The 194,912-nt window shown below is 72.3% G+C and carries 165 protein-coding genes, 1 tRNA gene and 1 pseudogene (1 of these 167 only partly in view); 108 read left to right on the forward strand and 59 right to left on the reverse strand.

Features of this window, described 5'->3' with window-relative positions:
• The 3 genes from LHA35_RS00470 to LHA35_RS00480 form a co-directional block, all read right to left on the reverse strand.
• Positions 1-2,115, reverse strand: the 5' portion of a protein-coding gene (locus LHA35_RS00470) for a xanthine dehydrogenase family protein molybdopterin-binding subunit (RefSeq protein WP_226603095.1). Its footprint begins 240 nt before the window's first position; only the first 2,115 of its 2,355 coding nucleotides appear in the window; its start codon is at positions 2,113-2,115; its stop codon lies beyond the left edge, outside the window.
• A gap of 165 nt (positions 2,116-2,280) precedes the next feature.
• Complete coding sequence (locus tag LHA35_RS00475; protein ID WP_226603096.1) at positions 2,281-5,478, reverse strand: efflux RND transporter permease subunit; 3,198 nt, start codon at positions 5,476-5,478, stop codon at positions 2,281-2,283.
• 6 nt (positions 5,479-5,484) lie between these two features.
• Positions 5,485-6,687, reverse strand: a complete 1,203-nt coding sequence (locus LHA35_RS00480) for an efflux RND transporter periplasmic adaptor subunit (RefSeq protein WP_226603097.1) — start codon at positions 6,685-6,687, stop codon at positions 5,485-5,487.
• A gap of 162 nt (positions 6,688-6,849) precedes the next feature.
• Between LHA35_RS00480 and LHA35_RS00485 the strand changes: the two genes are divergently transcribed.
• On the forward strand, positions 6,850-7,755 hold the full coding sequence (locus LHA35_RS00485) for an SMP-30/gluconolactonase/LRE family protein (protein ID WP_226603098.1): 906 nt from the start codon (positions 6,850-6,852) through the stop codon (positions 7,753-7,755).
• A 322-nt stretch (positions 7,756-8,077) separates the two neighbouring features.
• On the opposite strand, the gene LHA35_RS00490 is transcribed toward LHA35_RS00485, so the two are convergent.
• Positions 8,078-9,085, reverse strand: coding sequence for a LacI family DNA-binding transcriptional regulator (locus LHA35_RS00490; RefSeq protein ID WP_226603099.1), 1,008 nt, complete (start codon positions 9,083-9,085; stop codon positions 8,078-8,080).
• A 167-nt stretch (positions 9,086-9,252) separates the two neighbouring features.
• Between LHA35_RS00490 and ptsP (LHA35_RS00495) the strand changes: the two genes are divergently transcribed.
• Genes ptsP (LHA35_RS00495) through LHA35_RS00505 form a run of 3 tightly spaced genes read left to right on the forward strand, consistent with a single transcriptional unit; the run spans position 9,253 to position 14,472 of the window.
• On the forward strand, positions 9,253-11,796 hold the full coding sequence (gene ptsP / locus LHA35_RS00495; RefSeq protein WP_226603100.1) for a phosphoenolpyruvate--protein phosphotransferase: 2,544 nt from the start codon (positions 9,253-9,255) through the stop codon (positions 11,794-11,796).
• Positions 11,796-12,743 (forward strand): 1-phosphofructokinase, encoded by a 948-nt coding sequence (gene pfkB / locus LHA35_RS00500; RefSeq protein ID WP_226603102.1) that lies wholly within the window; start codon positions 11,796-11,798, stop codon positions 12,741-12,743. The genes ptsP (LHA35_RS00495) and pfkB overlap by 1 nt, the downstream gene beginning before the upstream one ends.
• A gap of 28 nt (positions 12,744-12,771) precedes the next feature.
• Entirely contained in the window at positions 12,772-14,472 is a 1,701-nt protein-coding gene (locus LHA35_RS00505) for a PTS fructose transporter subunit IIC (protein WP_226603104.1), read from the forward strand.
• Between the two features lie 119 nt (positions 14,473-14,591).
• Here LHA35_RS00505 and LHA35_RS00510 read toward each other — a convergent pair whose 3' ends face one another.
• A complete protein-coding gene (locus tag LHA35_RS00510; RefSeq protein WP_226603108.1) occupies positions 14,592-15,296 on the reverse strand; it encodes a hypothetical protein in 705 nt (234 codons plus the stop codon).
• A 586-nt stretch (positions 15,297-15,882) separates the two neighbouring features.
• Here LHA35_RS00510 and LHA35_RS00515 point away from each other — a divergent pair.
• On the forward strand, positions 15,883-16,428 hold the full coding sequence (locus LHA35_RS00515) for a TRAP transporter small permease subunit (protein WP_226603110.1): 546 nt from the start codon (positions 15,883-15,885) through the stop codon (positions 16,426-16,428).
• A gap of 7 nt (positions 16,429-16,435) precedes the next feature.
• The gene (locus LHA35_RS00520) at positions 16,436-18,013 is read left to right on the forward strand and encodes a TRAP transporter large permease (RefSeq protein ID WP_226603112.1); all 1,578 of its coding nucleotides are present in this window, start codon (positions 16,436-16,438) and stop codon (positions 18,011-18,013) included.
• Positions 18,014-18,096: 83 nt separating this feature from the next.
• Here the strand turns inward: LHA35_RS00520 and LHA35_RS00525 are convergent, their stop codons facing one another.
• Complete coding sequence (locus tag LHA35_RS00525) at positions 18,097-19,206, reverse strand: TRAP transporter substrate-binding protein (RefSeq protein WP_226603114.1); 1,110 nt, start codon at positions 19,204-19,206, stop codon at positions 18,097-18,099.
• Positions 19,207-19,597: 391 nt separating this feature from the next.
• On the opposite strand from LHA35_RS00525, the gene LHA35_RS00530 reads away from it, so the two are divergent.
• The gene (locus tag LHA35_RS00530) at positions 19,598-21,016 is read left to right on the forward strand and encodes a mechanosensitive ion channel family protein (protein ID WP_226603115.1); all 1,419 of its coding nucleotides are present in this window, start codon (positions 19,598-19,600) and stop codon (positions 21,014-21,016) included.
• Between the two features lie 248 nt (positions 21,017-21,264).
• Here LHA35_RS00530 and gyrB read toward each other — a convergent pair whose 3' ends face one another.
• The 3 genes from gyrB to LHA35_RS00545 form a co-directional block, all read right to left on the reverse strand.
• On the reverse strand, positions 21,265-23,712 hold the full coding sequence (gyrB, locus tag LHA35_RS00535; RefSeq protein WP_226603117.1) for a DNA topoisomerase (ATP-hydrolyzing) subunit B: 2,448 nt from the start codon (positions 23,710-23,712) through the stop codon (positions 21,265-21,267).
• A 65-nt stretch (positions 23,713-23,777) separates the two neighbouring features.
• Positions 23,778-24,953 carry a DNA replication/repair protein RecF gene (gene recF, locus LHA35_RS00540; protein ID WP_226603120.1) on the reverse strand — a complete coding sequence of 392 codons (1,176 nt, stop codon included), beginning with the start codon at positions 24,951-24,953 and terminating at the stop codon, positions 23,778-23,780.
• 21 nt (positions 24,954-24,974) lie between these two features.
• Positions 24,975-25,301 (reverse strand): TIGR02300 family protein, encoded by a 327-nt coding sequence (locus LHA35_RS00545; RefSeq protein ID WP_226603121.1) that lies wholly within the window; start codon positions 25,299-25,301, stop codon positions 24,975-24,977.
• A gap of 170 nt (positions 25,302-25,471) precedes the next feature.
• On the opposite strand from LHA35_RS00545, the gene aroA reads away from it, so the two are divergent.
• The 3 genes from aroA (at position 25,472) to rpsA (ending at position 29,574) form a co-directional block, all read left to right on the forward strand.
• Complete coding sequence (gene aroA / locus LHA35_RS00550; protein ID WP_226603123.1) at positions 25,472-26,821, forward strand: 3-phosphoshikimate 1-carboxyvinyltransferase; 1,350 nt, start codon at positions 25,472-25,474, stop codon at positions 26,819-26,821.
• Positions 26,822-26,897: 76 nt separating this feature from the next.
• The gene (gene cmk, locus LHA35_RS00555; protein ID WP_226603506.1) at positions 26,898-27,536 is read left to right on the forward strand and encodes a (d)CMP kinase; all 639 of its coding nucleotides are present in this window, start codon (positions 26,898-26,900) and stop codon (positions 27,534-27,536) included.
• A gap of 319 nt (positions 27,537-27,855) precedes the next feature.
• Positions 27,856-29,574 (forward strand): 30S ribosomal protein S1, encoded by a 1,719-nt coding sequence (rpsA, locus tag LHA35_RS00560; RefSeq protein ID WP_226603126.1) that lies wholly within the window; start codon positions 27,856-27,858, stop codon positions 29,572-29,574.
• Between the two features lie 137 nt (positions 29,575-29,711).
• Here rpsA and LHA35_RS00565 read toward each other — a convergent pair whose 3' ends face one another.
• Positions 29,712-30,041, reverse strand: a complete 330-nt coding sequence (locus LHA35_RS00565) for a hypothetical protein (protein WP_226603128.1) — start codon at positions 30,039-30,041, stop codon at positions 29,712-29,714.
• A 217-nt stretch (positions 30,042-30,258) separates the two neighbouring features.
• Here LHA35_RS00565 and sppA point away from each other — a divergent pair, with 217 nt between their 5' ends.
• From sppA to LHA35_RS00595, 6 genes are all read left to right on the forward strand, one after another.
• Complete coding sequence (gene sppA / locus LHA35_RS00570) at positions 30,259-31,173, forward strand: signal peptide peptidase SppA (protein WP_226603129.1); 915 nt, start codon at positions 30,259-30,261, stop codon at positions 31,171-31,173.
• Between the two features lie 46 nt (positions 31,174-31,219).
• Entirely contained in the window at positions 31,220-31,546 is a 327-nt protein-coding gene (gene ihfB, locus LHA35_RS00575; protein WP_226603132.1) for an integration host factor subunit beta, read from the forward strand.
• A gap of 319 nt (positions 31,547-31,865) precedes the next feature.
• Positions 31,866-32,207 carry a LapA family protein gene (locus LHA35_RS00580; protein WP_226603134.1) on the forward strand — a complete coding sequence of 114 codons (342 nt, stop codon included), beginning with the start codon at positions 31,866-31,868 and terminating at the stop codon, positions 32,205-32,207.
• Between the two features lie 4 nt (positions 32,208-32,211).
• Positions 32,212-32,925, forward strand: coding sequence for an orotidine-5'-phosphate decarboxylase (pyrF, locus tag LHA35_RS00585; protein ID WP_226603137.1), 714 nt, complete (start codon positions 32,212-32,214; stop codon positions 32,923-32,925).
• Positions 32,922-33,575, forward strand: coding sequence for a phosphoribosylanthranilate isomerase (locus LHA35_RS00590; protein WP_226603140.1), 654 nt, complete (start codon positions 32,922-32,924; stop codon positions 33,573-33,575). Before pyrF ends, LHA35_RS00590 begins: the two co-directional genes overlap by 4 nt.
• Before the next feature lie 160 nt (positions 33,576-33,735).
• On the forward strand, positions 33,736-34,131 hold the full coding sequence (locus tag LHA35_RS00595) for a (R)-mandelonitrile lyase (protein ID WP_226603142.1): 396 nt from the start codon (positions 33,736-33,738) through the stop codon (positions 34,129-34,131).
• Positions 34,132-34,182: 51 nt separating this feature from the next.
• Here LHA35_RS00595 and ubiM read toward each other — a convergent pair whose 3' ends face one another.
• Positions 34,183-35,379, reverse strand: a complete 1,197-nt coding sequence (gene ubiM, locus LHA35_RS00600; protein WP_226603145.1) for a 5-demethoxyubiquinol-8 5-hydroxylase UbiM — start codon at positions 35,377-35,379, stop codon at positions 34,183-34,185.
• Positions 35,380-35,517: 138 nt separating this feature from the next.
• Between ubiM and trpB the strand changes: the two genes are divergently transcribed.
• From trpB to LHA35_RS00625, 5 genes are all read left to right on the forward strand, one after another.
• Entirely contained in the window at positions 35,518-36,759 is a 1,242-nt protein-coding gene (trpB, locus tag LHA35_RS00605) for a tryptophan synthase subunit beta (RefSeq protein ID WP_226603148.1), read from the forward strand.
• The gene (trpA, locus tag LHA35_RS00610) at positions 36,756-37,574 is read left to right on the forward strand and encodes a tryptophan synthase subunit alpha (protein WP_226603151.1); all 819 of its coding nucleotides are present in this window, start codon (positions 36,756-36,758) and stop codon (positions 37,572-37,574) included. Before trpB ends, trpA begins: the two co-directional genes overlap by 4 nt.
• Positions 37,575-37,658: 84 nt before the next feature.
• Complete coding sequence (gene accD / locus LHA35_RS00615; RefSeq protein ID WP_226603154.1) at positions 37,659-38,603, forward strand: acetyl-CoA carboxylase, carboxyltransferase subunit beta; 945 nt, start codon at positions 37,659-37,661, stop codon at positions 38,601-38,603.
• 149 nt (positions 38,604-38,752) lie between these two features.
• Entirely contained in the window at positions 38,753-40,060 is a 1,308-nt protein-coding gene (locus tag LHA35_RS00620; protein ID WP_226603157.1) for a bifunctional folylpolyglutamate synthase/dihydrofolate synthase, read from the forward strand.
• A 153-nt stretch (positions 40,061-40,213) separates the two neighbouring features.
• Positions 40,214-43,123, forward strand: coding sequence for an FG-GAP-like repeat-containing protein (locus tag LHA35_RS00625; protein WP_226603159.1), 2,910 nt, complete (start codon positions 40,214-40,216; stop codon positions 43,121-43,123).
• Between the two features lie 507 nt (positions 43,124-43,630).
• Here LHA35_RS00625 and LHA35_RS00630 read toward each other — a convergent pair.
• Complete coding sequence (locus tag LHA35_RS00630; protein ID WP_226603515.1) at positions 43,631-43,870, reverse strand: hypothetical protein; 240 nt, start codon at positions 43,868-43,870, stop codon at positions 43,631-43,633.
• A gap of 111 nt (positions 43,871-43,981) precedes the next feature.
• Positions 43,982-44,116, reverse strand: a pseudogene (locus tag LHA35_RS29050) (zinc-ribbon domain-containing protein); the annotation flags it as partial.
• Positions 44,117-44,164: 48 nt separating this feature from the next.
• Here LHA35_RS29050 and ftsE point away from each other — a divergent pair.
• The 4 genes from ftsE (at position 44,165) to LHA35_RS00655 (ending at position 47,219) form a co-directional block, all read left to right on the forward strand.
• On the forward strand, positions 44,165-44,827 hold the full coding sequence (ftsE, locus tag LHA35_RS00640; RefSeq protein ID WP_226603508.1) for a cell division ATP-binding protein FtsE: 663 nt from the start codon (positions 44,165-44,167) through the stop codon (positions 44,825-44,827).
• 129 nt (positions 44,828-44,956) lie between these two features.
• Complete coding sequence (locus LHA35_RS00645) at positions 44,957-45,820, forward strand: cell division protein FtsX (protein WP_226603162.1); 864 nt, start codon at positions 44,957-44,959, stop codon at positions 45,818-45,820.
• Entirely contained in the window at positions 45,817-46,461 is a 645-nt protein-coding gene (locus LHA35_RS00650; RefSeq protein ID WP_226603165.1) for a YdcF family protein, read from the forward strand. Before LHA35_RS00645 ends, LHA35_RS00650 begins: the two co-directional genes overlap by 4 nt.
• Positions 46,461-47,219 (forward strand): lysophospholipid acyltransferase family protein, encoded by a 759-nt coding sequence (locus LHA35_RS00655; RefSeq protein ID WP_226603168.1) that lies wholly within the window; start codon positions 46,461-46,463, stop codon positions 47,217-47,219. The genes LHA35_RS00650 and LHA35_RS00655 overlap by 1 nt, the downstream gene beginning before the upstream one ends.
• Positions 47,220-47,492: 273 nt before the next feature.
• Here LHA35_RS00655 and LHA35_RS00660 read toward each other — a convergent pair whose 3' ends face one another.
• Positions 47,493-48,074 carry a gamma-glutamylcyclotransferase gene (locus LHA35_RS00660; RefSeq protein WP_226603170.1) on the reverse strand — a complete coding sequence of 194 codons (582 nt, stop codon included), beginning with the start codon at positions 48,072-48,074 and terminating at the stop codon, positions 47,493-47,495.
• A 151-nt stretch (positions 48,075-48,225) separates the two neighbouring features.
• Between LHA35_RS00660 and LHA35_RS00665 the strand changes: the two genes are divergently transcribed.
• The gene (locus tag LHA35_RS00665) at positions 48,226-49,362 is read left to right on the forward strand and encodes a DUF2125 domain-containing protein (protein ID WP_226603173.1); all 1,137 of its coding nucleotides are present in this window, start codon (positions 48,226-48,228) and stop codon (positions 49,360-49,362) included.
• A 512-nt stretch (positions 49,363-49,874) separates the two neighbouring features.
• On the opposite strand, the gene LHA35_RS00670 is transcribed toward LHA35_RS00665, so the two are convergent.
• Entirely contained in the window at positions 49,875-50,063 is a 189-nt protein-coding gene (locus LHA35_RS00670) for a hypothetical protein (protein ID WP_226603174.1), read from the reverse strand.
• A gap of 381 nt (positions 50,064-50,444) precedes the next feature.
• Here LHA35_RS00670 and LHA35_RS00675 point away from each other — a divergent pair, with 381 nt between their 5' ends.
• The 4 genes from LHA35_RS00675 to LHA35_RS00690 all read left to right on the forward strand — a co-directional run bounded on the left by LHA35_RS00675 (position 50,445) and on the right by LHA35_RS00690 (position 53,292).
• Positions 50,445-50,831 carry a response regulator gene (locus LHA35_RS00675; protein ID WP_226603177.1) on the forward strand — a complete coding sequence of 129 codons (387 nt, stop codon included), beginning with the start codon at positions 50,445-50,447 and terminating at the stop codon, positions 50,829-50,831.
• 308 nt (positions 50,832-51,139) lie between these two features.
• Positions 51,140-51,502: a hypothetical protein gene (locus LHA35_RS00680; protein ID WP_226603180.1), complete on the forward strand. Its 363-nt coding sequence runs from the start codon at positions 51,140-51,142 to the stop codon at positions 51,500-51,502.
• A gap of 66 nt (positions 51,503-51,568) precedes the next feature.
• Positions 51,569-51,937, forward strand: a complete 369-nt coding sequence (locus tag LHA35_RS00685) for a response regulator (protein WP_338050832.1) — start codon at positions 51,569-51,571, stop codon at positions 51,935-51,937.
• A gap of 110 nt (positions 51,938-52,047) precedes the next feature.
• Positions 52,048-53,292, forward strand: coding sequence for a multidrug effflux MFS transporter (locus LHA35_RS00690; RefSeq protein ID WP_226603187.1), 1,245 nt, complete (start codon positions 52,048-52,050; stop codon positions 53,290-53,292).
• 156 nt (positions 53,293-53,448) lie between these two features.
• On the opposite strand, the gene LHA35_RS00695 is transcribed toward LHA35_RS00690, so the two are convergent.
• Genes LHA35_RS00695 through LHA35_RS00710 form a run of 4 tightly spaced genes read right to left on the reverse strand, consistent with a single transcriptional unit; the run spans position 53,449 to position 56,988 of the window.
• The gene (locus LHA35_RS00695) at positions 53,449-53,655 is read right to left on the reverse strand and encodes a hypothetical protein (protein ID WP_226603191.1); all 207 of its coding nucleotides are present in this window, start codon (positions 53,653-53,655) and stop codon (positions 53,449-53,451) included.
• Positions 53,656-53,667: 12 nt separating this feature from the next.
• Positions 53,668-54,417: an ABC transporter ATP-binding protein gene (locus LHA35_RS00700; protein WP_226603196.1), complete on the reverse strand. Its 750-nt coding sequence runs from the start codon at positions 54,415-54,417 to the stop codon at positions 53,668-53,670.
• The gene (locus LHA35_RS00705) at positions 54,410-55,639 is read right to left on the reverse strand and encodes an FtsX-like permease family protein (RefSeq protein ID WP_226603200.1); all 1,230 of its coding nucleotides are present in this window, start codon (positions 55,637-55,639) and stop codon (positions 54,410-54,412) included. Before LHA35_RS00705 ends, LHA35_RS00700 begins: the two co-directional genes overlap by 8 nt.
• On the reverse strand, positions 55,636-56,988 hold the full coding sequence (locus LHA35_RS00710) for an efflux RND transporter periplasmic adaptor subunit (RefSeq protein WP_226603206.1): 1,353 nt from the start codon (positions 56,986-56,988) through the stop codon (positions 55,636-55,638). Before LHA35_RS00710 ends, LHA35_RS00705 begins: the two co-directional genes overlap by 4 nt.
• Before the next feature lie 79 nt (positions 56,989-57,067).
• On the opposite strand from LHA35_RS00710, the gene LHA35_RS00715 reads away from it, so the two are divergent.
• From LHA35_RS00715 to LHA35_RS00730, 4 genes are all read left to right on the forward strand, one after another.
• Positions 57,068-57,256 (forward strand): hypothetical protein, encoded by a 189-nt coding sequence (locus LHA35_RS00715; RefSeq protein WP_226603208.1) that lies wholly within the window; start codon positions 57,068-57,070, stop codon positions 57,254-57,256.
• Positions 57,257-57,996: 740 nt separating this feature from the next.
• On the forward strand, positions 57,997-59,937 hold the full coding sequence (gene dnaK / locus LHA35_RS00720; RefSeq protein WP_226603211.1) for a molecular chaperone DnaK: 1,941 nt from the start codon (positions 57,997-57,999) through the stop codon (positions 59,935-59,937).
• Positions 59,938-60,251: 314 nt separating this feature from the next.
• Positions 60,252-61,406 carry a molecular chaperone DnaJ gene (dnaJ, locus tag LHA35_RS00725; protein ID WP_226603212.1) on the forward strand — a complete coding sequence of 385 codons (1,155 nt, stop codon included), beginning with the start codon at positions 60,252-60,254 and terminating at the stop codon, positions 61,404-61,406.
• 424 nt (positions 61,407-61,830) lie between these two features.
• Positions 61,831-62,250 carry a PRC-barrel domain-containing protein gene (locus tag LHA35_RS00730; protein ID WP_226603216.1) on the forward strand — a complete coding sequence of 140 codons (420 nt, stop codon included), beginning with the start codon at positions 61,831-61,833 and terminating at the stop codon, positions 62,248-62,250.
• 3 nt (positions 62,251-62,253) lie between these two features.
• On the opposite strand, the gene LHA35_RS00735 is transcribed toward LHA35_RS00730, so the two are convergent.
• Positions 62,254-62,826, reverse strand: a complete 573-nt coding sequence (locus LHA35_RS00735) for a flavodoxin family protein (RefSeq protein ID WP_226603218.1) — start codon at positions 62,824-62,826, stop codon at positions 62,254-62,256.
• A 230-nt stretch (positions 62,827-63,056) separates the two neighbouring features.
• On the opposite strand from LHA35_RS00735, the gene dapB reads away from it, so the two are divergent.
• The 3 genes from dapB to trmB all read left to right on the forward strand — a co-directional run bounded on the left by dapB (position 63,057) and on the right by trmB (position 66,017).
• Positions 63,057-63,833, forward strand: a complete 777-nt coding sequence (dapB, locus tag LHA35_RS00740; protein WP_226603222.1) for a 4-hydroxy-tetrahydrodipicolinate reductase — start codon at positions 63,057-63,059, stop codon at positions 63,831-63,833.
• 213 nt (positions 63,834-64,046) lie between these two features.
• Positions 64,047-65,237, forward strand: coding sequence for a methionine adenosyltransferase (metK, locus tag LHA35_RS00745; protein ID WP_226603226.1), 1,191 nt, complete (start codon positions 64,047-64,049; stop codon positions 65,235-65,237).
• 69 nt (positions 65,238-65,306) lie between these two features.
• Positions 65,307-66,017, forward strand: a complete 711-nt coding sequence (gene trmB, locus LHA35_RS00750) for a tRNA (guanine(46)-N(7))-methyltransferase TrmB (protein ID WP_226603228.1) — start codon at positions 65,307-65,309, stop codon at positions 66,015-66,017.
• A 206-nt stretch (positions 66,018-66,223) separates the two neighbouring features.
• Here the strand turns inward: trmB and LHA35_RS00755 are convergent, their stop codons facing one another.
• Positions 66,224-66,475 carry a hypothetical protein gene (locus LHA35_RS00755; protein ID WP_226603231.1) on the reverse strand — a complete coding sequence of 84 codons (252 nt, stop codon included), beginning with the start codon at positions 66,473-66,475 and terminating at the stop codon, positions 66,224-66,226.
• A 199-nt stretch (positions 66,476-66,674) separates the two neighbouring features.
• Here LHA35_RS00755 and rimP point away from each other — a divergent pair, with 199 nt between their 5' ends.
• From rimP to LHA35_RS00800, 9 genes are all read left to right on the forward strand, one after another.
• On the forward strand, positions 66,675-67,247 hold the full coding sequence (gene rimP, locus LHA35_RS00760) for a ribosome maturation factor RimP (protein ID WP_226603234.1): 573 nt from the start codon (positions 66,675-66,677) through the stop codon (positions 67,245-67,247).
• 14 nt (positions 67,248-67,261) lie between these two features.
• Entirely contained in the window at positions 67,262-68,818 is a 1,557-nt protein-coding gene (gene nusA / locus LHA35_RS00765; RefSeq protein WP_226603236.1) for a transcription termination factor NusA, read from the forward strand.
• Positions 68,819-68,975: 157 nt separating this feature from the next.
• On the forward strand, positions 68,976-69,602 hold the full coding sequence (locus tag LHA35_RS00770) for an RNA-binding protein (RefSeq protein WP_226603238.1): 627 nt from the start codon (positions 68,976-68,978) through the stop codon (positions 69,600-69,602).
• Between the two features lie 126 nt (positions 69,603-69,728).
• Positions 69,729-72,563: a translation initiation factor IF-2 gene (infB, locus tag LHA35_RS00775; protein ID WP_226603239.1), complete on the forward strand. Its 2,835-nt coding sequence runs from the start codon at positions 69,729-69,731 to the stop codon at positions 72,561-72,563.
• A gap of 125 nt (positions 72,564-72,688) precedes the next feature.
• Entirely contained in the window at positions 72,689-73,105 is a 417-nt protein-coding gene (rbfA, locus tag LHA35_RS00780) for a 30S ribosome-binding factor RbfA (protein WP_226603241.1), read from the forward strand.
• Between the two features lie 139 nt (positions 73,106-73,244).
• On the forward strand, positions 73,245-74,210 hold the full coding sequence (truB, locus tag LHA35_RS00785) for a tRNA pseudouridine(55) synthase TruB (protein ID WP_226603242.1): 966 nt from the start codon (positions 73,245-73,247) through the stop codon (positions 74,208-74,210).
• Between the two features lie 49 nt (positions 74,211-74,259).
• The gene (gene rpsO, locus LHA35_RS00790) at positions 74,260-74,532 is read left to right on the forward strand and encodes a 30S ribosomal protein S15 (protein WP_226603244.1); all 273 of its coding nucleotides are present in this window, start codon (positions 74,260-74,262) and stop codon (positions 74,530-74,532) included.
• Between the two features lie 606 nt (positions 74,533-75,138).
• Positions 75,139-77,370: a polyribonucleotide nucleotidyltransferase gene (gene pnp / locus LHA35_RS00795; RefSeq protein ID WP_226603246.1), complete on the forward strand. Its 2,232-nt coding sequence runs from the start codon at positions 75,139-75,141 to the stop codon at positions 77,368-77,370.
• Positions 77,371-77,454: 84 nt separating this feature from the next.
• On the forward strand, positions 77,455-78,855 hold the full coding sequence (locus LHA35_RS00800; protein ID WP_226603250.1) for an NAD(P)H-dependent flavin oxidoreductase: 1,401 nt from the start codon (positions 77,455-77,457) through the stop codon (positions 78,853-78,855).
• A gap of 82 nt (positions 78,856-78,937) precedes the next feature.
• Here LHA35_RS00800 and LHA35_RS00805 read toward each other — a convergent pair whose 3' ends face one another.
• Together LHA35_RS00805 and LHA35_RS00810 are read right to left on the reverse strand one after the other, a co-directional pair.
• Entirely contained in the window at positions 78,938-80,014 is a 1,077-nt protein-coding gene (locus LHA35_RS00805) for a phosphotransferase family protein (RefSeq protein ID WP_226603252.1), read from the reverse strand.
• 2 nt (positions 80,015-80,016) lie between these two features.
• Positions 80,017-81,255 (reverse strand): acyl-CoA dehydrogenase family protein, encoded by a 1,239-nt coding sequence (locus LHA35_RS00810; RefSeq protein WP_226603255.1) that lies wholly within the window; start codon positions 81,253-81,255, stop codon positions 80,017-80,019.
• Between the two features lie 201 nt (positions 81,256-81,456).
• Here LHA35_RS00810 and LHA35_RS00815 point away from each other — a divergent pair, with 201 nt between their 5' ends.
• Positions 81,457-82,368 carry an NADPH:quinone oxidoreductase family protein gene (locus LHA35_RS00815; protein ID WP_226603258.1) on the forward strand — a complete coding sequence of 304 codons (912 nt, stop codon included), beginning with the start codon at positions 81,457-81,459 and terminating at the stop codon, positions 82,366-82,368.
• 111 nt (positions 82,369-82,479) lie between these two features.
• Here LHA35_RS00815 and LHA35_RS00820 read toward each other — a convergent pair whose 3' ends face one another.
• The 5 genes from LHA35_RS00820 to LHA35_RS00840 all read right to left on the reverse strand — a co-directional run bounded on the left by LHA35_RS00820 (position 82,480) and on the right by LHA35_RS00840 (position 87,844).
• The gene (locus LHA35_RS00820; RefSeq protein WP_226603260.1) at positions 82,480-84,555 is read right to left on the reverse strand and encodes an acetate--CoA ligase family protein; all 2,076 of its coding nucleotides are present in this window, start codon (positions 84,553-84,555) and stop codon (positions 82,480-82,482) included.
• A 159-nt stretch (positions 84,556-84,714) separates the two neighbouring features.
• The gene (locus tag LHA35_RS00825; RefSeq protein WP_226603263.1) at positions 84,715-85,398 is read right to left on the reverse strand and encodes a phosphoribosyltransferase; all 684 of its coding nucleotides are present in this window, start codon (positions 85,396-85,398) and stop codon (positions 84,715-84,717) included.
• Positions 85,385-86,059: a dienelactone hydrolase family protein gene (locus tag LHA35_RS00830; RefSeq protein WP_226603268.1), complete on the reverse strand. Its 675-nt coding sequence runs from the start codon at positions 86,057-86,059 to the stop codon at positions 85,385-85,387. Before LHA35_RS00830 ends, LHA35_RS00825 begins: the two co-directional genes overlap by 14 nt.
• A 22-nt stretch (positions 86,060-86,081) precedes the next feature.
• Entirely contained in the window at positions 86,082-86,930 is an 849-nt protein-coding gene (locus LHA35_RS00835) for a universal stress protein (RefSeq protein ID WP_226603272.1), read from the reverse strand.
• A gap of 230 nt (positions 86,931-87,160) precedes the next feature.
• Complete coding sequence (locus tag LHA35_RS00840) at positions 87,161-87,844, reverse strand: Crp/Fnr family transcriptional regulator (RefSeq protein ID WP_226603275.1); 684 nt, start codon at positions 87,842-87,844, stop codon at positions 87,161-87,163.
• 218 nt (positions 87,845-88,062) lie between these two features.
• On the opposite strand from LHA35_RS00840, the gene LHA35_RS00845 reads away from it, so the two are divergent.
• The 12 genes from LHA35_RS00845 to LHA35_RS00900 are packed head-to-tail and all read left to right on the forward strand — an operon-like array spanning position 88,063 to position 102,509.
• Entirely contained in the window at positions 88,063-89,427 is a 1,365-nt protein-coding gene (locus LHA35_RS00845; protein ID WP_226603277.1) for an MFS transporter, read from the forward strand.
• Positions 89,428-89,452: 25 nt separating this feature from the next.
• Positions 89,453-90,820, forward strand: a complete 1,368-nt coding sequence (locus LHA35_RS00850) for an MFS transporter (protein WP_226603281.1) — start codon at positions 89,453-89,455, stop codon at positions 90,818-90,820.
• Positions 90,821-90,839: 19 nt separating this feature from the next.
• Positions 90,840-94,562, forward strand: coding sequence for a nitrate reductase subunit alpha (locus tag LHA35_RS00855; RefSeq protein ID WP_226603284.1), 3,723 nt, complete (start codon positions 90,840-90,842; stop codon positions 94,560-94,562).
• A 12-nt stretch (positions 94,563-94,574) separates the two neighbouring features.
• The gene (gene narH, locus LHA35_RS00860; RefSeq protein WP_226603285.1) at positions 94,575-96,197 is read left to right on the forward strand and encodes a nitrate reductase subunit beta; all 1,623 of its coding nucleotides are present in this window, start codon (positions 94,575-94,577) and stop codon (positions 96,195-96,197) included.
• A gap of 2 nt (positions 96,198-96,199) precedes the next feature.
• The gene (gene narJ / locus LHA35_RS00865; RefSeq protein WP_226603286.1) at positions 96,200-96,922 is read left to right on the forward strand and encodes a nitrate reductase molybdenum cofactor assembly chaperone; all 723 of its coding nucleotides are present in this window, start codon (positions 96,200-96,202) and stop codon (positions 96,920-96,922) included.
• Between the two features lie 6 nt (positions 96,923-96,928).
• Complete coding sequence (gene narI / locus LHA35_RS00870) at positions 96,929-97,639, forward strand: respiratory nitrate reductase subunit gamma (RefSeq protein WP_226603287.1); 711 nt, start codon at positions 96,929-96,931, stop codon at positions 97,637-97,639.
• On the forward strand, positions 97,636-98,388 hold the full coding sequence (locus LHA35_RS00875) for a peptidylprolyl isomerase (RefSeq protein ID WP_226603288.1): 753 nt from the start codon (positions 97,636-97,638) through the stop codon (positions 98,386-98,388). The genes narI and LHA35_RS00875 overlap by 4 nt, the downstream gene beginning before the upstream one ends.
• A gap of 2 nt (positions 98,389-98,390) precedes the next feature.
• Positions 98,391-98,900, forward strand: coding sequence for a hemerythrin domain-containing protein (locus LHA35_RS00880; protein ID WP_226603289.1), 510 nt, complete (start codon positions 98,391-98,393; stop codon positions 98,898-98,900).
• A gap of 13 nt (positions 98,901-98,913) precedes the next feature.
• Complete coding sequence (locus LHA35_RS00885; RefSeq protein ID WP_226603290.1) at positions 98,914-100,170, forward strand: molybdopterin molybdotransferase MoeA; 1,257 nt, start codon at positions 98,914-98,916, stop codon at positions 100,168-100,170.
• A gap of 34 nt (positions 100,171-100,204) precedes the next feature.
• Complete coding sequence (locus LHA35_RS00890; RefSeq protein ID WP_226603292.1) at positions 100,205-100,915, forward strand: carbonic anhydrase; 711 nt, start codon at positions 100,205-100,207, stop codon at positions 100,913-100,915.
• Positions 100,912-102,117: an NnrS family protein gene (locus LHA35_RS00895; RefSeq protein ID WP_226603294.1), complete on the forward strand. Its 1,206-nt coding sequence runs from the start codon at positions 100,912-100,914 to the stop codon at positions 102,115-102,117. The genes LHA35_RS00890 and LHA35_RS00895 overlap by 4 nt, the downstream gene beginning before the upstream one ends.
• 44 nt (positions 102,118-102,161) lie before the next feature.
• Entirely contained in the window at positions 102,162-102,509 is a 348-nt protein-coding gene (locus LHA35_RS00900) for a carboxymuconolactone decarboxylase family protein (protein ID WP_226603298.1), read from the forward strand.
• Between the two features lie 145 nt (positions 102,510-102,654).
• Here the strand turns inward: LHA35_RS00900 and ppsA are convergent, their stop codons facing one another.
• The 3 genes from ppsA to LHA35_RS00915 form a co-directional block, all read right to left on the reverse strand.
• The gene (gene ppsA, locus LHA35_RS00905) at positions 102,655-105,045 is read right to left on the reverse strand and encodes a phosphoenolpyruvate synthase (RefSeq protein ID WP_226603301.1); all 2,391 of its coding nucleotides are present in this window, start codon (positions 105,043-105,045) and stop codon (positions 102,655-102,657) included.
• A complete protein-coding gene (locus LHA35_RS00910; protein WP_226603305.1) occupies positions 105,042-106,118 on the reverse strand; it encodes an NAD(P)-dependent alcohol dehydrogenase in 1,077 nt (358 codons plus the stop codon). Before LHA35_RS00910 ends, ppsA begins: the two co-directional genes overlap by 4 nt.
• 572 nt (positions 106,119-106,690) lie before the next feature.
• The gene (locus LHA35_RS00915) at positions 106,691-107,254 is read right to left on the reverse strand and encodes a nucleotide exchange factor GrpE (RefSeq protein ID WP_226603310.1); all 564 of its coding nucleotides are present in this window, start codon (positions 107,252-107,254) and stop codon (positions 106,691-106,693) included.
• Between the two features lie 332 nt (positions 107,255-107,586).
• Here LHA35_RS00915 and LHA35_RS00920 point away from each other — a divergent pair, with 332 nt between their 5' ends.
• Positions 107,587-108,321: a calcium-binding protein gene (locus LHA35_RS00920; protein WP_226603311.1), complete on the forward strand. Its 735-nt coding sequence runs from the start codon at positions 107,587-107,589 to the stop codon at positions 108,319-108,321.
• Positions 108,322-108,721: 400 nt separating this feature from the next.
• On the opposite strand, the gene LHA35_RS00925 is transcribed toward LHA35_RS00920, so the two are convergent.
• Positions 108,722-109,306 (reverse strand): helix-turn-helix transcriptional regulator, encoded by a 585-nt coding sequence (locus LHA35_RS00925; RefSeq protein ID WP_226603315.1) that lies wholly within the window; start codon positions 109,304-109,306, stop codon positions 108,722-108,724.
• Positions 109,307-109,320: 14 nt separating this feature from the next.
• A complete protein-coding gene (locus LHA35_RS00930; protein ID WP_226603321.1) occupies positions 109,321-110,208 on the reverse strand; it encodes a S1C family serine protease in 888 nt (295 codons plus the stop codon).
• 123 nt (positions 110,209-110,331) lie between these two features.
• Between LHA35_RS00930 and LHA35_RS00935 the strand changes: the two genes are divergently transcribed.
• Entirely contained in the window at positions 110,332-110,643 is a 312-nt protein-coding gene (locus LHA35_RS00935) for a WYL domain-containing protein (RefSeq protein ID WP_226603326.1), read from the forward strand.
• Positions 110,644-110,962: 319 nt separating this feature from the next.
• On the opposite strand, the gene LHA35_RS00940 is transcribed toward LHA35_RS00935, so the two are convergent.
• On the reverse strand, positions 110,963-112,396 hold the full coding sequence (locus tag LHA35_RS00940) for an ATP-binding protein (protein WP_226603329.1): 1,434 nt from the start codon (positions 112,394-112,396) through the stop codon (positions 110,963-110,965).
• Positions 112,397-112,402: 6 nt separating this feature from the next.
• Positions 112,403-113,452 (reverse strand): penicillin-binding protein activator, encoded by a 1,050-nt coding sequence (locus LHA35_RS00945; protein WP_226603335.1) that lies wholly within the window; start codon positions 113,450-113,452, stop codon positions 112,403-112,405.
• Positions 113,453-113,568: 116 nt separating this feature from the next.
• On the opposite strand from LHA35_RS00945, the gene rsmI reads away from it, so the two are divergent.
• Entirely contained in the window at positions 113,569-114,474 is a 906-nt protein-coding gene (gene rsmI, locus LHA35_RS00950) for a 16S rRNA (cytidine(1402)-2'-O)-methyltransferase (RefSeq protein WP_226603341.1), read from the forward strand.
• Positions 114,471-114,821, forward strand: a complete 351-nt coding sequence (locus tag LHA35_RS00955; protein WP_226603344.1) for a hypothetical protein — start codon at positions 114,471-114,473, stop codon at positions 114,819-114,821. The genes rsmI and LHA35_RS00955 overlap by 4 nt, the downstream gene beginning before the upstream one ends.
• Positions 114,822-115,203: 382 nt before the next feature.
• On the opposite strand, the gene LHA35_RS00960 is transcribed toward LHA35_RS00955, so the two are convergent.
• Together LHA35_RS00960 and LHA35_RS00965 are read right to left on the reverse strand one after the other, a co-directional pair.
• Entirely contained in the window at positions 115,204-117,798 is a 2,595-nt protein-coding gene (locus LHA35_RS00960; RefSeq protein ID WP_226603345.1) for a PAS domain-containing protein, read from the reverse strand.
• 218 nt (positions 117,799-118,016) lie between these two features.
• Complete coding sequence (locus tag LHA35_RS00965; RefSeq protein WP_226603346.1) at positions 118,017-118,664, reverse strand: RecX family transcriptional regulator; 648 nt, start codon at positions 118,662-118,664, stop codon at positions 118,017-118,019.
• A gap of 213 nt (positions 118,665-118,877) precedes the next feature.
• Between LHA35_RS00965 and LHA35_RS00970 the strand changes: the two genes are divergently transcribed.
• Both LHA35_RS00970 and LHA35_RS00975 read left to right on the forward strand, forming a co-directional pair.
• Positions 118,878-119,333: a GlcG/HbpS family heme-binding protein gene (locus tag LHA35_RS00970; protein WP_226603348.1), complete on the forward strand. Its 456-nt coding sequence runs from the start codon at positions 118,878-118,880 to the stop codon at positions 119,331-119,333.
• A gap of 139 nt (positions 119,334-119,472) precedes the next feature.
• Positions 119,473-120,297, forward strand: a complete 825-nt coding sequence (locus tag LHA35_RS00975) for a PRC-barrel domain-containing protein (RefSeq protein WP_226603352.1) — start codon at positions 119,473-119,475, stop codon at positions 120,295-120,297.
• Positions 120,298-120,405: 108 nt separating this feature from the next.
• On the opposite strand, the gene LHA35_RS00980 is transcribed toward LHA35_RS00975, so the two are convergent.
• The gene (locus LHA35_RS00980; protein WP_226603356.1) at positions 120,406-120,960 is read right to left on the reverse strand and encodes a GNAT family N-acetyltransferase; all 555 of its coding nucleotides are present in this window, start codon (positions 120,958-120,960) and stop codon (positions 120,406-120,408) included.
• 145 nt (positions 120,961-121,105) lie between these two features.
• Here LHA35_RS00980 and LHA35_RS00985 point away from each other — a divergent pair, with 145 nt between their 5' ends.
• Positions 121,106-121,960: a LysR family transcriptional regulator gene (locus LHA35_RS00985; protein WP_226603358.1), complete on the forward strand. Its 855-nt coding sequence runs from the start codon at positions 121,106-121,108 to the stop codon at positions 121,958-121,960.
• A gap of 167 nt (positions 121,961-122,127) precedes the next feature.
• Here LHA35_RS00985 and LHA35_RS00990 read toward each other — a convergent pair whose 3' ends face one another.
• Positions 122,128-123,336, reverse strand: coding sequence for an MFS transporter (locus LHA35_RS00990; protein WP_226603360.1), 1,209 nt, complete (start codon positions 123,334-123,336; stop codon positions 122,128-122,130).
• 454 nt (positions 123,337-123,790) lie between these two features.
• On the opposite strand from LHA35_RS00990, the gene LHA35_RS00995 reads away from it, so the two are divergent.
• The 5 genes from LHA35_RS00995 (at position 123,791) to LHA35_RS01015 (ending at position 129,918) form a co-directional block, all read left to right on the forward strand.
• The gene (locus tag LHA35_RS00995) at positions 123,791-124,993 is read left to right on the forward strand and encodes an aspartate aminotransferase family protein (RefSeq protein WP_226603362.1); all 1,203 of its coding nucleotides are present in this window, start codon (positions 123,791-123,793) and stop codon (positions 124,991-124,993) included.
• 5 nt (positions 124,994-124,998) lie between these two features.
• Positions 124,999-125,949, forward strand: a complete 951-nt coding sequence (gene argF, locus LHA35_RS01000; protein WP_456316067.1) for an ornithine carbamoyltransferase — start codon at positions 124,999-125,001, stop codon at positions 125,947-125,949.
• A 377-nt stretch (positions 125,950-126,326) separates the two neighbouring features.
• A complete protein-coding gene (locus tag LHA35_RS01005; RefSeq protein ID WP_226603369.1) occupies positions 126,327-128,030 on the forward strand; it encodes a methyl-accepting chemotaxis protein in 1,704 nt (567 codons plus the stop codon).
• A 263-nt stretch (positions 128,031-128,293) separates the two neighbouring features.
• On the forward strand, positions 128,294-129,271 hold the full coding sequence (gene hslO / locus LHA35_RS01010) for an Hsp33 family molecular chaperone HslO (protein ID WP_226603375.1): 978 nt from the start codon (positions 128,294-128,296) through the stop codon (positions 129,269-129,271).
• A 44-nt stretch (positions 129,272-129,315) separates the two neighbouring features.
• A complete protein-coding gene (locus LHA35_RS01015; protein ID WP_226603384.1) occupies positions 129,316-129,918 on the forward strand; it encodes a hypothetical protein in 603 nt (200 codons plus the stop codon).
• A gap of 318 nt (positions 129,919-130,236) precedes the next feature.
• Here the strand turns inward: LHA35_RS01015 and LHA35_RS01020 are convergent, their stop codons facing one another.
• The gene (locus LHA35_RS01020; protein ID WP_226603388.1) at positions 130,237-130,803 is read right to left on the reverse strand and encodes a M10 family metallopeptidase C-terminal domain-containing protein; all 567 of its coding nucleotides are present in this window, start codon (positions 130,801-130,803) and stop codon (positions 130,237-130,239) included.
• A gap of 385 nt (positions 130,804-131,188) precedes the next feature.
• Here LHA35_RS01020 and LHA35_RS01025 point away from each other — a divergent pair, with 385 nt between their 5' ends.
• The 3 genes from LHA35_RS01025 to LHA35_RS01035 all read left to right on the forward strand — a co-directional run bounded on the left by LHA35_RS01025 (position 131,189) and on the right by LHA35_RS01035 (position 132,785).
• Positions 131,189-131,572, forward strand: coding sequence for a RidA family protein (locus tag LHA35_RS01025; protein ID WP_226603392.1), 384 nt, complete (start codon positions 131,189-131,191; stop codon positions 131,570-131,572).
• A gap of 236 nt (positions 131,573-131,808) precedes the next feature.
• The gene (locus LHA35_RS01030; protein ID WP_226603396.1) at positions 131,809-132,402 is read left to right on the forward strand and encodes a DUF6455 family protein; all 594 of its coding nucleotides are present in this window, start codon (positions 131,809-131,811) and stop codon (positions 132,400-132,402) included.
• Between the two features lie 122 nt (positions 132,403-132,524).
• Positions 132,525-132,785 (forward strand): hypothetical protein, encoded by a 261-nt coding sequence (locus LHA35_RS01035; RefSeq protein WP_226603399.1) that lies wholly within the window; start codon positions 132,525-132,527, stop codon positions 132,783-132,785.
• 255 nt (positions 132,786-133,040) lie between these two features.
• Here the strand turns inward: LHA35_RS01035 and folE are convergent, their stop codons facing one another.
• The 4 genes from folE to LHA35_RS01055 form a co-directional block, all read right to left on the reverse strand.
• Positions 133,041-133,682, reverse strand: coding sequence for a GTP cyclohydrolase I FolE (gene folE, locus LHA35_RS01040; RefSeq protein WP_226603402.1), 642 nt, complete (start codon positions 133,680-133,682; stop codon positions 133,041-133,043).
• Between the two features lie 161 nt (positions 133,683-133,843).
• Positions 133,844-135,061, reverse strand: coding sequence for a polyhydroxyalkanoate depolymerase (gene phaZ, locus LHA35_RS01045; protein ID WP_226603404.1), 1,218 nt, complete (start codon positions 135,059-135,061; stop codon positions 133,844-133,846).
• Between the two features lie 89 nt (positions 135,062-135,150).
• The gene (locus LHA35_RS01050; protein ID WP_226603406.1) at positions 135,151-136,230 is read right to left on the reverse strand and encodes a TRAP transporter substrate-binding protein; all 1,080 of its coding nucleotides are present in this window, start codon (positions 136,228-136,230) and stop codon (positions 135,151-135,153) included.
• A gap of 173 nt (positions 136,231-136,403) precedes the next feature.
• Positions 136,404-137,099: a DUF1275 family protein gene (locus LHA35_RS01055; protein ID WP_226603409.1), complete on the reverse strand. Its 696-nt coding sequence runs from the start codon at positions 137,097-137,099 to the stop codon at positions 136,404-136,406.
• Between the two features lie 30 nt (positions 137,100-137,129).
• Between LHA35_RS01055 and LHA35_RS01060 the strand changes: the two genes are divergently transcribed.
• Together LHA35_RS01060 and LHA35_RS01065 are read left to right on the forward strand one after the other, a co-directional pair.
• The gene (locus LHA35_RS01060; protein ID WP_226603411.1) at positions 137,130-138,221 is read left to right on the forward strand and encodes a TRAP transporter substrate-binding protein; all 1,092 of its coding nucleotides are present in this window, start codon (positions 137,130-137,132) and stop codon (positions 138,219-138,221) included.
• Positions 138,222-138,447: 226 nt separating this feature from the next.
• Positions 138,448-139,251 (forward strand): undecaprenyl-diphosphate phosphatase, encoded by an 804-nt coding sequence (locus LHA35_RS01065; protein WP_226603414.1) that lies wholly within the window; start codon positions 138,448-138,450, stop codon positions 139,249-139,251.
• A gap of 148 nt (positions 139,252-139,399) precedes the next feature.
• Here the strand turns inward: LHA35_RS01065 and LHA35_RS01070 are convergent, their stop codons facing one another.
• Positions 139,400-140,341 carry a threonine/serine dehydratase gene (locus LHA35_RS01070; protein WP_226603417.1) on the reverse strand — a complete coding sequence of 314 codons (942 nt, stop codon included), beginning with the start codon at positions 140,339-140,341 and terminating at the stop codon, positions 139,400-139,402.
• A gap of 93 nt (positions 140,342-140,434) precedes the next feature.
• Between LHA35_RS01070 and LHA35_RS01075 the strand changes: the two genes are divergently transcribed.
• The 5 genes from LHA35_RS01075 to ptsP (LHA35_RS01095) all read left to right on the forward strand — a co-directional run bounded on the left by LHA35_RS01075 (position 140,435) and on the right by ptsP (LHA35_RS01095) (position 144,596).
• Positions 140,435-140,893, forward strand: a complete 459-nt coding sequence (locus LHA35_RS01075) for an HPr kinase/phosphorylase (RefSeq protein WP_226603419.1) — start codon at positions 140,435-140,437, stop codon at positions 140,891-140,893.
• Positions 140,890-141,942: an RNase adapter RapZ gene (gene rapZ, locus LHA35_RS01080; protein WP_226603421.1), complete on the forward strand. Its 1,053-nt coding sequence runs from the start codon at positions 140,890-140,892 to the stop codon at positions 141,940-141,942. The genes LHA35_RS01075 and rapZ overlap by 4 nt, the downstream gene beginning before the upstream one ends.
• Positions 141,939-142,379 carry a PTS sugar transporter subunit IIA gene (locus LHA35_RS01085; protein ID WP_226603425.1) on the forward strand — a complete coding sequence of 147 codons (441 nt, stop codon included), beginning with the start codon at positions 141,939-141,941 and terminating at the stop codon, positions 142,377-142,379. Before rapZ ends, LHA35_RS01085 begins: the two co-directional genes overlap by 4 nt.
• A gap of 65 nt (positions 142,380-142,444) precedes the next feature.
• On the forward strand, positions 142,445-142,714 hold the full coding sequence (locus LHA35_RS01090) for an HPr family phosphocarrier protein (protein WP_226603510.1): 270 nt from the start codon (positions 142,445-142,447) through the stop codon (positions 142,712-142,714).
• Entirely contained in the window at positions 142,704-144,596 is a 1,893-nt protein-coding gene (gene ptsP, locus LHA35_RS01095) for a phosphoenolpyruvate--protein phosphotransferase (RefSeq protein ID WP_226603427.1), read from the forward strand. Before LHA35_RS01090 ends, ptsP (LHA35_RS01095) begins: the two co-directional genes overlap by 11 nt.
• A 7-nt stretch (positions 144,597-144,603) precedes the next feature.
• On the opposite strand, the gene LHA35_RS01100 is transcribed toward ptsP (LHA35_RS01095), so the two are convergent.
• From LHA35_RS01100 to LHA35_RS01110, 3 genes are all read right to left on the reverse strand, one after another.
• Positions 144,604-144,771, reverse strand: a complete 168-nt coding sequence (locus tag LHA35_RS01100; RefSeq protein WP_226603429.1) for a hypothetical protein — start codon at positions 144,769-144,771, stop codon at positions 144,604-144,606.
• 46 nt (positions 144,772-144,817) lie between these two features.
• Positions 144,818-146,563 (reverse strand): GMC family oxidoreductase, encoded by a 1,746-nt coding sequence (locus LHA35_RS28920; protein WP_226603431.1) that lies wholly within the window; start codon positions 146,561-146,563, stop codon positions 144,818-144,820.
• A 63-nt stretch (positions 146,564-146,626) separates the two neighbouring features.
• On the reverse strand, positions 146,627-147,961 hold the full coding sequence (locus LHA35_RS01110; RefSeq protein ID WP_226603434.1) for a hypothetical protein: 1,335 nt from the start codon (positions 147,959-147,961) through the stop codon (positions 146,627-146,629).
• Between the two features lie 144 nt (positions 147,962-148,105).
• Between LHA35_RS01110 and LHA35_RS01115 the strand changes: the two genes are divergently transcribed.
• The 8 genes from LHA35_RS01115 to LHA35_RS01150 all read left to right on the forward strand — a co-directional run bounded on the left by LHA35_RS01115 (position 148,106) and on the right by LHA35_RS01150 (position 157,897).
• On the forward strand, positions 148,106-149,953 hold the full coding sequence (locus LHA35_RS01115) for a transglycosylase domain-containing protein (RefSeq protein WP_226603437.1): 1,848 nt from the start codon (positions 148,106-148,108) through the stop codon (positions 149,951-149,953).
• Positions 149,954-150,050: 97 nt separating this feature from the next.
• Positions 150,051-150,677, forward strand: a complete 627-nt coding sequence (locus LHA35_RS01120) for a sensor histidine kinase (protein WP_226603439.1) — start codon at positions 150,051-150,053, stop codon at positions 150,675-150,677.
• A 263-nt stretch (positions 150,678-150,940) separates the two neighbouring features.
• Complete coding sequence (locus LHA35_RS01125) at positions 150,941-151,990, forward strand: amino acid ABC transporter substrate-binding protein (protein ID WP_226603441.1); 1,050 nt, start codon at positions 150,941-150,943, stop codon at positions 151,988-151,990.
• A gap of 77 nt (positions 151,991-152,067) precedes the next feature.
• Entirely contained in the window at positions 152,068-153,270 is a 1,203-nt protein-coding gene (locus LHA35_RS01130; protein ID WP_226603443.1) for an amino acid ABC transporter permease, read from the forward strand.
• Between the two features lie 3 nt (positions 153,271-153,273).
• Positions 153,274-154,407, forward strand: coding sequence for an amino acid ABC transporter permease (locus LHA35_RS01135; protein ID WP_226603446.1), 1,134 nt, complete (start codon positions 153,274-153,276; stop codon positions 154,405-154,407).
• A gap of 163 nt (positions 154,408-154,570) precedes the next feature.
• Positions 154,571-155,356 carry an amino acid ABC transporter ATP-binding protein gene (locus LHA35_RS01140; protein WP_226603447.1) on the forward strand — a complete coding sequence of 262 codons (786 nt, stop codon included), beginning with the start codon at positions 154,571-154,573 and terminating at the stop codon, positions 155,354-155,356.
• An 89-nt stretch (positions 155,357-155,445) separates the two neighbouring features.
• Positions 155,446-157,332: a potassium transporter Kup gene (locus tag LHA35_RS01145; RefSeq protein WP_226603448.1), complete on the forward strand. Its 1,887-nt coding sequence runs from the start codon at positions 155,446-155,448 to the stop codon at positions 157,330-157,332.
• A gap of 196 nt (positions 157,333-157,528) precedes the next feature.
• On the forward strand, positions 157,529-157,897 hold the full coding sequence (locus LHA35_RS01150; RefSeq protein ID WP_226603449.1) for a hypothetical protein: 369 nt from the start codon (positions 157,529-157,531) through the stop codon (positions 157,895-157,897).
• A gap of 269 nt (positions 157,898-158,166) precedes the next feature.
• Here the strand turns inward: LHA35_RS01150 and LHA35_RS01155 are convergent.
• A tRNA-Ala gene (locus tag LHA35_RS01155) sits at positions 158,167-158,242 on the reverse strand.
• A 124-nt stretch (positions 158,243-158,366) separates the two neighbouring features.
• Here LHA35_RS01155 and LHA35_RS01160 point away from each other — a divergent pair.
• From LHA35_RS01160 to LHA35_RS01175, 4 genes are all read left to right on the forward strand, one after another.
• Positions 158,367-159,098: a CoA transferase subunit A gene (locus LHA35_RS01160; RefSeq protein ID WP_226603450.1), complete on the forward strand. Its 732-nt coding sequence runs from the start codon at positions 158,367-158,369 to the stop codon at positions 159,096-159,098.
• A gap of 3 nt (positions 159,099-159,101) precedes the next feature.
• Positions 159,102-159,749 (forward strand): CoA transferase subunit B, encoded by a 648-nt coding sequence (locus tag LHA35_RS01165; RefSeq protein ID WP_226603451.1) that lies wholly within the window; start codon positions 159,102-159,104, stop codon positions 159,747-159,749.
• 603 nt (positions 159,750-160,352) lie between these two features.
• Positions 160,353-160,577 (forward strand): hypothetical protein, encoded by a 225-nt coding sequence (locus LHA35_RS01170; protein WP_226603452.1) that lies wholly within the window; start codon positions 160,353-160,355, stop codon positions 160,575-160,577.
• Positions 160,578-160,736: 159 nt separating this feature from the next.
• Positions 160,737-162,458: an AMP-binding protein gene (locus LHA35_RS01175; protein WP_226603453.1), complete on the forward strand. Its 1,722-nt coding sequence runs from the start codon at positions 160,737-160,739 to the stop codon at positions 162,456-162,458.
• A 21-nt stretch (positions 162,459-162,479) separates the two neighbouring features.
• Here LHA35_RS01175 and LHA35_RS01180 read toward each other — a convergent pair whose 3' ends face one another.
• Positions 162,480-162,893, reverse strand: a complete 414-nt coding sequence (locus LHA35_RS01180; protein WP_226603456.1) for a DUF4149 domain-containing protein — start codon at positions 162,891-162,893, stop codon at positions 162,480-162,482.
• Between the two features lie 76 nt (positions 162,894-162,969).
• Positions 162,970-164,373: an adenosylhomocysteinase gene (gene ahcY / locus LHA35_RS01185; protein ID WP_226603458.1), complete on the reverse strand. Its 1,404-nt coding sequence runs from the start codon at positions 164,371-164,373 to the stop codon at positions 162,970-162,972.
• Between the two features lie 215 nt (positions 164,374-164,588).
• Here ahcY and LHA35_RS01190 point away from each other — a divergent pair, with 215 nt between their 5' ends.
• From LHA35_RS01190 to LHA35_RS01240, 11 genes are all read left to right on the forward strand, one after another.
• Positions 164,589-165,800, forward strand: coding sequence for a PQQ-dependent sugar dehydrogenase (locus LHA35_RS01190; protein WP_226603460.1), 1,212 nt, complete (start codon positions 164,589-164,591; stop codon positions 165,798-165,800).
• A 2-nt stretch (positions 165,801-165,802) separates the two neighbouring features.
• Positions 165,803-166,399: a c-type cytochrome gene (locus LHA35_RS01195; RefSeq protein WP_226603462.1), complete on the forward strand. Its 597-nt coding sequence runs from the start codon at positions 165,803-165,805 to the stop codon at positions 166,397-166,399.
• Between the two features lie 63 nt (positions 166,400-166,462).
• Entirely contained in the window at positions 166,463-167,635 is a 1,173-nt protein-coding gene (gene zapE, locus LHA35_RS01200; RefSeq protein ID WP_226603466.1) for a cell division protein ZapE, read from the forward strand.
• A 59-nt stretch (positions 167,636-167,694) separates the two neighbouring features.
• Positions 167,695-168,174 carry a hypothetical protein gene (locus LHA35_RS01205; RefSeq protein WP_226603469.1) on the forward strand — a complete coding sequence of 160 codons (480 nt, stop codon included), beginning with the start codon at positions 167,695-167,697 and terminating at the stop codon, positions 168,172-168,174.
• A gap of 269 nt (positions 168,175-168,443) precedes the next feature.
• Positions 168,444-169,397: a malate dehydrogenase gene (gene mdh / locus LHA35_RS01210; RefSeq protein ID WP_226603471.1), complete on the forward strand. Its 954-nt coding sequence runs from the start codon at positions 168,444-168,446 to the stop codon at positions 169,395-169,397.
• A gap of 134 nt (positions 169,398-169,531) precedes the next feature.
• The gene (gene sucC / locus LHA35_RS01215) at positions 169,532-170,728 is read left to right on the forward strand and encodes an ADP-forming succinate--CoA ligase subunit beta (protein WP_226603473.1); all 1,197 of its coding nucleotides are present in this window, start codon (positions 169,532-169,534) and stop codon (positions 170,726-170,728) included.
• A 3-nt stretch (positions 170,729-170,731) separates the two neighbouring features.
• The gene (gene sucD / locus LHA35_RS01220; protein WP_226603475.1) at positions 170,732-171,616 is read left to right on the forward strand and encodes a succinate--CoA ligase subunit alpha; all 885 of its coding nucleotides are present in this window, start codon (positions 170,732-170,734) and stop codon (positions 171,614-171,616) included.
• A 262-nt stretch (positions 171,617-171,878) separates the two neighbouring features.
• Positions 171,879-174,752 (forward strand): 2-oxoglutarate dehydrogenase E1 component, encoded by a 2,874-nt coding sequence (locus LHA35_RS01225; RefSeq protein WP_226603477.1) that lies wholly within the window; start codon positions 171,879-171,881, stop codon positions 174,750-174,752.
• A gap of 82 nt (positions 174,753-174,834) precedes the next feature.
• Positions 174,835-176,073: a 2-oxoglutarate dehydrogenase complex dihydrolipoyllysine-residue succinyltransferase gene (gene odhB, locus LHA35_RS01230; protein ID WP_226603478.1), complete on the forward strand. Its 1,239-nt coding sequence runs from the start codon at positions 174,835-174,837 to the stop codon at positions 176,071-176,073.
• A gap of 162 nt (positions 176,074-176,235) precedes the next feature.
• A complete protein-coding gene (locus tag LHA35_RS01235; RefSeq protein ID WP_226603480.1) occupies positions 176,236-176,520 on the forward strand; it encodes a hypothetical protein in 285 nt (94 codons plus the stop codon).
• A 112-nt stretch (positions 176,521-176,632) separates the two neighbouring features.
• Positions 176,633-177,424: an SDR family NAD(P)-dependent oxidoreductase gene (locus tag LHA35_RS01240; protein ID WP_226603482.1), complete on the forward strand. Its 792-nt coding sequence runs from the start codon at positions 176,633-176,635 to the stop codon at positions 177,422-177,424.
• Between the two features lie 291 nt (positions 177,425-177,715).
• On the opposite strand, the gene LHA35_RS01245 is transcribed toward LHA35_RS01240, so the two are convergent.
• Positions 177,716-179,347 carry an alpha-amylase family glycosyl hydrolase gene (locus tag LHA35_RS01245; RefSeq protein ID WP_226603483.1) on the reverse strand — a complete coding sequence of 544 codons (1,632 nt, stop codon included), beginning with the start codon at positions 179,345-179,347 and terminating at the stop codon, positions 177,716-177,718.
• Positions 179,348-179,762: 415 nt separating this feature from the next.
• On the opposite strand from LHA35_RS01245, the gene LHA35_RS01250 reads away from it, so the two are divergent.
• Positions 179,763-182,396 (forward strand): putative Ig domain-containing protein, encoded by a 2,634-nt coding sequence (locus tag LHA35_RS01250; RefSeq protein WP_226603485.1) that lies wholly within the window; start codon positions 179,763-179,765, stop codon positions 182,394-182,396.
• A 180-nt stretch (positions 182,397-182,576) separates the two neighbouring features.
• On the opposite strand, the gene LHA35_RS01255 is transcribed toward LHA35_RS01250, so the two are convergent.
• From LHA35_RS01255 to LHA35_RS01265, 3 genes are read right to left on the reverse strand one after another with little or no spacing between them, the layout of a single operon-like run.
• On the reverse strand, positions 182,577-182,774 hold the full coding sequence (locus tag LHA35_RS01255; protein WP_226603487.1) for a heavy-metal-associated domain-containing protein: 198 nt from the start codon (positions 182,772-182,774) through the stop codon (positions 182,577-182,579).
• Positions 182,771-183,163 carry a Cu(I)-responsive transcriptional regulator gene (cueR, locus tag LHA35_RS01260; RefSeq protein WP_226603489.1) on the reverse strand — a complete coding sequence of 131 codons (393 nt, stop codon included), beginning with the start codon at positions 183,161-183,163 and terminating at the stop codon, positions 182,771-182,773. The genes LHA35_RS01255 and cueR overlap by 4 nt, the downstream gene beginning before the upstream one ends.
• 8 nt (positions 183,164-183,171) lie before the next feature.
• Positions 183,172-185,595: a heavy metal translocating P-type ATPase gene (locus LHA35_RS01265; protein ID WP_274707723.1), complete on the reverse strand. Its 2,424-nt coding sequence runs from the start codon at positions 185,593-185,595 to the stop codon at positions 183,172-183,174.
• An 86-nt stretch (positions 185,596-185,681) separates the two neighbouring features.
• Between LHA35_RS01265 and LHA35_RS01270 the strand changes: the two genes are divergently transcribed.
• The 3 genes from LHA35_RS01270 (at position 185,682) to LHA35_RS01280 (ending at position 188,756) form a co-directional block, all read left to right on the forward strand.
• Positions 185,682-186,443: a hypothetical protein gene (locus LHA35_RS01270; RefSeq protein ID WP_226603491.1), complete on the forward strand. Its 762-nt coding sequence runs from the start codon at positions 185,682-185,684 to the stop codon at positions 186,441-186,443.
• 38 nt (positions 186,444-186,481) lie between these two features.
• The gene (locus tag LHA35_RS01275; RefSeq protein WP_226603492.1) at positions 186,482-187,522 is read left to right on the forward strand and encodes a trypsin-like peptidase domain-containing protein; all 1,041 of its coding nucleotides are present in this window, start codon (positions 186,482-186,484) and stop codon (positions 187,520-187,522) included.
• 280 nt (positions 187,523-187,802) lie between these two features.
• Positions 187,803-188,756, forward strand: a complete 954-nt coding sequence (locus LHA35_RS01280; RefSeq protein WP_226603493.1) for a Bug family tripartite tricarboxylate transporter substrate binding protein — start codon at positions 187,803-187,805, stop codon at positions 188,754-188,756.
• A 314-nt stretch (positions 188,757-189,070) separates the two neighbouring features.
• On the opposite strand, the gene LHA35_RS01285 is transcribed toward LHA35_RS01280, so the two are convergent.
• From LHA35_RS01285 to LHA35_RS01300, 4 genes are all read right to left on the reverse strand, one after another.
• On the reverse strand, positions 189,071-190,453 hold the full coding sequence (locus LHA35_RS01285) for an MFS transporter (protein ID WP_338050833.1): 1,383 nt from the start codon (positions 190,451-190,453) through the stop codon (positions 189,071-189,073).
• 148 nt (positions 190,454-190,601) lie between these two features.
• Positions 190,602-191,273, reverse strand: a complete 672-nt coding sequence (locus LHA35_RS01290; RefSeq protein ID WP_226603497.1) for a response regulator transcription factor — start codon at positions 191,271-191,273, stop codon at positions 190,602-190,604.
• Positions 191,274-191,372: 99 nt separating this feature from the next.
• Complete coding sequence (locus LHA35_RS01295) at positions 191,373-193,505, reverse strand: ATP-binding protein (protein ID WP_226603499.1); 2,133 nt, start codon at positions 193,503-193,505, stop codon at positions 191,373-191,375.
• On the reverse strand, positions 193,502-194,746 hold the full coding sequence (locus LHA35_RS01300; protein ID WP_226603500.1) for a hybrid sensor histidine kinase/response regulator: 1,245 nt from the start codon (positions 194,744-194,746) through the stop codon (positions 193,502-193,504). Before LHA35_RS01300 ends, LHA35_RS01295 begins: the two co-directional genes overlap by 4 nt.
• Positions 194,747-194,912 lie beyond the last annotated feature (166 nt).

Consider the following 194,912-nt stretch of genomic DNA (forward strand, 5'->3'; position numbering starts at 1 on the left):
CATGAAGCTGGCCGAGAGGAGCTGGCCGCTCTCCGGGTCGTAGGCCGTGCGCTCATGCACCGCCTGGCCGATGCCCTGCGCCACGCCGCCATGCACCTGGCCGCGCACGATCAGCGGGTTGATGGCATGGCCCACATCGTCCACCACGATGTAGCGCGGCACGGTGATCAGGCCGGTATCGGGGTCGATCTCCACTTCCGCGACGTGGCAGCCATTGGGGAAGGTGTGGGACTTGATCTCCGCCACCTCGGCCGCGTCGAGCAGCGTCGCCGGCTCGCCCCGCGCCGCCCGTTCCTTCTGGATGCGGGCGAGGTCGAGGATGCCGACGCCGCGATCCGTGCCGACCACCGAGAATTTGCCACCCGCCCCGCCGCCGAAGCTGCCGGGGGTGAACTCGATATCGGCCACCGCCGCTTCCAGATGCTCGGAGGCCGCCTGCTTGCCCTTCTCGATCACCGTCGCGGTGGTCAGCAGGATCGCCTGCCCCTCGGAGTAGAGGCTGCGCGCGCCGCCGGTGCCGCCGCCGGTCGGGATCTCGTCCGAATCGCCCTGGACGATGCGGATCCGGTCGATCGGGATGCCGAGCTCGTTGGAGGTGAGCATGGCATAGGCGGTCTCGTGGCCCTGGCCGGTGCTCTGGGTGCCGACCAGCACTTCCGCGAAGCCGTCCGCGGTGAAGCGCACCTCGGCCCGCTCCGTCGGGCCGCCGCCGGTGGCTTCCAGGTAGTAGGCGAGGCCGATGCCGCGCTTCCTGCCCTTCGCTTCGGAGGCGGCGCGCCGCGCCGGGAAGCCGGCCCAGTCGGCCTTCTCGAGCGCCGCGTCCAGGACACGCGCGAACTCGCCGCTGTCGTAGCGCTGGCCGATCGCGGTGGTGTAGGGCATGGCGGAGGAGGGCACCATGTTGCGCTTGCGGATCTCGACCCGGTCGATGCCGAGCTCCCGCGCCGCGGCGTCGATCAGCCGCTCCACCACATAGTTGCTCTCGGGCCGGCCGGCGCCGCGATAGGCATCGACCGGCACGGTGTTGGTCAGCACGCCGATGACGCGGGCATGGATCGCCTGGAAGTTGTAGACGCTGGCCAGCACCTTGGTGCCCGCCATGGTCGGGATCATGGGCGCGAAGGTGTTCAGATAGGCGCCCATATTCGCGTAGTTGCGGGTGCGCAGCGCCAGGAACTTCCCGTCCTTGTCCAGCGCCAGCTCACCCAGCGTGATGTTGTCCCGGCCATGGGTGTCGGACTGGAAGGCCTCGGTCCGCTCGCTGGTCCACTTCACCGCCCGGCCAAGGCGGCGCGCCGCCATGCAGACCAGGGCGTATTCGGCATAGAGGTAGAGCTTCATGCCGAAGCCGCCGCCGACATCCGGCGTGACGACGCGGAACTTCTCGGGCGGCAGGTTGAAGACATTGCCGGCCAGCAGGTTCTTCACCAGCCAGGAGCCCTGGGTGCCGCAGGTGAGGGTGAATTTCTCCTGGGCGGGGTCGTATTCCCCGAGGGCGGCGCGGCCTTCCATGGAGGCGACGATGACGCGGTTGTTCACCACCGTCAGCCGCGTCACATGCGCGGCCTGCTGTACCAGCGCCTCGGCCTTGTCCTTGTCGCCGGTGTCCCAGTCGAAGGCGATGTTGTTGGCGATGCCGTCCCAGACCAGCGGCGCGCCCGGCTCATGCGCGGTCGCGAGGTCCGTGGCGGAGGGCAGCAGGTCGTAATCCACCATCACCGCCTCCGCGCCGTCGCGGGCGGCCTGCGGCGTCTCGGCCACCACGAAGGCGACGGGGTCGCCGACATAGCGGACGCGGTCCTCGGCCAGCGCCCCGCGCGGGGTCTCGGCGCGGTCGCTGCCGTCCGAGTTCTTGAGCGGGATGACGCAGGGGATCTCCCCCAGCCCCTCCTCCTTCCACTCCCTCGCCGTAATGACCGCGAGGACGCCGGGGACGGCAAGCGCGCCACTGGTGTCGATGGAGAGGATCCTCGCCGCGGCATGCGGGCTGCGCAGCACCACGCCATGGGCGGCATCCGAGCGGACGGCGATGTCGTCCGTATAGCGGCCGCCACCCTTCAGCAGGCGCGGATCCTCGATCCGGCGCAGCGGCTGGCTCAGCCCGAACTTGGCCATGGGGACCTCCCGTCTCTTCCGTTCGCCCCATCATCTGCGGAGGAAGGGGGGAACGGGAAGGGGGGAGTGAGGGGAAAAGGGACGTGGGGGCAGGCGGGGGTGGCCCCCCACCCTGCAGGGACGCACCGCGTCCGGCCGGGATGGGGGGATATTCGCGGCCGCCGGCTACTTCACCAGTTCCGACACCCGCTGGTCGGCCGCGGGCTTCGGCCCCTCGCCGGGCCCGATGCTCGGCGGCTCCACAGGCCGGACCCCGAACCAGGACTTCACCCGCTCCCGCAGGGTCTGGAAGACCACATAGAGCATCGGGATCAGGAAGATGCCGACCAGCGAGGCCGCCAGCATGCCGCCGAAGACCGGCGTGCCGACCGCGCGGCGGGAGAGCATGGCCGCGCCGGTTGCCGTCACCAGCGGCACCAGGCCGAGGATGAAGGCGATGGAGGTCATCATCACCGCGCGGAAGCGAAGGCGAGAGCCCTCGATCGCCGCTTCGCGGATGGAGGCGCCGCGCTCCCGCGCCTCCTTGGCGAATTCGATGATGAGGATGCCGTTCTTCGCGGCCAGCGCGATCAGCACGACGAGGCCGATCTGGGCATAGACGTCGAGGCTGAGGCCCGCGATCAGGATGGCGAGGAACGAGCCGAGGCCGCCCACCACCACCGAGAGCAGCACCGGCACCGGGATGGTCCAGCTCTCGTACAGCGCCACCAGGAAGAGATAGGCGAAGAGCACGGCGAGCGCGATCACGTAGATGGTCTGCCCGGCCGCCAGCTTTTCCTGATAGGCGGTGCCGGTCCATTCGAAGCTGTAGCCGGCCGGCAGCACCCGGGCGGAGAGTTCCTCCATCGCCAGCAGCGCATCGCCCGAGGAGACGCCCGGCCGCGGCGAGCCGCTGATCGAGACCGCGCGGACATTGTTGTAGCGGCTGATGGTCTGCGGCCCGACCACGATCCGCACATCCGCCAGCGCCCGCAGCGGCACCATCTCCCCGCGGCTGCTGCGGACGCGGATGCGCCAGATATCGGAGATGTCGTCGCGGTCCTGCGCCTCCGCCTGGATGTTCACCTGCCAGGTGCGGCCGAACAGGTTCAGGTCGTTGACGTAGAAGCCGCCCAGCGAGGCCTGCAGCGCCGAGAAGATGGAGCTGATGGGCACGCCGAGGGCCTGCGCCTTGTCCCGGTCCACATCCAGGTAGATGGAGGGGTTCGAGGCCGAGAAGGTGGAGAAGACCTGGGTCAGCCGCGGGTCCTGGTTGGCCGCGACCACCAGGCCCAGCATCGCGCTTCCCAGCTCCGCCGGGTCGCGCCCCTGCAGGTCCTGGAGCTGGTACTCGAAGCCGCCGCCGGTGCCGAGGCCGATGATGGGCGGCAGGTTGAAGGCGATGACATTGGCCGTGCGCACCGCGGCGCCCGCGCCGAAGACCCGGCCGATGGAGGCGAAGACCGAATCCTCGGCCTTGGTCCGGTCCTCGAAGGGCCTGAGCCGCGCCACCATGAAGGCGGAATTGGACTGCGCGCCCTGGTCGATGAGCGAGAAGCCGACGATGGAGAGGACATTCTCCACCGCGGGGATGTCCTTCAGGATGCCCTCCACCTGCTCCACCGCCGCGCGGGTGCGGGAGAGGGAGGCGGCCTGCGGCAGCTGGACCTGGACGAAGAAGGTGCCCTGGTCCTCCTGCGGCAGGAAGCCCTGCGGGGTCCTCGCGCCGATCGTCCAGATCGCGAAGGCGATGCCGGCGGTCGCGACCAGCGAGAGGACGGAGACCCGGACCAGCCGCCGCACCACCGCGGCATAGCCGTCCCGCGCCTTGTCGATGCCCCGCAGCACGTATTTGATGGGCCCGCGCCGCGGCCCGGTATGCCGCAGGAAGAGCACGCAGAGCGCCGGCGAGAGGGTGAGGGCGTTGATCGCCGAGATCACCATCGCCGCCGAGATGGTCACCGCGAACTGCCGGAACAGCACGCCCGAGAGGCCGGGGATGAAGGCGACCGGCACGAAGACCGAGAGCAGGACCAGGGTGATGGCGATGATCGGGGCGGTGATCTCCCGCATCGCCTGCTTCACGGCCTGGTTCGGCGTCCAGTCCGGGTGTTCCTCCATCACCCGCTCGACATTCTCCACCACCACGATGGCGTCATCGACCACGATGCCGATGGCGAGCACCATGCCGAGGAGGGAGATGGTGTTGGCGCTGTAGCCCATGGCCAGCAGCACCACGAAGGCGCCGATCAGGCTGACCGGCACGGCGACGGTGGGGATCAGCGTCGCGCGCAGCGAGCCGAGGAAGAGGTAGACGACGATGACGACGAGGATGAAGGCCTCGAGCAGCGTCTTGATCACCTCCTCGATCGTATCGACCACGAAGGTGGTGCTGTCATACAGCACCTGGGCCCGCATGCCCTCGGGGAAGCGGGTGCCCAGCTCGTCCAGTGTCCGCCGCATGGCGGCGGCGACCGTCACGGCATTGGCGCCGGGCGAGAGATAGACGCCCATGGTCACCGCCGGCTGGCCGTTGAGCCGGGAGACGGTGTCCTGGCTCTGCGCGCCGAGCTCGACCCGCGCCACGTCGCGGATGCGCAGCAGGGACCCGTCCGGATTGGCCCGGACGACGATGCTGCCGAATTGCTCCGGCGTCACCAGCCGCCCGAGCGTCTGGATGTTCATCTGGAATTGCTGGGTGTCCGGGATCGGCTGGGCGCCGATGCGCCCGACCGCGGCCTGAATGTTCTGGCTCTGGATCGCCGTCACCAGATCCTGCGGCGTCAGGTTCAGGCTGGTGAGACGGTCGATCTCGAACCAGACGCGCATGGAGTAGTTCTGCGCGCCGAACAGGTTCACCTGGCCGACGCCCGGCACCCGCGCCATGCGGTCGATCATGTTGATCGTCGCGTAGTTCGACAGGAAGAGCGGGTCGTGCTCGGCGGAGGTCGAGGTCAGCGCGATGAACTGCAGCACCGCCGAGGACTGCTTGCGGACGATGAGGCCGGCCCGCTGCACCTCCTGCGGCAATCGCGCCAGGTTGGCCTGGATACGGTTGTTGACGTTGACGGTGTTGATGTCCGGGTTCGAGCCGAGGGCGAAGCTGACCGAGAGCTGGTAGACGCCGTCATTGCCGCTGTTCGAGCGCATGTAGATCATGTTCTCGACGCCGTTGACGGCGCTTTCGACGATCTGCCCGACGGTCGCCTCCAGCACCGCGGCCGAGGCGCCCGGATAGGTGGCCTGCACCGAGACCTGCGGCGGCACGATGTCCGGGAACTGCGCGACCGGGATGCGCAGCAGGGCGAGGGCGCCAGCGAGGGTGGTGACGATCGCGATGACGATCGCCAGCCGCGGCCGGTCGACGAAGATGGCGGAGATCATGCCGCGTCAGCCCTGCCGGCCCGCCGGTGCGGGGCCGCCCGGCCCGCCGGCGGCGGGGGGACGGCTGCCGGGCGGCGGCGCGCCGACCGGGGCGGGGTTCACCTCCTGCCCCGGGCGCACCCGCTGCAGCCCCTCGGCGATCACCGTCTCGCCGCCCTGGAGGCCATTCTCGATCACCACCTGGTCGCGGAGGGTCTGGCCGAGGGCGACGGGGCGGCGCTGCGCCTTCTTCTCCCCGTCCACCACCAGCACGTAATTGCCGCCCTGGTCCTGCAGCACCGCGGCGCGCGGGATGACGATGGCCTGCACCGGCTCCGCGCCCTCCACGAAGACCGTCACGAACTGGCCGTCGATCAGCTCCCGGTCGCCGGCGCCGCCATTCTGCACGCCGTCCCGGCGGGGGTTCGGCATCAGGGCGCGGATCAGGATGCTGTCCGTGTTGCGATCGACCTGGGTGTCGATGAACTCGATCCGCCCGCGCTGCGGGTAGGTCCTGCCATCGGTGGTGCGGATGCGCACCACCACCGCGTTGACGCCGCCGCGCCCCTCGTAGCGGTTGCGCAGCTCGACCGCCGCGCGGGCGCTGACGGTGAAGACCACGCGCATCGGGTCCTGGCTGACGATGGTCGCCAGCGGCTCGGTCAGCGTTGGCGAGACGACATTGCCCGGCGTATAGGTCGCCCGGCCGATCTTGCCGTCGATCGGCGCGATGATGTCGGTGTAGCCCAGGTTGATCTCCGCCACCCGCACCTGGGCCTGGGCGGCCAGCACGCCGGCATTCGCCGTGCGCTCCTGCGCCTGGGCGTTGTCCAGCGCCACCCGCGTGCCGGCGCCGGTCTGCTGCAACTCCCGCGCACGGGCCAGGGAGACGCGGGCATTCTCCAGCGTCGCCTGGGCGGAGGCGACATTGGCGCGGGCCTGTTCCAGCGCCGCCTCGAAGGGCGGCCGCTCCAGCCGGAACAGCACGTCGCCCGCCTTCACCTCCTGCCCTTCCTGGAACAGGCGTTCCTGGAGGAAGCCGGTGACGCGGGCGCGGATCTCGACGCGGTTCACCGCCTCGATCCGGCCGGTGAACTCGGTGCTCTCGGTCACCGGCTTCCGCTCCGCCGTCATCACCCCGACCGCGGGCGGGCCCTGCGGGCCGAACTGCGCGAGCGCCGGCGCCTGCGCGAGCAGGAGAAGAAGCAGGACGAGGGGGATACGGCGCATGCGGGGGAAGTCCGGATCTGGGGGCAGGGGATACTGCACCAGCGAAGTACGCTTTGGCAGGTGGCCTTGTGGCGGGCTACCGCAAGGCAGGCATGACGGGATGACAAGTCCTCCATCCCTCCCTGGCTTGCCGGGGCGTGAGGCAGAATGCAGGCTGCGCGCATGTGGTTCGCCCCGCCCCGCGAGATTCCCGTCCGCCTCCATGCCAGCCTGCCGGCCGCGCATCGCCGGCCGCGCCGCACCGCCTGGTCGGACGCCAATCGCGGCGGCGCCGCGATCGACAGCTTCCTGGAGGGGCCCTGCTTCGACCAGGCGGGTCGCTTCTGGGTCACCGACATCCCGAATGGCCGGATCTTCCGTGTCGGCCCGCGGGACTGGGAGGTGGCGGCGGAGTACGGCGGCTGGCCGAACGGCATGGCGCCCGGCCCGGCCACCGGCGCGCATGCCGGCGCGCTGCTGGTCACGGATTACCGCCAGGGGCTGCTGCGCCTCGACCCCGCGACCGGCGCCCTGGCGCCGGTGCTGGAGACCGCGCTGTCGGAAGGCTTCAAGGGGCTGAACGACCTGGTGCTGGACATGTCGGGCGCGATCCTGATGACCGATCAGGGCCAGACCGGCCTGCAGGACCCGACAGGGCGCGTCTTCCGGCTCTGGCCGGATGGGCGGATCGACCGTCTCCTCTCGAATGGCCCGAGCCCGAACGGCATCGCGCTGAACCGCGCGGGGACGCATTGCTATGTCGCGATGACCCGAAGCTGCGAGGTCTGGCGCTTCGCCCTGCGGCCGGACGCCATGGTGGGAAAGGCGAACTGCTTCTTCCGCGTCCCGGCCGGCACCAGCGGGCCGGACGGCCTGGCGGTGGATGCCGCGGACCGGCTGTTCGTGGCCAATCCCGGTCATGGCCAGGTCTGGGGCGTCGATCCGCATGGGCAGCCGCTGTTCCGGCTGGACTGCACGGGGTTCGGCCGGATGCCGACCAACTGCTGCTTCGCGCCGGATGGCAGGACGCTACTGATCACCGAGAGCCAGTCGGGCCAGGTGCTGGCGGCGGAGATTCCGGCCGGCTGATATTTGGCTGGTGATGTCCCGGCCTGTGGCCTGCGGCCAGTGCCGCGAAGCCAGGGCCCGGAGGGACGCCGGCGCCTGAGGCATGACCGGCGTCAGCACGTCATGGGCCGAGCGCGGAGGGGGCCGGACGCGCTGCGCTGGACCCGATACCCGCCGCAGGAGGCTCCGCCGACCCGCAGGCGGCGGAGCACCGGAGCGGGTGCCGCGCCGCCAGCCTGCGCCAGGGTGGATTGCGTCCGGAACCGAAGGCCAGTCCGCCGCAGGTCGTTGATTGCAGGGTAGAGTCTCGCCCCCGGGCGTTCACGCCCCTCCGCGATCCGCCCTATCCCGGAACCGCCGCAGCCACCCGCCGCCGCGCCGTCGAGCCGCGCACCACGCAGCGCCCGCTGAGCATGACCTTGCGCACCGGCGCCTCGGGGGCGCGCAACCGGTCGAAGAGCAGGGTCATCGCCATGCGCCCGATCTCCCGCAGCGGCTGCTCGATCACCGTCAGGCCGGGCTCCACCAACTCCGTCCAGGATTCATTGTCGAAGCCGGCCAGCGCGAGATCGTCGGGGATGCGCCGCCCGGCGGCGCGCGCCGCCCGCAGCAGGCCCATCAGCAGCAGCGAGTTGCTGGCCAGCACCGCCTCGGGGGGCAGGGGCTCGGCCAGCAGGGCGGCCAGGGCGGTCTCGGCCGCCGCGACCTGCGGCAGGACGAAGCGCTCCCGCGCGGCGAGGCCGTGCCGGGCCATGGCGGCGCGGTAGCCCGCCGCGCGCTCGAGGCCGGTGCCGCTGGTCTGGCCGAACAGCCCGGCGATGCGGCGATAGCCCTGCCCGACCAGATGGTCCACCAGCGCCCCGCTCGCCGCCGCATTGTCCAGCAGCACGGAGTCGAAGCGCCCGGGCGGGCCGGCACGGTCGATCAGCACCACCGGCAGCCCCAGCGGCTGGCGCGCCAGCCGCTCGGCGGTGACGAGAGTCGGCGCCAGGATCAGCCCGGTCACCCGCTCCTCCTGCATCAGCCGCAGATAGATCGCCTCCCGCGCCGGATCCTCGTCCGTGTTGCAGAGGATGACGCGCAGCCCGGCCTGATAGGCGGCCTCCTCCACCGCCCGGCCGACGCCGGTGAAGAAAGGGTTGCCGATATCGGCGAGAATCAGGCCGATCGTGCCGCTCTCCTGGGAGCGCAGGCGGCGGGCGGCGAGGTTGGGGCGGTAGCCGGTGGCGCGGACCGCCTCCATCACCTGCGCCCGCAGCGCCTCGCTGATCGGGCCCTTGCCCAGGGCGCGGGAGACGGTCGCCGGGGAGACGCCGGCGGCCCGGGCGACATCCTTGATGCTGGCGGTCATGCGCTGGCGGTCACGCCGGTGGGATCGGTTTCACCATCATCGGCCCAGCCTGCCCCCGTATCGTCCAGGCTTCAACCAAATTGCCGCGGAGAAGCTTAGATTTTCTTTGACACGGCAACTGAGAACGTTTTCACTGCCCGGCAACAAGCGAGGCAGGAACGTCCCCGATGGCCCAGGCCCCTTCCCCCATGCCGATCGCCCGCGAGCTGGTGCGGCTCAATGCCCGCCCGGCGAGCAAGGCCGCGGCCATCGCGGAGGCCGGCCAGCTCCTCGCCGCCGCCGGCTGCACCGATCCCGCCTATGCCGCGAGCATGGCGCGGCGCGAGGAGGCGGCGAACACCTTCCTCGGCCATGGCGTCGCCATCCCGCACGGCATGGGCGAGGACAGGCACCTGGTCCGCCGCAACGGCCTCGCCATCCTGCAGGTGCGGGAGGGGATCGAGTGGAATCCCGGCCAGGTCGCGCATCTCATCGTCGGCATCGCCGCCAGGTCCGACGAGCACATCGCCATCCTCCGCCGCCTGACCCGCCTGCTGAACGATGAGGCGAGGCTGCGCGCCCTGTTCACCACGGATGATCCGGAGGCGATCATCGCCGCCCTCGGCGCGGAGCCGGCCGAGGCGGTGCCGGCCGCGCCCGCCACCGACCTGGCCGAGCGCTTCGACTGGGTGGTGGACTACCCCACCGGCCTGCATGCCCGCCCCGCCACCCGCTGGGTGGAGGCGGCGCGCGCCGCGGGCTGCCGCATCCAGGTCCGCCACGGCGACCAGGTGGCGGATGCGACCGCGCTGGTCGGGCTGCTGCAACTCGGATTGCGGGCCGGGGACCGGATCACCGTCTCGGCCGAGGGGCGCGACGCCGCCGCGGGCCTCGCCCGGCTGCGCGCCGCCATCACCGGCCTCAGCGCGCAGGAGAAGGCGGATGCGGCACTCGCCGCCCAGCGCGCCGCCGCCCCCGTCCGCGGCTGGGAGCCGGCCGGGCGCCTCGTCGCGCTGGCCGGGATCGGGGCCAGCCCCGGCCTCGCCATCGGCCGCGTGCATGTGCTCAGCAACGCCCAGGCCGCCATCCCGGATGCGCCGCTGCCCCTGGCCGAGGGGGGCGCCCGGCTGGAGGCGGCGATCCGCGCCACGCGGGCGCAGCTCAAGGCGCTGGAGGACGACACGGCCCGCCGCCTCGGCCCCGGCGAGGCCGCCATCTTCCGCGCCCATGCCGGGCTGCTGGACGACCCGGACCTGATCACCCTGACCTGCCAGCTCATGGTGGAAGGGCATGGCCTCGCCTGGTCCTGGCACCAGGCGGTGGAGCGGGTGGCGGGCGGGCTCGCCGCGCTGGGCAACCCGGTGCTGGCCGGCCGCGCCGCCGACCTGCGCGATGTCGGCCGCCGGGTGCTGGGGCAGATCGACCCCTCGCTGGTCGGCGGCTCGCTCGCCGAGCTGCCGGAGGGGCCGGTGATCCTGGTCGCCGAGGACCTCGCCCCCTCCGACACCGCCGGCCTCGATCCCGCGCGCGTGGTCGGGCTGGCGACCGCGGCGGGCGGCCCGACATCGCATACCGCCATCCTGGCCCGCACCCTCGGCCTGCCGGCGCTGGTCGCGGGTGGGGCGGGGCTGCTGGACCTCGCCCCGGGCACGGAAGCGGTGCTGGATGGCGCGGCCGGGCGGCTGCACCTCGACCCCGGGGAGGCCGACCTCGCCTCCGCCCGCGCCTTCCTCGCGGCGCAGCAGGAACAGCGGACGCGCGAGGCGGCGCTCCGGGCCGAGCCGGCGGTGACGCGCGACGGCCACCGCATCGAGGTCGCGGCCAATATCAACCTGCCGGATCAGGCCGCCTTCGCCCTCGCCCAGGGCGCCGAGGGGGTGGGGCTGATGCGCACGGAATTCCTCTTCCTCGAGCGCGGCGACACGCCGGGGGAGGAGGACCAGCTCGCCACCTACCGCGCGATGATCGGGGCGCTGGACGGCCGCCCGCTGATCGTCCGGGCGCTCGATATCGGCGGCGACAAGCAGGTGCCACATCTGCGGCTGCCGGTGGAGGCGAACCCCTTCCTCGGCGTCCGCGGCGCCCGGCTGCTGCTGCGCCGGCCGGACCTGATGGAGCCGCAGCTCCGCGCCCTCTATCGCGCCGCCGCCGCGGGCGGGGCGCTCTCCATCATGTTCCCCATGGTGACCTCGGTGCCGGAGGTGGTGGCGCTGCGGGCGGCCTGCGAGCGGATCCGCGCCGAGCTCGGCGCGCCCGAGGTGCCGATCGGCATCATGGTGGAGGTGCCGGCGGCGGCGGTGCAGGCGGATGCGCTGGCGCGCCATGTGGACTTCTTCTCGGTCGGCACCAACGACCTGACGCAATACGTGCTTGCCATCGACCGGCAGAACCCGGAGCTGGCGGCGGAGGCGGACAGCCTGCATCCCGCCGTGCTGCGGCTGATCGCGCAGACGGTGGAGGCGGCGACCCGCCACGGCCGCTGGGTCGGCGTCTGCGGCGGCTTGGCGGGCGAGCCCTTCGGCGCGGCGCTGCTCGCCGGCCTCGGCGTCGCGGAGCTCTCCATGACCCCGCGGGACATCCCGGCGGTGAAGGCGGCGCTGCGGGCGGCGACGCAGGCCGGGCTGCGCGACCTGGCCGCCCGCGCCATCGCCTGTGGCACGGCGGAGGAGGTGCGGGCGCTGGAAGCGGACCTCCTGGCGATGACGCGGCCCGCGCCGCAGGCGGCCGCCTGATGCCCGCGCCCTTCGTCACCCTCGCGCTGAACCCGGCGATCGACCAGACCATCGAGCTGGATGCGCTGGTGCCAGGCGCGGTGAACCTGGCGCGCGCCGCGGTGCGGCATGCCGCGGGCAAGGGGATCAATGTCGCGGCCTGCCTTGCCGACTGGGGCGTGCCGGTGACCGCGACGGGCCTGCTGGGCGAGGCGAATGACGCGCCCTTCCGCGCGCTCTTCGCCGCGCGCGGCATCACGGACTGCTGCGTCCGCATCCCCGGCGAGACGCGGACCAACATCAAGCTGCTGGACCGCGCGGCGGGCGCGACCACCGACATCAACCTGCCCGGCACCACGCCGGCGCCGGAGGCGCTGGACGAGGCGCTGGCTGCGCTGCATGCGGCGACCGGCCCGGGCACCATCGCCGTGCTCTCGGGCAGCCTGCCGCCGGGCCTGCCGGCGGAGACCTATGCCGAACTGGTCGCGCTGCTCGCCGAGCAGGGCGCGCGGGTGGTGGTGGATGCCAGCGCCGCGCCGCTCTCCGCCGTGCTGGGCGCGCCGGTGCTGCCGCATGCCGTGAAGCCGAACCGGCATGAGCTGGAGGGCTGGGCCGGCCATGCACTGCCCGACCGGGCGGCGCTGCTCGCCACCGCCCGGTCGCTGGCGGCACGCGGCATCGGCCTCGTCGTGGTCTCCATGGGGTCGGAGGGCGCGCTCTTCGTCATGGCGGGGCGTGCGGTGATGGTCCGCCCGCCCGCCCTTGCGGTGACCAGCAGCGTCGGCGCGGGCGATGCCATGGTGGCGGGGATCGCCGCCGGCCTGGCGGACGGGCTGCCGCTGGCGGCGCTGGCCCGCCGCGCCACCGCCTTTTCCGCCGCCAAGCTGCAGCGGACCGGCGCCGGGCTGCCCGGCCGCGCGGCGGTGGAGGCGATCGCCGCCGCCCTGCAGGCCGAAACCCTCGACTGAACGCCCAACCAGGAGCGGAGGAGCAGAGATGTCCGGAGTGATCGCCGTGGTCGAGGCGGGCGACAGCCCGGTCCGGGCCATGCTGGCGGCGGAGGCGCTGCGCCAGGCAGCCCGCCGCGATGGCCGGGACCTGGCGGTGGAGGTGCGGACGGAGCGCGGCGTGCTCTCGCCCCTGCCCGTCGCGCCGGATGCGGAGGCCCTGCTGCTGGTGGGCGAGGCGGCGCGGGCGCCGGAGGGGCTCGACCGGCTGGGGGCGGTGCGGGCGCGGATCGAGGAGGTGCTGGCCGATGCCGGCGGCGTGCTGGCGCGCGCCCGGCCGGGTGCCTCCGCCGCGCCCCCGCCGGCGCCGGCCGGCGGCAGGCGGATCGTCGCCATCACCTCCTGCCCCACCGGCATCGCCCATACCTTCATGGCGGCCGAGGGGCTGGAGCAGGCGGCGAAGGCGCTGGGACACGAGATCCGGGTGGAGACCCAGGGCTCGGTCGGCGCGCAGAACGCCCTGACGCCGGAGGAGATCGGCGCGGCGGACCTGGTGCTGATCGCCGCCGACACGCAGGTCGATCTCTCCCGCTTCGGCGGCAAGCCGGTCTTCCAGAGCGGCACCAAGCCGGCGATCAATGACGGCCGGGCGCTGGTGGCGCGCGCCCTGGCCGAGGCGAAGCCGCAGGGCGGGGCGCAGGCCCCCGCGGCGTCCACGCCCGGCAGGAAGCCGCTCACCGGCCCCTACAAGCACCTGATGACCGGCGTCTCCTTCATGCTGCCCTTCGTGGTCGCGGGCGGGCTGCTGGTGGCGCTCGCCTTCGCTTTCGGCGGCATCGAGGCATCCGAGCCGGCGAGCCGCGGCACGCTGGCGGGCGCGCTGTTCCAGACCGGCGCGCTCGCGGCGCTCGCGCTGATGGTGCCGGTGCTCGGCGGCTACATCGCTTATTCCATCGCCGACCGGCCGGGCATCGCGCCGGGCATGGTCGGCGGCATGCTTGCGGTGCAGCTCAATGCCGGCTTCCTCGGCGGCATCGTGGCGGGCTTCGTCGCCGGCTACTGCGTGGCCTGGCTGAACCGTGCGCTCCGCCTGCCGCGCACGCTGGAGGGCCTCAAGCCGGTGCTGGTCCTGCCCTTCCTCGGGGCGCTGATCACGGGGCTGGCGATGATCTACGTGGCGGGCGGCCCGGTCGCGGTGGCGCTTGCCAGCCTGACCGAGTTCCTGCGCGGCATGCAGGGCAGCGGCGCGATCGCGCTCGGCCTGATTATTGGCGCGATGATGGCCTTCGACATGGGCGGGCCGGTGAACAAGGCGGCCTATGCCTTCTCCACCGGGCTGATCGCCAGCCAGGTCTATGGCCCGATGGCTGCCGCCATGGTGGCCGGGATGACGCCGCCGCTCGGCCTGGCGCTGGCCGCCTTCCTGTTCCGCGACCGCTTCACCCTGGAGGAGCGCGAGGCGGCGCCGGCGGCGGGCGTGCTTGGCCTCGCCTTCATCTCCGAAGGGGCGATCCCCTTCGCCGCCAAGGACCCGCTGCGGGTGATCCCGGCGCTGGTGCTCGGCTCGGCGGTGGCGGGCGCCATCGCCATGATGGTGGGGGCGGAGCTGCGGGTGCCGCATGGCGGCGTCTTCGTGCTGCCGATCCCGAATGCGGTCACCCAGCTCGGCGGCTATGTGGTGGCGCTGCTGGCCGGGACGGTGGTGACGGCGATGGCGCTGCGCCTGCTGAAGCGGCCGGCGGTGGCCTGACGGGCGCAGCCTCAAGCAGCCCGAGGGGCGCTCTCACATCGGCCCTGCCGTGTGGGAGCGCCCCGCTCTTCCGATCATGCCGGCGAATATGGGCACCGGACCCGGATGGCCGCCCCCCTTCAGAACAGCGCCGCCTGGGGCCGTGATGCCGCCCCGCCCGGCTTCCGGCGCGGCAGGGGGGCGGGCGGCGGGGGGGAAGCGCCGGTTTCGCGCTTCGGTCCGGCATAGCCGTCATCGGCGATCAGGCGCAGCTGCTCGGCCGTGCCGGCCTGGGCCGCGGGCAGTTCGAGGGGCACCGGCCAGAAGCATTCGATCCGGTCCTCCCCCCGCAGCGCGAGGAAGACGACGCGGTCGACCCGGCCGCCCTCGCCGGTCTCGACCGCGAAGCGGAAGACGAGGCCATCCGCCGCCGTCTCGCCGAGGGCGAGGGAGAGCTGCTCGGCCTCGATCTCCTGCCGGCGCAGGGTGCGGTCGGTCGGCTCGTCGGCGGCGCCGCGGTAGAAGCGCACCGGCACGCCATGGCCGTTCGAGCCGATCACGAAGACGAAATGGGCGCTGTCGTCGAGTACTTCCAGCCAGGGATACTCGCCCGATGCCGCGGCCCGCATGAGGCGATGGCGGCCGAAGGCGAAGGCGCGGCAGCCGACCGACCAGGGATCATCGCCGAGCTCGTAGCTGGCCATGGCGAGCGCATCGCGGCGGGCATTGGCGAGCATCCGCGCGCAGATGCGCAGACGCTCCTCGGTCAGCGCCGGATGGATGTCCCAGGGCAGGCGCGACGGCGAGGACGAGGCGGAAGGCGGGGTCTCGGCGGCTGGCTCCATGACGGCAGCATATCATCCTTTGCGCCGTGTCAGCAGGCCGTTGCCGGTCCCGGCGGCGGGCAGGGCGGATCGGGAGAGAGCTGCGCCAGGTTGCCCCCGCCCCTGCTTGGCGCCCGATCCCGACGAAGGGCGTGGACCTTGGTGCCGGCGTCGCCGGGCCAGGCAACGCGACGGCACCGCACCGCCCGGGCCGGAGATCGGGACTTGCCCGGGACCCGACGAGAGTCGAAGGGCTGCTCTCCCATGAGGGGAGACAGCAGGCCGCTCTTCTCCCGCGCGCAGCCGGCCCTGTCGAGGCGTGCCGCATGGCTGCGCCTGAGGAGCGGCCGTCTCTTGCCCCAATCATCTCGGGCAAGGCTGCGTGGCCTGCGGTTGCCGCCAACGGCACGGGCGTGAGCCACACCGGCAGGACGGCGGGCCGCCCGGGCATGGCGGCAAGAGCTCGCACAATCACGCCTGCCGAAGACCTGCGCAGGTGGCAGATGCTTGTTGCGGGGATGGGCTTCGCATAGCCTTCCCGGAAAAAGGCCGGAGCGATTGCACCCCGCAGTCAGGCGATCGGCGAAGAATGAAGGGAGGCACGCCTGTGGATGCTCTCGTGCGTGCCATCAATGCGATCGACTGGATCAATCGCTCCGTGGGCAAGGTCGTCGCCTGGCTGACGCTGGCGACGGTCCTGATCTGCGGCACGGTCGTCCTGCTGCGGTATGCGGCCGGCCTGGGCTATGTCTGGATGCAGGAGCTCTATGTCTGGACCCACGCCATGACCTTCCTGCTGGCGGCGGGGTTCGCCTATCTGCTGAACGCCCATGTGCGGGTGGACATCTTCTATGCCCGCATGAGCCCCCGCGGAAAGGCCTGGGTCGACCTGTTCGGCGTGGTCTTCCTGCTGATGCCGTGGCTGGCGCTGCTCGGCTGGACCGCCTGGACCTATGTCTCCTACTCCTGGCAGACGAATGAGGTCTCGGTCCAGGGCGACGGCATGCCGGCGATGTACGTCCTCAAGGCGTCCATCCTCGGCTTCGTCCTGCTGCTGGGGCTGCAGGGCCTGGCCTGGATCGGCCGCTGCATCCTGGTGCTGAACGGGCGCGAGCCGCCGCCTTCCGAGACCCTGACCGGGCCGGTTGTCTGAGCGCGCGATGTCCTCCCTCCTCCTGGGCGAGATCCTCGCCATCGCCCTCTTCCTCGCCGGCACCTTCGGCGTCCTGCTCGGCTACCCCATCGCCTTCAGCCTGGCGGGCTTCTCGCTGATCTTCGCCGGCCTCGGCTGGGCGCTCGGCGTCTTCGACCCGATCATCCTGACCAGCCTGCCCTCGCGCTATTTCGGGCTGATGACCAATGAGGTGCTGGTGGCGGTGCCGCTGTTCATCTTCATGGGCGCCGTCCTCGAGCGCTCGAAGATCGCGGAGGCGCTGCTCGAGACCATGGGCCAGCTCTTCGGCACGATGCGCGGCGGCCTGGCGATCTCCGTCGTGATCGTGGGCGCGCTGCTGGCGGCCTCGACGGGCGTGGTCGGCGCGACCGTCGTGACCATGGGCCTGCTCAGCCTGCCCGCGATGATGCGCGCCGGCTACGACCCGAAGCTCGCCACCGGCGTGATCTGCGCCTCGGGGACGCTCGGCCAGATCATCCCGCCCTCGGTCATCCTGATCTTCATCGGCGACCTGCTGATGGGCGCCAACCAGCTCGCGGCGCAGCGGACGGGCAGGCCGGTCGATCCGGTCTCGGTCGGCGACCTCTTCGTCGGCGCCTTCCTGCCGGGCCTCGGCATCGTCGCGCTCTATATCCTCTACGTCATCGGGATGGCCGTGGTGCGGCCGGCGAGCTGCCCGGCGCTGCAGATGGACGAGGCGGAGCGGGCCTCGCTCGGGCGCCGCTTCCTGCGCGCCCTGGTGCCGCCCCTGCTGCTGATCGTGGCGGTGCTCGGCTCGATCCTGGTCGGGCTGGCGACGCCGACCGAGGCCGCCTCGATCGGCGCGATCGGCGCGGTGGTGCTGGCCGCCCTCAACCGCGCTCTCTCCTTCCGCATGATGCTCGGCGTCATGCGCAACACGGCGGTGATCAGCGCGCTCGTCTTCGGCATCGTGCTTGGCGTGTCGGTCTTCTCGCTGGTCTTCCGCGGCCTTGGCGGCGAGCATCTGGTCGAGCAGGCGCTGCTCGGCATGCCCGGCGGCACCATCGGCGCGGTGGTGGGCGTGATGCTGGTGATGTTCGTGCTGGGCTTCTTCATGGACACCATCGAGATCGTGCTGATCGTGGTGCCCATCACGGCGCCGGCCATCATCGCCATGGGAGTCGATCCGCTCTGGCTGGGCGTGATGATCGGCATCAACCTGCAGACGGCCTTCCTGACGCCGCCGGTCGGCTTCGCCCTGTTCTACATGCGCGCGGTGGCGCCGGCCTCGATCACCACCGGCGACATCTATCGCGGCATCATTCCCTTCGTCTGCCTGCAGGCGATCGCCCTCGCGGCCCTCTGGCTGGTGCCGCAGACCGCCACCTGGCTGCCGAAGGTCGTCTTCCCCGATGCCGTGCCCGCTGCCGCCGCGCCCGGCGGCGGCGGTTCGGTGCTCGACGACATCCTGCAGGCGCCGATGGGCGGTGGCACCCCCGCGCCCTCCGGCTCGCCGCTGGACCAGCTTCTCAGCCCACCGCCGCCCGGCGACCGCCAGCCGGAGGGCGATCCCGTCCTCGACCGGCTGCTGCGGGGCGGTTGATGCCGGCAGGCGGGCCGGCATGACGCGAAGGCGCCCGCCGGCGGTGCCGGCGGGCGCTTCACGCATTCGGCGCCGCGCGGGCGTCAGGCGGGACGGAAGCCCTGCAGGCGCGCGTTGAGGTATTCCTGCAGGCCGATCCGGCTCCACGCCATCTGCTCGCGCTGGAATTTGTAGTAGGAATCCAGCGTCTTCTTGGTCAGCGCATCGCCGCTGTCGCGCAGCTCCGTCAGCACCTCGGTCCAGGCGCGGCCATAGGCCTGGATGAACTCGTCGGGCAGCCTGCGGAGCTGCACATTGTGCTGCCGGATCAGGGTCTCGAGCGCGCCGGCATTGCTGGCATCGTTCTCGGCCGTGAGCTGGCAGTGCTCGTCGCCGCAGCCCCAGGCGAAGATCTGCTGGATGTCCTTGGGCAGGGCGTCCCACTTCGCCTTGTTGACAGTCATCTCGTTGATGACCGCGGGCTCGTGCATGCCCGGCCAGTAGTAGAAGCGCGTCACCTTGTAGAAGCCGGCCGCCAGGTCCTGCCAGGGGCCGACCCATTCGGTGGCGTCGATGGCGCCGGACTGCAGGGCGCCGAAGATCTCGCCCACGGGCAGGTTCACGATCGTCGCGCCCATCTTGCGCAGCGCGTCGCCGCCGAAGCCGGGGATGCGCATCTTCAGGCCGCGCACATCGGCCGCGGAGCGGATCTCCTTGTTGAACCAGCCGGCCATCTGCACGCTGGTCGAGCCGGCATGGAAGCCCTTGAGGCCGAACTGCGCATAGGTCTCGTCCCACAGCGCCTGCCCGCCGCCATAGCGCAGCCAGGCGACGGACTCGTAGTTGGTCATGCCGAAGGGCACGGTGGTGTAGACGCTGAGGATCTTGGCCTTGTTCTGCCAGTAGTAGGGCGTGGAGTGCATGCAATCGGCGGTGCCGCGCTGCACGGCGTCGAAGGCCTCGAAGGCGGGCACCAGCTCGCCGGCGGCGAAGACCCTGATCGTCAGGCGCCCGCCCGTTGCTTCGCCGATGGTCCTGGCGAAGCGTTCCGCCATGGTGCCGCCGCCGGGAAACATCTTCGGCCAGCTCGTCACCATGCGCCATTCGATCCGGCCCTGTGAAAGCGCCGGCGCCGCCAGGGTCGTCACCGCGGCCGCCGCGGCCACACCGCCGGCGGCCGTCCTGGCGAGGTTACGCCGTTGGAATTCGGTCATTGTCCTTGCTCCTCCCTGTTATGGTTTGTTGCCCGGCATGGGTTTTTCACGCAGCGGGTGAAGTGCGGGGGCGGATTATAAAAAGAACAACAAGTCAGGATGCCGCCGCGATCCGTATTACAAGGCTGAAACGCTATCGCGGCTCCTGTGCCGATTCAATTCGAACCTCCGCTTCGGCGGCCATCCCGGGTGCCTGGCATCGACAAGCCTTGGTCAGGAGCGCGGGCCGGACGGGCACGCTTCATCGGCCCCGGCGTCCCGCCCGCGGCTGGCCGCCCAGGGCTGCCGGGATAGTGCCCCGCACCAGCGCCTGTGAACCAGGCCGCGGGCAAAGCCACTTCCGCCCACGCCGCCCCGCGGGGCAGAAACACCGGACCGATCCGGAGCAGCGATGGTGTGGCGGCCCAACCTGAAGCCTCTGCTCGGCCCTGCCGGCCTGGTGCTGGCCTGCTTCCTGCTGGGCGCCGCGGTGCCGGCGCTCCTGCCCGGGCTCGGCCTGCCCCCCGACGGGATGGCGGCCGGGGCGCTGCGCGTGCTGGCGGGGATCGGCTTCTGGCTCGGCCTCGCCTGGGCCGGCGCGCGGTTCTTCGACCTGCTGCTGCTGCGCGCGGCACTGGCCACGCGGCGCGGCGTACCCTATCCGCGGCTGCTCTCGGACATGGTGCGCGCCGCGCTCTTCGCCGCCGCGGCGGCGGCGATCCTGATGCTGGTCTTCGGCCAACCCGCGATCGGCCTGCTGACCACCTCGGGCGTCGTCGTCGCCGTCATCGGCTTCGCGCTCCGCAACATCATCGGCGATGTCTTCTCCGGCATCGCGCTCGGGGTCGATGCGCCCTACCGCATCGGCGACTGGATCGAGACCGCCGAGGGCTGCGCCGGCCGCGTCATCGAGGTAAGCTGGCGCGCGACGCGGCTGGTGACGCGCGACGGCGTGACCCTGACCGTGCCGAACGGGCTGATCGCGGCGCATCGCCTGGCGAATTTCGGCGCCGAGGGGGGCTACCGCACCGGCCTGCGCCTGCCCCTCGACCCTGGCCTGCCGACCGAGCGCGCGAAGCGCATCCTGCTGGCCGCGGCGCTGGATGCGGAGCGGGAATTCCCCGGCCTTGCCCCGGACGTGCTGCTGCAGGAATTCGCGGATGGCGCCGCCATCTACCTGCTGCGCTTCCGCGTGCCGGATTACGGGCGGGAGGCGGCCTGCCGCGATGCCGTCGCCGCCGCCGCGCTGCGCGCCCTGCAGCATGCCGGCCTCGCCCCGGCCCGGCCGGCGCGCGCGCTGCAGCTTGAACGCGGCGCGGCGGCGCGCGCGGGCCGGGCGGCGCTGCTGCGGCGCATCGCGCTGTTTGCCGGCTTCCCGCCGGAGGAGCGGGCCGCGCTGGAGGCGCTGATGCAGGAGCGGCCGGTGCCGCGCGGCGCCACCATCGTCCACCAGGGCGAGGCCGGCGACAGCCTGTTCATCCTGGCGGAGGGCGCGCTGGAGGTCCGGGCGGTGCGGGATGGCGTGGAGACGCCGCCCGACCGCATCGTGCCGGGCGATGTCTTCGGCGAGATGTCGCTGCTCACCGGCCAGCGGCGCAGCGCGACGGTCTCCGCGACGACGGATGCGCTGGTCTATGAGATCCGGCGCGAGCATCTCGACCCGATCCTGCGGCGCCGGCCGGAACTGGCGGAGAGCCTGGCCGCGATCATGGCCAGCCGCCGCGCCCGTAATGCCCGCCCGGCCGAGACGCAGGCGGCGCCCGAGCCGGCCGAGGCGCCGGAGCGGGAGGACCTGCTGGGCCGGCTGCGGGCCTTCTTCCGGCTGGGCTGAGCCGGGCTGGACCGTGCCAGGCACCGGCCCGGCTCAGCCCAGCCACCTGATCGCCGCCGCGACCGTTCCCGGTGACTGTCTCACCCTCGGGCCGGCACGCCATCCCATGGCGTGGAGCCGCCACAGCCCGGTGCTCCGCCGCCGGTCCCTCCGGCCGCCCGCCATGGCGTAGTGTCTGCCGCGCAGCCGCCGCGCCAACCTGGCGCGCGATACGGGCCGGCAGAGGTCAGGAGGTCTGCCGGTCGTTATCAGACGTCCAGATTCGCCACCTTCAGCGCATTCTCGACGATGAACTCGCGGCGCGGATCCACGACGTCGCCCATCAGCGTGGAGAAGACATTCTCCGCATCCTCCGAATCGCCCAGCTTCACCTGCAGCTGCGTGCGCACCGCCGGATCGAGCGTGGTCTTCCAGAGCTGCTCCGGGTTCATCTCGCCCAGGCCCTTGAAGCGCTGGATGGTCAGGCCCTTGCGGCCCTGCGCCAGGATGCGCTCCAGCGCCATGGCCGGGCCCTGCACCGCGGTCTCGGGGCCATCCAGCGCGAGGCGGGCGCCCTCGCCGAAGTCGCGGGCGAGGACCTCGCGCCGCTCATCCAGCCAGCGTGCCTCGGCGCTGCGCAGCGCCACCGGCGTCAGCGCATGCCGCTCCATCACGCCGCGGACGGTGCGCCAGAGCTGCAGGCCGCCCTCGCCATGCGCCGCGTTCCAGTGCCGCTCGGAGGGCAGGGCGAGGGCGTTCAGCCGTGCGACCAGGGCCGCGGCGGCGCCGGTCGCCCGCTCGGCCTCCATGGTCAGCGCGCCGGCGACGGCCGCCTGCTCCACGATCTCGACCGGGACATGCGCGGCCAGGCGGCGGATGCGCGCCGTGACCTGCCGCAGCGTCTCGGCCTCGGCACGCAGCGCCTCCCCGGTCACCGCCCGGCCGTCGCCGAGCGTCAGCGTCGCGCCGGCGATCGCCTTCTCCAGCAGGTAGTCCTCGAGCGCCCGGTCGTCCTTCAGGTAGCGCTCGTCATTGCCGCGCTTGGCGCGGTAGAGCGGGGGCTGGGCGATGTAGAGGTGGCCGCGCGCGATCAGCTCCGGCATCTGCCGGAAGAAGAAGGTCAGCAGCAGCGTCCGGATATGGCTGCCGTCCACATCCGCGTCCGTCATGATGACGATGCGGTGGTAGCGCAGCTTGTTGGCGTCGAACCCGCCCTTGGCCGGGTCGCCCGGCCCGATGCCGGTGCCGAGCGCGGTGATCAGCGTGCCGATCTCGGCGCTGGACAGCATCTTGTCGACGCGCGCCCGCTCCACGTTCAGGATCTTGCCCTTGAGCGGCAGGATGGCCTGGAAGGCGCGGTTGCGGCCCTGCTTGGCGGACCCGCCTGCCGAGTCGCCCTCGACCAGGAAGAGCTCGCACTTGCTCGGGTCCTTCTCCTGGCAGTCGGCGAGCTTGCCGGGCAGGGTCGAGATGTCGAGCGCGTTCTTGCGCCCTACCCTCTCGCGCGCGAGCTGCGCCGCCTTCCGCGCCGCGGCGGCGAGCACCACCTGCTCCAGGACGTTCTTGGCTTCCTTCGGATGCGTCTCGAACCAGTGGGAGAGCGCGTCGGCGACCGCCATCTGCACCACCGGCTGGACTTCCGAGCTGACCAGCTTGTCCTTGGTCTGGGAGGAGAATTTCGGGTCCGGCACCTTGACGGAGAGCACGCAGGTCAGGCCCTCCCGCATGTCCTCGCCCGAGAGCTCGACCTTCTCCTTCTTCGCGAGATCCTCGGCATACTTCATCACCACGCGCGTCAGCGCCTGGCGGAAGCCGGCCTGGTGGGTGCCGCCGTCGCGCTGCGGGATGTTGTTGGTGAAGCACAGCGCCACCTCGCGCGGGCTGTTGTTCCACCACATCGCCAGCTCGACGCGGATGCCCTCCTGCTCCTTCGAGACGACCGAGATGGGCGGGCGGAAGATCGGCTCCTTGCCCTGGTCCAGCCACTCCACGAAGGCGGTGAGGCCGCCCTTGAACTGGAAGAAGATCTCCTGCGCCGGGACGTGGCGGTCGTCCTTCAGCGCGATGGCGAGGCCGGAATTGAGGAAGGCAAGCTCCCGCAGCCGCCGCTCCAGCACCGCGAAGTCGTACTCGACCTTGGTGAAGGTGCCGCTGGACGGCTTGAAGGTGACCTCGGTGCCGCCCCGTTCCTCGGAGGGGCCGACGACCTTCAGCGGCTGCACCGCCTCGCCATGCTCGAAGCGGATGAAGTGCTCCTGGCCGTTGCGCCAGATGCGCACCTGCATCCATTCGGACAGCGCGTTGACCACGGCGGCGCCGACGCCGTGCAGCCCGCCCGAGACCTTGTAGGAGTTCTGGTTGAACTTGCCGCCGGCATGGAGGCGGGTCAGCACGACCTCGGCCGCGCTGATGCCCTCCTCCTCATGGATGTCGACGGGGATCCCCCGGCCGTCGTCGCGCACGGTGACGGAGCCGTCGCCGTTCAGCGTGACCTCGACGCGCGTGGCATAGCCGGCCTGCGCCTCGTCCACGGCGTTATCGATGATCTCGAAGGCCATGTGGTGCAGGCCGGAGCCGTCATCGGTGTCGCCGATATACATGCCCGGGCGCTTCCGCACGGCTTCGAGGCCCCGGAGCACGGTGATGGATGCGCTGTTGTAATCGGCCCCGTTCTGGTCAGGCGGGGTGGATTCGGCGCGCGCGGCTGCGTCGCTCATGCCGGCGGCATACTCCTCAGGTCATCACGGCGGGAAACACGCCCCAATATAGGGATTCATGGAGCTTACGGCACGGGAAAATCTGCGTCCGGAACGAGTGCGCCGGGGGCAGCCCGGAGCGCCTCGGCAAGGCCGCGAAGGGGGGCGAAGACGCCGGGATCGGTCCCGGTCAGGAAGGCCTGGGCCGGCAGGGCGGCCAGCGCGGCGAAGAGCGCCTCCCGCCTCGGGGCATCCAGATGGGCCGCCACCTCGTCCAGCAGCAGGAGGGGGACGAAACCTCGCGCACTCGCGATCAAGGCGGCATGGGCCAGCACCACCGCGACCAGCAGCGCCTTCTGCTCGCCCGTGGAGCAGAGCGCGGCCGGGATGTCCTTCGGCGCATGGGTGAAGAGCAGGTCGGCCCGGTGCGGCCCGGTCAGGGTGGCCCCCGCCGCCGCATCCCGGCCGCGGCAGGCCGCCCAGTCGGCCCGCAGCCCATCCTCCACCGCCAGCGCCGGCGCGCTGTCCAGCGCGGCCGAAACCGGGCATTGCAGGTCCAGCCGCGCCGCCGGGAAGGCCCCGGTGACGCCGCCGGCCAGCGTCGCGTTGAGCCGCGCGGCCAGCCCGCGGCGGGCAGCGGCAACGGCCACGCCATGCCGGGCCATGGCATCCTCCAGCCCCGCCAGCCAGGCGGGGTCCACCCGCAGCCCCTCCCGCCGTTCCTGGGCGAGGAGCCGGTTCCGCTGCGCCATGGCGTTGTCATAGGCGGCCACTTCCCGGGCGTGGTGCGGCTCCAGCGCCCAGACCAGGCGGTCGAGGAAGCGGCGGCGGTCACCGGCACCGTCCTGGAACAGCCGGTCCATCTGCGGGGTCAGCCAGACGGCTGCCACCCGCTCCGCCAGCACGGCCTGGGAGCGCACCGGGACGCCGTCCAGCCGGAAGGTGCGGCGTTCCGGCGGGCCGCCATCCGGGGTGCCGGTGCCGATGTCGAACTCCCCGCCATGGGCGTCCCGGAACCGGCCCGCGGCGGCCCAGGGGAGGGGGGCACCCCCGGCCTGGCGGCCGAGCTCGGCCGTCTTCGCCCCGCGCAGCCCGCGGCCGGGGCCGAGCAGGCTGATCGCCTCCAGCAGGTTGGTCTTGCCCGCCCCGTTCGGGCCGGCAACCAGGACGATGCGGCTGCGGAAGGGGACGGTCAGCGCCGGCCAGCTGCGGAAATCCCGCAGCATCAGCCGGGTGAGGGCGAGCGCGGGGGCCGGCGCCATGGTCAGGCGCCGGCTCCGGCCTCAGCCTTCCTCGTCGCGGTCGGCCTCGACTTCCAGCTCGTCGCCGATCTGGTCCGCATCATCCTCGAGCTCCTCGGCGTCCTCGACCGCCTCGTCGCCCTCGACATCTTCCAGCTCCACATCGTCGGCATCCGCCTCCGGCGCGGCGGAGCGCTTCTTCAGCTTCTCGTCCACCGGCAGGGCGCCGGCGGCGCGGCGCAGGCGCGGCTGCTCGGCCGGCTGTTCGGTGCCGCATTTCGGGCAGATCGCAGGCGCCCGCATCAGGTCGTAAAATTTCGTGCTGCAGGCGACGCAGACGCGCTTGAGGCCCAGTTCGGGCTTGGCCATGGGGGTGAAGCCTCGCAGATTCGCTGACGCCCGCGCCCGGACCCGCTTGGGATCCCGGCGCGGGAACAGGGCGACCACCCCGCGCGCCCCCGGCGGCGCGGCGGCGCATGGGTGGCCAAAAAACGGTCTGGCCGATTGCCACGCGGCATCGCCCATGTCAAACGCGCCGCATGGCCCACCCCGCCGCCCTGCAACCGCTGCGTGCCGCGGCGCCCGCCCATGGGCTCTCCGGCCGCCATCCCGTCCCCGGCGACAAGTCGATCAGCCACCGCGCCCTGATGTTCGGCGCGCTGGCCGTCGGCACCACCGAGATCACCGGCCTGCTGGAGGGCGAGGACGTGCTCCGCACGGCCGGCGCGATGCGGGCGCTGGGGGCGGAGGTGGAGCATCTGGCCCCCGGATCCTGGCGCGTGGCAGGCCGCGGCGTGGGCGGGCTGGTGGAGCCGGCCGATGTGCTGGACATGGGCAATTCCGGCACCGCCGCCCGGCTGCTCTGCGGGCTGCTGGCGGGCCACCCGATCTTCGCGGTGATGACCGGCGACGCCTCCCTCCGGAAGCGGCCGATGAAGCGGGTGACGGAGCCGCTCTCGGCCACCGGTGCGTCCTTCTGGACGCGGGAGGGGGGGCGGCTGCCGCTCGCGGTCCGCGGCGCCACGGAGGCGCTGCCGCTCGACTACACCCTGCCGGTCGCCTCCGCCCAGGTGAAATCGGCCTGCCTGCTGGCCGGGCTCTGCGCCCGCGGGACCACACGGGTGATCGAGCCGGAGCGGACCCGCGACCATACCGAGAACATGCTGCGGCATTTCGGCGCGACGGTCCGGGTGGAGGACCTGACGCAGGGGAGGCTGATCGAGCTAGAAGGCCAGCCGGAGCTGACGGCGGCCCCCATTCTCGTGCCCGGCGACCCCTCCTCCGCCGCCTTCCTGCTGGTGGCGGCGCTGCTGGTCCCCGGCTCGCGCGTCACCGTGGAGAATGTGGGGCTCAACCCCCTCCGTACCGGCCTCTTCACGACCCTGCGCGAAATGGGCGCCCGGCTGGTTGTGGAGAATGCCCGCGTCGCGGGCGGCGAGCCGGTGGGCGACATCACCGCCGAATACGGCCCGCTCCACGCCGTGGAGGTGCCGCCCGGCCGCGCCCCCTCCATGATCGACGAATACCCGATCCTCGCCGTTGCCGCGGCGGCGGCAGAGGGCGAGACGCGGATGCGCGGCCTCGCGGAGCTGCGGGTGAAGGAGAGCGACCGGCTGGCCGCCACCGCCGCCCTGCTGGCGGCGAACGGCATCGCGGCGCGGATCGAGGGCGACGACCTGCTGGTGCAGGGCACCGGCGGCGCCATCCCGGGCGGCGGGACGGTGGCGACCCATATGGACCACCGCCTGGCGATGAGCGCGCTGGTCATGGGCCTCGCCGCGCGCTCCCCGGTTGCGGTGGACGATGCCGCCTTCATCGAGACCAGCTTCCCCGGCTTCTCCGCCCTGATGAACCGCGCCGCCGGCGGCGCGGCGATCGGCCCGGCATGAGCGGCATCGACCGGATCGCGGGCGGGGCCGGGCGCGCGAGCGGCCGGGGGCCCGCGTGATCCCGACCGACAGGCCCATGGTGATCGCGGTGGACGGCCCGGCCGCGGCGGGCAAGGGCACGCTGGCCCGCCGCCTCGCCGCCGCGCTGGGGCTGCCCTATCTCGATACCGGGCTGCTCTACCGCGCCACCGGGCGCCGCGTGCTGGATGCAGGCGCCGATCCGAGGGACCCGGAGGCGGCCGCGGCCGCGGCGCGCAACCTGACCCCGGCGGACCTGGCCCGCTCCGACCTGCGCGGGCCGGAGGCGGACATGGCCGCCAGCGCCGTCGCCGCCATTCCCGCGGTGCGGGCCGCCCTGCTGGACTGGCAGCGGGAATTCGGCCGCCGGCACGGCGCCGTGCTGGATGGCCGCGACATCGGCACGGTGGTCTTCCCCGAGGCCCCGGTGAAGCTCTTCGTCACGGCGAGCGCGGAGGAGCGCGCCCGCCGCCGCTTCCTGGAATTGCAGGGCCGCGGCACCGCCGCCGACCCGGCGCAGGTGCTGGCCGAACTGCAGGCGCGGGATGCGCAGGACCGCCAGCGCGCGGTCGCCCCGCTGGTCCCGGCCGCCGATGCCGCCGTTCTCGACACCACGGAGCTGGACGCGGAGGCCGCCTTCGCCGCCGCCATGGCGCTGCTCCGGGAACGACTGGGCGAACTTCCCGCAGCGCAATAACCCTTTGGGCGACGCCGCGTGATTCCCCTTGACGCCCATGGGCCAAAGGCTTAGCCAAGCTCGGCTGCGTGCCTGAGGGGGGCCGCGGCGTTCGTGTTCCGGGGGGCGGCATGCCGGCCTGCCCGTGGGACGGACCGGTAACGGGCGGGCCGATACGCCGCCTCTGCACAGGGTCGCCGGACGCCTTGGCCGCTCCCGCTGCGGGAGGGCAGGTGTCGGACCAAGTCGTGCCCGTCCTCCCAGGCATCGGCCCGGGACCGCGTCGGGGGCGCAGGGCGCTTGCCTGCTTTCCGCAGGCTTCCCAGGAACAGACCGCTACATGGCAACCGCCACCAGCCTCGCCCAGGATGCGGGGTCCGAGGACTTCGCCGCACTGCTCGATGCCACGCTCGGCGCCGATACCGGCTTCGCCGGCTCGGTCGTCTCCGGCCGCGTGATCCGCATCGATGACGACTACGCCGTCGTGGATGTGGGGCTGAAGAGCGAGGGGCGCGTGCCCCTCAAGGAATTCGCGCCGCAGGGCCAGAAGCCCGAGGTGAAGCCCGGCGACGTCGTCGAGCTCTTCGTCGAGCGCTACGAGGACCGGGACGGCTCCATCGTCCTGTCGCGCGAGAAGGCGCGGCGCGAGGAGGCCTGGACCAACCTCGAGAAGGCCTACCAGGCGCAGCAGCGCGTCAACGGCACCATCTTCGGCCGGGTGAAGGGTGGCTTCACCGTCGATCTCGGCGGCGCCGTGGCCTTCCTCCCCGGCTCCCAGGTCGATATCCGCCCCGTGCGCGATGTCGGCCCGCTGATGGGCAGCCCGCAGCCCTTCCAGATCCTCAAGATGGACCGCGCCCGCGGCAACATCGTGGTGTCGCGCCGCGCGGTGCTCGAGGAGACCCGGGCGGAGCAGCGCAGCGAGCTCATCCAGGGCCTGAAGGAGGGCATGGTCCTCGACGGCGTGGTCAAGAACATCACCGATTACGGTGCGTTCGTGGACCTCGGCGGCGTGGACGGCCTGCTGCACGTCACCGACATCGCCTGGCGCCGCATCAACCACCCGTCCGAGGCGCTGACCATCGGCCAGCCGGTGAAGGTGCAGGTCATCCGCTTCAACAGCGAGACCCAGCGCATCAGCCTCGGCATGAAGCAGCTGATGGCCGACCCGTGGGATGGCGTCGCCATCAAGTACCCGGTCAATGCCAAGTTCAGCGGCCGCGTCACCAACATCACCGACTACGGCGCCTTCGTGGAGCTGGAGCCGGGGGTCGAGGGCCTGGTCCATGTCTCCGAGATGAGCTGGACCAAGAAGAACGTCCATCCCGGCAAGATCGTCGCCACCTCGCAGGAGGTCGACGTGATGATCCTGGACGTGGACGAGCCGAAGCGCCGCATCTCGCTCGGCCTCAAGCAGGCCCAGGGCAACCCCTGGGAGTTGTTCCTCGAGGCCCATCCGCCGGGCTCCGAGGTCGAGGGCGAGATCCGCAACATCACCGAGTTCGGCCTCTTCATCGGCATCGGCCCGGATATCGACGGCATGGTCCACATGTCCGACATCTCCTGGGACGAGCCGGGCGAGCAGGCGATGACGCGCTACAACAAGGGCGACGTCGTCAAGGCGAAGGTGCTGGACGTCGATGTCGAGAAGGAGCGCATCTCGCTCGGCATCAAGCAGCTCCAGGCCGACCCGGCCGCCGAGGTGCTGGACAAGGTCCGCAAGGGCGACATCGTCACCTGCGTGGTCACCCAGGTGCAGGCCAACGGCATCGAGGTGAAGGTCGAGGACGTGCTGACCGGCTTCATCCGCCGGGCCGAGCTGGCGCGTGACCGCGGCGACCAGCGCCCCGACAAGTTCGCCGTCGGCGAGAAGGTCGATGCCAAGGTCGTGGCCGTGGACCGCGCCGCCCGCCGCCTCTCCCTGACCATCAAGGGCAAGGAGATCGAGGAGGAGCGCGAGGCGATGAAGGAGTATGGCTCGACCGACTCCGGCGCGTCGCTGGGCGACATCCTCGGCGCGGCGATCCGCCGCCGCCGCGAGATGGCCGGCGAGGAGTAGGATCCGGCCCTTCCGGGCCGGGCCATCGAAGGGGGGAGCGGGCCGCGAGGTCCGCTCCCTTTTTTCATGCCCGGAGCGTCGATCCGCGCCGAAGGCGAGACCGGCCGCCTGGGGTCGACGCGCCAGGGGCGATCGGCTCAGCGGGTCGGGGCGCCGATGCCCGGGGCGCGGGTGATGCCGCCGACACCCGGGCTGACCTCGACCGGCGCGCCGGCGCCCGTGCCGCCCGTGCCGCCTGTCGGGGCGCGCTGGATGCCGGCGGCGCCCGGGCTCACATCGGTCACGGTCGGGTTCTGCATGGCGCGGCTGCGGTCCTGCTGAATGTTTTGCAACTGCTGCTGGCGCAGCAGGGACTCGGCCGTGCCGGTCGGCTGTGTGGCGAGCGGGCCGGTCTGCCGCGACGGCTCGCAGGCCGCCAGGCCGAGCACGACGAGGGCAAGCCCCCCAAGCCTGCAGGTGGAATTCATCTCGCGCTGCTCCCTTCTGTTCCGCCGGAATCGGTCCCCCGGCATTCCGGAGATGCCGCGCGCAACGATTTGTGCCCTCCGCCCGGCGGTCTGGACGGGAGGCAGGGCCCGGAGGGCATCAGCCGTCCCCGGTGCCTCCGGCCGGCGTCGCGGACCGGCCAGGCCACTGGCGCGGGCGATTCCCAACCCCAACATCCGGTCCAACCCGGAGCATGGCATGGCCCTCGAAACCGACCTCCTCATCGACCGCCGGCGCCTCAAGCGCCGCCTCGCCCTCTGGCGCGCCTTCGCCGTGCTGCTGCTGCTCGCCGGCGCGCTGGCCTGGCTGGCGGATGGCGGGCTGCCGGACCGCCTCGGCCGCGGCCATGTCGTCCGCCTGCCGGTCGAGGGCTTCATCTCCGACGACCGGCGCCTGGCGGAGGCGATCGACAAGCTCGCGAAGCAGGATTCCGCCCGGGCGGTGATCGTCTCCATCGACAGCCCGGGCGGCAGCGTCGGCGGCGGGGAGATGCTGCACGATGCGCTGGTGAGGCTGCGGGAGAAGAAGCCGGTCGTCGCCGTCCTGCGCGGCACCGCGGCCTCGGCCGGCTACATGACGGCCATCGCGGCGGAGCGGGTCTTCGCGCGCGACTCGACCGTCACCGGCTCGATCGGCGTGCTGCTGCAGACGCCCGATGTCTCCGAACTGCTGGCGCGGCTCGGCCTGCGGGTGGAGACCATCCGCTCGGGCGCGCTGAAGGACCAGCCGAGCCCCTTCCACCCCCTCTCGCCCGAGGGAAGGGCGGAGCTGGAGCGGGTGATCCGCGACATGCACGACCAGTTCGTCGGCATGGTGGTCGCCGGCCGGCGGATGCCGGAGGAGCGGGTGCGGGCCTTGGCCGATGGCCGCGTCTTCACCGGCCGGCAGGCGCTGGCCGCCGGGCTGGTGGACGCGATCGGCGGCGAGCGGGAGGCGCGGGCCTGGCTGGCGGCCGAGAAGCAGGTGCCGGAGGACCTGCCGGTGCGTGACCTGGAACTGCGGGGCGCTGCCGAGCGGCTGATCGGCGCGGCCTGGAACGGGCTGGCGAAAACCCTTGTTTCAGAATGGCTTGGCGTTGACGGTTTCCGACTGCTCTGGCAGCCTTCGCGCTGAGCCCTGGCGAGCGCTTGGGTCTGGCCCCTCCCCGGGATTCGCGGTGATGACGAAAAGCGAGCTGATCGCCCAGCTGGCGGCGGAGAACCCCCATCTCCGCCAGCCCGATATCGAACTGATCGTGGCAACGATCTTCGATGAGATCACCGCCGCGCTGGCGCGCGGCGACCGGGTGGAGCTGCGCGGCTTCGGCGCCTTCTCGGCCAAGAAGCGGGAGGCCCGGACGGGCCGCAACCCGCGCACCGGCGCCGCGGTGCCGGTGGCCGGCAAGGCGGTGCCCTATTTCAAGCCGGGCAAGGAGCTGCGCGAGCGGGTGAATGGCGGCGAGCCGCAGCCGACGGGGCGGCCGGCGCGGGCGAAGGTGGAGGCCTGACGCAGACCGCCCCGGGCGTGAATGCCCAGGCGCATGCCCGGCGGCGTGCCTGTCCCGTCGCCGCAGGATGCGGTCCGGGGGCGGGCACGGGCTCCATCGGGCGGTCGCAGGCAGCCAAGCCACGCCGGCGAATCGATCCCCGCTCCGGGTTCCGGTCGAGCGACGGATCGATCCTCCCCTGACCCGTCCCGGGGAATTGGCGGCCCTGCCTCCGTGTTGACGGGGCTTTGGGGCGGCAGCGCCCTTCGCAGGCCATTTCCTTATGCGGCCCCCGGTTGTAGGCATGGCCGACCCGCCCCGTTCGACGGAAGGACCCCCGATGCGCTGGATCCTGCTTCTGCCGCTGCTCCTCCTGCTGGTGCTGTTCGGCCTGTCGAACAAGGAGGAGGTCTCGCTCCGCCTCTGGCCCTTCGACCTGGCCTGGGTCGCGCCGCTCTCGGTCGCGGTGCTGGTGATCGGCGCCGTCTGCTTCCTGCTGGGCGCTGCCATCACCTGGGCGGCCGGCCTGTCGGATCGCCGCCATGCCCGGCGGATGGAGGAGGCGGCGCGGGTGATGGAGGCGGAGCTGGCGGAGCATCGCGCCGCCGCGGCGAAGCGCGTCGGCCCCGTGCCGCCCCGGGCCGGGACCAATCTGGTGCCGATGCACCGCTCGGCGGCGTGACCGCATGCTGGCCCGCCCCACCACGCCCGCTGCCCGGCTGATCCCGGCGATCGACACCGGCGACCCCGCCCGGGCCAAGGTGCTGGCGACCGCGCTCGCGCCCCATTGCGGCGCGCTGAAGCTGGGGCTGGAACTGTTCATGGCGGACGGGCCGCATGCGGTGCGGGCCATGGCGGCGGTGGCGCCGGTCTTCCTCGACCTCAAGCTGCACGACATCCCGAACACGGTCGCGGGCGCCGTGCGTTCCCTGCTGCCGCTGAAGCCGGCCATGCTGACCCTGCACGGCGCGGGCGGCGGGGCGATGATCGGGGCGGCGCGGGAGGCGGCGGAGAAGGCCGGCGCGGCGCGGCCGGTGCTGCTGGCGGTCACGGTCCTGACCAGCATCGATGCCGCGGCGCTGGCCGCGACCGGCGTGGCCGGCGGGCCGGTGCAGCAGGTGCTGCGCCTCGCGCGCCTCGCGCTCGATGCCGGGGCGGATGGCCTGGTCTGCTCCCCGCAGGAGGTGGCGCGGATCCGCGATGCCTTCGGGGAGCGGCCGCTGCTGGTGGTGCCGGGCATCCGCCCGGCCGGCAGCGCGGCGGGCGACCAGGCACGGACGGCGACACCGGCCGAGGCCGTCGCGGCCGGGGCGGACTGGATCGTGGTGGGGCGCCCCGTCACTGGGGCCGCCGACCCGGCGGCGGCCGCGCAGGCCATCGCCGAGAGCCTACCGGCGTGACTCTCGTCAAGATCTGCGGGGTGAAGGATGCGGCGGGCTTCGATGCCGCCGTCGCGGCCGGGGCCGACCTCATCGGCTTCGTCTTCTACCCGCCCTCGCCGCGGGCGGTGACGGCGGCGGCGGCGGCGGAGCTTTCCGGCCGCGCGCCGAGGGGGGGAGAGGGCGGGCCGCTGCGGGTCGGGCTGTTCGTGGACCCCGAGGATGCGCTGCTGGAGGCGGTGCTGGCCGCCCTGCCGCTCGACCTCATCCAGCTCCATGGCGAGGAGAAGCCGGCCCGCGCCGCCGGGATCCGGGCCCGCTTCGGCATCCCGGTGATGAAGGCGCTGGGGATTGCGGAGCCGGCCGACCTGGGGCTGCTGGCGGAGTATGCCCCCGCCGTGGACCGCTTCCTGCTGGATGCCAAGCCGCCGCCGGGCGCCAGCCTGCCGGGCGGCAATGCCGCCGCCTTCGACTGGCGGCTGGTGGCGGGCCGGCCGATCCCGCGCCCCTGGCTCCTGGCCGGCGGGCTGACGCCCGACAATGTCGCCGAGGCGCTGCGCCACACCGGCGCGCCGGGGGTGGACGTGTCCTCCGGCGTCGAGAAGGCGCGGGGGGTGAAGGACCCGGCGCGGATCGCCGCCTTCGTCGCGGCGGCGCGCGGCGCGGGCTGAGGGCGGCACCCCGCTGCCGCGAGACGGGCGCGGTCGTCGCTCTCTCCTCCCATCCACGGCCCCGCGCGGGTCCGGGCCCCTGACCTTGGCTGCCGCGCCTCCCATCTGACCAACTGGCACCCCCGGCGGCCGGGGGCGCGGCCAGGGAAGGAGACAGGGCATGGAGATCAGGCGCGCGGGCTCCCAGCCCTCCGGCAAGGGGCCGGCGGAATGGTTCACCGGCACGGTCCGCATCGACCCGCTGTTCAGCCCACCCGGTCCTGCGCGGGTCGCCGGCGCCAGCGTCACCTTCGAGCCCGGCGCCCGCACGGCCTGGCACACGCATCCGCTCGGCCAGACCCTGCTGGTCACGAGCGGCTGCGGCTGGGTCCAGCGCGAGGGCGGTCCGGTCGAGGAGATCCGCCCGGGCGACGTGGTCTGGTTCGCGCCGGGCGAGAAGCACTGGCACGGGGCCGCGCCCGGCACCGCGATGACCCATATCGCCATCCAGGAAAGGCTCGACGGCAAGGCGGTGGACTGGATGGAGCCGGTGAGCGAGGCGCAGTACCGGGCGTGACCGGGCCCGGCACCGCGGCGGGCCGGGGGCCGTGGCCCCGCGCCCGCCGCGTCAGGCCCGCACCAGACCCCCGCCGCCCCGGTCCATCAGCTGGGCCGCGATCATGTCCCGCACCAGCGGCAGCCTTGCGCCCAGCCCCAGCACGGCCTCCCGCGCCAGCCGCGCCGGCAGCCGGTCATCCGTGAACAGCCCGACCACCGCATTCGTCGCCGTGTAGAGCGGCCAGGTGGCGCGGCGGTGCTTCGCCTCGTAGCGGGCCAGCACCCCGGGCGCGGCGATGTCGCCGCCCCGCGCCTGCGCCGCCCGGATCTCCGCGGCCAGGGTATTGGCGCCGCGCAGGCCGAGGTTGAAGCCATGCGCCGTGACCGGATGCATCCCCACCGCGGCATCGCCCATCAGGGCGAAGCGCTCCGCCACGAAGCGCGCGGCATAGGTGGCGACCAGCGGGTAGACATGCCGCGTGCCGGACGGCTGCATGGCGCCGAGGCGCCGGCCATAGCGGCGGGTGACCTCCGCGCCGAATTCCGCCTCCTCCAGCCGCATCAGCCGGGCGATCTCCCGCTCCGGCAGGGTCAGGACGGCGGAGGAGCAATGGCCGTTCAGCGGCAGCATGGCGATGGTCTGGCCCTGGCCGAACCATTCGGTCGCGACCTGCCGGTGCGGTGCCTGATGCACCATGCGGCAGACCAGCATGGCCTTGCCGAAATCCCGCATCGCCGCCGGGATGCCCATGCGCCGGCGCAGTTCCGAGAAGCGGGTATCGGCGGCCACGACCAGCCGCGCCGCCACCGACCCGCCGCCCGCGAGGCCGAGCCGCGCGCCCTCCGGGCCGGTCTCCACGGCGGTCACGGCCGTGCCGGCCATCAGCGTGATCCCGGGCCGGGGCATGGCGGCCTCGAACAGGGCGCGGCGGATCAGGTGGTTGGGCACCAGCCAGCCGAGTTGCGCCTCCCGCCGCCCCGCCGTGTCGAAGCGGAGCGCCTGGCGCGGCGCGGGGCCGTTCAGCACCACCGCCTCCCGCAGCGGCGCGACCTCCGCGGCGGGGATGCGGTCCCAGGCGCCGAGCCGCCGCAGCAGCGTGACGGAGAGATGGGTGAGGGCGATCTCCCGCCCGTCGAAGGCGGGTTCGGCGAGCGCCGCCTCGGGCTGGCGCTCCAGCAGGGCGATGCTCAGGCCGCTGCCGGCGAGGGACAGGGCGAAGCCGAGCCCGGCCGGTCCGGCGCCCACCACCACGACATCGAATTGCATGACCTCTGGCCTCTTCCCCCTGGGGTGCCGCCACCGGCGACTCCGTGCGGCGCCACGGAAAGGGGCCGCGCCGTGCCGCCTACCCGGCCCCGGCCCGGCGCGCTATGAGGACGCGCAAATCCGCGGGGAAATCAGGTCGTGAACAAGACGGTGCCGCTCAACTCCTTCCGCCAGGGGCCGGATGCGAGGGGACGCTTTGGCCAATTCGGCGGCCGTTTCGTGGCCGAGACGCTGATGCCGCTGATCCTGGAGGTTGAGAAGGCCTATGAGGCGGCGAAGCGCGACCCGCAATTCGACGCGGAATGGCGCCGGCTGCTGACCCATTATGTCGGCCGGCCCAGCCCGCTCTGGTACGCTGATCGGCTGACCGAGCACCTGCGCAAGGATGCGGCGCCGGGCAAGGGCGCCAAGGTCTATTTCAAGCGCGACGAGCTGAACCACACCGGGGCGCACAAGATCAATGCCGTGCTCGGCCAGATCCTGCTGGCCAAGCGCATGGGCAAGACCCGGATCATCGCCGAGACCGGCGCCGGCCAGCACGGCGTGGCGACGGCGACCGCCTGCGCGCTCTTCGACCTGCCCTGCACGGTCTTCATGGGCGCGACCGATGTCGAGCGGCAGCAGCCCAATGTCTTCCGGATGAAGCTGCTGGGCGCGCAGGTGATGCCCGTGACCTCCGGCGCCGCGACGCTGAAGGACGCGATGAACGAAGCCCTGCGCTACTGGGTGGCCAATGTCGAGGACACCTATTACTGCATCGGCACCGTCGCCGGCCCGCACCCCTACCCGGCCATGGTCCGCGACTTCCAGAGCGTGATCGGGACCGAGGCGCGCGCGCAGATGCAGGAGGCCGAGGGAAGGCTGCCGGATGCGCTGGTGGCGGCCATCGGCGGCGGGTCGAACGCCATGGGCCTGTTCTATCCCTTCCTCGACGACCCCGAGGTGCAGATGTTCGGCGTGGAGGCCGCCGGCCGCGGCCTGCATACCGAGGAACATGCGGCGAGCCTGGAGAAGGGCCGCCCCGGCGTGCTGCACGGCAACCGCATGTACCTGCTGCAGGACGCAGACGGCCAGGTGCAGGAGGCGCATTCGATCAGCGCCGGCCTCGACTACCCCGGCGTCGGGCCGGAGCATTCCTGGCTGCATGAGCTTGGCCGGGTGCAGTATGTCGGCGCGACGGATGACGAGGCGCTGGCCGCTTTCCAGCTCTGCTCGAAGCTCGAGGGCATCATCCCGGCGCTGGAGCCGGCGCATGCGCTGGCCTATGTCATCAGGCAGGCGCCGGCCATGGCGCGGGACCAGATCCTGCTGATGAATCTCTGCGGCCGCGGCGACAAGGACATCTTCACCGTGGCGCGCCATCTGGGAGTCGAGATGTGAGCCGGATTGCGCAACGCTTCGCCGATCTGAAGCGGGAAGGGCGCGGCGCGCTCGTCACCTATCTCCAGGCCTATGACCCGGATCCGGCGACGTCGCTGGCCCTGCTGCGCGGCCTGCCGGGGGCCGGCGCCGATGTCATCGAGGTCGGCGTGCCCTTCACCGACCCGATGGCCGATGGCCCCTCCATCCAGAAGGCGGCGATCCGGGCGCTGAAGGCCGGGGCGACGCTGTCCCGCGTGCTGGCCATGGTGCGCGACTTCCGCAAGGGGAACGACACCACCCCCATCGTGCTGATGGGCTACTACAACCCTATCCTCGCCTACGGCATCGAGCGCTTCTGCACCGATGCGTCCTGCTCCGGCGTCGATGGCCTGATCATCGTCGATGTCCCGCCGGAGGAGGCGGATGAGGTGGAGCCGCATGCCCGGGCGCAGGGTCTCGACCTGATCCGGCTGGTGGCGCCGACAACGGATGAGGCGCGGCTGCCGCGCGTGCTCGCCGCCACCTCGGGCTTCGTCTACTACGTCTCCATCGCCGGCATCACCGGCACCCGCAGCGCCAGCAGCGCCAGCCTGGAAGCGGCGGTCCCCCGCATCCGCCGGCACACCGACCTGCCGGTCTGCATCGGCTTCGGCATCCGCACGCCGCAGCAGGCCGCCGAGGCGGCGCGGCTGGCCGATGGCGCGGTGGTCGGGACGGCGCTGGTGGACACGCTGGCCGCCAGCCTGGACGAGGACGGCCAGGCGCGGCCGGAGACGGTGCGGCAGGTGCTGGACCAGGTGCGCGGGCTGGCGGAGGCGATCCGGGCGGGCTGAGGCGGCGCGGGCCCGGTCGCGGACGGAACCCTTGCGCCCCGGGCCCCGCCGCGACTACTCCCCCGCCGTTGCCATGAGGACCCGATGAACTGGATCAGCGAATGGGCGCTGCCGAAGATCAAGACGCTCTTCGGCGCGCCGCGCGAGGTGCCGGACAACCTCTGGCACAAATGCTCCGCCTGCGAGCAGATGGTGTTCCACCGCGACCTGGAGCGGAACCTGCATGTCTGCCCGCATTGCGGCCATCACATGCGGATCGGCGCCCGCCAGCGGCTGGACTACACGCTGGATGAGGGCTGGCAGCGGATCGAACTGCCCAAGGCCCCGGCCGACCCCCTTCGCTTCCGCGACCAGCGCCGCTACGGCGACCGGCTGCGGGAGGCCCAGGCCAAGGCCGGCCAGGAGGACGCCGTGGTGGTGGCGCATGGCGCCATCGAGGGGATCCGGGTGGTCGCCGCCGCCTTCGAGTTCAGCTTCATGGGCGGCTCCATGGGCGCCGGGGTCGGGGAGGCGATCGTCACCGCCGCCCGCCTCGCCGTGCTGCAGGACAGCCCGCTGATCGTCTTCACCGCCTCGGGCGGGGCGCGCATGCAGGAAGGCGCCATCAGCCTGATGCAGATGCCGCGCACCGTCATCGCCACGCGGATGGTGAAGGAGGCGGGGCTGCCCTTCATCGTGGTGCTGTCCGACCCGACCACCGGTGGCGTCACCGCCAGCTTCGCCATGCTGGGCGACATCCAGATCGCCGAGCCCGGCGCCATGATCGGCTTCGCCGGCGCCCGCGTGATCGAGCAGACGGTGCGGGAAAAGCTGCCGGACGGCTTCCAGCGGGCGGAATACCTGCTGGAGCACGGCATCCTCGACATGGTGGTGAAGCGCGGCGAGATGCGCGCGACGCTGGCCCGCCTGATCGGCCTGCTGCGGATGCCGGAGCGCCTGCCCGACATGCCGGCCGAGCCCGAGCCGATGACCGCCCTGCCCGCGCCCGCTGCCCCCGCCGAGCCGGAAAGCGCCGGTCCCGGCGCGTGACAGCCTCCGGTCGCGGAGGGCCGGAGGCCCTGAGCGTGGATCGGCCGCATCCTGCGACGGCGTCCGATCGCGGAGGGCCGGAGGCCCGGAGCGTGAATCGGCCGCGTCCTGCGACAGCGTCCGATCGCGGAGGACCCAGCCCGGCGCAGGTGCCGGGCCGGAGCGCGGACCGGCCATCCCTCCCGGCGAGCCGCAGCGAGGCCATCATCGACCGCCTGCACGCGCTCCATCCGAAGCTGATCGATCTCAGCCTCGGGCGGATGGAGCGGCTGCTGGCGGCGCTCGGCCACCCCGAACGCGCCCTGCCGCCGGTCATCCATGTGGCAGGCACCAACGGCAAGGGCAGCACCTGCGCCTTCCTGCGCGCGATCGCGGAAGCCGCGGGGCAGCGGGTGCATGTCTATACCTCCCCCCACCTGGTCCGCTTCCACGAGCGCATCCGCCTGGCCGGGGAACTGGTGGGGGAGGAGGCGCTGACCGCCGCGCTGGAGGAGGTGGAGGCGGTGAATGCCGGCGCCCCCATCACCGTCTTCGAGGTGATCACCGCCACCGCCCTGCTGCTCTTCAGCCGCGTGCCGGCCGGGTTGCTGGTGCTGGAGGTCGGTCTCGGCGGCCGGTTCGACGCGACCAATGTCATCGAGCGGCCGGCGGCGACCGCCATCACCTCGATCTCCATGGACCATATGGAGTTCCTGGGCGACACGCTGGAGAAGATCGCCTTCGAGAAGGCGGGCATCCTGAAGCCCGGCATGCCCTGCGCGACCGGCGTGCAGGACCCGCGCGCGCTCGGCGTCATCGCCGCCCGCGCCGCGGCGGTCGGCGCGCCGCTGCTGGCGCGCGGACGGGACTGGCGGATGGCGGAGCAGCCGGGCGGGCTGCGCTATGAGGACGCGGCCGGCGGCATCGACCTGCCGCCGCCCGGGCTGCTCGGCCCGCACCAGGCGGACAATGCCGGCATCGCCATCGCCGCGCTGCGCGCCTGGAATCCGCCCTGGCTCACCGCGGCGGCGATCGCCGCGGGCGTGGCCGCGGCCGAGTGGCCGGCGCGGCTGCAGCGGCTGCGCGGCGCGCTGGCGGCCACCCTGCCGCCGGACTGGGAACTCTGGCTGGATGGCGGCCACAATGCCGGCGGCGGCGCCGCGCTGGCGGAGCAACTGGCACGCTGGCAGGATCGGCCGCTGCACCTCGTCGTCGGGATGAAGGGCGGCAAGGCGGTCGGGGAATTCCTCCGCCCGCTGCTGCGGCACGCGACCACGCTCTGGGCCGTGGCGGAGCCGGGCCAGCACCTGGCGACGCCGGTCGAGCGCATCATCGAGGCAAGCGGCTTCCTGGCGCGGCCCGGCCCGAGCGTGGCCGAGGCCCTGGCGGCGCTGCCGCGCGGCGGGGCACCGGCGCGGGTGCTGGTTTGCGGCAGCCTCTACCTGGCGGGTGAGGTGCTCAAGATGGATGCGCCGTAACGGAATACCTCATTCCGCGCGAATGAGAAGGTGGATCTGCCCTCGCTGCGCGATCGCTGGATGACCACGACTATTACGCGATTGTGAACAGAGATATTGCGCAACCGCGTCATTCCGGATACCAGCGGACATTCCCTGGGTGGAAGCTGGACGATGACGTTCTCAGGTACTCCGGCCGATGAAACGCTCCTGGGCGGCACCGGCTCGGACTCGATCACTGGCGGTGGCGGCACCGACCTCCTCAGCTACGCCGCCCTGTCCGCCGCCCAGGCCCTGACCGCCGTCTTCAGCGCACCGGGCAGCGCGATCATCACCAAGCGTCAGAATGGGATCCTGCTCGGGACGGATACGGTCGCCGGCTTCTCCATCATCCTCGGCGGAGCCGGCGATGACCTGTTCGACCTCTCGGGCCCTCTCGGCGCGTCGAGCATCGGGTCGCGCGTGCTCTCGATCCGCGGCGGCGCGGGCAACGACACCATCCTCGCGGGCGGTCACGCCTCGGTCGAACTCGATTACTCCGCCGCGCCGGCCGGCGTCGCCGTCTCGCTCGAGACCGGCACGGATGCCGCCGGCAACCGCACCGGCATCGCGCGCGACGGCCAGGGCGGGACCGATACCCTGGTCAATGTGCTGCGGGTGCGCGGCTCCGCTTTCTCCGACCGGGTGAATGGTGGCAGCGGCAATGACACCATCATCGGTAGCCTTGGCAATGACAGCCTGATCGGCGGCGGCGGCACGAACACCCTCGACTACTCGCAACTGGCCGGGCGGTCGGTGACCGTCACGCTGACCGCCGCCAGCGGCGGCACTGCGGAGAAGAGCGAGGGCGGCGGCACCGACGGCTTCGCGGGCTTCGGCACCATCATCGGCACCGCCGGCGCCGACCGCCTGCGGGGCGCGGCCAATGCGCAGTCCCTCCAGGTGCTGCAGGGCATGGCGGGGCAGGATTCGATCGACGGCGCCGGCTCCACGCAGGTTCTCGTCGACTACTCGCTCAGCCCGGCGGGCGTCTCCATCGATCTCGCGGCCGGCCGCGCGACGGATGGCTGGGGCACGTCCGACGAGTTGTCCGAGGTGGTGCGGGTGCGCGGCTCCGCCTTCGCCGACACGGTCAACGGCAGCGGCCGTAACGAGCATTTCGACGCCAGCCTGGGAAATGACCGCTATGCGGGCGGCGGTGGCACCGACACGCTCAGCTATGCCGGCCTTGCCGGGCGGGCCGTCACCATCGTCATGTCCGGCGAGGCTTCTGGCACCGCGACGAAGGGCGATGGCGGCGGTACCGACAGCTTCAGCGGCATCGGCATATTCGAGGGCAGCGCCGGCAACGACAGCATCATGGGCTTCGCCGGCACGGCCCGCCTGACATTGCTGGCCGGCATGGGCGGCATCGACACCATCGATGGCGCCGGCAATGCCCTGAACGTCGTCGACTATTCCCGGAGCTACGGGGTGGGGGTGAACCTCGCCAATGGCGTGGCCTCCGATGGCGCCGGCAGCTACGACATCCTGCGGAACGTCCGCGGCGTGCTGGGCTCCCGCTTCAACGACACCATCATCGGCAGCGCGGCATCGGATACCTTCCACGCCTCGGGCGGCAGCGACCAGTACAGCGGCGGCGACGGGGTGGATACGCTGGACTACAGCCTCTCCGCCACGGCCATCAGCGTCTCCTCGACAGGGACCCATGCCGGCACGGTCGGCAAGATGGGCACCGGGAATGCGGACAGCTTCACCGGCATCGAACGGATCATCGGCAGCACCCGGGCGGATCGCTTCAGCGGCGGCAGCGCGGCCGAGACGCTTCTCGGCGGCGCCGGCAACGATACGATCGCAGGCGGCGATGGGCACGACCTGCTCGATGGCGGCCCCGACAACGATTCCCTGAACGGCGGCGCCGGCGACGACACCCTGCTGGGCGGCGCCGGCAAGGATGTGCTGGTGGGCGGGACCGGCGACGACCTGCTCATCGGCGGTGCCGGCCGGGATGTCGTGGTCTTCTCCGGCACCCGGGCGGCCACGACGCTGACCCGCAATGCCGATGGCAGCTGGACCGCCCGCGGCCCGAACGGCACGGACAGACTGCAGGATGTCGAGGTCCTGCAATTCGCCGACGGCAAGGTCGTGCTGCGGCCGGCCGAGCGGGATTTCGACGGCGACGGGCGGAGCGACATCCTGTTCGACAACACGGTCATCACGGCGTCCCATCGCGCGCTCGCGCAATGGCAGGTGGATGGCGGGACCTGGCTGTCCGGCAGCACCTTCGCCCATGTGGATCCGGACTGGAGCGTGGCCGCCACCGGCGACTTCAACGGCGACGGCCGGGCCGACCTGCTCTGGCAGCGGCCGGACGGCATGGCCGCGATCTGGCTGATGGACGGCGCCAGCGGCCTGGCCGGCGATACCATCTACGCCCCCGCTCCGGGCGAGGCCTTCCGGATCGCGGGCGCCGGGGATTTCAACGGCGACGGCCGGTCGGACATCCTGTTCGAGCGGGAGGTCCAGGACAGTGCCGGGAAGGCCTGGCGTGCCCTGTCGCTCTGGCAGATGAACGGGCTCGCGGTCTCCGGCGGCGGCTTCGTCGCCCATGCCGAGGCCGACTGGTCCGTCGCCGGCGTCGCGGATTTCGATGGCGACGGCCGCGCCGACATCCTCTGGCGGCACACGGACAGCACGGTCGCGCTCTGGCGGATGGACGGCACGGCCTATCTCGGCGGCGGCAGCATCCACCGGCCGGGGGCTGACTGGGACGTGACCGGCACCGGCGACCTCAATGGCGACGGGCGGGCGGACATCCTGTTCCGCCATACCGATGGCTCGGTGGCGGCCTGGCTGATGGACGGCATGGCGGTGCTGGGCGCGGCGACGCTCTACAATCCCGGCACCGCCTGGCGGGTCGCGGGGACGGGTGACTATGACGGCGATGGCCGCGCCGACATCCTGTGGCGGCACGAGGCGCCGGGTGTCTCCGTGACCGAGGTGCAGATCTGGCGCATGGACGGGCTGGCCGTGACACAGGCCGAGACCCTCGCCTATGTCGAGGCGGAGTGGCGCATCGTCTGATGAATCCGGCCGCGCCGGACATCCGCCCGCGCTTTCGTCGCAAGCGCGGGCGTGACGCCGGCCTGCCGCGTCACGGACCCGGAGTCCTGCCGCGCAGAGCTTGACCAGCCCGCATCAGCCCTGACCCGTAGCCGTCCTCGATGGCTGTCCCAAAGGCCCCGATCACGGATCCCCGAAGCGGCCCGCCACCAAGGCGGCCCTCCTGCCCGGAGGCGGTCGCGCCTCCGGGCCGCTGGCATGGAGCCGCCGACAGGCACCAGCCGGTCGGCGGGGCCGCCCGGCTGGCCCGCCCCGCCCGGCGCCCGCCCTCTGCCCGGTGGATCCGGCGGCAGCCCCCCGCCGAGGGCAGGTGGGGCATGGCCGCCTCCGGGCGGCCGCAGGGTTCCGGGGCGGAGACGGGTCGGGCGCCGCCGCCGGCCCTCGGCCCGTCTCCGGCCTCCGCGCGGGGCGGTTGCCAGCCGGCCGCTGTCCGACTCGCGCAGGCCCGCCGCCGCGGCCTGTGCGGCTTCAGCCCTGCGCCGGGCCGCCGAACAGCAGGAAGATCCGGGCGGCGGGCGGCCAGGCAGCGACGATCTCCACCCGGTAGAGCCAGAGCAGGAAGACCAGCGCGCCCACCGCCAGGATCGAGGCCGCCCAGGCGGCGCGCAGGGCGAGGGCGCTGCGCGGCGGCACGTCCTCCGGATGGGGCAGGGGCGGATCGATCGGTTGCGGGATGCGGGGCCGCGCCGCCGGCACCGGCGGCGGCATGGGGCGGGCCTCGGGCGGCGACGGTGGCTCGGCCGGCAATGGCGCTGCGGCCGGCGGGGCTGGCGACTCGGCCGCCGGGGGCGCGGCGGGCGGCGCCACCCACCACGCGTGGCGGCAGGCCTTGCAGCGCAGGCTCCGGCCCGCCCCGATGAGCTGGTCCGGAACCTCATAGGTGGCCTGACAGGCCGGGCAGACGATCCGCATCGCCCCCGCAATGTGCGGTTGCGGCGGCGCGACCGCAAGCATCGCGCATGGCTCTTGGCGCTGCCTCCGGGCATCGGCATTGTCCGCGCCATGGTGCGCTTCGCGGAAGTCGGGCTGCGGTATGGCGGGGCGGGACCCGAGGTGCTGCGCGACCTCTCCTTCACGCTGGAGCCTGGCTCCTTCCACTGGCTGCTGGGGCCCTCGGGCGCCGGCAAGTCCTCCGTGCTGCGGCTAATGCAGCTGGCCGCCCGGCCGAGCCGGGGGGAGGTGGTGGTGCTGGGCGTCTCGATTTCCCAGGTGCCGCGGGCGGCGCTGCCGGCGCTCAGGCGGAGGATCGGGGTGGTGTACCAGGATTTCCGCCTGCTGCCGCACCTGCCGGTCTTCGATAATGTGGCGCTGCCGCTGCGGGTCGCCGGCCGGGCGGAGATGCAGATCCGCGCCGATGTCACGGAGATCCTGCGCTGGGTCGGGCTGGCGGCGAAGGCGGAGGCGCCGCCCGCCTCGCTCTCGGGCGGGGAGCAGCAGCGCGTGGCGATCGCTCGCGCGGTGGTGATGCGCCCGGCGCTGCTGGTGGCGGATGAGCCGACCGGGAATCTTGATGTCCCGCAGGCCCGCCGCGTGCTGTCCCTGTTGCGGGAGATGCACCGGCTTGGCACCACGGTGGTGGTCGCGACCCATGCCGAGGCGCTGGTCGCGGAATACCCCGCCCCCGCACTGCGGCTGTCGGAAGGACGTCTGGTTGCCCAGGGCTGAATGCACAACGGGCTGGTGGCGATGCCGCCGGCGGGCTGGGTTTCGGTGCCGGTGGGAGCCGGGCGGGCAGGGGCGGCCCATGGCGCATCGCGCCATGGGAGCCCAGCCGGCCCGCCGCGGAGGCCTCCGGTGCGGGTGAGGCGCAGCCGCGGCCGCGACCCGCTCGGCCTGCGCCGGGCGCTCTCGGACCGCCTCCTCCCCGCCCTGGTCGCGGCCATGGCGTTGCTCGCCGCGCTGACGCTGGCCGGCGCCCGTGGCGCGGCCGACCTCGCCGCCCGCTGGGAGGGCGGCGCCGCCACGGCGCTGACCGTGCAGATGCCGCATGGCGCGCGCACCGACGGCGCCATCCGGGTGCTGGTGGCCATGCCGGAGATCGCCGAGGCGCGGCTGGCCGACCAGGCCCGGCTGGCCGCCCTGCTCCGCCCCTGGCTGGGGGAGGCGCCGGCCATCCCGCTGCCGACCGTGATCGAGCTGCGGCTGGCCAGCCTGCCGGACGACCCCGAGGAACTCGCCGCGCGGATCGCCGCCTCGGTGCCTGGTGCCTCGGTGGAGGCGCATGGCGTCTGGGTCGCCCGGCTGCTGGCGCTGGCCCGCAGCCTGCAGGCCATCGCGCTGGCGGCGCTGCTGCTGGTCGCGGGCATTGCCACCGCCGTGGTCGCGGTGGCGGTACGGGCGGGCATCGCGGCGCGGCGGGAGGCAATCGCGCTGCTGCATGCGCTGGGCGCCACGGATGGCGACATCGCCGGCCGCTTCGCCGGGCGGGTCGCTTGGCTGGTCGGGCTCGGCGCGCTCCTCGGCACGCTGGCCGCCGCGCCGGTGCTGGCGGGCTTCGCCGACCTGGCCGCGCCGCTGCTGGGCGGCCGGGCGGCGGCTGGCCTGCCCTGGGGGCGGCTGCCCTGGGCCGAACTTGCTGTGCTGCCGCCGGCGGCGGCGCTGATCGGCTGGCTGACGGCGCAGGTCACGCTCCGGCTCTGGCTGCGGCGGCTGCCGTGATCGCGCTCACCCGGTCCCGGGATGCGGCGGCCCGCTTCGGCCTGCGGCGCTGGCTGCTCCTCCTCCTGCCCATCCTGCCGATGCTGGTGCTGGCCGGGGGCTTCGCCTGGTTCCTCCGCCTCGCCGCTGCCGGGCCGGTCGAGCCGACCCGGCCGACCGACGGCATCGCGGTACTGACCGGCGGGGCGGAGCGGGTCGAGACGGGCCTCCGGCTGCTGCGGGAGGGGCGGGCGCGTGTCCTGCTGGTCTCCGGCGCGCATCGGGGCGTGACGCTGGCCGATGTGGCACGGCGGGCCGCTATGGGGCGGGAGGATCTGGCGGGCCGCGTCGCGCTGGGGCATGAGGCGACCACCACACGGGGCAATGCGGCGGAGATCGCGGCCTGGGCGCGGGCGGAGGGGCTCGGCTCGCTCCGCATCGTCACCGCCGGCTACCACATGCCGCGGGCGCTGCTGGAACTGCGCCGCGCCCTGCCGGAGGCGGCGCTCTACCCCCACCCTGTCATGCCGGCGCCGCTGCGGGAAGCCGGCGCGGCGGGGCGGCTGCGCACCTGGTCCCTGCTGGGGCGCGAATACCTGAAATACCTTGCGGTGCGGGCGGGCCTCTCCGGTTCCGCCGCGCCGCCCGCGGAAGCTCGATGATGACCTGGCTGCGTTCCCTGCTGTTCAACCTGGCCTTCTGGACCGTCACGCTGGTGATAGGCCTGCTCTGCCTGCCGCTGATGCTGGCGCCGCGGCAGTGGATGATCCCGCCGATGCGGCTCTATGCCCGCATCATGATCGGGCTGCTGCGGGTGATCTGCGGCATCCGGGTACGGGTGGAGGGGCGGGAGAACCTGCCGCAATCCGGCGCGGCGCTGATCGCTGCCAAGCACCAGTCGGCCTTCGACACCTTCGTCTGGTTCGCGCTGGTGCCGGATGCCGCCTATGTGCTGAAGCGCGAGCTGCTCCGGGTGCCGGTCTATGGCTGGTATTCCTGGAAGACCCGGCAGATCGCGGTGGACCGCGCCGCCGGGGCAAGCGCCGTGCGGCATCTGGTGAAGTCCGGCAAGGAAGCGGCAAGCGAAGGGCGGCAGATCGTCATCTTCCCGGAGGGGACGCGGGTCGCGCCTGGGCAGCGCAGGCCGATCCAGCCGGGCATCGCGGCGCTGGCGGCGGCGACCGGCCTGCCGGTGGTGCCGGTCGCGACCGATAGCGGGCTCTGCTGGGGGCGGCGTGCCTTCCGGAAGCGCCCCGGCATCATCACCATCGCGGCCCGGCCGCCGATCCCGCCCGGGTTGAAGCGGGCGGAGCTGATCCGGCAGCTGGAAGACGCGATCGAGTTTTCCCCTGCTCATCCCACAGTGGGAAGCGCTGTGGATAAGCCGGTGGAAAGTGTCGCCGGAGCGGTTCGTCCCTGACTCCAGCCGGGACCCGCAAGTGGCTGCAAAGGGCCGATATTCGCGGTCTCCCACAGCGCCGGCCAAATGTTGTCCACAGCCCTCGCTGGCACTCAAGGCTTTGATTTAGCAAGAATAATCTTGCGAGTCGCCGGTCAGGGGCGGCATTCGTTCTGTATTTGCAATACAATTGCGCGGCCAGGGGTGTTGCCCGGCTCCGGATTGTGGACAACCCGTGCGGGTAGCGGCACGGACAGGGGATGGGCGGCCGGGCAGGGAAGGCTCCCGCGGCGGTCAGGCGGGGTCCGGCACGGGCGGCAGCAGCGCCGCGATGCGGTCGAGCCCGGCATCCCGCACCCCCATGGCGCGGAGATGGCTGAGCGTGTTCAGCAGGTAGTCCCGGTTCGGCCCGGCCAGGCCCATGCCGCAGGCAATGGCGCGCGCTGCCTCCTCCGCCGCCGGGCGGCAGTACTGCGTCGCCCGGCGATCCACCACATAGGCGATGCCGCGCACCAGGCGGCCGCTGTCCAGCAGCCGCAGCGGCAGCAGACGGCGGGCATAGACCACCTCGCCCCCCACATTCTCCCGCTCATCCAGGTAATCGACCACCGCCCCGGCCTCCGCCGCCGGCACCCGGAAGGCAAGGCCCCGGCAGGCCCCGCCGCGATCGAGGCCGAGCACGAGGCCCGGTGCCTCCGGCGAGCCGCGGTAGTGCCGGCTCCAGAGGCAGAAGCGCCGGTGGAAGCCGCGCAGCAGGGCGGGGTGGGAGGAGGCGTGGACGAAGCCGGGCCGCCAGATCAGCGAGCCATAGCCGAAGACATAGAGATGCCCGTCCGGGTCGAGCAGGCCTGCGGCGGCGTGGTGGGGGGCGGTCATCGGGGTCCTGGTGGCGGGCCGGGCGGCGGCGGCCACCCATTGGACGCAGCGCGCCCGGCCCCCGCAGGCGGGGGAGGGAGGCGCTGCGCGGGGCGTGCGGGTCCGGGCGGCGTTCCCGGCCGCGGGCGGGTCGCGTATATCGCCCCGCGACATGGCACTCAACCCGCTCCGCACCCCCGCGCCCGGCCGTGCCGGCCGCCTGCTCCTGCGCGGGCTGCTCGGCGCCGCGCTGCTGGCCGCGCTGCTCGCGGCAGGGCATGCGCTGCTCTGGCGCTGGATGGGCAGCCAGCTGGAGGCCGGGTTCCGCGACTGGGCGGCGCAGCGCCGCGCCATGGGCTGGCGGGTGGAGCATGCCGCGCCCGCCCGCGGCGGCTGGCCCTTCGCCGCGACCCTGGCCCTGCCGCAATTCCGGCTGGAGGGGGGCGGCGCCACCCTGCCGGGGGGCATGGAATGGCAGGCGGACGCGCTGGTGCTGCGCCTCGCCCTGCCGCGGCTCGACCGGCTGGCAGTGGAGATGCCCGGACGGCACCGGCTCCGGCTCGGCGCGCTCGACCTGCCTTTCGCCGCCGACCACCTGCTGGCCACCCTGCCGCTGGAGCGGGACGTGCTGCCGCGGGAGGCGCGGCTCACGGCGGAGCGGTTCAGGCTCGGCACCCCTGGCGGCGCGGTGGAAGCGCTGAGCGCGGAGCTGGAGATCGAGACGCGGATGACCGCGATCGAGGGCGAGCCGGCGGTCGCGCTGCGTCTTGCGGCCGGCGACATGCAGTTGCCGGCCGCGGCCGGGGCGGCGGTGGGCGTGCTCGGCCGGTCGGTGGAGAGCGCGCTGCTCGGCCTGGTGCTGACCGGGCCGGTGCCGCCCGGCCGCTTTCCGGCGGCCAAGGCGGAGGCCTGGCGGGATGGCGGCGGGACGCTGGAACTGCGGACCGCCTCGCTGCGCTGGGGACCGGTGGCCGGGACCGCGACGGCGACGCTGACGCTGGACGAGGCGCTGCAGCCCATGGGGGCCGGGACGCTGCGGCTGGCCGGCGGCGGGGAGGCGCTGCAGGCCGCGGCGCAGGCCGGGCTGCTGAGCCGGCAGGCGGCCGCGACCGGACGGACGGTGCTGCGGCTGTTGAGCCGCGTGCCGGCCGAGGGCGGGCCGCCGCTGCTGGAAGTGCCGCTGGTGCTGGAGGAGCAGGTGCTGACGGCGTCCCGCGTGCCGCTGGCGATGCTGCCGCGCTGGAATTGGCCGGCAGCGCCGGTACCGCCGGAGGCGGGACAGGATCCGTCGCTGCCGGCGCGGGATTAGAGCGGATCGCGGAGGGGCGTGAACGCCCCGCAGCGTGAAGCTGCTCTACAAACATCGGTCTACAGCGGATCGCAGGAGGGCCTGAGCACCCCGGCGTGCCAATTCGATTTGCCAATGGTGATCAGCAGTGGATCGCCGCAGCGTGGCAACGCCCGGAGGCGCGCCCCTGCTCTGTCCGATGATCCGCTGTGGCCCCTTGTTTGCCGGGCGGCGTCACGCGCCCGGTCGTTCCCGCCCCTGGCGAGTTGCTCCGGTGATCAGGCGGGCAACTCCCCGCCGAGCCAGTGGCGCCTGACCTCGGCCCAGAGGCTGCAGGCGCCGCGATCCTCCCCGGCAACGGCCGCCCCGAACCGCGGATCGCTCCGGGACGCCGTTGCGCCTGGATGCGGCGTGCGGCGGGGCGCCTTTTCGGACGACACGTGCTGATCGAGGGCGACGGAAACCGGTGGGGACATGGCGGCGGCGACCTCCTGCATGGCCGGGCACCTTCGGATCGGGTGGTATTGGGCTGCCTACCGGGCCTCGATATCGGCGAGGTCGCGCAGGTAGCGCTCTGCCTCGAATGCCTCGGCGAGGCAGGTCAGGACCTCCAGGCGGTCCCCGTCCGGGGTGCCGCTGTCAGGCTCGGAGGCAACGAGACGCCGGATCTCGAGGATCGCCCGCATGTACTCGGCTTCGGTCACGACCTGCACGATCTGCATGGGAGCCTTTGCTCGCAAAACAGGGGGTTGCAGGCCAAATTTCTACCTTTGGTCGAATGTGCGCGTCCAACATTCCGATATGGCCTGCTGCAAGAGCTCAGCCACTGTGCTTTCGGCGCCGCACATGGCCTGCCGCGCGGCCGCGGCATGCCGATCCGGTGCTGGTGCCGTGGCTGGCGAGTTGTCGGCGAACCCGCATCCGCAGCACGGCGGGTCCATGCAGTCCTTTGTTGGCACATGGCATCGGAGACCATTGGCGAGTCCTTCCGGACGCATGCGTCGCAAACTGAATCGTTTCCATGCGGCGTAATGTATGCCATTCAGGTCATCGACCGTGCGTGGTGATGTCCGCACGGCGACTTTGCGCCCGAGAGGTTGCCCGTGGCCTTGCAGATCATCCTGGCCGAGGACGAAGCATTGGTGGCGATGGCGCTGGCGGACTGCCTCGAGGCAGAGGGTCACCATGTCATCGTGGCGGGTGATGGCAGGAAGGCGCTGGAGGCAGCCCGGCGGCTCGATACCCTCGACCTGCTGATCACCGATCTGCGGATGCCCGATCTGGGCGGCGAGGGCCTGATCCAGGCGCTCTGGATGGAGCGGCCCGGCCTGCCCGTTCTCGTGGTCACCGGTTCCCCACCCCCGGGTGGCGCAGCGGCCTTGCGGCAGCAGGCGGGGAATGGCGGCCCCCTGCTCCTTCGGAACAAGCCGCTCGACTACAGCGCCCTTGCCCAGGCGGTGCAGCACGCCATCACGTCCACCGCGGCCTGAAACCGGAACGCGCCTTGCCGCGCCACCAGGGCCGGGCGGCGCGGCAAGGCGGAGACGCCCCGGCAGCCATCACGCACGGGGGCGTTGACACGCCAGCCAGAGTCACGCCGAGAGCGATCCGCTATGCACTCCTCCCTGCCGATCCCTGCCTCGCGCAGGACAATTTCGTGGAACAGCGCGGCCCTGTTCTGATCAGCAGGGGATCGGCGGTGGTTACGGCATTGTCGGGGCGCGCAGATTGAAATCAGGGGTTGAATATGCGGGGGCATGTAACATAGTTTTGCGCTATTCCAGATCGGAAGCGCACCATGCGGCATGGCGTCGTTCTCCCCTTCACTGCGCAGCAGCGCCTCACCCGAGACGACCATGCGGGCTTGCAGCGCATCGCGGCAGCCTTCCCCGAGGCGCAGATCGACATCCTGATCAGCCGGGATCGGCGGGAGATCGCCATCCTCGCCCTGGCCGGGCGCCATGTCTGGATCAGGCGAGAGGGGACCAGCCTGCAGGCCCGGGACGCCTCCAGTGGACGGCTTCTCGCCGAAGCGTCCTGCATCGGCGACCTGCTGGCCAGCGTGGAGCATGCGCTCCTGCCGGATGGAACGCCCGCCCGGGCCAGGGGGGGCGAGTTTCCCCACTCCACGCCGCCCGACCAATCCCCTGCCGGCGAATAGGCGATGCACTCCGGTCATCAGCGCATGCCGGCTGCATCCGGGGCGACGCGGTCGGTCATCCTCATCGTGGAGGACGAGGCGATGCTGGCCTTGGAGCTTGAGCAGGTCCTGAGCGAAGGCGGCCATGAAGCGGTGCTGGCGGCCGACGGCGCCGGCGCCCTGGCCCGGGCCGCCGATCCGGGCCTGCGCCTCAGGGCCGCGGTGGTGGACCTCCACCTCCCCGGCAGCATGCCGGGGCGCGAGGTCATTCGCTGCCTCAGGATGCAATATCCCGGGCTGCCGGTGGTCGTGGTCACCGGCTATTCGCCGATGGCGCCGCAGGCGGACCTGCGCGGGCTCGGCGGGCCGACTGCGCGGCTCCAGAAACCCATCCAGCCCGCGCGGCTGCTGCAGCGCCTGGGCGACGCCATGACATCCACCAACGGCATCGCATGAGGGCCGGCCCGCAGGCGCCGCAGGGGCACGGGCTGGTCTGGCTGATCCGTGAGAGGGCGAATGCCGCCCGCCGCGTTCCCCCCGCGCCCATCAGCAGCTAAGACCGACGCGTGAGCCCACGTGACATCCCGGAGGGCGGCCCCGCCCCGCCGCCCCAGGTGGCGCCCATGCCCGGGCCGCCGGCCCGGCCCAAGCCCTCCATCTGGCTGCTGGTGGCGATGACGGGGCTCGGCCCCTTCACCATGCAGATGCTGATCCCGAGCCTGCCGGCCCTCGCGGTCGCGCTCGCGGTGCCCTACGCCACCATCCAGCTCACGCTCACGCTCTTCCTGGCGGGCGTCGCCGCGGGGCAGCTCGTCTATGGCCCGCTCTCGGACCGCTACGGGCGGAAGCCGCTGCTGATGGGCGGGCTCGTGCTCTATCTGGTGGGCAGCGTCGCCGCGGTGCTGGCACCCTCCGCCGGCTGGCTGATCGCGGCGCGCATCGCCCAGGCGCTCGGCGGCTGCGCCGGCCTCGTGCTCGGCCGCGCCATGATCCGCGACAGCTACCCGCGGGAACGGGCGGCGGCGGTGCTCGGCTATGTCAGCACCGCCATGGCGGTCGCGCCCATGCTCTCGCCGCTCATCGGCGCGGTGCTGCAGGAGCATTTCGGCTGGCGCGCCAGCATGCTCGCCTGCCTGGTCTTCGGCCTGCCGCTGCTGCTGGCGGTGCGGGCCAGGCTGCCGGAGACGCTGGCCCAGCCGGCGCCGCTGCCGGGGCTCGGCGGGATGCTCGGCGCCTATCTGACATTGCTGCGCATCCCGGTCTTCCGGGCCTATTGCGCCATCACCGCCTGCGCGACCTCCATGTTCTTCGCCTTCGCCGCCGGCGGGCCGATGGTGGTGGTGCAGGGCCTTGGCCATACCGCGACGACCTATGCGGTCGCGATGATGGCGATCTCGGTCGGCTGGAGCAGCGGGACCTTCACCGCGGCACGGCTGGTGCAGCGGCTCGGCACCTCGCGCATGCTGCGCTTCGGGGCCGTGCTGACCACGATCGGCGGCCTCGCCGCGCTGCTGCTGCCGCTGCTGGCCCCGTCGGGCCTCGTCCTGTTCTTCCTGCCCATGGCGGTGGTCGCGCTCGGCAACGGCATGACCCAGCCGAGCGCGATCGCCGCCGCGGTCAGCGTGCGGCCGCAACTGGCCGGCACCGCCTCCGGCCTCGTCGGCGCGCTGCAGATGGGGGCGGGCGCGCTGGCGACGGTGCTGGCCGGCGTGACCGAGGGCGGGGCGGGGATCGCCACCGGCGCCTGGATGCTGGCGGGCGCGCTCGGCGCGCAGCTGGCGCTGCATGTCGCGCGGCGGCACGGGGGATAGGGTGGGGCGCCGCCGGGCGTGCGGGCCCGGCCGTGTGCTTCCATGCGCCGGGCAATGACATGCGCCGGGCAATGACCCGCGCCGGATTGGCTTCCGCCTCCCGACACGATCCGCCGCTGGCGGGCACGGCAGGGCCGGTGCTCCGCAGGGGCGCCCTCAGGCGCCGAGGCGTGCGCCCGCCTTCAGCTCGTCGAAGCCCTCGCGCCGGGCCTCATGGTCGACCCCCAGGTTGACCATGAGCAGGACGGACAGGCCGAGGAAAAAGGGCGGCAGGGGGGATCTCCAGGTTGATGTTCCTCCCCTCTCTCTCTCCTGTATCGCGCCGCACAAAAGGCGGTTTGCAAGGGATTCCGCGCCGCTCACCACATCCTTCCGTCAGCCTGCCGGGGGGAAAGCCGGCGCCGCCAGGGCCGCCACCGGCGCGTCCGAGAGGATGCGGCCATCCACCACCTCGATGATCCGGTCGCAGCGGCGCGCGAGGCGCGGGTCATGCGTTACGATCAGGAAGGTGGTGCCGCGGCTGCGGTTGAACTCCCGCATCAGGTCGAAGGCGGCATCGGCCGATTTCGTGTCCAGGTTCCCCGTCGGCTCATCGGCCAGCACCAGGGGCGGGTCCATGGCGAGCGCGCGGGCGATCGCCACGCGCTGCTGCTGCCCGCCCGAGAGGCGGTTCACCGGGTAGTCCCGCCAGCGCGCGAGCCCGACCCGCTCCAGCAGCGATTCCGCCACGCGCCGCATCGCCTCCCCCGGCCAGCCGCGGTCGAGCAGCAGCGGCATCATCACGTTCTCGGCGGCGGTGAAGGCGGTGATGAGGTGGTGGTGCTGGAAGACGAAGCCGATGCTGCGGCCGCGCAGCTGCGTCAGCGCGGCATCCTCCAGCGCGCCGGTGTCCTGCCCCTCGATCAGCAATTGCCCCGCCGTCGGGCGGTCGAGCAGGCCGATCAGGTTCAGCAGCGTGCTCTTGCCCGAGCCGGACGGGCCGATGAGCGCGCAGAACTCGCCCCGGCGGAGCGTGAGGTCGATGCCGTGCAGCACCTCCACCTCCGTCGGCAGCCCGAGATTGAAGGCCTTGCGCACGCCCGCCAGCTGCAGCACGGGCGCGGCCGGCAGCGGCCCCTCAGCCACGGATCGCCACCACCGGGTCGAGCCGCGCCGCGCGCAGCGCCGGCGCCATGGCGGCCAGCACGCCGGTCAGCATGGCGAGCACCGCCGCGCCGAGGAAGAGCGAGGCCTGCAGGATCAGCGGGAAGAGCTCGCTGCCATCGGCCTGCCGGGCGAGGCTGTGCCAGGCGATGACCGCCCCGGCGCCCAGCAGGGAGCCGGAGAGGGAGCCGAGCAGGCCCAGCACCCCGCCCTGGATCAGGAAGATGCGCATCACCTGGCCGCGCCGCGCCCCCATGGCGCGCAGGATGCCGATCTCGCGCGAGCGCTGCACCACCGAGACGACGAGGACGCTGGCGATGCCGAGCGCGACCGAGAGGCCGACGAAGACTCGGATCAGCGTGTTCGTCATCTGCTGTGCGTTCACCGCGGTGAAGAACTGGATGTTGGTGCTGATCCAGCTATCGGCCCGGATGCCGGTCAGCCGCCGGATGGCCTGCGCGATGACCTCCGCCGCCCAGACATCGCCCACCGTGATCTCCAGGCTGGTCACGCCGCCCTCCAGCCCCAGCAGGCTCTGCGCCGTGCGGAGCGCGACGAAGACGCTGCGCTCGTTCACCTGCTTGTTGCCGAGGTCGAAGAGCGCGGTCACCGTCAGCACCGCGTCGCGGCCGGAGGCGGCGGAGAGGCGGAGGCGGTCCCCCACCTCCACGCCGACCAGCCGCGCCAGCTCGGTGCCGATGATGATGTCCTGGCTGGTCAGCCGCGGCGTGCCGGCGGCGATGTTGTCGGGCAGGCGAACCACCTGGAAATAGGTCTCCGGCTCCACCCCGGTGACGGTGACGGAGCGGCTGGCCTCCCCCCGCACCGCAAGCGCCGAGCCGGCGGCGACGGGAGAGGCGATCCGCACCTCCGGCATCTCGCGGAGCTGGCCGAGGATGGCCTGCCACTGGTCGATCGAGCGCAGCCGCTGGGCCGGGCGCTGCACCACGGCATCCTCGACCACGCCCGGCTCGCCGCCGCGCTGCGGCCGCGCCACCTCCTCCGGCGGCAGCAGCATGACATGCGCCTGGGAGGTGAGGACCCGCTTGATGAAATTGGCCTGCAGCCCCGCCAGCAGCGCCGACATGAAGACGATGACGGCGACGCCGATGGTGACGCCGGCCAGGATGAAGGCGGTCTGCATCCGCCCTTCCCGCAGGAAGCGCAGCGCCGCGATCAGCTCGAAGGGCAGGAAGCGCTTCACGGCGAGGCCGGCCGCACCCGGCCGCCTTCCCGCAGCCCGGCCGCGGCGGTGGCGGGGATGACCAGGTCGCCTTCCCGCAGCCCCTCCAGCACCTCGACGCCGCGGCGGCCCTGCAGGCCGATCCGCACGGGCTGGCGCTGCGCCCGGCCTTCCGCCACGCGCATCACCTCGGCCTGCCCGCCCGCTCCCTCCAGCAGGGCCGCCGCCGGCAGGATCAGCGCATCCGGCCGCTCGGCCACGGCGATGTCGACCGAGACGGTCATGTCCTGCCGCAGGAAGTCCGGCGGCTCCGGCACGCGCAGCCGCACCTCCACCGCCGCGCGCTGCGGATCGACGCCGGGATTGACGTAGCTGAGGACGGCCGGGAAGGGCCGGTCGGGGAAGGCATCGGCCGAGACCACCGCCTGCTGCCCGGGCGCGATGCGGCCGAGATTGCGTTCATCGAGCTGGATGATGACCTCCGTCACCCCGGCGGGGGAGAGGACCATCAGCACCTTGCCCGGCTGCACCACATCGCCCGGCTCGACATCCCGGCGGATCAGCGTGCCCGCCACCGGCGCCTCGATCCGCGCATAGGCCAGCCGCGCCCTTGCGGCGGCCAGCGTCGCCCGGGCCTGGCGCAGCGCCGTTTCGGCCAGCGCGGTCTCGGTCCCGCCGGGGCGGTTGTTCTCCACCTGCAGCCGCGCCCCGCGGGCCACGGCCTCGGCCACGGAAAGCGCGCGCTGCGCTTCGTCGAGCTGCGCCTGGGTGGCGACGCGGCCGGCATGCAGCCGTTCGGTGCGGCTGTAGCTCTGCCGGGCGTTGTCGAGGATCGCCTCCGCCTGGCGGAGGGACTGTTCGGCGGCGGGCAGGGTCAGGTCGCGGATCTGGCGGATCCGCGCCTCGGCCTGGGCCAACGCCGCCTCGGCCTGCTCGGTCGTCGCCCGCGCCTCCCGGTCGTCGAGGGCGATCAGGAGCTGGCCGGCCTGCACCGCCTGGCCGCGTTCCACCGGGATGGCGGCGACAGTGCCGGCGATCTGGGTGCCGATGCTGATGCGGTGCGGGTTTTCCACCCGGCCGGTGGCGACCACGCTTTGCACCAGCCGGCCGCGGATCACCGGCTCGGCCGGTATCACGGGGCCGAGCAGGCCAGGCATGGCGGCATAGCCGGCGCCGAGCAGCAGGAGCAGGCCGAGCAGCCAGCCGCGCCAGCGCCGGGCGCGCGGCGCGCGGCGGGGCGCGGCTGCCGGCAGGGCAGGGGGCGCGGTGCCGCCGGGCAGCGGGACCGGCAGCTGCGCCGCATCGGCCGGCGCCGTCCCCTGCGCTTCGGGGCCTGCCCCGGTCTTCGGGTCAGCTTCGGGAATGGGCATCAAGCGTCGACCTGGCTCCGTGCGCGGGATGTCGGCGGCATCCCCGCCTTCTTGAAGGGCGCGCGGGGGCGGGGGCGCCATGAGCGAGGTCAAAGGCGCGCGGTGTTTCGTTCTGCTGGAGTGGCGAATTGAGTTCCGATCCCCCTGGCGTGAGATCGTCAAAGCTGTGCGGCCCGCGCCCGGGAGCGTGGCGTCGGGAACGGTGCTGCGGGCCTGGACGGCCGGCCGGACGCTGAACGGGCGGCTGCTGAAGCCGCTGATGTTGTAGTGGCGGCGAAGGTGTGAGGGCGGCGCGCCGGTCGGCAAACTGCCGGTGCGGCCATCCAATCACGGCGGACACCGCCCGCTGGTCACCATGCATGCTGGCGTAGCGGCAGCAGTGCACGGCTTCTGTCCGGCCGCAGGCGCGTGGCCGGCGTGACGCCACGCGGACCGAGGAATCGCTTTGAGTGACCTTCCAGAACTGTTCTGACGCCTCCATTTTGGTGTCGTGAGCGGGAGCGCGACGCGTTCCTGACCTGGACTTATGCTCGCAGGGGCGGGGCTCACCCTAGGTCCCGCCCCTTCACGCTCGGCATGTCCCGCAAGCCTAGACACATGAGCATGGGAAAGTCGGCAACAAAGGTTGGGCGCACCGATTGTCGCTTTTGGTGGGCTGATCAACGCTTCAGCGGTCGGAAGGAGGCGCTCGCCATCGGCGCGTTCCTGAAGGCGGACACCGCCTGCTTCGCAGGGCCGATATCATTCGTTTGAACCATCCAAGCCTGTTTCTGGCCGGTCCGGCCGGCGGCTACTGCAAGGGGCCAGGGGGCAACCCCCCGGCCCTTTCCGTTTCCACCCCCACCCACCCCCTTGTCCCCGCCCCTTCCGCTCAATACATCCCCGGTCGAGACGGCCCGCCCGGCCGGGCGGGACCGGACCCACCACACCACCCCATCCGTCAGAGGACGGGGGCAGGCGCGGCGCCATCGCGGGCCGCCCCTGCCTGCCACGAAGGAGCGTTAACGGATGAGCAAAGTCATCGGCATCGACCTCGGTACCACCAACTCCTGCGTCGCCATCATGGAAGGCAAGGATGTCCGGGTGATCGAGAACGCCGAGGGCGCGCGCACCACCCCCTCCATGGTCGCCTTCGCCAAGAACGGCGAACGCCTGGTGGGGCAGAGCGCGAAGCGCCAGGCCGTCACCAACCCAAACAACACCCTCTATGCCGTCAAGCGCCTGATCGGCCGCCGCTTCGAAGACCCCATGGTCAAGAAGGACATGGGTCTCGTCCCCTACCACATCGTGCGCGCCGACAACGGCGATGCCTGGGTCGAGGTGGACGGGCAGAAGCACGCGCCGCAGCAGATCAGCGCCTATATCCTGACCAAGATGAAGGAGACGGCCGAGTCCTACCTCGGCGAGAAGGTGACGCAGGCCGTCATCACCGTCCCCGCCTACTTCAACGACGCCCAGCGCCAGGCCACCAAGGAAGCCGGCCAGATCGCGGGCCTCGAGGTGCTGCGCATCATCAATGAGCCGACGGCGGCCGCGCTCGCCTACGGCATGGACCAGAAGAAGGGCGGCACCATCGCGGTCTACGACCTCGGCGGCGGCACCTTCGACGTCTCCGTCCTGGAGATCGGCGACGGCGTCTTCGAGGTGAAGTCGACCAACGGCGATACCTTCCTGGGCGGCGAGGATTTCGACGCGCGCATCATCGACTACCTGGCCGATGAGTTCCGCAAGGAACAGGGCATCGACCTGCGCGGCGACAAGCTGGCCCTGCAGCGGCTGAAGGAAGCCGCCGAGAAGGCGAAGATCGAGCTGTCGAGCTCCAAGCAGACCGAGATCAACCTGCCCTTCATCACCGCCGACGCCTCCGGGCCCAAGCACCTGGTGATGACGCTGACCCGGGCGAAGCTCGAGAGCCTGGTGGACGACCTGATCCAGAAGACGCTCGAGCCCTGCCGCCAGGCGCTGAAGGATGCCGGCGTCTCGGCCGGTGAGATCGACGAGGTGATCCTGGTCGGCGGCATGACCCGCATGCCGAAGGTCATCGACACGGTGAAGTCCTTCTTCGGCAAGGAGCCGGCCCGCAACGTCAACCCGGACGAGGTCGTGGCCATCGGCGCGGCGATCCAGGGCGGCGTGCTGAAGGGCGAGGTGAAGGACGTCCTGCTGCTCGACGTCACCCCGCTCAGCCTGGGCATCGAGACGCTGGGCGGCGTCTTCACCCGGCTGATCGACCGCAACACCACGATCCCGACCAAGAAGAGCCAGATCTTCTCGACGGCCGACGACAACCAGACCGCGGTCACCATCAAGGTCTACCAGGGTGAGCGCGAGATGGCGGCGGACAACAAGCTGCTGGGCAATTTCGACCTGCAGGGCATCCCGCCCGCGCCGCGCGGCGTCCCGCAGATCGAGGTGACCTTCGACATCGACGCGAACGGCATCGTTTCCGTCAGCGCCAAGGACAAGGCCACCAACAAGGAGCAGCAGATCCGCATCCAGGCCAAGTCCGGCCTGTCGGACGCCGATATCGAGCGGATGGTGAAGGAGGCCGAGGCGAATGCGGAAGCCGACCGGAAGCGCCGCGAGACGGTCGAGGCCCGGAACCAGCTGGAGGCCCTGATCCACAGCACCGACAGGACGCTGAAGGAGAACGGCGACAAGGTCGGTGCGACGGAGAAGGCCGAGGTCGAGGCGGCGATGGCCGAGGCCCGCACCGCGCTGGAGAGCCAGGACCCCGAGACCCTGCGCAGCGCCGGGGAGAAGCTCTCCCAGGCCGCCATGAAGATGGGTGAGGCGCTCTACAAGGCGCAGCAGGCCAGCGAGCAGGCGGCGGGCGGCGCCCAGGGGGCGGCCGGTGCCGGCGGCGCCGGCGGCCAGCAGCCGGGCGGCGACAAGGTGGTGGATGCCGACTTCGAGGAGGTCGATCCCAACAAGAAGAAGCCCGGCTGACACGGCGGGCGGACCGATGACCGGAAAGGCCGCATGGCCCGGTGGTCTGAATCGGTCCGCCCGGTGAGGGCGGCCGGATGAGATGCGGCGCCCGGCGGTCGCCGCCCCGGTCCTCGGGCCGGGGCGGCGGGGCCGGGCGCCGCGCTGTCCGGGGCATGGCCGGAGCCGATGGCCGGAGGGCGGAACCGCCCGGAGGCAGGGATCGGCCCGGATGAGGCACATCTGCGCCCCCTGCGAGGGGCATGGCCGCCTGCGGCCCGGGACATGCAATTTTCCGGGATGGCGCTGGCGGGTCCGTGATACAGGGCTCGGTTATGGCGAAGCGGGATTACTACGAGATACTCGGCGTCTCGCGCGAGGCGACCGAGGACGACCTCAAGAAGGCGTATCGCAAGCTTGCGATGAAGTTCCACCCTGACCGAAACCAGGGGGACAAGGACGCCGAGACGAAATTCAAGGAGCTGAACGAGGCCTATGACGTCCTGAAGGATGGCGAGAAGCGAGCGGCCTATGACCGCTTCGGCCATGCCGCCTTCGAACAGGGCGGCGGCGGGCCGGGCGCGGGCGGCTTCGGCGGCGGCAACCCCTTCGGCGCCGGCTTCGAGGACATCTTCGAGGAGATGTTCGGCCGCTTCGGCGGCGGCGGGCGCGGCGGACGCCGCCAGGCCTCCGGCCGTGGCGCCGATCTCCGCACCATGGTCGAGATCGGCCTGGAGGAGGCCTTCACCGGCGCGAAGAAGACTGTGCGCGTGCCCTCCTCCATCGCCTGCGAGGCCTGCTCCGGCACCGGCGCCGAGGGCGGCAGCAGCGCGGCCACCACCTGCACCACCTGCCAGGGCGCCGGCAAGGTCCGGGCGCAGCAGGGATTCTTCCTGATCGAGCGGACCTGCCCCACCTGCGGCGGCCAGGGCCGGGTCATCAAGAACCCCTGCAAGATCTGCCAGGGCGCGGGCCGGGTGCAGCGGGACCGCACCCTCAATGTCTCCATCCCGGCGGGCGTCGAGGACGGCACCCGCATCCGCCTGGCGGGCGAGGGTGAGGCCGGGCTGCGCGGCGCGCCGGCCGGCGACCTCTATGTCGATGTCTCCATCCGGCCGCACCCGATCTTCCAGCGGGACGGCGCGAACATCTTCGTCCGGGTGCCGTTGCGGATGACCCAGGCGGCGCTGGGCGGCCAGGTGGAGGTCCCCAGCATCGATGGCGGCCGCGCCCGCGTCACCATCCCGGCCGGCACCCAGGCGGGCGACCAGTTCCGCCTGCGCGGCAAGGGCTTCTCCGTGCTGCGCAGCGCCGTCCGGGGCGACATGTTCGTGCAGGTTTCGGTCGAGACCCCGCAGAACCTGACGCCCAGGCAGCGCGAGCTGCTGGAGCAGTTCGAGGCGGAGGCCAGCTCGGGCGGCCGCACCAGCCCGGAGGCGGAAGGCTTCTTCGCCAAGGTGAAGGAGTTCTGGGACGGGCTCGGGCGGTAGGGTCCTGCCTCTTGCCCTCCGCCATGGTGGCGGAGGGCAGGAACGGACTGCCGGCCGGAACCTGTCGCCGGAAGGGCGCCACGGCCCGCGAAGGCCGGCCTCGGGGGGGGGACGCGGCCCGGCGCCAACCATCCGCAGGACAGGCATCCGACAGGCGGGGCTGCCCTGGTTCAGGCCGGGGCGGGTGGCGCCGTGCCTTCCCCCGGCGATCCCGAGGCGCAGCCAGGATCTCCCCCAGGCTGCCCGGACCCGGACCTCGATTCGAGTCGGTCGACCGCCCGGGAACCGCCCCGATGACTCCACGTTCAACATCCCGACCGTCGCATCCCCCCAGCGGCGGCCTTGGCAGGCGGCGGTGCGGACGCGGTCCCACCCGCACCGCCGCCCGCCCCCCCCTCCGATGATTCGAGCCAAGGAGCCCAGCATGACGCAGAGGGACGATACGGTCGCGCCCGGCGTTGCCGGGCAAGTCGCGCGTGAGGAAACCCGGGAACTCATCGCCGCCGGCAAGGTGGCGGGCACCCCGGTCTACAACCGCACCGGGGAGAATCTCGGCACCATCGAGGACCTGATGCTCGACAAGCGGATGGGCCGTGTCGCCTATGCCGTGATGAGCTTCGGTGGCTTCCTGGGCTTCGGGGAGCGCTACCACCCGCTGCCCTGGTCGGTGCTGACCTACGACACCAGCCTTGGCGGCTATGTGGTCGATATCGACCGCGACCGGCTGGAGGGCGCCCCGGCCTATGCCGCGGATGCCGCCCCGGACTGGTCGAGCCGCGACTGGGGCCGGCAGGTGGATGACTACTGGGGGGCGCGGTCCATCTGGGATCCGCGCGCGCCCTGAGGCTCAGCCGAACAGCCGCTTCGCCGTCTCCGCCACCCGGGCGCCGAACAGCCGTGCCGTCTCCAGGTCGCCCGGCGGCATCTCCTCGACCGCGGCGTCCGCTGGCGTCTGCGCCAGCGCGCCGGTGAAGCCCGCCACCCAGTTCACGTCGTTCCGCTGCGATTCCTTGCGGTTGGCCGGCATCATGCCGGTGCCGACCCAGAGCATGCCATGCTGCATGGCCAGCGTGACGAAATACTGGATGGTGGAGAACTTGTCCCCGTTCACCGAGGCGGAATTGGTGAAGCCCGCCGCCAGCTTGTCCTTCCAGGCCTGGCCGAACCAGGGCCGGGAGGAGGCGTCGGCGAATTTTTTGAACTGCCAGGAGGCGCCGCCCATATAGGTCGGGGCGCCGAAGATGATGGCATTCGCGGCGGCCAGCGCCTCCCAGCCGCCGTCGGGCAGGTTGCCCTCGGGGTCGATGGCAATGGCCCGGGCCTCGGCGCCCGGCACGCCGGCGGCGCCGGCCAGGACGGAGTCCGCCATGCGCTTCGTATGGCCATAGCCGGAATGATAGACGATCGCGAGCTTTGCCATGGATGGCTCCTCGATGGCGTTCGGGGGGCGGGCGATGGGCCCGTGTTGCCCGCGTCATTCGCGCATTCGGGGCGGGTTGGGAAATCAGCAGGGGAAATGACCGCCATTTCCGCCAGCGGGGCTTGCCGCCGCCGGCCGGTCACGGCGAGGCTTGCTGGCCGCGCGGCACGCCGCCATTGAAGGACCCGCAGGCGCCCGCCGCGGCGCGCAAAGCTCTGGGGGAGACGCGCATGGCCATCCGTATCGGCATCGCCGGCATCGCCGGCCGCATGGGCCGCCTGCTGGCGGAGGAGACGCTGGCCGCCGGCGCCGTGCTGGCCGGCGGCACCCGCCGCCAGGCCGGGGCGGCGGGGGAACTGCCCGCGCCGGTGCTGCCGGACATCGATGCCCTTTTTGCCGCGAGCGATGTGGTGATCGACTTCACCCATGCCTCGACCGCCGCCACCCATGCTGAGGCGGCGGCCGCCGCGGGCAAGCCCTTCGTCCTCGGCACCTCCGGCCTCTCGGCGGCGCAGGAGGCGGCAGTGGCCGCGGCGGCGCAGCGCGTGCCGATCGTCTATGCCGCCAATTTCGCCCCCGGCGTGAACCTGGTGCTGGCGATCGCCGAGCGCATGGCCGCCGCCCTGCCGGCCGGGCAGTACGATGCCGAGATCGTCGAGATGCATCACCGCCAGAAGGTCGATGCGCCCTCCGGCACTGCCGTCGCGCTTGGCCGCGCCGTCGCCCGCGGGCGCGGCACGACGCTGGAGGAAGCCGGGGTGGAGAGCGGGCGGGACGGCCATACGGGCGCGCGGCAGACCGGCACCATCGGCTTCGCCGCGCTGCGCGGCGGCCAGGTGGTGGGGGAGCACACGCTGCTCTTCGCCGCGGGGTCCGAGCATATCGCGCTGACCCATCGCAGCTTCGACCGTCGGGTCTATGCGACGGGCGCGGTGCGTGCCGCGCTCTGGCTGCAGGGGCGGGTGCCGGGGCTCTACGACATGAAGCATGTGCTCGGCATGGGGTGAGCCTGGCGAAGGGGCTGCGCTGGGCGCCCGGGTCCAAGCATCCGTTCCGCCGCATAAGCATATCTTTATGTCAGCACCCTTGACCCTCCGCCCCCCTTGCTGCGAAACAGCCCTTCAACCGGCCGGGTGCGTGCTCTCGTGCGCCCGACCCCGCCGGTGTGGCCAGGCCGGGGCCCCGCCGGTTCCCCGCGCGACAAGAGGACGAACCACGCCATGCGCGACAAGGGCGAGTACCTTTTCACTTCCGAATCCGTGTCCGAGGGGCACCCCGACAAGGTGGCCGACCGGATCTCCGATACGGTCCTCGACGCCTTCCTTGCGGCCGATCCCGTCGCGCGCGTGGCCTGCGAGACGCTGGTCACGACCAACCGCATCGTCCTCGCCGGTGAGACCCGCGGCCCCGACAGCATCACCCCGGCCTATCTCGAGGATCTCGTCCGGGCGGCGGTGAAGGATATCGGCTACGACCAGGAAGGCTTCTCCTGGCGGGACGCCGCCTTCGAATGCCACCTGCACGCGCAGTCCGCCGATATCGCGGTGGGCGTGGACGCGGCTGGCAACAAGGATGAGGGCGCCGGCGACCAGGGCATCATGTTCGGCTACGCGACGAACGAGACGCCCGAGCTGATGCCTGCGCCGCTCACCTACGCGCATAACATCCTGCGCGTCATGGCCGAGCTGCGCCATGCCGGCGACAGGCGCGCCAAGGGCCTGCAGCCCGATGCCAAGTCGCAGGTGACCCTGCGCTATGTGGACGGCAAGCCGGTCGGCGTCACTTGCGTCGTCATCTCCACCCAGCATGACGAGGGCATGGAGCAGTCCGAGATCAAGGAGCTGCTGCGCCCGATCGTGCAGCAGGTCCTGCCCGCGGGCTGGGAGGTGCCGGAATCCGAGTTCTACGTGAACCCGACCGGCAAATTCGTCATCGGCGGGCCGGACGGCGATGCGGGCCTGACCGGCCGCAAGATCATCGTGGATACCTATGGCGGCGCGGCGCCGCATGGCGGCGGCGCCTTCTCCGGCAAGGACCCGACCAAGGTGGACCGCTCGGCCGCCTATGCCGCGCGCTACGTGGCGAAGAACGTGGTCGCCGCCGGCCTCGCCGACCGCTGCACCATCCAGGTCTCCTACGCCATCGGCGTCTCCAAGCCGCTCTCGGTCTATTTCGACCTGCACGGCACCGGCAAGGATGTGGACGAGGCGAAGCTGGCCAGCGTGGTGCAGGAGATGGTGAACCTCTCCCCGCGCGGCATCCGGGAGATGCTGCGGCTGAACCGGCCGATCTATGTGCCCACCAGCGCCTATGGCCATTTCGGCCGCACCCCCGACCTGGCGAAGGACACCTTCACCTGGGAGCGAACGGACATCCTGGCGCCGGAGCTGAAGCGCGCCTTCGGGCGCTGATAGGCCCGGCCAAACCGGCTATGGGGGCGGTGCTTCGGCACCGCCCCTTTTTCGTATTCGGAATTCCGCATGACCGCCGACCGACCGCCCCTCGCCGAGGGCGTCCCCGACCGCCTCTATGGCCGCCGCCGCAGCCACCCCTTGCGGCCGCGCCAGCAGAGGCTGCTGGAGGAGACCCTGCCGCGGCTGCGCCTCTCCCCCGCCGCGGCCGCCGACCCGCGCGCGGCCTTCGCCCGTCCGGTCGAGGCGCTGTGGCTGGAGGTGGGCTTCGGCGGCGGGGAGCATGCCCTGGCGCATGTCGAGGCCAATCCCAGCGTCGGCTACATCGCTTCCGAGGTCTTCGAGAACGGGCTCTGCTCCCTCCTCTCCCGCCTGGTGGCGGAGGGGGAGGAAGCGACCGGGACGCTGCCGCCCAACCTCCGCCTCTGGCCGCAGGATGCGCGGCACCTGCTCGGGCTGCTGCCGGAGGGGTCGCTCGACCGGCTCTTCCTGATGTTTCCCGATCCCTGGCCCAAGGCGCGGCACGCCAAGCGGCGCTTCGTGAACCCGGCCCTGCTGCCGCTGGTGGCCCGCGCCCTGCGCCCGGGCGGGGAATGGCGGATCGCCACCGACGACCCGACCTATCAGGGCTGGACCGCCGAGGTGATGGCGGCGCAGGCCTTCTTCGATGTCCCCCCCCCGGCCGAGGCGCGGCCCGAGGGCTGGCCCCCCACCCGCTATGAGGCCAAGGCACTGCGGGAGGGACGGCAGCCGCTCTATTGGTCCCTGACCCGGCGCTGAGGGCGGGCCGGAACCCGGCCGTCTCCCCGCCCGCCGCCGGCTGCAGCGGGCTGCGTCCGGAACTGAATGCCAGTCCGCTGCAGTCCCTTGTCCATTCGGGCGGATTCCACGCCGCCGGCGTTCACGCCCCTCCGCGATCCGCTGCAGACGGTTGTCCGTAGAGCAGATTCACGCTGCGGGGCGTTCACGCCCCTCCGCGATCTGCCCTAACCGCCGAACAGCATGGCCAGTGCGTCCTCGATCTCCAGATCCGGCAGCAGGTCCAGCCCCGGCACCAGGTCCAGGCCGAGGGTCCGCTTCAAGGCGTAGAGGAAGCCGATCAGGCCCAGCAGGGCCGTGCCGCCGAGGATGTGGAAAAGGGCGGATCTCGCCAGCAGCGCGGCGTCGTGCCGCCGCTCCTCCCAGGAGGTCTGCTGCCTTGAGGTGGGGCGGGGGTGGGGGGTGGAGGTGGCGGGCATGGCCCCATCTCGCCGCCTCATGCGTGAATTCCGCCCTAAATATGCGCGCGACACGCTGTTTCGTGATGGATCCGGAATGCTTTTGCCCAGGCTGCCGCTCCTTCCTGCTTGCTCCGGCCGGATGGGGGGCCTATATCTGGTCCATCAATCACCATCCGGGCTCTTCGGGGGGTGGCCTGAAAGGGCCGCCTTTTTTGTTTTGGGCACAGACATCGAACGTCCACACCATGAGGGGCTGGAGGCGCGCATCGCCGACGCCATCGCCCCGACCATCGAGCACATGGGCTATGAGCTCGTGCGCGTGCAGGTCAGCGGGAAGGAGCGCCCGGTCGTCCAGATCATGGCCGACCGGTCGGACGACGCGCCCTTCCGCGTGGAGGATTGCGAGGCGATCAGCCACGCCGTCGGTGCGGTGCTCGATGTCGAGGATCCGATCAAGGGCGAGTGGACGCTCGAGGTCTCCTCGGCCGGCATCGACCGTCCCTTGACCAGGGTCAAGGACTGGAACCGCTACGCCGGCCATGTGGCGACGGTGGAGCTGCTGGTCCCGCAGGAGGGCCGCAAGCGCTTCAAGGGCATCGTCCTCGGCGCCGATGCCGAGACGGCGCGGCTGCGGCTGGAGGACGGGACGGAGGCAGGTTTCCCCCGGAGCAATATCCGCAAGGCGAAGCTGGTGCTGACCGACGAACTGATCGCGGCGACCGCCGCACCCCCCACCGGATCGCGGAGCGCCGACGGCGTGCAGCGTGAATCCGACGGGCAAACGCACTAAGGAGAACCGAGGCCATGGCCGTGGATGTCGCCATCGCGCGCCCCGAATTGCTGCAGGTCGCCGATGCCGTCGCGCGCGAGAAGATGATCGAGCGCGATGAGGTGCTGGAGGCGATGGAGCAGGCCATCCAGAAGGCCGGCCGCGCCAAGTACGGGCATGAGAAGGACATCCGCGCCGTCATCGACCGCCGGAGCGGCGAGGTCCGCCTCTCCCGCTGGACCGAGGTGGTCGAGCAGGAGCCGGTGGAGAACGAGGCGACGCAGATCCCGCTGCGCATCGCCCAGAAGTTCAAGCCGGGCATCAAGGCCGGCGAGTTCATCATCGATCCGCTGCCGCCGATCGATTTCGGTCGCATCGCCGCGCAGACCGCGAAGCAGGTGATCGTGCAGCGGGTGCGCGAGGTCGAGCGCAAGAAGCAGTATGACGAGTACAAGGACCGCATCGGCGAGATCATCAACGGCGTCGTCAAGCGGACCGAGTACGGCAACCTGATGGTCGATCTCGGCCGGGCCGAGGCCCTGCTGCGGCGCGACGAGACCATCCCGCGCGAGGCCTTCCGCAACGGCGACCGCGTCCGGGCCTATATCTACGATGTGCGGGAGGAGCCGCGCGGCCCGCAGATCTTCCTCAGCCGCACCCATCCCGGTTTCCTCGCGAAGCTCTTCGCCCAGGAAGTGCCGGAAATCTACGACGGCATCATCGAGATCAAGGCCGTCGCCCGCGACCCGGGCAGCCGCGCCAAGATGGCGGTGATCAGCCGCGACAGCTCGATCGACCCGGTCGGCGCCTGCGTCGGCATGCGCGGCAGCCGCGTGCAGGCGGTGGTGCAGGAATTGCAGGGCGAGAAGATCGACATCATCCCCTGGTCGCCCGACAACGCCACCTTCGTCGTGAACGCCCTGGCCCCGGCCGAGGTGACCAAGGTCGTGCTGGATGACGACGCACGGCGGGTTGAAGTGGTGGTGCCGGACGACCAGCTATCCCTTGCGATCGGGCGCCGCGGCCAGAACGTCCGGCTTGCCTCCCAGCTCACCCGCTGGGACATCGACATCCTGACCGAGGCGGAAGAGAGCGAGCGCCGGCAGGAGGAGTTCCGCAAGCGAACCGGCCTCTTCGTCGAGGCGCTGGATGTCGATGACGTGATCGCCGGCCTGCTGGTAACCGAGGGCTTCACCTCGATCGAGGACATCATCGCGGTCGAGGATGAGGAGCTGGCGGGCATCGAGGGCTTCGACGAGAGTGTCGCGGCCGAGCTGAAGCGCCGGGCCGAGGCCTGGCTGGAGCGCCGGGATACGGAGCTGGACGAGAAGCGGCGCGAGCTGGGGGTCGAGGATGCGGTCGCCGAGGTCGGCGGCTTCACCCCGGCGCAGCTCGTCGCCCTGGGCGAGAAGGGGGTGAAGACGCTGGACGACCTGGCCGACCTCGCCTCCGACGAGCTGATCGAGATGCTGGGCACCGACTCCATGGATGAGGAGACGGCCAACGCCATCATCATGGCTGCGCGCCAGCACTGGTTCGAGGGCGAGGAGGCCGCTGAGGAGGCGGCGGATGGCGACGGCGAGCGCGCCTGAGAATACCCCGCGCGATCGGCGCAGGCGCCCGGCGGAGCCGGGCACCGGAGCCGTGAATCGCGCGGATGGGGCCGAGACCGGCGATCGGCGCAGGCGCCCGGCGGAGCCGGGCACCGGAGCAGCCGGGCCAAGGCCTGCCGCCCCCGCGGACGGGGCAATGGAGGACGAGCCCGAGCGCGGCCCGCTCCGTCGCTGCCTGGTGACGCGGGAGAGCCAGCCGAAGGAGCGGATGATCCGCTTCGTTCTCGGGCCGGATCGGGACTTGGTGCCGGATCTGGCAGGCAAGCTGCCCGGGCGGGGAATGTGGTTGTCCGCAAGGGGGGATGTGTTAGAACGCGCGACGAAGCGCGGCGCCTTTGCGAAGGCGGCACGCGGGACCGTGAACCTGCCCCCTGATCTTGCGGCGCGGATCGAGGACGGCCTCAAGGGCCGCATCCGCGATCTCGTCGGCTTCGCCCGGCGGAGCGGGCAGGCGGTCTGCGGGCGGGAAACCGTCCGGGAGTGGCTGCAGGCCGGCAAGGCCGGCCTGCTGGTCGAGGCTTCGGACGGCAGCCCGGCGGAACGGGCCCGGCTGGTTGGCGGGCGGGATGTGCCGGTGGTGGCCCCCCTGCCGGCGGATGTGCTCGGCGGTGTCTTCGCAAGGGACCATGCCGTGCATGTGGCGATCGCGCCCGGGCGCCTCGCCGATGCGATCGCGGTGGAGGCGGCGCGGCTGGCCGGCATTGGCGGCCAGGTGTCGCCACCGCAAGGTGGCAAGAGGAGAGACGGCCCGATGGGCCAATGAGCGATTGACGGTGGGCGCGCCATCTCGCGCCCGGGGACAGACCGGACATGTCGGGTGGGGCATCCCCCTGGCGTGTCCCTTGGCACGAGTGGCATGACGGCAGACGGATCGGGTTCGGACCAAAGAATGAGCGACCAGAACGACCAGGACGCGGGCAAGAGCAGGCTGAGCCTTCGGCCCGCTGGCGGCCGCCTGGAGCTGGGCAAGACGGTGGATGCGGGAAGCGTCCGCCAGAGCTTCAGCCATGGGCGGAGCAAGACCGTGCAGGTCGAGGTGGTGAAGAAGCGGACGGTGACGCCGGCGCCGCGCCAGGCGGCCGGCCCGGCCGCGCCGGTGCCCGCGGGCGGCGGCCCACGCCCCGCCTCGGCCCGCCCCGGCGGCGGCCAGGCCCGCGGCCCCGCGCCCGCCGGCAACCGGCCGCTGACCGCCGCCGAGCAGGCGGTGCGCCAGCGCGTGCTGGAGGAGCAGCGCCGGCTGGAGGCGCAGCGCCAGCGTGAGGAGCGGGAGCGCCAGGCGCTCATGGTCCGCTCCGCCGCCGAGGAGGCGCGCCGGCGCGAGGAAGAGGAGAAGCGCCAGGCCGAGGAGGCCGCGCGCCTCGCCGAGGAGGAGGCCGCCCGCGCCCAGGCCGAAGCCGAGGAAGCTGCGCACCGCGCCGCCGAGGAGGCCGAGCGCGCGAAGCAGGCCGCGGCCCAGCCGGCCGCGCCTGCCCCGGCCGAGGCCCGTGCCCCGGCCCAGCCGGCCGCGCCTGCGCGTGGCCCGGCCCCGGTCCGCCCGGTGACGCCGCCGCTGCGCACGCCGGGCCGCCCGGGCCCGGTGCCCGTCGGCCCCGGCGCCCAGCGTGCCCGCCCGGCCGGTCCCGGCCAGGCGCCGGCCCCGGCCGCCGCGGCGGCCCCCGGTGCCGCGCCGGCCTCGGCCGCGGCCAAGCTCTCGCTGCGTCCGCGCACTGCTGAGGATGAGGATGAGGCGCGCCGCGCCGCCGTCCGCCGCCCCGGCCTGCCGGCCGCGGCCCCGAAGAAGCCGGCGCTGGCGCCTGCCAAGAAGGGCCTGCCCGGCGCCGACCGGCGCGGCGGCCGCATCGACGTGCAGGCGGCGATCGAGGGCGAGGACGAGCGCAGCCGCTCCATCGCCTCGCTCCGCCGCGCGCGTGAGCGCGAGCGGCGGCAGCAGGAGCTGGCCCGGCTGCGGTCCGGCACCGAGCGCGTGGTGCGCGACGTGGTGGTGCCCGAGGCGATCACCGTGCAGGAGCTTGCCAACCGCATGGCCGCCCGTGGCGGCGAGGTGGTGAAGGCGCTGTTCCGCATGGGCGTGATGGCGACCCTGACCCAGACCATCGACGCCGATACGGCGGAGCTGGTGGTGCAGGAATTCGGCCACCGCGTGCGCCGCGTTTCGGAATCCGATGTCGAGCTGGGCCTGGAAGGCGCGGCGGACGAGGATACCGACCTGCAGCCGCGCCCGCCGGTCGTCACCATCATGGGCCATGTCGACCACGGCAAGACCAGCCTGCTGGACGCGCTGCGGAAGGCGGATGTCGCGGCGCATGAGGCCGGCGGCATTACCCAGCATATCGGCGCCTACCAGGTGGCGGTGCCGGATGGCGGCAAGGTGACCTTCATCGACACCCCGGGCCACGCCGCCTTCACCGCGATGCGGTCGCGCGGCGCCCAGGTGACCGACATGGTCGTGCTGGTGGTCGCGGCGGATGACGGCGTGATGCCGCAGACGGTCGAGGCCATCAACCACGCGCGGGCGGCCAATGTCCCGCTGATCGTGGCGGTGAACAAGATCGACAAGCCGGGCGTGAACCCCGACCGCGTGCGGCAGGAACTGCTGCAGCACGAGATCGTGGTCGAGAGCCTGGGCGGCGAGACGCAGGAGATCGAGGTCTCCGCCACCAAGAAGATCAACCTCGACAAGCTGCTCGAGGCGATCGCGCTGCAGGCGGAGATCCTGGACCTGCGTGCCAACCCCGCCCGCGCGGCCGAGGGCACGGTGATCGAGTCCAAGCTCGATCGCGGCCGCGGCCCGGTGGCGACGGTGCTGGTGCAGAAGGGCACGCTGAAGCAGGGCGATATCGTGGTGGCCGGCGCCGAATGGGGCCGGGTGCGCGCGATGCTCGACGACAAGGGCCGCCAGCTGAAGGAGGCGCCGCCCTCCCTGCCGGTGGAGATCCTGGGTCTTTCGGGCGTGCCTTCGGCCGGCGAGAATTTCGTCGCGGTCGAGGACGAGGCCCGGGCGCGCGAGATCTCCGAGTTCCGCCAGCGCAAGGCGCGCGAGAAGTCCTCGGCGGCGGCCGTCGCCGGGCGCGGGACCCTGACCGACATGCTGGCCCGCATCCAGGCGGGCGAGCAGAAGGAGGTCGCGGTCGTCGTGAAGGCCGACGTGCAGGGCAGCGCCGAGGCGATCGGCGTCACCCTCGGCAAGCTGGGCAACGAGGAGGTCCGGGTCCGGGTGCTGCACAGCGCCGTCGGCCAGATCACCGAGAGCGACATCCAGCTCGCCAAGGCGTCCAACGCCGTGGTCGTCGCCTTCAACGTCCGTGCCACCACCCAGGCGCGGGAGCTGGCGCAGCGCGAGGGCGTCGATATCCGCTACTACTCGATCATCTACGAGGTGTCGGACGACATCGAGAAGATGTTCAAGTCGAAGCTGGCCCCGGTGGCGCGCGAGAACTTCCTGGGCTACGCGCAGATCCTGCAGGTCTTCGAGGTCAAGCGCGTCGGCAACGTGGCGGGCTGCCGCGTGACCGAGGGCGTGGTGAGGCGCGGCTGCGGCGTGCGCCTGCTGCGCGACGGCGTCGTGATCCACCAGGGCGAGCTCAGCACGCTCCGGCGCTTCAAGGACGACGTGAAGGAAGTCACCAACGGCTACGAGTGCGGCATGTCCTTCGCAAACTACAACGACATCCGCGTCGGCGACCAGATCGAGTGCTACGAGACGGAGATGGTGACCGCGGCGTAAGCCGGCGCCACCTTCTTGCGTTGAACCGGGGCGTGGCGCCCATAGGGGGACCCCATCGAATCGGCCTGCCGATGCCGATGGGAACCCGGGCGCCGCGCCCTTTTCTTTCGAAGGGTTCCAGCCCCATGACCAAGCGGCACGCCGGCCACGGCGAAGGCCCCTCCCAGCGCCAGCTCCGCGTCGCGGAGGAGGTGCGGCACGCCCTCGCCGCACTGTTCGAGCGGCGCGACTTCCGCGACCCCGACTTGGCCAATATCCACGTGACGGTGACGGAGGTCCGCGCCTCCCCCGACCTCAAGCACATGACCGCCTTCGTCAGCGGCCTCGGCAAGGACCTGCCGGAGGCGCAGTTCCGCGCGCTGAAGCGCGCCGCGCCCTTCCTGCGCACGCAGGTGGCGAAGTCGGTGCGGTTGAAATTCGCGCCCGACCTGCATTTCCAGCCGGATACGGCGCTGGACTATGCCATGCAGATCGACCGCGTCCTGCGGCAGCCGGAGGTGGCGCGCGACCTCGGGCCGCGGCCGGAGGACGAGGACGCCTGAGCCGCGCGCCTCCCTGCCCGGCAGGGGGGCGCGGCGGGACGATCATGCCCCTGACTGGCGCGCCCGGCCGGCTTTCCTGCCGGCCGCGCCCCGGCGCGCCGCCCCATCCATCAGCCCGAATCCAGAAGACCCGTCCCGCATGTCCCGCTTCCACCGTCACAAGAAGCCGAAGGGCCAGCCCATCGATGGCTGGCTGATCATCGACAAGCCCACCGGCATGGGCTCGACCGATGTCGTCAACCGTGTGAAGCGGTTGTTCCAGGCGCAGAAATGCGGCCATGGCGGCACGCTGGACCCGCTGGCAACCGGCGTGCTGCCCATCGCCTTCGGCGCCGCCACCAAGACCGTCCCCTATGTCATGGACGGCACCAAGACCTACCGTTTCACGCTGACCTTCGGCGACCTGCGCGATACGGACGACGCCGACGGCAAGACCATCGGCACCTCCGATGCCCGGCCGACCGACGCGCAGATCGAGGCCGCCCTGCCGGCCTTCCGCGGCGACATCATGCAGGTCCCGCCCATCTTCTCCGCCATCAAGGTGGCGGGGGAGCGGGCCTATGACCTGGCGCGCGAGGGCCAGGTGGTGGAGCTGCCACCGCGCCCGGCGCGGGTCGACCGGTTCGAGCTGGAAAGCCGCCCCGACGCTGACACTGCCATCTTCACCGTCCAGAGCGGCAAGGGGGTCTACATGCGCTCCCTGGCACGCGACTTGGCGCGGGCCTGCGGCACGGTCGGGCATATCGCGGCGCTGCGGCGGATGCGGGTCGGGCCCTTCCATGAGAAGGACGCGATTCCCCTGGACAAGCTCGGCCTGCCGGGCGATACGCCGCCTCCTTCCCCGGACCTCCTGCTGCCCGTGGCGACCGCGCTGGCCGACATCCCGGCGCTGGCCCTCTCGGAGGCGGAGGCCGCGCGGCTCCTCTATGGCCAGGCGATCAGCCTGGTCGAACTGATGGGCCGCATTCCGGGCGACGCCAACCCCGATGGGGGCCTGGTGCGCGCCATGGCGGGGGGACGGTTCGTGGGGCTCTGCCGCCTGGAATCCGGCATGATGGTGCCGGAGCGACTGGTGGCGCAGGAAGGCTCCCCGGCCGGCGTCTGAAGCACGCCGAAGGCCCCGCGAGGGCCCGGCCAAGACGGAGAACAACCCGATGTCGGCAGTTTCGGCTGAGCGCCGCCAGGCGATCATCACGCAGTACCAGACCAAGCCGGGCGACACCGGTTCCCCCGAGGTGCAGGTGGCCCTGCTCTCCGAACGCATTTCGGGCCTGACCGAGCACCTGAAGACGCATGCGAAGGACTTCCACAGCCGGCGCGGCCTGCTGGTGCTGGTCGGCCAGCGCCGCGGCCTGCTGGACTACCTGAAGAAGAAGGATCAGGGCCGCTACGAGCGGCTGATCGGCAGCCTCGGCCTGCGCCGCTGATCCCCGGCCGGCGGGTTTCCCCCGAATCCAGGGGCGACCCACCGGCGCCAGGCCCGGCATTGCGCCGGCCCACGGTCATCCCGGCCGCTGCCCGCGGGACCGCCCCTGTCGCTCCGGCTTCCGTCCGGAGCGGGAGGCGGCCGCCTCCCGCCCATGAGCGCAGAATTCCGTGGAATTCTGCGCAGGGCCGGGCCATATCTTCCGCCCGGAGCCGGGGTGCCGACATGTCGTCGGACGCCGCCGGGCCACCGCCGCGCACGCGGCGGGCTGACAGGACAGGCCGCGACCCCGTCAGGGATGGCAGCGGCGTTTCCGGCCACATGGATCCCCGGGCTTCGGGGGCGGCCTTCACCACTGCCGCGGTGGATGGTTCGCATTCCATGCAGCCCGAAGCGCCGGGCGCTTCCCGCCGCGGGCGCCCCCCAATGCCATTGCGGGGCTTTCGGCCGAAGACTGCCATCCCACCGCGTCGCATCCTCCGGACCGCCAGCGGCGCAACCGCCATGGGCCGTCCGGTCTTGAAGCAGCGCCGGGCCCCGGACGGGTCCGGCCGGATCGTCTGCGCGGGGAACGGCCCCGGCCTGCGGTCCCGCGAAGGAACGACGCATGTTCGAGAACTACTATCGCAAGGACATCTCCTGGGGCGGCCAGCTCCTGACGCTGGAGACGGGCAAGATCGCCCGCCAGGCCGATGGCGCCGTCATGGCCCGCCTCGGCGACACCATCGTGCTCTGCACCGTGGTCGGCGCCCGCTCCGTGAAGCCGGGCCAGGATTTCTTCCCGCTGACGGTGAACTACCAGGAGAAGGCCTTCGCCGCGGGCAAGATCCCGGGCGGCTTCTTCAAGCGCGAGGGGCGCCCGTCGGAGGCCGAGACGCTGGTCTCCCGCCTGATCGACCGGCCCATCCGCCCGCTCTTCCCCGAGGGGTTCCGCAACGAGGTCCAGGTCATCGCGACCGTCCTGTCGCATGACATGGAGAACGACCCCGACATCGTCGCCATGGTCGGCTGCTCCGCCGCCCTGACCCTGTCCGGCATTCCCTTCTTCGGCCCGATCGGCGGCGCCCGCGTCGGCTATATCGACGGCCAGTACGTCCTGAACCCGACCATGGCGCAGCGCCAGCAGAGCCAGCTGGAGCTGGTGGTCGCCGGCACCGCCGAGGGCGTGCTGATGGTCGAGTCCGAGGCGCAGGAGCTGTCCGAGGAGGTGATGCTCGGCGCCGTCGAGTTCGGCCACAAGGGCTTCCAGCCGGTCATCGAGGGCATCATCGAGCTGGCCGAGCGCGCCGCGAAGGAGCCCTGGCCGCTGCCCGAGCCCTCCGCGGCCGAGCTTGCCCTGAAGGCCCGCATCGCCGAGCTGGGCCGCGCCCAGATGGCCGAGGCCTACAAGGAGACCCAGAAGCTGATCCGCCAGGGCAAGGTGGGCGAGGCCAAGAAGGCCGTGCTCGCGCAGCTCGAGGCCGAGGGCCTGGACGTCAACGCCGCCAAGGGCCTGCTGAAGGAGCTGGAGGCGGATGTGGTCCGCAACAGCATCCTCGACACCGGCCTGCGCATCGATGGCCGCGACACGAAGACGGTCCGCCCGATCGTGGCCGAGGTCGGCATCCTGCCGCGCGCCCATGGCTCCGCACTCTTCACCCGCGGCGAGACGCAGGCCTTCTGCGTGGCGACGCTCGGCACCGGCCAGGACGAGCAGATCATCGACGCGCTGCCGGGCGAGTACCGGGAGCACTTCATGCTCCACTACAACTTCCCGCCCTACAGCGTGAACGAGACCGGCCGCATGGGCAGCCCGGGCCGGCGCGAGATCGGCCATGGCAAGCTGGCCTGGCGCGCCATCCGGCCGCTGCTGCCGGAGAAGGAGAAGTTCCCCTACACGCTGCGCGTGGTCTCCGAGATCACCGAGAGCAACGGCTCCTCCTCCATGGCCACCGTCTGCGGCACCTCGCTGTCGCTGATGGATGCCGGCACGCCGCTGAAGCGCCCCTGCGCCGGCATCGCCATGGGCCTGATCAAGGAGGATCGCGGCTTCGCGGTGCTCTCCGACATCCTTGGCGACGAGGATCACCTGGGCGACATGGACTTCAAGGTGGCCGGGTCCGAGCAGGGCATCACCGCCCTGCAGATGGACATCAAGATCACCTCCATCACCTTCGACATCATGCGCCAGGCCCTGGCGCAGGCGAAGGACGGCCGGATCCATATCCTCGGCGAGATGGCGAAGGGCCTGACCGGCGCCCGCGGCGACGTGGCGCAGAACGCGCCGCGGATCACCGTGATCAACGTGCCGAAGGAGAAGATCCGCGACGTCATCGGCTCCGGCGGCAAGGTGATCCGCGAGATCACCGAGAACACCGGCTGCAAGATCGACATCGAGGATGACGGCACCATCAAGGTGGCCGCGACCAGCACGGAAGCCGCGCAGAAGGCGATCGACTGGATCCGCGGCATCGTGGCGGAGCCCGAGATCGGCGTGATCTACAACGGCAAGGTCGTGAAGACCGCCGATTTCGGCGCCTTCGTGAACTTCCTCGGCGCCAAGGACGGCCTGGTCCACATCTCCGAGCTCACGAACGACCGCGTCAACCGCACCACCGACGTGGTCAATGTCGGCGATGCGGTGAAGGTGAAGGTGCTGGGCTTCGACGACCGCGGCAAGGTGAAGCTGTCCATGCGCGTGGTCGACCAGGCCACCGGTGCCGACATCACCGAGCAGGTCGGCGCCCGCCGTCCGCGCGAGGGCGGCGAGGGCGGCGGCGAGGATCGCGGCGATCGTGGCCCACGGCGTGACCGTGGCGACCGCGGCCCCCGCCGCGAGCGGCACGACGCCGCGGAGTAACACGAAAGGGTGCGGTCGGGGCCCCCTGCGCGGGCGCCCCGGCCGGACCAATTGCGGACGTCCAGGGTATTCGAGGGTAGAGTCGTGAAGGCGATCAACGCGATCCGCATGGGCGGGGTCGAGGTGCTTCCCCTGGTCGAGGGTGGCAAGGGCGTGGCCGTGTCGAACGGCGCGACCTGCGGCGGCTGGGCCTCGGGCGGCGGCGTCGGCACCTTCTCCGCCGTCAATGCCGACAGCTACGACGCGGACGGCACCATCATCCGGCAGGTCTATCACGGCAAGACGCGGCGCGAGCGGCATGAGGAGCTGGTGGCCTACGGCATCGCCGGCGGCATCGCCCAGGCGCGCGAGGCGCATGAGCGCAGCAACGGCCAGGGCCGCATCCACGCCAACATCCTCTGGGAGATGGGCGGGGCGGAGCGGGTGATCCGCGGCATCCTGGACGGCGCCAAGGGGCTGGTGAACGGCATCACCTGCGGCGCCGGCATGCCCTACCGGCTGGCCGACATCGCGCGCGAATACGGCGTGCACTACTATCCCATCGTCTCCTCCGCCCGCGCCTTCGGCGCGCTGTGGAAGCGCAGCTACAACAAGGCGCGGGACTGGCTGGGCGGCGTGGTCTACGAGGATCCCTGGCTGGCCGGCGGCCATAACGGCCTGTCCAACTCCGAGGACCCGCGGAAGCCCGAGGCGCCCTATGCCCGCGTCCTCAAGCTGCGCGAGCAGATGCGCGAATTCGGCCTGGGCGAGGTCCCCATCATCATGGCGGGCGGCGTCTGGTGGCTGGAGGAGTGGGAGGACTGGATCGACAACCCGGAACTGGGCCCGATCGCCTTCCAGTTCGGCACCCGCCCGTTGCTGACGCAGGAGAGCCCGATCTCGGAGGCCTGGAAGCAGCGGCTGCTGACGCTGCAGCCGGGCGACGTGCTGCTGCAGCGCTTCTCGCCGACGGGCTTCTATTCCTCGGCCGTGCGGAACGACTTCATCCGGGAGTTGGAGACGCGGAACGAGCGGCAGGTGGCCTATACCAGCGAGCCGATCGGCGACCACACCGCGGAATACGGCGTCGGCCCGCGCAAGCGGAAGGTCTGGCTGACGCCGCACGACCTGCAGCGGGTCCGCGGCTTCGAGGCCGAGGGCTTCAACGAGGCCATGCGGACGCCGGACAACACGCTGATCTTCGTGACCAAGGAGAAGCAGGCGGAGATCGTGCAGGACCAGATCGACTGCATGGGCTGCCTCTCCGCCTGCCGCTTCTCCAACTGGTCGCAGCACGAGCCGGACTACGACACGGGCAAGAAGGCGGATCCGCGCAGCTTCTGCATCCAAAAGACGCTGCAGGACATCGCCCATGCCGGCACGACCGAGCACAACCTGATGTTCGCCGGCCACAACGCCTACCGCTTCGCGCAGGACCCGTTCTATTCGAACGGCTTCATCCCAACCGCGAAGCAATTGGTGGAGCGCATCCTGACCGGGCGCTGAGGCGCGGCGGGGCGACCGCGCCCCGCCATCCCCCGCGTCATGGCCGGGCCGGAAGGTCCGGCCTTTTCTTTTGTCCCGCCGCTCAGGCCCCCGCGTCGATCCGCTGCGCCAGCGCCCAGGCGCGTTCCGCCATCGCGCGGTAGCGGTCGCGGTAGCCGATGGCCCGGGGATCGGACGCATTGCCGTCCAGCGCCCGCCGCCAGACGCCCGCGACGATCGAGGCCAGGCGGAACATCGAGAACACCACGAAGACGCTGATCGAGGGCGGCACCGGCCGCCCGGCCAGCGCGCAGTAGCGCGCGACGAAGGCGGCTTCGTCCGGGATGCCCGTGCCCGCCAGGTCCAGCCCCGCGACCCCCGCGATGCCCTCCGGCCCCGGATCGAAATGGTAGGTCAGGCAGCAATAGCCGAGATCGGCCAGCGGATGGCCGATGGTGGCCAGTTCCCAGTCCAGCACCGCGACGATGCGCGGCTGCTCCGGATGGATGATGAGGTTGCCGAGGCGGTAGTCGCCATGCGCGATGGTCGCCTCTTCCTCCTGCGGCAGGTGTTCCGGCAGCCAGGCGGCCAGCCGGTCCATCTCCGGCATTTCCTCGACCTTCGCTGCCTCCCACTGGCGGGTCCAGAGCGCGATCTGCCGCGCCATGTAGCCCGCCGGCTTGCCGAAGCCCTCCAGCCCCGCCGCGCGCCAGTCCACCTTGTGCAGCGCCGCCAGGACGCGCGCCATGTCCTCGTAGATCGCGGCGCGGTCGGCCGGCGGGGCCGCCAGCGGCACGCGGTCGAAGAAGACCCGGCCCGGCACGTTGTCCATCACGAAGAAGGCCGTGCCGATGACCGAGGCATCCTCCTCCAGCAGCCGCGCGCGCGGCACTGGCACCTCGCTGCCTTCCAGCGCGCGGATGATGCGGTATTCCCGCTCCACCTCATGCGCCCGCGGCAGCAGCTTGCCCGGCGGCTTCTTGCGCAGCACGTAGTCGCCCGCGCGCGTGGCGATGTGGAAGGTCGGGTTGGACTGCCCGCCGAGGAATTGCCGGACCTCCACCGGACCGTCGAAGCCCGGCAGCCTGTCCCGCAGGTGGCGCGCCAGCGCCGCCTCGTCGAAGCGGTGCCGGTCGAGGACCGGCACCAGCTCGGGCATGCCGCCGCTCTTGCCGCTCATGCCTATTCCGCGGCCTTCGCCTCGGTCCTCGGCGGCTTGTACTGGTTCAGCTCCATGCGGGCGAGCTGGTCGCGATGCACCTCGTCCGGCCCGTCCACGATGCGCAGCGTGCGGGCGTAGCGCCACATCTCCGCCAGGCCGAAATCGGAGGTAACGCCGCCGCCGCCATGCGCCTGGATGGCCATGTCCACCACCTGGCAGGCCATGTTCGCCGCGGCGACCTTGATCTCGGCGATCTCCTTGCGCGCCACCTTGTTGCCTGCCGTGTCCATGCGCCAGGCGGCGTGCAGGGTCAGCAGGCGGCACTGGTCGATCATGATGCGCGCATTGGCGATCCGCTCCCGCGTCACGCCCTGCTCGCCCAGCGTCTTGCCGAAGGGGCGGCGCTCCAGCGCGCGCCGGCAGGTCTTCTCCAGCGCCCGCTCCGCCATGCCGATCGCGCGCATGCAGTGATGGATGCGGCCCGGGCCGAGGCGCCCCTGGGCGATCTCGAAGCCGCGGCCCTCGCCCAGCAGGATGTTGGAGACGGGCACCCGGACATTCTCGAAGCGCAGCTCGGCATGGCCGTGCGGCGCGTCATCGAAGCCGAAGACCGGCAGGTAGCGCACGATGGTCAGGCCCGGCGTGTCGCGCGGGACCAGGATCATGCTCTGCTGCCGGTGCCGGTCCGGATTGTCCGGCGCGGTCTTGCCCATGACGATGAAGATGGCGCAGCGCGGGTCGAGCGCGCCGGAGGACCACCACTTGCGCCCGTTGATGACGTAGTGGTCGCCGTCCCGCTCGATCCGCGTCTGGATGTTGGTGGCGTCCGAGGAGGCGACGTCCGGCTCGGTCATGGCGAAGCAGGAGCGGATCTCACCCTCAAGCAGCGGCTTCAGCCAGCGCTCCTTGTGCTCCGCCGTGCCGTAGCGCTCGATCGTCTCCATGTTGCCGGTATCGGGGGCGGAGCAGTTGAACACCTCGGAGGACCAGGAGACGCGGCCCATGATCTCGGCCAGCGGCGCGTATTCCAGGTTGGTCAGCCCGGCGCCGTGCTCCGATTCCGGCAGGAACAGGTTCCACAGGCCCGCCTCCTTCGCCTTGGGCTTCAGCGCCTCGACGATCGGCACCGGCTGCCAGCGATCCTTCGCCGAGGCCATCTGCTCGCGATAGACCTGCTCGTTCGGATAGATGTGCTCGTCGAAGAAGGCCAGCAGGCGGGCGCGCAGCTGCTCGACCTTTTCGGAATAGGCGAAATCCATGGCGTTTCCCCTTCGGGTGCGTCTTCCCGGTGTTCCCGCGCAGCCTGCCGCAGCGGGCGCGTGGCGGCAAGACAGGCTACCCGCTTGCGCCGCGCCGCGGGCCCGGCCAGCCTGCGCGGAACCAGGGAGGAACCTGCCGTGAAAGCCGTGCTGTGCAGGGAATTCGGGCCGCCCGCGACGCTCGCGCTGGGGGAGGCTCCGATGCCGCGCCCCGCCCAGGGCCAGGCGCTGGTGCGCGTCGAGGCCTGCGGGGTGAATTTCGCCGATGTGCTGATGGTCCAGGGCAAGTACCAGGCGCGCCCGCCCTTCCCCTTCGCGCCGGGCGGCGAGATCTGCGGCGTGGTGGAGGAGCTCGGGCCGGGCACGACGGGCCCGGCACCGGGGACCCGCGTGCTCGGCATGTGTGGCCATGGCGGCTTCGCCGAGCAGGCGCTGGCGCCGGCGGAGGCGCTGGTCCCGGTGCCGGAGGGAGTGGCGCCGGCGGCGGCCGCTGCGCTCTCCTACGCCTATGGCACCACGCTGCATGCGCTGCGCGACCGCGCTGCCCTGAAACCCGGCGAGACGCTGCTGGTGCTGGGCGCGGGCGGCGGCGCCGGCCTCGCCGCCGTGCAGATCGGGAAGATCATGGGCGCACGGGTGATCGCCGCGGCCTCGGGCGACAAGCTCGCCGCCTGCCGGGCGGCCGGGGCCGATGCGCAGGTGGATTACCGCCAGGCCAGCTGGCGGGACCAGGTGAAGGCGCTGGCGCCGGAAGGGGTGGATGTCGCCTATGACCCGGTCGGCGGCCCCTATGCCGAGCCGGCGCTGCGCAGCATGGCCTGGGGCGGGCGCTACCTCGTCATCGGCTTCGCCGCCGGGGAGATTCCGCGCGTGCCGCTGAACCTGACGCTGCTCAAGGGCTGCGGCATCCTCGGCGTCTTCTACGGCGCCTTCGCCAAGCGGGAGCCGGCGGCCAATGCCGCCCTGGTCGGCCAGTTGCTGGACTGGGTGCGGGCGGGGCAGCTCCGTCCGCACATCTCTGCCACCTACCGGCTGGACGACGCGCCGGCGGCGCTGACGGCGCTCGCCTCCCGCGCCGCCACCGGCAAGCTGGTGGTGCTCATGACAGGTTGACGCCTGTCATGCCTCAGACGCCGGCGGCCCTCCGGGCCTTGGCGTCGCGGCACTGGCCGCGGCGCGCCTTCGCGCGCCCGGCCCGCTCCGCGGGCCGCCATGAGCCAGGCATCATCGCCTGACGATCAGCGCGTCCACTGCGGTGATGCGCGGCCCCGCGCAGATCAGCGGGTTGACGTCGATCTCCTCGATCCTGTCCGCCTGGTCCGCCGCCAGCTCCGAGACGCGCCGGATCACCGCTGCCAGCGCATCCCGGTCCACCGGCGGCAGGCCGCGGAAGCCGTCCAGCAGCTTCGCGCCGCGCAGCCGGTCCAGCATGGCATGCGCCTCCGCCGTCCCGACCGGGGCGAGCGACGTCGCGCTGTCCCGCAGCAGCTCCACCAGGATGCCGCCTAGGCCCACCACGACCATCGGGCCGAAAAGCGGGTCGCGCCGCGCGCCCACCACGATCTCGAGGCCCTGCGGCACCATGGGCTGCACCAGCACGCCGTTGATCCGCGCCTCCGGCACGGCGTGCGCGGCATTGGCCATGACCGCCGCGAAACCTTCCCGCACCGCGGCGGCATCGCCGAGATTCAGGCGGATCACGCCCGCCTCCGTCTTGTGCGGGATGTCGGGTGATTCGACCTTCAGCACCACCGGCAGGCCGAGCGCCTCCGCCGCCGCGACGGCGGCCTCGGCATCCCGCACCAGCCGCTCGCCCACCACCGGCACGCCGTAGGCGGCCAGCACCGCCTTGGCCTCGCGCTCCGTCAGCGTGGTGCTGCCCGCGCCATCCAGCAGCGCGGCGGCGCGCGCCTGCCAGGCCGCCAGCGCGGCGAAGCAGCGGTCCATGGAGCGGAACAGGCCGAGATTCGGGTTCGCCTCCGCCTCCCGCGCGCCGGGGCCTTCCAGCCATTCCGTCAGCCAGACCACGGCGGCGGCCTTGCCGTGCTGCGCCGCCAGCTCCCCCAGCAGGGCGAAGCGCGGCGTGGCGAAGTCATAGGCATAGCCGTTCGGCAGCACCACGGCGCCATAGGCCGGGTCGGCGCAGATCGCCTCGGCGCAGGCCCGCAGGCTGTCCGGGTCGCTCAGCACCTGCGCGGTGATGTCCACCGGGTTGCGGGCGGAGCCGTATTCCGGGATGCGCGCATCCAGCACCGCCTGCGCCGCCGGCCCCGGCTGCGGCATGGGCACGCCATGGATCTCCGCCTTGTCGGCCGACATGATGGCGGCGCCGCCCGAGGTGGAGACCAGCGCGACGCCGGGCGCCTTGGGCGGCGGCGCCTTGCCGAGGAAGGCGGCGGTCTCCAGCAGCGCCTCGAACTTGTCCACCAGCACCACGCCCGCGCGTTCGAAGGCGGCGCGGTAGGCGGCCTCCGAGCCGGCGAGGGAGCCGGTATGGGACAGCGCGGCGGCCGCGCCGCCCTCGCCGACCGCCAGCTTGGTGATCACCAGCGGCTTGTCGGCCTCCCAGGCCAGCTCGGCGGCCCGCACCAGCCGCAGCGGGTCGGCCATCCCTTCGAAGACGCAGGCGATGGCGGAGCAGCCCGGATCCTCGGCCAGGGCCGCGACGCAATCGGCCACGTCGAGGTCGGCGGAATTGCCGCAGGCCAGCACCCGGCCAATGGCGACGCCCCGCTCCACCCCCTGCGCCAGGGCGAAGCCGAGATTGCCGGACTGACTGACGATGCCGAGGGCGGGGCGCGTCGGCGGCGCGGCCGGCCGCGGCACGGCGGCGAAGCTGATGGTGGCGCCCGAGGCATAGTCGAGCATGCCGAGGCAATTCGGCCCGACCAGCCGCACCCTGCCAGCCCGCGCGATCTCGGCGATGCGCGCCTGCAGGGCGATGCGCTCCGGCTTGCCCGTCTCGGCGAAGCCGGCGGCATAGAGCATCACCGCGCCGACGCCGGACACTGCGCATTCGGTGACGATGCCCTCCACCGCCTCCATCGGCGCCGCCACCACGGCCAGGTCCGGCACCTCCGGCAGCGCCGCGACATTGGGATGGCAGGGCTGGTCGCCCAGGCGGTCGTAACGCGCGTTCACCAGATGCACCCGGCCGCCGAAGCCGGCCAGGTTGCGCTGCGTCCGCTCCCCGAAGGAGGCGGGGCGGGCCGAGGCGCCGATGATGGCGATGCTCCTTGGCTCCAGCAGGCGGAGCAGGTCGGCGCGGCGATAGAGCGGGCGGCTGGCGGCAGCGGGCAAGAACGTTTCCTCCGAAATCCTGGGAGGCGGCGGGTGAGCCTGGCCCAGCCGCCCGCGCCGGCCCGGTATCCGGTGCGCGGGCCCGCGCGCCCCGGGTCATGATGGCATCCCTGCCGGCGCCTTAGGAGGGGGGCCAAGCCGGCCCCTCAGCGCTGCCCCTCAGCGCTCCGGCCCGCCGCCATGCCGCGCCGCGGCGGCATCCAGCAGCCGGGTCACCTCCTCGTCCTCCAGCTGGTGGAAATCCACGTAATGGCCGCTGATGCCGTGATACAGCTCGGCCTCCAGCAGGCAGACCACCTCATCCGCCTCCCGCCGCAGCGCCGCCAACGTCTCGGGCGGCGCAACCGGCACCGCCAGCACCAGGCGCGCCGGGCCGCGCCGCCGCAGCGCCTGCAGCGCCGCCCGTGCCGTGGCGCCCGTCGCCAGCCCGTCATCCACCACCACCGCGGCGCGGCCGCGCGGGTCTATGGGCGGGCGGGCGGCCAGGTATTGCGCGCGCCGGCGGTTGATCTCCGCCACTTCCCGGGCGCGGATCGCTGCGATCGCAGCCTCGTCCGTGCCGGTCAAGGCGATGATGTCCCGGTTCAGCACCGTCTCCGGCGGGTTGCCCTCCACCACCGCGCCCAGCGCCAGCTCCGGCTGCTGCGGCGCGCCGATCTTGCGCACCAGGATGAGGTCGAGCGGCGCGCCCAGCGCCTCGGCGATCTCCGCCGCGACCGGCACCCCGCCGCGCGGCAGGGCATAAATGACCGGCCGTGGCAGGCTCAGCCCCCGCAGCTTCGCGCCGAGCAGCCGCCCCGCCTCGGTCCGGTCGGCGAAGCGGATGATCTCATTGCGGGCCATCATCCCCCTCCCGCACCAGCCAGCGGTGGAACCAGTCGGCGGCGAGCTTCGCCACCTGCTCCAGCGCGCCCGGCTCCTCGAACAGATGCGTCGCCCCGGGCACGACCGAGAGTTCCGTCGGGCAGGTCATCCAGCCCTGCGCCCATTCGTTGAGCGCCAGCACCTGCCTGTCCTCCCCGCCGACGATCAGCAGCGTCGGCGCGGCGAGGTTCTTCAGGTGCAACTCACCCACCAGGTCGGGCCGCCCGCCGCGGGAGACCACCGCGCCCACCGTTCCCGGCCGTTCCGCCGCCGCGGTCAGGGCGGCCGCGGCGCCGGTGCTGGCGCCGAAGAGGCCGAGCGGCAGGCCCTCCGTCGCGTCATGGCTGGTCGCGCAGTGCACCGCATGTTCCAGCCGCCGCGCGAGCAGGCCGATATCGAAGACCGCGCGGCGGTCGGTTGCCTCCGCCTCGGTCAGCAGGTCGCAGAGCAGGGTGGCGAGGCCGGCCTGGTGCAGCGCCTGCGCCACCTGGCGGTTGCGCGGGCTGTGCCGGCCGGAGCCGCTGCCATGCGCGAAGACCACCACGCCGCAGGCCGAGGGCGGCACCTCCAGCACCCCCTCCAGCCCCATGGGCGGGATCGAGACCGTCTCCGTCCGCACCTTGTGGGATGACGCCTGCATCACCCCCTCCCTTCATCAGCCTTCAATGCGACAGCAGCACCGGCACCGTCATCTCCCGCAGCAGCGTGCGGGTGACGCCGCCGAGGATCAATTCCCGGATCCGCGAATGGCCATAGGCACCGATCACCAGGAGATCGGCCGAGAGCTCCGCGGCGCGGTTCTGCAGGGCGTTGTCGGCGCCGATCCCCGTCCCCGTCATGTGCTCGACGGTCACCCTCAGCCCGTGCCGCGCGAGGTGGCGGGCGATATCCGCCCCGGGCTCCTCGCCATGGCCCGCCAGGCCGCCGCGCGGATCAACCGAGAGCACGGTGACCGCGCTGGCGCCCGCAATGACCGGCAGCGCGTCATGCACCGCGCGCGATGCCTCGCGCGAGGCGTTCCAGCCGATCAGCACGCGCTCGCCGAGCCGCTCGAACCGCCCGGCATAGGGCACCACCAGCACCGGCCGGCCGGAGGAGAAGAGCGCCGCCTCGAGGATGGCGCCTGCGGCGGGCTGGGTGCTCTCGGGGTCGGCCTGGCCGATGATGACGAGGTCGGCGTAGCGGGCATGCAGCGCCACCGTCTCCGGCGCCAGGCCCTCGATCTGCCGCCATTCGCCGGCGATGCCCTCCCGCAGCAGGGCGTCCTGGAAGGCTGCCTCCACCTGCGCCGCCTCCGCCAGGGCGCGGCCGCGCAGCGTGTCCACGAGGTCGCCGAGCAGGATGGCGCCGCCGCCCGGATCGGGCGTCACCATGACGGGAAGGCGGATATCGGCCACGAAAAGGCCGATCAGATGCGCATCCTGCCGCCGCGCGAGGTCGGCGGCGAGGCGGAGCCGCGTGGCACCCTGCTCGGTCGCATCGAGATGCACCAGGATGTCCTTGAGCCGCATCTTTCCCTCCGGTCGGCATCGGGCGCCTCCGGCGGCGCCCCGCGCGATCGGTCACAGCATAGACCGCCCGGGTCGGGGATGTGCCGATTGGTCCCATCGCGAATGCAGGAGACCCTGGGGAGGCTGCCGGTGCCGCGGGGCAGGGCTGCAACCCCGGTCCGGCAGGTGCCATGCAGGGGGGCGCGGCCGCACCCGCCCGGGGCCTGGTATGACCGCCCGAGGGTCCGGCCTCAGCGCAGCCCGGTCTGCATCAGCAGGGCGCGGTCCACCACATCCGCCCGCTTCGCGGAGAGCCGGATGGCGCCCCGTGCCTCGAGCGCGTTCAGCGTGCGCGACAGGGTCTCCGGCGTCATGCCGAGCCGGGCCGCGATCGCCCCGCGCGGCTCCTGCAGGTCCACCGCGCCGGCCCCGGCCTCCTCCGGCACGCGGCGCGCCAGGAAACGCGCGACCCGGCGCTCGGCCGGGCGCAGCTTGAGGTCCACGACCTGGTCCACCATCAGCCGCCAGTGCCGGGCCAGCAGCTCCATCATCGCGCGGCTGAGGGCCGGATCCTGCGCGATCCCCTCGCGGAAGACATCGGCCGGGATCATGAGCACCCGCACATCGGTCAGCGTCACGCCGGAGGCGAGATAGGGAAGGCCGAGGATGGCCGCGGGCGCGAGGAACAGCTCCCCCGCGCCGAAGATCTCCACGATCGTCTCCGCCCCGGCTTCGTCCCGCGCCTGCAGGCCGACGCTCCCGGCCAGCACCAGGTGCAGGAAATTCGGCACCTCACCCTGGTCGAACAGGACGGTGCTGCGCGGGAGCTGCTGGGTGAAGCTCGGCCGCAGCAGCCGCTCCATGGCCGCCTCGCCCGCCGCGGCGAAGAAGGGGCTGCGGCGCAGCAGGTCGCTGTTCAAGGCACGGTCGGGCATGGCGGCTCCCCTGGCATCGGCCCGATCATCGCTGCATCGATCATGCGTGTCGTTGATTTGCATCAACGGCACATCCGAAGCCGCGTATCGGAAGCCTTGTCCCAGGCCGGCATTCGGCTGATTTTCCCGCGCGGCCGGGCTCCAACTTGATGTGAATCAAGCAACCGGTCCGTTGCCGCAGCCACTGTCCGCCCGGCTCGATCCAACGGGAGCGGCAGATGAATGCGATGACGGGCGGAACGGTGGACGGCGGCGACCGTTCCCGCGCCCTGTGGTCCAGCACGGCGGCCTTCACGGTCTGCTTCGCGGCCTGGACCATCTTCTCGATCCTGGGCGTGCAGGTGAAGCGCGACCTGGGGCTCAGCGATTTCGAGTTCGGCCTGCTGGTCGGCACGCCGATCCTGACGGGCAGCCTGACCCGCCTCGTGCTCGGCATCTGGGCGGACCAGTATGGCGGCCGGCGCGTCTTCACCCTGGTGATGCTGGCGGCGGCCATCGCCACCTGGCTGCTCTCCTACGCCTATGACTACACGACCTTCCTGCTGGCCGCCCTCGGCGTCGGCATCGCGGGCGGATCCTTCTCGGTCGGCGTCTCCTATGTCTCGAAGTGGTATCCGAAGGAGAAGCAGGGCACCGCGCTCGGCATCTTCGGCGCCGGCAATGTCGGCTCGGCCGTCACCAAATTCCTCGCGCCGGCCGTCATGGTCGCGCTGGGCTGGCAGGCGGTCGCGCAGATCTGGGCCGTCGCACTGGCGGTGACCGCCGTGCTCTTCTACGTGACCACCAAGGACGACCCGGACCTCGCGGCGCGGCGCGCCCGCGGCGTCGAGGCCGAGAGCTTCGGCGCGATGATGGCGCCGCTCGCCAACCTGCAGGTCTGGCGCTTCGCTCTCTACTACTTCTTCGTCTTCGGCGGCTTCGTGGCGCTGGCCCTCTGGCTGCCGCGCTTCTATGTCGGCGTCTACGGGCTCGACATCGTCACCGCCGGCATGCTCGGCGCCGCTTACTCCATCCCCGGCTCGATCTTCCGCGTCCTCGGCGGCACGCTGTCCGACAAGTATGGCGCGCGGCGGGTGATGTACTGGACCTTCATCGGCTCGGTCGTCTGCACCTTCCTGCTCAGCTACCCCGCGACCCATTACGTGGTGAGCGGCATCCGTGGCCCGATCGAGTTCACCGTGGCGATCGGCTTCATCCCCTTCATGGTGCTGACCATGGCGCTGGGCTTCTTCATGAGCCTGGGCAAGGCCGCGGTCTTCAAGCACATCCCCGTCTACTACCCCGGCCGCGTCGGCGCGGTGGGCGGCGTGGTCGGGCTGATCGGCGGCCTGGGCGGCTTCCTCCTGCCGATGGCCTTCGGCGCGCTGAACGACATCATCGGCGTCTGGACGAGCTGCTTCATGCTGCTCTTCGTCATCGTCGCCGCCAGCCTGGTCTGGATGCACTTCGCCATCCGCCGGATGGAGAAGGCCGAGAACCCGGCGCTGCGCGCCCCGCGCGACCTGCCGGAGGCGGCTGCCCTCGCCAACCCTGCTCCCGCCCGGGCACCCGCGCCCGATGGCCGCACCGTGGCTGCCGAATAGACCACGGAAGAACGGAACCAACGCCATGTCCACGACAACACAGACGGCCGGCGCGGCATCGCGCGCCGGCGGCACCTGGCTAGACCGCTGGCAGCCCGAGGACGCCGGCTTCTGGGCCTCCGAGGGCAAGGGCCGCGCCTGGCTCACCCTCACGGTCACCACCTTCGACCTCACGCTCGCCTTCATCACCTGGTTCGTCGTCAGCGCCCTGGTGGTGCGGCTGCCGAATCTCGGCTTCCAGCTCACGACCAGCCAGCTCTTCTGGCTGGCGGCCATGCCGGGCCTCGCCGGCGGCACGCTGCGCATCGTCCATACCTTCCTGACGCCGCTGCTCGGCACGCGGCATGTGGTGGCGCTTTCCACCCTGTCGCTGCTGATCCCGGCCGTGGGCTGGTTCTATGCGGTGCAGGACCCGACGACGCCCTACTGGGTGCTGATGCTGCTGGCCTTCGCGGCCGGGCTCGGCGGCGGCAACTTCTCCTCCTTCATGCCCTCCACCAGCCTGTTCTTCCCGAAGCGGCTGGCGGGCACCGCGCTGGCGGTCCAGGCCGGCATCGGCAACTTCGGCGTCAGCATCGTGCAGTTCGTGACGCCCTGGATTATCGGCCTGTCGCTGGCCGACGGGCTGCTGGGCGAGGGCCAGATCCTGCGCGCGGCGAATGGCGCGACCAAGACGGTCTGGCTGCAGAACGCGACCGCCATCTACATCCCGCTGATCCTGATCGGCGCCCTGGCGGCCTGGGCCTTCCTGCGCAGCGTGCCGGTGAAGGCGAACTTCCGGGAACAGCTGGACATCTTCGGCCTGAAGCACGGGCTGATCATGACCGTGCTCTACATCATGACCTTCGGCATCTTCTCGGGCCTGGCCGCCGTCTTCCCGCTGCTGATCAAGCAGTGCTACGGCGCCCTGCCGGGCGCGCCGGACCCGCTGACCTATGCCTTCCTCGGCCCGCTCGTCGGCTCGGTGGCGCGCATCGTCGCCGGCCCGGTGGCGGACCGCTTCGGCGGCGCCAAGGTCACCCAGGTGGCGGGCTTCGGCATGCTGGCCTGCGCGCTGGTGGTGCCCTTCTACACCCAGCCGACCAGCATGGCGGACTTCCCCTTCTTCGTCGGCGCGATGCTGGGCCTGTTCCTCTTCGCCGGCATCGGCAACGCCAGCACCTTCAAGCAGATCCCGATGCTGTTCCCGCCGCGCCAGGCGGCCGGCGTGATCGGCTGGACCGCGGCCATGGGCGCCTATGGTCCCTTCGCCTGCGGCCTGCTGATCGGCCAGAGCATCGCCTTCTTCGGCAGCCCGAACGCCTTCTTCTGGTGGTGCGCCGTCTACTTCGCGGTCTGCATCGGCCTGAATTGGTTCTTCTACGCCCGGCGCAATGCGCCGAACCCGTGCTGAGCACGGAGGAGATTGAGCAATGTCCCATTTCCTCGACCGCCTTTCCTTCTTCAAGCGCCATGTGGAGGGCTTCTCCGGCGACCATGGCCGCGTCACCAACGAGCCGCGCGGCTGGGAGGACAGCTACCGTCAGCGCTGGGCGCATGACCGTGTCGTGCGCTCCACCCACGGGGTGAACTGCACCGGCTCCTGCTCCTGGAAGATCTACGTCAAGGGCGGCGTGGTGACCTGGGAAACGCAGCAGACCGACTATCCGCGCACGCGGCCCGGCCTGCCGAACCACGAGCCGCGCGGCTGCGCCCGCGGCGCCAGCTACAGCTGGTACCTCTACAGCGCGAACCGGGTGAAGCACCCGATGATGCGCAAGCGCCTGCTGAAGCTGTGGCGCGCCGCGCGGGCCGAGCATGCCGACCCGGTCGAGGCCTGGGCCAGCATCCAGTCCGATGAGCTGAAGCGCCGCGAATACCAGAAGGTGCGCGGCCTCGGCGGCTTCGTGCGCGTGTCCTGGGAGGAGGCGGAGGAGCTGATCGCCGCCGCCAATGTCCACACCGCCAAGAAGCACGGGCCGGACCGGATCATCGGTTTCAGCCCGATCCCGGCCATGTCCATGGTCAGCTACGCCGCGGGCAGCCGCTACCTGTCGCTGATCGGCGGCGTCTGCATGTCTTTCTACGACTGGTACTGCGACCTGCCCCCGTCCTCCCCCCAGACCTGGGGCGAGCAGACGGACGTGCCGGAGAGCGCGGACTGGTACAATGCCGGCTTCCTGATGATGTGGGGCTCCAACGTGCCGCAGACGCGCACGCCGGACGCCCATTTCATGACCGAGGCGCGCTACCGCGGCGCCAAGACCGTGGTGGTGACGCCGGACTATTCCGAGGCGAGCAAATTCGCCGACCTCTGGCTGCACCCGAAACAGGGCACCGACGCGGCGCTGGCCATGTCCATGGGTCATGTGATCCTGAGCGAGTGGCACGCGCAGGGGAAGGGCGACTACTTCCTCGATTACTGCCGGCGCTACACCGACATGCCGATGCTGGTGCTGCTGGAGGAGAAGGACGGCCGCCTGGTCGCGGGCCGGCAGCTCCGCGCCGCCGATCTGGACGGCGGCCTGGGCGAGGCGAACAACCCGGACTGGAAGACGGTCGCGGTGGATGACGCGACCGGCCGGCTCTACGCGCCGACCGGCTCCATCGGCTTCCGCTGGGGCGAGCAGGGCAAGTGGAACCTCGAGGGCCGCGACAGCCGCACGCTGGAGGTAACCACCCCGCGCCTGTCGCTGCTGGGCGAGGAGGAGGCCGAGGTCGGCTTCCCCTATTTCGGCGGCCGCGCCCCGGAATTCTTCAACCCGACCAGCCATGAGGAGGTGATCGACCGCTCCGTGCCGGTGCGGCGCGTGACGCTGGCCGATGGCACCACCCGCCTGGTCGCCACCGTCTACGACCTGTTCCTGGCGAATTACGGCGTGGCGCGCGACGGCAGCACCGATTTCGACGCCGACGCTCCCTACACCCCGGCCTGGGCGGAGAAGGTCTGCGGCGTGCGCCGCGGCGACATCATCGCCACGGCACGGGAATTCGCCGCCAATGCCGACAAGACCCATGGCAAGTCCATGGTCATCCTCGGCGCCGCGGTGAACCACTGGTACCATGGCGACATGATCTACCGCGGCATCATCAATCTGCTGGTGATGTGTGGCTGCATCGGCCAGTCCGGCGGTGGCTGGAGCCATTACGTGGGCCAGGAGAAGCTGCGCCCGCAGACCGGCTGGGTGCCGCTGGCCTTCGCCACCGACTGGTCGCGCCCGCCGCGGCAGATGAACAGCACCAGCTTCTTCTACGCCCATACCGGCCAGTACCGGTACGAGACCCTGGGCGTGGAGGGGCTGCTGTCGCCGACCGCGCCGAAGTCGCTCGAGGGTTCGCTGATCGACTTCAACGTCCGCGCCGAGCGCATGGGCTGGCTGCCCTCCGCGCCGCAGCTCGAGCAGAACCCGCTGCGCCTGGCCGCGGCGGCGAAGGCGGCGGGCGTCGCGCCGGCCGACTATGTGGCGCAGGGATTGCAGGACGGCGCGCTGCGGATGTCCTGCGAGGATCCGGAGAACCCGGCCAACTGGCCGCGCAACCTGTTCATCTGGCGCTCCAACCTGCTGGGATCCTCGGGCAAGGGGCACGAGTACTTCCTCAAGCACCTGCTCGGCACCACCAACGGCGTGCAGGGCAAGGACCTGGGCGAGGAAGGCAAGGCGAAGCCTTCCGAGATCACCTGGCGCGACGCGCCGGAGGGCAAGCTCGACCTGCTGGTCACGCTCGACTTCCGGATGAGCACGACCTGCGTGCATTCCGACATCGTGCTGCCGACCGCCACCTGGTACGAGAAGCACGACCTCAACACCTCGGACATGCACCCCTTCATCCACCCGCTCTCGGCGGCCGTGGACCCGGCCTGGGAGGCGAAGACCGACTGGGCGATCTTCAAGGGGATCGCGCGGAAATTCTCCGAGCTCTGCCCGGACCATCTGGGCGTCGAGCAGGACGTGGTGCTGAACCCGCTGATGCACGACACGGCGCAGGAACTGGCCCAAGGGCTGGTCCGTGACTGGAAGCGCGGCGAATGCGCACCTGTGCCCGGCAAGACCATGCCGGCGGTTGCCGTCGTGGAGCGCGACTACCCGCGCACCTATGCCCGCTTCACCGCGCTCGGCCCGCTGCTCGACAAGCTCGGCAATGGCGGCAAGGGCATCGGCTGGAAGACCGGGCATGAGGTGGAGTTCCTCGCCGGCCTGAACGGCACCGTCGCCGTGCCGGGCGTGGAGGGCAAGCGGCCACGGATCGAGAGCGACATCGACGCGGCGGAGGTAATCCTGTCGCTGGCGCCGGAGACCAACGGCCATGTTGCGGTGAAGGCGTGGGAGGCGCTGTCGAAGAATACCGGCCGCGACCATACCCATCTCGCGCGCGGCAAGGAGCATGAGACGATCCGCTTCCGCGACGTGCAGGCGCAGCCGCGCAAGATCATCTCCTCCCCCACCTGGTCGGGGATCGAGAGCGAGGAGGTCTGCTACAACGCCGGCTACACCAATGTGCATGAGCTGATCCCCTGGCGGACCCTCTCGGGCCGGCAGCAGCTGTACCAGGACCATGAGTGGATGCTGGCCTTCGGCGAGGCGCTCTGCGTCTACAAGCCGCCGGTGGACCTGAAGGCGCATATGGCGATGGTGGGGGCGAAGCCGAACGGCAATGCCGAGATCGCGCTGAACTTCATCACGCCGCACCAGAAATGGGGCATCCACTCCACCTACTCGGACAACCTCATCATGCTGACGCTGAACCGCGGCGGCCCGGTGGTGTGGCTGAGCGAGGTGGACGCGAAGAAGGCCGGGATCGAGGACAATGACTGGATCGAGGCCTTCAACCTGAACGGCGCGCTGACCGCGCGCGCGGTGGTCAGCCAGCGCGTGCCGGAAGGCATGGTGATGATGTACCACGCCCAGGAAAAGATCGTGAACACACCGGGCAGCGAGGTCATGCTGACCCGCGGCGGCATCCACAACAGCGTCACCCGCACCACGCCGAAGCCGACGCACATGATCGGCGGCTACGCGCAGCTCTCCTACGGCTTCAACTACCACGGCACCATCGGCACCAACCGCGACGAGTTCGTGGTGGTCCGCAAGATGGCCAAGGTGGACTGGATGGAAGAGCCCGCCGCGCCCGAGGCGCCGGCCGTGGCCGCGGAATAAGGAGACAGGACGATGAAGGTCCGCGCCCAGATCGCAATGGTGCTCAACCTCGACAAGTGCATCGGCTGCCACACCTGCTCCGTCACCTGCAAGCAGGTCTGGACCAGCCGGGAAGGCGTCGAATACGCCTGGTTCAACAATGTCGAGACCAAGCCCGGCATCGGCTACCCCAAGGACTGGGAGAACCAGGACAAGTGGAAGGGTGGCTGGAAGCGCAAGCGCAACGGCAAGCTGGAGCCGCGCATCGGCAACCGGCTGCGGGTGCTGGCGAACATCTTCGCCAACCCCGACATGCCGCAGATCGACGACTACTACGAGCCCTTCACCTTCGACTACGCGCACCTGCACAATGCGCCCGAATCGAAGGCGATGCCGACCGCGCGCCCCGTCTCGCTGATCACCGGCGAGAGAATGGAGAAGATCGAGTGGGGGCCGAACTGGGAGGAGATCCTGGGCGGTGAATTCTCGAAGCGCTCCAAGGACCGCAACTTCGACAAGGTCCAGAAGGACATCTACGGTCAGTTCGAACAGACCTTCATGATGTACCTGCCGAGGCTGTGCGAGCACTGCCTCAACCCGGCCTGCGTCGCCGCCTGCCCCTCGGGCTCGATCTACAAGCGGGAGGAGGACGGCATCGTCCTGGTGGACCAGGACAAGTGCCGCGGCTGGCGCATGTGCGTCTCGGCCTGCCCGTACAAGAAGATCTACTACAACTGGCAGTCCGGCAAGGCGGAGAAGTGCACTTTCTGCTTCCCGCGCATCGAGGCGGGCGAGCCCACCCTCTGCTCCGAGACCTGCGTCGGCCGCATCCGCTATCTCGGCGTCATGCTCTACGACGCCGACCGGATCGAGGCGGCGGCCAGCACGGAGAACGAGCAACAGCTCTACCGGGAGCAGCTCGACGTCTTCCTCGACCCCTCCGATCCGGAGGTGATCGCGGCCGCGCGGCGCGACGGCGTCCCGGAACTGTGGCTGGAGGCCGCCCGCAGGTCGCCGGTCTACAAGATGGCGATCGAATGGGGCGTCGCCTTCCCGCTGCACCCGGAATACCGCACCCTGCCCATGGTCTGGTACGTGCCGCCGCTCTCGCCGGTGCAGGCGGCGCATGAGGCCGGGCATGTCGGCTGGGATGGCGCGCTGCCGGATGTCAACGCGCTCCGCATCCCGGTGAAGTACCTGGCCAACCTGCTCACCGCGGGCGCGGAGGCGCCGGTGGTGCTCGCGCTGCAGCGCATGATGGCCATGCGCATGCACATGCGCGCCCGCACGGTGGAGAACCGGATGGACGCGGATGTCCTCAGGCAGGTCGGCCTTTCGGTCGAGCAGGTCGAGGAGATGTACAAGGTGATGGCGCTGGCGGATTACGAGGACCGCTTCGTCATCCCCTCCACGCACCGCGAATATGCCGAGAACACCTTCGATCTGAAGTCCTCCTGCGGCTTCAGCTTCGGCAATGGCTGCTCCACCAGCGGCTCCGCCGGCGCAAACCTCTTCTCCACCAAGAAGGCCTCGGCCGGGCACCAGGCACCGCGCGTGGAGTTCCGCCACGTGCCCGCCCGGCCGGAGCCGGCGAAGGCCAGCCGCCCCGCCGTGCCGCCGCCCACCGCGGCGCCGCGCGAGGCGGAGGAGGTCTGAGCATGCGCCCCTCCCTCCGCGCCCTCGCCGCCCTGCTCTCCTACCCCACGGCGGAGATGCAGGACGCGCTGCCCGAATTGCAGGCGGCACTTGCGGCGGATGCCGCGCTGGCCCCGGCCCTCCCGGGGCTCCAGGCCCTCATCGCCCATCTCGCGGGCGACGACCTGCTCGATCTCGAGGAGGAGCATGTCGCCCTCTTCGATCGCACGCGGAGCCTCTCGCTCAACCTGTTCGAGCATGTGCACGGGGACAGCCGCGAGCGCGGCCCCGCGATGGTGGAGCTGAACGGCATCTATGCCGAGGCGGGGCTCGAGCCCGCCGCCGGCGAGCTGCCGGACTATCTGCCGATGCTGCTCGAATATGCGGCGGTCGAGCCGGCGCGCGGCGCCGAGCTTCTGGCCAATGCCGGCCCGGTGCTGGACCTGCTGCATGGCCGGCTCTCGGCCCGGCAGGCGCCGCAGGCCGCGGTGCTGCATGCCGCGCTGCTGGTGGCCGGCCAGCCGCTCGGCCAGGTGCCCGCGACGGCCGAGCCGGAGCAGACGCCGGAGCAGCTCGATGCCGCCTGGGCGGAGGCGCCGGTCGTCTTCGGCCCCGGTGGCGACCCGGCGGCCGATTGCGGCGTGGATGCGCTGGCCGCCAAGCTCCGCGCCGCCCGCCGCAACCCCAACCCCATGCCCCCGCAGCGGCCCGTGATCCGTCACGTCGCCGCCGCCAGCCAAGGCTGAACCGCCATGTCCGACTATCTCCACATCCTGGCCTTCGGCATCTATCCCTATATCGCCGTCGCCATCCTCCTGCTCGGCAGCCTGGTCCGCTTCGAGCGGGAGCAGTATTCCTGGCGCAGCGGCTCCTCCCAGCTGCTGCGGACGCGCCAGCTCCGCATCGGCAGCAACCTCTTCCATGTCGGCATCCTGTTCCTGCTGGCCGGCCACACCATCGGCCTGCTGACGCCGCATGCGGTCTATGAGCTGGTGATCACCGCGCCGCAGAAGCAGATGCTGGCCATCGTCTCGGGCGGCATCGCCGGCACGGTCTGCTTCGTCGGCCTGACCATGCTGCTGCACCGGCGGCTGTTCGATGCGCGCATCCGCGCCACCTCCTCCACCGCGGACATCGCCATCCTGGCGCTGCTCTGGGTGCAGCTCGTGCTCGGCCTTGCCACGCTGCCCTTCTCGCTCGGCCACCGCGACGGCCAGGTGATGATGCAGCTCTCGCACTGGGCGCAGCACATCGTCACCTTCCAGCCCGGCGCCGCCAGCTACCTCGTCGGCGTGGACTGGGTGTTCAAGGCGCATATCCTGCTGGGCATCACCCTCTTCGTCGCCTTCCCCTTCTCGCGCCTCGTCCATATCTGGTCGGCGCCGCTCGGCTATGTCGTGCGCCCCTACCAGCTGGTGCGCCGGCGCGGCGCGGCGCGGCCCATCGCGGGGTCCGTGCGGTGATCCGCGTCGACAACGTCGAGATCCCGGAGGCGGCGGTCGCCGCGGAGATGCAGCACCATCCCGCGGCGACGCGGGATGGGGCCTGGCACGCCGCCGCGCAGTCTCTCGTCATCCGCCAGCTCCTGCTGGCGGAGGCAGCCCGCAAGGGCCATGACACGGAGGCGGAGGAGGCCGCCGTCTCCGCCCTGGTCACCGCCGAGGTGCAGGTGCCGGAGGCCGACGAGGCCACCTGCCGCCGCTGGTTCGAGGCGAACCGTGCCCGCCTGCGCAGCCCGGAAGCCTGGCAGGCCCGCCACATCCTGCTCGCCGCCGATCCCGAGGACCCCGCGGCGCGCGCGGCGGCCGAGGCGGAGGCCACCGCGATGATCGCCGAGCTGCGGGCCGACCCGGCGCGCTTCCCGGCTCTCGCGGCGCGCTCCGCCTGCCCCTCGGGGCAGGAGGGCGGCGATCTCGGCCTGATCGAGCCCGGCACCACCGTGCCGGAATTCGAGGCCGCGCTGCGCGCCCTCTCGCCGGGCGCGCTGCATCCGGTGCCGGTCGCCACCCGCTACGGCCTGCATGTGCTGCAGCTGCTGCGGCACGAGCCGGGGCGCGACCTGCCCTTCGAGGCGGTGCGGGAGCGGATCGCGGCCTGGCTGCGGGAGGCGAGCTTCCGCACCGCGGTGCGGCAGTACATCCAGGTTCTCGCCGGCCGCGCGCGGATCGAGGGCTTCACCCTCGCCGCGGCGGAAGGGCCGCTGGTGCAGTAGCCATGGCCGAGGCTCTCGCCCGGGTGGCGCCGCTCCAGCGGGCGCTGCTGCGCGACCCCATCGCCTTCCTCTCGGCCGAGCATGCGCGGCAGACCGTGCTGCTCGGCCATCTGGAGCGCGTGGCGCGCGCGCCACTGGCCCGGGCCGCGCCGGTCCTCGCCGCGATGCTGCTCGACTGGATGACCTCCGAACTGCCGACCCACATCGCCGATGAGGAGCGCTCGCTCTACCCGCTGCTCACGGCGCATGACACGGCGGGCGTGCTGGCCCGGCTGCAGGCGCAGCACCGGGGCGACAAGGCGGCGATCCCGGCGGTGGTCGCGGGGCTGCGGCGGGCGGCGGCGGGCGAGCCGCCGACACCGGATTTCGCCGCGGCCGCGCTCGCCTTCGCCGCCGGCCACCGGCGCCACCTGGCGCTGGAGGAGGCCGCGGTGACGCCGCTCGCCCGCCGCGTCCTCACCGAAGAGGCCCTGGCCGCGCTGGCCGATGAGATGGCCCGGCGCCGGTCCTGAAGGAAAAGCCGAGATGCCCGATGGTACGCTGATCTCCGCCCCGCTCGCCTGCTGCGACACGGCACCGGGGCTGCTGCCGCTCGCCGCGGCGCGGGAGCGCCTGCTGCGCGCGGCGGTGCCGGTCGTGGGGGAGGAGGCATTGCCGCCGGGAATGGCGCTCGGGCGCGTCCTCGCCGCCGCGCCGCGCGCCGCGCTCTCCCTGCCGCCCTTCGACCAGTCGGCGATGGATGGCTACGCCCTGCATGCGGCCGATCTGGCGCCGGGCGCCGCGCCCCGGGTCGCGCGCCGCATCACGGCGGGCGAGGCCGCCGGCCCGGCGATCGGCGCGGGGGAGGCGGTGCGGGTCCTGACCGGGGCGGCCCTGCCGCCCGGCGCCGCCGCGGTGGTGATGGAGGAGCATGTCGCGCTGCGGGACGGGCGCGTCTCGGCCCGCCGCCTGCCCCGGCCCGGCGCCAATATCCGCCGCCGGGGCGAGGACCTGGCCGAGGGCGACATCCTGCTCGCCCCCGGCATGCGGCTCGATGCCCGGCATGTCGCGCTGCTGGCCGCGGCGGGGGTCGGCACGGTCGCGGTGCGCCGGCAGGTCCGGGTCGCACTGCTGTCCAACGGCAATGAGCTCGGCACGGCCATCCGCGACAGCAACCGGCCGATGCTGGCGGCGCTGCTGGCACGGCCGGAGGTCACGCTGACCGATCTCGGCGTGCTGCCGGACGACCCGGAGGCGCTGGCCGCGGCGCTGCGCGGGGCGGCGGTGGGCCATGACCTGATCCTCGCCTCCGGCGGCATCTCGGGCAGCGATGCGGACCACCTGCCGGGCGCGCTGCGCGCGGCGGGCGGGGAGGCCGCGGTGCTGAAGCTCGCCCTCAAGCCCGGCAAGCCGCTGGCGCATGGCCGCATCGGCGGCGCGCTCTGCCTCTTCCTGCCGGGCAACCCGCTGGCGGCGCTGGTCGGCATGCTCACCCTCGGCCGGCCCCTGCTGGCGCGCCTGGCCGGCTTGGCGACGGAGATGGGGCCGGCGCCCCTCGCCGCGGTCGCCGCCGCGGGCTTCAGCCGCAAGCCGGGGCGGGAGGAATTCCTGCCCGCCCGCATCATCGACCAGGACGGTTTCGGGCTGCCGCTGCTGGAGCCGTCGGGACCCTTCGGCTCTGCCCGCCTCACGCCGCTCGCGGCGGCGGACGGGCTGCTCTGGCTGCCGGCCGCGACGGAGCGCGTCGCGCCCGGCGACATGCTGCGCTTCCACCCCTTCGCCGCCAGCTTCGGCCTGGCCTGAGCCGGCCGGCCCGACAGGAAAGGCTCCCCCTGCCATGGACATGCCCATGCCGCCGCCCGAGGGCACCGCGCTGCAGCGGCTGCTGGCCGGCTTCGACCGCTTCCGCCACCGGCATTTCGAGGCGGACCACGACCTCTATGACAGCCTGCTGGACGGGCAGCGGCCGGAGGTGATGGTCATCGCCTGCTCGGACAGCCGGACCGATCCGGCCATCATCTGCGGCGCCCGGCCGGGCGACCTCTTCGTCGTGCGCAACGTCGCCGCGCTGGTGCCGCCGCCGACCGCGGACGGCCAGCCGCACGGCACCGCCGCCGCCATCGAATTCGGCGTCATGGGCCTCGGCGTGCGGCATATCGTGGTGCTCGGCCATTCCTTCTGCGCCGGCATCCGCTGCCTGATCGAGCACGACCACGGCGCCCGGCGCTTCGACTACGTCTCCGACTGGGTGGGCGTGGCGCGGGAGGTGCGCGACGAGATGGACGGGCTGGTGACGGAGGCCGAGCGGGCGCTCATCGCCCGCCGGGCGGAGCAGGCGGCGGTGCTGGCCAGCCTGCGCCACCTCTCCGTCTATCCCTTCGTCGCGGAGCGGGTGGCGGAGGGCCGGCTGGCCCTGCATGGCTGGTACTTCCATTTCGGCTGGGGCGTGCTGCAGGCGGCCGAGGGGCCGCACGGCCCCTTCCGGCAGGCGGATGCGGCGGCGCCGCGCCCGGCGATCGGCAGGCTGGCCGAGGAGATCCCCGCGTGACCGCCACCGCCGCGCCCCCGGTGGCGGCCGGTGGCGCCGGGCCGGCCCTGTTCCGCCAGGGGCTCAGGCCCTTTTTCCTGCTTTGCGGCATCTGGGCCATGGTCACCATCGCGCTCTGGGTCGCGGCGCTGCATGGCGCCGCCCTGCCGGCGGGGCCGCTGCCCGCCGCCCGCTGGCACGGGCACGAGATGCTGGCGGGCTTCATCGGCGCCGCCATCGCGGGCTTCGTGCTGACCGCCATCCCGAACTGGACGGGACGGCCGCCCTATGCCGGGGCGCCCCTCGCGCTGCTGGCGGCGCTCTTCGTCGCGGCGCGGCTGGTGCTGCTGCCCGGCTCGCCGATGCCGCCCGGCCCCGCCGCCGTGATCGCCCTGCTGCCGCTGCCGGCGCTGCTGCTGACCGTGCTGCCCGCGCTGGTCAGGGCCGGGACGCCGCGGCTGTTCGGCCCGCCGGCGCTGATCCTTGCCTTCTGGGCGGGCGACCTGCTGATGCTGGGGGAGATGGCGGGGTGGTGGGACGGGACCTTCGCCATAGGCGAGTTGCTGGCCCTCAACATCGCCTTGGCGCTGGTCGGGCTGATCGGCGGCCGCATCATCCCGGCCTTCACCCGCAACGCCCTGAAGCAGGCCGGGCAGGCGGTGGAGATCCGGCCGCTGCCGGGGGTGGATGCCGCCGGCATCCTGGCGCTGCTCGCGGTCGTCGCGGTGGATCTCGCGGCGCCGGGCAGCCTGCTCGCCGGGCTGGCCGCGGCCATCGCCGCGGTGCTGGCGCTGCTGCGCCTTGCGCGCTGGCAGGGGCTGCGGACGCTGGGGCGGCCGATCCTGGCGGTGCTGCACCTGGCCTATCTGATGCTGCCGGTCGCGCTGGCGGTGAAGGCGGCGCATCTGCTGGGCGGTGCCGTCTGGGCGGCGCACTGGCTGCACCTGCAGGGGATCGGCGCCGTCGGGCTGATGATCCTGGCCGTCATGCCGCGGGCGACGCTCGGCCATACCGGGCACCCGCTGGTCGCCCCCCGGGCCATGCTGCTGGCCTGGGCACTGCTGCCGGCCGCGGCGCTGCTGCGCGCCTTCGGCCCGGCCGTCCTGCCGGGGCTGCTGCCCCATGCCGCCGCCGGCGCGGCCTGGGTGCTCGCCTTCGGCCTGTTCCTTGCCGCGCATGGGCCGATGCTGCTGCGGCCGCGGGCGGACGGGAAGCCGGGCTGACCCTGGCGCGTTCGCCCCCCACAACACAGGGGAAGGAGAGAGGGATGCGACAGCATGAGGAGCTTCCGGCCGCGGCCGGCGACGTGGCGCGGGCCTATCCGGAGCTCTACCGGGCCTATGCCGCGCTGGGGGAGGCCTGCGCCAAGGCCGGGCCGATCGACGGGCAGGCGCTGCGCCTGGTGAAGCTGGCGCTCGCCATCGGCGCCTGGTCCGAGGGCGGGGTGCATTCCCATTGCCGCCGCGCGCTGGAGGAAGGGATTCCGAAGGAGGCGCTGAAGCAGGTCGCGCTGCTGGCCATCCCGACGCTCGGCTTCCCGAAGGCGGTCGCGGCGCTGACCTGGATCGAGGACATCACCGACGGCAAGCGCACGACGCCGCAACCGCGGCCCTGACGGCCGCCCGCGGGGACTGCCGGGCAGCCGCGGGGCCGCATGACGCGCGGCTGCCCGGCATGCGGCGCGGACAATGGCCGCCCTGGAAGCCGCCGCCGCACCCTTCCATGGCCCCGGGGCCGATCCGGCGACGGCGGCCGCCCGGCTAGGCCGGCCCGCCTCCCGCCTCCGCCGCCGCGATGCTGCGCGCCGCCGCCACGAAGCCATCCGGGTTGAGCGAGATGGAGTCGATCCCCTGCTCCACCAGGAAGGCCGCGAAGTCGGGGTGGTTGCTCGGCGCCTCGCCGCAGATGCCGATCTTCCGCCCGGCGGCGCGGGCGCGGTGGATGACATCGGCGATCACCCGCTTCACCGCCGGGTCGCGCTCGTCGAACAGCGCGCGCAGCTCGGCCGAATCCCGGTCGACGCCGAGGAGGAGCTGCGTCAGGTCGTTGGAGCCGATCGAGAAGCCGTCGAAGCGCTGGGCGAACTCCTCCGCCAGGATGACGTTCGAGGGGATCTCGCACATCACATAGACCTGCAGGCCCTTCTCCCCGCGCGTCAGCCCGTGCCCGGCCATCACCGCCAGGACCCGGTCCGCCTCCTGCGGCGTGCGGCAGAAGGGGACCATGACGATCAGGTTGTCGAGGCCGATCTCCTCCCGCGCCTTCTTCACCGCGCGGCATTCCAGCGCGAAGCCCTCGCGGTAGCGGTCGGAATAGTAGCGGGAGGCGCCGCGCAGCCCGAGCATCGGGTTCTCCTCCACCGGCTCGAACTCCGCGCCGCCGATGAGGTGGGCGTATTCGTTGCTCTTGAAGTCGCTGAGCCGGAGGATGACCGGGCGCGGGTGGAAGGGAGCGGCGATGCTCGCCACGCCGCGCGCGAGCGTATCGACGAAGTAGCTGGCCTTGTCGGGGAAGCCGCGGGTCAGCGCCTCGATCTGCCGGCGCGCCTCCGGGTCCTGCACCCGGTCGAAGTGGATCAGCGCCATCGGATGCGCCTTGATGACGGCGCTGACGATGAACTCCATGCGCGCCAGGCCGACGCCCTGGGCCGGCAGCCGCCACCAGCGGAAGGCGGCGGCGGGGCTGGCGATGTTCAGAATCATCGCCGTGCGCGTCTTCGGGATGGCGGCCAGGTCGATGTCGCTCGCGCCGAACTCCAGCGCGCCGTCATAGACGCGGCCCTCATGCCCCTCGGCGCAGGAGAGCGTCACCACCTGGCCGTCGCGCAGGCGCCGCGTCGCCTCCCCGGTGCCGACCACGGCGGGCAGGCCGAGCTCCCGGCTGACGATGGCGGCATGGCTGGTGGCGCCGCCATGATCGGTGACGATGCCGGCCGCCTTCTTCATCAGCGGCACCCAGTCCGGGTCGGTCGCCTCGGCGACCAGCACGGCGCCTTCGGGAAAGCCCTCGATATCCTCCGGGCTGCGCACCAGCCGCGCCTTGCCGCTGGCGATGGATTCGCCGACCGCGGCGCCGGTCAGGATCGGCCGCGCCTTCGATTGCAGCTTCCAGCTCCGCAAGGTGGCGCCCTGGCGGGAGCCATGCACCGTCTCCGGCCGCGCCTGGACGATGAAGAGCTGGCCGGTCTCCCCGTCCTTCGCCCATTCCATGTCCATCGCGCGGCCGTAGTGCCGCTCGATCGTCACGGCCCAGCGGGCGAGCTGCAACGCCTCGGCGTCCGAGAGGACGAAGCCGTCGCGCTCCCGCCCCGTGGTCTCCACCATGGCGGTGCGGGCGCTGCCGCCGCTGGCATAGACCATCTTGCGCGCCTTGCCGCCGCGGGCCTTCTCCAGGATCGGCACCTTGGCGGGATCGTCCAGCGGCGTCTTGAAGACGAGGTAGCGGTCGGGATCGACCGCCCCCTGCACGATCGGCTCGCCCAGGCCCCAGGCGGCGCTGATGACGACGACGCCGGGGAAGCCGCTCTCGGTATCGATCGAGAACATGATGCCGGAGCCGCCGAGATCGGCCCGCACCATGGCCTGCACGCCGATCGAGAGCGCGACCTTCAGGTGGTCGAAGCCCTGCATCTCCCGGTAGCTGATGGCCCGGTCGGTGAAGAGGGAGGCGTAGCAGTGCCGGCAGGCCTCCAGCAGCGCCCGCTCCCCCACCACGTTCAGGAAGGTCTCCTGCTGGCCGGCGAAGCTGGCATTCGGCAGGTCCTCCGCCGTCGCGCTGCTGCGCACGGCGACCGCCGGCTCCGCGACCCCGCGCGCCCGGGCCAGCGCGCGGTAGGCGGCGCGGATCGCCTCCGCGGTCGCGGCCGGGAATTCGGCATCGAGGAACAGGCGGCGGATGGCGGCGCCCGTCTCCTGCAGCGTCGCCGCACCGCGCTTGTGGGCATCGAGGCGCTCGGCGATGGCCCGGCCGATGCCATTGGCATCGACGAAGTCCCGGAAGGCCTCCGCCGTGGTGGCGAAACCGGGCGGCACCTGCACCCCGGCGCCCGAGAGCGCGCGGATCATCTCGCCGAGCGAGGCATTCTTGCCGCCGACGCACGGGACATCGGCGGCGCCCACCTCCTCCAGGCGCAGGACGGGCGGCGCGCTCATGGCGTGATCGCCACCTTCAGCACGCCGTCGCGCTGGTGGCTGAACAGGTCATAGGCCTCCTCGATCTGGTCCAGCCTGAAGCGATGCGTGACCAGCGGCTTGAGGTCCACCCGGCCGGAGCTGATGACCGACATCAGCCGCCGCATCCGCTCCTTGCCGCCGGGGCAGAGGGTGGTGATGATGCGGTGGTCGCCGAGCCCGGCCGCGAAGGCATCCAGCGGGATGCGCAGGTCGGTGGAATAGACGCCGAGCGAGGAGAGGGTGCCGCCCGGCCGCAGCACGCGCAGCGCGGCCTCGAAGGTGGATTGCAGGCCGAGCGCCTCGATCGAGACATCCACGCCGCGCCCCTCGGTCAGGCGGCGGATCGCCTCCACAGGGTCCTCCTTCGAGAAATCCACCACCTCATCGGCGCCGAGGCGGCGGGCCATCTCCAGGCGCTCCGGCACCCGGTCCACGGCGATGATGCGCGTCGCGCCCATCAGCTTCGCGCCGGCGGTGGCGCAGAGGCCGATCGGCCCCTGGGCGAAGACCGCCACCGTGTCACCGATGCGGATCGCCCCGCTCTCGGCGCCGCCGAAGCCCGTGGACATGATGTCCGGGCACATCAGCACCTGCTCGTCCGTGAGCTGATCCGGCACCGGGGCGAGGTTGGCCATGGCATCCGGCACCAGCACGTATTCCGCCTGGCAGCCATCGATGGTGTTGCCGAAGCGCCAGCCGCCCATCGGCTTCCAGCCATGCGCCGTGCCGGCGCCGTCCTGGGCGCAGAACCCGCAGAGGCAGGCATTGGAATGGCCCGAGGGCGTGATGGCGCCGGCGATGACGCGCTGCCCCTCGCGGTAGCCCTTCACGGCGGAGCCGAGCCGCTCGATGACGCCGACCGGCTCATGGCCGATCGTCAGCCCCTCGGCGACCGGGTACTCGCCCTTCATGATATGCACATCGGTGCCGCAGATGGTGGTGGTGGTGACGCGCATCAGCGCGTCCAGCGGCCCCACTTCCGGCACCGGCTTCTCGCGCAGCGCGATCCGGCCCTTGGCCGCGAAGACGGCGGCCTTCATCGTTCTTGCCATGGCGTGGTCTCCCCGTACCGCGCAAGCACAGCCGAAGGATCGTCCCCCTGCCTTGATCGGGCGCAAGTAGCCGGTGGAGCCGATCCCGGGCTTCGCCGCGGGCCGACACGCATGGTGGAAATGCATTCGCCGCAATGAGCGGGTCGCGATCCGGATCCAGATCTGACTTTGTCGTGTCCGAGGCGCCTGGCGGCCCATCCGGCAGGAGATGGGCCATGGCCGCGGCATCTCCCTGGCCGGAGACGCGCAGGCGCGGCCCCCGGCTTGCCGGCCCGACTGGCTGCCGGAAAGGACTGCATCATGGAATGCCTGGCCCGTTCGCGGGGAACGGCGGCGCGCCCGCCGGGCTGAAACGCCGCCCGGCATGGCCCGGGCGCCCGGGGTGAGTGCGCAGACGGCGTGCCGGCGCATTCGGCGGCCCAGCGCCGAAGGGCCTGTCACTCCGGAAGGCCATCACCGCCCGGGGCGCACCGCCATCCCTTCTCGGGGGGAGGGCGGTACCGTCATCGCCCGCACCGGACGCCCGGCACCGTGCTCCTGCCCAACCAACCGGTGGCGCCGGCGCGCCGGCTTCAGCCCTTCGCCGCCACCACCACCATCGCCGGCTTCAGCAGCCGCCCGTTCAGCGTCCAGGCCGGCGTCCAGGCCTGCAGCACCGTCCCCGGCGCCACGCCCTCGGGCGCCGGCTGCTCGGCCATTGCCTGGTGCAGCTCGGGGTCAAAGGGCTGGCCCTGCGCCTCCTTCCGGGCGATGCCGTGCCGCTCCAGGATGCCGAGGAAGCTGCGCTCCACGCCCTCGAAGCCCTCCCGCAGCTTGCCCAGCAGCTCGGGCTCGTCCTCCCGCTGCGCTGGCAGGGCCTCCAGCCCGCGGCGGAGGTTCTGCGCCGCCTCCACCACGTCGCCGGCGAATTTCTGGATGGCGTATTGCCGCGCATCCGCGACCTCCCGCTGGGTGCGGGTGCGGAGGTTCTGCATCTCCGCCTCGGCCCGCAGCCAGCGCTCGCGGAGCTGCGCCACCTCGGCCTCCAGCGCGGCGATGCGCTCCTCAGGGCTCGGCACGGCCGCGGCGGCGTCCTGGGCCGCGTTCGTCTCCTCCGCCGATGGGGTCACCGGCGGCGTCTCGGCTGGGTCGCTCATGTCCGTTCATGTCTGGCAAGGGGGAAGGTCCCTGAGACGGGACCGGTCACCCGGTCAGGTAGTGCCTGCGCGGCGCCAGGGCAACCGGGCCGCCACAGCCGGCCCCGCCCGGGCCGATGGCCGCGGCCAGGCCAGCGGCCGGAAACCCGCGCCCCCGCCGGGCGCTTGGCGAGGCGACCACCCGAAGCACCGTCGCACGGCCGTGCGGCAGAACCGCCGGTCAAGAACATGTCACGCCACCCCCCCGCGCCTGGATCGTTCGACCGGTGAGGGCGCAGGCTGCCCGGTGCCGGGATCAGGCAATCATTTCAGCTCAGGGGGAGAACCTGCAGATGGTACGTTGGCTTTTCGGTACGCCGCAAAAAGACACCCTGTCGGCCACGAACGAGAGCACCTTCATCTTCGGATTCGGGGGCAATGACAGCCTTCGCGGTGGCCGGGCTTCGGACACCATCTGGGGCGGCACGGGCAATGACACGGTTCGCGGCGATGGCGGCCGGACCGTCACCGACGACCCTCTCACGCGGCTCGGCGGCAATGACGTCATCCTCGGCGATGCCGGGGCGGACCGGCTCTGGGGCGAGGGCGGCGATGACGTGATCCTCGGCGGTGACGGGAATGACACCATCTACGGCGGCTTCGGGCGCGACGTGATGGTGGGTGGCGCCGGCGCCGACAAGTTCGTCTTCGGCACCATCATCACCTTCTATCCCAACACGCCCGGCACTTTCCTCTCCGCCGCCGCGGATACCGGGGTCGGCCCCGCCGCGCGCGACGTCATCCTGGATTTCACCAAGGGCGAGGACAAGATCGACCTCTCCCCGATCAATTTCTTCCAGCGCCGGCCGCCGGGCGATGCCGAGTTCACCTTCATCGGCACCAACAAGTTCAGCGCCACGCAGGATCGGCCGGAGGTCCGGTACGAGATCCAGGGCGACCGCACGCTCATCCAGATGGATGGCAGCGCCCTGCGCTATCCCTTCAACCAGCTGCCGGATGGCAGGCCGGACGCCGAGATCATGCTGGCCAGCGCCGTGAATCTGGCGGCGAGCGACTTCATCCTCTAAGCAGAAGCCGGCGCCGCCAGGTTGGGCGCGCGCCGGTTCTCATCGCCGGCGGGCCGGCCATCCCGATGGGCAATTAATAACGGCCGGCACGGATCCTGACCTGCGGCCGCCCTTGGCGGTCCCAGGGCTGGCGCGGCGGCTGCGCCCGAGCCAGCGGAACGGGATCATGCCGATCCGCATCCATGTGGTGCGTCGTGATCCCGGGGCGGGTTGCCCTGCCATGCCACTCCGCGAGCAGCGGCGATGCGGGCTCCGGGTCCGGCGCCACAGGGGGCAGTGAGGCCGCATCCGGCGGCGAAGCCCGCGCGGGGGGGCGCGGACAGCCCCTTGCGGCAACTCCACCCGTTGCGGCAGGCCGGCGCTGCCGCGGCGGCGCCCCGCGGCCAGGAAGCCCGTTCCGCTACAGCAGCACCAGCCCGGCCCGCGCCCCGCGCGCCACCGCATCGGCCCGGCTGCTGGCGCCCAGCTTCTGCAGCACCGAGGCGACATGCGCCTTGGCCGTATGGAAGGAGAGGTTGAGCCGCCGCGCGATCACCTTGTTGGAGGCGCCGGCCGCCAGCAAGTCCAGCACCTCCCGCTCCCGCCGGGTCAGCCCGGCCTCGACCGGCACCGGCTCCCGCCCCGCCAGCGTTGCCAGCGCCCCGGGCGGCAGCACGGAGAGCCCGCGCGCGACCGCGGTCAGCGCCGCCTCCAGCTGCGCCGCCGGCGCCTCGGGCGGCAGCACCGCGCGGGCACCCGCCTTCAGCGCCGCGACCGCCGCGGCGCCCTCGGCCAGGACCAGGACGGGCGGCCCCTCCCGCGCCGGCGACGGTGCCTCCGCCACCAGCACATCCGCAGCGTCCGGGTCGGCCACCAGGCGCAGGCCCGGGAGCGCGGCGAGCCGGGCGGTGAGCTCCGGCTCCGCCTGCCGCAGCGCGACCGCGACCGGGGCGCGGTGCGGCGCCGCCTCGGCGGCCGGGGGAGGCTTCAGGGGGGTATCGGCCAATGCCGCCATCATGTTCATGCCGCCGCGCGTTCGCCGATCCGGACCGGGATGCGGTGGGGCCGCCCGGCACGGATCAGGTCCAGTGTCACCGTGGTGCCGACGCTGTCGGGGTCAAGCCGCGCCAGCATGTCCCGCACCGTGCCGAGCGGCCCGCCATCCCAGGCGACCAGCACGTCGCCCAGCAGAACGCCGGCGAGGCCCGCCGGGCTGCGCGGATCGACACCGACCACGATCAACCCACGCACCTCCCCCACCTGCACCGGCTGCATGGCAAGGCCGAGATAGCCGCGCGCCACCCGGCCGCGGGTGCGGAGCTGCTCGACGGCCCGGGCGATGGTCTCGGCCGGGATGACGAGACAACGGCGCTTCGGCCCCGGCACGGCCATGCCGACCAGCCGCCCGGCATGGTCCAGCACCGCGCCGCCCTCGGCGCAAGGGTCGAGCCGCAGGCCGAGCTGGATCCGCCGGTCCAGCCTGCCGCCGCGCATGGACCGCCAGGGCCCGCCGGCGAGCGCCGCGATGCCGAAGCCGGCGATCGGGCCGTGCTCTCCGCGCCCCACCGCCAGCACGACATGGCCGGCCGCCAGCGCGGCTGGCGGGGCGGCGGCGAGCGGGACGAAGCCACCGGTCTCCGCCTTCAACAATGCGACATCGGTCCCCGGATCGCGGCCCGCCAGGCTCGCCGGCACCTCGCGCCCGTCCGGCAGGGTGAGGGAGAGCTCGTCGTCATGCTCCAGCGCCTCCTCGGCGGTGACGACCAACCCCTCGGCCCAGAGCAGGCCGGAGCGGGCGCGGCCGCCGCGGCCGTGGACGGAGACGACCCGGGCGGCGGCCTCGGCGGCCAGCATCGCCAGCCGGTCGGAGAAGGCGGCAAGGGGATCGGAGGGGAAGGCGTCGGTCATGGCGGGCTCCGCTGTCCCCCGGTAGCTGGGCACTCTGTCCCGCCCGGACCATTGCCCGGATGGGGAAGGCCGGATGGCCGACCCTGCCTCGATATGCCAGCCCCGGCTGCCCATATTCCCTGCATGCCCGATCACGACGTCGCGGCGCTGCTGGCGGATGCGGTGCACCAGCGGCGGGCCGTGCAATTGCTCTATGACGGCGCTTGGCGCGTGGTGCACCCGCATGCGCTGGGCCGCACCGGCCGGGGGAAGCTCTCCCTGCTGGCCTGGCAGACGGCCGGCCTCGGCCGCTCGGCCGAGCCGGAGGGCTGGCGGATGTTCGACCTCACCCGGGTGGCGGGGGCCGACCTGCTCCAGGCGCATTTCGCGCCGCGCCCGCAGCCGGCGAGCGGGCGGTGGACGGCCGGCATCGCGGAGCCGATGGCGGCGGTGTAGCCGCCCGCTCGAGGGCGCGGATGGCGCCGCCTGCGCGGGCCCACGCAGCCGTCCCTTGCGGCTGACCTTCCGACGCGCGCCGGAGGGGCCTGCCTGTCGTCCGGGCGATCCCCCTTTCGCCGCCTGCATGGCTCCACCCAGCCGTCGTTTGCCCTGCGGAGGAATGCGTGACCACCGGCACGCCAATCCGCGGCAGGCCGTCGTCTGCAGGGCAGCGTCACGCTCCGGGGCGTTCAGGCCCCGCCGCGATCCGCTGGTGCTCCTTGTTTTTTCGAGCAGCTTCACGTTCCCGGGCGATCACGCCCGTCCGCGATCCGCCCTAAGCGGCGGCCTGCGGCCGCTCCTCCGCCACCCCGGGCAGCCAAACCCGGAAGCTGGCCCCCGCGCCCTCCTCACTCTCGATCGTGAGCTGCCCACGGTGGCGGTTCACGATGTGCTTGACGATCGCCAGCCCGAGTCCCGTCCCGCCCGCGCTGCGCGAGCGCCCCTTGTCCACCCGATAGAAGCGCTCCGTCAGGCGCGGGATGTGCTCCTTCGGGATGCCCGGCCCGTCATCCGCCACCTCCAGCACCACCCCCGCCACGCGCCCCTCGCTGCGCCGGCCGGCGCCTTCCCCCAGGCCGACCCGCAGCCGCACCTCGCCGCCCTCGCGGCCATGCCGGACGGCATTCTCCAGCAGGTTGCGGACGACCTGGGCGAGCTGCTCGGCATCCGCGGGCACGGCCAGCGCCGCCTCCTCCAGCGCCGGCAGCACCGTGACGCGCCGCGCCTGCAGCAGCGGCTCCAGCGCCGCCAGCTCGGCCCGGGCGATCGCCGCGAGATGCGCCTGGCCGGTCGGCGGCTGGTGCTCCGTCAGCTCGATGCGCGAGAGGCCGAGCAGGTCGTCGATCAGCCGCCGCATCCGCTCGGACTGCTCCGCCATGATGCCGAGGAAGCGGGTGCGCGCCGCCCGGTCGTCCTCCGCCGGGCCGCGCAGCGTCTCGATGAAGCCGATCAGGCTGGCCAGCGGCGTGCGCAGCTCATGCGACGCGTTGGCGACGAAATCCGCCCGCATCCGTTCCACCGCCCGCTCCCGCGTCCGGTCGGAGAGCACGATGACGATCCGCCCGCCATCCGCCAGCGCCGGCTCCATCGGGATCACCTGCGCCGCGATCTCCCGCGCGACCGGCACCGGCAGCGCGAGGTCGGCGGTCTGCGGCCGCCGATCCGCCAGTGCCCGGTCCACCGCCGCGGCCAGGGCCGGGTGGCGCAGCAGCGCCGCCACATCGCCGCCCCCCGGGCCGCCCCGCGCCCCGGTGCCCTCGCCGCCGAACAGTGCCCGCGCCGCGGCATTGGCGCGCAGCGGCACCCGTTCGGGCGAGAGGACCAGCAGCGGGTCGGGCAGGCTTTCGACGATCGCCTCATCGGCCCGCCGCAGCCGCCCAACCAGCGCACCCTGCTCCGCCAGCGTCCGGGCGAGGCGGGAGACGCCCTCGGCGATCTCCTCGACCGCCGGCAGCAGCGGCGTGCCGGAAGGCGGGACCAGCCGGCCATCCTCGGCCGCCGCGCGCCGCAGCGCCTCGGCCAGCCGCGCCAGGTTGTGGATCCAGAGCGTGGCGACCAGCAGCGCGCCCAGCAGGCAGGCGAGCAGCCCGAGCAGCCCGGGCCCCGGCGCCAGCGCCCCGGCCAGCGTCAGGGCGAGCAGCACCGCGGCCGGCACCGCGCCGATCAGCCCGGCGGCGCCGAGGACGCGCCGCAGCGGCAGCCGGCCCATGGCCGGTCAGGTGCCGGGCATGCCGGGCACCGGCGCCGGCTCCACCAGGCTGGGCTCGCCCGAGGGATCGACCGCGAAGAGCGCCAGGCCCCGCTGCGCCAGCCCCCCGGTATCGAGCAGGATCGGCCCGTCCGCCCCCAGCATGGGCTGGCCGAGCGGCGGGTTGCCGCCCGGCTCCCGCACCGCCCGGGCGGCGAGCGCCGCGGCGTCATAGGCGATGCCGGCGCGGGCCGGCGGGCGCTCCCCGAAGGCGGCGTAGTAGCGGCTCTCGAAATTGGCGCGCGCCTGCGGGTCGGGGCCGGGGAACCAGGCGCCGAGGAGGGCCGGTTCCTGCGCCAGCGTCGTGTCCTGCGCCCAGAGCGCGGTGCCGAGGAAGCGCGGCGGGGCGGGCAGGCCGGCGGCCAGCGCCGCGGCGGCCTGCCGCGCCCGGTCGCTGGCATGGCCCAGCAGCACCGCATCCAGCCCCTCCGGCCCCGCGCGCTCGGCGAGGTCGCGCGCCGCGCCGGCGACATCGGTGATGCGGGGATGCAGCAGCACCACCGGCGCCGGCAGGCCGAGCGCCGTGGCCCGCGCCCGGAAGCCGGCGGCGAGGCGGCGGCCGAACTCGTCATCCGGCGCCAGCAGGCCGAGCCGACGGGCGCCGCCCGCGGCGGCGGCGGCGGCCATGCGCTCGGCCTGCTCGCCCGGCGTCACGCCCATGATCCAGACGCCGTTGCCGGCCTGGGAGGCATCGCTGGTGAAGGCCAGCACCGGCGCCCCGATGCCGCGGGCGGCCGAGGCGGCGGCCGCTGTCTCGCCGAGCGTCAGCGGCCCGGCGAAGGCGCGCGCGCCCTCCGCGATGGCGGCCCGCGCTGCCTCCCCCGCCCCGGCGGCGGTGCCGCCGGTGTCGCGCGGCAGGAATTCCACGCCCGGATCGGCCTGGTCGAACAGGGCGAGCTGGGCGGCGTTCAGCATGGCCTGGCCGAGGGCGCGGTTGCCGCCCGAGAGCGGCAGCAGCAGGCCGACCCGGCTGCGCGCCGGCTCGGCCGGCATGGCGACGGCCGGCGGCTGCACCATGACGACGCGCGACGGCGGGGCTTGCGGCGCGCAGGCTGCCGCGGGCAAGAGCAGCAGCAGGGCGGCCAGCCATCGGCGGCCCGAAGTCCGGCGAGGGGACCGACGCGGCGCGGAGCATGACGGAACTGGCAAGCGATCCTCCCGACCAACTGGGCCCCGATGGGGGGGCCGCCGCGGCATCGCCCGGGCTGACGCTGGTGGCGACGCCCATCGGCAATCTCGGCGACCTCTCCCCGCGCGCCCTCGCCACGCTGCGCGGCGCGGATGCCGTGCTGTGCGAGGACACCAGGGTAACCGGCGCCATGCTGGCACGGCATGGCGTTTCGGTGACGCTGGTTCCTCTGCACGAGCACAACGAGGATGACCAGACCCCTAAGGTCCTCGCACGGCTTCGTGCCGGGGGGCGGGTCGCGCTGGTCTCCGATGCCGGGACGCCGCTGGTCTCCGATCCCGGCTACCGGCTGGTCCGCGCCGCGATCGCGGAGGGGCTGCCGCTCCATGCGGTGCCCGGGCCGAATGCCGCGGTGACGGCGCTGACCCTCTCCGGCCTGCCGCCGCATCCCTTCCTGTTCCACGGCTTCCTGCCGCCGAAGGCCGGGCCGCGGGCCGCCGGGATCGCCCGGCTGCGCGCGGCGGAGCGGGCCGGGCTCTCGGCGACGCTGATCCTCTACGAGGCGCCGCACCGCCTGGCCGAGACGCTGGCGGCGCTGGCCGAGGGGCTCGGGCCCGACCGCCCGGCGGCAGTCGCGCGGGAACTGACCAAGCGCTTCGAGGAGGTGCGGCGCGGCACGCTGGCGGACCTCGCCGCGCATTACGCAACGGCCGAGGCGCGGGGCGAGATCGCGATCGTGATCGGCCCGGCGCCGGAGGAGCGCGGCACGGAGGAGGAGCTGGAGGCGCGGCTGCGCGAGGCGCTGGCGGCGGGGATGAGCGTGCGCGACGCGGCGGCGGCGGTCGCCGAGGCGACGGGGCTGCCGCGCAAGCAGGTCTATGCCCGGGCGCTGGAGATCGGGCGGGGATGAGTGCTTCGGCCGGGGAGGATCCCCGCGCGGCCCACGCCCGCCGCCGCGTGCTGTGGATGAACCTGCTCTTCGCCGCCGGGCTGGCGCTGGCGCTGCCCTGGTTCGCGGCCGGGCTGCTGGCGCATTGGTGGGGCCCGGCGCGCGGCACGCTCTGGGCGACGCACCATGCCTATGCGGTGCGCACCTTCTGGTTCGGCTTCATCGGGCTGCTCGCGCCCATCCTGGCGCCCGGCGTCGGGCTGGCCATGCTGGGGCTGGTCTGGCTCTGGTGCGCGGCGCGGATGGTGCGGGCCTGGCTCGCCTGGGAGCGGGAGGAGTGGATCATCGATCCCGGGCGGTTCGTCTGATACTTGACGCAGGACCTGCTGACGCATGTCCTGCCTCAGACGCCGGTGGCCCTCCGGGCCTTGGCTGCGCGGCACTGGCCGCGGCGCGCCTTCGCGCGCTCGGCCCGCTCCGCGGGCCGCAGGTCGGGCCGTCATGAGCCAAGTATGGTCAATCCGATCGGCTTGGAAGTCCGTGCGGCGCGGGCCGGAAAATCGCATGGGTTCAAGGGATCGCCCGCCGATGGCCGCAGCGTCTCCTGGCTGAACGGGCCACCAACGGCTTCTCCGTCGCCGGGCGGTTTGCGCCGCAAACCCTGGCCAGTCCGCACTGGCGGCGGCGCCCATCCGGAGGGCCGGCATGAATGGAGCAGCCATGCCGCTGGCATGAGGCCGGCGGCCGCCCTCACGCCGCGCCCTGCGGCGCGCGCGCCGGATCGAGGGCGGGCCGTAGCGGCACCCGTAGCGTGACCGTGGTGCCGGCGCCGGGCACCGAGCGGGTCTCGACCGCGGCGCCGATCTGCCGCGACAGCGCCTGGACCAGCCCGGTGCCGAGCCCGCCTTCCGGCGCGCCGGAGCCCGGCAGGCCGACGCCGTCATCGGTCACCACGACGACGAGGGTCCCCGCCTCCGGCCGCGCCACGACCCGCACCGTCCCCGGCTCGCCCTGCGGATAGGCATGCCGCAGGGCGTTGGTGATCAACTCGTTCGCCAGCAGGCCGAGCGGGATCGCCCGTTCGGCATCGAGCGGCAGGCGGTCCGGCAGGTCGCAATGCAGCGCGATGGAAGGCGCCAGCCCGCTGGCGAGCCGCACGAGGTCCCGCAGCATCCGGGAGAGGTCCACCGTCCGCAGGTCCTGGCCCAGATAGAGCGCCCGGTGCGCCTCGCTGATCGCCAGGACGCGCGCGACCGCGGCGTGCAGCGCCGCCGCCGCCGGCTCCGCCATCCGGCCGGCCTGGATGCGCAGCAGGCTGGCGACGAGCTGCAGGCTGTTCTTGATGCGGTGGTCGGCCTCGCGCACCAGCAGTTCGCGGTCCTCCAGCGCGCTTCGCAGCGCCGTCTCGGCATGCTTCAGGTCGGTGATGTCGCTGGAGACGCCGACCACGCCGATGACCACCCCGCGGGCATCGCGCAGTGGCGCCTTGGCGGAGCGGAAGACGCGGGTGCCGAGGCCGGCGGCGTCATAGACCTCCTCCACCACCTCGGCCCGGCCGGTCGCCAGGATGCGCCGGTCATTGGCCATCACCGCCTCGGCCTGCGCGGGGTCGTGGTGCCATTCGGCATCCGACCGCCCGAGCACCTCGTCGAGCGGCTTGCCGAGGACGCGCAAGGTCGGCGGGTTGGCGAAGAGGAAGCGGCCCTCATGGTCCTTGGCGTAGATCAGGTCGGCCGAGCACTCGCCGATCGCCCGCAGCAGCGCCTCGGTCCGCTGCAGGTCGTGCCGGATCTCGCGCTGCGCGGTGACGTCCAGGTTGACGCCCATGATCCGACGCGGCCGCCCCATCGCATCGGCCTCCAGCACCCGGCCGAAGGAGAGGAACCAGCGCATCGCCCCGTCATCGGCGCGGCGGATGCGGAAGACGAGCTGGTAGCGCCCCTGGCCGTTCCGGAAGCCGTCGCGCGCCGCCTGCCGCAGCGCCGGCCGGTCGGCCTCGTGCACCATCTCCAGCCATTCGGGGAAGGGCGGCGGCGTCCGCGCCGGGTCCATGCCGTGCAGCCGGTATTGCTGGCGCGACCAGCGGATGGCGCCGGTCGCCGCATCGAAGTCCCAGATGCCGAAGCCGGCCGTCTCCTCGGCCAGCCGCAGCTGCGCCTCGCTCTCGCGCAGCACCTCATGCGCCAGGCGGCGCTCGGTCACGTCGAGGTTGATGCCGATCAGCACCGGGCCGGTCGTGCGCTGCAGGCGCCGGGCCCGCGAATGGATCCAGCGGACATCCCCGGTATCGGCGCGCAGGACGCGGAACTCCTCGTCCAGCATCCCGGCCTCCGCCATGGCGAGGGTGGCGTCCCGCAGCCGGTCGCGGTCCTCGGGATGCAGCAGGGCCAGCCAGCCCTCGAAGTCGAGCCCGGCCGCGGTCGCCTCGTCCAGGCCGTAGAGCGCGCAATAGGCCGGGCTCAGCACCGCGGCGCGGCTGGCCGGGTGGTATTCCCAGAGGCCGCAGCCGGCGGCCTCCTGCGCCAGGCGCAGCCGCTCCTCGCTGGCGCGCAGCGCCTCCTCCCGCGCCTTGCGCTCGGTCACGTCGAGATCGATGCCGACCATGCGCACCGGCCGGCCTGCCGGGTCGCGCAGCACGGTGCCGCGGGCGACCACCCAGCGGAGGCCGCCATCGGCGCGGTGCATGCGGAACTCGGTGTCGTACGCGGCCTCGCCGGCGATGGCCCGCGCCAGCTCGGCCTCGACCCGCGGGGCGTCCTCGGGGTGGACCAGGGCGCGGAAGCCCGCGATCGTGCCGCCGAAGCCCCCGGGCGGCAGGCCGCAGGCCTCCTCCAGCCCCTCCGACCAGGTGACCGTGTTCGTCACGAGGTCCCAGTCCCAGAAGAACATGCGCGCCGCGCCGAGGGCGAGGCGCATCTGCTCGGCATGGCGGGCCAGCGCGGCGGCTTCCGCCTCCGCCCCCCGCCTGGCCAGGACATGCCCGGTCACCTCGCGCGCCGTCAGCAGCAGCGCGGGCGCCGCCCCCTCCGGCTGCGGCAGGGGCTGGAGGTCCAGGTCCCAGAATCGCTCGGCGCCGTCCGGCCCCGTGCGCCGCGGCACGCCGCGCAGGGCGAGGCCGCTGCGGCAGGCCTCGGCAACGGCTGCCGCGCCTGCGGCCGTGCCATGACCCGGAATGAGCGCAGCGACCGGCAGGCCGATTGGCTCGGCCCCGGCGAGGGCGCGGCAGGCCGGGTTGGCCTGGACGATCCGCCAGTCGGGCGCGGTGGCGATGGCAAGGGCCATCGGCGCGGTCGCCAGCATGGCCTGGAGGCGGACGGCAGCGGGGTCCCCGGCTTCGGCAACCAATGCGACGCCTCCTGGCAATTCTGCGCTCCGCAGCCACGGGAACCGCGCCGCGCCGGGGGCGGTGCGGCCCCTCCATGCCGTGAAATATGCCGTTGGGAATATCCGAATATTGCAGTCCCGGCAACAAAGAGCGAGGCCGGACAGGATCGGCGCAGAATTCACGAAGGTTTTTCTAATTCAACCATAACTGTATATTCGGGGTGGATTTGACCGGAAGTTCACCCCTGCCGCAGCGCGATCAGCCGCTCCTCCGCCTCCGCCGGATCCATCGAGAGCGCCGCTTCCGCCACCTCCCGCCCGAATCCCGCCCGGGCCAGCGCGGCCAGCGACTTCAGCCGCGCCGCGCGCGCCGCCTGCGGGTCCCCGGGCGGCGTCTGCGTGGCGAAGGGCCCGATCCGCCGGCGCCGGCATTGCGCCAGCGCGGCGTCCAGCTCCGCCCCTGCCTCGGGCAGCGCCGCCGCGGCCGTCTCCGCCGCCACGCCCTTGGCGCCGAGATGCGCCGCGATCGCCCGGCGGGAGCGGCCGGCGCGCGCCAGCCGCCGGGCGCGGGATTCGGCGAAGGCCGCATCATCCACCGCCCCGGCGGCCACCATGGCCTTCGCCACCGTGGCCGCCATCGCCCGTGCCGCCGCTGCCTGTGGTGCGATCGCCTCGGCCGCCGCGCCCTCCGCCTCCGCCCGCCGCGCCCAGCGATCCACCCGGCGCTGCAGCACGCGCTTCAGCCCGGCCTCGGTCGCGGCGAAGCGCGCGAGATGCGCCAGCGCCGCCTCCCGCAGCGCCGCCTCACCCGGCGGCGGGCCGGCGGGGCGGGGCGCCCGGCGCGGCTGGCGCTGGGGCTTGCGGGGCGGTCTCGACTCCTCGGCCATGGCGGCATCCTGCCATGCCGGCGCGCACCGGCCCAAGGACGGGGCTGGCCCGATCGCGCCCGGCGCGGCACAAGCCCGCCCCGGATCGGCGCGCGGGCCTGTCCGGACGCTCCGGCGTCCAGGGACCGCGCGGATCCGGTCGTCAGAAACCCAGCGAAAGCGGTGCGCGCCCAGGCCCGGACGCGCCTCGCCATCCCCCGGAGGAGACCCGCCATGGCCCGCTACCCCACCAACGGCCTGACGCTCGACCAGGCCAGTGCCATCATCACCGCCGCCCGCGCCAAGGGGCGGGAGCTGAACCTGCAGCCGCTGACCGTCGTCGTGCTCGATGCCGGCGGGCAGGTGAAGGCGATGCAGCGGGAGGACGGTTCCTCACTGCTGCGGCCCGAGATCGCCCTCGGCAAGGCCTATGGCGCGCTCGCGCTCGGCTTCGGCGGGCGGGAGCTGGCGCGGCGCGCCCAGTCCATGCAGGGCTTCATGAATGCCCTGTCCGACATCGCCGGCGGCAAGGCGGTGCCGGTGCCGGGCGGCGTGCTGGCCTGCGATGCCAATGGGGTGATCCTGGGCGCGGTCGGCATCAGCGGCGACCTTTCCGCCCAGGACGAGGTTTGCGCGGTCGCCGGCATCCAGGCGGTGGGCCTGAAGCCCGATACCGGCGACGCCGAATAGGCCGCCCCGGCCCCCGGCCCGCGCCGGGGGCAAACCCCCGTCGTTGCGGGGCGTTGTCCCGGGCAGACCCGGCCAGGGGCCGGATATCCGCACAAGGAGGCAACGCCACCCGATGACGCACCGTCAGCGACTGCTCACCATGACTGCCGCCCTGGCCCTCGCGGGCCTGCCCGCCCTCGCCCTGGCGCAGGGTTCCTCCGGCAGTTCCATGATGCCGCAGACCACCCAGACCAGCCCGCAGCAGGGCCCGCTCTCCGGCCATCCGGGCGCGCGGGCCGGCGGCGTGGCCGGCCAGACCAGCGGCCAGACCGTGCAGGGCGACACGGCCGGCCAGCCGCAGGGCGCCGCCGCGCCGGACCGCCAGACCCCGCCGCACATGCAGAGCCAGGGGCAGCCCGCCGGGCCGCAGTCCCGCAGCGCCGGCGCGCCGGACGGCACGCCGGGCAACCCGCCCAGCACCGCCACCCAGCGGGCCGCCGATTCGGCGACGGGCAACCGCACCCCGGCCGACGGCGCCCCCGGCAACCCGCCCGGCACCGCCGCCGGCCGCGCCGCGGATCGCGCCCTCGGCACCAACGCCACCGGCGCCAACCCGGCGGCCGATGCCGGGCGCAGCACCACCGGGGCCGGCGCCACCACCGGAGCGCTGGCGGTGGACAGCGCCGCCATCCGCAGCGGCCGGCGGGCGAGCAAGGTGATCGGCTCCTCCGTCTACAACGAGAACAACGAGAGCATCGGCGAGGTGGACGACATCCTGATCCCACCCGGCGGCAATTCGCCGATCGCGGTGATCTCGGTGGGCGGCTTCCTCGGCATCGGCGCCAAGCTGGTGGCGGTGCCCTATGAGCGGCTGCAGGCCGCGGGCGGCAGCAACAACCGCTGGACGCTGACCGGGGCGACCAAGGACAGCCTCGGCAGCCTGCCGACCTTCAGCTACGACAATACCGGCGAGCGCCGCGGCTGAACTGGGGGGCCTGGCCTCCCTCGACGGAACCCATCGAAGGCGCGGCCTTCGATGGGGCCCCGCCGCCCCCGCAGGGGGTGGCGGCGACCCCCGGATCCGGCCCGGCGGCTAGGCCGCCAGGCGGCAATCGGGGGCCAGGGTCTTCGACATGGCAAGGCCGGTGAAATGCACGCCGGCGCCGAGGTCGAGCACCACCGGCCGGGCCGGCCGGTAGCCCAGCGCGGCATAGAAGGGCACGCTGTTCAGCGTCGCCACCACCTCCGCCTCGGCATGGCCGGCGGCCAGGATCTCCGCCTCCACCCGCTCCATCATCATGCGGCCGAGCCCCTGCCGCGCATGGACCGGATCGACGGAGACCGAGCGGATCTTGGGCAGCGCCGATTCCTCGGCCGGGGCGCCGCCTACCTCCCGCCGCGCATAGCCGGGCCGCCGCAGGGACCAGCCGCCCGAGGCGGCGATGGCGCCATCCGCCAGCACCACCCAGTAATGCCCATCCTCCAGCAGCACGGACTCCAGGGTGCCGATCCGGTTGAGGAAGCAGTCTATTTCCTGTTGCGTGTAAAGATCGCGCGCCAATTGCCGCATGGCGCGTGCCTGCATGTCGAGCAGCGTCAGGTAGTCGCCCATGCCGGCGGGCCTGATTGCGATGGACTGGATGTTCATGCTTGCATCTTCCCGTGCGTGACTTGCGTCTTGGCCTGCCGGCGCCTCCGGCGATTGTCGCTCTCGCACAGGCCGGGGCCGGCGGTCCAACGAGTTCGGCTGAAGCTCCGGTTGAGCGTTCCTCATGGCCCTGGGGAGGCCTGGGATGATCGACATCGACCTGCTGCGCAGCTTCGTGGCGATCTACGAGAGCGGGTCCTTCACCGCGGCGAGCGAGATCGTCGGCCGCACCCAGTCCGCGGTCAGCCTGCAGATGCGCAAGCTCGAGGAGCAGCTCGGCCAGGCGCTGTTCCGCCGCGACCCGAGCGGCATCGTGCCGACGCCGCATGGCGAGCTGCTGCTGGCGCATGCCCGCCGCATCCTGCGCGCGCATGACGAGGTGCTGATCGCCTTCGACCGGCATGGCCGCCCGCCCGCGCACTGGAAGATCGGCATCTCCGCCGATTACGGCCAGGTGCTGCTGCCGCGGGTGCTGGCGGCGATCGAGGCGGCGCGGCCGGGCACCCGGATCGACGTCATCTGCGGCCCTTCCGCCGACCTGGCCGGACAGGTGCTGGACGGCCGCGTGGACCTCGGCTTCCTGGGGGAGGGCGAGGGGCTGGGCCACGGCCCGGTGGTGCACCGGGAGCGCTGCATCTGGGCGACGGGCGGGGAGGCGCATCTGCGGGACCCGCTGCCGCTGGCGCTGCCGCCGCGGCAATGCCTGTACCGCCGCTGGGCCTGCGACCGGCTGGACGCCATGGGGCGGCCGCACCGCATCCTCTATACCTCCTACTCCATCGGCGGCCTGCAGGCGGTGGTGCGCGGCGGGCTTGCGGTGACGGTGATCTCGGAAGGCGCCCTGGTGCCGGGGATGCGGGAACTGACCGAGGCGGAAGGCTTCCCGTCCCTGCCCGACGTGCTGGTGCGGATGGTGCGCTGCATGGCGCGCGACGATGCGCTGCTGCGGGAACTCGAGCAGGAGCTGGCGCTGCGGCTGGGGGCGGTGGAGCGGGTCTGATGCCGTTCCGCATGAATACTGAGATTTGTGCCGCCGCAGGCGCCGGCGCCGCCTGCGGCGGCCTGGCGACGTGGAACGGGGCTGCGCTCCGATCAGGCCAGGTTTCCGGGCCGGGGGCGGAGGTGCTGGAACGCCTCAGGCCCGCCGCATCCACCTCTGCGGAGGCGCTATGCCGGCTTGAGACGCTCGGGCCGCAGCCGGGGTAGCGGCGGGAAGGTGAGGGCGATCGCCACGGCCCCGAGCCCGATCGCGAGCGAACTGAGATGCATCCCCGCATAGCTGCCGAAGCGGTCGAAGATCCAGCCGCCCACCGCCGGCCCCGCCGCCATGCCGAGGCAGGACACCATGGTCGCGGCGCCGAACACCGTGCCCATGACGCGGGGGCCGAAATAGTCACGCGCCAGCACCGCATAGAGCGGCATCACCCCGCCATAGGCGAGGCCGAAGACCGCGGCGACGGCATAGAACTCCCCGAGGGTGCTGGCCGGGAGGAAGGCGCCGATCGCCAGCGCCTGCAGCAGCAGGCCGCCGATCAGCACCGGCTTGGCGCCGTGGCGGTCGGCGAGCACGCCGAGCAGCAACCGCCCGCCGAGCCCCGCCAGGCCCTGCAGGCTGTAGACGCTGACGGCGGCCATGGCGGAGAGGCCGCAGACCATGGCGTAGCTCACCACATGGAAGATCGGCCCGGCATGCGCGAGGCAGCAGGCGAAGAAGGTCGCGGCCAGCACCACGAATTGCCGGCTGCCGAGCGCCTGGCGCGCGGTGAAGCCCCCCTCCGCCGGCGCGGCCGCCCCGCTGGCGGCCAGGGCCAGGGCCGGCGGGCGGCGCAGCAGCAGCGCGGCCGGCAGCAGCACCGCCCAGGCAACCAGCCCGATCACGAGCTGCGCGGTGCGCCAGTCATGGTCGGTGAGCAGCCATTGCGCGAAGGGCGCGACGGTGACCGGCGCCATGCCGAGCCCGGCGGAGACGAGGGAGACGGCGAGCGCGCGGTTGCGGTCGAACCAGGCGCTGGCCGTCGCCATCATGGGCGCGAAGAAGGCGCCGACCGCCGCCCCGAGGAACAGGCCGTAGGCGAGCTGGAAGGCCAGCAGGCTCTCCGCCCGGCTGGCCAGCACCAGCCCGGCACCCAGCAGCAGCCCGCCGGCAAGCCCGACGATCCGCGGACCATGGCGGTCGCTGACCCAGCCCCAGAAGAAGGCGCCGAGCCCCATGGCCAGGAAGGCGATCGTCATCGCGGCGGAGATGCCGGTGCGCGACCAGCCCGTATCGGTGGCGATGGGGTCGAGGAAGACGGCGAGGGAGAACATCGACCCCATGCCGATGCAGCCCATCAGCGCCCCGATGGCGACGATGACCCAGCCATAGTGTCGTTCCATCCGCGTCTTCCTCCCGCAGGGCCCGCGCCGACCGGCACCGGGCCCCGTCCTGGTCGCCATCGTCCCAGATCGTGGCCGCGACGCAAACGGCCGTATCGCAAGCGGGCCGCATGCCGGCCGCGGGCAGCGCGGCGCGGCTGCGGTGGGTGCGCCTGTCCCGACTGGCTGCGTGCGGAATGGGCCCGGGGCGGATCGCCGCGGGGCCGGGAGGTCCCCTGGCGTGAATCGGCCCCGGGCGGCCGCTGCCCGCCATTGCCGCGGTGCCGGCATCATCCGGAGAGGGGTTCCAGGGCGGCCCGGCCCGGCCCGCCCGCCCTGCCGTCCCGGCCCCTGCCCCAGATTGTCACCCGGGACGATTTGACGGGCTGCCCCGTTTCCGGCCAAATCCCCGGCTTCCCCCGATGAAGCGCCCGCATGACCGCGACGGCGCAGGGGAAGTCTGGAGACCACACCGGTGATCCCCGCCCTGATGCCGACCTACAACCGCGCCGACCTCGCCTTCGAGCGGGGCGAGGGCGCCTGGCTGTGGACGGTGGACGGGCGACGATTCCTCGATTTCGGCTCCGGCATCGCCACCGCCTCCATCGGCCACGGCCACCCGCACCTGGTGCAGGCCATCGCCGAGCAGGCCGCGAAGGTGATGCACACCTCGAACCTCTACCGCATCCCGCAGGCCGAGAGGCTGGCGGCGCGGCTGGTCGAGACCTCCTTCGCCGACAGCGTCTTCTTCTGCAACTCGGGCGCCGAGGCGAATGAGGGCATGATCAAGGCCGTCCGCAAATACCATGCGGAGAACGGCCACCCCGAGCGCAATGTCACCATCTGCTTCGAGGGCGCCTTCCACGGCCGGACGCTGGCGACGCTCGCCGCCACGGGCAACGAGAAGTACCTGGCCGGCTTCGGCCCGCCCATGCCGGGGTTCAGGCATGTGCCCTTCGGCAACATGAACGCGGTGCGCGACGCGATCGACGGCACCACGGCGGCCATCCTGGTCGAGCCGATCCAGGGCGAGGGCGGCGTGCGCCCGGCCTCGCTCGACTTCCTGCGCGCGCTGCGCGCCGCCTGCGACGAGTTCGGCATCCTGCTCGCGCTCGATGAGGTGCAGACCGGCATGGGGCGGTCCGGCAAGCTCTGGGCGCATCAGTGGGCCGGGATCGAGCCGGATGTCATGTCCTCGGCCAAGGGCATCGGCGGCGGCTTCCCGCTGGGCGCCATCCTGGCGAAGGAGAAGGTGGCGCAGTACCTGAAGCCCGGCACCCATGGCAGCACCTATGGCGGCAACCCGCTCGCCTGCGCCGCCGGCAATGCGGTGCTGGACGTCGTCCTGGCGCCCGGCTTCCTTGGTCAGGTGGACCGCGTCGCCCGGCATCTCTGGCGCGGCCTGCTGGACCTCGCCCAGCGCCACCCGGCGGTGATCGAGGGCGTGCAGGGCGCCGGCCTGCTGCTCGGCATCCGGCTGAAGCCGGAGGTCAACAACGGGGAGGCGCAGAACGCCGCCGTGGCCGAGGGGCTGCTCACCGTCGCCGCGGGCATGAACGTGCTCCGCCTCGCGCCGCCGCTCATCATCTCCGAGGCCGAGGCGGACGAGGCGCTGCGCCTGCTCGACCGCGCCATGCTGCGTTGCACGCCATCCCATGCCAAGGACGCCGCGAAGTGAGCACCGTGGTGGCGCTGAAGACCGGAACCGGGGGGGAGGCACCCCCCCGGCACTTCCTCGAACTGATGGATTTCGAGACCGCGACGCTGCGGCGCATGCTGGACCTCGCGGCCCAGACCAAGCGCGGCGCGATGAACGGCAAGCCGCTGGCGGGCAAGACCGTCGCGCTGATCTTCGAGAAGCCGAGCACGCGCACCCGCGTCAGCTTCGAGGTCGGCGTCCACCAGCTCGGCGGCCATGCCATCGTGCTGTCCTCGCGCGACATGCAGTCCTCCCGCGGGGAGGAGATGAGCGACACCGCCAAGGTGCTGTCGCGCTACGTGGACGCCATCATGATGCGCACGCATGACGTGAACCGCATCCGGGCGCTGGCGCACCACGCGACGGTGCCGGTGATCAACGGCCTGACGGACATCTCCCACCCCTGCCAGCTCATGGCGGATGTGCTGACCTTCGAGGAGCATCGCGGCCCGATCGCCGGCCAGACCGTCGCCTGGATCGGCGACGGCAACAACGTGGCGCAGAGCTTCATCCAGGCCGCGGCGCGGTTCGGCTTCACCCTCCGCCTCGCCACGCCGGCCGCGCTGCGGCCACCGCAGGCGCTGGTCGACTGGGCGCGCGGCGAGGGCGCGAGGATCGAGCTGACCGAGGACCCGGTGGAGGCCGTGCGCGGCGCCCGCTGCGTCGTGACCGATGCCTGGGTCAGCATGAATGACGAGACGGGCGATGGCAGCGCCCCCAGCCGGCACAACCTGCTGGCGCCCTATCAGGTGACGCCGGAGCTGATGGCCAGGGCCGCGCCGGACGCGATCTTCCAGCACTGCCTGCCTGCCCATCGCGGCGAGGAGGTGGCGGCCGAGGTGATCGACGGCCCGCAGAGCGTCGTCTTCGACGAGGCCGAGAACCGGCTGCACGCCCAGAAGGGCATCCTGCTCTGGGCGCTCGGCGCGGGCTGAACGAAGGAACCCCCGCCTGCGGGGCACAGGCGGGTCCGGCCGCGACAGCGGATGGCGGCCAGAACCGGAGGCCGGTCCGCGGTGGATCATCGATTGCGGAGGCGCTTCACGCTCCCGGGCGTTCACGCCCGGCCGCGATTCCCTCGTAGCAGCCGGCAGGGCCGGGCTCGCGGGGCGGGCGCGGGCCTTTGCCGCATCCTGCCGGCCCACGACCCGCCCGCGCGGCCGAGGCTGCCGGGCGGCAGCGCCGGACCATCCGTTCCGGGCTGAGCGCGTCCGACCTTCCGCGCGCCTTTCCCTGGCGCAGCAATCCCGGCCTTTACAGAGGCTTCACGCAGGTCTGCTACCCCGGCGCCGAACCGCTCGAGGAACAGCCCTTGGCCAGCCTCCTTCGCGCCGTCGCGCGCCCGCTCTCCCGTCTCAGCCTCCGTGCCCGTGTCCTTGCCCTGGCGATCGCGCTGCTCGCCTTCGGCTTCGCCGGATTCGCGGTGACGGTTGCCCAGCACATGCGGGCGCGGGAGGAAACGGCGGTGATGGCGCGGCTGGAGATCGCGATCCGCCTGCTCCGCAGCCTGGCCGAGGAGAAGGGCGAGGCATGGCGGCTGGAGGGCGGGACGCGGCTGCTGCGCGGCGGCACCGCCCTGAACGACCTGAACGACCTGCCGGACCGGGTTCATGCCGTGACCGGCGCGGCCGCCACCGTCTTCGCCGGGGAGATGCGGGTCGCGACCAATATCCGCCGGCCGGATGGCGACCGCGCCGTCGGCACCCTGCTCGCCGCCGGCCCGGCGCTGGAGGCGGTGCGGCGCGGCGAGACCTATCGCGGCACCAACATCATCCTCGGCACCCCGCATGTGACGGTCTATGAGCCGGTGCTGGACGCCGCCGGGCGGCAGGTGGGAATCCTCTTCGTCGGCCTGCCGCTGACCACGGTGGCGGAGGCGGAGGCGGCGGCGATCCGCCTTGCCCTGGCGCAGGGCGCGGTGGTGCTGCTGCTGGTCGGCGTCCTGTTCTGGTTTGCGCTGCGGTGGCTGCTGCGCCCGCTCGGCGCGCTGGCCGGGACGCTGCAGGCGCTGGGGGAGGGGCGGCTCGACGTCACGGTGCCCTGCACCGATCGGGAGGATGAACTCGGCCGGATCGGCCGCGCCGTCGCCACCCTCCAGACCGCGACGCGGGAGGCGCGGGCGCAGGAGGCGGCAGCCGCCGCCGCGCGGGCCGAGGCGGAGCAGCGGCGGCGCGAGGCGCAGGCGGTCATCGCCGACAGCCTGGAGCATGCGATCGGCCAGGTCGCCGACCGGCTGGCCGAGGCGGCGCAGGGCGTCGGCGGCGCGACCGACACGGTGGCCGCGGTCTCCGCCGGCACGGCCGGGCGCTCGGCCGAGACCGCCGCGCGGATGGGCGAGGTGACGGAGCATGTCCGGGCCATGGCCGGCGCGACCGAGGCGCTCTCCGGCTCGGTCGACCAGATCGCCCGGCAGGTGGGCGAGGGCGCGCGCATCGCGGCCGAGGCGGTGCAGGTGGCCCGCAGCAGCGACGCGACCATCGCCGGCCTGGCCGAGGCGGCCGGGCGGATCGGCGATGTGGTGCGGCTGATCAGCGACATCGCCGGGCAGACCAATCTGCTGGCGCTGAACGCGACGATCGAGGCGGCGCGGGCCGGCGAGGCCGGCAAGGGCTTCGCCGTGGTGGCGAGCGAGGTGAAGACCCTGGCGGCCCAGACCGCGAAGGCGACGGAGGAGATCTCCGCCCAGATCGGCGCCATGCGCGGCGCGACCGACGAGGCGGTGAGCGCCTTGCACGGCATCGCCGGCGCGGTGACCCGGATGGAGGAGGTGACCTCAACCATCGCCACGGCGGTGGACCGGCAGGGCGAGGCGACGCGCGACATCGCCCGCAGCGCCGCCGCCGCGGCCGATGGGACGGGGGCGGCGCAGGAGGCCATGCGGAGGCTGCAGGCCGAGATCGCCGCTGCCGAGGCCTGCATTGCCCGGCTGCGCGGGGCTGGCAGCGTGGTGACGGAGGAGGGCGGCGCGCTGCGCGCCGAGGTGTCGAGCTTCGTCGCGCGGCTGCGCGCGGGATAGGGATGCGGCTGCGCGGGGGATGAGGATGCGGCTGCGCGGGGGGGCGCGGCTCTGGTACGGGGGGCGCCGGCAACGGGCAACTCCGCTCCCGTCCATCACCCCGTGGATGCGCGCAACAGGCGGCACGGCAGCCAGGGCAGCCGGCAGGCCGGGCTCCCGGACCTGGTGCCCGAACGGCCCCTCCCGGATGGATGGCCGCGAAGGGCCGGAGAACCTATCTAACGGGGCCTACCAGTGTCCCTGCTTCAAGGTTCCCCCCCGCATTGCCAGACCCGACCCAGCCCTCCGCGACCCCCGATTTCCTGCAGCATGACCGGCCGCCCGTGCCGGACATCGTGGTGCCGCGCGGCCTCCAGCCCTTCCATTTGCATGCCAGGCCGGTCCGCGGCCGGCTGATCCGCCTCGGCGCCCTGGCCGAGGCGCTGCTGACCCGGCACGACAATCACCCCTCCGTCACCCGCCTGGCCGGCCAGACGCTGGCGCTCGCGGCCGGGCTTGCCGGCGCGCTGAAGTTCCGCGGCAGCTTCTCCATCCAGGCCAAGGGCGACGGTCCCGTCCCCATGCTGCTGGCCGACTGCACCGAGGGCGGCGCGCTGCGCGGCTATGCCCGGGCCGAGGAGGAGGCGCTGGCCAGCCTGCTCGCCGGCACGCCGGACCCGGAGGCGGGCGCGCTGCTCGGCAAGGGCTATCTCGCCTTCACCTGTGACCAGGGCCCGGACATGGACCGCTACCAGGGCATCGTGGCGCTGGAGGGCGGGACGCTGGCCGAGATGACGGACCACTACTTCCGCACCTCCGAGCAGCTCCGCACCCATGTCCGCCTGGCCTGCGACCGCACCCCGGCAGGCTGGCGGGCCAGCGCCTTCATCATGGAGCGGGTGGCGGGAGAAGGCGGCATCGACCCGGAGCTCGACGCCGAGGCGCAGGAGGAAGCCTGGCGCACTGCGCTCGCGCTGGCCGGCACGCTGACCGATGCGGAGCTGCTGGACGACGCCCTGCCCTCCCACCAGCTCCTGCACGGGCTCTTCCATGCGGAGGGCCTGGCGCTCGACCGGCCGCGCAGCCTCTCCTATGGCTGCCGCTGCTCCCGCGCCCGGCTCGCCGGCGTGCTGCAGGGCTTCCCGGAGGACGACCTGGACCACATGGCCCAGGACGGCGCCATCACCATGACCTGCGAGTTCTGCAACCTCGATTTCCGCTTCGACCGGGCGGAGGTGAAGGGTAGCGCGGGCCGGGCCTGAGCCGTACACAGTCCGCACCGATCCGACGCAGGAGCCCCACCGAGATGCCGACCCGGCGCGCCGCCCTGCTGCTGCCCCTGCTCGCCGCCGCCTGCGCCGGGCAGCAGGAGCCGGCCTTCGTCCCACCCGGACCGATGCGCTTCAGCCATCTCACGCCGCTGCCGCTGAACGTGGCGGCGATCGAGGTGACGGAGGCCAGCCCGCCGCCGCAGATCGGCGATGTCGGTGCCCGGCTCTCGCCGATGCCGGCCGAGGCGGTGCGGATCATGGGCCGGGACCGGCTGCTCGCCGTCGGCGCCAGCGGGGAGGGGCACTTCGCCGTCACCCATGCCGCGCTGGTCCAGGGGCGGGACAGCCTGACCTGCCTGGTCGGCTGCCGGCTGGAGATCCTCTCGGCCGAGGGCCAGCGCATGGGGTTCGTCGAGGCGCAGTCGCGCCGGGCGGTCAGCGGCACGGATGCCGGCCGGCCGCGGGCGGCGGAGGCGCTGCTGCGCAACGCCATGGACGACCTGAATGTGGAGTTCGAGTTCCAGCTTCGCCGGGCGCTGCGCGACTGGCTGGTGGAGGTGACGCCGGGGGCGGACGGGACCCTGCCGGCGCCGCCGCCGCCGGCGGGGGTCACCAAGGAGGAGTTGCCGAGAGGCTAGAGCAGATCGCGGAGGGGCGTGAACGCCCCGCAGTGTGAATCTGCTCTACAAACGGCGGTCCACAGCGGATTGGCGTTCAGATATGAACGCAATCCGCCGCGGAGCAAACCACGGCCGGGTGGACCCGCCCGGGCGCCGTGATTCGTCCGTTCGAGCGACAGGCTGGGCTGTCGGGCGGTTGGTGCCCGCCCGCCACGGCCCGCGCCGCAAAGCCGGTGGATGGCCGGACGGGGCGCGGCACCCTGGCGCCGTTCACTGGTGCGGCTGTTGGCGTTGCACCAACAGCCGCACCTCCCGCGTCAGGCCGACGTCATCGGCTCAGAGGAAGAAGTCGTTGGCAATGAAGGGGACGTGCCCGCTGACCCTGAGGGCGACTTCATAGGCCGCGTCACTGTCCGTGTTGCCGTACACATAGGTGTCACCACCGACATACTGGTAGCCGAGATCGCCCTTCCCGAGCCCCTTGCCCGCGAGGTTGCCCACCCAGTGGAAGGCCTGGTTGCCCCAGGTGGACGGGCTGAAGGTTTCGTGGGTCTTGGCATCGATGCCGCTCAGGTCGATCTTGTCGCCTTCCGAATACTTGAAATCCCAGATCGCGTCGTACCAGGTTTCCTGGACCGTGTTGTACTTGAAGACGTCGGCACCCTTGCCGCCTGTCAGGCCATCGGCGCCTTCCCCGCCGATCAGGGTGTCGTTTCCGTCGCCGCCATCGAGGTAGTCGTTGCCGGCATGCCCGTAAAGAAGGTCGTTGCCGCCCTGGCCGTACATGTAGTCGTTGCCGGCGTACCCATAAAGAATGTCGTTTCCGCCGTAGCCATACATGTGGTCCTGAACAGTAGTTCCGCCAATGACTTCGCCGGCGTTGGTTCCATAGATGGTAGCCATGTCGTGGATCCTCTGTAATGGAGAGTTGTGGTGTGTGGGCTGGACATTTCTTTCACTTGGGCGAGGAGGCTGCGATCTGGCCGACCTCCTCGGTAGTGAGGGGAAGTATAAGTCTGTGCTGGCTTGAATCTGTGCTCCGGCGCACCACGGCGATACAGCGCCTCTTTTCCGGAAGAGCCGCCGGACGCCGGAGCAGGTCGTGTCGGCCGGCGGCGCGTGCGCCTCGCGGCCAGCGCCGGTGCGGGCGGGTTTCCCCCGTCCGGCCTTGACCCGAGGTCACTGGGCATTGGACGTCCCAGGTCGGATCCTTTCAAACTCCCTCGGCGGCAGGGGGCAGGCGACCCCCGGACCCCGCCTGAGTCGGCCAAGCCTGGGGAGGAATCCTATGCCCATCGAACTGTCCAACCCGCCCACCGTGCACAAGCCGGGGGCTTATTCGCATGCCGTGCTGGTTACCAACCCGGGGCGCCGCCTCGTCATCTCCGGCCAGGTCGGCACCGCGCCGGACGGCACCATCGCCGAGGGCGGCGCGGCGCAGATCGACCAGGCGCTGGCCAATCTCGGTGCCATCCTGGCGGCACATGGGATGAGCCCGGCCAATCTGGTGAAGGTCACCGTCTTCCTGACCGACCCGGCGCTGATCCCCGCCTGGCGGGAGAAGCGCGGCGCCTGGCAGGGGGAGCATCGCCCGGCCAGCACCCTGCTGATCGTCGCCGGCCTCGCCGACCCGCGCTTCGTCGTGGAGGTGGAGGCGGAAGCGGCGGCGTGACCCGTTGGGGCGGAGGATGCGTCCCGCCCGCAGGAGAACGGAAGGGGGTGGGCCCGGCGCGGATCGCGGGAGGCCGCGAACGCCCGGAGGCGTGAATCGGCCCGAAGAACAGAAAGCCGCGGCGGATGGAGGTTCAGTCCTGAACGCGATCCGCGGTGGCTCCGCCCCCCTTGCACCAGATCAAGGCGGTCGCCCGATAACTCCCGCATGCTGGGGCATGGGTCGGGGAGGCGTCCATGCTGACCTACAATGACTGCCTGGGACTGAGCGGGCTCACGCCGGAGCAGGTCGCGGCCCTCGCCCGGCATGAGCACCTGCCCGAGATCGTCGCGCTGGAGATGGGGTGGTCCCTGTGCGGGACGCCGGAGGGCAGGCGGCGGATCCGGCAGATGATCCTCGATGAGGTCGCGGCGGCCTGCCGGCATGGCGACCCGCAGGGCGCCGCCCGGCTGGGCCTTGCGCTGCACCACTTCCTCGATGCCTATCCGGGCAGCCCGGCAGGGACCGCGGCGCAGGATGCCGTTCCGCCGCGGGATGCGGTGCCGCAGGCTCTCGGCCTCGATCCGGGGGCCGCATCCCGGGTGCGGGAACGCCTGGACACCTATCTGGCGGCGATGCTGCAGCGCTTCGGTCTGGACCAGGCGGAGGCCGAGGCGCGCTTCCCGGCCGAGATGCTGGCGGCGGCGATGTGCTGCGCCAGCTGCACCGGGACGGGGCGGTGCAGACGCTTCCTCTCCGACATGGCGGGCGCCGAGGCGCCGCCGGCCTTCTGTCCGAATGCGCGGCTTCTCGCGGCGCTGGGGCCACGGGCGGAGCGGCCGGGCGCGTGAGGCGCCCATCGGGCCGGCACGGGCCTTCCGGTCCTGCCGCGGGGCGGCGTGACGGCCCGGCAGGGAACCGCGGGGGATGCCGCGCGCTGAGGCACGCTGCACACCCGGAAGGATCCCGAGAGATGCGCCAACCCGTCCTGCCCCTCCTGCTGCTGGCGGTGCTGCTGTCCGCCTGCACGGTGCGCCGCGAGGTCAGCGCCCCGCCCGTCTATTCCCAGGCCTCGCCCTACGCCACCCAGGCGACGCCGGTGGTGCGGGACAGCTACTGCGCCGAGGCGGTGAGCGAGGCGCAGGCAGCCGCCGGCCGCGCCGCGGTCAGCGGCACCGGCCGGGACGCCAACCGTGCGGAGCGCGCCGCCGCCTATGCCCGGCGCGACTGCTGACGCGGGTCGTCGGCGGATGGAACCGGCCGTGAACGGACACGGATGCCGGCCGCGCCGGATCGCCGGTCCGGCCGGGATGCGACGCGGCGCCGAGGGCGGCGAGGCAGGCCTGCCGCCGCCCGCCTGACCGTGGCACCCGGCTCGGCGCCGAAGCGCAGGCGCGATGGGGCGGGCCCGATGCCCGGCACCGCTGCAGGCCATCATCCGCAGGGCAGATCGATGCGCCGGGGCGGCCTCGCCCCGCCGTGATCCGCCCTATCCCTCGAGCCCGCCGCGCTGGCCGCTGATCATCGCCAGGAATTCCCGGCGGGTGGAGGCATCGTCGCGGAAGGCGCCGAGCATGCGGCTGGTCACCATGGAGACGCCCGGCTTGTGGATGCCGCGCGTGGTCATGCACTGGTGCGCCGCCTCGATCACCACGGCGACGCCCTTCGGCTTCAGCACGTCGTTGATGCAGTTGGCCACCTGCGCGGTGAGCTTTTCCTGGATCTGCAGGCGCTTGGCATAGACCTCCAGCACCCGGGCAAGCTTGCTGATGCCGACGACACGGCCGGCCGGCAAATAGGCGATATGCGCGCGGCCGATGATCGGCACCATGTGGTGCTCGCAGTGGCTCTCCAGCCGGATGTCGCGCAGCACGACCATCTCGTCATAGCCGTCCGTCTCCTCGAAGGAGCGGGCGAGGAGTTCCACCGGGTCGGTCTCGTAGCCCGCAAAGAATTCCTCATAGGCGCGCACCACGCGCGCCGGGGTGTCGATCAGCCCCTCCCGGTCCGGGTCGTCGCCGGTCCAGCGCAGCAGGGTGCGCACCGCCGCCTCGGCTTCCTCCCGCGTCGGGCGCCCTGTGAGCGAGGCATTGGTCGGGACGATCTCGGCGGGCGGGGTCTGGATGTTCACGATGCGGGATCCTCGGGCCTGGGGCGTCCGGTGGTCGGTCGCTTGACCGTCCGGCGCCCTCTTCGTCCCGCAGATGGGTCGATTCGGCGGGCGCGCAATACTGGCCCGGCAAGCCTAGCCGCAGCCCTGCCCCCCGCCCAGGGCCGCCCTGCCGCACCGGTTCAGCCGCTCGCCTCGATGACCTCCCGCACCAGCGGGCAGATCTCCCGCGCCCAGGCCGGCCCCTCGAACAGCGCGTCATGCCCCGCGCCGGGCTGGACATGGTGCCGGCGCAGACCGGCCGGCAGGCCGCGGCAGAGATCGAAGGCGGCGCGGGCCTGGCCGGGCGGGCAGGCGCCATCCCCGTCCCCCTCCACCACCAGCGGGGCGGTGTCGCGGATCGCCTCCGGCCGGACCCGGCGGCCGCGCCATTCCATCCGTCCCCGCGCCAACTCCGCCCCGCGGAACACCCGGTGGATGGTGTCGAGATAGAGCTCCGCCGGCACGTCCATCACCGACCGCAACTCGTCATAGCGCCGGCGATGCGCCGCCGCCGCCGCCGCATCGCCCTGCGTCAGGTTGCGGAGCTGGGCGAGCTGCGCCGCCAGATGGGTATGGAGGTCGGCGAGCACCGAGCCCGCCATCTGCTGCGCCCCCGGCCGCACCCGCCGCCCCGCGCCGGGGAAGCCGGGTGGCACGGTTGCCACCTCCATCGTCTCGAACCAGGCGGGCGGCAGGGCGCTGGCCAGCGCCCCCTCCCGCGTCGGCGCGATGCGGGGATCCACCGGCCCGGCGATCAGGGTCAGGCTGCGCGGCCGGGCGGGGTTCCCGTCCTCGGCCATCAGCGCGGCGGCCGACAGCGCCGCCACCGCGGGCTGTGACACGGCGAGCAGATGCGCGCCCGGCCCCATCGCCTCCAGCCAGGCGATGATCTGCGCCACCTGCTCGTCCAGGCCGAAGCGGCCGAGCGGGAGCGGCACGGTCCGCGCATCCGTCCAGTCCGTCACATGCACCTCGTGGTCGGGCAGCAGCGCCGCGACCGTCCCGCGCAGGCGGGTGGCGAAATGGCCGGAGAGCGGCGCCACCACCAGCACGGGCGGGCCGGGGCGGGGCGTGTCCTTCACGAAGCGGAGTAGCCGGCCGAAGGGGGCGGCCTGCACCACCTCCTCCCGCACCGCCACCACGCCCTGGCGGGTGCGGGCGCGGGTCAGGCCGAAGGGCGGCTTGCGATGGGTGGTGCCGACATCCTCCAGCAATTGCAGCGCGGCCGCCGCCTGGGCCAGGGGCAGGGGCCCCGGCCCGTTCGCCTCGACGGCGCGCAGCAGCCCGGCGGCCTGCCGGGCAAGCGGCCGCAGGCGGGCAAGCCATTCCTCCTGGGCGTGATGCAGCGGATAGAGCACGGGCGAGGGGTCCTCGAATGCCTGGGCCTGGGCGGTTGCAACGCCCGAGGCCCCGGGAGGTCCCGCAGGACCGCCTGGCCCCCGGTGCGTCAGCGCGGCGCCGTCGCCACCGCCTGGAAATTCGCCAGGCTGTCCTCCGCCACCCGGAACCACTGCACCTGTTCCACCCGGAAGCGGTCCCAGTGCTCATGGATCTGCCGGAAGCGGGCATTCTGCGCGCCGATCTCGGCATAGAGCTCCTGCGCCGCCTTGTAGAGACCCTGCATCACCTCCCGCGGATAGGGGCGGAGCTGCGTGCCCTGCGCCACCAGCCGGCGCAGCGCCGACGGGTTCAGCACGTCGTATTTGGCGGCCGTCGCGTGATAGGCCTCGGCGCAGGCGGTCTCCAGCATGCCCTTGTAGGCCGCGGGCAGCGCCTCCCAGGCGCGCAGGTTGACCATGAAGTCGGTGTTCGGCCCGGCTTCCTGGAAGCCCGGATAGTAGTAGTAGCGGGCGACCCGGGCGAAGCCGAGCTTCTCGTCGTCATAGGGGCCGATATATTCGGCGCCGTCGATCACGCCGCGCTCCAGCGCCGGGTAGATGTCGGTCGGCGCGATCTGCTGCGGCACCACGCCGAGCTTCTGCATGACGCTGCCGCCCATGCCGGCGATGCGGAATTTGAGGCCCTTCATGTCCTCGATCCCCTTCAGCTCCCGCTTCGACCAGCCGCCCATCTGGGCGCCGGTGCAGCCGGCGGGGATCTGCCAGATATTCGCCTCGGCGAAGACCGGCTTCAGCTGGTCCCGCCCGCCGGCATAGTTCAGCCAGGCGAAATTCTGGCGGCTGTTGAGGCCGAAGGGCAGGGCGGAGCCGAAGGCGAAGCTCGGGTCCTTGCCGAAATAGAACAGCGCGGAGGTGAAGCCGCATTCGACCGAGCCCTGCCCGACCGCATCCAGGATCTGCAGCGCCGGCACCACCTCCCCGGGGGCGGAGACGGTGATCTCGAAGGCGCCGTCCGACATCTCCCGCACCCGCCGCGCCACGATCTCGGCCGCGCCGTAGAGCGTGTCGAGCGTGCGCGGGAAGCTGTTCGGGCAGCGCCAGCGCAGCCGCGGCTGGGCATGGGCGAGCATGGGCGCGGCAAGCGCAGCGGCGCCGGCCGTGCCGGCGACGAGGTGGCGGCGGTTCATGCGGACGTTCCCTTCGGTCGCGCCCTGCGGGCGCTTGCCGGCCAGCCTGCCGGTGCCCTGCCTGCCCCGCAACAGAATGTTGGCGGACCCCCTCAGCGCCGCAGGGCGGCTACAGCGGATTGCGTTCAAAACTGAACGCCAATCCGCTGCAGGTCATTGTCGGTAGAGCAGATTCACGCTGCGGGGCGTTCACGCCCCTCCGCGATCTGCTCTAGCGCCGCGAGCAGGGTGGCGAGCATCGCCGCGGTCGCCGGCACCGCCAGCGCCGCATCGCCCCAGGCCGCCTGCAGGCGGGCGCCTAGCAGGGCGCCCGCCACCATCGCCGCCCAGCAGGTGGCCTGCTGCGCCCAGGCGGCATGCGGCGCCCGGCCGCGCAGCGCCTGCACCAGCCCCTCCATGCTGCGGGCGAGCGCGCCGGTGACGAAGGTGACGCCGCCGATGCCCGGAAGGGCGGTGTTCAGCATGCCCATGGCCGGCACCATGGCCCAGGCGGCGGGCGGCAGCGCCCCGGCCCCGGTGGGGGTGAGCAGCGCGGTGGTCAGCAGCGCCGCGACCAGGGCGAGCACCGCCGGGCTGCGCCAGCGCCCGGCCAGGGCGCCGAGCACGGCTCCGGCCAGCGCGCCTGCCGCGAAGAGCGCCAGCACCACGCCGAGGGCCCTGGCCCGGCCGGCCTGCGCCTCGGCCGCCGCGATGCCGAGCATGGTGCTGGTGCCGCTGATGAAGCTGACGAAAAGCTGGTCGAAGCGCAGCCAGCCGATGGCGTCCACGCAGCCGGCCAGCGCGACCAGCGGCACCGCCGCCCAGGGGCTGGCCGGGGGCGGGCCGGAAACCCTGGGAAGGACGGGCTTTTCCGCCGGGATCAATCGCATTACACCGCCGTTCCTTCCGGGAGATCCGCCATGCACCGCCGTCCCCTTGGGCGCCTTGTCCTCGGCGCCGCCGCCGCGCCGGCCCTGCTCGCCACGCCGGCCATCGCCCAGGCCAATCCGGAGGTGCGCTGGCGCATCTCCTCCGCCTTCCCACGCAATCTGGATGTCCTGTTCGGCACCGGCGACCGCATCGCCCAGCGCGTCGCGGCGCTGACCGACAACCGCTTCCAGATCCGCTTCTTCCCGGCGGGCGAGATCGTCCCCGGCCTGCAGGTGCTGGACGCGGTCCAGGCCGGCACGATCGAGGGCGGGCACACGCCGGTCTACTACTACACCGGCAAGGACCCCTCCTTCGCCTTCTTCACCGCGCTCCCCTTCGGGCTGAATGCCCGGCAGAACATGGCCTGGCTGACCCATGGCGGCGGCGCCGAGCTGGCGAACGAGCTGTTCCGGGACTACAACATCGTCGGCTTCCCGGCCGGCGATACCGGCGCCCAGATGGGCGGCTGGTTCCGCAACGAGATCCGCTCGCTCCAGGACCTGAACGGCCTGAAATTCCGCGTCGCGGGCCTGGCCGGCGAGATCTTCCGCAAGCTCGGCGCCGTGCCGACGCAGATCGCCGCCTCCGACATCTATCCGGCGCTCGAGCGCGGGACGCTCGATGCCGTCGAGTTCGTCGGGCCGCATGACGACGAGAAGCTGGGCTTCGTCCGGGTCGCCAAGAACTACTACGCGCCGGGCTTCTGGGAGGCGGGCGCGCATCTGCATGTCATCATCAACCAGCGCGCCTGGGACGCGCTGCCGGCCGCCTACAAGGCGGCGATCGAGGTCGCCGCGCAGGAGGCCAATGCCGACATGCTGGCGCGCTACGACCACCTGAACCCGCAGGCGCTGCGCCGGCTGATCGCGGCCGGCGCGCAGCTCCGCTTCTGGCCGCGCGACATCCTCCAGGCCTCCTGGCGGGAGGCGCACGGGCTGTACGAGGAGATGTCCGGCCGCAACGAGCGCTTCAAGCGCATCTGGACCGCCTATCGCGCCTATCGCGACGAGCAGTACCAGTGGTTCCGGGTGGCCGAGAACAGCTTCGACAATTTCGCCTTCCCGGCGGCGGCGCAGCGCTGAGGGCACTGCGATAGGGCGGGCGCCGCCCGGGTGGGTCCACCCGGGCGGCGCGGGCCGCCCGCCCGCTGGCAGGCGCCCGGCCGGGGGCGTCGATCAACACCGACAAGCTTGCCGGCTTCCTGCCGGATGCAAGGCTTGCGCGCATGGCGGCCCGCCATCCCCGCATTGGACGGCGCCGGCCCGCCGACGGTATCTCCGCCTTTCCTTTCCCGGGACCGCCCCCTGCATGGACATCGCTGCCCTGCTCTCCGCCCTTGCCATGGGGGTGCTGGAGGGCCTGACCGAGTTTCTGCCCGTCTCCTCGACCGGCCACCTGATCCTGCTGGCAGAGCTGATCGGCTTCCACGGCCCGCCCGGGAAGGTGTTCGAGATCTCCATCCAGCTCGGCGCCATCTGCGCCGTCATCTGGGTGTACCGCGCGACGCTGCTCGGCCTGGTGCGCAACATGTGGCGGCCGGGGCTGGAGCGGTTCTACGCGATGAACCTGCTGCTCGCCTTCCTGCCGGCCGCGATCATCGGCGCGACCATGCACAAGACCATCACCCAGCTGCTCTTCAGCCCCTGGGTGGTCAGCATCGCGCTCATCATCGGCGGCATCGCCATCATCCTGATCGAGCGGATGCAGCGGGTCCCCGCCATCCGCTCGGTGCCGGAGATCGGGTTGGTGCCGGCGCTGCTGATCGGCTTCGGCCAGGCGCTGGCAATGATCCCGGGCACCTCGCGTTCCGGCGCCACCATCATCTCCGCGCTGCTGCTGGGTGTGGAGCGGAAGACGGCGGCGGAGTTCAGCTTCGTCCTGGCCATCCCGACCATGCTGGCGGCCACCGTCTTCAGCCTGGTGAAGGTGCGGGACCAGCTCGCGCCGGAGGGGCTGGGGCAGATCGGGGTGGGCTTCGCCGCGGCCTTCGTCGTGGCGCTGGTCACGGTGCGCGCGGTGCTGGCGGTGATCGGCCGCATCGGCTTCACGCCCTTCGGCTGGTACCGGATCGGGCTGGGGACGGTGATGCTGGCCTGGCTGCTGGCGCGGTAGCGCCCGGCGGCATGGCCGGCCCATGGCGGCCGGCCGAAGGGGCGCCGGGGCCGTGCCGCCGGGCCGGGGGCACCGGGAAGCGCCCGCCTTGCTGCGGGGCGGCATGCGGCCCGAGGGGCCGGTGCCGGTGGCGCGCCCCGGCCCGCGCCTATCCCAGGATGCTCCCCGGCTCGCAATTCCCGCCGCAGACCAGCACGCCGACCCGCGCCCCCGCCGGCGCCGTCCAGGCGCCGCAGAGCAGCGCGGCCAGCGCCGTCGCCCCGCCCGGCTCCGCTACCACCCGCGCCGCCTCCCACAGCAGCCGCTGCGCCGCGCGGATCGCCGCATCCGGCACCAGCACCGCCTGCGCCACATGGTCCTTCGCCACCGCGAACATGAGCGCGCCCACCTGCCGGGCGCCCAGGCTGTCCGCCGCGACGCCGCCGACCGGCGCCGGCACCGGCCGACCCTCCCGCAGGGCGGTGGCCAGCGTCGGGCAGCCCTCCGGCTCCACGCTCACCACCTGGACACCTGTGCCGGCATACCATGCGGCCATGCCGCCGATCAGCCCGCCGCCGCCGGTCGCCACCAGCACATGGGTCAGCCCCGGCGCGTCCTCCTCGAACTCCAGCGCGACGGTGCCCTGGCCGGCCAGCACCTCCTCCTGGTCATAGGCATGGATCATCAGCGCGCCGGTCTCCGCCGCGCGGGCCTCGCTCGCCTGCCGTGCCTCGTCATAGGCGCCGCCGCCCACCACCAGCCGCGCGCCATAGCCCTCGATCCGCGCCCGCTTGGCCGGGCCGGTGATCTCCGGCACGAAGATCTCGGCCGCCACGCCGAGCCGCCGCGCCGCATAGGCGACCGCGGCACCGTGATTGCCGCCGGAGGCCGCGATGACGCCGGCGCCGGGCAACCCGCGCGACAGCATCCGGTTGAAGGCGCCGCGCGGCTTGAAGGAGCCACTGGCCTGAAGCAATTCCAGCTTCGTCACGATATCATGGGCAAGGCCGAGATCGGCCCCGGCCAGCCGCAGCAGCGGCGTGCGCCGGACATGGGGGGCGATGCGCCGGGCGGCGTCCCGGATCTCGTCACGGTTCGGATGGATGGACATGATGTGCCACGGGTGGCATGCCCGACCGCGCGAGGCAACCGCGCCTCCCCTTGGAAGCCCCCCGGATTCCTGCCATGGTCGGTCGCCTGCTTGGTGGCGACCCGGATGCTGCTCCATGCCAGTTCAGTCGCCCGTGAGGGGGAAGCCGTCCTGCTGCTCGGTCCCCCAGGGTCTGGAAAGTCCGATCTCGTGCTGCGCCTGATCCATGAGGGATGGCGGCTGGTCGCCGACGACCAGGTGGCCCTGCATGCCGAGGCCGGCAGGCTCAGCGCCGCGCCGCCCGAGGCGCTGCGCGGCATGCTGGAGGTGCGGGGCCTCGGCATTCTTCAGGACCTGGAGGTGGCGGCGCCGGCGCCGATCCGGCTGGCCGTCCGCCTCGTCGCCCGCTCCGGCATCGCCCGGCTGCCGGAGCCCGAGCGCTGGGCGGATGCCGGCATTGCCCTGCCGGCCATCCGGCTCGACCCCTTCGAGGCCTCGGCCACCGCCAAGCTCGGCCTTGCCCTCGACCTGGTCCTCGGCCGCGCCCGGCAGCGGGCGGGGGCCTTCGCATGAGCGGCGCGCCCGACCCGCTGGCCGAAAGGCCGCGCGCCCCGCTGCCGGGCGCCCGCCCGGTGGTGCTGGTCACCGGCCTCTCCGGCGCCGGCAAGGCCTCCATTCTCAAGGTGCTGGAGGATCTCGGCTACGAGACGGTGGACAACCCGCCGCTCAAGGTGCTGGAGGAACTGGTGGAGGACGGCGACGAGCCGATCGCCGCCGGCATCGACACCCGCACGCGGGGCTTCATCCCGACCCAGGCCCTGACCACCCTGGCGCGGCTCCGCCGCAATCGCGGCATCACGGTGACCCTGGTCTTCGTCACCGCCGAGGATGCCGTGCTGCTCCGCCGCTATACCGAGACGCGGCGGCGCCATCCGCTGGCGCCGGGCGGCTCGCTCGGCAGCCGGGTCAGCGACGGCATCGCCCGGGAATCGGCGCTGCTGGCCCCGCTGCGGGATGCGGCCGACCTGGTGGTCGATACGTCCGACCTGCCGCTGCCGGGGCTGCGGCAGATGATCGAGCGGCGCTTCCGGCCGGAAGGGACGCCCGGCCTCTCGATCCAGGTGATGTCCTTCGGCTTCCCGCGCGGCCTGCCGCGCGAGGCGGACCTGGTCTTCGACGTGCGCTTCCTGCGCAATCCGCACTATGTGCCGGAGCTGAAGCCGCAGACCGGGCGGGACCCGGCGGTCGCCGCCTATGTGGAGGGCGACCCGGATTTCCCCGGCTTCTGGACCCGCCTGCTCGGCTTCGTCGATCCGCTGCTGCCGCGCTATGTGGCGGAAGGCAAGAAATACCTTACGGTTGCAATAGGCTGCACCGGCGGCAAGCACCGGTCGGTCCTTGTGGCGGAGCGTTTGGCAGACCATCTCCGTGGGGCGGGTTGGCGTGCGGACGTGACGCATCGGGAACTTGCTCAGGCAGCGCTTGCCGGGATGGACCCGGGGGCGCTACCCGGCCACCGCAATCCGGCCCCCCTCGATCCGCGAGCGGGCGCCGATGGAGATACCGCCCCGACTCATTCGGACGGGGCGGGGGGTCGGGAGGCCCTGACGCGCACCCCATGATCGGATTGGTTCTCGTTACCCATGGCCGGCTCGCCGACGAATTGCGGCTCGCCATGGAACATGTGGTCGGCCCGCAACGCGCGGTCGCCACCGTCTGCATCGGCCCCGACGACGACATGGAGCGGCGCCGGCAGGATATCCGCGAGAGCATCGCGGCGGTGGACCAGGGCGATGGCGTCGTGGTGCTGACCGACATCATGGGCGGCACGCCCTGCAACCTGGCAGTCTCGCTGGCTGACCGGAAGCAGGTGGAGGTCATCGCCGGGGTGAACCTCCCGCTCCTCGTCAAGCTCGCCAAGATCCGCTCGTCCGAGCCGCTGGCCGAGGCGGTCGATCATGCCGCGGCCGCCGGCCGCAAATACATCGCCGCCGCCGGCGACATCCCGAACGGGGTCGCCCGGGTGAACGGCGGCGCCAACGGAGGAAACAAGCCGTGAGCCATACCGCGACCCAGCCGATCGACTCTGGCTCCCATGCCGGCTGCGGCTGCGGCGAGGGAGAGATGGTCCTGCGGCAGACGCTGACCATCCGGAACAGCCGCGGCCTGCATGCCCGCGCCGCGGCCAAGCTGGTGACGCTGGCGGAGCGCTTCTCCGCTTGCCTGCATGTCTCGCGCGACGGGCAGCGGGTGCCCGCCTGTTCCATCATGGGGCTGATGATGCTGGGGGCCGGCCAGGGCAGCACGGTCGAGATCGAAGCCGAGGGCTGGGACGCCAAGGAGGCGCTCGAGGCGGTGGCCGGCCTGATCGAGGCCGGCTTCCATGAAGAATGAGAAGGCCGAGGCACCGGCCGGGCTGATCGCCCGCGGCGCGGAGCGGGGCGCGGACCGCGTCGGGGAGCGGGGCAGTGAGGCGCCGCGGCGGGCCACCGCGCGCCGGACGCGTGAGCACGCCGTCCGCGGCATCCCCATCTCCCCGGGCATCGCCATCGGCCCGGTCTATGATACCAACGAGATCCCGGCCGAGGCGCCGCGCCGCGCCATCCTGCCTGGCCAGGTGGAGGCGGAGCGGCAGCGCCTGGCGGATGCCGTCGCGCTCTCGCGCAAGCAGCTGGGCAAGCTGAAGGCCCGGCTCGGCATCCTGCCCGAGGAGGCGCAGGAGGAGCTGGCGCCGCTGCTCGACGCCTACATCCTGATGCTGGGCAATTCCCGGCTGCTGCGCGGGGCGCGCCGACGGATCGAGGCCGAGCTGCTCGCGGCCGAGACCGCGGTCGGGGACGAGGCGGAGGCGATCGCGGCGCAGATCCTGGCGGCGAAGGACGATGACCGCGCCGGCCTCCGGCGCCGCGCCGACGAGGTGCGGGAGATCGCCAAGCGCCTGACCCGCAACCTGACCGCGACCCCCTTCCGCAGCCTGAAGGAGGTGCCGGAGGGCGCCATCCTGGTGGCCGAGGAGCTGACGCCGGCGGATGCCGCGCTGCTCGACCCCGCGCGCATCGCGGGCGTGGCGACCGAGGAGGGCGGGGCCGATGGCCATACCGCCATCATGCTGCGGGCGCTGGGCATCCCCTCCGTCCTCGGCTGCGTCGGGCTGACCGAGACGGCACAGCGCGGCGACCAGGCGGTGCTGGACGGCAGCGCCGGCACCATCGTGCTGCGTCCGGGCGAGGCGGCGCTGGAGAAGGGGCGGGAGTCCCTCACGGCCTTCGCGCGGGAGCGCGCGAAGCTCGCCAAGCTGCGGCGCCTGCCGGCGGTGACGACGGATGGCGAGCCGGTGGAGCTGCAGGCCAATCTGGAGATCCCGGCCGAGCTGCCGCTGATCGCCCAGGCCGGCGCCCAGGGCATCGGGCTGCTGCGCACCGAATTCCTCTTCATGAACCGGGAGGACCTGCCGGACGAGGAGGCGCAGACCCAGGCCTATGCCGAGGTGCTGGAGGCGATGGGCTCCGACCCCGTCACCATCCGCGTGCTGGACTGGGGCGGCGAGAAGGACATGGAGGCGCTGAGCCAGGGCATCGCGCCGACCCATGCCGGGCCCAACCCGGCGCTCGGTCTGCGCGGCCTCCGGCTGCTGCTGAAGCGGCCGGAGCTGCTGGAGGCGCAGTTCGCCGCCATCCTCCGCGTTGCCGACCGCGGCAATGTCCGCATCCTCCTGCCGCTGGTGACCAACCCGTCGGAGGTGAAGGAGGCGCGCGACATCTATGAGAAGGTGGCGAAGCGGCTGAAGCGCAAGGGCGTGCACGTGCCGGAGAAGCTGCCCGAGCTCGGCGTGATGATCGAGACGCCGGGGGCGGCGCTGGCCGCGGATGCGATCGCGCTGGAGGCGGATTTCTTCGCGATCGGCACCAATGACCTCGCCATGTACACCCTGGCGGTGGACCGGGCGGAGGCGGAGGTGAGCCACCTGTACGACCCGCTGCACCCGGCGGTGCTGCGGCTGATGCAATTCGCGACCGAGGCCGCGCTGCGGCTGCGCATGCCGGTTTCCGTCTGCGGCGAGATGGCGGGCAACCCGCGGCTGGTGCCGCTGCTACTGGGCCTCGGCATCCGCAGCCTGTCGATGAATGCCAGCGCCATCCCGCGGGTGAAGCAGGCGGTGCGGGCGCTCGATATCGGCGACTGCGCGCGCTTCGCCCGGCGGGTGATGGAGCAGTCCGACCCGCAGCGGATCCATGAACTCGTCATGGAGTTCGGGGCGGGGGCGGAGAAGGGATAGGGCGGGCTCACCCGCCTTTCCGCTTCGCCTTGCGCCGCGGCGGCACCTTCACGCCCCTGGCCATCTCCCGCTTCGCCGCCGCGGTCATCACCCCCCGCGCCGCACCGGCCCAGGCATTGGCGGCGCTGAGCCAGAGGCTGAGCAGCGGGTTCTTCTTCGTCCAGGGATTCGCCATCGCCCCGGGGGAACGCCGCAGGGCGATGGCCGTTGCGCGCGACGGGTCAGGCCACGGCGTTGCTGCGCAGCGTGGCCGCCGGCTCGGCTTCCGCCAGCATGGCGTCCGCGATCTTCTCCGCCGTCATCAGCACGGGGAAATTGGTGTTCGCGCAGGGCACCACCGGGAAGATCGAGGCATCGACCACCCGCAGCCCCTCCACCCCGCGCACCCGCCCCTCGGCGTCCACCACCGCCATCGGGTCGTCCTCGCGCCCCATGCGGCAGGAGCAGGAGGCATGCCAGACGCCGATGGTGGCCTTGCGGATGAAGGCCTCCAGCGCCTCCTCGTCCTCCATCACCTGGCGGAAGGTGAAGCCTTCCACCACGTAGCGCTCGATCAGCCAGCTTCGCAGCGCCGGCGGCCCGTCGAGCAGCGTGGCGATGGCCCGGGTCAGCCAGCGGTTCTTCTCGTTCACCACGCCGATCTTCCGCACCTTGTCGCTGTAGGCGGCGGGGAAGGGGTCGGTCGTCACCGCCGCCAGCGGCGCGCTGAGCTGGATGGCGGCCAGCATGCGGAAGCCGCTCATCAGCCGGTCGAGGTCGCGGCGGTCGGAGAGCAGGTTGAACTCCACCACCGGCTCCTCCCGCCAGTCCGTGCTGGCCAGGCGCACCTGCCCGCTCTCGGAATAGGTCTTGTTCACGAAGGCCAGCAGGGAGGCGATCTGCTCCCCCACCGCATGCCAGGCGGACTTGCTGGCCACCGCGACGAACATGTCGCCGGCCGGCGCCTCCGGGATGCCGGAGGAATAGCGGAGCCCCAGCAGGATGTGCCGGCGGGAATGCGCCTCCGTCAGCCGTGCCGGCTTGCGGATGAAGGAGGAGAGCGAGATGGAGGGGTGGTCCATCAGCCGCTGCCCGACGCCGGGAAGGGCCGAGCGGACCTCGATCCCCATCTCCCTGAGATGCCCGACCGGCCCGATCCCGTTCCGCAGCAGGATGGCGGGGGAATGGATGGCGCCGGAGGAGAGGATCACCTCCCGCCCGCGGAACTCGCGCGCCTGGCCGTCCACCAGGGCGGTGACGCCGACGCAGCGCCTGCCCTCGAAGAGCAGCCCGCTGACCTGGGTGTTGGTGGAGATGGTCAGGTTCCCGCGCCGCCGCACCTGCTCGTTCAGGTAGCCGACCGCGGCCGAGACGCGCTTCTTGCCGTCGATGGAGACGGTGACGGGGAAGTAGCCATCCTCGAAATGGCCGTTCTGGTCCGGCAGGTACTTGAAGCCGGCGAGGCGGAAGGCCTCGGCCGCCGCCCGGCTATGCTCGGGCCAGCGCTCGGGCGGGATGCGGGTGACGGTGATGTGGCCGTCCTTGCCGTGCCATTCGTCATCGAGGTCCAGGTCGCGCTCGACCTTGCGGAAATAGGGCAGCACCGAGTCCCAGTTCCAGCCGGCGGCGCCGCGCGCCTCCCACTCGTCATAATCGGTCGGCGCGCCGCGGTTCGCCATCTGGCCGTTGATGGAGGAGCCGCCGCCCAGCACCCGCGCCTGCTCGTATTTCCGCAAGGGGGGCGGCGCGGCCTCGGGGTTGTTGTGGGAGACGACCTGGGTGCGGACCTTCAGCTCGGTCCAGTGGAAGCGCGGGTCGAAATAGGCGGTGCCGGGATAGGTGTCCTCGATCTCCCTCGGCACCTGGCCGGGCGGGGTGTCCTGCCCCGCCTCCAGCAGCAGCACGCGGTTGCCGGAGCGGGCCGAGAGCCGGTTGGCGAGCACCGAGCCGGCGGAGCCGCCGCCGACGATGATATGGCTGTAGTCCACGCGCTTCCCCCCAGGGCTTCTGTCCTTGGGGGATTTTCCTAGCACGGGTCGCCCGGCGCGCCATCACCGCAGCGGCGCGGCCGGCGCCGGCTTCGTCCCGGCCGGCGGGCGCAGCTTGCCCACCACGCTGTCGATCACGGCATCCAGCAGCTTCAGCACCGGCTCCAGAGAGTAGCCGAGGAAGAAGGCCCAGGCCGCGAGCGAGAGGCTGAAGCCGCCGAACTGCACCGGCGCCTCCGTGCCGAAGAGAAGGCCGAGCAGCCCGCCGAGGGTCGCGGCCAGCGTCACGCGGATGATGCCGAGCCGCCCGTCCCGGGCCGAGAGGGTCCAGCTGGCGATCCGGTCATCCGTCCGCCGCAGCACATAGACGCAGCCGCCGATGAAGCCGAGCAGCAGGGGCAGCAGGTAGCCGGTCAGCATGGTGATGCCGGCGCTGGTGCGCAGCTCCGTCCGCTCCCAGTCCGCCGGCGTCACCGGGGCGTGCAGCGCGACCGGCGGCTGCAGGCAATGTGCGCGCTCCTCGGTCGCCGGGGCGCCCGAGAGCCAGCGCCGCCAGTTCCGCGGCTGCAGCAGCACCATGCGGCAATTCCAGGCGGCGAGGCGGGTGAAGGTCATCGCCTCCCGCAGCCGGAGCTGGGCGAGCTGGCTGCACAGGGCCTGGGACGTGGCCTTGGCCGGCAGGCGGTGGGGGTCCCGCGCGGCCGGCAGGGGCGTGGCGGCGGGCGCGTTCCTCTCCGCGGGGGCGGGGTCCGGCTCGCAATAGGCGATGAAGGGGCGGGCCGGCGCCGCCGCGGGCCCGGACCGTGCCGGGGTCTCGGGGGCGGGCGGCGCCGCGGCGGCGGCATCCAAGCCCGGGCCGGCGAGGATCCAGTCCGTCGCCGGGTCCAGCTTCGCCATCTCGCTGAAGACGGTCGCCAGCTCGGCGCGCACCGCGGCGAGCTGCCCGACGGTGCGCCTGCCGTCATCGACATGCATGAGCAGCCCGATCGAGAGGGCCGTCGCGGCGACGAGGAGGGCGCGGATGGCCTGGAGCCGCCAGCGGAGGGCGCGCACCATCCCCCGCTCCTCCCGCGTCGCATCGGGCCCGAGGCCGAGGAGGAAGCCGCAGGTGACCCGGATGGTGGTCGTCGTCGCGGGCGCCGCGGCCCGGCCGAGCCGCTCCACCAGGCGCAGCAGGTGGTCGAGGCGGTCCGGATCGCCGGCGACCGCCTCCGCCGGATCGGTCAGCAGCGACATCTCCGCATGGCTCACCCCGCCGGGCGTGGCATCGGCCAGGGCGCGATCGGTCGCCTCGGCCAGATGCGCGATGAGCAGCAGCCCGTCCCGCTGCAGGATCCCGACCTGCCGGAGGGCGTGCGGGTTGGGTCGCGTCTCCGGCGGGCAGAGCATGTCCGGCATCGCTGTCTCCTCCCCAGGGGTGGCGCCCGGCCCCGCCCGCGACGGATCACGCAGATGTCGCCCGGCGATGGGCCGGCGCCGGCGCGGGCAACGCTCCCGTCACTCTTGGAGGGTGGGGGCCGCTCCGCCTATGCTGCCGCGCACATGCCGCCGGCCCCGCCCGCCCGCGCGCGCCGCCGCCAGGTCCCCCCCGTCCCGGCCCCGGCGCCGCGGCCGGCCTCATCCTCCCCGCCCCCTGTCGTCCCCGCGCGCCGCCGCGGCCGGTCCCTGCTGGGCTGGCTGGTCCAGGGGCTGGTCTTCGGCGTCCTTGGCCTGTTCCTGCTGGTGCTCTACTTCGCCTGGGACCTGCCGCGGGTGGATGGCGTCCCGGCCGCGACCCGCCGCCCCTCCGTTACCCTGCTGGCCGCCGACGGCGCCATGCTGGCAACCCAGGGCGACCTCTATGGCGAGACGGTGCGGCTGAAGGACCTGCCGCGCACCCTGCCCGCCGCGCTGATGGCGGTGGAGGACCGCCGCTTCCGCAGCCATTGGGGCATCGACCCTTATGGCCTGGCCCGCGCCGCGCTGGCCAATTGGCGCGCCGGGGAGGTGGTGCAGGGCGGCTCCACCCTCACCCAGCAGCTCGCCAAGAACCTGTTCCTGACCGCCGAGCGGACGACGCGGCGCAAGGTGCAGGAGGCGCTGCTGGCCCTCTGGCTGGAGCGGCGCTTCAGCAAGGACCAGCTGCTCGAGATCTATCTCAACCGGGTCTATCTGGGCGCCGGCGCCTATGGGGTGGATGCCGCGGCGCGGCTCTTCTTCGGCGTCCCCGCCAGGCGGGTGAACCTGTGGCAGGCGGCGATGCTGGCCGGCCTCCCCAAGGCGCCCTCCCGCCTCAATCCGCGCGCCTCGCCCGACCTCGCCGTCGCCCGCGCGGCCGAGGTGCTGGAGGCGATGGTGGAGACCGGCGCCATCACCCAGGCCCAGATGGAGGCCGAGCTCGGCCGCATGCGGCTGCCCACCCCGCCCTCCCGCCAGGCCGGCTGGTTTGCCGACTGGGCGCTGGAGGACCTGGCGGAGACCTTCCCGGGCAATGCCGATCTGGTGCTGCGCGCCACGCTGCATGCGCGGCTGCAGGCCAGCGTGGAGGCGCGGCTGGAGGCGCTGCTGGCCGGGCCGGGCGCGCGGGCGGGCGTGACGCAGGGGGCGGTGGTGGTGCTGGACGCCCATACGGGCGCCGTCCGCGCCATGGCCGGCGGGCGGGAGTTCCGCGCCAGCCAGTTCAACCGCGCCACCTCCGCCCGCCGCCAGCCCGGCTCCGCCTTCAAGCCCTTCGTCTTCCTGGCCGCGCTGGAGAAGGGGATGCGGCCGGAGGAGGACGTGCCGGACGGGCCGCTGACCCTCGGCAGCTGGTCCCCGAGCAACGGCACCTGGCGGCCGCGCGGCGAGGTCAGCATGGAGGAGGCGCTGGCGCAGTCCGTGAACACCGCCGCCGTCCGGGTGCTGTTCCGCGCCGGCGGCCCGCGCGCGGCGGCGGAGGCGGCACGGCGGCTCGGCATCGACGGGCGCTTCCCGAACGATGCCTCCATCGCGCTGGGCACCGGCGAGGTATCCCTGCTGGAGCTGACGGCGGCCTATGCCGCCTTCGCCAATGGCGGGCTGCGCGTGACCCCCTTCGGCATCACCGGGGCCCAGGCGACCGGTGCCGCCCTGCCCGTCCCCCGCCCCGCGCCGCGGCGGGCCATGACGCCGGAGGACGCGGCGGCGATCCGGCGGATGCTGGAAGCGGTGGTGGCGCGCGGCACCGGCCGGGCCGCCGCGGTCCCGGGCCGGACGGTCGCCGGCAAGACCGGCACCACCCAGGATTTCCGCGATGCCTGGTTCATCGGCTTCACCGGCAGCAGCGTGATCGGCATCTGGCTGGGCAACGATGATGGCCGGCCGATGGAGGATGTCCGGGGCGGCACCCTGCCCGCCCGGCTGTTCCGGGAGATCGTGGAGGCCGGGCTGTAGCGCCCTGGCCGCACCGCGGGGGAAATCGCGCCCGCTGCTGGCGCCGAGGCCGCACGGTCGCGTTAGATGCCCGGCGGGTCAGGAACGGAACGGGCGAATGGCGTCAGAGGAGGCCGCGCTGCGGCGCAAGGCGGAGCGGATGGCGGCGATCGCCGGCCTGGCGCGCACGGTGCAGCACGACATCAACAATCTGCTGACGGTCATCTTCGCCAATCTGGAGATGCTGAAGCGCACGGCCGCGGAGGGCCCGCCGCAGCGCCAGCTCACCCGCGTGGAGGAAGCCGCGCGCCGCTTCGACGGGACGAGCCGCGCCATCCTCTCCCTCATCCGCCGGCCCGCCGGGGAAGTGGTGGCGATCCGCCTGTCGGACGCCCTGGCCGCGCTGCACCCGCTGCTGCACATGATCCTGCCCGCGCCGGGGGCGCTGGTGGTGGAGCTGGCCGAGCGCGACCCGCCCGTGCTGATCGAGCGCACCGCGCTGGAGGAGGCGCTGCTCGCCCTGGCGCAGCAGATCGCCGAGACGCAGCCGCGCGGCCTGGCGCTGACGCTGGCGGTGGCCGACCAGGCCGGGGCGGGCGAGCTTGCGGTGCGGCTGCCGGCGGGCCTCGCGCCCCCGGCGCTGGCGCGGCTGGCGGCCTTCGCCGAGGCCGGCGGCGGCACGGCGGAGGGCGGGGAGGGCAGCCTGCGGCTCCGCCTGCCGCCTGCCGCGGCAGGCGGCGGATGATGCCGCCAGCACGCCCCGAAACCGGGCACCCGGCGCCCGTTTGTATTGCAGCCTGGCAGGCCGCCGAGGGGGGAGGTGGCGCGGTCGTTGCGGCTCGCTTCGCAGGGGCGGCCGTCTCTGCTATCGGCGGTTGCCCCCGGCGGGGGCGGGACGGAACGTGACCAGTTCGCGTTGATATCCCGCTCCCTGCTGGCGCAGCATTTGCTGGGCGAAAACAACAGGGACCGCCGCCCAAGGGCGGCTGGAACGGGAGACTGAGGTCGATGCAGCCCTTCGGGCTTTCCTTCACGCGCGCGCTCGGCGCCGCGGCCATGTGCCTGACCATTGCCCTGCCGGGCCTCGCGCAGGCCCAGCAGGCGCCGGCGGCAGCGGCCAATACCTTCGATGCCGTCCGCTCGCGCGGCCAGCTGGTCTGCGGCGTGAACACCGGCCTGGCCGGATTCGCCCAGCCGGACAGCCAGGGCGTCTGGCGCGGCTTCGATGTCGACTACTGCCGCGCCATCGCCGCCGCCCTCTTCGGCGACGCGAACAAGGTGCGATACGTGCCCACCACGGCGCAGAACCGCTTCACCGCGCTGCAGTCCGGCGAGGTGGACGTGATGGCGCGCAACACCACCTGGACGCTGTCGCGCGACACCTCGCTCGGCCTCGATTTCACGGCCATCAATTTCTATGACGGCCAGGGCTTCATGGTGAAGTCCAACCTGAACCTGAAATCGGCGAAGGAGCTGGAGGGCGCGACCATCTGCGTCCAGCCCGGCACCACCACCGAGCAGAACCTGACGGACTGGGCGCGCGCCAACCGCATCCGCTTCACCCCGGTGGTGATCGAGCGGCTGGAGGAGCTGGTCAGCGCCTACACCGCCGGCCGCTGCGACGCCTACACCACGGACGTCTCGGGCCTCGCCTCCACCCGCAGCGCGCAGCCCCGCCCGGCCGACCACACCATCCTGCCCGAGGTCATCAGCAAGGAGCCGCTGGCGATCGGCGTGCGGCAGGGCGATGCTCGCTTCGCCGACGTGACGCGCTGGGTGCATTTCGTGCTGCTGGCGGCCGAGGAGTTCGGCATCACCCAGGCCAATGTCGAGCAGATGCTGAACGACCCGCGGCCGGAAGTGCAGCGCATGCTGGGCCGGAACGGCGGGCTCGGCCCGATGCTCGGCCTGAACGATGCCTGGGCCGTCAACGTCATCAAGGCGGTCGGCAATTACGGGGAGGTCTTCAAGCGCCACCTGGAGCCGATCGGCATCCAGCGCGGGCCGAACGCCCTCTGGACCCAGGGCGGGCTGCAATACGCCCCGCCCTTCCGGTGACCCTGCCCGGGGCCGGCCCAGGCCGGCCCCGGACTCTGCCGCCTGAGACCGCCTGACAGAACAAGAGGGCGCCCGCGATGTCCCAGTCCACCACCGATCCCCGGCTGCTGCGGGCACCGCCGAAACGCAAGCTGCGCCTGTCCTGGGCGGATGAGCGGGTGCGCGGCATCGTCTGGCAGGTCGTCGTCGTCGGCATCGTCGGCGTCATCGTCTGGTGGTTGTGGTCCAACACGGTCCACAACCTGGAAGTCCGGCGCATCGCCACGGGCTTCGGCTTCCTGGAGCGCGAGGCCGGCCTGCCGATCGCCGAGAGCCTGATCGAGTACAGCCCGACCGACACCTATCTCCGGGCGCTGACCGTCGGCCTGCTGAACACGCTGAAGGTCGCGGTGGTCGGCATCCTCCTCGCCACCATCCTCGGCACGCTGATCGGCATCGCCCGGCTCTCGCGCAACTGGCTGCTCTCGAAGCTCGCCGCGCTCTATGTCGAGGTGATCCGCGACCTGCCGCTACTGCTGCAACTGCTCTTCTGGTACGCCATCCTGCAGGGACTGCCCGGGCCGCGCCAGGCGCTGAACCCGGTGGAGGGCGTCTTCCTCTCCAACCGCGGCCTGAAGCTGCCCTGGATCGAGTGGCAGGACGCGCATTCCTTCGCGCTGCTGGCCTTCATCCTCGGCGCCGTCGCCACCTGGCTCTACCGCCGGCAGGCCCTGGCGAAGCAGATGCGGGACGGCCAGCCGCGCCGGATCTGGCCGGTCGCGCTGGGCGCCATGGTCGCGCTGCCCGTCGCGGTCTGGGCGGCGATGGGCGCGCCCTGGACGGTGGACTGGCCGGCGCTGCGGGGCTTCAACTTCCGCGGCGGCCTGACCATGAGCCCCGAATATTTCGCGCTGCTGCTCGGCCTCGTCCTCTACACCGCCGGCTTCATCGCCGAGATCGTGCGCGCCGGCATCCTGGCCGTGCCGCAGGGGCAGTGGGAGGCGGCGCAGGCGCTCGGCCTGCATCCCGGGCAGGTGCTGCGGCAGATCGTGCTGCCCCAGGCGCTGCGCGTCATCGTCCCGCCGATGACCAGCCAGTACCTCAACATCACCAAGAACAGCTCGCTCGCGGTGGCCATCGGCTACCAGGACATCGTCTCGATCGCCAACACCACGCTGAACCAGACGGGACAGGCGATCGAGGGCATCGCCATCATCATGCTGGTCTACCTGACGATCAGCCTGTCCATCTCGCTGTTCATGAACTGGTACAACGCGAAGATCGCGCTGGTGGAGCGCTGAACCATGAGCGACCTCACGCTGACCACCGCCGCCGCGACCTCGCCCGAGGCCGCGCCGCGCACCCCGCCCGCCAGCCAGATCGGCCTGCGCGGCTGGCTGCGCGCCAACCTCTTCTCCTCCTGGATCAACACCGCGGTCACGCTGGTGCTGGCCTATCTGATCATCCGCTGGACCATCGGCTTCATCGAATGGGGCGTGATCAACGCCATCTGGTCGGTGCCGGAGAACCAGACCCAGGCCTGCCGCGACCTCCGGGGCGTGGGCGCCTGCTGGGCGGTGATCACGGAGAAGCACCGCTTCATCCTCTTCGGCACCTATCCCTATGAGGAGCACTGGCGCCCGGCGCTGGTCTGCCTGCTCTTCGTCGGGCTCTACGTGGTTTCCGCCATGCGCCGCTTCTGGCGCTGGGAGCTGGCGCTGGTCTGGGTGGCGACGCTCGCGGTGATCGGCGTGCTGATGTGGGGCGGCGTCCTCGGCCTTTCCTATGTCCCGCAGGAGCGCTGGGGCGGCCTGCCGATCACCCTGATCCTGGCGACCTTCGGCCTGGCCTTCGCCTTCCCGCTCGCCATCCTCGTCGCGCTCGGGCGGCGTTCGAAGCTGCCCGCCATCAAGGCGCTCTGCGTGCTGTATGTGGAGCTGATCCGCGGCGTGCCGCTGATCTCGCTGCTCTTCATGGCGAGCGTGATGTTCCCCCTCTTCCTCCCCGAAGGGATGAACATCGACAAGCTGCTGCGCGCGCAGATCGCCATCATCCTCTTCGCCGGCGCCTATCTGGCGGAGGTGGTGCGCGGCGGCCTGCAGGCGCTGCCCAAGGGGCAGTACGAGGCGGCCGACGCCCTCGGCCTGGGTTACTGGCAGAAGACCGGCTTCATCATCCTGCCGCAGGCGCTGCGCCTGGTCATCCCGCCGCTGGTCAACACCTTCATCGGCTTCTTCAAGGACACCTCGCTGGTCCTGATCATCGGCATCTTCGACCTGCTGACCGCGGGCAAGACCGCGATCATCGAGCCGGCCTGGCAGGGCTTCGGCATTGAGGTCTACCTGACCGTGGGTGCCATCTACTTCGTCTTCTGCTTCGCCATGTCGAAATACAGCCAGGACCTGGAGGCGGAGCTGAACCGCCACCGGCGTCGTTGACAGCGGAACATCGGAGCGATGTTCCGCCCCTCAATCGCCGGGCGGGCCGCAGCCGCGGCCCTTGGCTACGCGCCACTCGGCGCGGGCCGCATTCGCGGCCTCGGCATAGGGCGGCGCCCTATGCCGCCATCACCTTTACCCCGATGACGAAGGCGCGCAGCCCATGAGCGAGACCCTGGAGCACATCGCCTCCGCCGCCCGCACGGATGCCCCGCCGGCCATCCTGCTGGACAAGGTCAACAAGTGGTTCGGCGCGCTGCATGTGCTGCGCGACGTCTCGCTCTCCGTCGCGGTGGGCGAGCGGCTGGTGGTCTGCGGCCCCTCCGGCTCCGGCAAGTCCACCATGATCCGCTGCATCAACCGGCTGGAGACCCACCAGGAAGGCCGGATCGTGGTGGACGGCATCGAGCTGACGGACGATGTCCGCGCGCTGGACGCCATCCGGCGCGAGGTCGGCATGGTGTTCCAGAGCTTCAACCTCTTCCCGCACCTGACGGTGCTGGAGAATTGCACCCTCGCCCCCATCTGGGTGCGCCGCATGCCGAAGGCCGAGGCCGAGTCGCTGGCCATGCACTATCTGGAGCGGGTGAAGATCCCCGAGCAGGCGAAGAAATACCCTGGCCAGCTCTCGGGCGGCCAGCAGCAGCGCGTGGCGATCGCCCGCGCGCTCTGTATGAAGCCGAAGATCATGCTCTTCGATGAGCCGACCAGCGCCCTCGACCCGGAGATGATCAAGGAGGTGCTGGACACCATGGTCGGGCTGGCCGAGGACGGCATGACCATGATCTGTGTGACGCATGAGATGGGCTTCGCCCGGACGGTCGCCGACCGGGTGGTCTTCATGGACCGCGGCGAGATCGTGGAGATGGGCACGCCCGTCCAGGTCTTCGAGAATCCGCAGACGGACCGCCTCCGGCTCTTCCTCAGCCAGATCCTGCGGGGACATTGAGGCGCGGGAAGGGGGAGGACGAGGGCAGCCTTGCAAGCGCCGGGGCAGGCGCTTAAGCCTTCGCGCCGTCCTCCCCCCGGAGCGCCCGCTTGACCGCCCCCTCCCATGCCGGCCAGAGCCGGAAGGTCACCCTGCCCCTCCTGCTCGGCGTGCTCGGCGTCGTCTATGGCGATATCGGCACCAGCCCGCTCTATGCGCTGCGCGCCGCGCTGCTGCATTTCTCCGCCGACGGGATCGAGCGCTGGGAAATTCTCGGCATCCTTTCCCTCATCATCTGGTCGCTGATCCTGACGGTGACGGTGAAATACGTCACCTTCGTGCTGCGGGCCGACAACAAGGGGGAAGGCGGCATCCTGGCGCTGATGGCACTGGCCCAGCGCATCGCCGGCGGCGAGCAGTCGCGCCGGGTCGTCGCCACCATCGGCATCGTCGGCGCCTGCCTCTTCTTCGGCGACGGCATCATTACCCCGGCCATCTCCGTCCTCTCGGCCATGGAGGGGCTGAAGGTCGCCTCCCCGGCCTTCGAGCCGCTGATCATCCCGGGCTCGGTCTTCATCCTGCTCGCGCTCTTCCTGGTGCAGTTCCGCGGCACCGGGAGCATGGGCGCGGTCTTCGGGCCGGTCACCGCGCTCTGGTTCGGCTCGCTCGGCCTGCTCGGCCTGATCGAGGTGGTGCTGGAGCCGGAGGTGCTGACCGCCATCTCCCCGCACCATGCCGTGACCTTCTGCCTGCACTACAAGCTGGCGGCCTTCATCGCCTTCGGCTCGGTCGTGCTGGCGGTGACGGGGGCGGAGGCGCTCTATGCCGATATGGGGCATTTCGGCCGGCGGCCCATCCGCCTCGTCTGGCTCAGCATCGTGCTGCCGGCGCTGGCGCTGAACTATCTCGGGCAGGGGGCGCTGCTGCTGAGCGACCCGGCGGCCATCGAGAACCCGTTCTACCTGCTGGTTCCCGAATTCCTCCGCCTGCCCATGGTGGTGCTGGCGACGGCCGCGACCATCATCGCCTCTCAGGCGATGATTTCGGGTGCTTTTTCGATTGCCCGGCAATGCGTCCAGCTCGGCTTCCTGCCGCGCCTCGTCGTCCGCCATACCTCGGAGACGGAGGAGGGGCAGATCTACCTGCCGCAGGTGAATTTCGCCCTGCTCGCCGGCGTGCTGATCCTGGTGCTGTCCTTCCACACCTCGGACGCGCTGGCCGCCGCCTACGGCATCGCGGTCACTGGCACCTTCGTCTGCACCAGCCTGCTGGCGATCCTGGTCTTCCGCCGGCAATTCGGCTGGCCGGCGGCCCTGGTCGGCCTGGTCTTCCTGCCGCTGCTGCTGCTCGACCTCGCCTTCTTCCTCTCGAACGTGCTGAAGATCCCGGAGGGCGGTTGGGTGCCGCTGGTGCTGGGCGCCGGGCTCTTCATCCTGATGCATACCTGGAAGCGCGGGCGGGACCTGCTCTTCGCCCGCTTCCGGCAGGACAGCCTGCCGTTGAAGAGCTTCCTGGCCCGCCTGCCGCAGAGCCGCACCATCCGCGTCCCCGGCATCGCGGTCTTCATGACCAGCCAGGCGGACTATGTTCCCGGCGCCCTGCTGCACAACCTGAAGCACAACAAGGTGCTGCATGAGCGCGTGCTCTTCGTCACCGTGCTGAATGAGGACGTGCCGCAGGTCGGCCCCGACCGGCGGCGGGAGGTGACGGAACTCGCCCCCAATATCCACCGCGTCATCATCCGCTACGGCTTCCAGGAAAGCCCCCATATCCCGCGCGAGCTGGATGGGCTGAAGCAGGAGGGCGTGGCCTTCGAATCCATGCAGGCCAGCTACTTCCTGGGGCGGGAGACGCTGGTGGCGGCGGTGGTGCCGAAGATGTCGCACTGGCGGCAATGGCTGTTCACGCTGATGTCGCGCAATGCCGTCCCGGCCACCGAATTCTACCGCATCCCCTCCGACCGGGTGGTGGAGCTGGGGGTGCGGGTGGCGATTTGAACCGGACGCGACCGAAAGCGTTACCGAGAGGCACGAGCCCGCAGGCGTCGCCCGGTCCGGGTGTTTTCGGCAGACGGCGCGTGGACATGCGAAGGGGCATGACCCAGGTCTGGGCGACCAGAACGGAGCACCCCGGCCCGGCAAGGGCGGATGCCGGGTGTTTCCGTCACAGCCGAAGAGGGGGTGGGAAGGCGGGATGCCAATGGTGACGCTGGTAATGGCCGCGGGCCCCGGCTTCCCGCAGGGCAGCCCCGACCACCGCTATGAGATGAGCGTGACGCTGACGCCGGGCGGCCAGCTGGACGTCCAGGCTTGGCATGCGGACCCGAAGCCTTGGCCGGCCCGCCGCGTCGCGCCGGGTGCCCCTGCACGCGACGGCGACGTGCTGTTCGACCCCGATACCGAAAGCTGGTCGATCCGGCTGTTTCCCGCGCCGGGCACGGCCACCGATGCGCCGCTGCACGCGCAACTCCGCAATGCCGGGCAGTTGCGGCCGGGGGAATACGTGACCATCCGGGAGCCGGACGGGACGGAGTTCTCTTACCGGGTAGTCAGCGTCGCCTAGAGCGCATCGCCGCGGGGCGGAAAGACCCGGAGGCTTGGCCTGCTCTCCTGAACAGTGCCCCGACCTTCCTCGGGCTGCGCAGCCGGCCCGGGAAGGGGCCAGGGCAGGAGGCGGGCGGGCATGAAGGCCCGGGGCCGGGTGCACCCGCGCTGTCCGCCATGGCGGCCACGGTTTGGCGCCGGCGCGGCGTGCGGGGATGCCGCCATCCCGTCAAGGCCCCGGAAAGCCGAAGGGCCCGATCGCGTCTGCGATCGGGCCCTTCGGGAACCTGGTGGAGCCAAGGGGAGTCGAACCCCTGACCTCTTGAATGCCATTCAAGCGCTCTCCCAACTGAGCTATGGCCCCCCGGTCAGGTGCGGCGCGTATAGCCCCCACCCGGCACCCGCGCAAGGGGCCGGGAGGGACTTTCGCGCCGGCCGGTGCATGATTAGGGTGCCGCCGGCTTTCCGCCGAGAACCTGGAGGGGTGCATGGGCAAGGTATATCCGGACGCGAAGGCGGCCCTCGCGGGGCTGCTGCGCGACGGGATGATGATCCATTCCGGCGGCTTCGGCCTGTGCGGCATCCCCGCCCTGCTGATCGAGGCGATCCGCGACAGCGGCGTGAAGGACCTGACCATCGTCTCGAACAATGCCGGTATCGACGATGCCGGCCTCGGCCTGCTGCTGAAGACCCGGCAGGTGAAGAAGATGATCAGCAGCTATGTGGGGGAGAACAAGACCTTCGCCGAGCAATTCCTGGCCGGCGAGCTGGAGATCGAGTTCAACCCGCAGGGCACGCTGGCCGAGCGCATCCGGGCCGGCGGCGCCGGCATCCCGGCCTTCTACACCAAGACCGGCGTCGGCACCGAGGTGGCGAAGGGCAAGCCCACCGCCGAGTTCGACGGCGAGACCTATGTGATGGAGCGCGGGATCGTCGCCGACCTCGCCATCGTCCATGCCTATATGGGCGATACCGAGGGCAACCTCGTCTATCGGAAGACCGCCCGCAACTTCAATCCGATGATGGCGACCGCGGCCAGGATGACGGTGGCGCAGGTGGAGCACCTGGTGCGCGCCGGCGAACTCGACCCCGACCACATCCACACTCCGGGCGTCTTCGTGAAGCGCATGATCCAGTGCCCGCCGGGCTATGAGAAGCGCATCGAGCAGCGCACCGTGCGCAAGCGTGAAGCGGCCGCGGCGGCCGGCGAGGAGGTCTGACCGATGCCCTGGACCCGTGACCAGATGGCCGCCCGCGCGGCGCGCGAGCTGCAGGACGGCTTCTATGTCAATCTCGGCATCGGCATCCCGACGCTGGTGGCGAACCACGTGCCCGCGGGCATGAGCGTGCAGCTGCAGAGCGAGAACGGCATGCTCGGCCTCGGCCCCTTCCCCTATGAGGGGGAGGAGGACCCGGACCTGATCAATGCCGGCAAGCAGACCATCACCGAACTGCCGACCAGCAGCTATTTCTCCTCGGCCGACAGCTTCGCCATGATTCGCGGCGGGCATATCGACCTGTCGATCCTCGGCGCGCTGCAGGTGGCGGAGAATGGCGACCTCGCCAACTGGATGATCCCCGGCAAGATGGTGAAGGGAATGGGCGGGGCGATGGACCTGGTCGCCGGCGTGAAGAAGGTGGTGGTGCTGATGGAGCACACCGCCGGCGGCAAGCCGAAGCTGCTGAAGCAATGCAGCCTGCCGCTGACCGGCGCGCGGGTGGTGGATATGGTCATCACCGAGCTTGCGGTCTTCGAGATCGCGCGCAAGGGCGAGACCGATCTGCGACTGATCGAGCTGGCGCCCGACGTGACCCTGGAAGAGGTGCAGGCGAAGACCGAGGCGCGCTTCACCCCGGCCTTCCGGAACTGAGCCGGCGGGGGCCGGTCCGCCGGCCCCCCCCCTCGCTGCGACCGGGCCTGCATGGGCACCCGGGTGGATCGCGGGCGGGCGTGAACGGGCCCCCGCAGGGCTTGTGGCGCAAAGCCCGCGAGGTGCCCCGTCGCCCGGGAGCGTGACTCTCTCCGCCAGCCAGGAAGCGGCAGCGGATCGCATGCCGTCCTGAGCCTGATCCGCTGTCGTCGCGCTTTCGCCTGGCAAAGGCTGGGGCGGCCCATCCGCGGTTGCCACGGCGGCGCGGAACCCGTTTCCTGCACGGGTATGTGTTGAGGGCTCCTACGATGCTCACTCGACACCAGACTCTGCCATGCATAGCGTGGCGCATGTCCTTCGTGGCGCTGACTCCGCCCTGATCTAGCGCGACTGGCCGGCTCAAGGCCGGCCCTTCATCGTTGCCGCCTCCCAACGGCTGGGATGCGGTGCGGAGCGCCATCGGGCCTTGGCCCGACCGAAGGACCCAGCCGTGCACCTCCCTCTCCGACCGGCGCGCCTGCCCTTCCGGGCATTCGCCATGCGTGGGGCTGCGACGTTCCCGCCCGTCCTGTCGCCCCCATTCCTGGCGGCGGAGCCGAGGGCATGAGGGACATGCTGTATGTCTCGGCAATCGTCTGGAGCGTCACCGTCGGCGTCGTGCTGCTGACCTCGCCGGCGGAACCGCCACCCATCGATGCGGGATGCCTGGAACGGGGATATGCCAGCCACAGGGATGCCGGGCACTGGCCTTATCTGGCGGATGGCCGGCTGACCGCGACCGAGGTCTCCCGGCTCTGTGCCCGGAGCCGCGTGGCCTATGGCCGGTGACGCTCCGCCGCCGCCCCGCGCTGCCGGGAGGCGGGGCGCCACCTGGCACCGAGAGGCCGCCCGCGCGGGAGGCTGACGGCCCGGGCTCTCCCTGCACCCCTGTTGCATCCCGCCGGCGCTTTTCCCACCTCCCCCGCCAACAGGGGGAGGGAACGGGTCATGCCGGCGACACTGACCAGCAGCTACGTCCATGGCGCAAGCGACGTGCCGCTGCTCGGCGAGACGATCGGGGCGAATTTCCGCGCGACCGCCGCCCGGCTGCCCGACCACCCCGCCCTGATCGTCCGGCACCAGGGCATCCGCTGGAGCTATGCGGAACTGGCGGCCCGGGTGGAGGATTTCGCCGCCGGCCTGCTCGCCCTCGGCCTGCAACCCGGCGACCGGGTCGGCATCTGGTCCCCCAACAATGCCGAATGGGTGGTGGCGCAATACGCCACTGCCTGGGCGGGCCTCATCCTGGTCAACATCAACCCCGCCTATCGCCTGGCCGAACTGGAATACGCCCTCAACAAGGTGGGCTGCGCCGCGCTGATCACGGCGACCGCCCATCGCAGCTCCGACTATATTGGCATGCTGAACACCCTGGCGCCGGAGATCGCGGAGAGCAGGCCCGGCGCGCTGCGGGCAGCCAGGCTGCCGGCGCTGCGGCATGTCATCCAGATCGGCGGCGCGGCGCCCGGCTTCCTGCCCTTCGGGGCCGTCGCCGAAGGCGGCCGCACCGGGGCGGCCCGGCGTGCCCTGGAGGAAGCCGCTGGCCGGGTGCAGTTCGATGACCCCGTGAACATCCAGTTCACCTCCGGCACCACCGGCGCGCCGAAGGGCGCGACGCTGACCCACCACAACATCCTGAACAACGGCTATTTTATCGCCCGCACGATGAAGTATTCCGCGGCCGACCGGGTCTGCATCCCCGTCCCGCTCTACCACTGCTTCGGCATGGTGATCGGCAACCTCGCCTGCACCAGCCATGGCGCGACCATGGTCTTCCCGGCCGAGGGATTCGATGCGCTGGAGACATTGCGGGCGGTGGCGGAGGAGCGCTGCACCTCGCTCTATGGCGTGCCGACCATGTTCGTCGCCATGCTGACGCATCCGGAATTCGGCGGCTTCGACCTGCGCAGCCTCCGCACCGGCGTCATGGCCGGCGCGCCCTGCCCGGTGGAGATCATGCGCCGCTGCCTCGATGAGATGCATATGCGGGAGGTGACGATCTGCTACGGCATGACCGAGACCTCCCCCGTCAGCTTCCAGTCCGCGGTGGACGACCCGATCGAGCGGCGCATCGGCACGGTCGGCCGCGTGCATCCGCATGTCGAGGTGAAGATCGTGGATGGGGAGGGGAGGGTGGTGCCGCCCGGCACGCCGGGCGAGCTCTGCACCCGCGGCTATTCGGTGATGCAGGGCTACTGGGGCGACCCGGAGAAGACCGCCGAGGCGATCGACGCCGCAGGCTGGATGCATACCGGCGATCTCGCGGTGCTGGACGCGCAGGGCTATGGCAACATCGTCGGCCGCATCAAGGATCTCGTCATCCGCGGCGGCGAGAACATCTACCCGCGCGAGGTGGAGGAATTCCTCTTCCGCCATCCGAAGGTCGCGGAGGTGCAGGTGGTCGGCGTGCCCGATCCGCGGATGGGGGAGGAACTCTGCGCCTGGATCCGCCTGAAGCCGGGCGAGGTGGCGGAGGAGGAGGAGATCCGCGCCTTCTGCCGCGGCCAGATCGCCCACTACAAGATTCCCCGCTATGTCCGCTTCGTGGACGCCTTCCCGATGACGGTGACGGGCAAGGTGCAGAAATTCCTGATCCGGGAACGCATGGCGGAGGAACTGAGGGCCGCCGCGCAGGGCACGGCATGGCAGGCCCCGCGAAAGGCGCCGTGAGCCCCCGCGGTGCCGCCGGGCTCAGGCGAAGCGCAGCAGCACCACCAGCGCGGCCAGCATCTGCGCCAGGTTGAGCACGACGCTCAGCCGGTGCGCCCGGTCGAAGCGCGCCTTCGCCACCGCATCCCCCGCCTGGGCCGCGTCCGACCATGCATTGATCCGCGGCATCAGCCCCTGCCGTAGCCAGGCGGTCAGCGCCGCGACCGCGGCCATGGCCAGCGCATCCGGCAGGCGCAGCGGCAGCAGCGCGACCGCCGCGGCGGCCGAGAGGCCGAGGACATAGAGGTAGTAGCAGGGGAAGAGCTGGCGGATGAACCGCCCGGCCCATTCCGGCGGCAGGCGGGTGAAGACCAGCGGCGCGACGGCGACGGCGAAGAACACCATCCCGCCCAGCAGCAGGGCGGTGGCGAGCAGGGCGACGGCGGAAAGGATCATGCGGCGGCGGAGATGGTCCCGCCGCCGCGATCCGCAAGCCCGGCCCGGGGCCTCTCGCCTCGGGCCGATGCCGGGCTCAGTACCGGTACTGGTCGGCCTTGAACGGGCCCTGCTGGTCCACGCCGATATAGGAGGCCTGCTGGGCCGAGAGCCTGGTCAGCTTCGCGCCGACCTTCTCCAGGTGCAGCGCCGCCACCTTCTCGTCCAGGTGCTTCGGCAGCACATAGACCTTCTTCTCGTACTTGCCCGGATTGGTCCAGAGCTCGATCTGCGCCAGCGTCTGGTTGGTGAAGCTGGCGGACATCACGAAGCTCGGATGGCCGGTGGCATTGCCGAGGTTCACCAGGCGGCCTTCGGAGAGCAGGATGATCCGCTTGCCGTCGGGGAACTCCACCTCGTCCACCTGCGGCTTCACGTTGGTCCACTTGTAGTTCTTCAGCGCGGCGACCTGGATCTCGCTGTCGAAGTGGCCGATGTTGCAGACGATGGCGCGGTGCTTCATCGCCCGCATGTGGTCCACGGTGATGACGTCCACATTGCCGGTGGCAGTGACGAAGATGTCGGCGCGCGGGGCGGCGTCCTCCATCGTCACCACCTCGTAGCCCTCCATGGCCGCCTGCAGGGCGCAGATGGGATCCACCTCGCTGACCATCACGCGGCACCCGGCGTTGCGCAGGGACGCGGCGCTGCCCTTGCCCACATCGCCGAAGCCCGCGACCATGGCGATCTTGCCGGCCATCATCACGTCGGTGCCGCGGCGGATGCCGTCCACCAGGGACTCGCGGCAGCCATAGAGGTTGTCGAATTTCGACTTGGTGACGCTGTCATTCACATTGATGGCGGGGAAGAGCAGCTTGCCCTCCTTCGCCATGGTGTAGAGGCGATGCACGCCCGTCGTCGTCTCCTCGGACACGCCCTGGATGGACCTGGCGAGGCGGGCGAACCAGCCCGGCTTGCTCTTCAGGCAATCCTTGATGAGGGCGAAGAAGACCTCCTCCTCCTCATTCGTCGCCTTGTCGAGGAAGGCCACGTCGCCCTGCTCGGCGCGCAGGCCGTAATGCACCAGCAGCGTCATGTCCCCGCCGTCGTCGAGGATCATGTTCGGCTCGCCGCCATCGCCCCATTCCAGCGTCTTCTTCACATAATCCCAGTATTCCGGCAGCGTCTCGCCCTTCACGGCGAAGACCGGCGTGCCCGCGGCGGCGATGGCGGCCGCGGCATGGTCCTGGGTGGAGAAGATGTTGCAGGAGGACCAGCGGACATCGGCGCCGAGATGCTTCAGCGTCTCGATCAGCACCGCGGTCTGGATGGTCATGTGCAGGCAGCCGGCGATGCGGGCGCCCTTCAGCGGCTGGGAGGGACCGTATTCGCGCCGCACCGCCATCAGGCCGGGCATCTCGTCCTCGGCCATGGCGATTTCCTTCCGGCCCCAATCGGCGAGCGACAGGTCCTTCACCTTGTAGTCGGCGGCAACGGCCATCGGGCGGCATCCCTCACTATCTCGCCGCCCGCCTAGCATGGCCCGGTGCGGCTTGGCCAGGGTGATCGAAGAAGCATAAGCATATCTTTATGTCGACCGGATCCGGTGTCCGGCGACGCCGGCCCGGCGGTGCGACGCCTTGCGGAACGGCCTTCCGCCCTACATGGTCCGGTGAGGCGGCCTGTCCATCAAAGGCCACCGGGAGGGATGATCGCATGAAGACCCGCTTGCTCGCCCTGGGGCTCGGCGCGGCCATGGTGTTGCCCGGCCTCGCCCTCGCCCAGCAGGCGCCGGCGCCGGCCTGGGCCCAGGGCCGGCCGGACGCCATGTCCAGCTCCAACCTCGCCCCGCATCCGCCGAAGATGACCACGACCCCGGCCGAGCAGGTCCCGGTCTCGGCGCTGCGCGTCCCGCAGGGCTTCAAGGTGGAACTCTGGGCGAGCGGCGCGCCGGGCGCGCGCATGATGGCGGAAGGGCCGAACGGCACTGTCTTCGTCGGCAGCCGCACCATCGGGCGCGTCTATGCCATCACCGAGCAGGGCGGCCAGCGCCAGGTGCGCACCCTCGCGCAGCAGCTCAACCAGCCGAACGGGCTCGCGGTGCGGGACGGCAATCTCTACGTCATCGCCATCAACCGCGTGCTCCGCTACGACGGCATCGAGGGCAAGCTCGACAATCCCGGCCAGCCCGTGGACCTGACCGAGGCCTTCGGCCTGCCGCGGGAGGAGCACCACGGCTGGAAATTCGCCAACTTCGGCCCGGATGGCCGGCTCTACATGAATGTCGGCGTGCCCTGCAACATCTGCGAGTTCAACCGCGACACCCATGCGGTGATCATCTCCTTCAATCCGGACGGCTCAGACCGCCGGCTGGAGGCGAAGGGCATCCGCAACAGCGTCGGCTTCGACTGGCACCCGACGACGCGCGAGCTCTGGGCGACCAACAATGGCCGCGACTGGGCGGGCAACGAGACGCCGCAGGACACGCTGCACCGCATCCGCCGCAGCGGCGAGGATCACGGCTTCCCCTATTGCGCCGCCAACTGGCGTGACCCGGCCATCACCACCGGCCCGGCCGCCTGCAGCGAATTCGTCGCCCCCGCGGCGATGCTCGGGCCGCACACCGCGGCGCTCGGCATGCGCTTCTACACCGGCAACGCCTTCCCGGCGGAATACCGCAACCAGATGTTCATCGCCCGCCGCGGCTCCTGGAACCGCGACCAGAAGAGCGGCTATGACGTCGTCGTCGCGAAGACCGACGGGCAGGGCAATGTCACTTCGGTCGAGCCCTTCCTGACCGGCCTGCTGGACGAGGCGAACAACCGTTTCCTCGGCCGCCCGGTGGATGTGCTGGTCCGGCGCGACGGCTCGCTGCTCGTCTCGGATGAGCAGAACGGCGCGATCTACCGCATCACCCACGGGAACTGAGAGTGACGCCAGTCCTGCTGGCGGCGGCCGTCCTGGCCGCCGCCTTTTCCGCCTCCCCGGCCCTGGCCTCGGGCGATGCCGCGCGCGGCGCGGCGCTGGCGCAGGAACGGTCCTGCGGCGGCTGCCATGGGGCGAAGGGCGTCTCCGACCAGCCGAACATCCCTTCCCTCGCCGGGCAGCAGGCGGAGTTCATCACCCTGCAGATGATCCTGTTCCGTGAGAGGCTGCGCGACGCGCCGCCCATGCCGGACCTGTCGCAGGGGCTGAGCGACCAGCAGGTGGAGGATCTGGCGGCCTTCTATGCCTCCCTGCCCCCTGGCGCACCGGAGGACCGCAGCCCGCAGCGGGAGGCCTATAGCCAGGCCGGGGCCCGGCTGGCGGAGCGGCTGCGCTGCGGCGTCTGCCACCTGCCGGATTACCGCGGCCAGGCGCAGGTTCCGCGCCTGAACGGCCAGCGGGAGGATTTCTTGATCCACGCCATGGCGGGGTACCGGGACGGGACCCGGCGCGGGACGGATACCAACATGAACGCCGTGATGTATGGCGTGACGGATGCCGAGATCGCGGCGATCGCGCATTACCTGGCGCATCGACCATAGGCGGCTGGCCGCCGCGCCGCCCCCGGTTGTCGCCCGGCCCCCATGGGGGTATCCCCGAGGCAAATGGACGCGAATATCGGCACCCACCCCGGCGCGGCCCGGCCCGAGGGCCCGCTGCCCGCCTACCGCGCGCGGGTCGCCGCCGGCGCGCTGAAGCGAGACCCGGCACAGGAACTGGCGGCGGAGACGCTGCAGGATCTCTGGCGCCGCCTCCGCGGCTATGAGCCGCAGACCGAGCCGCCCGAGCCGGGCGGGTTCCTCGCCCGCTTCTTCCGCCGCAAGCCGGCGCCGGAGGAGGTGGACGCCACCCCCCAGGGCCTCTACCTGGTGGGCGAGGTCGGGCGCGGGAAGTCCATGCTCATGGACCTCTTCTTCGCCTGCGCCGAGGTGCCGCGGAAGAAGCGGATCCATTTCCACCAGTTCATGCAGGATTGCCACCAGCGCATCCATCGCTGGAAGCAGGCCAATCCGGGCGGGGAGGACCCCATCCCGCCGCTGGCCGACAGCATCGTGGCCGAGGCCGCCCTCCTCTGCTTCGATGAGTTCCAGGTGCATGACATCACCGATGCCATGATCCTGGGCCGGCTGTTCGAGGCGCTGTTCGCCCGCGGCGTGGTGGTGGTCGCAACCTCCAACACCGCCCCGGACGACCTGTTCAAGGGCAAGCCCGGCCGCGACGCCTTCCTGCCCTTCATCGCCCTCATCAAGCAGCGGCTGAACGTGCTGCACCTCGAGGCGCAGCGCGACTACCGGCGGGAGCGCATCCGCGGCCTGCCGACCTGGCACAGCCCGGTGGACGGCCGCGCCGAGCGGGCGCTGGATGCCGCCTTCCTGGAACTGACCGGCGAGGCGCATGGCAAGCCCTGCCGCCTGCAGGTCCTCGGCCGCTGGCTGGAACTGCCGCAGGAGGCGCGCGGCGTGGCCCGCGCCGATTTCGACGCGCTCTGCGGCAAGCCGCTCGGCCCGGCCGACTACCTGGCGCTGGCGACCCATTGCCACACCCTGGTGCTGGATGCCGTGCCGCGCCTCGGGCCCGAGAATTTCGACCGGGCGCGCCGGTTCATCACCCTGGTCGATGCCCTCTACGAGCATCGGTGCAAGCTGGTCGCCTCCGCCGCCGCGACGCCGGACGCGCTGTATGAGCAGGGCGAGAACGCCGCGATGTTCGAGCGGACGGCGAGCCGGCTGATGGAAATGCAAAGTCAGGATTACCTGGCCCTGCCGCACTTGACATAAGGCGGTAACATTCAGCAATAAGCCTCACAGATACGGGACCGACCCAAAAGGGAGACTCCATGCGCCGTCTGACGCTGGCCCTGCTTGGCCTGATGCTTGCCACCAGCCCCGCCCTTGCCGGCAAGCGTTCCGGTCCGGCCGAGGGGAGCAGGGTGGCGGCCCCGGCCCGGCCGGCCGCGACGGCGCCGGCGGCGAAGGCGGTCCCGGCCGGGACCGCCCGGCTTCAGCTCGTCCTGCATCGCCCCGGCATGGCGCCCGTCACCGTGGCGCCGAGCCGCAACGTCACTCATCGCCCTGCCGGCACGGCCCGGATCCGCGCCGCCGCCCTGGCCCCCGCCACCACGGCGCGAATCCGCCCCGTGGCCCATGCCGCGGCCGGCAAGGCGCCGCTCCGCAGCGCTGCCGCGGTTCCGGCGCGCTTCGGCTGGACCCAGGGCCTGCCGCCGGCGGCCGGCATCCAGGCGAATGAGTGCCCGGACGGCACCATGGCGACGCTCGCCAGCGGGCACGAGGATGTGGTGCGCTGCATGCCGATCTGAGGCGGCGCTGCCGGCCCATGGGCCGCGCCGCCCGGCCATCGGGCCCCGGTCGCAGGACCGGGGCCTTTTTCATGCCCGGCTGCCAGAATTGACGGCGGTCTGGCCAGGAAACGGGCGGTTGCGGCATGATCCGGCCCCGCCCTGGCGCAGGGCGCGGCGGTCTGCCCGGCCTTCCACCAATTGCGGACGCGCGCCGCGCCTTGTCGCCCCGGACGGCCGGGAGTAGGAAGCCGCGGCAATATTCCAACGATCCTGCTGAAGGACGCGTCATGGCCCGCAAGAAGATCGCCCTCATCGGCGCCGGCAATATCGGTGGCACCCTTGCCCACCTGATCGGCCTGAAGGAGCTCGGCGACGTCGTGATGTTCGACGTCTTCCCGGGCGTGGCCGCGGGCAAGGCGCTCGACATCATGCAGTCCGGCCCGGTGGACGGGTTTGATTCCGCCATGTCCGGCACCGGCGACTACGCCGCCATCGCCGGCGCCGATGTAGTGATCGTCACCGCCGGCTTCCCGCGCATGCCGGGCATGACCCGCGACGACCTGCTGACCAAGAATGCCGGCGTCATCAGCCAGGTGGCCGAGGGCATCAAGACCTACTGCCCGAACGCCTTCGTCATCTGCATCACCAACCCGCTCGATGTGATGGTGTGGGTGCTGCAGCAGAAGTCCGGCCTGCCGCCGGAGCGCGTGGTCGGCATGGCCGGCGTGCTGGATTCCGCCCGCTTCCGCCTCTTCCTGGCGCAGGAGTTCAACGTCTCGGTCGAGGACGTGACGGCCTTCGTGCTCGGCGGCCATGGTGACACCATGGTGCCGCTGACCCGCTACTCCACGGTCGCCGGCATCCCGGTACCCGATCTGGTGAAGATGGGCTGGACGACGCAGGAGAAGATCGACGCCATCGTGAACCGCACCGCCAATGGCGGCGGCGAGATCGTGAAGCTGCTGGAGAAGGGCTCGGCCTTCTACGCTCCGGCCGCCTCGGCCATCGCCATGGCGGAGAGCTACCTGCTGGACAAGAAGCGGGTCCTGCCCTGCGCCGTGCTGCTGAACGGCGAGTATGGCCAGAAGGACTTCTATGTCGGCGTGCCGGTCGTCATCGGCGGCAACGGCGTCGAGAAGATCGTCGAGGTGCAGTTCACGCCGGAGGAGAAGGCCGCCTTCGACAAGTCCTGCGACGCGGTGAAGAAGCTGATCGAGGACTTCAAGAAGCTCGGCGTCTGAGGCCGGAGGCCGGGGCCCCGCCCCGGCCTTTTCTTTGTCGGCCGGGACCGGCCGCCAGGGTCGGATCGCCGCAGGGCGGACATGCCCGGAGGCGGGAATCCGCCCCGCAACAGGCCCATGAAAAGGGTGAGCGGATGAACATCCACGAGTATCAGGCGAAGGAGCTGCTGCGCCGCTACGGCGTCGCCGTGCTCGATGGCCATGTGGCCTGGACGCCGGAAGAGGCCGAGGCGGCGGCGAGGAAGCTGCCGGGGCCGGTCTATGTGGTGAAGTCGCAGATCCATGCCGGCGGCCGCGGCGCCGGCCGCTTCACGGACGACCCGAACGGCAAGGGCGGCGTCCGCGTGGTGAAGTCGGTCGAGGACGCGAAGGCCGCCGCCACCGCGATGATCGGCCACACGCTGGTGACGAAGCAGACGGGGCCGCAGGGCAAGCAGGTCTCCCGCGTCTATGTCGAGGATGGCTGCGACATCAAGCGCGAGCTGTATCTCGGCCTGCTGGTGGACCGGGCCACCTCCCGCCTCACGATCATGGCCTCCACCGAAGGCGGCATGGAGATCGAGGAGGTCGCCGAGAAGCACCCCGAGAAGATCCTGAAGGCGGCAATCGACCCGGCCTCGGGCATCTCGGGCTTCCATTGCCGCAAGCTCGCCTTCGGCCTTGGCCTGACGGGCAAGCAGGTGCAGAGCTTCACGAAGTTCGTGACGGCCCTCTACGGCGCCTTCCTCGAACTGGACTGCGCGATCGTCGAGATCAACCCGCTGGTCGTCACCGGCGCGGGCGAGATCGTCGCGCTCGACGCCAAGATCTCCTTCGACGACAACGCGCTGTTCCGCCACAAGGACCTCGAGGCGCTCCGCGACGACAGCGAGATGGACCCGAAGGAGCTGGAGGCCACCCGGAACGATCTCAACTACGTCGCGCTTGACGGCGAGATCGGCTGCATGGTGAACGGCGCCGGCTTGGCCATGGCCACCATGGACATCATCAAGCTCTACGGCTCCTCCCCCGCCAACTTCCTGGATGTGGGCGGCACGGCGACGGCGGAGCGGGTGACCGAGGCCTTCCGCATCATCACCAGCGACCAGAACGTCAAGGCGATCCTGGTGAACATCTTCGGCGGCATCGCCAAGTGCGACATGATCGCGACCGGCGTGGTGCAGGCGGCGAAGAACCTCACCTTGAAGGTTCCCCTGGTGGTGCGCCTTGAGGGCACGAATGTGGAACTCGGCAAGAAGATCCTGGCCGAGAGCGGGCTGGCGATCATCCCGGCCGACAACTTGGCCGATGCCGCCGAGAAGGTGGTCAACGCCGTGAAGAAGGCGGCCTGAGCCATGGCGATCCTCGTCGACGAGAACACCTTGGTCATGACCCAGGGCTTCACCGGGGCCCAGGGGACCTTCCATGCCGAGCAGGGCATCGCCTATGGCTCGAAATACGTGGGCGGCGTGACGCCGGGCAAGGGCGGCACCACCCATATCGGCCTGCCGGTCTTCGACACGGTGGCCGAATGCGCGGAGAGGACCGGGGCGAACGCCTCCGTCATCTACGTGCCGCCGCCCTTCGCGGCGGACGCGATCCTCGAGGCGATCGACGCCGAGATCCCGCTGATCATCTGCATCACCGAGGGCATCCCGGTGCTCGACATGGTGAAGGTGAAGCGGGCGCTCTCCGGGTCGAGGTCGCGCCTGATCGGGCCGAACTGCCCGGGCGTGATCACGCCGGAAGCCTGCAAGATCGGCATCATGCCGGGCCATATCCATCGCCGCGGCTCGGTCGGCATCGTCTCCCGCTCCGGGACGCTCACCTATGAGGCGGTGGCGCAGACCTCGGCGGCCGGGCTCGGCCAGTCCACCTGCGTCGGCATCGGCGGCGATCCGGTGAAGGGCACCGACTTCACCGAGGTGCTGGAGATGTTCCTGGCCGATGACGAGACGAAGTCGATCGTCATGATCGGCGAGATCGGCGGCCAGTCCGAGATCGAGGCGGCGGAGTTCCTCGCCCGCGAGAACAAGGGCCCGAAGGCCAAGCCCGTGGTCGGCTTCATCGCCGGCGCGACGGCCCCGCCCGGCCGCCGCATGGGCCATGCCGGTGCGGTCATCTCCGGCGGCAAGGACACGGCCGAGGCCAAGATGGAGGCCATGCGCGCGGCCGGGATCCATGTGGCGGACAGCCCGGCCGCGCTGGGCTCCACCATGGTGAAGGCCCTGAAGGGCTGAGCGCCCGGCGGGTGGCCCCGAGGGGCCGCCCGCCGCGGATGATGTCGCCCGCCCGGCCGTTTCCTTTCCGGAAGTGACCGGCGCGGCGGGAAAAACCTCACGGCAGCCATGCGGCCATGACCTGAATCAAGGCCAGGCCTGCCGCATCGCCGCCATAGAGACTATGTTATGCCACGCGCGGCCCCGGGATCCGGGGCGGCGCGTTCCTGCGCACAGACCAGACGAAGGAGGCCGGCCACCCCTGGCCGGCACGGAGAAGACCATGGCCGGAGTGGACATCCTCGCCAGTGCGATGACGGGCGCCAATGCCGCCTTCCTCGCCGATCTCTACGCCCGCTGGGTGGAGAAACCCGAGAGCGTCGATCCCTCCTTCGCCGAGCTTTTCGATGCGCTGGGCGACGAGGCCCGCGCGGTCCTGACGGACGCCACCGGCGCCTCCTGGGCCCCCCGCCCGCGCGGCGGCTTCGCGCCGGAGCCCGAGGCGCCGCCCGCCCCGAAGGGCAAGGGCGCCCCCGCCGCCGCCGACCCGGCCGCCATCCGCGCCGCCCAGCTCGACTCCATCCGCGCGCTGATGCTGATCCGCAGCTACCGCGTCCGCGGCCATCTGGAGGCGCAGCTCGACCCGCTTGGCCTGCAGCGACCGAAGCCGCATCCGGAACTGGACCCGGCGACCTACGGCTTCACCGAGGCCGACTGGGACCGCCCGATCTTCATCAACGGCGTCCTCGGCCTGGAGACCGCGACGGTCCGCCAGATCATGGAGGTCTGCCGCGCCACCTATTGCGGCCCGATCGGCGTCGAGTTCATGCATATCCAGGACCCGGACCAGAAGGCCTGGATCCAGCAGCGCATGGAAGGCGCCCCCTGGACGACCGCCTTCGACAAGGCCGCGAAGCGCGAGATCCTGGAGCACCTGACCGAGGCCGAGGGCTTCGAGGCCTTCTGCGCGAAGAAATACGTCTCGACCAAGCGCTTCGGGCTCGAGGGCGGCGAGAGCACCATCCCCGCCGTGCAGACGGTGATCGAGACCGCGGCGCGGAACGGTGTCAACGAGATCGCCATCGGCATGGCCCATCGCGGCCGGCTCAATGTCCTCGTGAACGTCGTCAAGAAGCCCTACACCCAGGTCTTCTCGGAGTTCAAAGGCGTCGGCGCCAATCCGGACGACGTCCAGGGCTCGGGCGACGTGAAGTACCATCTCGGCACCTCGACCGATATCGAGATCGGCGGGCGGACCATCCACCTCTCGCTGCAGCCGAATCCGTCGCATCTGGAAGCGGTCGATCCGGTCGTGGTCGGCAAGGTGCGGGCGCGCCAGGACATGGCGGGCGACACCAAGGGCCGCCACTCCGTCATGGGCATCCTGCTGCATGGCGACGCCGCCTTCGCCGGCCAGGGCCTGGTCTATGAGACCATGGCGATGAGCCAGCTCATCGGCTACCGCACCGGCGGCACGGTCCATATCGTCACCAACAACCAGATCGGCTTCACCACCGTCCCGGCGCATGCCTATTCCGGCCTGTATTGCACGGACATCGCCAAGGCCGTGCAGGCGCCGATCTGGCACGTGAACGGCGACAACCCGGAAGCGGTGGTCTTCGTCTCCCGCCTCGCCACCGAGTTCCGGCAGACCTTCTCGACCGATGTCGTGGTCGACATCGTCTGCTACCGCCGCCACGGCCATAACGAGAGCGACGAGCCGGCCTTCACCCAGCCGATCATGTACGGCCGCATCCGGGAGATGAAGACCACCCGGACCAACTATGCCGAGCGCCTGGCGGCCGAGGGCAGCGTCCCGGCCGAGGAAGCCAGGGCGATCCTCGACGCCTTCACCCAGCGGCTGGAGGAGGCGCACCAGGCGGCGCAGACCTTCAAGCCGAACAAGGCGGACTGGCTGGAAGGCCACTGGTCCGGCCTGAAGGCCGCCGGCGCCGAGGATTCGGTGGAGCAGCTCCATCCGACCGCCGTGCCGCTGGAGACGCTGCGCGAGGTCGGCGCGGCGCTGGCCCGGGTGCCGGAGGACTTCCGGGTCAACCCGAAGATCGCCCGCCAGCTCGAGGCGAAGAAGCAGGCGATCGAGACCGGCGAGGGCATCGACTGGGCGACCGGCGAGGCGCTCGGCTTCGGCACGCTGCTGCTGGAGGGCCATCGCGTGCGCCTCTCCGGCGAGGACGTGCAGCGCGGCACCTTCAGCCACCGCCATGCCGTGCTGGTGGACCAGCAGACCCAGGCCGAATACGTGCCGCTGAACAACATCCGCGAGGGGCAGCCGCGCTTCGAGGCCTTCAACAGCCTCCTCTCCGAATTCGGCGTGCTCGGCTACGACTACGGCTACAGCCTGGCGGACCCGCACACCCTGGTGCTGTGGGAGGCGCAGTTCGGCGACTTCGCCAATGGCGCCCAGGTCATCATCGACCAGTTCATCGCCTCGGCCGAGACCAAGTGGCTGCGCATGAGCGGCCTCGTGATGCTGCTGCCGCATGGCTATGAGGGCCAGGGGCCGGAGCACTCCTCGGCCCGCCTCGAGCGCTACCTGCAGCTCTGCGCCGAGCGGAACATGCGGGTCTGCAACCTGACGACGCCGGCCAACTACTTCCATGCGCTGCGCCGCCAGCTCAAGGCCAACTACCGCAAGCCGCTGGTGCTGATGACGCCGAAGTCGCTGCTGCGGCACAAGCTGGCGGTCAGCAGCCTGTCGGATTTCGGCCCGGGCAGCGCCTTCAAATACGTGATCCCGGAGATCGACGCGATCGCGCCGGAGGAGGAGGTGAAGCGCGTCGTCCTCTGCACCGGCAAGGTCTATTACGACCTGCTGCAGGAGCGGCGCGACAAGGGCGTCAAGGACGTGGCGATCATTCGCCTCGAGCAGCTCTATCCCTTCCCGGTGCAGAGCCTGTCGCGGGCGCTCGCGCCCTACCGGAATGCCGAGGTGATCTGGTGCCAGGAGGAGCCCGAGAACATGGGCGCCTGGACCTATATCGACCGCCGGCTGGAAAAGGTCCTCAAGGGCCTGGACATCAAGGCGAAGCGGCCCGACTACGCCGGCCGCAAGGAAGCGGCGAGCCCGGCCACCGGCCTCGCCAAGGTGCACAGCCAAGAACAGGAAACCCTGGTGCGGGAGGCGCTCGGCCTCTGACGGCATGGCCATCGCGCCCGGCAGGCCCGGGCGCGGCGCAACCCGAAGGACACCGAGCACTCTGCAGGAAGGCTAAAGGACGATGGCGACCGATATCCTCGTGCCCACACTGGGCGAAAGCGTCAGCACCGCGACCGTCGCGCGCTGGCTGAAGAAGGCCGGCGAGGCCGTGAAGGCCGACGAGCCGCTGGTGGAGCTCGAGACGGACAAGGTGACGGTGGAGGTCAACGCGCCTGCTGCCGGCGTCATCGAATCCATCGCCGCCGATGAGGGCGCCGAGGTCGAGCCGGGCGCCGTGCTCGGCGTGATCGCCGCCGGGGGCGCCGCCGCGGCGGCCACCCCCGCCAAGCAGAAGCCGGAGCCGGTGGCCACCGCCGCCGCCCAGCCGAAGGTCGAGGCGCCGCGCGTGCCGGCCGGCCCGGTCGCCGTGCCCGGCACCCATGCCCCGCTGCCCGCCGCCGCCAAGCTGATGGCGGAGAACGGCATCGCCGCCGAGCAGATCGGCGCCGGCAGCGCCAAGGACGGCCGGATCGCCAAGGGCGACGTGCTGGAATTCCTCTCCCGCCCCGTTGCCGCCCCGGCCCCTGCCGCGGCGAAGCCCAGCCCCCAGCGGCCGCTGGAGGAGGGCGAGGAGCGGGTGAAGATGACGCGGCTGCGCGTCACCATCGCCCGTCGCCTGAAGGAAGCGCAGAACACCGCCGCCATGCTTACCACCTTCAACGAGGTGGATATGGGCGCGGCCATGGCGCTGCGCGCGGAGTACCGCGACACCTTCGAGAAGCGGCACGGCGTCCGCCTCGGCTTCATGTCCTTCTTCGTGAAGGCCTGCGTCGCCGCCCTCAAGGAATTCCCGGCGGTGAACGCCGAGATCGAGGGCGACCAGATCATCTACAAGAACTTCGTCCATATGGGCATCGCGGTGGGCGGGCCGAACGGCCTGGTCGTGCCCGTGCTGCGCAACGCCGACCAGCTTTCCTTCGCGGCGATCGAGAAGACGATCGGCGCCTTCGGCAAGAAGGCCCGCGACGGCCAGCTCAAGCTCGATGAGCTGGCGGGCGGCAGCTTCACCATCACCAATGGCGGCATCTATGGCTCGCTGATGAGCACGCCGATCCTGAACCCGCCGCAGTCCGGCATCCTGGGCATGCACAAGATCCAGGATCGCCCCATGGTCGTCGGCGGCAAGATCGAGATCCGCCCGATGATGTACATCGCCCTCTCCTACGACCACCGCATCGTGGACGGGAAGGAGGCGGTCAGCTTCCTCGTCCGCGTGAAGGAGAGCATCGAGGATCCGCGCCGGCTGATGCTGGATATCTGAGTCTTCGTGTTCATGAGGCGGGCCGGCGCGGCACCCCCGCGCCGGCCCGTTGCATTTCAGCGGCAAAACTCGGCGCCTCTGCTAGACTGGCGCGAAACGGGGCCGGCCCGCGCCGGACCCCGGCGTCCAGGACAGCGCGCCGATACGCCCGGGAGAAGTTACATGCGTTCCTATGACGGCCAGTTTTCCGACAACCGCCCCCTGAAGCGCACGCGCGAGGAAAAGGTGCGCCTGCTTGCCGAGCTGAAGGAGACCTACCGGACGCTGAAGCCGCACACCTCGCCGGAGCTGCGCAGCTCCATCGCCGGCCGGATCAAGGAGCTGGAGGCGGACCTGGCCGCGCCGCCGCCGCCGCCGCGGGAGCGCCGGGTGCCCTCGCACCAGCAGGAGCAGTTCGGCTCCGGGCCGCGGGCACCCCGCCGGCCGCGGACGCCGCGGGAGTTCTGATGCGTCCGGAGAGGGCTCTGCCCTCTCCGGACCTCTCCCGCCAGGCCAGAACCTGGCCTGGACCGGTGTGCGTTTCCCCCACAGGATGTGCCTGACACAGGGGGAAACGCGCATGCGCCTCAAGGACAAGACCGCCGTCATCATCGGCGCCGGGCAGAGCCCCGGCGAGACCACCGGGAACGGCCGCGCCACCGCCATCCGCTTCGCCCAGGAAGGCGCCCGCGTGCTCTGCGTGGACCGCGACCTGGCCTCCGCCGAGGAGACCGCGAAGCTCGCCGGCAACGGCTCGGCGGCCTTCCAGGCCGATGTGCTGAAGGAGGACAGCCTCGGCGCCGCCATCGCCGAGGCCGTGCGGCTCTGGGGCCGGCTCGACATCCTGCACTACAATGTCGGCGTCTCCATCGCCGGCGGCGATGCCCCACCCACCGAGATCACGGCCGAGGCCTTCGACCGCGTCACCGCCATCAACCTGCGCGGCTTCATCCTCGCGGTGAAGCACGCCTTGCCCGTGATGCGGCGGCAGGAGGGCGGCGTGATCCTCTCCATCAGCTCCGCTGCGGCGGTCGAGAGCTACCCCTATGTCGCCTACAAGACCACCAAGGCGGCGATGCTCGCCTTCACCGAGCAGGTGGCGATCCAGAACGCCGAATACGGCATCCGCTGCAACACCATCCTGCCCGGGCTGATGGACACGCCCATGGCGGTGGACACCCGCGTGCGCCACACCGGCAAGACCCGCGCGGAGGTCGCGGCCGAGCGCAACGCCAAGGTGCCGCTGCGCCGCCGTATGGGCACCGCCTGGGATGTGGCGAATGCCGCGCTGTTCCTGGCCAGCGACGAGGCCGGCTTCATCACCGGCGTCGCCCTGCCCGTGGATGGCGGCCGGCTGGTACAGATCGGCTGACCCGGACCGGCCTTCGCGCCCCGCCGGGCGCCGCGCGCGCCTGTCTGCCCGGCCCGCAGCCTGGCGTCCCGGCATTCCGGAATACGCCACCCGCGCCGATCGTGACGGTCCCCGCGTGCTGCGGCAAACGCCGCTGGTCCGGACGGCGGGCCGGCGCGGATCGCGGCGGGGCGTGAACGCCCCGGCACCTGCCTCTGCTCCATCGGGCGGAGAGCTGCGGCGGATCGGCGTCCGGATGCGAACGCATTCCGCCCTGGACCATCGAGCGCGTCGCCAGCTGCGCCCGAGGATCTATGCCGGCTCCCGCGCCCGGACCAGCGCCGGGGCCAGCAGGGCGAAGCCATAGGCCGGCAGCACCCCTGTCGGCGGCGCGCCGAAATGGCCGAGGCCCGTCATCTCCTCCAGCAGGCCGGGCGGCAGCGCCACCGCCTCATCGGACAGGTTGAACACCAGCGTCACCCGCTGCCCCGCCGTTTCCCGCACGAAGCCGAAGAGCGGCGCCGGCAGGTCGAGCGCCGTCGCCGTGCCGTGGCGCAGCGCCGGCTCCGCCTTCCGCAGCGCCAGCAGGCGGCGAGTGAAGCGCAGCGTGCTGCCCGGATCCGCCTCCTGCTCATCCACCGCCAGCGCGCGATGGCTGGCCGGCACGGGCAGCCAGGGATCGCACCAGTCGGGGGTGAAGCAGGCATTCACCGCGCCGCGCACCCAGGGCATGGGCGTGCGGCTGCCGTCGCGGCCCTTGAATTCCGGCCAGTAGGTGATGCCGAAGGGGTCGCGGATCTCCTCCTCCCGCAACTGCGCCTCGGGCAGGCCCAACTCCTCCCCCTGATAGAGGCAGGCGCTGCCAGGGAGCGAGAGCAGCAGGGCGAGCAGCAGCCGCGTGAAGCGGGCATCCGCCTTGCCGCCCGGCGCCCAGCGGGTCGCGGCGCGCTCCACATCGTGGTTGGAGAAGGACCAGCAGGGCCAGCCGCGGGAGCAGGTGGCGATGGCATCCCGCAGCAGCGCCTGCAGTGTCGGCCGGTCGAAGCCGTGCCGCAGCGGGCGCAGCGTATAGGCCATGTGCAGCAGGTCGGGCGCGCCGGTATAGGCGGCGATCCGGTCGAAGGCGCCATCCTGGGAGGAGACCTCGCCCAGCGAGACGGTGCCGGGATACTCGTCCAGCAGTGCGCGGATGCGGCGCAGCACCGCCATGCTGGCGGGCTGGATCATGTCGTGGTCGTGCCGCTGCAGGGCGAAGAGCTTGGCCGGTACCTGGCCGTTCGGCGGCGGCACGGCCGGGTTGCTGCGCAGGCGAAGGTCATGCGTCAGGAAGTCGATCGCATCCAGCCGGAAGCCATCCACGCCGCGGTCCAGCCAGAAGCGGGCGACGTCCAGCAGCGCCTCCAGGCAGGCCGGGTTCTGCAGGTTCAGCGTGGGCTGGGAGGGCAGGAAGTGGTGCAGGTAGTACTGCCGCCGCCGCGGCTCCCACGCCCAGGCGCTGCCGCCGAAGACGCTGAGCCAGTTGTTGGGCGGCGTGCCGTCCGGCGCCGGATCGGCCCAGACATACCAGTCGGCCGTCGGCGCCGCCTTGCTGCGGCGGCTGGCGGCGAACCAGGGATGCTGGTCCGAGGTATGGCCGCCCACCAGGTCCACCAGCACCTTCAGGCCGCGCGCATGCGCCGCCTGCAGCACCCGGTCGAAATCCGCCAGCGACCCGAAGCTGGGGTCGATGGCGCAGTGGTCCGACACGTCGTAGCCGAAATCGCGCTGCGGCGAGACATAGACGGGGCAGAGCCAGATCCCGTCCACGCCGAGCGCCGCGATATGGTCGATCCGCTCCAGCAGGCCCGGCAGGTCGCCGATGCCGTCGCCATCCGAATCCACGAAGCTGCGGGGATAGACCTGGTAGAGGACCGCGCCACGCCACCACTCCGCCTGCTGCACCATGCACCATGCACCTCGCGCCTGGGTGGAGAACCACCGCAATTTGTATACCATAGAATGATCGCGGTTTCGTGAGGTTCTGTCCAGTGAAATGCGTGCCGGAACTTCCCGGCGGCACGGATGCAGCATTGATCCGGCCAGTTCCGTCCTGCGGACCGCAAGCAAACGGGGCGCGGGTTCGCAGGCTGGTCCCCTCCTGCCGGCGAAGCGGTCCGATGGCAGCCTGTGCCGAGGTCAGCCTCCGCCGGTTTCTTTCCGCATCCCGGATCCACCCGAGGCAGCAATCAGCATCGATTTACGTTTCGACTCTATAGTGGCGAGGCGATTAACGAAAAATTCCAATTCAGGCCATGGCGCTGGTGAGAAAATACCGGAACAACTTCTCATCGGATTGGGTCAGGGCAGGCGAATTAGTACAATGCAAACAGTATACGCTGGCACCGCCGGTGCCGACAGCTTCGACGCATCGACCGGACGGGCCACCGATATCACCGTCTTCCGGAATCTCGGAGCCAATGACACGGCGATCGGCGGCGCGGGCGCGGACCGTTTCTCAAGCACCGGCACTGGCGCCAGCATGAGCGGCGGCGGTGGCAACGACCAGTTCTTCATCGCGCTCAGCAACACGCCGGGCGGTGCGCGCGACAGCATCGATGGCGGCGCCGGCAGAGACGAGCTGATCATCGCCGCCAGCAGCTACCAGATGACCGCGGCCGTGCAGGCCGAACTGGGCCGGCTCGCCGGCTTCCTGGCCGGCGCGGGCGACCCGGACGCCCGGTTCATCTCCGACATCCTCCGCCTCGACATGACCGGGGTCGAGGTGGCGCGGGTCCGGCTGGATGGCGTGCTGAAGACCCTGGCCGAGCTGCTGCCCGGCCCGACCGCCGCGGCGGACAGCTTCCAGGCCGAGGAGGACAGCCCCATCACGGTGGGCGCCGCGCAGGGGCTGCTGGCCAATGACAGCGGCTCCGGCGCGCTGGCGGTCACCGCCGGCACCCTGGCCACCGCGCTGGGCGGCAGCGTGACCATCGCCACCGATGGCAGCTTCACCTACAGTCCGGCGGCCAATGCCAACGGCACCGACAGCTTCAGCTACACCGTCACCGACGCCCTCGGCCGCACCACCACCGGGACCGCCACCATCGAGGTCGCCGCGGTGAACGACGCGCCGGTGCTGGCCGCGGCGCTGGCCGACCAGAGCGTGACCGCGGGCGATGCCTTCAGCTTCACGATCCCGGCCGGCAGCTTCACCGATCCGGATGCCGGCACCACCCTGACCTACAGCGCCCGCTCGGCGGATGGTTCGGCCCTGCCGGCCTGGCTGAGCTTCGACGCCGCGACCGGGGCCTTCTCCGGCACGCCCGCCACGGCCGGGACCTTCTCCGTCACCGTCACGGCGAGCGACGGCAGCCTCTCGGCCAGCGACAGCTTCGATATCGTCGTGGCGCAGGGAAGCCTGTCGGTCTCCCTCAGCAGCCTGACCGCCGACCAGGGCTTCAAGATCATCGGCGAGGCTGCCGGGGACAATGCCGGCATCAGCGTCTCGGATGCCGGCGACGTCAACGGGGATGGCTATGCCGACCTGCTGATCGGCGCCTATGGCAACGCCGCTGCGGGCTACTATGCCGGCGCCGCCTATGTGGTCTTCGGCAGCGCGGCCGGCGCCACGGTGGATCTCGCCCAGGTCGCCGCTGGCACCGGCGGCTTCAAGATCATCGCCGAGACCAGCGTGAACGTGGCGGGCTATGCGGTCTCGGCCGCCGGCGACGTCAACGGCGACGGCCTGGCCGACCTGCTGGTCAGCGCCCATGGCCACGATCCCTACTACCGGCCCGATGTCGGCGCGGCCTATGTCGTGTTCGGCAAGACGGACGGCTCCGCCGTCCGCCTGAGCGACGTCGCGGCCGGCATCGGCGGCTTCAAGATCGTCGGCGAGGGCGACTGGGACAGGGCCGGCTTTGCGCTCTCGGCGGCCGGCGATCTCAACGGGGACGGCTACGCCGACCTGCTGGTCAGCGCGGTCACCCATGACGTGGCAAGCCAAACCTGGATTGATGAGTATTGGGTGCCGTATCTGTATTATGATGACTACACCAGAGAATATTACGATCTCGGATATTACGACGGCGGCTATTATTACACCACGGATTATGCGCCTGATGCCGGCGCCGCTTATGTGGTCTGGGGCAAGGCGGACGGTGGCCAAGTCTGGCTCTCAAATGTCGCCGACGGCTATGGCGGCTTCAAGATCACCGGCGAGGCAGCGGACGACAATGCCGGCTACGCGGTCGCCAATATCGGCGACCTCAACAATGACGGCATCACCGACCTGCTGATCGGCGCACCGTACAACGATGGCAACGGCGACAATGCCGGCGCCGCCTATGTCGTCTTCGGCAAGGCCAACGGCATGGGCGTGACCCTGGCCGACATCGCCGCCGGCACCGGCGGGTTCAAGATCATCGGCGAGGCCGCGGGCGACACGGCCGGCATCACGGTGACCGGTGCCGGCGACGTCAATGGCGACGGCATTGCCGACCTGCTGGTGGGCGCCAACTACAACGACGCCGCCGGCGACAATGCCGGCGCGGCCTATGTCGTCTTCGGCAAGGCCGACACCGCAACCGTGAACCTGGCCGATGTCGCCGCCGGCATCGGCGGCTTCAAGATCGTCGGCGAGGCCGCGGGCGACGAGGCCGGCCGGGCGGTCGCGGCCGCGGGCGACGTCAATGGCGACGGCTATGCCGACCTGCTGGTCGGCGCGCCGTACAACGACGCCGAGGGCATCCTCGATGCCGGCGCGGTCTACCTCGTCTTCGGCAAGGCCAGCGGCACGGCGGTGGACCTCGCCGACATCGCCCGCGGCATCGGCGGCTTCAAGATCAACGGCGCCAGCTACCGGGACGAGACCGGGTTCAGCGTCTCGGCGGCCGGCGACGTCAACGGCGACAGCTATGCCGATCTGCTGATCGGCGCGAATTTCGATGACACGAAGGGCACCGATGCCGGCGCCGCCTATGTCCTCTACGGCCGGGCGGACTGGATCGGCTGAAGCGGGCGGCCGTCGCCGATGATCCGTCGACGGCCCCTCAATCGCTCCCGTCGCGGGCCGCCAGGATGGGGGTCCTTCGCCGGGTCAGTCTTGCCGCGCCCTGCGCCGCGGGCCCGGCGGGGGCGTCCCTCCCGGCTGTGCTCCGGCGCAGGCAGCCGTGGCAAGGCAAGGGTCGCCGCGCTACCGCGCGGCCACCCTGTACCCTTCCTCCGCCACCAGCGCCGCCACCTTCTCCCGCGGCAGGCTGGTCTCGGCCCGCACCAGCCCGGCGGCCAAGTCTACCTGCACCGCAGCCCTGGGGTCCTCCCCCTGGATCGCCTGCGTCACCGCGCGCACGCAGTGCTGGCAGCTCATGCCTTCGACCTTCAGCTCAATCATGGGTGCTTTCCTTCCAACTCATCGAGAATGGGGCAGTCCGGGCGGTCATCGCCGTGGCAATGCGCCGCCAGGTGCTTCAGGCTGGTCGCCATGGCCTGCAGCGCCTGCGCCTTCGCCTCCAGCGCCGCCACATGGGAGAGCGCGAGGCGCCGCACCTCGGCGCTCGCCCGGTCGCGGTCGCGCCAGAGCGCCAGCAGCCGGCGGATATCCTCCAGCGGGAAGGCGAGGTCGCGCGCATGCCGGATGAAGCGCAGCACGGCCAGGTCCTGCGCGGCATAGCTCCGGTAGCCATTCTCCTGCCGCGCCGGGCGCAGCAGGCCGATCGCCTCGTAATGCCGGATCATCTTCTCCGAGACGCCGGAGGCCCGCGCGGCCTCCCCGATGCTCATCTCCCGCCTCATGCCCCGCCCCCCGGTTTCCAGCGCGACAGCAGCAGGGCATTGGCGAGGACGGAGACGGAGGAAAGCGCCATGGCCGCCCCCGCGATGGGCGGGGAGAGCAGGCCGGCGGCGGCGAGCGGCAGGCCGAGCAGGTTGTAGCCGAAGGCCCAGCCGAGATTCTGCCGGATCTTCCTGAGCGTCCGCCGGGTGACGTCGAGTGCCGCCGGCACCAGTGCCGGGTCGCCGCGCAGCAGGGTGATGCCGGCCGCCTGGATCGCCACATCCGTCCCCGTGCCCATGGCGATGCCGAGATCGGCCGCCGCCAGGGCCGGTGCGTCGTTCACGCCGTCACCCACCATCGCCACGCGCTCGCCCCGCTGCTGCCAGGCGGCGACGCGCTCCGCCTTGCCCTCCGGCAGCACCTCCGCCACGATGTCGTCCAGGCCGAGCCGCGCCGCGACGGCGCCGGCAGCGGCCCGGCTGTCGCCGCTGATCATGGCCGCCTTCACGCCGAGGGCGCGCAGCCCGGCGATAGCCGCCGCGGCGCCCGGCTTCTCCGCATCCTCGAAGGCGAGCAGGGCGAGCACGCGCGGCGACGGCGCCGTCTCGACCAGCCAGGCGAGGGTGCGCCCCTGCGCGCCCTCCGTCTCCGCCGCCGCGGCGAGCGCGCCCGGCTCGGCGCCGCTCTCGGCCAGCGCCCGCGGGCTGGCGAGCAGCAGGGCGCGGCCGGCGACGATGCCGGCAACGCCGCGGCCGGGCAGGGCACGGAAATCCTCGGCCCGCGGCAGGTTCGGCCCGGCGGCGGCCAGAACGGCACGGGCCAGCGGATGCTCGCTGCCCGCCTGCAGCGCGGCGGCGAGGCGCAGCGTCGCGACTTCCGCCTCGCCCGCCGCCGCATGCAGCGCCGCGAGCCGCGGCCGGCCCTCGGTCAGGGTGCCGGTCTTGTCGAAGGCGACCAGCGTCACGCCCTGCGCCCGCTCGATCGCCTCGGCATCGCGCACCAGGATGCCGGCCCGCGCCGCGGCGCCCGTGCCGGCCATGATGGCGGCGGGCGTCGCCAGGCCGAGCGCGCAGGGGCAGGCGATGACCAGCACCGAGACCGCCCGCAGCACCGCCGCCTCGGCCCCCGCGCCCATCAGCAGCCAGAAGAGCAGCGTCAGCGCGGCGATGCCGACCACCACGGGCACGAAGACCGCGCTGACGCGATCGACCAGCTTCTGCACCGGCGCCCGGCTGGCCTGGGCGGCGGCGACCAGCGCGGCGACGCGGGCCAGCACCGTTTCGGTGCCCACCGCCTTCGCCTCGATCACCAGCCTTCCGTCGAGGGCAATGGTGCCGGTCGCGACCGCGCTGCCCGGCTCCTTCTCCACGGGCCTGCTCTCGCCGGTCAGCGCGCTCTCATCCACCCCCGCGCGGCCTTCCAGCACCTTCCCATCGGCCGGGATGCGCTCGCCGGGCCGCACCACCACCCGGTCGCCGACCGCGAGGGCGATGGCCGGCACCTCTTCCTCCGCGCCCGCTGCCGTCAGCCGCCGGGCGCTGCGCGGGCGCAGTTCCAGCAGGGCGCGGATGGCCGCCCCCGTGGCCCGCCGCGCCCGTGCCTCCAGCCATTTGCCGAGCAGGATGAAGAGGATGACGGTCGCGCTCGCCTCGAAATACAGGTGGTGCCCGGCATGCTCGCCATGCTGCAGGAGCATGAACAGCGAGAGGCCGAAGGCGGCCGTGGTGCCGAGCGCGACCAGCAGGTCCATGTTGCCGATGCCCGCGCGCAGCGCCGCCCAGCCCGCGCGGTAGAAGCGGGCGCCGAGCCAGAATTGCACCGGGGTGGCGAGGGCCAGTTGCAGCCAGGGATGCGGCATCCAATCCCGGCCGAGCCCCATGCCGAGCATGCCGAGCAGGAAGGGCGCGGTCAGCAGCGCGGCGAGGATCAGGTCGCGCTTCTCCCGCCCGCCCTGCGGCCCGTCCTCCGCCGCGCCGGCCTCCGGCACCGCCGCCCGCACCGTGTAGCCGGCGCGCGCCACGGCGGCGGCCAGCGCCGCCTCCTCGGTGCCGGCCAGCATGCGGACCAGGGCGGTCTCGGTGGCGAGGTTCACCCGCGCCTCCAGCACCCCCGGCAGGCGGGCCAGCGCCTTCTCGACCCGCAGCGCGCAGGTGGCGCAGGTCATGCCGCCGATGCCGAGCTCGACCCGCGCCTCCGGCACCGCATAGCCGGCCTTGGCCACCGCCCCGATCAGGTCCGGCAGCGGCGCGCTGCCGCGCACCTCCGCCCGCCCGGTCGCGTAATTGACGCTCGCCTCCTGCACGCCCGGCACCTTGCCGAGGGCGCGCTGCACCCGTCCGGCGCAGGCGGCGCAGGTCATGCCGGCGACCGGCAGGGAGAGGCTGGGCCCGGAGGCCAGGGAGCCAGAGGGCAGGGAGGGGGAGAGGGGTGCTTCGGGCATGGCCTGGCGGATGTGGGGCTTCCCATTATGGGAGGGTCAAGAGCCCCACCTGTCCTTGCGCTGGATCAGGCGCCACGCCGGACCATGTGAAGGCGGTGCCCTCCACCAACCTCACCGCCGCCCTCCGCATCCTCGCCGGCCGCCTGCCCCTCGCCGAGCCGCCCGAGGCGGCGCTGGCGGCCGAAGCCTGGCGCCAGGCCTGGCGGCCGAAGCGGGTCCGACTGCTGCTGCTGGCCGAGAGCCATATGGCGACCTCGGCGGAGGAGCTGGACAGCCCGCTCCGCCTGCCGCCCGGCCTCGCCTGGCCGGTGCCGGCCGGCTTCGTCCGGCATGTCTACTGCCCCGCCTATGGCGAGCCGGCGCTCGTCCCGCATCTGCCCGCCGGGAATGCCGGCACGCCGCAATACTGGCGACTGCTGGCGGCGCTGGAGGGCGGCGCCGCGCCGACCCGGGCCGCGCTGCCGGCGCTCGGCGCCCGGCTGGCCGCCAAGGCAGCGCTGCTGCACCGGCTGCGGGCGCGGGGGATCTGGCTGACCGATGCCTCCCTGGTCGCGGTGGCCGGGCCGGGCGGGGAGCGCGCCGGCGCCGCCCTGCATGCGGCGGCGATCGCGGAAAGCTGGCGGCTGCATCACGGCGCCGCGCTGCCCGCGCTCGACCCCGCGCAGGTGGTGGTGATCGGCCGCGCGGTGGCCGGCGTGTTGCGGGCGGCGCTGGACGCGGCCTTCCCCGGCCGCTGGCAGGCGGTGCCGCAGCCCATGGGCGCCCGCGGCGCCGCCCCCGCCGCCGCGCTGCACGCAACCCTGGCCGAGGCGGCGCGCCGGCACGCCCCTTCCGCCGCGGGCGGCTGATTGACAGGCCGGCACGGTCCCCCGACATGCCCGCCGCCATGCCGCGACCTTTCCTCCTCGTCCTCGCCCTGCTGCTCCACGCCGTCCCGGCGCTCGCGGAGACGCAGCCCTTCCGTGTCGTCAACCGCACCGGCGCCGATGCCAGCGGGCTGCATGCCGTCCGCACCCCGCGCGGGGCGCAGAATGACTGGGGCAACAACCTGCTGCGGCCGGACCGGCCGCTGACCCCGGGCGCCGGCTTCCGGGTGCAGCCCGCCGAAGGCGCCGGCTGCCGCTTCGACCTGCGCCTGGTGCTGGCCGACGGGCGGGAGAGCGTGCTGCGCGACCAGGACATCTGCGCGCAGCGCGAGATCGAGATGGCCGCCGCCGCCCGGCCCGCCGCGCCGCTGCCGGTGCCCGTCACGCCGCCGCCGCAGGTGGAGCAGCAGCGGCCCAACCCGCAGGCCCGCAACGTCTCGACCGGCACCGGCTTCCTGGTGGCGCCGGACAGGGTGATGACCAACCACCATGTCATCGACAAGTGCAACCGCATCATCCTACGCACGCCGGATGGCCGCTGGCTGGGCGCCGTGCCGCCGGCGCGGGTGGATGAGAAGCTGGACCTCGCCCTGCTGGCGGTGCCCGGCCTGCCCGGGCCGGTGCTGAGCTTCCGCAGCGGCCCGGCGGTCCGGCGCGGGGAGGGGGTGGTGGTCTATGGCTACCCGCTGGCCGGTCTGCTCTCGGATGCCGTGCTGACCCGGGGCGAGATCAATGCCCTGGCCGGCCTTGCCGACAACCGCAGCCAGTTCCAGGTCAGCGCACCGGTGCAGCCCGGCAATTCCGGCGGGCCGATGCTGGACATGCAGGGGCATCTGGTGGGCGTGGTGGTCTCCAAGCTGAACGCGCAGCGCATCGCGCAGCAGATCGGCGACATCCCGCAGAACATCAATTTCGCGGTGAAGGGGGAGGCGGCGCTGAGCTTCCTGCAGCGCGCCGGGCTGGAGCCGCGGGTGGCGCAGAGCACGGCGCCGGAGCGGAGCGTGGCGGATATCGGCGAGATCGCGGGGCGGAGCACGCTGTTCATCCGCTGCGAGCGGTAGGGCGGATCGCGGGGGGCCGCGGACGGTCGGACGCGTGCCTCCGCCCGGACAACGGGCAGCGACCGCGGAGGGGCGTGCGGTCCCGAAGGCAACCCGCCGGCAGCGCGGGGGAAGCCTCGGGCCGGCGGGTCGCCGCCTTCGCCGGGCCTGGATTTTGACAGCCGGCCCGGCAGTTGCTTCCTGCGCCCTGCCATCCGTGCCCGGTCATGGCGGACCGGGGCTGGGCATCGCCGCAGCGCCCGCACGCACCGTCCGGTCTCTCGGTCAACAAGGAAGTGTCATGCATCGTCGTTCGCTGCTGGGCCTCGCCGCCACCGCGCTTGCCGCCCCCGCCCTGGCGGAGGAGGCCAAGCCGGTGCGCCTGGTGCTGCCCTTCCCCGCGGGCGGGGCGACGGACGCCATCGCCCGCGTCGTCGCACCCGGCCTGGCCGAGCGCCTGGGCCAACCCGTGGTCGTGGACAACCGTCCGGGCGCCGGCGGCATCCCCGCCGCCGAGTCCGTGGTGCGCGCGGCGCCGGATGGCCTGACCCTCTTCTTCACCACCAGCTCGACGCATTCGACCGGGCCTGCCGTCACGCCGCGCCTGCCCTATGACGTGGTCGCGGATTTCACCCCGGTCGCGCTGGTCGCCACCTCGCCCTACATCCTGGTCGTGTCCTCCGCCGTGCCGGCGACGACGGTGCAGGAGTTCATCGCCTGGGCCAAAGCCCGGCCGGGCGAGGTGAATTACGGCTCCTCCGGCGTCGGCACCACGCCGCACCTGACGGGCGCGCTGTTCGGCGCGCTGGCGAAGCTGCAGATGGTGCACGTGCCCTATCGCGGCACCGGCCAGGTCTATGCCGAGCTGCGCCGTGGCGAGGTGCATGCGCTGTTCGACACGCCCTCCACCGCCGCGCCGCACCTCGCTTCCGGCGCTGTCCGGGCGCTGGGCGTGGGCGGGCCGGAGACGCCGCTGGCGCCGGGCCTGCCTTCCATCGGCAGGACGGTGCCGGGATTCGGGAGCGAGGTCTGGTTCGGCCTGTTCGGCCCGGCACGGCTGTCGCCCGAGCTGACGGCGAAGCTGCAGGCCGCCGCCATCGGCGCGGCGCGCGACCCGGCGCTGCGCGAGAAGCTGGCCGGGCTGGGGGCCGAGCCGCGGGGCGAGGACGGCGCTACCCTGCAGCGTGTGGCGACGCAGGAGCGCGAGCGCTGGGTGAAGCTGGTGCGCGAGCTGGGGATCCGGCCCAACGACTGATGCCCGCCCGCATAAGTCCTGACCTGCAGCCGCCGCAGGCGGCTGAGCGCCCGAAGGGGCGCCGCGCCAAGTGGCGCGTAGCCAAGCCGCAGAGCGGCGCCGGCGACTGAGGCCGCATAAAGGCGTCAGCCTTTATGCCGATTGGTATGATGCCGGCTGGCGTCATGCCTGGCTCATGACGTCCCGACCCGCGGCCCGCGGAGCGGGCCGAGCGCGCGAAGGCGCGCCGCGGCACAGGCCGCGGGCCGCATGAATGCGTCAGATGGATGCTGGCTGGCAGGAGCCGCTGCCGGGGCGCCGCCGGGGGCCTTGGGTCACCCCGGGTCGGCCGCACCGGCGGCGCCGCGCAGGCGCGGCAGCAGCGCGGCGGCGGAGAGCGCGATCACCCCCCAGGCCAGGGCGAAGGCCGCCGGCGCGTCCAGCGCATCCACCGCCAGCCCGACGGCCAGCGGCCCGGCGCTGAAGCCGAGATGGGCCATCACGAAGAATCCCGCGACGGCGCGCGCCCGCTCCTCGCCCGAGGCCGCCTCCGCCACCGCCGCCAGCCCGCCCGGATAGACCAGGGCATAGACCGCGACGCCGACCACCGGCCCGCCCAGCAGCAGCGGCCAGAGCCCGCGCGTCGCCGCCCCCCAGAAGGTCACGGCCGCGCCCACCGTCAGCAGCAGCAGGCCGAGCGCGACCGCCCGCCGTGGCGGGATCCGCCGGACCGCGAGCTGCGCCAGCACCCCCACCGCCATCATGGCGCAGGCCGCGGCCGGCCCGGCCAGCGGCAGCCCCTCGGCCGCCAGCACCGCCGGCACGCTGGTCAGCACCGCCCCCGTCGCGCTCCAGCCAGGCAGGATGGCGAGCGTGGTCGGCCAGGTGCCGGGCGGGAAGGCCGGGCGCCGCAGCCAGCCGCCGCGGGGCAGGTCCCCCCGCCTCGGCAGCGTCTCCGGCAGTCGCGCCACCAGGACCAGCAGCAGCGCGGCGAAGCCGAGATGCGCCGCGAAGGTCACCGGCGGGTCGGCCGCCGGTGCCAGCGCCAGCGCGGCCAGCGTCAGCAGCCCGCCGGTCGCGAAGCTGCCGATCGTCGCCGTCGCGATCACCCCGGCGGCGCGCCGGCCGGCGGCGGCCTGCCCCTCCTGCCCGTTGCCCGTCAGCTCCGCCGCCCAGGCCGCCGCCGCCCCGGTGACGCAGCCCATGGCGAAGCCCTGCGCGACCCGCGCCGCGGCAAGCGCCGGGATGCCGGGCAGGAGGCTCAGCAGCAGGGTGGAGAGGGCGGCGCAGGCGACGCCGAGCAGCACGCAGGGCCTGCGCCCGATCCGGTCCGGCAGCGGGCCGAGCAGCGGGGCGGTGACGATGGCGGTCGTCGCGTAGCAGGCGAAGGCGAGGGCCAGCGCCCCGGCGCCGTAGCCGCCCGCCGCGGCATAGGCACCGTAGAGCGGCAGCGGCACGGTTGTGGCAAGGCCGACGGCCGCGACCGCCAGCCCGATGACCAGCGCGGCCTGGCGGTGTGGCGGGGCAGTCAGCGGGGCCCTGCCCCTGTCCGATGGCCGGCGGTGGACCGGAGCGGCGCGCGGACGGGCCTGCGCGCCTGGGCGCGCGCCGCCGCAGGGCGGGCAGGGGCCGCCGGTGGACCGGCATTCGGGCATGGACGCAGTCCGCGGCCGCCGTCCCTGGCCTGCGCAGTGATGGACATGGGGGCAGGATGGCATGTGCGGCGGGCGCTGACGATGACCCCGGAGGGCGGGCGAGGCCGCCCCTTACCAGCGGCCCTCATCAGTGGTCCCGGCAGCGCGGGCGGCAGCCCGTGCCGGGGAGGCGCCCTTGCCCGGATGCGCCCAGGCATCGGGGCCGCGGATATCAGCCTTCCCCGAAGCCGACGAACAGGTAGCCCATGCCGCGCAGGGAGCGGATGCAGTCCTGCCCCTCCAGCTTGCGCCGCAGCTTGGCGATCAGCACGTCCACCGAGCGGTCCTCGGCCGACCAGGGCCGGTTCAGCGCCTCCCGGCAGATCGTCTCGCGGTCCACCGGTGTGCCCTCCCGCCCGGCCAGCACGCTGAGGACCCGGAACTCCGCCGCCGTCAGCTCGCAGCCCCGGCCATCGGGCCGCAGCACGTCCCGCCGCGCCTCGTCCAGCCGCCAGGCCGAGACGGCGGGCGCGCCGCGGGCGCCGGTGCGCCGCAGCACCGCGGCGATCCGCGCCAGCAATTCGCGGGGCGAGGCGGATTTCGCCACATGGTCGTCCGCCCCGAGCTCCAGGCTGAGGATGCGGTCCACCTCGCTCACCCCACCGGTCAGCATGATGCAGGGCAGCGTGCTGACCTCCCGCAGCCGCCGCAGCACCCCGATGCCGTCCTCGCCCCGCAGCCGGTGGTCGAGGATCAGGATGTCCGGCCTTTCCACCGGCATCGCCGCCAGGAAGCCCGCCCCCGTCATGTGCAGGCTGACGGTGCAGCCATGCTCCCCGAGGAAGGTGGCCAGCTCGGCCCCGAACTCGGCATCGTCATCCACCAGAGCGACCCGGTAGGACATCCAACCTCCACTATTCCTGACAATTCCGGGCAGGCACCACCCATCGCCCCATTGTATTCCATGGACTGCATCGACTGGCGCATCTCCGATCCGCCGGCCTCAACCCTGCATGGCGTCCGCCACTTCGACCCGCGGCGCCTCCGCCCCCGCCGCCCGCAGCCGCAGCCGGAACTCCGCCCCGCTGGCGCCATTGGCCGCCGTGATCTCGCCGCCGAGCGAGCGCAGGATGCCCTGGCAGAGCGAGAGGCCGAGCCCGGTCCCCTGGCCGGGCGCCTTGGTGGTGAAGAAGGGCTCGAAGAGCCGGGGCAGGACGGCTTCCGGGATCCCCGGCCCGGTATCGGCGATGCGGAGCGTCACCCACCCCCCCTCGGCCCGCCCCGTCACCGTGATGCGCCGCTCGGGCGTCGCGGCGCCCAGCATGGCGTCGCGCGCGTTCAGCAGCAGGTTGATCAGCACCTGCTCGAGCAGCAGGGCGCGGCCGCGCACCGGCGGCAGCCCCTCCGGCAGGTCCAGCGCCAGCGTCACCTCCGCCTCCCGCAGGGCGGCGCCGGCCAGCATGGTGGCGCCGGCCAGCACATCGGCCAGCGCCACCGATTCCAGCGTGCCGGGATCGATCCGGCCGAAGGCCCGCAGATGGTCGATGATGCCCTTGGCGCGCTGGGCCAGCAGGCTGATCCGCTCCATCCGCTTCAACGCGTCCGGGATTGCCTCCGCCCCGCGCCGGTGCAGCGCGTTGGCGGCATTCTCGGCGGCCAGCGCCATGGTCGAGACCGGCTGGTTCAGCTCATGCGCGAGCCCGGTCGCCATCTCCCCGAGCGTCGCCAGCTTGGCGCTCGCCACCAGCGCCGCCTGTGCCTCGCGCTGCTCCGTGACGTCCCGGATGTAGCCGACCAGCTCGGTCCGGCCATCGGCATGCCGCCGCACCGGCTGCACCGTGGCGCGGAGCCAGCGCCGGACCTCGTCCGGCCGGCGGAAGAGCAGGTCGGCCGTCTGCCGCCCTTCCGAGGCCGCCCGCTGGTGCAGGCCCGGCACCGCATGTGGCGGCTCCGCCTGCTCGACCCGCTTCAGGATGTCGGGGAGGGTGGTCAGAGCCGCTCGGTCGAGCCCGGTCAGCTCCTGGATCGTCGGGCTGGCATAGAGGAAGCGAAGGCCGCCGGCGGCATCGGCCTCGGCGCGGTAGGCGGCGCCGGGCAGCCCCTCCAGCACCCGGGCCAGCTCCTGCTGCAGCGCCTCGGCCGCCGCCAGCGCTGCCTGGCCCTGCCGCCGCTGCCGCCGCTGATGGAGCAGCAGGACCAGGCCGAAGCCGAGGAGCATGGCGGCGATCACGCCGGCACGCAGCAGCCTGCGTAGCCGGTGCGGGTCGGCCAGCGCCGCCTCCGCGTCGATGCTCGCCGAGACGAAGAGGGAGGTACCGGGCACCCGGCGCAGGGCAACGAAGATGTCACGGCCGTCGATGGAACTGCGGGTGCGGACCACGCCCTCGGCCCCGGCGCGCATCATGCCGAGGACCGGGCTGTCGGCCCGGACGGTGCGCCCGATGGTGGCGATGGGATCGTCGCTGCGGGCGAGGAAGATCCCGTCCTGCCGGATCACCGCGGCACCGCCGCGGTCGCCCGCCAGCAATTCGCGCAGCAGCCGCGACAGGTCCAGCGGATCGAGCGAGACGACGATGACGCCGGCGAAGCGCCCATCCGCCTCGCGGACCGCCCGGCTGAATTGCAGGGTCGGCAGGTTCGACACGCGGCCGATCAATGGCTCGCTGACGAAGAGCCGGTCGGGCGGCGGGCTGCCGTCCGGCAAGGGCAGGTGGGCGCGGAAATGCGCCCGGTCCGAGAGATCGACCGGCTGCCAGCCTTCCACCGAGGACCAGGCGACGCGGCCATCGGCGCCGATCAGCGCGAGCTGGAGGATGCCGAAGGCGCGCCGCCCGACCACCCGGCGGGCCAGCGCCTCCAGCGCCGCCGCGCCCTCCCGGTTGCCCTGGGCGAGCAGGGCGAGCCTCTCCCGCACCATCCGGTCGAGCGCATCGACGGCATCGAGGCTGCGGAGCAGCGTCAGCCGCGCGGCCTCGGCCTCCCGCGCCGCCTCGGCGAAGGCGGCGGCCTCGGCGCGCTGCAACTCCCGCCGGTGGACGCTCTCGATGCCGAGATGCAGGGCGAGGCCGGCGAGGCAGACGAGACCGAGGGCGAGCAGCAGGCCGAAGCGATTCCGCACCGAGGCCAGCATGGTCATTCGGTCGGCAGTTCGAGCGCGGCCTCGATGCCGCCTTCCGGCCGGGGCCGCAGGCTGAGGCGCCCGCCATGCCGCTCCGCCACGCGCCTGGCGATGGCAAGGCCGAGGCCCAGCCCTTCCCGCCGGCGATTGAGCGCGGAGCCCTCCACCGCGAAGGGGCGGCCGGCATCGGCCAGCAGGGCGTCCGACATGCCATGGCCGCGGTCGCGCACCACCAGCCGCAGCACCCTGCCCATCTGTTCCGCGCCGAGCTCGACCGTGCCGTGCTGCGGTGTCGCGTGGATCGCGTTGTCGAGCAGCCCGGCCAAGGCGGCGGCGAGGTCGCCGGCCTCGGCCCGGAGGGGGAGGCAGAGCAGCGGGCCGATCACCACATGCACATCGCGGGCCGCCGCCAGGCGCCGGGTGCGGGCCACCGCCTCGGTCAGCAGGCCGTGCACATCGACCATCTCCAGGCTGCCCCGGGATTCGCCGCGCAGCCTTTCCCAGGTGAGCAGCTTGTCGACCGTCTCCAGCAGCCGCTCCCCGGCCTCGCGCAGATGCAGGCCGTAGCTCTGCGCCGCCTCCGGCGTCCTGGCATGGCCGCCCTCCAGCAATTCGGCGAAGCCGATCACCGGCACCAGCGGCGTGCGCAGCTCATGCGCCAGCAGGCGGAGCCGGTCCTCCGTCTCGCCCACCTCGGGCGGCAGGCTCGGCCGGGCGGCCTCCAGCTTCCCCAGCGCGGCCGAGAGGCGGCCGGCCAGCGCGCTGCGCTCCTCCTCCGCCTCCTGCAGCCGGGCCCCGATGGCGGCGCGCTCCGCCGCCGCGGCGCGGCGGGCGAGGGCACGTTCCATGGCGGCCCGCACGGCGCGGGCGGCCTCCGGCAGGCCGAAGGGCTTGGTGAGGAAGTCGGAGACGCCGCTGCGCATCGCCTCCACCGCCTGGTCCATGGAACCATGGGCGGTGATCAGCACGACGCCGCGCGCGGTCGCGTCCGGCTCGGTCGCGAGGACCTCGGCCGCGAGGGACAGGCCGCTGCCGCCGGGCATGCGGATGTCGGAGACCAGCACGCCGATGCCGGGATCGGCGCGCAGCAGGGCGAGGGCGGCGGCGGCGGAATTGGTCGTGGCGACCTCGAAGCCTTCCTCGCGCAACCCGTCCGACAGTTCCTCGGCGAGCATCGGCTCGTCATCGACCACGAGGACGGAAAGGCCGGGCCGGCCAGGGCTTGGCCGCCGCTGCCCGGGCCCGTTCTCGTTGTGCATGGACCGTAAATCCCCGCCCGGCCACTCGATACCAGACGCTTAACTAGTCTTACTGTGTCAAAGCTTTCCGGTCTTCCTATATGTGGGGGATGGTAGAGAGGCAGACAAGGCGGCCGAGGACGGGCGAGGCGCGGTTCGCGGCCTATCTGGGGGCGATCACGGCGGG

It is taken from the genome of Roseicella aerolata, from assembly GCF_020523605.1.
Lineage (GTDB): Bacteria > Pseudomonadota > Alphaproteobacteria > Acetobacterales > Acetobacteraceae > Paracraurococcus > Paracraurococcus aerolatus.

Coding starts and splice junctions, on each gene's coding strand:
- LHA35_RS00545 (WP_226603121.1), bottom strand. CDS start 25,301: ATGGCCAAGCCCGAACTGGGCCTCAAGCGCGTCTGCGTCGCCTGCAGC.
- LHA35_RS01240 (WP_226603482.1), top strand. CDS start 176,633: ATGCGCCTCAAGGACAAGACCGCCGTCATCATCGGCGCCGGGCAGAGC.
- LHA35_RS00525 (WP_226603114.1), bottom strand. CDS start 19,206: ATGACCGAATTCCAACGGCGTAACCTCGCCAGGACGGCCGCCGGCGGT.
- LHA35_RS00815 (WP_226603258.1), top strand. CDS start 81,457: ATGCCGCGCCCCGCCCAGGGCCAGGCGCTGGTGCGCGTCGAGGCCTGC.
- LHA35_RS00715 (WP_226603208.1), top strand. CDS start 57,068: ATGAGCGAGGTCAAAGGCGCGCGGTGTTTCGTTCTGCTGGAGTGGCGA.
- LHA35_RS01175 (WP_226603453.1), top strand. CDS start 160,737: ATGCCGGCGACACTGACCAGCAGCTACGTCCATGGCGCAAGCGACGTG.
- LHA35_RS00735 (WP_226603218.1), bottom strand. CDS start 62,826: ATGGCAAAGCTCGCGATCGTCTATCATTCCGGCTATGGCCATACGAAG.
- ahcY (WP_226603458.1), bottom strand. CDS start 164,373: ATGGCCGTTGCCGCCGACTACAAGGTGAAGGACCTGTCGCTCGCCGAT.
- LHA35_RS01280 (WP_226603493.1), top strand. CDS start 187,803: ATGCATCGTCGTTCGCTGCTGGGCCTCGCCGCCACCGCGCTTGCCGCC.
- LHA35_RS00830 (WP_226603268.1), bottom strand. CDS start 86,059: ATGCAGGCGTCATCCCACAAGGTGCGGACGGAGACGGTCTCGATCCCG.
- LHA35_RS00835 (WP_226603272.1), bottom strand. CDS start 86,930: ATGCGGCTCAAGGACATCCTGGTGCATCTCGATGCGACCGAGCAGGGT.
- LHA35_RS00630 (WP_226603515.1), bottom strand. CDS start 43,870: ATGCCGCCGCCGGTGCCGGCGGCGCGGCCCCGCATCCCGCAACCGATC.
- LHA35_RS01300 (WP_226603500.1), bottom strand. CDS start 194,746: ATGCACAACGAGAACGGGCCCGGGCAGCGGCGGCCAAGCCCTGGCCGG.
- LHA35_RS01170 (WP_226603452.1), top strand. CDS start 160,353: ATGAGGGACATGCTGTATGTCTCGGCAATCGTCTGGAGCGTCACCGTC.
- infB (WP_226603239.1), top strand. CDS start 69,729: ATGAGCGACCAGAACGACCAGGACGCGGGCAAGAGCAGGCTGAGCCTT.
- LHA35_RS00965 (WP_226603346.1), bottom strand. CDS start 118,664: ATGGCCGAGGAGTCGAGACCGCCCCGCAAGCCCCAGCGCCAGCCGCGC.
- pfkB (WP_226603102.1), top strand. CDS start 11,796: ATGCCCGCGCCCTTCGTCACCCTCGCGCTGAACCCGGCGATCGACCAG.
- LHA35_RS01100 (WP_226603429.1), bottom strand. CDS start 144,771: ATGGCGAATCCCTGGACGAAGAAGAACCCGCTGCTCAGCCTCTGGCTC.
- ppsA (WP_226603301.1), bottom strand. CDS start 105,045: ATGAGCGCGCCGCCCGTCCTGCGCCTGGAGGAGGTGGGCGCCGCCGAT.
- LHA35_RS01290 (WP_226603497.1), bottom strand. CDS start 191,273: ATGTCCTACCGGGTCGCTCTGGTGGATGACGATGCCGAGTTCGGGGCC.
- LHA35_RS01225 (WP_226603477.1), top strand. CDS start 171,879: ATGGCCGGAGTGGACATCCTCGCCAGTGCGATGACGGGCGCCAATGCC.
- LHA35_RS00565 (WP_226603128.1), bottom strand. CDS start 30,041: ATGAATTCCACCTGCAGGCTTGGGGGGCTTGCCCTCGTCGTGCTCGGC.
- sucD (WP_226603475.1), top strand. CDS start 170,732: ATGGCGATCCTCGTCGACGAGAACACCTTGGTCATGACCCAGGGCTTC.
- LHA35_RS01165 (WP_226603451.1), top strand. CDS start 159,102: ATGCCCTGGACCCGTGACCAGATGGCCGCCCGCGCGGCGCGCGAGCTG.
- LHA35_RS01140 (WP_226603447.1), top strand. CDS start 154,571: ATGAGCGAGACCCTGGAGCACATCGCCTCCGCCGCCCGCACGGATGCC.
- LHA35_RS00755 (WP_226603231.1), bottom strand. CDS start 66,475: ATGCCCGCCACCTCCACCCCCCACCCCCGCCCCACCTCAAGGCAGCAG.
- LHA35_RS00655 (WP_226603168.1), top strand. CDS start 46,461: ATGACCTGGCTGCGTTCCCTGCTGTTCAACCTGGCCTTCTGGACCGTC.
- LHA35_RS01125 (WP_226603441.1), top strand. CDS start 150,941: ATGCAGCCCTTCGGGCTTTCCTTCACGCGCGCGCTCGGCGCCGCGGCC.
- LHA35_RS00475 (WP_226603096.1), bottom strand. CDS start 5,478: ATGATCTCCGCCATCTTCGTCGACCGGCCGCGGCTGGCGATCGTCATC.
- LHA35_RS00730 (WP_226603216.1), top strand. CDS start 61,831: ATGACGCAGAGGGACGATACGGTCGCGCCCGGCGTTGCCGGGCAAGTC.
- LHA35_RS00490 (WP_226603099.1), bottom strand. CDS start 9,085: ATGACCGCCAGCATCAAGGATGTCGCCCGGGCCGCCGGCGTCTCCCCG.
- LHA35_RS00530 (WP_226603115.1), top strand. CDS start 19,598: ATGGTGTGGCGGCCCAACCTGAAGCCTCTGCTCGGCCCTGCCGGCCTG.
- LHA35_RS00825 (WP_226603263.1), bottom strand. CDS start 85,398: ATGGCCCGCAATGAGATCATCCGCTTCGCCGACCGGACCGAGGCGGGG.
- LHA35_RS00935 (WP_226603326.1), top strand. CDS start 110,332: ATGCCCGATCACGACGTCGCGGCGCTGCTGGCGGATGCGGTGCACCAG.
- LHA35_RS00900 (WP_226603298.1), top strand. CDS start 102,162: ATGCGACAGCATGAGGAGCTTCCGGCCGCGGCCGGCGACGTGGCGCGG.
- LHA35_RS00660 (WP_226603170.1), bottom strand. CDS start 48,074: ATGACCGCCCCCCACCACGCCGCCGCAGGCCTGCTCGACCCGGACGGG.
- dapB (WP_226603222.1), top strand. CDS start 63,057: ATGGCCATCCGTATCGGCATCGCCGGCATCGCCGGCCGCATGGGCCGC.
- accD (WP_226603154.1), top strand. CDS start 37,659: ATGAACTGGATCAGCGAATGGGCGCTGCCGAAGATCAAGACGCTCTTC.
- LHA35_RS00710 (WP_226603206.1), bottom strand. CDS start 56,988: ATGCCCATTCCCGAAGCTGACCCGAAGACCGGGGCAGGCCCCGAAGCG.
- LHA35_RS01060 (WP_226603411.1), top strand. CDS start 137,130: ATGCACCGCCGTCCCCTTGGGCGCCTTGTCCTCGGCGCCGCCGCCGCG.
- rbfA (WP_226603241.1), top strand. CDS start 72,689: ATGACCAAGCGGCACGCCGGCCACGGCGAAGGCCCCTCCCAGCGCCAG.
- LHA35_RS00930 (WP_226603321.1), bottom strand. CDS start 110,208: ATGACCGACGCCTTCCCCTCCGATCCCCTTGCCGCCTTCTCCGACCGG.
- LHA35_RS01160 (WP_226603450.1), top strand. CDS start 158,367: ATGGGCAAGGTATATCCGGACGCGAAGGCGGCCCTCGCGGGGCTGCTG.
- truB (WP_226603242.1), top strand. CDS start 73,245: ATGTCCCGCTTCCACCGTCACAAGAAGCCGAAGGGCCAGCCCATCGAT.
- LHA35_RS01085 (WP_226603425.1), top strand. CDS start 141,939: ATGATCGGATTGGTTCTCGTTACCCATGGCCGGCTCGCCGACGAATTG.
- narH (WP_226603285.1), top strand. CDS start 94,575: ATGAAGGTCCGCGCCCAGATCGCAATGGTGCTCAACCTCGACAAGTGC.
- LHA35_RS00840 (WP_226603275.1), bottom strand. CDS start 87,844: ATGCCCGACCGTGCCTTGAACAGCGACCTGCTGCGCCGCAGCCCCTTC.
- LHA35_RS00520 (WP_226603112.1), top strand. CDS start 16,436: ATGTCCTCCCTCCTCCTGGGCGAGATCCTCGCCATCGCCCTCTTCCTC.
- odhB (WP_226603478.1), top strand. CDS start 174,835: ATGGCGACCGATATCCTCGTGCCCACACTGGGCGAAAGCGTCAGCACC.
- LHA35_RS00845 (WP_226603277.1), top strand. CDS start 88,063: ATGAATGCGATGACGGGCGGAACGGTGGACGGCGGCGACCGTTCCCGC.
- rsmI (WP_226603341.1), top strand. CDS start 113,569: ATGACGGAACTGGCAAGCGATCCTCCCGACCAACTGGGCCCCGATGGG.
- ihfB (WP_226603132.1), top strand. CDS start 31,220: ATGACGAAAAGCGAGCTGATCGCCCAGCTGGCGGCGGAGAACCCCCAT.
- LHA35_RS00980 (WP_226603356.1), bottom strand. CDS start 120,960: ATGAACATCCAGTCCATCGCAATCAGGCCCGCCGGCATGGGCGACTAC.
- LHA35_RS00975 (WP_226603352.1), top strand. CDS start 119,473: ATGACTGCCGCCCTGGCCCTCGCGGGCCTGCCCGCCCTCGCCCTGGCG.
- pnp (WP_226603246.1), top strand. CDS start 75,139: ATGTTCGAGAACTACTATCGCAAGGACATCTCCTGGGGCGGCCAGCTC.
- LHA35_RS01130 (WP_226603443.1), top strand. CDS start 152,068: ATGTCCCAGTCCACCACCGATCCCCGGCTGCTGCGGGCACCGCCGAAA.
- cueR (WP_226603489.1), bottom strand. CDS start 183,163: ATGAGCATCGGGGAGGCCGCGCGGGCCTCCGGCGTCTCGGAGAAGATG.
- LHA35_RS01245 (WP_226603483.1), bottom strand. CDS start 179,347: ATGGTGCAGCAGGCGGAGTGGTGGCGTGGCGCGGTCCTCTACCAGGTC.
- LHA35_RS01285 (WP_338050833.1), bottom strand. CDS start 190,453: ATGCCATCCTGCCCCCATGTCCATCACTGCGCAGGCCAGGGACGGCGG.
- ptsP (WP_226603100.1), top strand. CDS start 9,253: ATGGCCCAGGCCCCTTCCCCCATGCCGATCGCCCGCGAGCTGGTGCGG.
- LHA35_RS00505 (WP_226603104.1), top strand. CDS start 12,772: ATGTCCGGAGTGATCGCCGTGGTCGAGGCGGGCGACAGCCCGGTCCGG.
- LHA35_RS00945 (WP_226603335.1), bottom strand. CDS start 113,452: ATGGTGCAGCCGCCGGCCGTCGCCATGCCGGCCGAGCCGGCGCGCAGC.
- LHA35_RS01115 (WP_226603437.1), top strand. CDS start 148,106: ATGCCGCCGGCCCCGCCCGCCCGCGCGCGCCGCCGCCAGGTCCCCCCC.
- LHA35_RS00885 (WP_226603290.1), top strand. CDS start 98,914: ATGCCCGATGGTACGCTGATCTCCGCCCCGCTCGCCTGCTGCGACACG.
- ftsE (WP_226603508.1), top strand. CDS start 44,165: ATGGTGCGCTTCGCGGAAGTCGGGCTGCGGTATGGCGGGGCGGGACCC.
- LHA35_RS01055 (WP_226603409.1), bottom strand. CDS start 137,099: ATGCGATTGATCCCGGCGGAAAAGCCCGTCCTTCCCAGGGTTTCCGGC.
- LHA35_RS00625 (WP_226603159.1), top strand. CDS start 40,214: ATGACGTTCTCAGGTACTCCGGCCGATGAAACGCTCCTGGGCGGCACC.
- LHA35_RS00970 (WP_226603348.1), top strand. CDS start 118,878: ATGGCCCGCTACCCCACCAACGGCCTGACGCTCGACCAGGCCAGTGCC.
- LHA35_RS00920 (WP_226603311.1), top strand. CDS start 107,587: ATGGTACGTTGGCTTTTCGGTACGCCGCAAAAAGACACCCTGTCGGCC.
- LHA35_RS01255 (WP_226603487.1), bottom strand. CDS start 182,774: ATGATTGAGCTGAAGGTCGAAGGCATGAGCTGCCAGCACTGCGTGCGC.
- LHA35_RS01250 (WP_226603485.1), top strand. CDS start 179,763: ATGCAAACAGTATACGCTGGCACCGCCGGTGCCGACAGCTTCGACGCA.
- LHA35_RS01180 (WP_226603456.1), bottom strand. CDS start 162,893: ATGATCCTTTCCGCCGTCGCCCTGCTCGCCACCGCCCTGCTGCTGGGC.
- trmB (WP_226603228.1), top strand. CDS start 65,307: ATGACCGCCGACCGACCGCCCCTCGCCGAGGGCGTCCCCGACCGCCTC.
- mdh (WP_226603471.1), top strand. CDS start 168,444: ATGGCCCGCAAGAAGATCGCCCTCATCGGCGCCGGCAATATCGGTGGC.
- recF (WP_226603120.1), bottom strand. CDS start 24,953: ATGGCGCCGGCCCCCGCGCTCGCCCTCACCCGGCTGATGCTGCGGGAT.
- LHA35_RS01275 (WP_226603492.1), top strand. CDS start 186,482: ATGCCGCGACCTTTCCTCCTCGTCCTCGCCCTGCTGCTCCACGCCGTC.
- cmk (WP_226603506.1), top strand. CDS start 26,898: ATGGTGATCGCGGTGGACGGCCCGGCCGCGGCGGGCAAGGGCACGCTG.
- LHA35_RS01070 (WP_226603417.1), bottom strand. CDS start 140,341: ATGTCCATCCATCCGAACCGTGACGAGATCCGGGACGCCGCCCGGCGC.
- LHA35_RS00910 (WP_226603305.1), bottom strand. CDS start 106,118: ATGGCAAGAACGATGAAGGCCGCCGTCTTCGCGGCCAAGGGCCGGATC.
- ubiM (WP_226603145.1), bottom strand. CDS start 35,379: ATGCAATTCGATGTCGTGGTGGTGGGCGCCGGACCGGCCGGGCTCGGC.
- LHA35_RS00670 (WP_226603174.1), bottom strand. CDS start 50,063: ATGCAGATCGTGCAGGTCGTGACCGAAGCCGAGTACATGCGGGCGATC.
- LHA35_RS00580 (WP_226603134.1), top strand. CDS start 31,866: ATGCGCTGGATCCTGCTTCTGCCGCTGCTCCTCCTGCTGGTGCTGTTC.
- LHA35_RS01035 (WP_226603399.1), top strand. CDS start 132,525: ATGCGCCAACCCGTCCTGCCCCTCCTGCTGCTGGCGGTGCTGCTGTCC.
- LHA35_RS01015 (WP_226603384.1), top strand. CDS start 129,316: ATGCCGACCCGGCGCGCCGCCCTGCTGCTGCCCCTGCTCGCCGCCGCC.
- LHA35_RS00665 (WP_226603173.1), top strand. CDS start 48,226: ATGGCACTCAACCCGCTCCGCACCCCCGCGCCCGGCCGTGCCGGCCGC.
- LHA35_RS01025 (WP_226603392.1), top strand. CDS start 131,189: ATGCCCATCGAACTGTCCAACCCGCCCACCGTGCACAAGCCGGGGGCT.
- rpsA (WP_226603126.1), top strand. CDS start 27,856: ATGGCAACCGCCACCAGCCTCGCCCAGGATGCGGGGTCCGAGGACTTC.
- rapZ (WP_226603421.1), top strand. CDS start 140,890: ATGAGCGGCGCGCCCGACCCGCTGGCCGAAAGGCCGCGCGCCCCGCTG.
- LHA35_RS00940 (WP_226603329.1), bottom strand. CDS start 112,396: ATGGGCCGGCTGCCGCTGCGGCGCGTCCTCGGCGCCGCCGGGCTGATC.
- LHA35_RS00985 (WP_226603358.1), top strand. CDS start 121,106: ATGATCGACATCGACCTGCTGCGCAGCTTCGTGGCGATCTACGAGAGC.
- LHA35_RS01050 (WP_226603406.1), bottom strand. CDS start 136,230: ATGAACCGCCGCCACCTCGTCGCCGGCACGGCCGGCGCCGCTGCGCTT.
- LHA35_RS00915 (WP_226603310.1), bottom strand. CDS start 107,254: ATGAGCGACCCAGCCGAGACGCCGCCGGTGACCCCATCGGCGGAGGAG.
- LHA35_RS01205 (WP_226603469.1), top strand. CDS start 167,695: ATGCGCCGTCTGACGCTGGCCCTGCTTGGCCTGATGCTTGCCACCAGC.
- LHA35_RS00595 (WP_226603142.1), top strand. CDS start 33,736: ATGGAGATCAGGCGCGCGGGCTCCCAGCCCTCCGGCAAGGGGCCGGCG.
- LHA35_RS01090 (WP_226603510.1), top strand. CDS start 142,445: ATGGTCCTGCGGCAGACGCTGACCATCCGGAACAGCCGCGGCCTGCAT.
- sucC (WP_226603473.1), top strand. CDS start 169,532: ATGAACATCCACGAGTATCAGGCGAAGGAGCTGCTGCGCCGCTACGGC.
- LHA35_RS01030 (WP_226603396.1), top strand. CDS start 131,809: ATGCTGACCTACAATGACTGCCTGGGACTGAGCGGGCTCACGCCGGAG.
- zapE (WP_226603466.1), top strand. CDS start 166,463: ATGGACGCGAATATCGGCACCCACCCCGGCGCGGCCCGGCCCGAGGGC.
- LHA35_RS01135 (WP_226603446.1), top strand. CDS start 153,274: ATGAGCGACCTCACGCTGACCACCGCCGCCGCGACCTCGCCCGAGGCC.
- dnaK (WP_226603211.1), top strand. CDS start 57,997: ATGAGCAAAGTCATCGGCATCGACCTCGGTACCACCAACTCCTGCGTC.
- LHA35_RS01020 (WP_226603388.1), bottom strand. CDS start 130,803: ATGGCTACCATCTATGGAACCAACGCCGGCGAAGTCATTGGCGGAACT.
- LHA35_RS00770 (WP_226603238.1), top strand. CDS start 68,976: ATGGAGGACGAGCCCGAGCGCGGCCCGCTCCGTCGCTGCCTGGTGACG.
- pyrF (WP_226603137.1), top strand. CDS start 32,212: ATGCTGGCCCGCCCCACCACGCCCGCTGCCCGGCTGATCCCGGCGATC.
- narI (WP_226603287.1), top strand. CDS start 96,929: ATGTCCGACTATCTCCACATCCTGGCCTTCGGCATCTATCCCTATATC.
- ptsP (WP_226603427.1), top strand. CDS start 142,704: ATGAAGAATGAGAAGGCCGAGGCACCGGCCGGGCTGATCGCCCGCGGC.
- LHA35_RS00485 (WP_226603098.1), top strand. CDS start 6,850: ATGTGGTTCGCCCCGCCCCGCGAGATTCCCGTCCGCCTCCATGCCAGC.
- narJ (WP_226603286.1), top strand. CDS start 96,200: ATGCGCCCCTCCCTCCGCGCCCTCGCCGCCCTGCTCTCCTACCCCACG.
- LHA35_RS00890 (WP_226603292.1), top strand. CDS start 100,205: ATGGACATGCCCATGCCGCCGCCCGAGGGCACCGCGCTGCAGCGGCTG.
- LHA35_RS00510 (WP_226603108.1), bottom strand. CDS start 15,296: ATGGAGCCAGCCGCCGAGACCCCGCCTTCCGCCTCGTCCTCGCCGTCG.
- LHA35_RS01235 (WP_226603480.1), top strand. CDS start 176,236: ATGCGTTCCTATGACGGCCAGTTTTCCGACAACCGCCCCCTGAAGCGC.
- LHA35_RS00880 (WP_226603289.1), top strand. CDS start 98,391: ATGGCCGAGGCTCTCGCCCGGGTGGCGCCGCTCCAGCGGGCGCTGCTG.
- LHA35_RS01110 (WP_226603434.1), bottom strand. CDS start 147,961: ATGCCGGACATGCTCTGCCCGCCGGAGACGCGACCCAACCCGCACGCC.
- sppA (WP_226603129.1), top strand. CDS start 30,259: ATGGCCCTCGAAACCGACCTCCTCATCGACCGCCGGCGCCTCAAGCGC.
- metK (WP_226603226.1), top strand. CDS start 64,047: ATGCGCGACAAGGGCGAGTACCTTTTCACTTCCGAATCCGTGTCCGAG.
- LHA35_RS01265 (WP_274707723.1), bottom strand. CDS start 185,595: ATGCCCGAAGCACCCCTCTCCCCCTCCCTGCCCTCTGGCTCCCTGGCC.
- LHA35_RS00855 (WP_226603284.1), top strand. CDS start 90,840: ATGTCCCATTTCCTCGACCGCCTTTCCTTCTTCAAGCGCCATGTGGAG.
- LHA35_RS00955 (WP_226603344.1), top strand. CDS start 114,471: ATGAGTGCTTCGGCCGGGGAGGATCCCCGCGCGGCCCACGCCCGCCGC.
- LHA35_RS00850 (WP_226603281.1), top strand. CDS start 89,453: ATGTCCACGACAACACAGACGGCCGGCGCGGCATCGCGCGCCGGCGGC.
- LHA35_RS00810 (WP_226603255.1), bottom strand. CDS start 81,255: ATGGATTTCGCCTATTCCGAAAAGGTCGAGCAGCTGCGCGCCCGCCTG.
- LHA35_RS00990 (WP_226603360.1), bottom strand. CDS start 123,336: ATGGAACGACACTATGGCTGGGTCATCGTCGCCATCGGGGCGCTGATG.
- LHA35_RS01150 (WP_226603449.1), top strand. CDS start 157,529: ATGCCAATGGTGACGCTGGTAATGGCCGCGGGCCCCGGCTTCCCGCAG.
- nusA (WP_226603236.1), top strand. CDS start 67,262: ATGGCCGTGGATGTCGCCATCGCGCGCCCCGAATTGCTGCAGGTCGCC.
- LHA35_RS01190 (WP_226603460.1), top strand. CDS start 164,589: ATGAAGACCCGCTTGCTCGCCCTGGGGCTCGGCGCGGCCATGGTGTTG.
- LHA35_RS01295 (WP_226603499.1), bottom strand. CDS start 193,505: ATGACCATGCTGGCCTCGGTGCGGAATCGCTTCGGCCTGCTGCTCGCC.
- LHA35_RS00680 (WP_226603180.1), top strand. CDS start 51,140: ATGCGGCATGGCGTCGTTCTCCCCTTCACTGCGCAGCAGCGCCTCACC.
- gyrB (WP_226603117.1), bottom strand. CDS start 23,712: ATGAGCGACGCAGCCGCGCGCGCCGAATCCACCCCGCCTGACCAGAAC.
- aroA (WP_226603123.1), top strand. CDS start 25,472: ATGGCCCACCCCGCCGCCCTGCAACCGCTGCGTGCCGCGGCGCCCGCC.
- LHA35_RS00480 (WP_226603097.1), bottom strand. CDS start 6,687: ATGCGCCGTATCCCCCTCGTCCTGCTTCTTCTCCTGCTCGCGCAGGCG.
- LHA35_RS00805 (WP_226603252.1), bottom strand. CDS start 80,014: ATGAGCGGCAAGAGCGGCGGCATGCCCGAGCTGGTGCCGGTCCTCGAC.
- dnaJ (WP_226603212.1), top strand. CDS start 60,252: ATGGCGAAGCGGGATTACTACGAGATACTCGGCGTCTCGCGCGAGGCG.
- LHA35_RS01120 (WP_226603439.1), top strand. CDS start 150,051: ATGGCGTCAGAGGAGGCCGCGCTGCGGCGCAAGGCGGAGCGGATGGCG.
- rpsO (WP_226603244.1), top strand. CDS start 74,260: ATGTCGGCAGTTTCGGCTGAGCGCCGCCAGGCGATCATCACGCAGTAC.
- LHA35_RS01065 (WP_226603414.1), top strand. CDS start 138,448: ATGGACATCGCTGCCCTGCTCTCCGCCCTTGCCATGGGGGTGCTGGAG.